The sequence below is a fragment of the Emticicia sp. GW821-FHT11C11 genome, from assembly GCF_058808615.1.
In genome coordinates this window covers 1-230,686 of the sequence record NZ_JBXARV010000003.1, presented here as the reverse complement: position 1 = coordinate 230,686, position 230,686 = coordinate 1, and the positions used below count along the sequence as shown (strand labels likewise).

General features: G+C 42.1%; 195 protein-coding genes, 3 tRNA genes and 1 rRNA gene (1 of these 199 cut by a window edge). 84 read left to right on the top strand and 115 right to left on the bottom strand.

All coding sequences use genetic code 11. The annotated features are described in order from the left end of the window. The 9 genes from AC1RRY_RS16160 to ctlX form a co-directional block, all read left to right on the top strand. Positions 1 to 1,253, top strand: partial view of a M23 family metallopeptidase gene (locus tag AC1RRY_RS16160; RefSeq protein ID WP_492822732.1) — the 3' portion only. Its footprint begins 811 nt before the window's first position; the window shows 1,253 of its 2,064 coding nt (coding positions 812-2,064); the start codon falls outside the window, past its left edge; it ends in the stop codon at positions 1,251 to 1,253. Beyond that, positions 1,192 to 1,641: a thioredoxin-dependent thiol peroxidase gene (gene bcp, locus AC1RRY_RS16155; protein WP_492822734.1), complete on the top strand. Its 450-nt coding sequence runs from the start codon at positions 1,192 to 1,194 to the stop codon at positions 1,639 to 1,641. The genes AC1RRY_RS16160 and bcp overlap by 62 nt, the downstream gene beginning before the upstream one ends. A gap of 405 nt (positions 1,642 to 2,046) precedes the next feature. Beyond that, positions 2,047 to 2,919, top strand: a complete 873-nt coding sequence (locus AC1RRY_RS16150) for a transketolase (RefSeq protein WP_492822736.1) — start codon at positions 2,047 to 2,049, stop codon at positions 2,917 to 2,919. Positions 2,920 to 2,972: 53 nt separating this feature from the next. Beyond that, positions 2,973 to 3,929 carry a transketolase family protein gene (locus AC1RRY_RS16145; RefSeq protein ID WP_492822738.1) on the top strand — a complete coding sequence of 319 codons (957 nt, stop codon included), beginning with the start codon at positions 2,973 to 2,975 and terminating at the stop codon, positions 3,927 to 3,929. A gap of 135 nt (positions 3,930 to 4,064) precedes the next feature. Further along, positions 4,065 to 4,619: an RNA polymerase sigma factor gene (locus AC1RRY_RS16140; protein ID WP_492823138.1), complete on the top strand. Its 555-nt coding sequence runs from the start codon at positions 4,065 to 4,067 to the stop codon at positions 4,617 to 4,619. Positions 4,620 to 4,717: 98 nt separating this feature from the next. Beyond that, entirely contained in the window at positions 4,718 to 5,452 is a 735-nt protein-coding gene (locus AC1RRY_RS16135) for a hypothetical protein (RefSeq protein WP_492822740.1), read from the top strand. Between the two features lie 43 nt (positions 5,453 to 5,495). Beyond that, positions 5,496 to 5,924, top strand: a complete 429-nt coding sequence (locus AC1RRY_RS16130) for a hypothetical protein (protein WP_492822742.1) — start codon at positions 5,496 to 5,498, stop codon at positions 5,922 to 5,924. A 117-nt stretch (positions 5,925 to 6,041) separates the two neighbouring features. Next, positions 6,042 to 7,283: a pyridoxal phosphate-dependent aminotransferase gene (locus AC1RRY_RS16125; RefSeq protein ID WP_492822744.1), complete on the top strand. Its 1,242-nt coding sequence runs from the start codon at positions 6,042 to 6,044 to the stop codon at positions 7,281 to 7,283. A gap of 173 nt (positions 7,284 to 7,456) precedes the next feature. After that, complete coding sequence (gene ctlX, locus AC1RRY_RS16120) at positions 7,457 to 8,389, top strand: citrulline utilization hydrolase CtlX (protein ID WP_492822746.1); 933 nt, start codon at positions 7,457 to 7,459, stop codon at positions 8,387 to 8,389. A 20-nt stretch (positions 8,390 to 8,409) separates the two neighbouring features. Here the strand turns inward: ctlX and AC1RRY_RS16115 are convergent, their stop codons facing one another. The 8 genes from AC1RRY_RS16115 to AC1RRY_RS16080 all read right to left on the bottom strand — a co-directional run bounded on the left by AC1RRY_RS16115 (position 8,410) and on the right by AC1RRY_RS16080 (position 13,990). Further along, positions 8,410 to 8,727 carry a hypothetical protein gene (locus AC1RRY_RS16115; protein ID WP_492822748.1) on the bottom strand — a complete coding sequence of 106 codons (318 nt, stop codon included), beginning with the start codon at positions 8,725 to 8,727 and terminating at the stop codon, positions 8,410 to 8,412. A gap of 64 nt (positions 8,728 to 8,791) precedes the next feature. Further along, positions 8,792 to 9,178: a hypothetical protein gene (locus AC1RRY_RS16110; RefSeq protein WP_492822750.1), complete on the bottom strand. Its 387-nt coding sequence runs from the start codon at positions 9,176 to 9,178 to the stop codon at positions 8,792 to 8,794. 12 nt (positions 9,179 to 9,190) lie between these two features. Further along, positions 9,191 to 9,739 carry a hypothetical protein gene (locus tag AC1RRY_RS16105; protein WP_492822752.1) on the bottom strand — a complete coding sequence of 183 codons (549 nt, stop codon included), beginning with the start codon at positions 9,737 to 9,739 and terminating at the stop codon, positions 9,191 to 9,193. 194 nt (positions 9,740 to 9,933) lie between these two features. Further along, positions 9,934 to 10,602, bottom strand: a complete 669-nt coding sequence (deoC, locus tag AC1RRY_RS16100; protein ID WP_492822754.1) for a deoxyribose-phosphate aldolase — start codon at positions 10,600 to 10,602, stop codon at positions 9,934 to 9,936. A 105-nt stretch (positions 10,603 to 10,707) separates the two neighbouring features. Then, a complete protein-coding gene (locus AC1RRY_RS16095; protein ID WP_492822756.1) occupies positions 10,708 to 11,610 on the bottom strand; it encodes a histone deacetylase family protein in 903 nt (300 codons plus the stop codon). A 5-nt stretch (positions 11,611 to 11,615) separates the two neighbouring features. Further along, entirely contained in the window at positions 11,616 to 12,026 is a 411-nt protein-coding gene (locus tag AC1RRY_RS16090; RefSeq protein WP_492822758.1) for a DoxX family protein, read from the bottom strand. Between the two features lie 6 nt (positions 12,027 to 12,032). Then, on the bottom strand, positions 12,033 to 12,269 hold the full coding sequence (locus AC1RRY_RS16085) for a DUF4834 domain-containing protein (protein WP_492822760.1): 237 nt from the start codon (positions 12,267 to 12,269) through the stop codon (positions 12,033 to 12,035). Positions 12,270 to 12,592: 323 nt separating this feature from the next. Then, on the bottom strand, positions 12,593 to 13,990 hold the full coding sequence (locus tag AC1RRY_RS16080) for a PQQ-dependent sugar dehydrogenase family protein (protein ID WP_492822762.1): 1,398 nt from the start codon (positions 13,988 to 13,990) through the stop codon (positions 12,593 to 12,595). 235 nt (positions 13,991 to 14,225) lie between these two features. Here AC1RRY_RS16080 and AC1RRY_RS16075 point away from each other — a divergent pair, with 235 nt between their 5' ends. The 3 genes from AC1RRY_RS16075 to AC1RRY_RS16065 all read left to right on the top strand — a co-directional run bounded on the left by AC1RRY_RS16075 (position 14,226) and on the right by AC1RRY_RS16065 (position 16,611). Beyond that, a complete protein-coding gene (locus tag AC1RRY_RS16075; RefSeq protein WP_492822764.1) occupies positions 14,226 to 15,653 on the top strand; it encodes an ATP-binding protein in 1,428 nt (475 codons plus the stop codon). Position 15,654: 1 nt separating this feature from the next. Continuing rightward, a complete protein-coding gene (locus AC1RRY_RS16070) occupies positions 15,655 to 16,311 on the top strand; it encodes a response regulator transcription factor (RefSeq protein ID WP_492822766.1) in 657 nt (218 codons plus the stop codon). A gap of 226 nt (positions 16,312 to 16,537) precedes the next feature. Next, positions 16,538 to 16,611 (top strand) — tRNA-Asn (locus AC1RRY_RS16065). A gap of 216 nt (positions 16,612 to 16,827) precedes the next feature. Here the strand turns inward: AC1RRY_RS16065 and AC1RRY_RS16060 are convergent. Beyond that, positions 16,828 to 17,826, bottom strand: a complete 999-nt coding sequence (locus AC1RRY_RS16060) for a hypothetical protein (RefSeq protein WP_492822768.1) — start codon at positions 17,824 to 17,826, stop codon at positions 16,828 to 16,830. Positions 17,827 to 18,312: 486 nt separating this feature from the next. Here AC1RRY_RS16060 and AC1RRY_RS16055 point away from each other — a divergent pair, with 486 nt between their 5' ends. After that, positions 18,313 to 18,450 carry a hypothetical protein gene (locus AC1RRY_RS16055; protein ID WP_492822770.1) on the top strand — a complete coding sequence of 46 codons (138 nt, stop codon included), beginning with the start codon at positions 18,313 to 18,315 and terminating at the stop codon, positions 18,448 to 18,450. A 29-nt stretch (positions 18,451 to 18,479) separates the two neighbouring features. Here the strand turns inward: AC1RRY_RS16055 and AC1RRY_RS16050 are convergent, their stop codons facing one another. Next, entirely contained in the window at positions 18,480 to 18,986 is a 507-nt protein-coding gene (locus AC1RRY_RS16050) for a hypothetical protein (protein ID WP_492822772.1), read from the bottom strand. Between the two features lie 219 nt (positions 18,987 to 19,205). Here AC1RRY_RS16050 and AC1RRY_RS16045 point away from each other — a divergent pair, with 219 nt between their 5' ends. Together AC1RRY_RS16045 and AC1RRY_RS16040 are read left to right on the top strand one after the other, a co-directional pair. Continuing rightward, positions 19,206 to 20,159 carry a uroporphyrinogen decarboxylase family protein gene (locus AC1RRY_RS16045; RefSeq protein ID WP_492822774.1) on the top strand — a complete coding sequence of 318 codons (954 nt, stop codon included), beginning with the start codon at positions 19,206 to 19,208 and terminating at the stop codon, positions 20,157 to 20,159. Position 20,160: 1 nt separating this feature from the next. Further along, positions 20,161 to 22,710, top strand: coding sequence for an amino acid adenylation domain-containing protein (locus tag AC1RRY_RS16040; RefSeq protein ID WP_492822776.1), 2,550 nt, complete (start codon positions 20,161 to 20,163; stop codon positions 22,708 to 22,710). Between the two features lie 21 nt (positions 22,711 to 22,731). Here AC1RRY_RS16040 and AC1RRY_RS16035 read toward each other — a convergent pair whose 3' ends face one another. From AC1RRY_RS16035 to AC1RRY_RS16015, 5 genes are read right to left on the bottom strand one after another with little or no spacing between them, the layout of a single operon-like run. Next, the gene (locus tag AC1RRY_RS16035; RefSeq protein ID WP_492822778.1) at positions 22,732 to 23,253 is read right to left on the bottom strand and encodes a DinB family protein; all 522 of its coding nucleotides are present in this window, start codon (positions 23,251 to 23,253) and stop codon (positions 22,732 to 22,734) included. 45 nt (positions 23,254 to 23,298) lie between these two features. After that, complete coding sequence (locus AC1RRY_RS16030) at positions 23,299 to 23,994, bottom strand: LytR/AlgR family response regulator transcription factor (RefSeq protein ID WP_492822780.1); 696 nt, start codon at positions 23,992 to 23,994, stop codon at positions 23,299 to 23,301. Continuing rightward, positions 23,984 to 25,045: a sensor histidine kinase gene (locus AC1RRY_RS16025; RefSeq protein ID WP_492822782.1), complete on the bottom strand. Its 1,062-nt coding sequence runs from the start codon at positions 25,043 to 25,045 to the stop codon at positions 23,984 to 23,986. The genes AC1RRY_RS16030 and AC1RRY_RS16025 overlap by 11 nt, the downstream gene beginning before the upstream one ends. 4 nt (positions 25,046 to 25,049) lie before the next feature. Next, positions 25,050 to 25,832, bottom strand: a complete 783-nt coding sequence (locus AC1RRY_RS16020) for an ABC transporter permease (protein ID WP_492822784.1) — start codon at positions 25,830 to 25,832, stop codon at positions 25,050 to 25,052. A gap of 2 nt (positions 25,833 to 25,834) precedes the next feature. Beyond that, on the bottom strand, positions 25,835 to 26,740 hold the full coding sequence (locus AC1RRY_RS16015) for an ABC transporter ATP-binding protein (RefSeq protein WP_492822787.1): 906 nt from the start codon (positions 26,738 to 26,740) through the stop codon (positions 25,835 to 25,837). Positions 26,741 to 26,979: 239 nt separating this feature from the next. On the opposite strand from AC1RRY_RS16015, the gene AC1RRY_RS16010 reads away from it, so the two are divergent. Both AC1RRY_RS16010 and AC1RRY_RS16005 read left to right on the top strand, forming a co-directional pair. Next, on the top strand, positions 26,980 to 27,675 hold the full coding sequence (locus AC1RRY_RS16010; protein ID WP_492822789.1) for a porin family protein: 696 nt from the start codon (positions 26,980 to 26,982) through the stop codon (positions 27,673 to 27,675). A 97-nt stretch (positions 27,676 to 27,772) separates the two neighbouring features. Then, complete coding sequence (locus AC1RRY_RS16005; RefSeq protein WP_492822791.1) at positions 27,773 to 28,285, top strand: hypothetical protein; 513 nt, start codon at positions 27,773 to 27,775, stop codon at positions 28,283 to 28,285. Positions 28,286 to 28,416: 131 nt separating this feature from the next. Here AC1RRY_RS16005 and AC1RRY_RS16000 read toward each other — a convergent pair whose 3' ends face one another. After that, a complete protein-coding gene (locus AC1RRY_RS16000) occupies positions 28,417 to 30,558 on the bottom strand; it encodes an outer membrane protein assembly factor BamB family protein (protein ID WP_492822793.1) in 2,142 nt (713 codons plus the stop codon). Between the two features lie 419 nt (positions 30,559 to 30,977). Between AC1RRY_RS16000 and AC1RRY_RS15995 the strand changes: the two genes are divergently transcribed. From AC1RRY_RS15995 to AC1RRY_RS15985, 3 genes are all read left to right on the top strand, one after another. Beyond that, the gene (locus AC1RRY_RS15995; protein ID WP_492822795.1) at positions 30,978 to 31,835 is read left to right on the top strand and encodes an ROK family protein; all 858 of its coding nucleotides are present in this window, start codon (positions 30,978 to 30,980) and stop codon (positions 31,833 to 31,835) included. A gap of 111 nt (positions 31,836 to 31,946) precedes the next feature. After that, positions 31,947 to 33,200: an MFS transporter gene (locus AC1RRY_RS15990; RefSeq protein WP_492822797.1), complete on the top strand. Its 1,254-nt coding sequence runs from the start codon at positions 31,947 to 31,949 to the stop codon at positions 33,198 to 33,200. 178 nt (positions 33,201 to 33,378) lie between these two features. Continuing rightward, entirely contained in the window at positions 33,379 to 34,542 is a 1,164-nt protein-coding gene (locus AC1RRY_RS15985; protein WP_492822799.1) for a XylR family transcriptional regulator, read from the top strand. 14 nt (positions 34,543 to 34,556) lie between these two features. Here the strand turns inward: AC1RRY_RS15985 and AC1RRY_RS15980 are convergent, their stop codons facing one another. Genes AC1RRY_RS15980 through AC1RRY_RS15970 form a run of 3 tightly spaced genes read right to left on the bottom strand, consistent with a single transcriptional unit; the run spans position 34,557 to position 40,492 of the window. After that, positions 34,557 to 35,462, bottom strand: coding sequence for a dihydrodipicolinate synthase family protein (locus AC1RRY_RS15980; RefSeq protein WP_492822801.1), 906 nt, complete (start codon positions 35,460 to 35,462; stop codon positions 34,557 to 34,559). 4 nt (positions 35,463 to 35,466) lie between these two features. Next, positions 35,467 to 37,815: a hypothetical protein gene (locus AC1RRY_RS15975; protein WP_492822803.1), complete on the bottom strand. Its 2,349-nt coding sequence runs from the start codon at positions 37,813 to 37,815 to the stop codon at positions 35,467 to 35,469. Between the two features lie 4 nt (positions 37,816 to 37,819). Then, a complete protein-coding gene (locus AC1RRY_RS15970; protein WP_492822805.1) occupies positions 37,820 to 40,492 on the bottom strand; it encodes a glycoside hydrolase family 2 protein in 2,673 nt (890 codons plus the stop codon). Positions 40,493 to 40,646: 154 nt separating this feature from the next. Here AC1RRY_RS15970 and AC1RRY_RS15965 point away from each other — a divergent pair, with 154 nt between their 5' ends. Together AC1RRY_RS15965 and AC1RRY_RS15960 are read left to right on the top strand one after the other, a co-directional pair. Then, positions 40,647 to 41,954, top strand: coding sequence for a hypothetical protein (locus AC1RRY_RS15965; RefSeq protein ID WP_492822807.1), 1,308 nt, complete (start codon positions 40,647 to 40,649; stop codon positions 41,952 to 41,954). A gap of 2 nt (positions 41,955 to 41,956) precedes the next feature. After that, positions 41,957 to 43,120 carry a CPBP family glutamic-type intramembrane protease gene (locus AC1RRY_RS15960; protein ID WP_492822809.1) on the top strand — a complete coding sequence of 388 codons (1,164 nt, stop codon included), beginning with the start codon at positions 41,957 to 41,959 and terminating at the stop codon, positions 43,118 to 43,120. A gap of 5 nt (positions 43,121 to 43,125) precedes the next feature. Here the strand turns inward: AC1RRY_RS15960 and AC1RRY_RS15955 are convergent, their stop codons facing one another. The 8 genes from AC1RRY_RS15955 to AC1RRY_RS15920 form a co-directional block, all read right to left on the bottom strand. Then, a complete protein-coding gene (locus tag AC1RRY_RS15955) occupies positions 43,126 to 43,992 on the bottom strand; it encodes a glycerophosphodiester phosphodiesterase (protein WP_492822811.1) in 867 nt (288 codons plus the stop codon). Beyond that, positions 43,989 to 44,201, bottom strand: coding sequence for a hypothetical protein (locus AC1RRY_RS15950; RefSeq protein ID WP_492822813.1), 213 nt, complete (start codon positions 44,199 to 44,201; stop codon positions 43,989 to 43,991). The genes AC1RRY_RS15955 and AC1RRY_RS15950 overlap by 4 nt, the downstream gene beginning before the upstream one ends. Before the next feature lie 140 nt (positions 44,202 to 44,341). Next, complete coding sequence (locus tag AC1RRY_RS15945; RefSeq protein WP_492822815.1) at positions 44,342 to 45,697, bottom strand: PhoPQ-activated pathogenicity-related family protein; 1,356 nt, start codon at positions 45,695 to 45,697, stop codon at positions 44,342 to 44,344. Positions 45,698 to 45,741: 44 nt separating this feature from the next. Beyond that, on the bottom strand, positions 45,742 to 47,031 hold the full coding sequence (locus AC1RRY_RS15940) for a hypothetical protein (RefSeq protein WP_492822817.1): 1,290 nt from the start codon (positions 47,029 to 47,031) through the stop codon (positions 45,742 to 45,744). 221 nt (positions 47,032 to 47,252) lie between these two features. Next, the gene (locus AC1RRY_RS15935) at positions 47,253 to 48,605 is read right to left on the bottom strand and encodes a purple acid phosphatase family protein (RefSeq protein ID WP_492822819.1); all 1,353 of its coding nucleotides are present in this window, start codon (positions 48,603 to 48,605) and stop codon (positions 47,253 to 47,255) included. 91 nt (positions 48,606 to 48,696) lie between these two features. Beyond that, the gene (locus AC1RRY_RS15930) at positions 48,697 to 50,334 is read right to left on the bottom strand and encodes a SusD/RagB family nutrient-binding outer membrane lipoprotein (protein WP_492822821.1); all 1,638 of its coding nucleotides are present in this window, start codon (positions 50,332 to 50,334) and stop codon (positions 48,697 to 48,699) included. A 23-nt stretch (positions 50,335 to 50,357) separates the two neighbouring features. After that, on the bottom strand, positions 50,358 to 53,747 hold the full coding sequence (locus tag AC1RRY_RS15925) for a SusC/RagA family TonB-linked outer membrane protein (RefSeq protein ID WP_492822823.1): 3,390 nt from the start codon (positions 53,745 to 53,747) through the stop codon (positions 50,358 to 50,360). 132 nt (positions 53,748 to 53,879) lie between these two features. Next, positions 53,880 to 54,419: an RNA polymerase sigma factor gene (locus AC1RRY_RS15920; RefSeq protein WP_492822825.1), complete on the bottom strand. Its 540-nt coding sequence runs from the start codon at positions 54,417 to 54,419 to the stop codon at positions 53,880 to 53,882. Between the two features lie 461 nt (positions 54,420 to 54,880). On the opposite strand from AC1RRY_RS15920, the gene AC1RRY_RS15915 reads away from it, so the two are divergent. Next, complete coding sequence (locus AC1RRY_RS15915) at positions 54,881 to 56,032, top strand: DmpA family aminopeptidase (protein ID WP_492822827.1); 1,152 nt, start codon at positions 54,881 to 54,883, stop codon at positions 56,030 to 56,032. Positions 56,033 to 56,219: 187 nt separating this feature from the next. Here the strand turns inward: AC1RRY_RS15915 and AC1RRY_RS15910 are convergent, their stop codons facing one another. Next, positions 56,220 to 57,077: an alpha/beta hydrolase fold domain-containing protein gene (locus AC1RRY_RS15910; protein WP_492822829.1), complete on the bottom strand. Its 858-nt coding sequence runs from the start codon at positions 57,075 to 57,077 to the stop codon at positions 56,220 to 56,222. A gap of 163 nt (positions 57,078 to 57,240) precedes the next feature. Here AC1RRY_RS15910 and AC1RRY_RS15905 point away from each other — a divergent pair, with 163 nt between their 5' ends. The 6 genes from AC1RRY_RS15905 to AC1RRY_RS15880 all read left to right on the top strand — a co-directional run bounded on the left by AC1RRY_RS15905 (position 57,241) and on the right by AC1RRY_RS15880 (position 68,001). After that, the gene (locus AC1RRY_RS15905; RefSeq protein WP_492822831.1) at positions 57,241 to 59,649 is read left to right on the top strand and encodes a GH92 family glycosyl hydrolase; all 2,409 of its coding nucleotides are present in this window, start codon (positions 57,241 to 57,243) and stop codon (positions 59,647 to 59,649) included. 78 nt (positions 59,650 to 59,727) lie between these two features. Beyond that, a complete protein-coding gene (locus AC1RRY_RS15900; RefSeq protein WP_492822833.1) occupies positions 59,728 to 62,028 on the top strand; it encodes a ligand-binding sensor domain-containing protein in 2,301 nt (766 codons plus the stop codon). 16 nt (positions 62,029 to 62,044) lie between these two features. Next, positions 62,045 to 63,106: a polysaccharide deacetylase family protein gene (locus AC1RRY_RS15895; protein WP_492822835.1), complete on the top strand. Its 1,062-nt coding sequence runs from the start codon at positions 62,045 to 62,047 to the stop codon at positions 63,104 to 63,106. 65 nt (positions 63,107 to 63,171) lie between these two features. After that, positions 63,172 to 64,350, top strand: a complete 1,179-nt coding sequence (locus AC1RRY_RS15890; protein ID WP_492822837.1) for a sialidase family protein — start codon at positions 63,172 to 63,174, stop codon at positions 64,348 to 64,350. Positions 64,351 to 64,394: 44 nt separating this feature from the next. Then, a complete protein-coding gene (locus AC1RRY_RS15885; protein WP_492822839.1) occupies positions 64,395 to 66,623 on the top strand; it encodes a hypothetical protein in 2,229 nt (742 codons plus the stop codon). A 28-nt stretch (positions 66,624 to 66,651) separates the two neighbouring features. Further along, positions 66,652 to 68,001, top strand: coding sequence for a DUF3748 domain-containing protein (locus tag AC1RRY_RS15880; protein ID WP_492822841.1), 1,350 nt, complete (start codon positions 66,652 to 66,654; stop codon positions 67,999 to 68,001). Here the strand turns inward: AC1RRY_RS15880 and AC1RRY_RS15875 are convergent. From AC1RRY_RS15875 to AC1RRY_RS15860, 4 genes are all read right to left on the bottom strand, one after another. Further along, complete coding sequence (locus AC1RRY_RS15875) at positions 67,985 to 70,447, bottom strand: AsmA family protein (RefSeq protein ID WP_492822843.1); 2,463 nt, start codon at positions 70,445 to 70,447, stop codon at positions 67,985 to 67,987. The genes AC1RRY_RS15880 and AC1RRY_RS15875 overlap by 17 nt on opposite strands. A 225-nt stretch (positions 70,448 to 70,672) precedes the next feature. Further along, on the bottom strand, positions 70,673 to 71,683 hold the full coding sequence (locus AC1RRY_RS15870) for an LLM class flavin-dependent oxidoreductase (protein WP_492822845.1): 1,011 nt from the start codon (positions 71,681 to 71,683) through the stop codon (positions 70,673 to 70,675). A 153-nt stretch (positions 71,684 to 71,836) separates the two neighbouring features. Further along, on the bottom strand, positions 71,837 to 72,802 hold the full coding sequence (locus AC1RRY_RS15865) for a dihydrodipicolinate synthase family protein (RefSeq protein ID WP_492822847.1): 966 nt from the start codon (positions 72,800 to 72,802) through the stop codon (positions 71,837 to 71,839). A gap of 32 nt (positions 72,803 to 72,834) precedes the next feature. Further along, the gene (locus tag AC1RRY_RS15860) at positions 72,835 to 74,388 is read right to left on the bottom strand and encodes a sodium:solute symporter family protein (protein WP_492822849.1); all 1,554 of its coding nucleotides are present in this window, start codon (positions 74,386 to 74,388) and stop codon (positions 72,835 to 72,837) included. Positions 74,389 to 74,593: 205 nt separating this feature from the next. On the opposite strand from AC1RRY_RS15860, the gene AC1RRY_RS15855 reads away from it, so the two are divergent. Further along, positions 74,594 to 75,475 (top strand): AraC family transcriptional regulator, encoded by an 882-nt coding sequence (locus AC1RRY_RS15855; protein ID WP_492822851.1) that lies wholly within the window; start codon positions 74,594 to 74,596, stop codon positions 75,473 to 75,475. Positions 75,476 to 75,575: 100 nt separating this feature from the next. Here AC1RRY_RS15855 and AC1RRY_RS15850 read toward each other — a convergent pair whose 3' ends face one another. Both AC1RRY_RS15850 and argS read right to left on the bottom strand, forming a co-directional pair. Then, entirely contained in the window at positions 75,576 to 76,184 is a 609-nt protein-coding gene (locus AC1RRY_RS15850) for a glutathione peroxidase (RefSeq protein WP_492822853.1), read from the bottom strand. A gap of 34 nt (positions 76,185 to 76,218) precedes the next feature. Then, positions 76,219 to 77,994, bottom strand: coding sequence for an arginine--tRNA ligase (gene argS, locus AC1RRY_RS15845; RefSeq protein WP_492856627.1), 1,776 nt, complete (start codon positions 77,992 to 77,994; stop codon positions 76,219 to 76,221). A gap of 289 nt (positions 77,995 to 78,283) precedes the next feature. Here argS and AC1RRY_RS15840 point away from each other — a divergent pair, with 289 nt between their 5' ends. Together AC1RRY_RS15840 and AC1RRY_RS15835 are read left to right on the top strand one after the other, a co-directional pair. Continuing rightward, complete coding sequence (locus AC1RRY_RS15840; protein WP_492822857.1) at positions 78,284 to 78,979, top strand: RDD family protein; 696 nt, start codon at positions 78,284 to 78,286, stop codon at positions 78,977 to 78,979. A 46-nt stretch (positions 78,980 to 79,025) separates the two neighbouring features. Beyond that, positions 79,026 to 79,445, top strand: a complete 420-nt coding sequence (locus AC1RRY_RS15835; protein ID WP_492822859.1) for a DUF4348 domain-containing protein — start codon at positions 79,026 to 79,028, stop codon at positions 79,443 to 79,445. A 29-nt stretch (positions 79,446 to 79,474) separates the two neighbouring features. Here the strand turns inward: AC1RRY_RS15835 and AC1RRY_RS15830 are convergent, their stop codons facing one another. Both AC1RRY_RS15830 and AC1RRY_RS15825 read right to left on the bottom strand, forming a co-directional pair. Then, the gene (locus tag AC1RRY_RS15830; RefSeq protein ID WP_492822861.1) at positions 79,475 to 80,071 is read right to left on the bottom strand and encodes a hypothetical protein; all 597 of its coding nucleotides are present in this window, start codon (positions 80,069 to 80,071) and stop codon (positions 79,475 to 79,477) included. Further along, a complete protein-coding gene (locus tag AC1RRY_RS15825) occupies positions 80,058 to 80,567 on the bottom strand; it encodes an RNA polymerase sigma factor (protein ID WP_492822863.1) in 510 nt (169 codons plus the stop codon). The genes AC1RRY_RS15830 and AC1RRY_RS15825 overlap by 14 nt, the downstream gene beginning before the upstream one ends. Positions 80,568 to 80,857: 290 nt before the next feature. Between AC1RRY_RS15825 and AC1RRY_RS15820 the strand changes: the two genes are divergently transcribed. Further along, entirely contained in the window at positions 80,858 to 83,566 is a 2,709-nt protein-coding gene (locus AC1RRY_RS15820; RefSeq protein ID WP_492822865.1) for a PAS domain S-box protein, read from the top strand. Positions 83,567 to 83,742: 176 nt separating this feature from the next. On the opposite strand, the gene AC1RRY_RS15815 is transcribed toward AC1RRY_RS15820, so the two are convergent. Next, positions 83,743 to 84,117, bottom strand: a complete 375-nt coding sequence (locus AC1RRY_RS15815) for a hypothetical protein (RefSeq protein WP_492822867.1) — start codon at positions 84,115 to 84,117, stop codon at positions 83,743 to 83,745. 237 nt (positions 84,118 to 84,354) lie between these two features. Next, positions 84,355 to 87,780, bottom strand: coding sequence for a ThuA domain-containing protein (locus AC1RRY_RS15810; protein ID WP_492822869.1), 3,426 nt, complete (start codon positions 87,778 to 87,780; stop codon positions 84,355 to 84,357). Between the two features lie 362 nt (positions 87,781 to 88,142). Here AC1RRY_RS15810 and AC1RRY_RS15805 point away from each other — a divergent pair, with 362 nt between their 5' ends. Further along, the gene (locus AC1RRY_RS15805) at positions 88,143 to 88,883 is read left to right on the top strand and encodes an NUDIX hydrolase (protein WP_492822871.1); all 741 of its coding nucleotides are present in this window, start codon (positions 88,143 to 88,145) and stop codon (positions 88,881 to 88,883) included. Between the two features lie 26 nt (positions 88,884 to 88,909). On the opposite strand, the gene AC1RRY_RS15800 is transcribed toward AC1RRY_RS15805, so the two are convergent. The 12 genes from AC1RRY_RS15800 to AC1RRY_RS15745 all read right to left on the bottom strand — a co-directional run bounded on the left by AC1RRY_RS15800 (position 88,910) and on the right by AC1RRY_RS15745 (position 100,824). Then, positions 88,910 to 89,587: a sulfite exporter TauE/SafE family protein gene (locus tag AC1RRY_RS15800; protein WP_492822873.1), complete on the bottom strand. Its 678-nt coding sequence runs from the start codon at positions 89,585 to 89,587 to the stop codon at positions 88,910 to 88,912. Positions 89,588 to 89,606: 19 nt separating this feature from the next. Continuing rightward, entirely contained in the window at positions 89,607 to 90,044 is a 438-nt protein-coding gene (locus tag AC1RRY_RS15795) for a FixH family protein (RefSeq protein ID WP_492822875.1), read from the bottom strand. A gap of 237 nt (positions 90,045 to 90,281) precedes the next feature. Then, positions 90,282 to 91,697 (bottom strand): cytochrome c oxidase accessory protein CcoG, encoded by a 1,416-nt coding sequence (ccoG, locus tag AC1RRY_RS15790; protein WP_492822877.1) that lies wholly within the window; start codon positions 91,695 to 91,697, stop codon positions 90,282 to 90,284. Positions 91,698 to 91,764: 67 nt separating this feature from the next. Beyond that, positions 91,765 to 92,574 carry a cbb3-type cytochrome c oxidase N-terminal domain-containing protein gene (locus AC1RRY_RS15785; RefSeq protein ID WP_492822879.1) on the bottom strand — a complete coding sequence of 270 codons (810 nt, stop codon included), beginning with the start codon at positions 92,572 to 92,574 and terminating at the stop codon, positions 91,765 to 91,767. A gap of 55 nt (positions 92,575 to 92,629) precedes the next feature. Then, positions 92,630 to 92,785 carry a CcoQ/FixQ family Cbb3-type cytochrome c oxidase assembly chaperone gene (locus AC1RRY_RS15780; RefSeq protein WP_492822881.1) on the bottom strand — a complete coding sequence of 52 codons (156 nt, stop codon included), beginning with the start codon at positions 92,783 to 92,785 and terminating at the stop codon, positions 92,630 to 92,632. A 12-nt stretch (positions 92,786 to 92,797) separates the two neighbouring features. Continuing rightward, positions 92,798 to 94,933, bottom strand: a complete 2,136-nt coding sequence (ccoN, locus tag AC1RRY_RS15775) for a cytochrome-c oxidase, cbb3-type subunit I (RefSeq protein ID WP_492822883.1) — start codon at positions 94,931 to 94,933, stop codon at positions 92,798 to 92,800. 124 nt (positions 94,934 to 95,057) lie between these two features. After that, complete coding sequence (locus tag AC1RRY_RS15770; protein WP_492822885.1) at positions 95,058 to 95,450, bottom strand: hypothetical protein; 393 nt, start codon at positions 95,448 to 95,450, stop codon at positions 95,058 to 95,060. Positions 95,451 to 95,510: 60 nt separating this feature from the next. Then, complete coding sequence (locus AC1RRY_RS15765) at positions 95,511 to 96,374, bottom strand: universal stress protein (protein ID WP_492822887.1); 864 nt, start codon at positions 96,372 to 96,374, stop codon at positions 95,511 to 95,513. 200 nt (positions 96,375 to 96,574) lie between these two features. Continuing rightward, positions 96,575 to 97,423, bottom strand: coding sequence for a hypothetical protein (locus AC1RRY_RS15760; protein ID WP_492822889.1), 849 nt, complete (start codon positions 97,421 to 97,423; stop codon positions 96,575 to 96,577). Between the two features lie 59 nt (positions 97,424 to 97,482). Then, positions 97,483 to 97,650, bottom strand: coding sequence for a cbb3-type cytochrome oxidase assembly protein CcoS (gene ccoS, locus AC1RRY_RS15755; protein WP_492822891.1), 168 nt, complete (start codon positions 97,648 to 97,650; stop codon positions 97,483 to 97,485). 2 nt (positions 97,651 to 97,652) lie between these two features. Beyond that, entirely contained in the window at positions 97,653 to 100,058 is a 2,406-nt protein-coding gene (locus AC1RRY_RS15750; RefSeq protein ID WP_492822893.1) for a heavy metal translocating P-type ATPase, read from the bottom strand. Positions 100,059 to 100,077: 19 nt separating this feature from the next. Further along, positions 100,078 to 100,824: an acyl-CoA desaturase gene (locus tag AC1RRY_RS15745; protein WP_492822895.1), complete on the bottom strand. Its 747-nt coding sequence runs from the start codon at positions 100,822 to 100,824 to the stop codon at positions 100,078 to 100,080. Positions 100,825 to 101,036: 212 nt separating this feature from the next. Between AC1RRY_RS15745 and AC1RRY_RS15740 the strand changes: the two genes are divergently transcribed. Continuing rightward, positions 101,037 to 102,161, top strand: coding sequence for a tetratricopeptide repeat protein (locus AC1RRY_RS15740; protein WP_492822897.1), 1,125 nt, complete (start codon positions 101,037 to 101,039; stop codon positions 102,159 to 102,161). 131 nt (positions 102,162 to 102,292) lie between these two features. Here the strand turns inward: AC1RRY_RS15740 and AC1RRY_RS15735 are convergent, their stop codons facing one another. Together AC1RRY_RS15735 and AC1RRY_RS15730 are read right to left on the bottom strand one after the other, a co-directional pair. Next, complete coding sequence (locus AC1RRY_RS15735; protein WP_492822899.1) at positions 102,293 to 102,640, bottom strand: hypothetical protein; 348 nt, start codon at positions 102,638 to 102,640, stop codon at positions 102,293 to 102,295. A 25-nt stretch (positions 102,641 to 102,665) separates the two neighbouring features. Further along, positions 102,666 to 103,484 carry a universal stress protein gene (locus AC1RRY_RS15730; protein ID WP_492822901.1) on the bottom strand — a complete coding sequence of 273 codons (819 nt, stop codon included), beginning with the start codon at positions 103,482 to 103,484 and terminating at the stop codon, positions 102,666 to 102,668. Positions 103,485 to 103,656: 172 nt separating this feature from the next. Between AC1RRY_RS15730 and AC1RRY_RS15725 the strand changes: the two genes are divergently transcribed. From AC1RRY_RS15725 to hemN, 3 genes are all read left to right on the top strand, one after another. Continuing rightward, positions 103,657 to 104,892 (top strand): PAS domain-containing sensor histidine kinase, encoded by a 1,236-nt coding sequence (locus tag AC1RRY_RS15725; RefSeq protein ID WP_492822903.1) that lies wholly within the window; start codon positions 103,657 to 103,659, stop codon positions 104,890 to 104,892. Between the two features lie 15 nt (positions 104,893 to 104,907). After that, the gene (locus AC1RRY_RS15720; RefSeq protein ID WP_492822905.1) at positions 104,908 to 105,948 is read left to right on the top strand and encodes a response regulator; all 1,041 of its coding nucleotides are present in this window, start codon (positions 104,908 to 104,910) and stop codon (positions 105,946 to 105,948) included. A 66-nt stretch (positions 105,949 to 106,014) separates the two neighbouring features. Beyond that, positions 106,015 to 107,364: an oxygen-independent coproporphyrinogen III oxidase gene (hemN, locus tag AC1RRY_RS15715; RefSeq protein ID WP_492822907.1), complete on the top strand. Its 1,350-nt coding sequence runs from the start codon at positions 106,015 to 106,017 to the stop codon at positions 107,362 to 107,364. A gap of 93 nt (positions 107,365 to 107,457) precedes the next feature. Here hemN and AC1RRY_RS15710 read toward each other — a convergent pair whose 3' ends face one another. From AC1RRY_RS15710 to AC1RRY_RS15680, 7 genes are all read right to left on the bottom strand, one after another. Next, a complete protein-coding gene (locus AC1RRY_RS15710; protein ID WP_492822909.1) occupies positions 107,458 to 109,680 on the bottom strand; it encodes a T9SS type A sorting domain-containing protein in 2,223 nt (740 codons plus the stop codon). Between the two features lie 208 nt (positions 109,681 to 109,888). Then, positions 109,889 to 110,254, bottom strand: coding sequence for a Rid family detoxifying hydrolase (locus tag AC1RRY_RS15705; protein ID WP_492822911.1), 366 nt, complete (start codon positions 110,252 to 110,254; stop codon positions 109,889 to 109,891). 10 nt (positions 110,255 to 110,264) lie between these two features. Continuing rightward, positions 110,265 to 111,101 (bottom strand): CvfB family protein, encoded by an 837-nt coding sequence (locus AC1RRY_RS15700; RefSeq protein ID WP_492822913.1) that lies wholly within the window; start codon positions 111,099 to 111,101, stop codon positions 110,265 to 110,267. 20 nt (positions 111,102 to 111,121) lie between these two features. Continuing rightward, entirely contained in the window at positions 111,122 to 111,406 is a 285-nt protein-coding gene (locus tag AC1RRY_RS15695) for a hypothetical protein (protein ID WP_492822915.1), read from the bottom strand. A gap of 43 nt (positions 111,407 to 111,449) precedes the next feature. Beyond that, positions 111,450 to 112,082 (bottom strand): 16S rRNA (guanine(527)-N(7))-methyltransferase RsmG, encoded by a 633-nt coding sequence (gene rsmG / locus AC1RRY_RS15690; RefSeq protein WP_492822917.1) that lies wholly within the window; start codon positions 112,080 to 112,082, stop codon positions 111,450 to 111,452. Positions 112,083 to 112,107: 25 nt separating this feature from the next. Continuing rightward, complete coding sequence (locus AC1RRY_RS15685) at positions 112,108 to 113,322, bottom strand: glycosyltransferase (RefSeq protein WP_492822919.1); 1,215 nt, start codon at positions 113,320 to 113,322, stop codon at positions 112,108 to 112,110. Between the two features lie 132 nt (positions 113,323 to 113,454). After that, complete coding sequence (locus AC1RRY_RS15680) at positions 113,455 to 115,410, bottom strand: putative porin (RefSeq protein ID WP_492822921.1); 1,956 nt, start codon at positions 115,408 to 115,410, stop codon at positions 113,455 to 113,457. Between the two features lie 163 nt (positions 115,411 to 115,573). Between AC1RRY_RS15680 and AC1RRY_RS15675 the strand changes: the two genes are divergently transcribed. From AC1RRY_RS15675 to AC1RRY_RS15665, 3 genes are read left to right on the top strand one after another with little or no spacing between them, the layout of a single operon-like run. After that, on the top strand, positions 115,574 to 116,677 hold the full coding sequence (locus AC1RRY_RS15675; protein WP_492822923.1) for a vWA domain-containing protein: 1,104 nt from the start codon (positions 115,574 to 115,576) through the stop codon (positions 116,675 to 116,677). A gap of 60 nt (positions 116,678 to 116,737) precedes the next feature. Next, on the top strand, positions 116,738 to 117,397 hold the full coding sequence (nth, locus tag AC1RRY_RS15670) for an endonuclease III (protein ID WP_492822925.1): 660 nt from the start codon (positions 116,738 to 116,740) through the stop codon (positions 117,395 to 117,397). 25 nt (positions 117,398 to 117,422) lie between these two features. Then, complete coding sequence (locus AC1RRY_RS15665) at positions 117,423 to 117,926, top strand: MOSC domain-containing protein (RefSeq protein WP_492822927.1); 504 nt, start codon at positions 117,423 to 117,425, stop codon at positions 117,924 to 117,926. Here the strand turns inward: AC1RRY_RS15665 and AC1RRY_RS15660 are convergent. Further along, positions 117,907 to 118,245, bottom strand: coding sequence for a translation initiation factor (locus AC1RRY_RS15660; RefSeq protein ID WP_492822929.1), 339 nt, complete (start codon positions 118,243 to 118,245; stop codon positions 117,907 to 117,909). The two genes, AC1RRY_RS15665 and AC1RRY_RS15660, sit on opposite strands and share 20 nt — an antisense overlap. Next, on the bottom strand, positions 118,242 to 119,111 hold the full coding sequence (locus AC1RRY_RS15655; protein ID WP_492822931.1) for a diacylglycerol/lipid kinase family protein: 870 nt from the start codon (positions 119,109 to 119,111) through the stop codon (positions 118,242 to 118,244). The genes AC1RRY_RS15660 and AC1RRY_RS15655 overlap by 4 nt, the downstream gene beginning before the upstream one ends. Before the next feature lie 109 nt (positions 119,112 to 119,220). Between AC1RRY_RS15655 and AC1RRY_RS15650 the strand changes: the two genes are divergently transcribed. After that, positions 119,221 to 119,652 (top strand): YybH family protein, encoded by a 432-nt coding sequence (locus AC1RRY_RS15650; RefSeq protein ID WP_492822933.1) that lies wholly within the window; start codon positions 119,221 to 119,223, stop codon positions 119,650 to 119,652. Here AC1RRY_RS15650 and AC1RRY_RS15645 read toward each other — a convergent pair whose 3' ends face one another. Together AC1RRY_RS15645 and AC1RRY_RS15640 are read right to left on the bottom strand one after the other, a co-directional pair. Next, positions 119,653 to 120,003, bottom strand: coding sequence for a LytR/AlgR family response regulator transcription factor (locus AC1RRY_RS15645; protein WP_492822935.1), 351 nt, complete (start codon positions 120,001 to 120,003; stop codon positions 119,653 to 119,655). 100 nt (positions 120,004 to 120,103) lie between these two features. Next, positions 120,104 to 122,665 (bottom strand): transglycosylase domain-containing protein, encoded by a 2,562-nt coding sequence (locus AC1RRY_RS15640; RefSeq protein WP_492822937.1) that lies wholly within the window; start codon positions 122,663 to 122,665, stop codon positions 120,104 to 120,106. Positions 122,666 to 122,864: 199 nt separating this feature from the next. Here AC1RRY_RS15640 and AC1RRY_RS15635 point away from each other — a divergent pair, with 199 nt between their 5' ends. The 3 genes from AC1RRY_RS15635 (at position 122,865) to AC1RRY_RS15625 (ending at position 125,744) form a co-directional block, all read left to right on the top strand. Beyond that, positions 122,865 to 123,293: a hypothetical protein gene (locus tag AC1RRY_RS15635; RefSeq protein ID WP_492822939.1), complete on the top strand. Its 429-nt coding sequence runs from the start codon at positions 122,865 to 122,867 to the stop codon at positions 123,291 to 123,293. 157 nt (positions 123,294 to 123,450) lie between these two features. Then, positions 123,451 to 124,365 (top strand): ABC transporter ATP-binding protein, encoded by a 915-nt coding sequence (locus AC1RRY_RS15630; RefSeq protein ID WP_492822941.1) that lies wholly within the window; start codon positions 123,451 to 123,453, stop codon positions 124,363 to 124,365. Positions 124,366 to 124,409: 44 nt separating this feature from the next. Continuing rightward, the gene (locus AC1RRY_RS15625) at positions 124,410 to 125,744 is read left to right on the top strand and encodes an ABC transporter permease (protein ID WP_492822943.1); all 1,335 of its coding nucleotides are present in this window, start codon (positions 124,410 to 124,412) and stop codon (positions 125,742 to 125,744) included. A gap of 133 nt (positions 125,745 to 125,877) precedes the next feature. Here the strand turns inward: AC1RRY_RS15625 and AC1RRY_RS15620 are convergent, their stop codons facing one another. Beyond that, positions 125,878 to 126,504: a peptidoglycan DD-metalloendopeptidase family protein gene (locus tag AC1RRY_RS15620; protein ID WP_492822945.1), complete on the bottom strand. Its 627-nt coding sequence runs from the start codon at positions 126,502 to 126,504 to the stop codon at positions 125,878 to 125,880. Positions 126,505 to 126,628: 124 nt separating this feature from the next. On the opposite strand from AC1RRY_RS15620, the gene AC1RRY_RS15615 reads away from it, so the two are divergent. Further along, complete coding sequence (locus AC1RRY_RS15615; protein ID WP_492822947.1) at positions 126,629 to 128,413, top strand: ABC transporter ATP-binding protein; 1,785 nt, start codon at positions 126,629 to 126,631, stop codon at positions 128,411 to 128,413. Between the two features lie 4 nt (positions 128,414 to 128,417). Here the strand turns inward: AC1RRY_RS15615 and AC1RRY_RS15610 are convergent, their stop codons facing one another. From AC1RRY_RS15610 to AC1RRY_RS15565, 10 genes are all read right to left on the bottom strand, one after another. Beyond that, complete coding sequence (locus AC1RRY_RS15610; RefSeq protein ID WP_492822949.1) at positions 128,418 to 130,244, bottom strand: TonB family protein; 1,827 nt, start codon at positions 130,242 to 130,244, stop codon at positions 128,418 to 128,420. Next, on the bottom strand, positions 130,244 to 130,648 hold the full coding sequence (locus tag AC1RRY_RS15605; RefSeq protein WP_492822951.1) for an energy transducer TonB: 405 nt from the start codon (positions 130,646 to 130,648) through the stop codon (positions 130,244 to 130,246). The genes AC1RRY_RS15610 and AC1RRY_RS15605 overlap by 1 nt, the downstream gene beginning before the upstream one ends. A gap of 28 nt (positions 130,649 to 130,676) precedes the next feature. Beyond that, positions 130,677 to 132,284 carry a M56 family metallopeptidase gene (locus tag AC1RRY_RS15600; RefSeq protein WP_492822953.1) on the bottom strand — a complete coding sequence of 536 codons (1,608 nt, stop codon included), beginning with the start codon at positions 132,282 to 132,284 and terminating at the stop codon, positions 130,677 to 130,679. An 87-nt stretch (positions 132,285 to 132,371) separates the two neighbouring features. Continuing rightward, on the bottom strand, positions 132,372 to 132,743 hold the full coding sequence (locus AC1RRY_RS15595; protein ID WP_492822955.1) for a BlaI/MecI/CopY family transcriptional regulator: 372 nt from the start codon (positions 132,741 to 132,743) through the stop codon (positions 132,372 to 132,374). A gap of 187 nt (positions 132,744 to 132,930) precedes the next feature. Then, the gene (locus tag AC1RRY_RS15590) at positions 132,931 to 135,291 is read right to left on the bottom strand and encodes a carbohydrate binding family 9 domain-containing protein (protein ID WP_492822957.1); all 2,361 of its coding nucleotides are present in this window, start codon (positions 135,289 to 135,291) and stop codon (positions 132,931 to 132,933) included. Between the two features lie 53 nt (positions 135,292 to 135,344). Further along, complete coding sequence (locus AC1RRY_RS15585; protein ID WP_492822959.1) at positions 135,345 to 135,803, bottom strand: YybH family protein; 459 nt, start codon at positions 135,801 to 135,803, stop codon at positions 135,345 to 135,347. Positions 135,804 to 135,832: 29 nt separating this feature from the next. Beyond that, positions 135,833 to 136,291 carry a Cif family virulence factor gene (locus AC1RRY_RS15580; protein WP_492822961.1) on the bottom strand — a complete coding sequence of 153 codons (459 nt, stop codon included), beginning with the start codon at positions 136,289 to 136,291 and terminating at the stop codon, positions 135,833 to 135,835. Positions 136,292 to 136,379: 88 nt separating this feature from the next. Continuing rightward, on the bottom strand, positions 136,380 to 137,198 hold the full coding sequence (locus AC1RRY_RS15575) for a helix-turn-helix domain-containing protein (RefSeq protein ID WP_492822963.1): 819 nt from the start codon (positions 137,196 to 137,198) through the stop codon (positions 136,380 to 136,382). Between the two features lie 212 nt (positions 137,199 to 137,410). Then, a complete protein-coding gene (locus tag AC1RRY_RS15570; RefSeq protein WP_492822965.1) occupies positions 137,411 to 137,923 on the bottom strand; it encodes a photosynthetic reaction center cytochrome c subunit family protein in 513 nt (170 codons plus the stop codon). 81 nt (positions 137,924 to 138,004) lie between these two features. Next, a complete protein-coding gene (locus tag AC1RRY_RS15565; protein ID WP_492822967.1) occupies positions 138,005 to 138,871 on the bottom strand; it encodes a dienelactone hydrolase family protein in 867 nt (288 codons plus the stop codon). A 583-nt stretch (positions 138,872 to 139,454) separates the two neighbouring features. On the opposite strand from AC1RRY_RS15565, the gene AC1RRY_RS15560 reads away from it, so the two are divergent. The 9 genes from AC1RRY_RS15560 to AC1RRY_RS15520 all read left to right on the top strand — a co-directional run bounded on the left by AC1RRY_RS15560 (position 139,455) and on the right by AC1RRY_RS15520 (position 149,142). Then, entirely contained in the window at positions 139,455 to 140,933 is a 1,479-nt protein-coding gene (locus AC1RRY_RS15560) for a peptide MFS transporter (RefSeq protein WP_492822969.1), read from the top strand. A gap of 98 nt (positions 140,934 to 141,031) precedes the next feature. Beyond that, complete coding sequence (locus tag AC1RRY_RS15555; protein WP_492822971.1) at positions 141,032 to 141,811, top strand: PASTA domain-containing protein; 780 nt, start codon at positions 141,032 to 141,034, stop codon at positions 141,809 to 141,811. Between the two features lie 205 nt (positions 141,812 to 142,016). Further along, on the top strand, positions 142,017 to 142,331 hold the full coding sequence (locus tag AC1RRY_RS15550) for a rhodanese-like domain-containing protein (RefSeq protein ID WP_492822973.1): 315 nt from the start codon (positions 142,017 to 142,019) through the stop codon (positions 142,329 to 142,331). A gap of 1 nt (position 142,332) precedes the next feature. After that, positions 142,333 to 142,803 carry an NADH-quinone oxidoreductase subunit A gene (locus AC1RRY_RS15545; RefSeq protein ID WP_492822975.1) on the top strand — a complete coding sequence of 157 codons (471 nt, stop codon included), beginning with the start codon at positions 142,333 to 142,335 and terminating at the stop codon, positions 142,801 to 142,803. Beyond that, on the top strand, positions 142,800 to 143,309 hold the full coding sequence (locus AC1RRY_RS15540) for an NADH-quinone oxidoreductase subunit B (protein WP_492822977.1): 510 nt from the start codon (positions 142,800 to 142,802) through the stop codon (positions 143,307 to 143,309). The genes AC1RRY_RS15545 and AC1RRY_RS15540 overlap by 4 nt, the downstream gene beginning before the upstream one ends. Before the next feature lie 144 nt (positions 143,310 to 143,453). Beyond that, positions 143,454 to 144,605 carry a hypothetical protein gene (locus AC1RRY_RS15535; protein WP_492822979.1) on the top strand — a complete coding sequence of 384 codons (1,152 nt, stop codon included), beginning with the start codon at positions 143,454 to 143,456 and terminating at the stop codon, positions 144,603 to 144,605. A 69-nt stretch (positions 144,606 to 144,674) separates the two neighbouring features. Next, positions 144,675 to 145,763, top strand: a complete 1,089-nt coding sequence (locus AC1RRY_RS15530) for a Gfo/Idh/MocA family protein (RefSeq protein ID WP_492822981.1) — start codon at positions 144,675 to 144,677, stop codon at positions 145,761 to 145,763. Between the two features lie 200 nt (positions 145,764 to 145,963). Beyond that, positions 145,964 to 148,177, top strand: coding sequence for a TonB-dependent receptor (locus tag AC1RRY_RS15525; protein ID WP_492822983.1), 2,214 nt, complete (start codon positions 145,964 to 145,966; stop codon positions 148,175 to 148,177). A gap of 92 nt (positions 148,178 to 148,269) precedes the next feature. Then, the gene (locus AC1RRY_RS15520) at positions 148,270 to 149,142 is read left to right on the top strand and encodes a glycoside hydrolase family 16 protein (RefSeq protein WP_492822985.1); all 873 of its coding nucleotides are present in this window, start codon (positions 148,270 to 148,272) and stop codon (positions 149,140 to 149,142) included. A 16-nt stretch (positions 149,143 to 149,158) separates the two neighbouring features. Here the strand turns inward: AC1RRY_RS15520 and rodA are convergent, their stop codons facing one another. Continuing rightward, positions 149,159 to 150,433 (bottom strand): rod shape-determining protein RodA, encoded by a 1,275-nt coding sequence (gene rodA / locus AC1RRY_RS15515; protein WP_492822987.1) that lies wholly within the window; start codon positions 150,431 to 150,433, stop codon positions 149,159 to 149,161. Between the two features lie 40 nt (positions 150,434 to 150,473). Further along, positions 150,474 to 152,402 carry a penicillin-binding transpeptidase domain-containing protein gene (locus AC1RRY_RS15510; RefSeq protein WP_492822989.1) on the bottom strand — a complete coding sequence of 643 codons (1,929 nt, stop codon included), beginning with the start codon at positions 152,400 to 152,402 and terminating at the stop codon, positions 150,474 to 150,476. 219 nt (positions 152,403 to 152,621) lie between these two features. Here AC1RRY_RS15510 and tsaE point away from each other — a divergent pair, with 219 nt between their 5' ends. From tsaE to AC1RRY_RS15495, 3 genes are all read left to right on the top strand, one after another. Then, positions 152,622 to 153,026 (top strand): tRNA (adenosine(37)-N6)-threonylcarbamoyltransferase complex ATPase subunit type 1 TsaE, encoded by a 405-nt coding sequence (tsaE, locus tag AC1RRY_RS15505; RefSeq protein ID WP_492822991.1) that lies wholly within the window; start codon positions 152,622 to 152,624, stop codon positions 153,024 to 153,026. 32 nt (positions 153,027 to 153,058) lie between these two features. Continuing rightward, complete coding sequence (locus tag AC1RRY_RS15500; RefSeq protein ID WP_492822993.1) at positions 153,059 to 154,276, top strand: alanine dehydrogenase; 1,218 nt, start codon at positions 153,059 to 153,061, stop codon at positions 154,274 to 154,276. A 63-nt stretch (positions 154,277 to 154,339) separates the two neighbouring features. Beyond that, a complete protein-coding gene (locus AC1RRY_RS15495) occupies positions 154,340 to 154,744 on the top strand; it encodes a hypothetical protein (protein WP_492823140.1) in 405 nt (134 codons plus the stop codon). Positions 154,745 to 154,771: 27 nt separating this feature from the next. Here AC1RRY_RS15495 and panC read toward each other — a convergent pair whose 3' ends face one another. The 6 genes from panC to xerD all read right to left on the bottom strand — a co-directional run bounded on the left by panC (position 154,772) and on the right by xerD (position 162,530). Further along, a complete protein-coding gene (panC, locus tag AC1RRY_RS15490; RefSeq protein ID WP_492822995.1) occupies positions 154,772 to 155,614 on the bottom strand; it encodes a pantoate--beta-alanine ligase in 843 nt (280 codons plus the stop codon). Positions 155,615 to 155,684: 70 nt separating this feature from the next. Then, positions 155,685 to 156,083, bottom strand: a complete 399-nt coding sequence (locus tag AC1RRY_RS15485) for a response regulator (RefSeq protein WP_492822997.1) — start codon at positions 156,081 to 156,083, stop codon at positions 155,685 to 155,687. Further along, positions 156,058 to 159,603, bottom strand: a complete 3,546-nt coding sequence (locus tag AC1RRY_RS15480) for a PAS domain S-box protein (protein ID WP_492822999.1) — start codon at positions 159,601 to 159,603, stop codon at positions 156,058 to 156,060. Before AC1RRY_RS15480 ends, AC1RRY_RS15485 begins: the two co-directional genes overlap by 26 nt. Positions 159,604 to 159,907: 304 nt before the next feature. Continuing rightward, positions 159,908 to 160,654 (bottom strand): PI-PLC domain-containing protein, encoded by a 747-nt coding sequence (locus AC1RRY_RS15475; RefSeq protein ID WP_492823001.1) that lies wholly within the window; start codon positions 160,652 to 160,654, stop codon positions 159,908 to 159,910. Beyond that, the gene (locus tag AC1RRY_RS15470; protein ID WP_492823003.1) at positions 160,623 to 161,588 is read right to left on the bottom strand and encodes a 1-phosphofructokinase family hexose kinase; all 966 of its coding nucleotides are present in this window, start codon (positions 161,586 to 161,588) and stop codon (positions 160,623 to 160,625) included. Before AC1RRY_RS15470 ends, AC1RRY_RS15475 begins: the two co-directional genes overlap by 32 nt. Positions 161,589 to 161,609: 21 nt before the next feature. Next, positions 161,610 to 162,530: a site-specific tyrosine recombinase XerD gene (gene xerD, locus AC1RRY_RS15465; protein WP_492823005.1), complete on the bottom strand. Its 921-nt coding sequence runs from the start codon at positions 162,528 to 162,530 to the stop codon at positions 161,610 to 161,612. Positions 162,531 to 162,613: 83 nt separating this feature from the next. Between xerD and aroQ the strand changes: the two genes are divergently transcribed. The 4 genes from aroQ (at position 162,614) to AC1RRY_RS15445 (ending at position 169,111) form a co-directional block, all read left to right on the top strand. Beyond that, positions 162,614 to 163,039, top strand: a complete 426-nt coding sequence (gene aroQ / locus AC1RRY_RS15460) for a type II 3-dehydroquinate dehydratase (RefSeq protein WP_492823007.1) — start codon at positions 162,614 to 162,616, stop codon at positions 163,037 to 163,039. 363 nt (positions 163,040 to 163,402) lie between these two features. Beyond that, the gene (locus tag AC1RRY_RS15455) at positions 163,403 to 164,518 is read left to right on the top strand and encodes an efflux RND transporter periplasmic adaptor subunit (protein WP_492823009.1); all 1,116 of its coding nucleotides are present in this window, start codon (positions 163,403 to 163,405) and stop codon (positions 164,516 to 164,518) included. 32 nt (positions 164,519 to 164,550) lie between these two features. Then, positions 164,551 to 167,655: an efflux RND transporter permease subunit gene (locus AC1RRY_RS15450; RefSeq protein WP_492823011.1), complete on the top strand. Its 3,105-nt coding sequence runs from the start codon at positions 164,551 to 164,553 to the stop codon at positions 167,653 to 167,655. Positions 167,656 to 167,818: 163 nt separating this feature from the next. Continuing rightward, positions 167,819 to 169,111 carry a TolC family protein gene (locus tag AC1RRY_RS15445; RefSeq protein ID WP_492823013.1) on the top strand — a complete coding sequence of 431 codons (1,293 nt, stop codon included), beginning with the start codon at positions 167,819 to 167,821 and terminating at the stop codon, positions 169,109 to 169,111. A 139-nt stretch (positions 169,112 to 169,250) separates the two neighbouring features. Here AC1RRY_RS15445 and AC1RRY_RS15440 read toward each other — a convergent pair whose 3' ends face one another. Further along, a complete protein-coding gene (locus AC1RRY_RS15440; RefSeq protein WP_492823015.1) occupies positions 169,251 to 170,567 on the bottom strand; it encodes a Gfo/Idh/MocA family oxidoreductase in 1,317 nt (438 codons plus the stop codon). A gap of 174 nt (positions 170,568 to 170,741) precedes the next feature. Here AC1RRY_RS15440 and AC1RRY_RS15435 point away from each other — a divergent pair, with 174 nt between their 5' ends. The 3 genes from AC1RRY_RS15435 to AC1RRY_RS15425 all read left to right on the top strand — a co-directional run bounded on the left by AC1RRY_RS15435 (position 170,742) and on the right by AC1RRY_RS15425 (position 173,025). After that, positions 170,742 to 171,887: a redoxin domain-containing protein gene (locus AC1RRY_RS15435; protein WP_492823017.1), complete on the top strand. Its 1,146-nt coding sequence runs from the start codon at positions 170,742 to 170,744 to the stop codon at positions 171,885 to 171,887. Between the two features lie 2 nt (positions 171,888 to 171,889). Then, entirely contained in the window at positions 171,890 to 172,384 is a 495-nt protein-coding gene (locus tag AC1RRY_RS15430) for a helix-turn-helix transcriptional regulator (protein ID WP_492823019.1), read from the top strand. Between the two features lie 113 nt (positions 172,385 to 172,497). Further along, positions 172,498 to 173,025 carry a DUF4199 domain-containing protein gene (locus AC1RRY_RS15425; RefSeq protein ID WP_492823021.1) on the top strand — a complete coding sequence of 176 codons (528 nt, stop codon included), beginning with the start codon at positions 172,498 to 172,500 and terminating at the stop codon, positions 173,023 to 173,025. 205 nt (positions 173,026 to 173,230) lie between these two features. Here AC1RRY_RS15425 and AC1RRY_RS15420 read toward each other — a convergent pair whose 3' ends face one another. The 6 genes from AC1RRY_RS15420 to AC1RRY_RS15395 all read right to left on the bottom strand — a co-directional run bounded on the left by AC1RRY_RS15420 (position 173,231) and on the right by AC1RRY_RS15395 (position 179,195). Beyond that, positions 173,231 to 174,208, bottom strand: a complete 978-nt coding sequence (locus tag AC1RRY_RS15420) for a formylglycine-generating enzyme family protein (RefSeq protein WP_492823023.1) — start codon at positions 174,206 to 174,208, stop codon at positions 173,231 to 173,233. A 72-nt stretch (positions 174,209 to 174,280) separates the two neighbouring features. After that, positions 174,281 to 176,740 carry a bifunctional UDP-N-acetylmuramoyl-tripeptide:D-alanyl-D-alanine ligase/alanine racemase gene (locus AC1RRY_RS15415; RefSeq protein ID WP_492823025.1) on the bottom strand — a complete coding sequence of 820 codons (2,460 nt, stop codon included), beginning with the start codon at positions 176,738 to 176,740 and terminating at the stop codon, positions 174,281 to 174,283. A gap of 43 nt (positions 176,741 to 176,783) precedes the next feature. Next, a complete protein-coding gene (locus tag AC1RRY_RS15410; protein WP_492823026.1) occupies positions 176,784 to 177,221 on the bottom strand; it encodes a hypothetical protein in 438 nt (145 codons plus the stop codon). A gap of 88 nt (positions 177,222 to 177,309) precedes the next feature. Beyond that, positions 177,310 to 177,765 (bottom strand): pantetheine-phosphate adenylyltransferase, encoded by a 456-nt coding sequence (gene coaD / locus AC1RRY_RS15405; protein ID WP_492823028.1) that lies wholly within the window; start codon positions 177,763 to 177,765, stop codon positions 177,310 to 177,312. A gap of 33 nt (positions 177,766 to 177,798) precedes the next feature. Next, positions 177,799 to 178,677 (bottom strand): DUF3822 family protein, encoded by an 879-nt coding sequence (locus AC1RRY_RS15400; RefSeq protein ID WP_492823030.1) that lies wholly within the window; start codon positions 178,675 to 178,677, stop codon positions 177,799 to 177,801. Between the two features lie 77 nt (positions 178,678 to 178,754). Further along, complete coding sequence (locus tag AC1RRY_RS15395) at positions 178,755 to 179,195, bottom strand: NUDIX domain-containing protein (RefSeq protein ID WP_492823032.1); 441 nt, start codon at positions 179,193 to 179,195, stop codon at positions 178,755 to 178,757. Positions 179,196 to 179,343: 148 nt separating this feature from the next. Between AC1RRY_RS15395 and AC1RRY_RS15390 the strand changes: the two genes are divergently transcribed. Together AC1RRY_RS15390 and corA are read left to right on the top strand one after the other, a co-directional pair. Then, complete coding sequence (locus AC1RRY_RS15390; RefSeq protein WP_492823034.1) at positions 179,344 to 180,768, top strand: ATP-dependent DNA helicase; 1,425 nt, start codon at positions 179,344 to 179,346, stop codon at positions 180,766 to 180,768. Between the two features lie 10 nt (positions 180,769 to 180,778). Then, a complete protein-coding gene (gene corA, locus AC1RRY_RS15385) occupies positions 180,779 to 181,861 on the top strand; it encodes a magnesium/cobalt transporter CorA (protein ID WP_492823036.1) in 1,083 nt (360 codons plus the stop codon). Between the two features lie 40 nt (positions 181,862 to 181,901). Here the strand turns inward: corA and AC1RRY_RS15380 are convergent, their stop codons facing one another. Next, complete coding sequence (locus AC1RRY_RS15380; protein ID WP_492823038.1) at positions 181,902 to 182,912, bottom strand: glycosyltransferase; 1,011 nt, start codon at positions 182,910 to 182,912, stop codon at positions 181,902 to 181,904. Between the two features lie 127 nt (positions 182,913 to 183,039). Beyond that, positions 183,040 to 183,672 (bottom strand): polysaccharide deacetylase family protein, encoded by a 633-nt coding sequence (locus tag AC1RRY_RS15375; protein WP_492823040.1) that lies wholly within the window; start codon positions 183,670 to 183,672, stop codon positions 183,040 to 183,042. A 132-nt stretch (positions 183,673 to 183,804) separates the two neighbouring features. Between AC1RRY_RS15375 and AC1RRY_RS15370 the strand changes: the two genes are divergently transcribed. From AC1RRY_RS15370 to AC1RRY_RS15355, 4 genes are all read left to right on the top strand, one after another. Beyond that, positions 183,805 to 185,718, top strand: coding sequence for a M1 family metallopeptidase (locus tag AC1RRY_RS15370; protein WP_492823042.1), 1,914 nt, complete (start codon positions 183,805 to 183,807; stop codon positions 185,716 to 185,718). A gap of 259 nt (positions 185,719 to 185,977) precedes the next feature. Then, positions 185,978 to 186,847, top strand: a complete 870-nt coding sequence (locus AC1RRY_RS15365) for a pirin family protein (RefSeq protein ID WP_492823044.1) — start codon at positions 185,978 to 185,980, stop codon at positions 186,845 to 186,847. A 2-nt stretch (positions 186,848 to 186,849) separates the two neighbouring features. Further along, on the top strand, positions 186,850 to 187,803 hold the full coding sequence (locus AC1RRY_RS15360; RefSeq protein WP_492823046.1) for a nitrilase family protein: 954 nt from the start codon (positions 186,850 to 186,852) through the stop codon (positions 187,801 to 187,803). A 1-nt stretch (position 187,804) separates the two neighbouring features. After that, positions 187,805 to 188,734, top strand: a complete 930-nt coding sequence (locus tag AC1RRY_RS15355; protein ID WP_492823048.1) for an arginase family protein — start codon at positions 187,805 to 187,807, stop codon at positions 188,732 to 188,734. Positions 188,735 to 188,736: 2 nt separating this feature from the next. On the opposite strand, the gene ligA is transcribed toward AC1RRY_RS15355, so the two are convergent. From ligA to dusB, 5 genes are all read right to left on the bottom strand, one after another. After that, positions 188,737 to 190,815, bottom strand: a complete 2,079-nt coding sequence (ligA, locus tag AC1RRY_RS15350; protein ID WP_492823050.1) for an NAD-dependent DNA ligase LigA — start codon at positions 190,813 to 190,815, stop codon at positions 188,737 to 188,739. Positions 190,816 to 191,112: 297 nt separating this feature from the next. Continuing rightward, complete coding sequence (frr, locus tag AC1RRY_RS15345; RefSeq protein ID WP_492823052.1) at positions 191,113 to 191,673, bottom strand: ribosome recycling factor; 561 nt, start codon at positions 191,671 to 191,673, stop codon at positions 191,113 to 191,115. A gap of 212 nt (positions 191,674 to 191,885) precedes the next feature. Then, the gene (gene pyrH / locus AC1RRY_RS15340; RefSeq protein ID WP_492823054.1) at positions 191,886 to 192,602 is read right to left on the bottom strand and encodes a UMP kinase; all 717 of its coding nucleotides are present in this window, start codon (positions 192,600 to 192,602) and stop codon (positions 191,886 to 191,888) included. A gap of 87 nt (positions 192,603 to 192,689) precedes the next feature. Then, positions 192,690 to 193,190: an acyl-CoA carboxylase biotin carboxyl carrier protein subunit gene (locus tag AC1RRY_RS15335; RefSeq protein WP_492823056.1), complete on the bottom strand. Its 501-nt coding sequence runs from the start codon at positions 193,188 to 193,190 to the stop codon at positions 192,690 to 192,692. A 188-nt stretch (positions 193,191 to 193,378) separates the two neighbouring features. Further along, the gene (dusB, locus tag AC1RRY_RS15330; RefSeq protein WP_492823058.1) at positions 193,379 to 194,407 is read right to left on the bottom strand and encodes a tRNA dihydrouridine synthase DusB; all 1,029 of its coding nucleotides are present in this window, start codon (positions 194,405 to 194,407) and stop codon (positions 193,379 to 193,381) included. Between the two features lie 101 nt (positions 194,408 to 194,508). Here dusB and AC1RRY_RS15325 point away from each other — a divergent pair, with 101 nt between their 5' ends. The 5 genes from AC1RRY_RS15325 to tsaB all read left to right on the top strand — a co-directional run bounded on the left by AC1RRY_RS15325 (position 194,509) and on the right by tsaB (position 199,196). Beyond that, a complete protein-coding gene (locus tag AC1RRY_RS15325; RefSeq protein ID WP_492823060.1) occupies positions 194,509 to 195,483 on the top strand; it encodes a CPBP family intramembrane glutamic endopeptidase in 975 nt (324 codons plus the stop codon). 264 nt (positions 195,484 to 195,747) lie between these two features. Next, positions 195,748 to 196,656: a hypothetical protein gene (locus tag AC1RRY_RS15320; RefSeq protein WP_492823062.1), complete on the top strand. Its 909-nt coding sequence runs from the start codon at positions 195,748 to 195,750 to the stop codon at positions 196,654 to 196,656. 88 nt (positions 196,657 to 196,744) lie between these two features. Beyond that, the gene (locus AC1RRY_RS15315; protein ID WP_492823064.1) at positions 196,745 to 196,888 is read left to right on the top strand and encodes a hypothetical protein; all 144 of its coding nucleotides are present in this window, start codon (positions 196,745 to 196,747) and stop codon (positions 196,886 to 196,888) included. A 278-nt stretch (positions 196,889 to 197,166) separates the two neighbouring features. Beyond that, the gene (locus AC1RRY_RS15310; RefSeq protein ID WP_492823066.1) at positions 197,167 to 198,414 is read left to right on the top strand and encodes an ABC transporter permease; all 1,248 of its coding nucleotides are present in this window, start codon (positions 197,167 to 197,169) and stop codon (positions 198,412 to 198,414) included. 71 nt (positions 198,415 to 198,485) lie between these two features. Then, the gene (gene tsaB, locus AC1RRY_RS15305; protein WP_492823068.1) at positions 198,486 to 199,196 is read left to right on the top strand and encodes a tRNA (adenosine(37)-N6)-threonylcarbamoyltransferase complex dimerization subunit type 1 TsaB; all 711 of its coding nucleotides are present in this window, start codon (positions 198,486 to 198,488) and stop codon (positions 199,194 to 199,196) included. A gap of 61 nt (positions 199,197 to 199,257) precedes the next feature. Here the strand turns inward: tsaB and AC1RRY_RS15300 are convergent, their stop codons facing one another. Continuing rightward, positions 199,258 to 200,910 (bottom strand): S41 family peptidase, encoded by a 1,653-nt coding sequence (locus tag AC1RRY_RS15300; protein WP_492823070.1) that lies wholly within the window; start codon positions 200,908 to 200,910, stop codon positions 199,258 to 199,260. Positions 200,911 to 201,019: 109 nt separating this feature from the next. After that, positions 201,020 to 201,532 carry a phosphoglycerate mutase family protein gene (locus tag AC1RRY_RS15295; RefSeq protein WP_492823072.1) on the bottom strand — a complete coding sequence of 171 codons (513 nt, stop codon included), beginning with the start codon at positions 201,530 to 201,532 and terminating at the stop codon, positions 201,020 to 201,022. A gap of 224 nt (positions 201,533 to 201,756) precedes the next feature. On the opposite strand from AC1RRY_RS15295, the gene gyrB reads away from it, so the two are divergent. Continuing rightward, positions 201,757 to 203,730, top strand: coding sequence for a DNA topoisomerase (ATP-hydrolyzing) subunit B (gene gyrB / locus AC1RRY_RS15290; protein WP_492823074.1), 1,974 nt, complete (start codon positions 201,757 to 201,759; stop codon positions 203,728 to 203,730). A gap of 70 nt (positions 203,731 to 203,800) precedes the next feature. Here the strand turns inward: gyrB and galK are convergent, their stop codons facing one another. From galK to AC1RRY_RS15230, 12 genes are all read right to left on the bottom strand, one after another. Next, a complete protein-coding gene (gene galK / locus AC1RRY_RS15285; protein ID WP_492823076.1) occupies positions 203,801 to 204,955 on the bottom strand; it encodes a galactokinase in 1,155 nt (384 codons plus the stop codon). Then, positions 204,956 to 207,265 (bottom strand): polyphosphate kinase 1, encoded by a 2,310-nt coding sequence (gene ppk1 / locus AC1RRY_RS15280; RefSeq protein ID WP_492823078.1) that lies wholly within the window; start codon positions 207,263 to 207,265, stop codon positions 204,956 to 204,958. A gap of 102 nt (positions 207,266 to 207,367) precedes the next feature. Continuing rightward, positions 207,368 to 207,769 carry a LytR/AlgR family response regulator transcription factor gene (locus tag AC1RRY_RS15275; RefSeq protein WP_492823080.1) on the bottom strand — a complete coding sequence of 134 codons (402 nt, stop codon included), beginning with the start codon at positions 207,767 to 207,769 and terminating at the stop codon, positions 207,368 to 207,370. 790 nt (positions 207,770 to 208,559) lie between these two features. Further along, on the bottom strand, positions 208,560 to 208,994 hold the full coding sequence (locus AC1RRY_RS15270; protein ID WP_492823082.1) for a hypothetical protein: 435 nt from the start codon (positions 208,992 to 208,994) through the stop codon (positions 208,560 to 208,562). 384 nt (positions 208,995 to 209,378) lie between these two features. Beyond that, a complete protein-coding gene (locus tag AC1RRY_RS15265) occupies positions 209,379 to 210,014 on the bottom strand; it encodes a response regulator transcription factor (RefSeq protein ID WP_492823084.1) in 636 nt (211 codons plus the stop codon). A gap of 121 nt (positions 210,015 to 210,135) precedes the next feature. After that, positions 210,136 to 211,212 carry an ATP-binding protein gene (locus AC1RRY_RS15260; protein ID WP_492856632.1) on the bottom strand — a complete coding sequence of 359 codons (1,077 nt, stop codon included), beginning with the start codon at positions 211,210 to 211,212 and terminating at the stop codon, positions 210,136 to 210,138. 141 nt (positions 211,213 to 211,353) lie between these two features. Beyond that, entirely contained in the window at positions 211,354 to 212,925 is a 1,572-nt protein-coding gene (odhB, locus tag AC1RRY_RS15255; RefSeq protein ID WP_492823088.1) for a 2-oxoglutarate dehydrogenase complex dihydrolipoyllysine-residue succinyltransferase, read from the bottom strand. Positions 212,926 to 212,982: 57 nt separating this feature from the next. After that, positions 212,983 to 215,778: a 2-oxoglutarate dehydrogenase E1 component gene (locus AC1RRY_RS15250; protein ID WP_492823090.1), complete on the bottom strand. Its 2,796-nt coding sequence runs from the start codon at positions 215,776 to 215,778 to the stop codon at positions 212,983 to 212,985. Positions 215,779 to 216,105: 327 nt separating this feature from the next. Continuing rightward, positions 216,106 to 217,002 carry a type IX secretion system membrane protein PorP/SprF gene (locus AC1RRY_RS15245; RefSeq protein ID WP_492823092.1) on the bottom strand — a complete coding sequence of 299 codons (897 nt, stop codon included), beginning with the start codon at positions 217,000 to 217,002 and terminating at the stop codon, positions 216,106 to 216,108. A gap of 50 nt (positions 217,003 to 217,052) precedes the next feature. Then, a complete protein-coding gene (gene rbsK / locus AC1RRY_RS15240; protein ID WP_492823094.1) occupies positions 217,053 to 217,973 on the bottom strand; it encodes a ribokinase in 921 nt (306 codons plus the stop codon). Between the two features lie 20 nt (positions 217,974 to 217,993). Continuing rightward, positions 217,994 to 218,989, bottom strand: coding sequence for a GRP family sugar transporter (locus AC1RRY_RS15235; protein WP_492823096.1), 996 nt, complete (start codon positions 218,987 to 218,989; stop codon positions 217,994 to 217,996). 31 nt (positions 218,990 to 219,020) lie between these two features. After that, a complete protein-coding gene (locus AC1RRY_RS15230) occupies positions 219,021 to 220,004 on the bottom strand; it encodes a nucleoside hydrolase (protein ID WP_492823098.1) in 984 nt (327 codons plus the stop codon). A gap of 185 nt (positions 220,005 to 220,189) precedes the next feature. On the opposite strand from AC1RRY_RS15230, the gene AC1RRY_RS15225 reads away from it, so the two are divergent. Next, a complete protein-coding gene (locus AC1RRY_RS15225) occupies positions 220,190 to 221,566 on the top strand; it encodes a glycoside hydrolase family 30 protein (protein WP_492823100.1) in 1,377 nt (458 codons plus the stop codon). Between the two features lie 49 nt (positions 221,567 to 221,615). Here the strand turns inward: AC1RRY_RS15225 and miaA are convergent, their stop codons facing one another. Then, on the bottom strand, positions 221,616 to 222,542 hold the full coding sequence (gene miaA / locus AC1RRY_RS15220) for a tRNA (adenosine(37)-N6)-dimethylallyltransferase MiaA (protein WP_492823102.1): 927 nt from the start codon (positions 222,540 to 222,542) through the stop codon (positions 221,616 to 221,618). Next, a complete protein-coding gene (locus AC1RRY_RS15215; RefSeq protein ID WP_492823104.1) occupies positions 222,535 to 223,422 on the bottom strand; it encodes a PDDEXK family nuclease in 888 nt (295 codons plus the stop codon). The genes miaA and AC1RRY_RS15215 overlap by 8 nt, the downstream gene beginning before the upstream one ends. Positions 223,423 to 223,527: 105 nt before the next feature. On the opposite strand from AC1RRY_RS15215, the gene AC1RRY_RS15210 reads away from it, so the two are divergent. From AC1RRY_RS15210 to AC1RRY_RS15200, 3 genes are all read left to right on the top strand, one after another. Then, entirely contained in the window at positions 223,528 to 224,223 is a 696-nt protein-coding gene (locus AC1RRY_RS15210) for a hypothetical protein (protein ID WP_492823106.1), read from the top strand. Positions 224,224 to 224,308: 85 nt separating this feature from the next. Then, a complete protein-coding gene (locus tag AC1RRY_RS15205) occupies positions 224,309 to 225,082 on the top strand; it encodes a formylglycine-generating enzyme family protein (protein WP_492823108.1) in 774 nt (257 codons plus the stop codon). A 162-nt stretch (positions 225,083 to 225,244) separates the two neighbouring features. Further along, the gene (locus AC1RRY_RS15200; RefSeq protein ID WP_492823110.1) at positions 225,245 to 225,652 is read left to right on the top strand and encodes a MaoC family dehydratase; all 408 of its coding nucleotides are present in this window, start codon (positions 225,245 to 225,247) and stop codon (positions 225,650 to 225,652) included. Between the two features lie 62 nt (positions 225,653 to 225,714). On the opposite strand, the gene AC1RRY_RS15195 is transcribed toward AC1RRY_RS15200, so the two are convergent. Then, positions 225,715 to 225,891: a histone H1 gene (locus AC1RRY_RS15195; RefSeq protein WP_492823112.1), complete on the bottom strand. Its 177-nt coding sequence runs from the start codon at positions 225,889 to 225,891 to the stop codon at positions 225,715 to 225,717. Positions 225,892 to 226,128: 237 nt separating this feature from the next. After that, positions 226,129 to 227,391 carry an aminotransferase class I/II-fold pyridoxal phosphate-dependent enzyme gene (locus AC1RRY_RS15190; protein WP_492823114.1) on the bottom strand — a complete coding sequence of 421 codons (1,263 nt, stop codon included), beginning with the start codon at positions 227,389 to 227,391 and terminating at the stop codon, positions 226,129 to 226,131. A 264-nt stretch (positions 227,392 to 227,655) separates the two neighbouring features. On the opposite strand from AC1RRY_RS15190, the gene AC1RRY_RS15185 reads away from it, so the two are divergent. The 3 genes from AC1RRY_RS15185 (at position 227,656) to AC1RRY_RS15175 (ending at position 229,590) form a co-directional block, all read left to right on the top strand. Continuing rightward, positions 227,656 to 229,164 carry an acetyl-CoA carboxylase biotin carboxylase subunit gene (locus tag AC1RRY_RS15185; RefSeq protein ID WP_492823116.1) on the top strand — a complete coding sequence of 503 codons (1,509 nt, stop codon included), beginning with the start codon at positions 227,656 to 227,658 and terminating at the stop codon, positions 229,162 to 229,164. Positions 229,165 to 229,340: 176 nt separating this feature from the next. Beyond that, positions 229,341 to 229,428 (top strand) — tRNA-Ser (locus AC1RRY_RS15180). An 88-nt stretch (positions 229,429 to 229,516) separates the two neighbouring features. Beyond that, positions 229,517 to 229,590, top strand: a tRNA-Pro gene (locus tag AC1RRY_RS15175). Positions 229,591 to 230,450: 860 nt separating this feature from the next. Here AC1RRY_RS15175 and rrf read toward each other — a convergent pair. Next, positions 230,451 to 230,562: ribosomal RNA gene (rrf, locus tag AC1RRY_RS15170) — 5S ribosomal RNA — on the bottom strand. Positions 230,563 to 230,686 lie beyond the last annotated feature (124 nt).

Here is a 230,686-nt window from a genome sequence, read left to right as displayed (position 1 = left end):
TCCGGATGGGAATCACTGAACTGGAAGTAGAAGTAGACGGCAAAAGCACCTACAAGCTTAATCTTGAAAAAATGCCCTTCGATGTCTCCAAAGACATCAACGTGCATATTGATTATGATCTTTCTCAGTCAAACGGCACTCGTATTCAGAAGTGCTACGTGGCAGACGGCAACCGCGTTTCGGTCTATGAAACCGACAGAAACAAGGGTAAAATTGTGATTACGGATAATCAATTACATAGTGTTTTTGTAAAAGTAAAAGACAGCTACGGCAACACCTCTGTCCTTACTTTTTCAATTCAGGGAGAACCATCTGTCATGCAGGAAAGTCCGGTGGATATTTCGCTGGCCGAAGAAAGTAATTTTTCAGGTAATCTCTCTACCTCCATTACCGAAAATACACTTACAATCAGAGCTAAAAATACGTCGGCAGCCTTTGCCATATTACAAAACAAGGGCGTGCCCATAAAGTTGCCTTTATCTTACATCGCCAATAAAGAAGCCGTATATCTTTATGATTTAAACAGAGGCGTTGCCGATTTTGTACAGGTAGATAACAGCTCAGCTATTCTGGGCATAAAAAAAGAAATTCTCCCTCAGTTCGGCCAATTCTATTCTGAACCTAACCTGCGGCTCGATTTCACAAATGCCCTTTATGACACCCTGTACCTGACAACGTCTGTAAGCGGCACTAAACTGACCATTAATACCGAAAAGATACCACTGAAAGACCTCTTGACTGTATTATGGACGCCATCGGGCATTTCGATGTCACCCAAAACAGGTGTTTATGATATCAACAATGGCCGCCAGTATCTGGGTGGTACCTGGATCGGCAGTGCCATTCAGTTCAAGACCCGTCGTCTGGGCAACTTCCAACTGATTACCGACAATGACGCACCAGGTATCCGACCGACACAAATAGATTCAACCTACCTGAGCTTTATTATTTCTGATAATTTCTCGGGTATCAAAGCGTTTAACTGTTATGTGAACGGAGAGTGGGTTTTGATGGACTATGAATATAAAAACGGTAAAATCTGGTCAATAAAACTCGATGAATCGCAGATATTCAGTGGAGATTTAAAACTGGAAGTAGTCGATAACGTGGGCAATACAGGCACGTATCAGGTAAACATTGATGAGTACATCAAACAACACAAGCAACAATTAAAAAAATCAAGAAAAAAACATGCCCCTGCACGTAGGAAGCCCGGTTCCGGAGCTAAAAGCAAAAAATCAAAACGGAGATGACATAAGTCTGAGTGATTATAAAGGCAAAAAAGTTGTTTTATACTTTTATCCGAAAGACAACACCCCTACCTGCACCGCAGAAGCATGTAATCTGAGAGATAATTATCATGCACTACTGGCTAAAGGATATGTGGTTTTAGGTATAAGTGGCGACAAACAGAAGTCTCACCAGAACTTTATAAAAAAATATGATCTCCCCTTCGACCTGCTCACCGACCCCGACAACGAAATAGCCAAACAATTCGGAATCTGGGGCGAAAAGCAATTGTATGGCCGCAAGTATATGGGGGTTTTCCGTACTACTTTCATTATTAATGAGAACGGAATCATTGAAGAAATCATTTCCAAGGTTGAATCCAAAAACCATGCACAGCAAATACTGAAATGAATTTGCTGTTGCTTTTTTATATTACAACTAGTCTAAAACCTTCATAAGCCAAGCTCTTTTGTCCTTTTATTATTGTACCACCCCGTCAATGGCTGATTAAACAAAGGCATTTTTTATAACCTATGCCGACTTAAGTCGGCATTTATTGACTATATCCGATGTTATTATAGCAAGCGAATTCATTCGCTGATACGCAACAGAATCCTCTTTCTTATAAACAGCTTTCAGAATTATTATCCCAAAACCGTAATTTATGCCTTAATAGTATAAGTTTAAAGACATTTAAGTTTTTAAAAACCAAGATGTATTATGTACTTTTGCAAAAATTAATACAAAACCACATTTTTATCATTATCTGGCTAACTTTGTATTAATTGTTTTTTTGACACTTAATAATACTTTTAAATGCAGAACCAAGAATTACGAGAAATTGCGGTACAAGTACGCCGGGATATTGTTAGAATGGTGCATGCCTGCCAATCCGGACACCCCGGTGGTTCTTTGGGTTGTACCGATTTGTTTGTTGCACTCTATTTTCAGCAAATGAAAATCAATAACAGAAAGGGTAAGGGCGGTTATCTTTCGTTTAATATGAATGGTACCGGAGAAGACCTCTTCTTCCTTTCAAACGGACATATCTCACCTGTTTTTTATTCTACCTTAGCCCGCAGAGGATACTTTGGCGTAAGCGAACTGGCAACTTTCCGTAAGATTGATTCAAGACTACAAGGGCACCCAACCACGCATGAACACCTGCCGGGTATACGCATTGCCTCGGGTTCATTAGGACAAGGTCTTTCGGTATCTATCGGTGCCGCATTAGCCAAACGCCTGAACGGCGACAAAAATCTGGTGTATTGCCTGATGGGTGATGGCGAACAACAGGAAGGACAGGTATGGGAAGCAGCACAGGCCGCACCTCACCACAAATTAGATAATCTGATAGCAGTGATAGACCTGAATGGTCAGCAAATTGACGGCCCGACTGAAAAAGTAATGAGCAACCGTGACCTGAAAGCCAAATACAAGGCTTTCGGCTGGAACGTGATAGACATCAAAGACGGCAACGATATGGATCAGGTGGTAGCCGGGCTTCGTAAAGCCAAACGCCTGACAGGCAAAGGCCAACCGATTATGATATTGCTTAAAACCGAAATGGGTGCCGGAGTTGACTACATGATGGGCAGCCACAAATGGCACGGTGTAGCACCAAACGACGAACAATTAGACACCGCACTGAAACAACTGGTAACCACCGGAACTATTGGGGATTATTGATGGACGGTCCTCAGTGCTAATCAAATTCTTTCAAACTCAGATTAACATCGTTTATGACAAAATACACATTCACCGAGAAAAAAGATACACGTTCGGGCTTTGGTGCGGGCATGACCGAATTAGGCCGAACCAACCCTGATGTAGTAACTCTTTGTGCCGACCTTGTAGGCTCTCTGAAAATAGATACATTCATTAAAGAAAACCCTGAGCGCTTCATTCAGTGCGGTATTGCCGAAGCGAACATGATAGGCGTAGCAGCCGGGCTTACCATTGGTGGTAAAATTCCGTTTGCTACTACTTTTGCCAACTTCGGTTCAAGCAGGGTTTATGACCAGGTTCGCCAGTCAATTGCCTATTCAGATAAAAACGTAAAGATTGCCGTTTCGCATGCGGGTCTTACTTTGGGAGAAGATGGTGCTACACACCAGATTCTGGAAGATCTGGCCATGATGCGTGCCTTGCCTAATATGACGGTTATCAACCCATGTGATTTCAACCAGACCAAAGCCGCTACTATAGCAGCAGCTAACTGGAAAGGCCCGGTTTATCTGCGTTTCGGTCGTCCGGTTGTGCCGGTTTTCACAGCACCCGATCAGGTGTTTGAAATCGGTAAGGCATGGATGGTGAGCGAGGGTAAAGACGTAACCATTATTGCTACAGGCCATCTGGTATGGGAAGCAATACAGGCAGCCGAGCAACTGGAAGCACAGGGCATCAGCGCTGAAATCGTGAACATACACACCATTAAACCATTAGACGAAAAAGCCATTTTAAAGAGCGTTCGCAAAACCAGATGTGTGGTAACCTGCGAAGAGCATCAAGCAAATGGTGGTCTGGGTGATGCCGTGGCACAGACTTTGGCCAGGAATTTTCTTGCACCTCAGGAGTATGTAGCCGTAAACGATTCATTCGGTGAGTCGGGCACGCCGGCACAGCTGATGGAAAAATATGGCCTTTCGGCAAAAAATATTGTCGAAAAAACATTAAAAGTGATTCAAAGAAAACAATAAACCCAAGTGGTTGTTTGTAAGAAACAGGGTGAGACCTAACCCCACTCCCGAACTCCCTACCTATTTGTTGGGGAGGGCTGGGGTGGGGTCAGTCATTCAAAATCACAAACAAACCCCTTTCCGTAAAAAATGCAGATTTCCGATCAAGAGTTAGTCGGCTTAATACAAGATCCGGAGAAGCGTCAGAATGCGTTTAATCTGCTGATAAAGAAATATCAGCAAAAAATCTATTGGCATATCCGCAAAATGGTAATCGACCATGACGATGCCGACGACGTGGTACAGGAAACTTTCATAAAAGTATGGCAGGGCTTGCAGAATTTCAGAGGCGATGCCCAACTCTACACCTGGATTTACAGAATCGCTACCAACGAATCATTGAACTTTTTACAGAAGAAGCGTCGTCAGAACCATGTTCCATTGGAAAACGACGACAGCACCGACCTGCTCAATACACTCGAAAGCTCCGTTTCTCAGGAATATATATCAGGTGACGAAATACAGCTGAAATTACAGAAAGCATTACTGCAACTGCCTGATAAACAGCGATTAGTGTTCAATATGAAATATTATGATGATATGAAATATGACGACATTGCCGAAATAACAGGTACTTCTGTAGGGGCGCTGAAGGCATCGTATCATCTGGCTGTAAAAAAAATTGAAGATTTTTTAAATAAAGAATCCTGATTATTTAAACCTTTTAAAAATTGACTTGTCAAAACCACAATTAAACAATTTAAGGAGGTTATAGAGAACCAGTTCACTATCAGTCTCATGAGTATATCATGAAAAAGAGTATCCAAATAACAGACATCCCCAAAGTAAACATCTTTCAGGTACCCGAAAATTACTTCGATACGCTGGCGATGTCTATTGAGCAAAGGCTGGCCCTATTTGACGAACCAAACTTCAGTTTTGGTAAACAGCAAAACTTTGCAGTGCCTGACACTTATTTTGATACGCTTTCCTCAAGAATCATGAGCCGTATTGCCAATCTTGAAAAACAGGAAATCAGATTGGAGAATCTACCGAAAATGAATCCTTTCAAAGTTCCGGAAGGATACTTCAAAAACGCAGAAACTGCCATAGCAGCTCATGTAAAACTGCAAAGCATTGAGAAAAAGAATATTTTTGAAATACCGGCTGATTATTTTGATGAGCTCCCGGCACGCATACTGAGCCGAACCACAAAAGAAGCCAGAACCATACAAGTGAACTGGTGGCAAAAAGGCCGTGTGGTCTGGACAGCCGCAGCAAGCCTTGTGCTGATGATCGGTCTGGGTTTTGCCGTACCTCAGTTTTCTGAGTCAGCAACAGAAGCCGCGTTCAACGATTTAAGCAGAGAAGACATTAATACCTATCTGGCCACGCAAGATTTAAGCTATTTAGAGTATGAAGTAGCCTCGGCTACCGAAACAGCCTTACCAAAGGGAATTGAAACCAGAATTATAGACGATCTGGAAATTAACAAAACTGATATTCTGGAACATCTGGAAAGTCAGGACATTGAGGATATATAATTGTTTTAACCGGCACGAAAATCCTTATGAAAAAATCAACTTTATGAAACAAATCATTTTTATCATTTTAGCATTGCCAATGCTGTCGTTTTCTCAGAACCGACATGGTGCAGTAGGCGATCGATTTGAAAAGATTCAGACCGCCAAAATCGGCCTTATTACCGAAAAACTAAATCTGACCACTGAGCAGGCGCCACAGTTCTGGTCGGTATACAACGAGTATCAGAGCAGGAAATTCGAATTGCGCAGAAGTATCAAAAGGACATTCGACGAAGCCAATTCTCTGACCGCCACCGACGATAAAATCACAGGTTCGCACAAACAGGTGCTTGCCTACAAAAAGAAAGAAATAGAGCTGGAAGAAGAGTATATGACCAGACTTCTGAAAACCATTACACCAAAACAATATGCCGAATTGAAACGCACCGAGCAGAATTTCAACAAAAAACTATTGGAAAAACTGCAGGAATAGGCACAGAAAAGATACAAAAAGGTCGGGGGGAATATTCTCTCCGACCTTTTTTATTGCTTTTATATTCCATACGCGCAAAATTTCTATAATTTTGTATAGTATTTATCGCCTGAGATTATGTCGCAACAAATCAATAAAAGTAACCGTCTTAATAACCTGAGTTATGCCATTCGTGGTCCTGTGTTCGACAAAGCACAGCAACTCGAAGCCATGGGGCAAAAAATTATCAACCTTAATATCGGTAATCCTGCACCTTTCGGCTTCGATGTACCCGACGAAATCATTTCCGACATGATCATGAATATCCGCAATGCACAGGGGTATTCGCATCATCTGGGTATTTTTCCGGCACGCAAGGCCATTATGCATTATACCCAGCAGATTGGGATTCATGGTGTTACCATCGATGACATTTTTATTGGCAACGGGGTAAGCGAATTAATTGTGATGAGCATGCAGGCCCTGCTCAATGAGGGCGACGAAATATTGATTCCCTCACCTGACTACCCGCTCTGGACTACTTCAGTAGCGCTTTCAGGTGGTAAACCCGTTCATTACATCTGCGACGAGGAGTCTGACTGGAATCCGGATCTGGAAGATATCAGACGGAAAATCACCCTTAAAACCAAAGGTATCGTTATCATCAATCCGAACAACCCAACCGGAGCAGTATATAGCCGCGAGGTGTTGGAAGGCATTGTACAGATGGCGGCAGAGCACAATCTGATTGTTTTCTCTGACGAGATCTACGATAAAATATTGTATGACGGGCACAAGCATATTCCTGTAGCTACCCTGAGTGATGACGTATTTATCATGACCTACGGTGGGCTGTCTAAAAATTACCGCGCGGCAGGTTTCCGTGGTGGTTGGGTAATACTGAGTGGTGCCGTTCAAAAAGCCAGATCGTTTGTTGAGGGCTTTAACCTGCTGGCCAGTATGCGTCTGTGTGCTAATGTACCTACTCAATACGCTATACAAACCGCGTTGGGTGGTTATCAGAGTATCAACGACCTGGTTGCTCCCGAAGGCCGTCTGTGCAAGCAGCGCGACCTGATTCATTACCGCATTACGGATATACCGGGTATTACCTGCGTGAAGCCCAAAGGGGCATTGTATCTGTTTCCGAAAATAGATTTAAAGAAGTTCTCGTTAAAAGACGACGAACAGTTTGTTTTCGACCTGCTGTCGGAACAAAAAGTGTTGGTGGTATCGGGCACAGGGTTTAATTATGGTAAAAGCGACCATTTCCGCATTGTATTCCTGCCTTCAATGGAAGAACTCGAAACGGCCTCAAACCGCATCCGGCTATTTCTGGACGGGCACCGAATAAAACTGGAAGAAATGGAACTGGCGTGAGAATTTATTTAGTGATTGAGTGAATTAGTGATTGAGTGAATAATGTAGTTTGTCAGCCACAATGTACACAATAGTCACTATGTTTCACGATTCACTAATTCGTAATTCAAACATTCATTCACTAAATCACTCATTCGCTCAATAGTTACACAAAATCACTCAATATACTAACTATGCAGGCTCAAGCAACTTCAAATATTCTGATGATTCGTCCGGTCAACTTTGCTTTCAATCTGCAAACAGCCGAAAGCAATGCTTTTCAGGATACCGGAGCGCAGGCATTAGATATTGATATTACTCAGGAAAACGCCCTGAGGGAATTCGATGTGATGGTAAGCCGGTTGCGTACCATAGGTGTAAACGTGATGGTGTATGAAGATACCCCCAAGCCTTATACTCCCGACAGCATTTTCCCTAATAACTGGGTTTCGTTTCATCACAGCGGCAAGGTGTGTCTATACCCCATGCAGGCCGAAAACCGTCGTTTAGAGCGTCGGTCTGATATCATTGATGAGCTAAGCAAGCAATATCATGTTGAAACAGTCATTGATTTGACCGGCTTTGAGCAGGACAATAAATTTCTGGAAGGTACCGGCAGTCTGGTGCTCGACCGGATGCATCGCATTGCTTATGCCTGCATTTCTCCACGCACCAACGAAGAGGTGCTGAAAGCCTGGGAGAAACAAATGAACGGCTATAAGATTGTGAAGTTCCGTGCGGTAGATGCCAACGGCAAAGAGATTTATCATACCAACGTGATGATGTGCATTGGTGATAGCTTTGCGGTAGTCTGCCTGCAATCTATCAAAGACCTTGACGAGCGACTGATGGTGAAAGAAAGTCTGGAAAGCACCGGCAAAAATGTAATTGAGATAAGCCTTGAGCAAATGAATTCTTTTGCCGGCAATATGCTATTTGTTACTAATCAGAAAGGGCATCTTTTTCTGGTGATGTCAACCCGCGCCTGTGATTCATTGACACAGGTACAGAAAAACCAACTGAGTGAATACGCAGATCTATTGCATTTTGATTTAGACATCATAGAAACCTGCGGAGGTGGCTCTGCCCGCTGCATGATGGCAGAAGTGCATCTGCCGGAGAAGTAATAATAAGACTTGATTAATATCTACTTGCTTTTTCTGAATTGATATTTCAGATACAATCCTTGTGCCAGAGCCACGACACTGATAATACTTACCATTATCCATCTAATAGGCTTTAATTGCTCAAAAAATATGACATATAGTGCGGTAAAAATAATGATTACTATGGCATAGATAATCAATCTGTTAGCCTTATCCCTCTTATATTCCTTAAAAGCCTGGGTAACAATCAAGACTGCATCGGCGTCTGTATGCTCTTCCTTTAATTCGGCTTTTACTTCATTATAAGTAGCGCCACTTTTAAATTTCTTAATCTGGGCTTTAACTTCCTTATCAAACATTTATTTATTATTTAAAGAAGTATGGTTTAAAAACCATACTTCATATCTACATCATATAAAGAGATTACCCACATGTTTCACCAATACAAAAATTGGCCACACACTCATTTAATTGATTTAACATTTGCTCTTGTAGTCCCCATTGCTGACTCAAAACAATGTTTGCACAATTTTGAAAATCAAAAACCCAAGTACCAAACTGCTGCATTAAGTCCATTACACTCATTGTTGTCCAACCATTTAAATATTCCTGAGCTATCCTTCCCAAAGAATACCACCCAAATGGATTAGTACTATCCATACAATCACTAACGCCAGCAGTTGCCAAAACATCTATTGCATGTGCGTTCTGTTCATAATAATAAAAACATTGGCAGCATTGAGGAAATGAATATGAAGGTGTTAAATTACCAAAGGATAAAAAAAACAATAATAATGCTATCTTTTTCATGTCATTAGAAGTTTAGTTTTTATTTTTATTCTTAGCAGCTTTATAATCTTTATCATATTTTGTTAAAAACTCAGAATTTATCTTAACTTCTGAACTTTCTAAAATGATAGCGGCTTGCTCCATGCCTGATAATTTACAAAATTCTGGATATTTATCGCATAATTTCGCTTTAGCTATAATCATATCGAACCGATTTTTAATTCTACTTTTGGCATCTTGCATACCAGCGTCATTAAATTTATTAACCAATTCGTCATACGATTTAGGCTTATCACCCGCATTCAGCTTACTAATATCAATTTGATTGTCTTTATAAGAAAATCTTTCAATTCTGAACTGATCCATAGACTTTAAATAATTCTTGAACAATGAATCATTCTTAATTTGTTTACTTACTTGCTGAACATTGCTACTCATTCTAATTTTAGCAAGATTTTTCGCAACATTAGATAAGGATGGAAAGGATTTAGAAGTTTCAGGAACTTTCTCAAATTCAGTCTTTCTCTCACAAGAAAGATTGATTAATACTACTAGTGCGAAGATTAGTTTTTGATTTTTCATTTTTAAGATTTTAAAGTTAGTTACAGCTTGCATGATGTAGACAACCAAACATACTTTATTAAAACCAACATAAAAACGAAAACTCCTTTTTTTTATTTACCGGCACTATGGAATTTAACTTCTATTTCCATTAAACCATTTTTGATTTAATAATTTTACTTATTAATTAAAAGAAGTTAATTTCAGATGACATTTTATCCCGCTGTTCCGTCCAATCCCTTCAGAATAGCAACTCCTGATGAAGTACCCAACCTTGCGGCTCCTGCTTCAATAAAGGCCAGAGCCTGTTCATAAGACTGTATCCCGCCCGATGCCTTGATCTTCACGTTTTCCGGTAGTACCTGTCTCATCATTTTCACCTGTTCCAAATCTGCTCCTTTAGGGGCAAAGCCGGTGGATGTTTTCACAAAATCGGCTCCGGCTTCTTCACATATCTCGCAGGCAATACTCAAATCAAAATTATCCAGATACGCCGTTTCTATAATCACCTTCAGCAAAGCACTCCTGCTATGTGTCAATTCTGCTAATGCTTTTATCTCTTCTTTCACGGTCAGATACGCCATTGATTTAAAGGCATTCATGTTCATCACCATATCCAATTCATCTGCCCCGTCGGCCAGTGCGCATTCTGCTTCTGCCAATTTAGTAGCCCTGATGTTATAACCTAATGGAAAACCTATTACCGTGCACACCTTGGCTTCACTGTAAACGAGTATATCTTTCACAAACCGCACATAATGCGGGGGCACACAGGCCGCATAAAAATGGTGCAGGTAAACTTCTTCACACAGTTTTCTGAAATCCATTTCAGTAGACGTAGATTTCAGCAAAGTATGGTCAATATATGTGGCAAGGTTTTGCATAGTCGTAGGCCGGACTGGTAGTCCGGCGTTTAAAAAACAAGAATACATAATTGAGCAAATGTACAGCAAAAACCGTAGTCTCATTTACTCATACAATTAGTAGCACTAAAAAAACATCTTCTCTGCCAGCCTGAAAGTATTGCAATGCGCCTCAACGATGTCAGCAATGCGCGGAGAATACCCGCCACCCATCGAAACCACCATCGGTATCCGGTGCTTGCGTGCCTGTTCAAAAACAAAAGCATCTCTTCCGGCACACCCTTCCATTGATACCCGCAGCTTACCCAGTTTATCTGAAGCCAGAATATCTACACCGGAAATGTAAAAAATAAACTGTGGCTTTACTTCATCAATCAGTCGCGGCAGTGTATCAAACAGTATGCTCAGGTATTCGGTATCTTCACAATAAGTAGGTAGTTCGATGTCAAGGTCAGACCGCTCCTTTTTCATCGGATAATTCTCTTTGCCATGCATGGAGAAAGTAAACACCCTTGGTTCGTTTTCAAAAATCACCGCCGTTCCATTCCCCTGATGCACATCCAGATCAACCACAAGAATCTGGTCGGCCAGTTTATTGGCAAGCAGATAATGAGCCGCTACTGCCACATCGTTTAACAAACAAAAACCCTCTCCCTTATCTGCATACGCATGGTGTGTACCGCCTGCAATATTCATTGAAATGCCCGACTGAAATGCAAAAGCACAACAATCAATTGTACCTTGCGTAATAACCAGTTCCCGTTTCACCAGCATTTCAGATATGGGGAAACCGATACGGCGTTCCATGCGTGCATCAATTCTCAGACTCAGAAGATCATCAAAATACTTTTTTTCATGTACACCCAACACCCAATGATGCTCTACCGGTGCCGGCGCAAAGAAGTTTTCTGCTGTACAGGTTCCTTCATACAGCAATTGCTCGTGTATTAATTCATACTTGATCATCGGAAACCGATGACCTTCAGGAAGCGGATGAGTATAGATTGGATCGTAGGCTATTTTAAGCATAGCTACTATTTAAACAGGCGGGCATCTAAGGAATACTTGCCGGGCCCAATCAACAGAACAACCAGAAATGCTATTAAAAACAACAGCGCATGCTCTTTGTCTCCTATTGGGTCAGGGCCATGTATAACAAAAGCGATGATGGTCATACAGAAAACCAGCACAAGGGCAGCAGCCCGGCTTAGCAGACCTAAAGCCAACAGAATGGAACAGAAAAACTCTGCGAAGATGGTTAACGCCTGCGAAACAACCGGCGTTACATGCAGGGGGTCAGGGAAATCATGATTACCATCTAAAAAACTCTGCAATTTGCCATAACCATGCGACAGCAGAAATGCGGCAAAACCAACTCTCAATATCAAAATAGCTACACTAACCTGCGTCGTTAAAGTTGGAGGTATTAAAAATTTCCGAAACATATACCATTACTTTATTTCTTCAAAATCAACATATTGCCCACTTTCGTCTCCACTTTTTTTAGCCGAAGGCTGATTCTGCTTCACTTTAATATCGCCTTCCTTCCCACGTTGCTTTTCTACAATATCATTGTAACGTTTCTGTTCTTTGGCGATTTGCTTGCCTACCAACAATTCGAATAGAAAGTTTCTGAATACAGGTACAAAAACTATCAATAAAATAAATATCAGAATGTATTTGAACATGACCTTGTTTTCCTATCTGGAATTTTAATAATCCGAATAAATAATACACAAATGTAATTTGTTTTTACAGATGTGGTATAATCAGACTCAAAAATTAATTCCGATTTAAGACACCTTCGAAACGCTTCTTCACATCAGCAGTTTCGGTTACTTATCTTACTGCCGCCATGCATCACCACATTTGCTACCATATAACGTAGAATACTCAATATTTGTTACCTCGCTATATCATTGTCTGGTGTCAAGGTCTGCTTTATCGCTCGCACTCCCCTTTCGGTTCCTGATAGCAAGTGTAATTGTATACTTATCGAATTTGGATAAGGTTAGTGCCGGAAAGCCACTTTCCATAATTTTCCGGTCAGGTCAGTTATAAAAATTTCATTACCTGCTTTTTCAGCATCGGTCAACTTAAAAAAACCGGTCACCAGTCGGGTGGTTTTTACTTTGTAATTATCGTCTGCTGTATCATGCGTCAATTGCAATCGACATAAATCGCCGCCTCTGTCCTGTGCAGGGCCATATCCTCCCCTTGGCTCTTCGGGAGAATAGGCAAGCATAAAACCCGACCCGGCATAAGGCCGGCTTAAAGAGCTGTCGGCATCGAAAACCAGCCCTACAGGCGACCGATGCCCCGTGAAAGTAGTTACTTCTTTTCCCTGATACATATTCCCTGTTGAAGGGTCTCTCACCCAATTGGCATCGGGCCCCAGGTTCTTAACCGGCTCAGTAAATTTTACGTTTGTAGGTCGGGAAGGATAATCAGGATCACTATAGAAGATATTTCTGGCCAACGCGTCAGCCGGTAACAGTTTGTCCCGTTCAGGCACATAAGGTGTAAACTGCATGGGTGTATCATTCCCCCCTATTCGCCACGGAAACCCGTAATGGTGATTTGCCCGTAACCAGTTCAATTCTTCCGGGTCATCCCTGTCGCCCGAATTCTCCAGACCGAATAGTTTTCCATCGGCAGTAAATGCCATATCAAACTCATTTCGTATGCCATGGGCAAACACATATCCGCTTTCGTTTAAAGCCTGCTCATTGTTGGGTAAGTAAATATTGACGGCGTCAACCGGAATACGGAAAATCCTGGCGGTAAGCGGCACTTCTCTTAAGCCAACATAGTCTCCTGAATTTTTGACTTCTCCGTGGTCAGTACGTGAACCACTACTTATATAAAGAGAATCTTTAGCAGGCGATAAACAAACACCTGCAAACGCGTGGTCATATAAAGTACCCGATGACGGATACGCTTCTGTGGTAAGCATCGTAGTCCATTGACGCGTACCATCCGGCAGAATCTTGCATTTCTCAACCACACCATATCCGTTTGATTTCCCGGCATCATTATTATTCCCAACCAGAATAAGCGTATTGTCGTAAAAAACCATGCCTTGCAAATAATTGATTTTATGCTCATCTGTCCCTATAAAAAGGGTTTCATCGCCGGCAATTCCATTAAGTATCGGTATCCTGAACACGTGCCCCTCAATGTTGCAGGTATACAATATCCGGTTCACATTATCGTAGACAACACGAACAGGCAAATGATTGAGACTCTTAAACAGGCTCACGCTGATATCTTTTGAAACCGTTTTTACAGCCATCGGCATTTTTGTCTTGCTTCCTTTTTGTTGTCTGTAAACATGGGTGGGCTTTTCCTGCGCCTGAACATAATTACCCATAAACAATAGGGCTACTAGCAGTATCTGTCTGGTCATTTTTATTAAATTCAAATGCTACAACATCCTTTACTTTTTATATAACCCTCTCTGCTTACAGTCTGTTTGCGTATTAATTTTTTCTTAATCTGTCGTTTTTCCCGGCTGGTTTTCCCGTGTGATAAATGATATTCTGCCAGAATTGATAAAAACTGACAAGAATCTGCCCTTTAACATTGGAAAAGGCTTTTTTTTGCATTAATTTTCAATGAATCTCACAGATAACAGATATCAAATGCCCACACTCGAGCAGCAGGTTACACAACGTCTGACAAAATTTTATATACTTGCCCTGACAGCCGTAGCCATGCTTTCGATAACAGGGCAAATGCTGATTCAGTATTCGCTGAAAGACACTCTCGATGACGCCCACGTTGTAAACATAGCCGGTCGACAGCGAATGCTTAGCCAGCGTTTGTCGAAAATGGCTATTTTGCTTACCAATACTGACCGCTTTTCGGAAGAAGCCCATTTCTACGAAAAAGACTTTGTAGAAACACTGGCTCTTTGGAGCCGATGCCACGAAGGATTAATGAAAGGCCACATTCAGATTGAACGGGAAGTGACAGTAAAAAACTCAGCCGTAATCCTGCAAATGCTTCAGGAGTTAAACCCGGTTTTTCAGCAGATCAAAAACAGGATGGAGCTTATCATAAACCATAAGCACATTGATAAAAAAAAGACACTTGATGAAATACTGATTAACGAGCGGCTATATCTGAATAAGATGGATAAAATCGTATTTCAGTATGACCAGGAGTCTGAGCAACGGGTAAAGCGCGTGCGTAGAATCGAATTGTTTTTGTTCATAATTACACTGGTCATTTTAGTACTGGAGGGCGCGCTGATTTTCAATCCACTGACAGCCTATATAAAAAGGGTGATAAAAAAGCTGACGAACTCTGAGCAAGCCCTGCAGCAAAAAAATCAGGAATTGAGTATATCGAATCAGAAGCTCATGGAAGCTCAGGAAGACATTGTGAAGATAACAGCAGAAAAATATGAATTAATTCGAAAAGAAGACAACGTCCGGTCGGGTGCGCTGCTGGAAGGTCAGGAAGAAGAACGGCGTAGGTTATCAAGAGAATTGCATGACGGAATCGGCCAGATGTTGACAGGCCTGAAGCTAAACAGTGAAAAACTAAAGGCTATTCCAACTACTGATGAAAAGCAAAAACGAACACTCGACGAACATAACAAACTGATTATCGAAACCATTGAAGCAACCCGTGAGGTGTCGTTCAATCTGATGCCTCCTGTTCTGACAGATTTTGGTCTGGAGGCTGCTATCAGATTACTGGCCGAAAACACAGCCGGGAGCTCGGGCATAAAAATCAACCTTGAGAGTAATCTTAATCAGACCCGGCTCAACAGTAACCTTGAGGTGAACCTGTATCGGGTTGCGCAGGAAGCATTGAATAATATAATAAAACATGCCAAAGCCACCGAGGCCGGAATAGCATTGCACAAAAGCAAAACAGCCATTGAATTGAGTATAAGTGATAACGGGATAGGATTTAATACAAAGAACACTAAACAGGCAACTGTCATCAACAATGGGCTATCTAATATGCAAACGCGTGTGCGCTTATTAGGTGGCCAGCTGAAAATACAAACCAGATCAACCAAAGGAACCCAGATAATTGTTAAAATCCCGAACTAAAATGCTAAACAAAATTAAACTGATGATTGTAGATGACCACGCAGTAGTACGCAGGGGCATCATAAATCTACTGGAAGACGAAGCAAACATTGAGATTGTCGGTGAAGCCTCGGACGGCACCGAAGCGCTCGAGGGTATAAGAGAGCTAAAGCCCGACATCGTATTGCTCGACCTATCAATGCCTAAAATGACAGGATTTGAAGTAGCCCGAATCATCTCTCAGAAGTTCCCTTCGGTAAAGCCTGTCGTTTTCTCCATGCACAATAATCAGGAGTACATGGTAACAGCCGTTGAAAGCGGTGCAGTGGGATATTTACTGAAAGACACCGGTAAGGACGAAATACTGAAAGCACTGGATACCGTAGCCAACGGACAAAAATACTTCCCTCCTTCGGTTTCTGTCATGATTATTGACGGACTACTGAACCAAAGGAAATATAAAGCTTCTGAATCCGGAAAAGAAGCGTCAGCTATTGCCGATGTGTTATCAAAACAGGAGAAAGTAATTCTAAGCTATATTGTTGAAGGGTTAAGCAGTCAGGAAATCTCCGAAAAACTCAACCTGAGTGTCCGGACAATCTCTAACCACCGGGCAAATATTCTGCGTAAAACACAGGTAAGAAACACCGCCGAACTGGTGAGACTGGCAGTAGAGTGATTCAATTAAAAGAATGTTATGAGACAAGGACTCGATTTTTTAAAGTTCAGAAAAAAACACTGAAATTTATCAACAGGCTAAATTACTGACCATAAGACACTTTAATGTTGCTGGCAAGCTTCCCGGCGACAAAAAATAAAATATTTTTCAGATTTTATTTGACACATATACCTGAAAAGCCTAATTTTGCACCACGATTTCAGAAATAGGAATCGCGGCGTAATGATCCCGAATAGCTCAGTCGGTTAGAGCATCTGACTGTTAATCAGAGGGTCGCTGGTTCGAGCCCAGCTTCGGGAGCAAAATAAAAAAGCTACACCAAAAGTGTAGCTTTTTTATTTTTTGCCCTTTTCTCCTCAAAAAATCCTATTCATAGGTTACTTTGCAAGAATATTCTTAGCTATCTATTTTTATCAGACAAGAATCTGCCACCGCAAGAATATCAATCACATCAACTATAATCAAAGCGTACACCGACCGAAAGGACTTAGTGGCTAATAAACCCATTAGCTGTAATTAATCACAGGCATAAGCCCACTCCTTGATTATAGGATCAGGTTGATAATTGACCTTCAACTCATCTCTTATCATATTGCCAGATGCATCATAAGTAAAAGTATTGGAGTACTGGAAAATATCCGGTCTGTAAAAGGTCTTTTTTATGATCCGATTATTCAGTACTTCATACTCGGTTTGATCTATTAATTCATTTTTACCAATATAATTTTTAATTGTATAGTTTTCACCGTTGTACTCAGTGATTCTCTTGCTGACCAACTCTCCCTTAACATTAGTCGAAAACAGACCTGTTTCCTGACCTTTGTCGTTATACTCGTAATTAATATACCCCACTATTACGTTGTCAATTTTATTAGTAGTTTTTACAGGCAAATTTTTTGCATTATACTCCACAATTCCTTCTACTGTTATATTATTGGGGGCCGGCAAATTCTGAATTGCTCTGGTGACTTTACCACCGGCATTGTATTCAAATTTAGCAATAAGCCCATTTGGACCCTCTTCCAGAATTTTAAGTCCTTGCTCATTATATTGAACTCTGGTATATAATCCTCCTGCATTATGCACATAATACTCCCTTTTACTTAATTTACCATTACTATGATATTCATATAACAGGTTATCTTCTGTGGAATTACCTGAGGTAGGATCCAGCCATCTTCTTATCTCTTTAATCAACTGGTCTTTATCATTATACAAGTACTCCTCCTCAGCCTCCTTGTTCATATTCGACAATCTTGTCACAGTTTTCTTAGTCCGAAGTCCTTTCGCATTGTATTCATAATTCTCTAACATTTCCAGACTCTTGAATTCAATCAGTCTTTTGGCAGAATTATAATTGTACACATCATTGGTCGTAACCACACCAAAATAATTGGTTTCCTTGTACGATAGTACCCTGCATTCAGTTTCATCCACTGGTACAACCTCTTCTGATTTTGGTTTGCAGGCAAACACAAAGTTTAGTAGCAATAAGACACTTACGATTTTTTTCATCTAAGAAGCACTTTTTATAGTCAGACAACAATATTAATTTTGCTTGTGTTGGATTAATTTCGGCAACAATGATAACAGAACTTTTCCGATCAGGAGTTACCCCAATAAATAAAAAAACGCAAATCGCATTGCTTTATTGTATCCAATCATATTTCAGATTTGTATTAAACCTTACCATATAAGCTCTTATAATATTGATATGGCATGGCAGATTTTCATCAAAATCCTTATCATTCATTATGTAGAAACCGGGAAATAGTGGCTGATGGCACTTGAATACCGAAGCAATTCGTAACTTTTTTAAAGGGCTTAATGGATAAATGCTTCAAAGCATTTGCGTAAATAATTTAAAGGCTGTAAATTTATATAATCTAGTAAAGACAATTGTATTATTTTGTAAATAAGAAAGTTTGACTTTCTCATATTAATAGCCATTATCTGGTGCGCATTAAAAAAATATACTTGTAATTTCTAAAAATTCCCACAATGAATACTAAATCAAAAACTCAACATTCTGAATCAGAAAAAAAATCAAAAAAAGAATGGGTAAAACCACAATTGAAAAAACTTTCAATTGCATTTGATAATGGAGCCTTAAATGACGGAGGAGGTAGCGAATCATGATTGCCCCCTAAGCAGTAATGGATCCATAATCACTGTACTTCTTCCATCAATTGCTTCTCCAAAAATCCGGTCGATTTCACATCTCTTAAACAACGTGTGCCTCTGGCATACCAGGCCGTTATGTCTGACAACATAATTGTGATCAAGGTTTTATTATCTTCTTTCTTTACTTTGAAAATAATATCTGTCACAATTCCTGACGGAGGCTGACAGTCATTTCTAAAACCTCTTATCGTCTCGCATCCTAAAACCACATTGGCACTGGCCATCTCCGGAGTCCCATCTGGTCTTTCAAAGGTAAAGGTTCTGATTTCGTAAGGCTCTGAAATAATCACTCCACTTTTCTTGTCTATCAGCTTTAGACTTATGTCCTTTTTTACACAATATTTAATAATATTGTTCCATACGGCATCATACGATTCGTCAGAAGATACTGTATATTCACTCGAATAATTACCTTTTAAAGGACGGGACAATTGGGTTCTACAACCGGAAAGAAAACATACAACTAATAGTGGGATTAATACTTTTTTCATTACAGCAAATGATTCAGGTTAAAAATAATCAAATTAATGCGCTAAAATCTTAAATTACACTGAACTAACTAAAGAGTGCCAGAAAAATATTTTTCTAACCTTATCTGCTTCACTTTCAATCTCTGCTCCTGCTTTATCTTTTTTAGTTTTACATAATGTATATTCTTTATAAATTTGTGTTACACCGATTGCCTTATTATCTATTGTAACACTGCTGATATGTCCATATTTAATCAAGAACAACAATCCACCTACACCCGAGCCTCATTCTGGAAACACCACCCCGTTGCAGATCAGAAAGCAGAAACTTTAGCGCAAAGTACACTTGAATTTCAGCAAAAGTTCAAGTGTGATTTCATCAAAATGATGCCCACAGGCAGTTGGCAGGTGGCATGTTGTGGTGTGGAAGATACATGGAACGGAGATTCGCTTGGCCGAAGAATCATTACTAAAACAATCATTCACTCTCCGCAGGACTGGCTTTCACTTCCTGATTTTGCTGAAACCCAGCCCCCATTAATGAAAGAAATTATCGATGCCTGCAAAATAGTGAAAGAAAGGTTGACAGACGACACGCCTGTGTTATCTACAGTTTTCTGTCCGGTGTCGCAGGCCATACAAATGTCCGGACTTGAGGTATTTCTTCAACATACTGAAACGAATCCGGATGAAGTACTTTCAGGACTGGAAAGAATCACAAAAAACACTTTATATATTATCAATGAGCTGGTTAAAGCCGGGTCAGACGGTATTTATTTCGTAACACAACATATGCGGCACGGCGCAATCTCTCCTGAAGTCTATGAAAACTTTGGTCAGACTTTTGATGAAAAATGCCTTTGTGCCTGCCGGGACCTTGCTTACAACATTTTTCATATTCATGGTGAAAACATCTATCTTTCAATAGGCGATCTGCCATCCAATTGGTTTATACACTATGAATACTGTGAGGAAACCAAAATACCGGCCGACTGGCAGAACAGGTTACGATCAAGACTATTGTGTGGCTTACCACCCTCTGAAATGGCGAGCTGCAGGTCTGCCGATGAAATAAATCATTTGATCAATGAAAAAAGCAAAGGAGAAATATTAACAGCAGGCTGTGTATTACCGCTTGATTTCCCTGATGAAAGTATACACCAATGGATGAGTATTTCAAAAAAGACATTATAAAATGACCTTAGATTTTAGAGGCCCGGTTGACGTTCAGTTTAGAAAATTTGATGAACAATGGCTCGATATTCCCGTCTTCAGGGTATTTACAGAAGTGGCGTTCAGGAATCCTGATAAAATTGCGCTTAAATGTGGTTCGAAGCAATTAAGTTACCGGGATACCTACTACTGGGTTTGCAGTGTTGCGCACGCTATTCAATCTCAGAATACAGGCCATGAACCTGTGGGTATAGCCTTGCCTAATGATGTTTGCTTTCCGGTAGCTATGTTGGCGGCATTAGCTGCAGGGTGCCCTTATGTGCCGCTGGATTTTGATTTACCCGAGGCTCGTAATCAATTGATTATTGAACAGTCAGGTCTGAAATGCATCATTACCATGTCAGAATTAACAGCCGTATATGAAGCGTTCAATCCCATAAGTATCGACAAAATCCAGGTAACTTCTAAAGAGTCATTTGAAACTAATGCCTCACCTGATGCTATTGCTTACATCATTTACACCTCTGGCTCAACGGGCATCCCCAAGGGAGTTTTCCAGAATCAACGCAACCTACTGCATGATGTCATGCAATACACCAACTCGATTCATCTGAATGAAACCGACCGATTGACACTACTGTATTCGCCAAGTGTCGGTGGCAGTATCAGAGACATTTACGGCGCATTATTAAATGGTGCTACATTGGTTATAAAAAACCTCAAAAAGAACGGCTTATATGATTTGAGTACATTTATAAGAGAAGAAGCCATTACCGTTTACCATTCGATTCCGAATATTTTCAGAACATTTCTGAAACTGAACCCTGCAAAATCTGACTTTTCGACAGTCCGTCTTATTTATCTGGCAGGCGACCGCATCTATAATTCAGATGTTGATTTGTATAAAAATTTCTTCCCCGCCCATTGTCTGCTTTATGTGGGCATAGGCGCTACAGAAATAGCTACTATTTACAGGCAATGGTTTATTAATCATACTACCGCTATTACTCAGGAACTGATTCCGCTGGGATATGCTGTCGATGATAGAATCATGCAACTGGTAGATGATAATAACCTTCCGGTACCAGAAGGTGAACCCGGTGAAATAACCGTAAGCAGCCGGTTTATTTCTCTCGGATACTGGCAAAATCCTGAACAGACCCATTTGTCTTTTCATTCAGACGCAACCAATCCTGAAATAAGAACTTACAAAACCGGTGATTTAGCTCGAATAAACCAGACTGGGTTGTTAGAATTTATCGGCAGGAAAGACAATCAGGTAAAAATCAACGGCTACAGAGTAGAGTTAAGCGAAATAGAAGGTGCTCTAATGAAGCACTCTGACATAGAACGCTGTGGTGTAGTTGTGCATACGCAAAATCAACACAATGCATTGTATGCGTTCTTCATCAGTAAGATATCGTTGTCAGAAACTACCGTCAAAAACTGGTTAGGTACGCAGTTACCGCATTATATGGTACCACAAAGGTGTATTCAGGTAGATGAGATACCATTACTTCATAATTTTAAAAATGATAGCAAGGCATTAAGGGCATTAGCCGAACGGTATTCTGAAACAGAGGGGGGCGGTTCATCAGAAGAAAAAGGTGAATCACTCTATGCCACCCTGCGGAAAACCTGGAGTAAGTTTTTAGACGAGAAATCATTCGACAATAATATTTCCTGGAAAAACGCCGGGGGAGATTCTGTGAACGCTGTCAATTTTCTTGTACAACTAGATTCCGATCTTGGCACTTCACTTCCCACTGATTGGATTCATGGTGACATGTCGCCAATGGGAGTCTACCAAATTTTAAAAGGGCTCAACATTAAGCAAAAAAATAAAGCCAGGCCCATCATATATTTTTTTCCGGCCGTATCGGGTATAGGCGCCGATTCCAGCATATTGGTCAGGAATCTATCTGAGCATTTTGCTATACGCATTGTCAATTATCCCGATTTTTCTTCATTTGCTACCAAAGACCGAAACTGGAAATATGCCTTTGAGCAAATGTTTCAGCAGATTACAGATTATGATACACCTAATGTAGGCTTTATTGGTATCTGTACCGGCGCTATGATGCTCAACCAACTGATTACTCTAAAACCCCTCAAGAGCTATAGTTTTGTCAGTGTTATTGATGGTTTTGTAAAATATAGAGTTCCACCTGTTCATGTTAATTTTTTCAACCGAACCATTGAGTTTTTAAGAAAGGATGATTTGTTTAAAAATACAGTCCGGTTCTTTTATGTCCGGTCTGAAGCGTTTAAAAAACTTATCATTTATCTGGAAGAAAAAAAGCTTTATTCTATCAGGCTTGAAACTCTTTTCTTATCGTTCTATGAACAGCTCCACCCCAATTACTTTGATGGTGAGCTATGGTATTTCGGTTGCGAAAATTCCAGCCTTAACAAAGACGGTGCACATTGGAGTTCCTTTAATAAAAAAATCAATGCAGTTCATTTGAAGGGTAAGCACTCAGAAATGCTCAAAGAACCGAACAGAGATACAGTACTGAATAAGCTGCTTGATTTAATAACGCAACAAGAGAGTCAGTCGTTTAAATCTTAAAATATTGTCATGTACATTGATTTAACTGGTCAGTGGGGCATAACGCTCATTGATGATATTCAAATGCCAGCGTTGATGCCCTACCATAATAAAACCAATGGCCAGCACCGAATACAAACCCCTGAACGATAACCCTGAGCGGAGCAGCATCTCGTCAGTGAATGAACGATAAAGCGCCATAGATGACTCTCTGACTTGTTTCAGTTCATCAATTAAATCTTCTAACGTGCGCTGATTGGCACCGGTGTTACGGGCGTATTCTTCTTCGTCGAATGGCAGCATTCGGGCAGTTTCTCCCCGGGCAAAGCATAAGGCACGATAGGCAAAAATCCTTTCAGTATCTATCACATGTTGCAATATATCTTTTATGGTCCACTTGCCGGGTGCATACACCTGGTCTCCTATCTTTTTCCATAAATCTATGGGCAACTGATTGATATCCTCGTAACTGATTTGCAGGGCTTCATTCAATTCAACATCATCAGCCAGACGAATGTACCGGTCGAAATACTCGGGCATGGGGTTAATATCAGCCTGTTTCATATTTTATATCTGTTTGTCGTAAATTTACTAAATTCTACATTTACCTTATCGCACCTGCTGATTAATAATCTCGTAGAAACCATGCCGGTAGCTGTCGGAAATCGGAATGAGTGTATTTTGTATCCGGATACGGTCTTTTTCAACAGAATCTATTTTATCAATCGCCACCATGTAAGACTTATGTACCCGACAGACAATGGCTGGCGGAATCTCCTGTTCGAAATCCGTAAAAGTCTGCAAGGTCATAATCTTCTTGGTATGTGTATGAATCCGCCTGTAATCGCCTTTGCCCTCAATAAACAGCATTTCGTCGAACAGGATCTTTTCCAGTCTGTATTCAGTTTTTACAAATATAAATTTCCTCGATTGCGGTGGTTCGAGTCTGGTAAAATACTCCTGAACACGCGCCACAGCCTGCACAAAACGTTCGAAAGTAAATGGTTTCAATAAGTAATCAGACACTTTCAGATCAAAACCCTTAATGGCGTATTCATGATAGGCAGTAGTGAGAATCACCTGGCTTTTGATATTGGCTGTTTCAAGTAAGCGGATTCCTGAAAAATCACCCAGATTAATATCCAGAAACAACAGGTCAACGGATTGGGTTTTCAGAAACACCAGAGCGTCGTAGGCATTATCGAACGTGTCCAGCAAATGCAGAAATGGCAATTTCTGAACATAATTCTGTAAGCGCTCCATAGCCAGAGGCTCGTCTTCTACAATGATACAGCTAATCTTCATAAATACTGATAACTAGTTTTACATGGTAAATATCAGGCGTTTTACTGATTTCCAGGGTATGTTTGTCAGGATACAGCAACTCCAGCCTTTTCTTGATTAATCCGTTTCCCAGCCCACCATATTCTTGTTTCAGCTCCGACTCAGAATATCTGTTTTCACAATCAAAAACCAGCTCTTGCTCATTTACCTCAATTTTTATTCTGATTACATTTTCGTTCTTCTTGTTATCGGCATGCTTGAAAGCATTTTCAATAAATGGCAGTAGAATCATCGGCGAAATATACACCTGATCCATATTACCTGCAATGCTGAATTCAACAAAGTTGGGATTCGCAGTTCTGATTTTCTGCAGGTCAATATACTGGCTTATGTTGGTCAGTTCTCTGCTAATCGGTATCCTCTCGGTTTTGGTTTCATAGAGCATAAACCGCATGATACCCGACAATTTGTTCAGGTACAAAGAGGCTTGCCCGGCATTTTTTGTAATCAGCACATCAATATTATTGAGGGTATTGAACAAAAAATGAGGGCTTATCTGTGATTTTATCAGCGCCAGCTCCATTTCAAAGTTTTTGCGCGTCAGTTCTTCCTTCCACTTCAACTCGGCATACCACCTGATGAACCCCCTCGTCAGCAGTCCCATTCCACCATTCAGGATAGCAATAATAGCCATTACAATCAGGATGGTAATCATGGCAAAGGTGTTTTCACCAAACACTCCCGGCCCGATTTTGTAGGCATGCATAATAGACATAATCACACCACTTAACAAACTGATACCTATCGACATCAGAATACCGGATACGAACAAGAGCAGGATATTCCGACGGATAAGAAATTTATCAAAAAGCAGGCTGTAGAAGGTGTAAAAACCCAATACAGCCGGCACCACTATAAACGATGTAAAAAAAATAGAGAAGCGCAAATCAGAGTAAAAAGGGATAGTTTTCATCTTTGTGCCTATTTGCAAGCACATAATGATGATGAGCAGTAAAAGCAGATACAGTATCCAGTAGCCCACATGCAATAACACTATCACCATTTTTTTCATGGTTTCAGCCCTTTTCTTTTTTGTTAATATAGAGCAAATAACTCAATAAAGTAGCCCCAATGAAGTAGCCCAAAGCCCAATAATGGAAATTGATATCAGGAGGAGCCGGGCTGCCTTGTTTTCCGCCTGAGAACAGATAGTATTGTGTATAAGTATAAGGAATGGTGTAGCCATATTTCCATTGAAGCCCGATTAATGCGGCAAGCAGTAGCCCTATACCCACACTAAGCGGCACCAGAAAGTTTTTAAATTGCAGGCTTACCAGATACTGAATGGCCACAATGGGCAGACAATCCAGAAAATAAAAAGCCGAATTTTCAAGCATTGACAGCACCGGAACTTCGTGTTTATAAAAATCGGTGCTGCCATGCACCAGCGCCGGAATAAGCGCCGAAAGGCCGATACCAATATTAAAAAGCACAAAAAACTGCAGGAGCATCACGATGATAACCGCAAACTTGCTCAGAAAAACAGTTGTAAAACTCTGAGGCGTGGTGTGCAATTGTTTCCAGGTGTTATTTTTGAATTCGAGCTGAGTGATCATGCTGGTAGACAGTATTACACCCATTGGAAGTAGAAAAATGGCCATAAACTGCCAGCTGCGTTTGATCAGCACTGTCCAGAACATCGGGCTGGCGGCTTCTCCCAGAAAATCTTTCGGATAGAACAGTCCGCGACAGGTAAAAATGAGTGGAATAAAAAATGCGCCTACAAAAACCAGCCAGAAAGCCAGCGTACCTTTCTTTTTGAGCCATTCGCTCTGAAAACTATGTATAAATGTGGTCATGGTCAGTTACTGGTTAGGTTCATAAAAATACTTTCAAGGTCATTCTCGATGGTCTGTATACCATACACTTCAATGCTGCCTGCCACCAACGTCCGATTGATTTGTGCAATAACCGGTTTAGACAATTGCTCTACCACTATACGCTCTTTTACAATCTGCGCACCAATGTTCAGGTTTTCTATCAGTTTCAGCGCTCCCACGTTATTGTCGGTATCAAAGTAAATGGTTGATACCTGATGCTGGCGTTTCATTAAATCGGCCAGAGAGCTTTCAAAAAGCATTTTCCCTTTATGAATAATGCCCACATCGGTAACCAGCTTTTCAATTTCTGCCAGCAAATGACTTGAAATAATGATGGTAATGCCGTGATTCTGATTCAGGTTCCGCAGCAGCTCCCTTATTTCAACAATGCCACTGGGGTCCAGTCCATTGGTGGGTTCATCCAGAATCAGTAACGACGGACTGTGCAACAACGCTATGGCAATACCCAGGCGTTGCTTCATGCCCAGCGAAAACTGCCCGGCTTTTTTGCGCCCGGTGTGCGCCAGCCCCACCAGTTGCAGTACTTCTGTAATACGGTTTTCAGGCGACTGGTAAATTTTCTGCCATACTTTCAGATTTTCAACGGCTGAAAGATGCCCGTATAATGACGGGCTTTCAATCAAAGAACCTACTTTGCTCAGAATTTCTTCCCGGTTAGGTTCGAAAGGTTTTCCGAAGATTTCAATTTCGCCCTGCTGTTTTTTCAGCAACCCCAGTATAAGCCGAAGCGTAGTTGTTTTTCCGGCGCCGTTCGGCCCTAGAAAACCATAAATACTACCTTCTTTTACATGCAGGTTGATATCGCTGAGCACATATTCTCCGTTAGTAAACTGATGTGATACGTTAGATACTTGAATAGTGGTCATAATAGCTTTAATTGTTTATTTCAAAGATACTTACGCCCTCTCCTGTCAGAAAGCAGAATAGGTCAACAGGTAAGATTCGTCTGTTAAATGGCACAATTATCGGGTAAAATTCGCTCCATCGGCTCCGGTTTAAATTGCTGTGTTAAATTTTTGCACGCATACAACCATTTGGCAGTACGGGGCATCCTTACTACAACCGGCAGATTAAATATCCGCACAAACCCTTTTTAAAATCATTAATGAAAAAGCACAAGACCCTTCTCCTGCTCATCCTGACTATTTCGTTAGGTATAAGTCACTCATTTGTTGCTCAGGCACAAAAAAAATTCAATTACGGTATCAAAGCCGGACTCAACCTTTCGAAATCTACTTTCACGCCTTATTCTTATGAAGAAAAAAATCGCAAAGCAGGGTTTCAGGTAGGTGTTACAGGCGAATATAACCTTATTGCCGGACTTTTTGCTCAGTCTGAGTTCATGTTTACCACTAAAGGTGTTGTCTATAAAGGTGCTGAAGTATGGATTGGCTCTTCAAACCCTCCGGTTACTCACTGGAAAAATATCATTGACCAGCTATATCTGCAAGTGCCCATTAAGCTTGCTTATAAAATCAATACAGGCGCTAACACCCGTTTGTTTGTTAATGGCGGATATTACGTTGCCTATGGTGTTGGTGGAAACGACAAACTCAAAAACCATCATGTAGGTGTCGACAGACCGGATGAGACCATCAACCGCAAAACTTTTGAAGACACAATGCTTAAAAGATTTGATGATGGTATCAGCACCGGCATTGGTGCAGAATACAAAGTATGGGCTGTAGGTTTAAATTATGAGTGGGGTTTCAAAGATATCCGCTATCAATACCTGGGCGGCGATCAGACTTATGCTTACAAAAACCGTAATTTCTCATTCACAATTGGTTATCGTTTATAGCTGAATGTTAAACTTTCTTAAAATCAGATTTATATTCCAACCATTTTGCAATTTGAAGCATCATTTCTATAAATGCTCTTAATCTGTTGTCATTCACATGAAAAAAATACTGTTAGGCTTTGGTGTCATCTCTCTTCTTTATCTGAGTTCCTGTAAAACTTCTGACGAAGAAGTGCCTGCCATGAATAACATTAAAGCTGAGTCTATTCTGGACTTTGACTGTCTTCGTAATTCGGCAGATGTACCTTTAAAAATTGCCGATGTGAAAAAGGAAATTTATGGCGAATGGCAATTGAAAGGCGCAATAACTCAGGCTCCTCTGCAGGAAGAATTACCTGATATAAAAATTGTGATATCAGAAAAAAACACGGGTAAACAATTGGCTGAAATATATGAAAATGGCAAATTGGCTAAAACCATGACCTATGATCTGGAACAAGGAGAGCACGAAAAGCTGCTTTGGGTGACGATTAAGCCTGACTACCCAACCTTTGCTGATGGCTCCTATAATTATATCAAAGGAACTATCAGAATTTGCCCCGGCGAACTGATGATTGATAACGGAATGGCTCTTGATGCCCCTGCTTATCTTTACAGAAAGATCAAATAAATGAATTGATATTGTACTAATCTATTATGAAAAGAGGGAGATTTCTGTAACAGAACCTCCCTTCTACTGTTTATTTTTAGTCCTGACACGTGATAAGCTCTACGCAGTACTTTTTAATAGTATTCACTGCCTCAAGGCAACGCAAACGCCACATACCTGTCTCCCGATTTGCTTCTGAGTTTACCACCTCCGCAGGCAATTACCACATACTGTTTACCATTTATGGCATACACACTGGGTGATGCATATCCGGCCGCAGGCAGCTTGGTTTGCCACAGTATCTTACCCGTCTTGCGGTCAAATGCTCTGAATTGTTCATCTTTCGATGCCGCTATAAACAACAGTCCTCCGGCTGTCACGGCAGCACCACCATAGTTGTCTGTTCCGGTAGGCGGTATGCCTCTGGCGGTCAGTTCGGGGTATTCGCCCAAAGGCACCTGCCATTGCCGTTTACCTGTGTTCATGTCAATGGCTGTCAGTGTTCCCCAGGGCGGGGTGCTGACCGGATATCCTGCGGTATCATACCATCGGTTATAACCGGTGTGCGTATAAGCTACTGTAGAAAGCGCAGGTTTACCGCCACCCTGTGAGCTGGAGTTTTTACCGGCCAGAAAATCTATAATAGCCTTTCTGTCTGCCTCTTTTATCTGCGTAAAGGCGGGCATCATTCCTCTGCCTTTAGCCATAATCTGCATAATACCCTCATTTGTGTACTTAGCAGTCGCACCCAGCAAGCCGGGAATAGTGCCGTCATGATTCCCTTCGCGGTCTGCACCGTGGCAAGATGCGCAATAGGTCTGATACAATTGCTTGCCTGATATACCCGATTTTTCGGCCGTGTAGTTTGGTGCGTCTACTATCGAACTAAACACCGGATTCTCTTTAGCAGGCACATATAAGATACTGTTTTCATCAACAGAGGCGCCACCCCATTGCGCTCCGCCATCGCTCCCGGGGAAGAACAGTGTTCGCTCTCTACCCAAAGGTATAAACGGGCTTCCTGTCTTAGATTTTTTCAGTATCTCAATGATTTCTTCTTTGTTCGACGCAAAACTGTTTACATCATTCACTGTAAAGCTTTGTCTTGTGAAAGGCTCCGGCAACAACGGAATAGGTTGCGTTTTGGCAGCCACCTCGCCGGGAATATCCGAAGCAGGAAACGGTCGCTCTTCAATCGGGAAAACCGGCTTGCCTGTTACTCTGTCAAACACAAACGTGAATCCTTGTTTACTTACTACCGACACCGCATCAATCTTCTTGCCGTTTTGCGTAATAGTAAACAGATTGGGCGGAGCCGGGATGTCCCTGTCCCATATATCATGGTGCACGGTCTGGAAATGCCACAGGCGCTTGCCTGTAGTGGCATTCAATGCTATCAGGCAATTGGCAAACAGATTATCACCTTTGCGGTTGCCTCCATAAAAATCAAAGGCTGCCGATCCTGTAGGTATGTACACAATACCTCTTTTATTATCAATCGCCATACCCATCCAACTGTTGGCGCCACCTACATTTTTATAATTTTCTTTCTCCCATGTCTGGTACCCGTATTCACCCGGACGAGGGATGGTACGAAATGTCCAGATAATGCGACCCGTCTTTACATCATACGCCCTGATATCTCCCAATAAAGCCGAGGCACTTTCAGAAACCCTTGTGCCAACAATCAGTATATTTTTAAAAACCGATGGCGGAGTATTCGCCACAACGTAATCGTCAGCGCCCGGACGAGTAATGCCCTCTTTCAGATTGATTTTACCATTTTTGCCAAAAGTTTCAATGGGCTTTCCGTCAGCAGCATTGAGTGCATACATAAACGCCCCATAAGCAAAGAAAATACGTGCTTCGTGCCCATCTGTCCAATAGCTTACACCGCGGCTGGTCATGTTGAAAGTATCATCGTTCAATCGGGTCTTCCAGAGTTCTTTACCTATGGCGGCATCCAATGCAAAAGCCTGTGAGCCTGCCGATACCCCATATAAAATTCCTTTAATAATGATGGGGTTACACTGCATCTGCGTAGTATTCTTTACTGTATCTACTCCACCTGAAGCATATTCCCATGCTACTTTCAGATGAGCTACATTCTCAGTATTGATTTGCGTGAGCGATGAAAAATGGTTTTTGTCCGGCCCGCCATTATACTCAGTCCAATCGGTATCGGGTGGTGAATCAACTGTGGCATTGAGCATCAGAACACCAATGCATACACAAACAATAAGTGATTGAAATGAAAAACGTAGCTTCGGGAAGTCGTGAGGATTTTTCTTCATAGTTCTTTTGGGTAATGTCAATCCATCCGGCATGTTTTATCCTGAAACTAAAAGGGTAAGCACAAGCCGGAATTCATTTTTGTTGAATAGCGTGTCCAAAAATAATAAATTTTGATTCAAGTACCATTTATGTTATGCGATTGTCTTCAATATTTTCAATATCTGTGGCATCAGGCAGTTCTGTTCCAAACCTCTGTATTTCTGCATTTTACGTACACTGGCAACCATTTTACTTTAAAATCAGATAACAAAAATTTAAAATTCCCTTGTCCCGCAATGGTATCTTTTCCCCTATAACCAGTATTGTAAATGTGAGTAGATTCTACAGCGTACGCCATATAAAAACTATAAGCCATTGGTGCAGCATTCATATAAACCACGGAAAATTTAACCAATGGAAAACAAAAAACTAAATACTTATGAACATAGGGGTTGACTTGGGAGGAACTAAAATTAAAGCAGGGGTCGAAATGAACGGCTCTGTAATTAAGCAAGATACAATTTTGCTGCAACATAAAGATTCTCTTTCTTCTACACTACAACAATTGATTGACTTAATTAAACCCTTGATGGCTTATTCTGTAAACAGTATAGGTATAGGGGTGCCGTCGGTAGTAGACACCGAAAAAGGCATTGTGTATGATGTAGCCAATATTCCGTCGTGGAAAAGAGTAGAGCTAAAAGATATTTTACAGGAAGAATTCGGCGTTCCGGTTTTTGTCAATAATGATGTTAATTGTTTTACATTGGGCGAAAGCCGCTTTGGGCTGGCCAAAGGCTTTAATTCAATGGTAGGTATAACCACCGGTACCGGGCTGGGCTCAGGTATTATTATCAATAAAGAATTATATGTTGGCAACAATTGCGGTGCCGGAGAAATAGGGCTGCTACCCTACCTCGACAAAAACTTTGAGCATTACACCAGCAATAATTTCTTTGAGGCCATTCATGGTATATCAGCTTTAGAGGCCAATCAGGCAGCCATAGCCGGTAATAGCAATGCCATTGCGCTTTGGGCACAATTCGGAACCCATATCGGGGCAGCCATCAAAGCCATTATGTACGTTTATGACCCCGAAGCAATTGTTCTGGGAGGCTCATTGTCTAAGGCCTATCCATTTTTTGAGAAAGGTATGTTCGATGCCCTACAGGACTTCTCATTCCCGGAATCGCTGAAACGTCTGAAAATATTCCAGTCGACAGATGAAAACATAGCATTGCTGGGCGCCGCGGCTCTGATTCCGAGCAAGCTCACCGACTATGCACTGAAAGACTAACCCAAAGGTTACTTTTACTATTCTGCTGACAAGCGAGTGAACATTCGATTTTTGTTTTTAAGGGCAAATGGTTACCTTTAAAAACCTCAACCTACAAACACCGGGTTTCTTATGAAAAGTAATACTTTTATTGTTGTTCTTATTCTGTTTATATTCTTTGTTATTTCTTTTCTGAGTAATATTCTCGGGCCTATTATACCCGATATTTCCAATAGTTTCAACCTGAGCCTCGGCTGGGCAGGTTTTCTGCCTTTTGCTTTTTTTGTATCGTATGCCGTTGCCTCTATCCCCTCGGGTATTCTGGTTGAAAAATACCGTGAAAAACGCGTGCTGCTTCTGGCATTTTTTCTGGCTTTTATTGGCGCCTTATTATTTGCTTTCATGCCTACGTTTTCGATAGCGCTGGTTTCGCTGTTTATTATCGGTCTCGGAATGGCCATGCTACAGGTAGTGATTAACCCTCTGTTGCGGGTGTCGGGCGGAGAAGAAAACTTTGCTTTCAATTCTGTAATGGGCCAGTTGTTTTTTGGTGGGGCCTCATTCCTGAGCCCTATGCTCTACAGCTATTTTGTAGCAAATGTGCATACCAATCCTGAGCCTAACTTCATTATCTCTACGCTAAACCAACTGGTACCGGCCGATTTAAAATGGGTATCGGTTTACTGGACATTCGCCATTATTGCCCTGCTGATGGTAATCATCGTGTGGTTTGTCAAATTTCCGGAAGTGGTATTGAAAGACGATGAAAGAATAGATACCGGCAGAGCTTTTAAAGAATTGCTGGCCAATAAATATGTATGGTTATTTTTTCTGGGTATCTTCTCTTATGTAGGTACCGAACAGGGAATCGCCAACTGGACGTCTAAATTTCTGCAGATTTATCATAATGTAGACCCTGCCACCTTAGGCGCATCGGTCATTTCCTATTTCTGGGGTCTGCTCACCATCGGCTGCTTTTTAGGGCTGGTTCTACTGAAATTTTTTGATAGCCGCCGGGTGCTTATTTCGTTTACATTAGGAGCTATTATTTCACTGTTGTCCGGCTTATTCGGGCCGCTTGAAGTGGCGTTGTATGCCTTTCCTGCTGCGGGATTCTTCGCCTCGGTCATGTGGTCTATCGTAGTTTCATTGGCGCTCAACTCGGTTCCTTACCACCATGGAACACTGTCTGGTATTCTCTGCACAGGTATTGCCGGAGGTGCGGTTGTACCACTGATTATCGGCGGTTTGGGAGAGCTATTCGAACTCCGTTTGGCGATGTTGTTTTTGTTACTTACCTTAGGTTATATATTGAGCATAGGCCTGTGGGCAAAGCCATTGGTAAACAACGCCACCGTAAAAAGCTGGAAAGACTTGTTGAAATGATTTTGCGGAGGGCATGGGGCTAAGGGCAGAGGGTTAACGAATCGCGAATGACGAATGGCGAATTGGCGAATATTCTATTACCTCTCATAGAGACGCAATGCATTGCGTCTTTTTGGCTTGTCGACCTGTTTATTTTAATTACCGGAACTGAAAAATATGTTTAGGGGGAAATAACGATATGTATAAAATCATTCTTTTAATTGACTTTGCAGAAGAATACAGCAAGGCTCTTTTGAAAGGCATTGCTAAATATTCGAAAGATCACGGCCCCTGGATTTTCTGCCGCATGCCCCTCTTTCAACGCGAAACCATCGGGATGGAAGGGATATTGGAGTGGGCCCAGGAATGGGGAGCTGACGGTATCATCGGGCAGCTCTACAACGACCCTGCCGTTGAGAAATTCGTAGAGGCGGGTATACCAGTCATTGCTCAGGATTTTAAAGAACGTTTCCGCGATATTCCGAACATTACGGGGGCTCATAAGGAAGCCGGAGAAATGGGCGCTGAGTATTTCCTGAAAAAAGGTTTCAAAAACTTTGCCTTCTATGGCTTTAAAGACATTGTATGGTCGCGCGAACGTGCCGAAGGTTTTGAAGAACGTATCAGCAAAGCAGGCTATAAAGTACATTATTTTGAGCACGTGATGGCGCGCTCGACCGAAATCTGGTATTATAAGCCCAGTTCGCTGAGCCAATGGCTTAAATCTCTACCCAAGCCCATCGCTCTGATGGCCTGCGACGATAACCAGGGCCAGCATATTACCGAAGCCTGCCGTCACTCACAAATCCGTATTCCGGAAGAAGTAGCCGTGCTGGGTGTAGATAACGATGAAATGATATGCGAGTTTTCTGACCCGCCACTTTCGAGCATCGGTCAGGATGCTGAAAAAGGAGGCTATGATGCGGCACGCCTGCTCGAACACATGATTAAGAACGGCAGCTCAAATTTCTACGACATCGTAGTAAAACCCACGCAGGTGGTCACACGGCAATCGACAGATATTTACGCCACCAACGATGATTTCATCGCTGCTTCCCTGAAATTCATTCACCAGAATATTGACAAAAATCTGCAGGTAGACGACGTAGTGAAGCAGGTACCGCTTTCAAGGCGTGCCCTTGAAAAACGTTTTCAGTACATTACCGGCTACCCTATCTACAAGTATATTTTTAATCTGCGCATTGAGAAACTCACGCAGAAACTGCGTGAAACGGATATGACTGTATTCGAAATTGCACTGGACATGGGACTAACCGACAGCAAGAACATTGCCCGGCAGTTCAGACAGGTGAAAGGGTGCACTCCGATTGAGTATAGGAACAGGTATCTGGCGGGGAAATGATCCTTCAATGAAAATCATAAAAGAATATTCCCTTCCAACGAAATCGCTCTTTTAATCAAATCATCTGCCATCTGCTCATGAATGGCATCAAATGGCAATAAATCGGCTCTGGTATTCGGCGTTTCATAAATGCCCTGCCGGTACAATAATCGTTTGAAGAAATGAATGGATATATCCAGATGCTGATTGGAAAATGCTAATACAGGAAGTAGCTGATGAAACAATTGTTCTGCCTGCGCTAACTCTCCTGCCTTGAAATATTCGTAAATGCGACAATAAGTATGGTGCATACCTGTAGGCATAAAGGCATGCACTCCTCGTTTCAGGCCCTCAATCATCTGCGTAACAGCCCATCCGCCACTCAGATTTAATCTACCGTCTGTCAGTGCCAATAGGCGGCTGTATTTAACCCCGGCCGGTACTGTTTCTACTTTCAGGCAACGGAAAGCGGCTACCTCCTGAAACAACTCCAGAATCAAATCATCAGGTAGGCCATATCCTCCGGCACTCCAGTCCTGTAGCATAATGGTTTCTACGCCAAGATTCGCCGATTCATAAAACTGGCTTTTGAATTGCTCCTCATTCTCAAAAGGTATATTAAACAGAATATGCCGGCACTCTAAGTTCAGGTATTCCTTCACAATACGCTTTCGTTTCCCGGGGTCGGCTTCTCCGGCTCCGGCAAAAACCGGCACGCTGCCAGCCACTTCATCCGTTACGGCCTCCACCAGCTGCAACCGTTCTGTCAGACTAAGCGTTGCCTCTTCCGATGCCAGCGCAGGTACTAAAAAACCTGCCACACCAGCCTGTAAAGCATACCGTATGTTTTTCCTGAGCGAAAGCAAATCAACATCTCCCTGCTTGTCAAATGGCGTATTCAGTACGGTAACAATACCCGAAAGCGGAAACAGCTCTTTCATGGTCTTATTGTTTCAACAACCAGACATCTGAAATCTTCGAATGCCTGCGCCAGTTCAGATGCGATTCTTCCGGCACATCAAAAGTAACTTTTATTTGGCCATCCTGACTCAGGTTCAGAGGCACAATCCATTCCTTAAACGTTTCTGTTTCACGGTTATACACCACGGGTTCAAGTCTTTTGCCGTCCACCCGTAAAAGCGCTTCTCCCGAGCCGGCTATTCTGATGATATAGCGCGCATCCGGCGACAGATTGTCATACGTCAGTTCCGGCGCTTTCTGAAAAGTCTGCGATGAAAGACGTGTGCGACTGAAACCGTTATCCCACCAAGCAATATCGGTGGCATCGTCAATGATAGTTTTCACCCGTGGTCCTTTGCTGATACTCGACACATCGTCATAGAAACTTCCGGCACCCGGGTTCTCCCAACCACTGATAATTTTCAGCCTTGCCAGTACTTTGGCGCTGCTGTCGGCTACCTGTGGTTTCAGTTTTTTAAATTCATCTTCCAGCCACCAAAGGTTGTTAAGCGGGTAGTCTACAAAGTCTAGCAGACAGCCGCGCTCGTAGCCTTTCGCTTTGTGTTTAGGCACACTGGTTTGTAAGCCAATAGAGGCATACAGGGTCTCGCACAATTGCTCAATCTTCTTTCTTAATTCACTATTTACCGGTGCTTTCTCAGCTTTATCCAGCACATCCCAGGCAGTAGTCATGGCTCTGGTTGCTCCGGTTTTTGGTGCATCGGCCAATAGTATATTGGCCTGTTTTTCTAATCCCTGCTCATATATCAATCTGCGGCGCGTGTATGTGTCATAATAAGACCGCAACAACAGTATCTGCCAGCGCCAGTTTTCGTTCAGTTGAGGCGTGGCGGTGGTCTCCATGCTTTTCCAGAATGCAAAGGTGGCTTCTACTCCCCCATTCTGAGCCAGTGGCCCTTTCCAGTTGTTTTCAAGAGCCGCAATGCCGTCGGCCATGTTATCAGCCAGATTGTTTCCGAAGAAAAAACTGCTGTAATCGACCAGTATTTCTCTTACATCGGTTTGTGTATCCCATGCACGCATGCTCCATATCATTTTGTTGATGTCGTCATGGCAACCGTCTGAATACGACACAAAACCATCAGTAAAAGGTGCATAAGTAGCATGAATAGCCGCAAACTCGTTGGGACGAGGATTGCATGCCTCACGACCCAAAGTAAGGGCATAGGCCTGATCCCACTCCCTTACCGGAAACTCGCATCTTACGTTGTGGGTCAAATCAGGATATTCTCTGTGCTGGTAATTTTTCGGTAAACGATAGCGGGTCTCTGCCATAGACGGGCTGCCCGGGCCAGATACTACTCCCTGCAACCAGGTGGGTTTGTAGTCTTTCAGATACTGATAAAAATAATCTACCTGCTCCACACTGAATCCCTGCAATGAAAGCCAGATTTTAGCTTTGGGATGATATTTCACCAGCCGCTCGTGCAATTCCTTCAAAAAAGGCAATACTTCTTTCGGATGATTATCTCCCGGGTCTCCACCGGGCACAAAAATATGGTCGAGTCGCACACATTCTTTGTAGAATGCCTCGTGTATATTCAGCTCATTGGTGCGTTTTTTTGTATCGTGCAAATCAAAGGTTACGGGTGTCCAGACCCAGTAATCCTGATCATAGGCTTTGCATATCTCACTGATTTTCACCCGCATTTCAGCCGCAGAAATCTTAAAGTGCGGGCTCGGGTTTTCATCTTCATGAAATGGGATTCCTTCCACTGCATTCGAGCCGAAAATAGCCAGTTCTCTGATATACTGCTCAAATTGTGCTACCGTCCATGCATCGTATGAATTAGCCGTATGTCTATACCCTAACTGATGCCCTCTAATCGGGTAAGCAGGCGAAGTAGCTAGATTGATTTTTTGCTCTAATTGAATGACCTTGGGCGAAAACACACCCTTACGCAACACCCAGCCTGCCCCGAATAACACGCCACGGGCATCGGCCCCTATTACCCACAGTATACCTCCCTTATCGGTCAATTCAGATACTATTCTGAATCCTTCGGCCTTAAATTCTGGCCCGCTTTTATCAGTGCCCACCGGAATAGCTCTGCCTGACAAATCTTTATCGCCCGATAATACCAAAGCAATAGTAAATTCATTGTTTTTGGGTTGCCCCGAAACAGGCTTTAAAGCAATAGAAGTACGCTTCTGTATTTCTTCCGTCAGCATTCTTACGGTGGTTTCTCTTACCGGTGACGGTATGGAGCCAGATGCAACAATACCTGCATTTTTAATAGTAATGGTCTGTGCAGTGGCAGCGAAACAAATGAGCCACAAAAAGGCAATCAGGCGAATAGATGGACGAGTCATAGTTTTATAGAGTGATGGGTTTAGATAAGTTATAGCCCTGTAATTTTATGCCGGGGCTACCGCTTTTCAGGTCTTTTTTGTTGTATTTCACTGTAATGGTTTTGCTTTCTTTCGGTGGAATAGACACATAGTTATCTGACCAGAAAACCGGAGTAACAGCAGTGCCTTTGGAGCCGTCGGTCAACTCAGCTTCTACAAAGAAGGCCAGCTTATCTGATGTGTTCGTCAGTTTCAGTGTGAGTTCATATTCTCCTTTTTCCAGTTCCTTCAAACTTTTTTCAGCTTTTAGTTCTACTTTGGGTAAGGTATTCAAAGCGCTGAAATCGGCATACTGTTTCTGAGGGGTGTAGAACCAGAAATACTTCGACCAGTCGAGCTGGTCTTTCTGCGACGCCAGCCAGTAGAAATTATCGGCTATTACCTCACCCTTCTTGTCTTTCAGTTTCAAATCCAGAAAATACACCTCATTTTTACCAGATAGCTCCGGCAGGTTTAACCACTGCAAAGTAGAATTCTCTTCCATAATTACCAGCTCAATTTTAGAAAAAATCAACTTTGAATCTTTATTAAACAGTCTTAGTTCGGCAGTAGCACTTTTCAAAGCCGCACGCGAATCGTTACTCAAATGAACCGCATGATTATGATAATCATAAATGATGTTCACCGGTTGCGAAGCTTTCTTTGTGCCATAATAGGCCCCGGTAGGCATCAGGTAGTAATCATACAACTGCCAGTAAAACTCGGGCCAGGGCGAATTGAGCATCCACTGCACTACGCCTGTGGCTACCGGCCGGTTAATAACAAATGCCTCAAACATCGGCCTGATGGCTTCATAATTCATCATTTGTGCTTTCAGCGCCAGTTCGTCCAGATTGGCAGGAGCGCCATATCGCTTGTTCATGGCGTTCAGGTACACACCCAAGGTACTGAAATCTTTACGCCCTGAGTGGTAGTTCCACACCTTATTGTCAGGTGGCCATAAATCAGCTTCTGACATCATCTTTTTAATGCTGCTTACCGGGGGCACTTGTGGCCCGGGACCCGTCTCACTGTTGAAACCGAATGCCCCTCCCAGTTTTTTGTCTTCAAACCAGTAAACCGGTGGCACATACTCATAAGGGCCGTTCATTTTCATACCCGATTTACCTGTTAACGTACTGGTAAAATCACCCGATGAAATCAGGAACGGACGTGTAGGGTCAAATTGTTGCAGTGTTTCGTGGTAGCGTTTTTCAAGCGAAGGTTTCGGCATGGCATCACTGCCACCAGCCCAGGTAAAAATGCTCGGGTGATTACGCAACCATTTCACCTGGTCTCGCAGGTAGTTCGATAACAGCGTTTCTTCTTCCGGTGTCAGTTTTACGGCATACAGGTCTACCCCCTCATTAATCGGCAGGTTTTCATCCCCCGGTTTTATTTTAAGTTCCATACCGAGGTAGTCAGGCCATTCCCACTGGCAGCTCCAGCCTACCATCAGCAAAATACCGTTTTCATCACATAAATCGTAGATGTGATGATTATTCCCCCAGACTCCCTCAAATCTTAAGGAGTTGAGATTCATTTCTTTCACATAACGAATCTGCGCTTCGTCCTTTTCCGGCATGTATCTTAAGAACAAATCGTCTACCCATCCGGCACTTTTAATCAATACCTCACGGCCGTTTACTTTATAACCTCTTACATTCTTATCGTTCAGATACGTCTCAATCTTTCTGATACCGAATCGGGTCGATTGCTTGTCTGATAATTTCCCCTGCTCTTTCACTTCCAGATTCAGCGTATATAAATCAGGATTCCCCAGCCCATTCGGCCACCAGAGTTTAGGGTTCTTTATTAACAGTTCTTTTGTATCTGCCGGACTGAATTTTACTTCCTTGCGCTCTTGCGGTGCCAGGCTCACACTTTTTCTGAATGTGAGGTTCTCAATGGTTCCGGTTACTTCAACGGTTCTAGACTCATTACTATGGTTGGTCAGTTCGGTGCTTACCGTCAGGGAAGCCTTCGATAAATCCCTGGGGTCAAGGTCAGGTGCTACAAAAGTGGCGTTCATTGATACCTTACCAGAGCGTCTCAGCCTGATATCGCGGTAAATACCCATATAGTGGTCAGGCGGAGTAGGTGCCCAATCGACAAAACCCATGTAGAAATCTCTTACTTTGGGCGGGAATACTTCAACCAGTAATGTATTTTCACCGTCTTTGGCGGCTTTGGTAATATCTATTTCAAATTGACGGAAAGCCCCGAACAAGGTATCCTGCGAGGCTATCTGTACTCCATTCAGCCAGAAGTTAGCCCGGTAGTTCACCCCATCCACATGCAGCGCCAGTTGCTCTTCTGCGGCGTCCAAGTCATCGATATTAAATGTATTTCTGAACCACCATGGGTTTTCGAAAGGTGCTCGGGGGATGCTCTCCAGATTCTTACCCATAAACGGGTCTTTGTACACACCGGCTTCTACCAATGCTCCCAATACTGTAGTTGGCACTGAAGTTTTCACCCACTTATCTGGGTTTATCAACTGCTCTGAAATACTTTTAGCATCTGTTGCGGTCTCTTTAGTTGAGGCAATAGACCAGTTTTCATTCAGGGTTCTTTCTTCCACTTTTACCTTAGGGCCACAACCTGCCAACCATACACTACCGAATAAGCCCAGAAGTAAACACCATCTTTTATTCATATCTGTTTGTGCTTGATTTATTATTCTTTTTATACTTGTAAAAATAGGTTTTGTACTACTGCCACGCAAAATATATGGTGCTTAATAGTCTTTTTAGAGCGCACTACCGTATAGTTAAAAAACTCTTTCCGGCCTTCAACCTTAACCTAAACAAATGAAAGACAGACAATTATATTTTAGCATGCTGGTAGTTGCCCTATCGCTCGGAACGGCCTGGGCTATCCGCGGACAATTCGGGCATGAACACGGTGCAGCATGGGCGGGTGGCATCGGTTGCCTGAGCCTGTTACTGGTTGCCAAACGGGGCGACTGGTACAGCAAGATTTTCAGCGCTACACTTGCCGGAGCAATCGGCTGGGGCATAGGTGGAATTATGAGCTATGGCATAGTAGTAGGCTATGGACGTGCATCTGATTTTGTGAATGCTTATTACGGACTGACGATGCTTTTTGTAATTGGTGGTCTTTACGGATACATAGGCGGAGGGCTCTTCGGGCTGGCCTTATCTAATACAGCCAAAAATCCTGTCAAATGGGTAAATCTGATTGTTGAAATGGTTGTGGGGGCTATCCTGTTCTATTTTTTCATGATTTATGAGTTTGAGTGGTTAATGACCCCTCCCCGCTCAGAATTGTGGGCTGCTTGCTTCGGTATGGCTGTTGCCCTCACCTGGTTTATGATACGCCATCAGCAGACTTCTGCCATCAGGGTAGCCGTGTTCTCTGGTCTGGGCGGAGGCTTTGGTTTTGCCTTTGGTAATTTTCTACAGGTGTTGGGGGGCGTATCGGGCATCAAATTCAATTTCTGGAATGTGATGGAATACTCGCTGGGCTTTTTTGGCGGGCTTGGTATGACTTACGGTACCCTCACCTCAAACTGGGAGGTATCAGAACCACAACAAAAGAAAACAAATCAGTTTTTCCCGCTACTGATGCTGGCACTAATTATTCCGTTTACGGTATGGCAACAGAATTTCGAAACCAAACGTATCTACGAAACCCTTACCCGCATTGGAATTCTGGATGGTACTCCTCCGTTTGCTATTACCGAGTGGAGTGGTCTGATACTGGTTCTGCTTCTGGCCGCCTTTAGTTTTTATAAATACTACAGCAATCGTCCTGAATCTGTCAGCTATAATTATAAAGAAGTACATACTTTTTTTGTAGTATATTTAGGTTTATATATAGTATTTAGCTATATCATCACAGGCGCTTTTATCAGTACTTATCGCATTGAGCAGTACTTATACGCCATCAATCTGGTGGTTATATTATTGCTGATTGGCAAAACACAACCTGCATTTGGTAATAGTAGTATTGATGTCAGGAAATGGACTGTGAACATGGTAGTAGTTGCAGGTATCATTGCCCTGCTGGCATTTGTTGCCAAAAACTCTCACGACGAACTGAAAGGTGCACACAAAAGATTCGGTGAAGAAATAGTGGAAGAAACCGCCCGTTAACCATGAAAAAATACGCGCAGCTAATTCGTTCAGGGGTCATCCCGACAGGCATACTTTTCGCCTTGTTTCTGTACTTCAATTCAGACCAGCCCCTGAACGAATTACTGATAGCGGGCATCTATTTTCTGATATTGTACCTCCTGCTGTTCACTTTAGGCAAGCCGGAGGTTTCCGCACAAATCAGGGCTGATATCAACGACGATAACGAAAAGGCGCTCTTGTTTCCGGTTCTACTCATAGCTTTGCTATACTTTTATATCGTGTTTCATGGGTCTTCTCCTTTTGAGGGTTCGGCTGCCTTGTTTCCTTTTTTTGCCTTGTTTCCGGTACTGGGTTTTCTGGCTTTCAAAAAAACTGCCATTGTGTGGTCTGACTTCGTCTTTCTGCTTTTGTTGCTGATACCGGCGGTTTCTATTTCGTTCAAAAACAGCACCAACATGCCCATACACGGTAATGGGTTCAGTTCGGTTTATAAGCTTATTATCATGCTGATAGCAGTCTATGCCTTCGGGGTGGTCAGAAGTATTAAAGACATCGGCTTTTACCCAACCTTTCAACTCCGGTCATTGGGTATAGCGCTGGCCTGCTGGCTTGGGTTTATAAGTGTTGTGCTGGCAATAGGCTACGTCGGCAATTTTGTCAGTTTTTCGGGACTGGGAGATATATCCGAAGCAAGCGTTTCCAAAGGTGTAAGAAACTTCATCCGGATTTTTATAGGTACGGCTTTGTTCGAAGAATTGTTTTTCAGAGGTCTGATACAAAACATGCTGGCGCAGAAAATAGCACAGCTGAAAGGCTGGCAAAAATCATGGCAATGGGGTTTTGCTGTTTTTGCAATACTTGCCCTTGTAACAGGATATTTCATGAATAAAAGCCTCTTCTGGCTTCCTCTGTTAATCACTGCCCTGCTGTTTGCAGCGGCCTATCTTATTGAAAGAACAAATACTACACCACAGGGCACTTACACCTCACTGGCTATTACGAGTATCTTTTTTGGTCTGGTGCATTTTCATGCAGGTTCCATTATTTTTGTGGGTTTAGCCAGTATAGCAGGCTGGTTTTATGGTTACACCTATCTGAAAACCCGCAATGTTTTCTACGCGACACTGGCGCACACGCTGGTTAATTCTTCTGAATTTCTATTTGCGCTGGATAGTTTGAAATAAGGCCATCAATTGCTTTCCAGTAAGGTTTTATAGACTTTTCTTACGTAATCAGTCTGGATAAGGTCTACTCCCATGGTAGTGGCCTTTTTGTAATTGGCAGGCGTATCGAGCAGGCCCAGTACATCAGAGAAAACCTTTACACCATGCTTGTGTATGTCTGCCACCAGCGGCTCGTTCAGCACTGTCCAGCGCACATCAAAGGCATAGGGTTGTAGTTGTTCTACTTTACGCGCAATGTCTTCCGGCTTATCCAGCGAAGGCATCAGTCTGGCTTTAGGATACACTTTTTTGAGTGAAAGCAGGAAATTATCATTACCATAAAAAACGGCATCTTTTAAGAGCTTATGTGCCTTTAACTCCTTTACCAATGGCTCAGGCGCTACATCTTTGCAATCAACATACAGATTCGTCTGGTGTTTATGCTTCTTATTCCATTGTTGCAACAATTGAAGGGTTTCCTGAAGCGTAGGAATGCGCTCATCCTTAAACGCCCCCTGATAACCCTTCCCGGCAGACAATTTCCTGAGTTCTTCCAGTGTATAGTTTTTCATTGGCCCTGTACCGTCTGTGGTGCGGTTCAGCGTTCCATCGTGTAAAATCATCAGTTGTCCGTCTTTGGTGGTTCTCACATCTATTTCAATGTAATCAACCCCCATGGCCAGCACCGCCTTGAACGTTGCCAGTGTATTTTCAGGAGCAAGGGTAGAATTTCCCCGATGCGCCGATAAGTGCAATTGATACTTTTCTTTTAATATTTTTGAGGAATCAGCTCCCGACTGAGGGACTGCACTGATTGTATTATCTGTAACAAAAGAGGTGGTAACAATAGAAGTACTAAGAGAGATAAAAAGCAGGGGTATGAACGATTTCATAACGGATTTTTTGGGTCTTGTTCCGGGCTTGTTCCTTTGGCCGGATGGGTTTCTTCTAAAAGCTGATTAAAAAAACGCTCAAGAATGACTGAATATTCAGGAGACATTTCGTTCTCTCCAATACCGGCCAATAGTTCTTCCAGCTCTTCGCGGGAAAGCTTATTGCCGAGTAATCTATCCATTAAATATTCTGGACGAGAACGCTCCATGCTTATGACAGGTTGATGATAATGATAGTCACGCTAACATTGTTGTACGCCTTTACTTGTAATTGTTATGGATAGGGTGGTTATCAGAACATATCGGTACGCCCGGCACTTTTAACCACCCTATCCAGCTATCACTCTATTTACAATACTTTATTTCCATCTACCAGAAATACTCTTGTACTTACAGTATAAGTACCGCCGTTCGGGTCTTTGTATTTTAAATCTGCATAATAGGCTGCATATCCTTTCTTAGGATATGGCAGTGTTACTTTTACTGCCGATTCTTTGGCCAGTTTGATATTATCGCTCAGCCACAGGTTATTACGAAAATCAAGGTCTGACGACGTAGTGCCCCAAAGGGTGGCACCCACTAAATCGGTCTGTAGGGCATTGATAGTAACTTCTACCCCATCTTTACCGTTTACGGTAGTCCAGGTATTAGCCGGATACTCCTTGTTCATCAGCGTCAACCCAAAGAAAGCCGTCAGCGATTCAAAAGCCTGTTTTCCACCACCCAGGTCATGACCGGCATTGGGCGTATAATGAATCATATTTTTACCCGGAATCTGGTCGTAGTAATGCTTAATGGCATCGACTGTCCAGTACTCGTCGTTTGTACCAATGAATATAATTTTCGGAATCGTCAGTTTCTTACGATACGAATACGGGTCGATCATAGTTGTTAAAGCCTTGCCCTCTTTCGAATCGGTGCTTTGCGGTATACCCAACTTGGTGTAGTCTTCAATCTGAATGCTGTATTCACCATAAGATTTAAACTGGTAGTCGAGCGTGGCAGGCATGTTCAGCATATCAATTACCATCGGTCCGATACCCACTACACGTTTATCATCAATAGCACTCGATAACCAGGTGGTCCACCCGCGTTTCGATGCCCCCGAAATCACAAATCTGTTTACTGCAAAGTTATTGTTTTTCTTCGCAAATTCCTGCACGGCATCCATCGCCTTAACCGCCGATTTCACCATCGGGAACAAAAGCGGCCAGCTGTAATCATTATCACTCTTAAAATTATGCAAGGTATAAGAGATAAGCGCGTCTTCCGTCAGGTCACCATATAAAGGTTGATTAGGTACTTGCTTAATCAATGCAACAATAGCTTTGGTTTTTTCGGCCGTAGCTGCCAGCGAAGGCCACAACTTATCGTCTTTCGACCAGTTCGGTTGTTCGGCTTTATTTGAACCGCCTGTGATAAACAACAGGGCTCCGTCATATTGTTTAACTTTAGGCACAAAGATAGTCAGTTGGTGTCTCCACGTAATTTTTCTCCAGGTTTGTGAGGTCAGCACCAGGTTATACATCGTCACATTGTCTTTAGTCAATGAGTCTTTTACTTCCCATTTAAAGGTTTTATCGCCATTGTTAATATAGCTTTTCAGTGCGGTTTCAGGCGTAATTGATGTTTGAGCAAAAACACTGACTGTTGTAACAACAGTAATCGCAAAAAGGGTAATGAGCTTTATGAAGGTGCTTTTCATAGATGAGATTTTTAGTTCTTTAATAAATTTTTAGATAATCAACATTATTGTGGTTTCGGACTGTCTTTCACAAGCTTCAATGCTTGTTCAATATATATTTCGCCGGTCATTTCACCCAGACTTGTTCTGCTCACGTACTCGTATCTTTTAAAGCTGTTAAAATCTACTTTGGTAAGCATGTAGCCGAAGGCATCGTTGGTAAGCCCGAACAAAAACGGCAGTTTGGTATTCATATTACGTTTTACATAATAACCAATATTCGGCAATGCTTCGCCGGGAATAGTCAGAATCTGCGCCGGGCCGATGTTAAGCAGGTTCAGTTGCGTACTCACTATATTCGCTTTGCTCAGGTCATGTTTCAAAGGAGAGTTTTTCAGAATAAAACGCATAATCTCTGAATCAACCGGAAACTCAATTTTACGGGCTACACAATATACATCAGGGTTCGGAAGAACAGCGGCTTTGTCTACAATGCGCAGTGCTTCATCAGCCAGTAGTTCTCCTATTCTGATACATTCTTCCCAGGTATTGGCTTCTTTTTGTCCGTTGCCTTCTTTGCCATACTCCAGACGTGTATCGGCTGTTACCATGCCGCCTTGTGCGCCATTCATAAACAAGGCTATGCCGCCTGCTTTGGCTTCAATGCGGTCATACAGAGGGCCGCACAAATCCGGACTAAGGATACCTCTGCCTGAACCGATTACCTCTGGATGCACCGCATAGTTCACCAGAGTAGCAATGGCCTTACCCTGACGGCTTCCTGTAGTTGCAATGGCCTGAATAACTCCACAGCGTGGATCGTATAAGGCCGGAGCATAATAGTTATAAGCTATTTTACCTTTGGCTTCTTCTACGGCAATTTTCAGAGAGGCAGGTTCCAGTTTACTGATGGCCTCGTTCACGGCATCTGCAATTTGCTGCACGCACCAGTCAAGATATTTCAAATCAGCTGATGCTTTTCCGCTGGCATCAGGGAAAGCATAGGCATCAGGGCCGCTATGCGTGTGCGTAGCGCCTATCAGGATGTTTTCTGCAGGTATACCCTTTATCAATGCTCTCGATCTGTTGCCCAGAATGGAAGTCCAGCCCAGATTATCAACATTCACAATAGCAATGCGTGTGGTTCCTTTCTCAAAAACCATTGCTCGGGCATATAATTCTCCTTTTTTCTGAGTGCTGGGTTTAGGTGTACCTATACCGCCCGATACGGGCAGCAGAGGATTAGGTGTAATAACCCGCAGCGCCGCTCCAACTTTCAGAGTCTGAGCATAGCTTGCGGTTACACTAAAAAAGCAAAAGGTTAATAGGGTTAAACAGATGGTGTATTTCTTCATGTCAATCATAGGTATTTAAGTACGTATTCCGTGCTTTTAATAGTAAGTATCAGGTTGGTTTACAAAATTTCACAGCCTGATAACTTATCTTTTGTTATACTATCCGGCAGTAGGAATGGACTATTGACAACAAAACATTTTTTGAGCAAGGCATGAGGAGAAACAGGGCTTTCCATGAAACAAAAAAAGGGACAAGCGTTTGGCTTATCCCTTCCTTACTATTAATTCTTCTCAGGTGTTTTCGGAATCTTATTCACCAACAGGTTGGATTTGCCGGGCTGTTTTTTCAGCTCAAAAGCGTCATACAGTTCTCCGGTAGCCGTAAAGGCTTTATACAAAAGGGAATTGCCCTCAACAGTCAGTAATTGAAACAACTGTGTATTGCTGGCCTTACGGTTCATCCAGGGGTCGTTTGATATGTCATACATTTTCGGCCCCGATACAGACACCACATATACGGTTCCTGATGCCTGGTTCTTATTACCTTGCCCATTAACTGAATTACTCACCATACCACGTCCATAGGCGTGGTCATGGCCTTGTAGCACGATATCTACCTTATGCTTGTCGATGATTGGTTTGAACCGCTTGCGCAATTCAATATTATCACGGTTTGGTTTGGTTGAATAAAACGGATAATGCAGCGTAATGGCTGTCCATTTACGCGGGTTATGGGTCAGTACCGAGTCAAGCCATTTGGCCTGTGCCGTAGCGAAATGCTCTGACTCATCTATTTCTTCGGCGTTCAAAGAGATAACTTTCAGGTCTGCATAATTCACCTCAAAGCAGGTCTCTTCCAATCCTTTCGGGCCGTTGGTCGGTAATGTAAATTGCGGTCTCCACTGTGGTGACAGTTTACCTTTACCGTATTCATGGTTACCTGGTGTCATCACACTTGGTACCGTGGCATGAATATAAGAGCCTGCATAAAACCACTCGCCCCATTCCACATCATGGTCATGGCGGTTAATGAGGTCTCCGGCATGTAGCATAAACGATACCTCCGGCATAGTTTTATAGGCCTCTCTGATTACTCTTGACCATAGCGATTTTACATCGTTCTGTGCATCGCCGAAATAAAGAAATGAAATAGGTCTGTTAGGCTTATTGCCCGGCATACGAAACTGGAACCATTCGCTCCAATGTTTGTCGTTCCCTACACGATACACATACAGTCCGCCGGGTTGTAGATTATCTATCACACCCGAGTGATAATAAGCCTTCACTTCGGGTTCATTTGTATACTTAGTTTTGAGGTACTCAGAAGTGGCAGCAATGGTACGCACGTTTTTCAAAAACTGCGTTCCGTCTGTGGCAGGGGCAATCTGAATTTCTCCTTTGGTAATGGTGGTATCTGTACGCCAGTTAACTGCTATTGAGGTTTCAGGCGTTGCTGTCAGATTTAGTATGATGCGGTCTGGTGTTGCTGATGGAAACAGGACTTTCACGTCCATATTCAATGACCTGGCGTGTTCGTGCGGATGGCTGTGCGATTGAGAAAAAGCTGTATAAAAACTACTACTGCAAATAAAAAAACCAAGAGCTGTTAGTATATTTTTTCTGATAAAATTCATACCTAAGATGTTTGGGTTCGTCAATTAAAATGAGAGGCGGTCATTAAAACCGCCCCTAATTTACTTCTTTTCAAAACAATCTATTTTATTCTTACCAAGGTTTTCCTGTTCCTTGAATCACCCATGGTTTCGACCACGCGCTGTTTTTACCATCAGCTTGTGAGAAATTAGTTACTTCCAATTTATCCAATGCGGCCGAAGTATTCGTTTTATTGATATTCAGTTCGTCCTGCATGTAATAGAATCTAACTGGCAATGCCTGACGTTTGGCAGCAGGGCCGGCTTTCAGCGCAGGTAAACCTGTTCTTCTGAAATCGAACCATGCTTCGGTTGCAGCTGTCCAGCTGGCAATCCATTTTTGCTCCAATACTTGTTTCAAAGTACCTTCATAAGCTACACCTGCATTAGCAAGATAAGTATTGGCTGTACCACTTACACCCCAGGTAGCCAAAGATGCTCTCACACCTGCTTCGTAACGTGCTTTTGCATCACCTGCCGACCAGCCTTTCAAAGTAGCTTCTGCCAGAATAAAGTTTACCTCAGCTGCAGAAATCAAACGGGCTTTCAACAATGGTCCCGAAGGAGCTTTGTAGATATCGTTCAGGAACGAAACGTGCGGGTTGAATGATGTCTGGCCCGGAGTTGGATTCAGGTTGTAAGCCGATGGCAATGCCGAGAAACTGGTTGGAAGACCAACATACTCAGGGTCTGTATCCACAACCGTTGCTCCTACTTTATCAGGCGACAAATATCTTTTACCACCTTCAATTTTATCTGTTCCGGCAGGAAGAGTAGCATCCACTACTAACGGAATCTCTACTTTGTTTGCCCAGATCGCCAAACGAGGATCTTTCAAAGACTGTAAAGACTCAACCAATGTACCACCCATTTTAATACGACGGTAGTTACTGCCACTGGCATCAACTGTTGTATTGGCTGGCCATGAAGTAGCTTCACTGGTACCAACAAAAGCCATAGTAGCATCGTCAGTATTGGCAGTGATGATAGGATACTGCGCTGCATTACCTATGATTTTCTCAATACCGGCTTTGGCAACATCAGGTTTTTTGCCAGAGATACGCATGTAATAACGTAGTGCCAACGAGTTAGCCATTTTTCTCCATTTGGCAGGGTCGCCGTTGTAATAAACGTCAACGTTATCTACAATACTCGAATACTCAGCTTTAGATTTAGACAACAAAGTGTTAGCTTTCTCCAAATCAGCCAGTATTCCGGTATAAATAGCCTCCTGGCTGTCGAATGACGGCAGGATATCTTCTGTTTTACCTAACTCACCTTTCAAGGCACTGCTATAAGGAGCATCGCCCCACAAATCGGTAATCAAACCAAACATGAATGATTTCATTACAAGCGCTACACCCTGGTGGAACTCGAAATTAAGTGCCACGGCTCTGTCATACACCAACTGGTTGTTACGCAAAACGTCATAATAACCACTCCAGCTCTGGTTAGTCCAATCATAATCATTATGACCAGACGACCACGCATCTTTTTGTGTATGTTGTACCACACCTGCTATATCCTGGTAGCCCAGGTTCACATATATTTTTGCCGCTTCTGTTAACACTGTCGGCAACACCAGGTTCGGATTCACCAGATCAGGCTGTACCCCGTTCGGGTTATTGTTCACTTCTGTCAGGTCTTCACAAGAGAAGAAACTCGTAAACAGAAAGACTAATGCTATAATTTTTTTATAACTGGTTTTCATTGATTTCAGAGTTTAAGATTTTTTTAGAAAGTCAAACCTAGCTTAAAGCCTACCGGAATAACCCATGGTGTTACGTTATATCTTTCTATACCTTGTTTGAATTGAGTACCTGCCTGTGCACCAGCCTGAGGTTGGAACGCCATTTCAGGATCGATACCGATCTTAGCGGCTGTCCACAACATGATGTTACGGCTGTATACCGAGAAGTTGGCACTTTGCATACCCAGTCTTTTTACAAAGTTGCTTGGCAGTTCATAGCCTAGTGATACTTCTCTCAATTTAATGAACGAGGCATCGAACAAAGCCGCTCTTGTGAAATCCCAAGGATAGTTATCACCATAAGGAATAATCTTAGTACCAGGGCCACCAAGGTTTTCGGTGTAACCTGTAATCTGACCAGCCTCGTTGTATTGTGCAATCACACCAGGGTTGAACACACCATACATGTAAGTGTTACCGCCGTATTCGAACGGATACCCACCGTATTCAGCCGTAGGACCACCCACAATGTTGAATTTGTTTCCTGCTACTCTTACCAGGTCGTTGTTAACCAGATAGTTGCGAAGTGCTTCACCAGTCAGACCGTTAGGATTGATCAGGTTATCAAGGAAACGTTGTGATTTAAGGTCAGACTCACCGTAACGATAGGTTTGAGAAACGAAATCACCACCTTGTCTCCAGTCGAATGTCATATTCAGGCTGAAATTTTTGTAGCTCAACGAAGTTTGTAAACCTAAGATGAAATCAGGGTTGAAGTTACCGATTTTGTTACGTGTATTGCTGGCACTAACCGACTGCCATGAACCGTTATCGTCAAGGATTGGATAACCGAAATACGGTGACGACTGATCTTTTACAGTTACAAGTTCAGAGTCATAGATATCACCGATAGTTTCGCCTACGTATGTCCATGCACCACCTTTGGCGTCTGTCCACAATGTATAGAAATCAAGACCCGGGCTCAACTCTTTAATTGTTGTTCTGTTTCTGTAGAAGTTAGCTGTTAAATCCAATCTCCAGCCGTTTTTCTCTAGTGGAGTACCACCAACTGTGATCTCAGTACCTTTACTTACAAGCAACCCGGCGTTAATGTTCTTCGAAGTATATCCTGTTGAAGGAGGTAGTTTCGTAGGGATAATCTGGTTTCTGTTTTCAACCATGTAGTAAGTACCTGATACTCTCAATTTGTTTTTGAACATGGTCAGGTCAACACCAAGGTCGTATGAAGTAGATATCTCAGGTTTCAAATCAGGCAATAAGATAGTACCTGATTTCGACAAACGAGTAAGTCCGTTCCATGCTTCGTTGCTTCCCAATGTATTCAACAAGCTGTAAGGGTTAGTATCGTTACCTACCTGAGCTACACCGGCTCTCAATTTCAACATGTTAAGATTTGGTGATGAGGTAGCAAACAACTCATTAGCCAAAAAGCTCAACGAAGCCGCAGGATAGAAATACGAACGGTTTTCTACAGGAAGTGTACTAGACCAGTCGTTTCTGCCGGTAAGATCTAAGAATACAAGATCTTTGTAACCAACTGTGGCAGTTCCGTAAAGGCTGTATACCAATTTTTCAGACATGCTGCTTCTGTACTCAAGGTTAGCAGGAGCAATATTTTGCAAGGTAAATAAACCCGGGATAATCAAACCGGTACCATTTCTACTTTTGTTTTCAACGTCAGAATAACGTGTGTTACGAATGTTACCACCGGCAGATACTGTTAACGTAATATCTTTCAGGTTTTTGTTATAAGTAGCAAGGAAATCACTGTTGCTTTCAAAGCGGTTGAACGCTGTTACACCATAAGCACCACGAGGTTCTGCTGTATAACTGCTTCCAATTTTGGTTTCGCGTTTTTCACCGTATGTATCTACAGCGTATCTCGCCATTAAGCTCAACTCAGGAGTGATTTGATAATCAGCTTTCAAGTTTCCGAACAAACGGTTTCTTTCGAAAGCATTTTTCACTTCATGCGCTAAGAACCAAGGGTTGTTGTAGTTTCCTTTCGACTGAGTTTTTTGTTGCAAACCTTCCTGACCTGGTACCCAGTAGTCTTTCAGTTCGTTGATGTCGATATGTGGAGATACTGCATACGCCCATTGTAGTGGGTTAGCGCCTCTTTCACCTGCCGGACGGTTATTAGAGTTATTGCGGCTTAAGTCGATATTAGTGCTAACTCTTAGTTTATTGCTTAGTTTCAATGAAGTAGCAATAGCTAAAGAGTTTTTGAACAGGTCAGAACCCGGAATAATACCACGGTTAGCCATGTTTGAGTAAGCCACACGGTAGTTTACGAAATCGTTGCTGTTAGCAATTGAGATACCGTTAGTAGTAGTGATACCAGTCTGTACGAAATCTCTCACGTTGTTTGGATGCGAGATCAACTCAGTCGGAATCTGTTTACCGCTGGCGTCTCTCGGGCTGTTCCATTGAATGGCTTTGTAGCCTTTATCCAATTCCGGACCTACACCACCCGCTGATCCTTCGTCAATCATCAATACTCCACCAGGGTATGGATTGTTGTCAGGCGTAAAAGGAAGAATACCTGTTGCATATTTAGAGTGCATATCCAGGAATCTGTATGGTTGATCGAAAACTGTGTTAGTTGTCAGGTTAACTGTCATTTTCTTAGCTTTCGAACCATTTTTAGTAGTGATGATCACTACCCCGTTACCCGCTCTTGAACCGTAAAGTGCAGCAGCACTTGGCCCTTTCAGGATTGACACGCTCTCAACGTTATCAGGGTTTAAGTCAGAAATGGCGTTACCGTAGTCAACACGGTTATCACCACCAATCTGGCCTACGTTGTTCAATGTGTTAATGATAGGTACACCGTCAATCACAAACAACGGCTGGTTGTCGTTACTTAATGATTTGGCACCTCTGATAACCATACTTACCGACGAACCAGTACCACCGGTAGCGTTGATAGCCACACCGGCCACTTTGCCCGACATGGCGTTCAGTATGTTTTCGTTAGAGATACGGCTCAAATCTTTGCCGTCTACTTTACCAACCGAATAACCTAATGATTTTTCTTCGCGTTTGATACCCAAGGCAGTTACAACAACCTCTTTCAGACTTTCTGAACTTACATTCAGTTCTACATCTACTGTGCTTCTGTTTCCTACCTGAACCTCGGTAGCTTCATAACCAACAAAAGATAGAACCAACACTGAATTGCTGCCGCTTACTTCAATTGAGTAATTACCGTTGGCATTAGAGCTTGTTCCTTTCTGTGTACCTTTTAATACAATGTTTACACCGGGCATGGCCGAACCGTCCTCTTTGGAGGTTACTTTACCTGTCACCGTCCGGGTCTGCGCCCAAGCCGTAGGAGCACATACTCCAAGCAGGAATCCATAAAAAACCAAACCCCTAAGCATGCTTCGGAGAGTAAAGTTTAACTTCATAATATGTGTTTTTAAAGTGAAGATAGAATTGTAACTCAAGTTTATTTGTTTTAAATTTTACTGAATTACTCTACAAGTGGTTAAATGTACTACTGTGTTTGAATTATTAAATTATAAAATTGGAGAAGACTGTCAGAGAGCTAAAGTCATGTCTACGCTGCCACGCAGAAACTGCTTTGCCTTTACAAGCTGGTTTTTAACCGTATTTTTGGAGATACGCATCATTTCGGCAATTTCCTGATATGATTTGCCGTCTTCAACATTCAGTTTGAGAATCATTTTCCGTTTAGCAGGCAGGCTGTTCATGGCGTTGCGAAGCAAAACAATTTTTGCCTCTTCCGCTTCCGAATCCCTGCTATGGTCATCTTCCATCATTTGCAGATACTGATGCTGAAGCGACTGGTTCCGTTCAAGTTTTTTCAGATAATCAAAAGCCAGATTTCTGAGGCAGGTAAAAATATAAGAGTTAAAATTTAACTCCGGATTAATCTGCTCTCTTCTATTCCATATCTTAATAAAAACTTCATGCAACATATTTTCAGCCTCTTCTTCGTCTTTCACAATGGCCATTGAAAATCGGATACCGGGTTCTTTGTAGTGATTATATAATTTTGTAAAGGCCTTGCTGTCTCCCTCGGCCACTTTCATAATTATGCGATCAAGTGCTTCCATAATGTTAGCTAAAAGTTAAGGATAGGTGGTATTGGTTAAATAAAAAAGGTCTTATATCAGGTCGTCAATAAGTACAAAATATTCTCACAATAGTGCCAATTTAAAGAAATCATATTTTTGCCATTGCCGCTTAGTGCCGGATTTTTATAATGAGCAAAAAAACACGTTGATTAATTCTAAAGAGATTCCTTAATTGGCAGTTGAAACTCCGTAAAGTTTTCTAAAATTATATGGCTGAGTAATTATGAAATAAATGTACAAGGATTTTCGTACACTATATTCGCATATTTCGTAAAATAATCCTCAAAAAGCGCAAGCCTATTATTTATTAACTTTAAGCTAAAATTGGAGCAGAAATTAATAACAGTTTAGTAAAATTGTACCTATTCCATATCCTCAATTTGCGTTTTTTCCTGAACAAAACATTTCTCTTATCTTTAGGCAATATTCCGATACACCGCATGAAAAAACTTCTCCTTTTTGTCTTCTTCCTACCGCTCGTTCTCTCGGCTCAGAAACCCCGTGCGCGTGCACTGGGTATTCCTTTCGATGGCAACACAGGGCCGCATAATGCCATTACCGATGTGTCGGGTGTGGAAGTGGGCTATGAAACGCTCATCAAGGGCACAGGAGAACTCCGTACAGGCAAAGGCCCCGTGCGAACCGGGGTAACGGTCATTTTACCGAAGGGCAAAACTGATGCCAGCTACCCTGCTGCCTGGTTTTCATTAAATGGCGACGGCGAATTAACCGGCCTGCCTTCAATAGATGACTTCGGCATGGGCTATGGCCCTATTGGCATTACCAACACCAACAGCGTAGGCATTGTGAAAGATGCCATTGGCGAGTGGTGCTTCAAAAAATTCTCGAAAGGGGATTTCGTCGACTATTCCTTCGGCTTACCTGTGGTGGGCGAAACCTGGGATGGCGCCCTGAACGACATCAACGGGTTTCATGTAAAAAAAGAGCATGTGTGGGATGCCCTCAACCATGCCCGAACCGGAAAAGTAGCTGAAGGCAATGTTGGCGGAGGCACAGGCATGGCACTGTATAGTTTCAAAGGAGGTAGCGGTACGGCTTCAAGAGTTTTTATGATCGATTCAACCCAATATACACTGGGTGTATTCGTACAGGCCAATTTCGGCCGGAGAAACGAACTTACAATAGCCGGGGTTCCGGTAGGTAAAGAAATACAGGACCTCGCTCCTATCATCAACCGCGATAAACGAAAAGACGGTTCCATCATTGCCATTATCGCTACCGATGCACCGCTATTGTCCGGCCAGTTGAAATTGCTGGCTAAGAGAATCACCCATGGTATTGCCCGCACAGGCACTTATTCTCACCATGGCTCAGGCGAAATTTTCCTGGCATTTTCAACGGCTTCGCCTATATATAATAAGGAAAATACAGAAGAGCAGTGGAAGGTGATTCCGAAGTGGCATTTAGACCCTGTATTTAAGGCAACCGTAGAGGCTACGGAAGAAGCAATCATCAATGCACTGGTAGCCGCAGAAGACATGGAAGGAATCAACGGTAATAAATTTTTCGGTATCCCACACGACAGGCTCAAAGCCATTATGAAGAAGTATAACCGGTTGGTGGAGAAGTAATGGTAATATAAAGATGAAACCCGCGATGGAACAACATTCACCGACTTAAGTCGGTGGCTATTTAAATAAAGGTATTTTGTATGTATAAAGCCGACTTAAGTCGGCTTATAACAATAAAGTTTATTTCCTTTGTTTAATTAGGCGGTGAATTTATTCACCATTTCTCCGGGAAAATTACTAAGCAAAATCATTTCGCCGGAAAAACCTCCTGCAACCAAATAGTCAATTTAGCATAAATATCAAACAGGCTCTTCCGCATTTCATGAGTTTCACTCGGGTACAGCTCCAATTGCGAACGTAATCCTAATTCCTGATACTTCTTATGCAATGCTTTTGCCTGATGCACAGGAACCAGCTCATCGCTCTCTCCATGAAAAATAATAGTCGGTACGCCCGTATCTTTATTTAAATGTCGAATCGGGCTGGCCTCTACAGCAATAGGGGCATCCGGATCAGCATTTCCCAGAAACTGTGTTACGATACTCCCACCAGACTCACCTTTTCTGAATACCCTGTCGGTCAGGTCGGTGGGGCCAACAATGTCAATAATGGTTTTTATCTGCCTACCTTTGTCATACGTGTATGTGTATAATAAGGATAGATGCGCTCCGGCACTTACGCCCAGCAAAGCAAATTCGTTTCCATGATAGCCATAGGTTGAAGCTTTGGCGGTAAGAAACGCAAAGGCATTCTTTAGATCCTCTATTTGCGCAGGAAAACGGTTTTTGTTTTCTTTCAGCAAACGATAATTAAGTGACACAACCCCATAGCCTTTAGAAGTAAGCATGCTGACCAGTATTTTCGGGAAATCGTTCTTGCTCCCCCATTTCCAGGAGCCGCCGTGCACATATACTATCAATTTGGTAGCAGGTGTATGGTTAACGGGCAAATAAAGGTCAAGCAGGTTGCTGTTTCCTTCCGCAGGCCCGTAAGATAAATTCAAATACTGTTTATAAGTGGAATCCTGCTGCAAAAAGCTTTTACTCCAGGTTTGTACTGAGGCCATACACATTAAAACAAGAACAGATAAGAATGGATGCTTCATATTTATTTTCTTCGATTCTGCTATATAATACTATATAAGGTATTCTTTGTACCAACAGAAAAACGTTTAAATTATTGTTTTTTTTCTCGCTTCGATAGTCTTGAACCACGGTATCGAAGTACTTAATCTGTATATCTTAACCAATCCGAGCCTTGCTGAATGTATGAACAAGCGTCTATACACCCATTCAACCCTAAACCTTAAAACCCGATTCCTGTTACTTTTTATTGGACTGACCGCAATCATGGTCAATCAGTCCTGTTCTTCCGACAGTAAAAACAATCCTGTTGATTTGGTTGACCCATTCATCGGAACCGATTACTTCGGGCATACCTTCCCCGGAGCAGTAGTACCCTACGGAATGATACAGCTAAGCCCCGACCACGATACACAGGGCTGGACATACAGCAGCGGATACAGCTATTCTGACAGCTCTATTGCCGGGTTCAGTCACACGCATTTCAGTGGCGTGGGTATGACCACCGGCGGTGATATCCTGCTGATGCCCACCGTTAACGACAAAATTCAGACCAGCCCGGGTACCAAAGAAAATCCTGATGCGGGCTATCGTTCAAGATACAACAAGGCTGATGAAAAAGCCGTACCGGGCTATTACAGTGTTTTGCTGAAAGATGATAACATCAAAGCCGAGCTGACCACCACCAAACGTGTAGGCATGCACCGCTACACTTTCCCGAAAGCGAGGCGTTCCAATATATTGCTCGACTTAGGCCATGAAATTGGCAAAGACGATAAAAGCGGTTTGTCATTACTAAAAATAGTAGGCGATAGCACCATTGAAGGATACAAGGATGCCAACGGAACAATGGTATATTTTGTAGCTCAATTCAGCCGGCCGTTTGATTACTACGGCACCTGGGATTCTGACTACAACACACCTGAATCGGCTGAGGGTTTCTGGCCTTATAAAGATGAAGAAAAAGGCCTGAACGTAGGGGCTTTTGTAAGCTACGCCACCAAAGAAGCCGAACAGATACTGGTAAAAGTAGGCATCTCTTTTGTAAGCATTGATGGCGCACGTAATAACCTGCAAAGCGAACTTCCCCATTGGGACTTCGATAAGGTAAAAGAGAATGCCTATCAGGCTTGGAACGACGAACTGAAAAAAGTTTCGGTAACCACCAAAGACGCCGGCAAAAAACAGATTTTCTATACAGCGGTTTACCGCAGCATACTGGCTCAGTACACCGGACAAGATGCTAACGGACAATATGTAGGCATGGATAAAAAGGTACATACGGCCAAAGACTATGACTTCTATCCGAATTTTTCATGCTGGGATACTTATCGCAGCCAGCACCCTTTGCTAACCCTTGTAGCGCCTGACCATGTAAATGACCTGGTGAAATCAATTGCCGCCAAAACATCAGAATACGGTTGGCTACCTGCACAGCATTTCAGAAATACTTTCGGACAGGGAATGGTTGGTGACCACCTGGTACCTGTAATTGTAGACGCCTATATAAAAGGATATAGAGATTGGGATATTGAGGCATTATACAACGCCATGCGCAAAAAAGCGCTGGAAGCCCCTCCTGCCCCACTACCTGCCTCCAACGGTCGTTCCGGTCTGACAGATTATATAAATTTAGGTTATGCACCATGCGACGTAGTTACTGAATCGGTACCCAACACGCTCGAACTGGCCTATAACGACTGGTGTATTGCCCAACTGGCCGATGCACTCGGTAAAAAGGAAGATGCCGCACTGTTTTACAAACGTGCTCAGAACTACCGGAATGTATATGACACCGGTACACAATTTATGCGCCCGCGAATGAAAAACGGATCATGGCTACCGGAAAAAGGCACTAATGAACAGGAAATTGCAAAAGCAGGAGAACACTTCTACTACAAATATTTCGACCCTCTACTGGTGGGTCGTCGGCCTAACCGCCATTATACCGAATCAAATGCCTGGCAATATCTATGGTCGGTGCAACATGATGTAAAAGGTTTGGTAGACCTGCTGGGTGGTGACGAAGCCTTTAACAAACGTCTGGATACTTTCTTTGATATGGAGGCCTCTATCAGTGAGCCTAAATATGTAGGTGTGGTAGGTACCATCGGGCAATATGTGCACGGCAACCAGCCCTCGCACCATGTAGCCTATCTTTATAATTATGCGGCAGCTCCGTGGAAAACCCAGGCACGCACCCGTGAAATCATGCAGAAATTCTATCGCACTGGTCCCGGCGGACTAAGCGGTAACGAAGACATGGGTTCTTTGTCGTCATGGTTTGTGCTGAGTAGTATGGGTATTTATCCGGTTACACCCGGCAGTAGTCAATATGCCATTGGCAGTCCATTGTTTGATGCCGTTGAAATCAGTGCAAAAGATAACAAAATCTTTAAAATCGTTGCTAACAACAATAGCGCCGATAACAAATATATTCAGTCGGCTACGTTGAATGGGAAACCGTTTAATCGTTGTTTCATCGACCAGTCGGAAATAATGGCCGGTGGTGAATTGTTTTTTGAAATGGGCTCAACCCCTAACAAAGCATGGGGAGTAGGAAAAGATGCAGTGCCGTATTCGTTTAGCAAATGATGAATAGTCAATGGCGAATTAGTGAATAACAAGTATCAGTATATTCTATAAAACATTATTTATAAAGTAGACAGGCATATGATAACCAAAGGATTGTTCAGCACACAGAAAAAACTATGGTTTTTTATCCTTGCAGGATTAACTCTGACATTTTTTATGTATGCCTGCAAGTCTACTGAAAAACAGGAAGCAACGTCTACTTATAAAGACACGCCCTTCTGGCAGGAATACCACGAGGCATACCCTGTAAGCGCCAAAGCCGAAGAAAACGAAGTAAGAAGCATCATCGTCGATAAAGCAGACAATGTATGGATAGCTACTGCCGCAGGCATTTTCAAGAAAAAGGCCGGAGAAGCAAGCTGGACATCCATGCTGAGTGGCGAAGACAAAGGCCCGGCTTATTCAGTCGAAGTTGACGAGGGGGGCACTGTCTGGATGGGCACCTGGAGTGGCATCTATCGCTATCAGAATAACCAGCTTGAAAAACTAGCTGGTATTACCGCCCCCATCTCTGCTATTTGTGCTGCTAAAGAAGGTGTTTATGCCCTAGGGCCACATGGCCTCTGGTTATTTGACGGACAAACTTTTAAGAAACCTCAGTCAAACAAGGAAGGTTATCAATTACCCCGTTCTATCAGAGACGTAATCTCTGACAATAAGGGTGGTCTCTGGATTGCCAGCGATGTGGGTCTTTATCATACTTCTGCTCAGGAAACAAAAGTATTCCGCAACAAAGACGAGGTCATCAGCGGGTATATTAAAGGCATTGCTATTGATAGCAATCAGCATCTCTGGGCAGGTGGCTTAGGTGGGGTTAGTATTATTCAAGCAGATAAAAAAGTAAGAGAAATTAATACAAAACAAGGATTGCCGACAGTGTTTGTAACTTGTGTAGAAACAGCACCCAACGGAACCTTGTGGGTTGGAACCGAACAGGGGTTGGTTCGCTATCAGGCACATTCAGCCACACCCGACAGCAGCTACTCTATGCTTTTCAGTCGCCGGTGGTTGCTCGATGACCATGTGAATGATATTGCCTTTGATGCCAACGGCAATGCATGGATAGCTACTCCGAAAGGAGTAAGCGCCATCAAGCGCCGGCAAATGACCCTGGCACAGAAAAACGATTATTTTATGGATGTGCTCATGAAACGCCACATCCGCGCGCCATGGATTGCCGGACAAGCTCACTTACGCATACCGGGAGACACTACTTCATGGCAACCGGAAGATGATGATAATGATGGAGAATACACCGGCAATTATCTGGCTCTGGAAGCATTCAGATATGCCGTCACCAAAAATCCGGAGGCAAAAGAAAATGCCCGTAAGGCATTCGGATTCCTGAAGTTGCTGCAGGAAGTAACAGACACCGAAGGCTTCTTTGCACGCACCATAGTGCCTTCCGACTGGGGTTTTGTGCATGATGGCAACCGTACCTTTACTCCTCATCAATTGGCTGACGAACTGGTAAAAGAACCGCGTTTCAAGCCTGTGGAGGTTCGTTGGCGAAAATCAAAAGATGGCAAATGGCTCTGGAAAGGCGACACCAGCAGTGACGAAATGTGCGGACACATGTTCGGCTATTTCTTTTACTATGAATTAGTAGCTGATGAGGCTGAAAAAGTTATCATCCGTCAACACGTATCACGTATTGTCGACTATCTCATCAAGCATAATTTCAATTTTTTCGACCTCGACGGCAAGCCTACCCGCTGGTCGGTGTGGTCACCGGATCAACTGAACCGGGACCCTGAATGGGCACCCGACAAAAACCAGAATTCTATGGAGATGCTGGCCTTTCTGAAATTTGCACATTATATAACCAAAGACGAAAAGTATCAGAAGCATTACCTGAGGCTCATTAACGAAGAGCATTATCTCGACAACATGGCGCAGGTACCCAATCAGAATAGAGCCTGGTTTATTTATTTCGATACCATTTTACAGGCTTACCTCTACCCTATTTTTCTGAAATGTGAAACCGACCCGGAGCGACTGGCTTTCTATGAGAAACATATCGACCAATGGTTCGAAAACCGCAAGGCCGACCATAATCCGCTCATTAATTTCATTTATTGCTATTCACGTGGCAAAAAGGCAGAGGTAGCTAACTCAGTCGACTTTCTGAAAGATACCCCGCTCGACCTCGTCGACTGGCACATTGACCATACCAAACGGGAAGATATACAACTGGTGCGTAGCATAGTTCTGGATGAACTGCAGGTGAGCAAACTACCTCCTGCCAGTATCAGAAAAACCGTGCGTTGGGACAAAAATCCGTTTGATGCCCGTGGTGGCGACCCACATGTAGAAAGAGAACCCGTTTTCTGGCTTTTACCATACTGGATGGGCCGATATACAAATATGATTCAATAAATAAATTCTTTTACCGATGATAAAGCTAAAACTACCATTATTAGCAGGCCTCCTTTTTACTTCTGTGGCTTTCGCGCAGGCGCAGGAAACCTATGCCGAAAAACTGGGTTTTCCGAAAGGAAAGAAAGTAGTAATTTTCCATGTGGACGACTGCGGCATGTCCTATTCATCCAATCAGGGAGCCATTAAATCGATTGAACAGGGTGTAGCCACCTCGTGTAGCATCATGATGCCCTGCCCCTGGGCACCAAGTTTCATTAAGAATTATATCCAGAAGAAAAATCCGAATCTGGATGCCGGATTGCACCTGACACTCACCTCAGAATGGAAAGATTATCGCTGGGCCCCGGTCGCAGGTTTTGAGCACGCCCCGGGACTGGTAGACGAAGAAGCCTGCATGTGGCACACAGTTGAACAGGTAGTTAAAAATGCTTCAGCCGATGAAGTAGAGAAAGAAATCAGAGCGCAACTAGCCCGCGCACAAAAAATCGGTCTGAAACCAACGCATTTAGATTCGCACATGGGTACATTATTCGCTCATCAGCCGTTTCTGGAGAGATACATTAAAGTCGGTGTTGAAACCGGTATTCCGGTGATGTTCCCCGGTGGGAATAATAAATTGCTCATTGAATGTCTCAATGCACCTGTTATCAAAAGTCTGAAGGCCAAAGGCCAATGGAAAGAAGGCATGCAATTGCCTGTACCTGCCGTTGCCAAACAAGCCAAAGGAGTAGGAGAAATGATCTGGAAATCGGGTCTACCCGTTCTGGACGACCTCCATACTATCAGTGGCGACTGGAAACCGGAAGGCACTAACATAAGTGCTGAGGCCTGGGGTAAATATAAAGCACAGAAATTCATCGAAACACTCAAAAACATGCAGCCTGGCGTAGCCATGCTGATTGTGCACAGCAGCGATATTACCGATGCTTTCCAGCATATCAGTGGTTCGGGCGGTTCTCGTTATGCCGACATGCATTCGATGATGAGCCTTGAACTGAAAGCCTATATTGAATCAGAAGGTATTATTTTAACAACGTTCCGCGAATTAGCGGAGAGACGCAAAAAGGTAAAATAAAAAACCAGATTCGTAGAGCCGCATTGCAATGCGGTTCACACCAAAAATATTGATAACACCACCAAATGAAAAAAACACTAACGCTACTTTTACTAACTTTAATCAGCAGTTGGCAAGTATTGGCACAGAATCCGGCCATACTGCATTCGGCTATTATTTTCCCTTTGCAGGAACAACACGTGCATGGCAGCAGCATTGTCAGTCTGCCTAATGGCGATTTCCTGACCGTATGGTTTCAGGGAAGCGGCGAACGCACAGCAGACGACGTAAAAATTATGGGCGCCAGACTTCGCAAAGGCGAGAAAACCTGGAGTGAACCTTTTCTGATGGCAGACACGCCCAATATCCCCGATTGCAACCCTGTCGTATTTCTGAATCAGGAAAACAAACTTTTTCTGGTCTGGATAGCCGTACAGGCCAATAAGTGGGAACAATCTATTTTAAGATTCAGAACTTCAACCGATTATACCAGACCGGGTGCGCCTGTATGGAACTGGCAGGATAATATTCTGCTGAAACCCGGCGACGACTTCGCCAAAGAAGTAGCCACCCGTTTCAAACAAATGCCAGACACTCATGCCGGATGGGCAGGTTATGCTCCAAAGTATGACGACATGGTTATTAACGCAGCCACAGACGCCACCAAACGCAGCATCGGCTGGATGACCCGTATCAAACCGCTATTGATGAACAACGGTCGTATTGTATTACCACTTTATTCAGATGGTTATAATATGTCGATGATGGCTATTTCTGACGATAACGGCGCCAGTTGGCACCCTAGCCTGCCACTGGTAGGGCGCGGGCCTATACAACCGGCAATAGTACAAAAGAAAAATGGCAACCTGATAGCCTACATGCGTGACAGCGGCGATAGCCCCACCCGTGTACACATCAGCGAGTCTGCAGACAAAGGCGAAAGCTGGTCAGCCTCAATTAAGACGGACATACCGAACACCGCCAGTGTAGAACTGCTGGTGCTGAACGACGGCCGTTGGGCATTTCTGGGCAATGATATTTATGACGGCCGGTACAAGCTTAGTCTGTATCTATCAGACGATGAAGGCAAAACCTGGAAATGGAAAATCAGAATGGAAGACCATGATCCGAACAAAGGTGGCTTTTCGTATCCGTCACTGATTCAAACCAAAGACGGACTGCTGCACATGACATACTCGTATCATCCGGAAAACAAACAGAAATCGATCAAATATGCAGTCGTTGACCCACAGAAAATCAAGTAAATTCCCGTTACACACAAAATACTAATCAATTACCTTACATTCTTATGAGATTATCTCCTTACATTATCATTTGTTTAGCATTGGCAGGCTTTGCCTCTTTTGCGCAAAAGGCCCCTGTTAAAACACAACCCATGTATCAGGACAAGCCTTTTTTACAGGACTACGCCATTAAGTATTATGTAAAATCGGCCAATACAAAACTGATTGATGTGGCTGCCGACAGAAACGGTGCCATCAAAATATTTTCGTCAGAAGGTCTGTTGCTAACACACGACGGCCATTTTTTGTATCCGGGTTCATTGGAGGCTGATAAGACCTACCGTACCATTGGTCATAAAAACCTTAAAGGCTTAGGCAGTTACCAGAACCAATTTGTGTTACTGGATGATAAAACCGTGCTAAGCAATGCCTGGGCAGGTAAATTGTTCAACAAGCACGAACTGACCGACGCTAAGCTTTTTGCAGGTGGTAAAGACTTTGCTTTTCTGGTGTCAGACGGTAAATCTTTACAATTGGTAAAAGATTCAAAAAGCATCTGGAAAGGCAACCTTGAAGGAGATGAGGTAGTAGCGCTACGCTATCAGGACAACACCGATACTTTCTGGATCCTGGGTAAAAAATCTTTATCCACCCTTTCAGGTTCAAAATTAACCAAAGTGTTCACCGGCTCAGGGTTCACGGCCTTCGATACTGATGGTAAGAAAATAATCATCGGTACTACCGATGGAATCATCACGCTTGATGCCACCTCGAAAAAACAGATAGGCGCTAAAAATCAGAAATTGCCGGTTACAGAAATCACAGCAGTAAAAGTGATCGGTGACAGATTCTGGTTTGGTTCAAGCAACGGAGCTTTTGCTTCTCGTGTGGATGGCAAGTTCGATTACTACAACGGTGAGCGTTGGCTTCCGGGTAATGTGGTAACTAATATCGCCGAAGGCCCTGAAAGCTCGGCTTTAATATTAACAACCGCAGGTTTAGGCCAAATCTGTTATAAGAAAATGACCTTGCACGACAAAGCCGTTTTCTACGATAAACAAGTGCGCAGCCGCCACATCCGCAATGGTTTCAATGCTTCCATCAGCCGTATGGAAAAAGGAAACCTGAGCACCGGATACCTGTCTGACTCTGACAACGACGGTCTGTGGACAACGATGTATCTGGGTGGTGAAATTTTCAGATATTCAGTTACCAAAGACCCCGAAGCCCTGCAAAACTGTGTGGAATCGCTTGATGCTTTGGAGCGCCTGTATACCGTTAATGGTATTCCGGGCTTCCCTTCACGTTCGTTTGAAAGAAGCGGCTATATCAATCAGTTATCTGACCCTGAGCGCTGGCAACATTCAGCCGACCCAGAGTGGGACTGGAAAGCTACCACCAGTAGTGATGAGGTAATCGGTCATATTTTTGCCTTTGGCGCTATGGCAGAGATCATACAGGAGCCTGTCATTAAAAAACGTGCCATTACGCTTATCGACACGCTTATGAGTCATATCGTTAAGAATGATATGTATATGATTGATTATAACGGTAAACCTACTCAATGGGGCCGTTGGAATCCTGAATATGTAAATGCGTTCCCGATCAATGTGGGTGACAGAAAGCTGAATTCATCAAATATTGTGGCTATGCTTCAAACGGCCTACCATTTCACTAAAAAAGAAAAATACAAACAGAAGGCATTTGAACTGATGAAAAAACATGGCTACTACGAAAACCTGATGCGCCCGATGAGTGTTATTGGCAAAGCCGCAGAAGATGCAGATGCACACAGCAAGCACATGTCTGACGGTTGGAACCACTCTGACGACGAAATGTATTTCGTGGGCTACTGGGGTTTGTACCGCTATGCCTTTAACGATACCCTGAAAGCCGCTTACAAAAAAGCTATTATTGACCACTGGGAGGCCGAACGCCCTGAAAAAGAAGGAGCCTGGAATATATTTACAGCATTGACAGGCACCAAAGAATTTGACCTGAACGAAGCAGCCTGGTATTTAAGAGAATATCCATTGGATTTAGTAGATTGGGTTATCACAAACAGCCATCGTAAAGATATTGAGAAAATAGCGCCGAACTTCCGTAACCAAACCATTAAAGAGGTTTTACCGCCTGACGAGGGACCTATTCAACGCCATAACGGTAATACATTTAATCTCGACCGTAGAGGTGGCAACGGCACATCAGAACACAGCGCGGGTGACATCTGGTTGTTGCCTTACTGGATGGGCCGATACCTTGGGGTAATCAGCCCACCGACAACTATCAAGTAAATCGGACAAAACGTTAACAACAAACCCAATGAAATATTTACTTTTAACCTTTATTGTATCACTATCAGCTTGCACAACTATGGAGTATCTGGACGAGAAGCAAATTACCAATGACCCGGCGTATCATCACGATTTAGACAACAATGATAATTTCTCGCCCGATAACCAATGGTTGGTCTATGATACACGAACCGATGAAGGTGGCATTGCGGCTTCTGCAAGCATTGAAAAAGTAAATATTTCAACGGGTGAAAAACAGATTGTCTACCAACTACCTAATAATCAGGCATGGGGCCCCGGAGCAGGAGCTGTCAGCTACTCTCCTGTTGAAAACGCCGTGGTTTTTATTCATGGCCTGATGAGCGTTACAGAAGCCAATCCGTATCAGCAATGGCGCCGTACTGGTGTTATTATTGATGAAACCCAGCCCGGCAAACACATCTTTATGGACGCCCGCGATACCTCAGCGCCATACACCAAAGGAGCGCTACGCGGGGGTACCCACCGCCATGAATGGAGCGGCGACGGCCAATGGATTGGTTACACTTACAACGATGCCATCATGAAGGCATTGGAAGATTCAACAGGTAAGAAACACAATCTGCGTACCATTGGTGTTTCCAAAAGAATTGGTGCGGTTTCTGTAGAAAAAGATACGAAGGGCGAAAATGTAGCCGGTGAGTGGTTCAGTGCATTGGTCGTAAAAGTAACACCGGAGCCCAAAGCAGGTTCCGACGAAATAAGCCATGCGGCCGGTGACAGCTGGGTAGGTACGCACGGTTATCAGAAACCTGATGGCACTAAACAAATAGCCCGGGCTTTTATAGGTTCAGTGACCGATAAAAACGGAAAGAAAGTAGATGAGGTATTCATTGTGGATATTCCTGATAACATCACCGAAGAAGGAGAATCAGGCTCATTGGCCGGAACCGACACTGCCATGCCTATGCCGCCTAAAGGTACCGTTCAAAGAAGACTTACTTTTACAGCCAACACCTCCCAAGCCGGTTGTGTGGGTATTGTCCGTAGTTCACCTGATGGCCAATCGCTTGCCTTTTTGGCCAAAGATGCCAAAGGTATTCTTCAACTATTCACCATTGATCCATACGGCAAAAACCTGACACAACTTACACAACATGATACCCCAGTTGAAGGTTATGTACGCTGGCACCCTTCGGGCAACAGCCTTTACTATGTTTGTAATGGCAGTATTGTACAATGCAGCACCGGCAATGAAGCGTTTGAAAAACGATGCAAATTGCTAAGCAAACCTACGGTTCCGTCACCAACCAATCTGGTTATTTCGCACGACGGCAAATACATCGCTTTTAATCGCTTAATCGGAGCAAGCAAACAAATATTTATCGGAAAGCTCTGAAAGGGCTCCTTCTGGCTCTCTTTTTGAAAACCATCTTGATATTTACTTTGCCGTTTTCATCAATAGCCTTTAAGTAGATATTAGAGCCAGCGTCAGGGTCATATTCCTGAAACTGATAGGTAGAATCGCGCTTACGAAGATTACTGAAAGGAATCTGAATATTAAGATCGGTTTTGTTTCCGAGACTATAAATACCATCCAGAAAGAAGGTAAGCACATTACTTTCAATCTGCATTTTCTTCACTTCAACTTCCTGTCCGTTGATGGCAAACTCGTGCACAATTGGTGCAAATTGAACGTGTTCCAGTTGGCGCTTTCTGAATATCAACCTTTTTATTTTCAGGAAAGGATCAAAGTCTATAATCTCAGCTTCTCTCAAATCAACAGAAAGCGTTCCTTTTACCGAGTTTTCAACCAGCGATGCATCTTTTTTCAGCAGCGCATTAAACTTGAAAGCACTTGTCAGTTTACCTTGCAGGTTTCTATCGGTAATGGTATATTGTCCGAAATTATTAAAGGAAGAAAAAACCGACTTTACGTCCGTATTAGTCACCTTCGCATTTACATTCAATTGTATCGGTTTGTTGTTGGCACGCAGTTGATTGATGTCACCCGTAATAATGAAAGTACCTCCGAAGGCATTCATCGAAAAACTATGCAGTTTTATTTTGTCTGCGCTTAGTGTCATTTTGCCTTTCAGGTTCCGCGCTGTCAGGCGATTATATCTGAAACGGTCGGCCTCCAGGCTTGCATCCACTTCAATATTATCAATGGCTTTATCCAACAATTCCGACAAGGTAAATTTCGGGTCTCTGGCTCTTTTAGGTCTCGAGCTATCCAGGTTCAGCAATACTTTCAACCAGTTAAGCTGCCAGTCGGGTACTTTAATACTTACACGAGCTTTTAGCGGTGCATTTTCCATATACAAGTACGGAACCAACCCTACAATATCTCCATTGATATACAGGTGGTTCTGCCCGTCAAACAGATGAATATTCGGTATCCTTACCTCTTCACCCGTAAATGCCACATCGCCCCTGATCTGCTCAATGGTTACTTTCTGCGGCAGGTAGGTAACTGCCATATCCTGCAACGATACGCTGCCATACAGCAATCCGTTTATCTTCCTGGTGGTTTTGTTGAACAACGTTCTGATATCACCCTTATAGGTTATTTTCATCTGGGCTTTTCCTTTCTTAACCAGATATCGGTCGGGGTCAAGCAATCCGTTTAATGAGGCCGGGTCTGCATCCAGCGTACATTCAAGTTCTGCAAGGGCTTTGTCGAGGTTATGTACCACCAGTTTACCCTCTATCGGAATAGTCTCAAACAAGCCTTTAATGTTATTGCCTGTAATTCTTGTATTTTCATCACCTGTCGGCAGGCTGTCATCGGCATGATTGGAAAATGTTCCCTGTGTACTCAGGTCTCTTAGCATGCCCACCTTGAGCTGATATTGGAAGGAACGCGCATCAAAATTGATATCTATCTTCGATTTCTTCTCTCCCAGTTTACCTCTCAGATGTACATCTGCTGTTACAACAGGATCAATTTTAATCTTTGTTAATATATTGTATAAATGGGTATTAAGTAATTTCTTCGCATCACTCAATCTGATTTTGTTGGTGGTAAAGTCGAGCTGAATGGTCCGTGCACTTTCGCTAAAATCAAACAGACCCGAAATCCTGATTTTATCTTTAGTAGCGGTTTCAATTTCAGAGGGCTTCACTACCAGTTTCTTCTCTTTCTGATGGTATGCTACCGACAGCTTCAATCCTACATCCTGATTAGTCAGAAAGCCTCCCTTGTCCTGATTAAAAACCAGCCCTTTAAAATAAGCATCACCTCTTGCGTCCACGTTCCATGCATCCTTCTCAAATTCTACTTTGTTTACAAAATCATGAAAATCAACTGCGAACGACTTCTCTTGCAGTGAGTCAATATATTGAACCTTAAAATCTTTAAACGAGATTTCTTCGAGATGCTCTAACCCCTGAGTATCCTGAGTGGAGTTTGATTTTGTTTTTTCTTTGGAGGGCGAAGAGAAAACAGACAGATTGGTAGAACCGTCTTTACGTCTGAACACGTTCAGTTCACCGTTAGTAAGTTTCAGGCTGCGAATCTGCGCTTTGCCTCGCAACAACGCTGTGGTTTCGAGTGTAATACTGATGATGCCGCCATCAATGAGGTGAGTATGGTGCTGGTTGAAATCCTTGTCTCTGAGTTTTACGCCCATCAGCGAGAACGTAAACCCTAACCCATTATTGAAGGGAGTAAACTTAAATTCTCGTATTTCAAGTGTGCCGTTAATCCTTTCGTTGGCTACCGCTTTTAATCTTTCAAAGACTTTATCCTGATTATAATAAACCAAACAGCCCACCCCGCCTAAGAGAAAAACAAGAATACCGGAAATGATTAAAACTACTCGGAAAATTTTAGAAGTCATAATAGGCAATTTTAACACATGTGAATATAATTTTCACAAGCAGAAGCAAAAAGTTATGAAGCCCAATTTACTCAGGAAACTTCAGTTTTAAGGTATAAGTCTCTATTTTTAATAAAATACTAATTCATTACACCTCCTGAACCATCCGCAACAATAAACACTTTTGCCATACTTTACTATAAGACAATCGTGCCAGCACTCTCCCCTACTTTATTGAGGCATTCGTTACCCCCTTGGTTTCAATTCAAAGGCTTCGGCAAGCAATTCAAACGAACGGCGGCGGTTCGGCGCATTATTGGCCATTGTTGATACTATGACTTCATCCACATCAAAATCGTTGGCAAGGGCCGTAAGTTTTTCTTTTACCTCGTCTTTAGTGCCAGATATCACCCGGCCTCTGTTTCTGTGAATACGCTCCTGCTCAGCCAGTGAAAACTGGTATTTTCTGATATACTCTTCATCTCCAAAGTTATCAAACCTGCCCTGTTCAAACTGTACCAGCACATAATCTATAAACTTGCGCATATCTCTGGCTTGTTCCTCGGTTTCGCCACACAAAACAGAAATCGACATCAGGGCGTGAGGTTTAGAAAACTGAGATGAAGGCTCGAAATTTTTCCGGTAGGTTTCTACTATATCCGGTTGAGCAAAGCCATTGATGAAACGGGCCACTGCCAGACCCAAACCAAACTGGGCAGCAATCTTGCTGCTGCCACCACTGGAACTCAATATCCATTGATTGGGAATAGTAGACGCCTGCGGTACTGCCAGCAGCGGGCCATACTTTGTAGCAGCCGTGTCTGTAAAAAACCTTTGCAGGTATTCGAGTTGTTGTAAGTAGCTTTCTTCACTGAAATCATTCGCCGGGTTCAGCAAAGCGGCGGTGATTCTGTCGCCACCAGGAGCTCTGCCTATGCCCAGATCTATACGACCCGGGAAAAGCGTCTCCAGCATCCGGAAGTTCTCCGCTACTTTCAAAGCACTGTGGTTAGGCAGCATAATACCCCCCGACCCTATTCTGATGTGTCTGGTTTCATCGGCCAGTTTTACCATCAGCACTTCGGGCGTTGAACCCGCTATAAATGAAGAGTTGTGATGTTCTGATACCCAGAAACGATTATAACCCAGCTTTTCAGCCAGTTTTACTGTGAAGATAGTTTCTTCTATTGCATCAATGGCAGTTCTACCATGTGTTACTATCGACTGATCAAGTATTCCTAATTTTAATGCAGGCATGTACTGTTTATCTTTTTTCTACTAACACAATTGCGTTTTATTTCGTTACCGCACCGTGGTATAATCTTCACTATACAAAAAGATAGCAACAAAAAAATCTCCGGCAGGTATCCGCCGGAGATTCTGATTATCAAACAATTACTACAAAAAAAACTACACAAGAGACATGCTCGACTGATACACAGGCTTTATCCCCAGTTCTTCGTGCAGGTTATCAATTGTAACCAGCAAATCATCCATTCCTGCTTTCAGTTCATCTGTTAAAGCGTCAACATCGCGTCGGGTATAGGTCGAAATCGGGAAGCCTCGTTTCTGCAAACTATATTTGGCGATAGTCGGATACGCCGAATGCACAATATCCATCGAATCATTAAAAAACTGCTGCACTTTCTCTACCTCAGCCTTGCGTGATTCGTCATTGAAATGCTTACAAATCCATACAATCAATTCGGGGAAAATATTCCCCTGTATACACGATAACCCGGCAGCACCTGCTTTCAGCGATGAAGTAGCATTAACCATATATGCATCATACAAACCAAAGTTATAGCCCTCAGCCACATCTATTCTACGTTTTACTTCAACCTCATCCAGACAGGTATCTTTATGATAAATCAATCGCTTCGACGGCAATAGTTTAGCCAGTATTTCAGCACTAATCAGGCGCTTGTATGGCACCGGGCATTCATAAAAACCCAGCGGTATGCCTGGCGTCAGGCGCATCAGTTCTTTCATCCGTTCTATAAATACCTCGTCCGACTCATCGGCAGTGGCAATCAGGCTGGTAATCACAATGACAGCCTGCACGCCGGTATCATAAATTTTCTTCACGAATTCTGCCTGCTCGGCAATGGTACCGCCTAAAGTACCTGTGGCTACTACCGGAATAATCCCCTCGGCCTGTTTTACAACCTGGCGGGTAACAGCCAGGCGTTCTTCGTCGGTCAGTTCATACATTTCACTCGACAGACAGTTGGCAAACAATCCGGCAGAACCGGCTTTTATGTAATAATCGGTCAGAATTCTGAGTCCTTCATAATCAACTGCGCCCGTATCTGAAAATGGGGTTAACATGACAGGTATAAAACCCTGCGGTAGTGTATTGGTGGAAAAAGACATTATCTTAATTTTTAATCAATATGAGAAGAATTTCATTTTGTTTTCAATTTGCTAATCAGCACGCCCGTCAGGAAGATACTCAGTGTACCTACCACCATAATCATATTCTGATGGAAAGGACTGCGCAAGGCGGCAAACTCGTCAGGTATCTGGCTGGAGAAGGTCATCCAGCAGATAACCAGTATCCCTATTACGGTAGCTATTACAGCCTCGGTGTTTTTGGCTTTTCTGGCAATCATGCCTAAGAGGAACAAGCCCAGCATACCCCCGGCAAAAATTCCGGAGAGCATCCACCAGATATCAAGTACACTTTTTACGCCAATCATGGCCACACCGGTAAACATACCCAGCAACCCGAAAACTGTAGTGGCAATGTAGAGCAGCCTTAATGCTTGTTTGTTAGAAAGGTCTGATTTAATGTATCGCTGGTAGATATCGACCGAGAAAACTGTAGCAGAGGCATTCATACCAGAGCTGATGGTGCTCATAGCTGCCGACATAATAGCTGCAACGATTAGTCCGACCAGACCTGCCGGTATCTTGTTGACCATGAAATGCGGCATTACTTTGTCGCCAATATCAGCCGCCGACAAGGTAGACGCCAATTGGCGGATGGCATCGGCACTGGCACCGGGCAGGCGCTCGGTAGCCACCTGCATGCGCACTTGGTTCAGCAGGTCAGGACTGGCCTGATAATAGGCATACAAACAGGCGCCAATTACGAAAAAGATTAAAGAAACAGGCAGATACAAGTACACGCACAACCAGATAGATCGGGTAGCTTCACGTACAGAAGAAGTGGTATGATACCTCTGTACATAGTTTTGGTCCATGCCGAAGTTATTGAGATTCATGAAGAATCCGTACAACAACACGACCCAGAATGTGGATTGAGTAAAATCGGGAGCAAAGCTACCCAGGCTGAACTTGCCATCTGCCTGTCCTATTTCAATAATGCGACTGACGCCTCCGGGCATGCCCTTGATCACCAGTGCCAATATAATGAGTGCACCCAGGGTTTTTATTACCCCTTGTACTACTTCCGTCCAGATAACGGCTTCCATACCACCCATTACAGTATATATGATAATACATATACCCACAACAATCATTACGCTTTCCATCGGGTAGCCTGTCAGTGCCTGCAGGCTCAGGGCTATACCGAAAAAAATGGAACCCATGCGGGCTAGTTGCGTAAGCAGAAAACAAACAACAGCGTAGGTTCTGGCCCACGATCCGAAGCGGTGCTCCAGATGAGTGTAGGCCGAGACCTCGCCTGTGTTTCGGTAAAAAGGTACAAAGAAACGGGCGGCTACCCATGCCGCTACCGGCATAGATAAACTGAATACGAACGAATTCCAATTGCTGCCGAATGCCTTACCGGGTACTCCCAGAAAAGTATTGCTACTCAAAAAAGTAGCATAAATAGAAAGTCCGATCGCCCAGCCGGGTATCTTACCCGATGCCTTGGTAAACTGATCGGCATTCTTGTTTTTTCTGGAAAAATAAATACCTATTACTATCATTCCGGCCAGATAGCCAAAAATGATGAGCATGTCAACAACAGGGAGTTTTGTAAGATTCATGTGTCAGGTTGAAATATCCAATAGGCCAAATTACTTACTTGACAGTATTATGATAAAAACATACATTGATTTTTACATCTATATCTGTTTTTTATAATCTGGCAAATATTTTATTTAACTTTACAAAGATAAAGTACAAAATAATAAGATTTCTATAGACTATTTCCCAATCATTGTACAATATTATCATAAAGCTTTTCTGGTTATGAAACCTCATTTTCATAAAGTTCCTACCAACACAGAACACTCGTTCAGTATCAGACACGACACCAAACCCAATTTTGGTACTATCTGGCACTATCATCCCGAGCTGGAGCTTCATTACGTAATAAAAGGTGAAGGGGTTCGCTTCATTGGCGATAACGTGAGCAATTTCTCGTCAGGAGAGGTATTACTTCTGGGTGAAAATCTGCCGCACACCTGGCGTTGTAACAAGGAGTATTTTCAGGGAAGTGCAGATTTACAGGTCGAGGCCATTGTGATGCAGTTTATGCCCGATTGCCTGGGGGGCGACTTCCTGAACCTAAGCGAGACATACGGTATCCGGAAATTGTATGAAAAAGCTAAACAGGGGCTTATTATTAAGGGTGAAACCGCCCATAAACTAAAAGCACTATTGCAATCAGCGTTGACAGCCGGGCCTTTGCAACGGCTGGTCGTTCTGCTATCTATATTGGAACTACTCACCGAATCAGACGAAATGGAAATGATAACCGCTGCCAACGCCTTCTATCAATCAAACGAGATTGAAACAGTAAGGCTCAACAGCGTTTGCAGCTATACATTGGCCAATTATGCCAAAGACATCAGACTGGAAGATATCGCTGCCATTGCCAATCTCAGTACTACTTCATTCTGCCGGTATTTCAAGCTCATGACCCACAAAACCTATAATGATTTCCTGACTGAAGTAAGGGTGAGCCACGCCTGCCGCGCTTTGATAGAAAACCGGCACAGTATTGAGATTATCTGCTTCGACAGCGGCTTCAACAACCTGTCTAATTTCTACCGCCACTTCAAAAATGTAAAAGGCACCACGCCATTAGAATATAAAAAACAATATCTGAAGAGTGAAGCCATAGGATGATACCTCAGCTTCGGAAGTCTATGCGCACCTGAAATCGCACTAAACAAATAAAGCCGCACTGCGGTGCGGCTTCACAATACTATCAACTATAGCTATAGAATCAAATTCCTACAGCTTTTTTAAACTCTTCGTTGTCAGGAGTAACCTTTGAAGCAAAGAAATTGGTTAGCTCACCTTTTTCGTTGATTACATATTTACAGAAGTTCCAGCTTGGAGCGGCATCGTTCCAGCCGTTCTGATCTTTGTGGCTCAACCATTGGTATAATGGATGTTGGTCGTCGCCTACCACGCTTATTTTCTCTAACATCTGGAAAGTAACACCATAGTTTTTCTCACAGAAAGCGGCGATTTCGTCACTTGAACCCGGCTCCTGTGACTTGAAGTTATTAGCAGGGATACCTATCACCACAATTTTGTCGCCATATTTTTTATGAAACGCCTGCCAGTCGGCATATTGTGGAGTATAGCCGCATTTAGAAGCTACATTCAGCACTACTACTTTTTTGCCTTTGTACCGGCTGAAATCTACGGTCTGTTTGCCGTCAAGCGATTTCAGAGAGTAATCATAAAACGAACCTTTCGGTAATGCCGGTTCAGGGCGGCTCAAGCTCAGCTCTTTATTAGAAAAAATGTGCTTGATGGTACGGAAACCCATGGCTCCAACAATGGTGACAAGGGCTAATGTTGCTAAAATGATGGTCTTTTTCATTTTAATATATTGGTTTGATTGAAAGTTTCAGGTATTACATTCTGTTTGGTACTTCTATGCCTAATAACGCAGTTACTTTACGAATCGTTTCTGAAACTGCTTTTATTAATGCCAGTCTGAACTGCTGCTTGTCGGCATCGGTTTCGTTCATGATAGAAATGCCCGCATAGAAGTGGTTAAAGGTCTTCGCCAGCTCATAAGCGTATCCTGCAATTACCGACGGCGAATACTCGTTACCCGCTTTTCTAAGCACATCCGGGTATTCGTTCAGCACAAAAATCAGGTCCGATTCTGCCTTTTCTATGCCCGCATTTTTCACCTGATTGTTTACCACAATTCCCTGTGAAGCGGCCTTGCGTAGAATAGAGCAGATACGCGCATGGGTATACTGAATAAACGGCCCTGTGTTACCCTGAAAATCAATCGATTCTGCAGGGTTAAACAACATTTTTTTCTTTGGCTCTACTTTCAGCAGGAAGTACTTCAAGGCGCCAAGGGCAATCATACTGAAAAGCGCATCGGCCTCTTCTTTGCTGAAATCATCAATTTTGCCACGCTCACGCGTAGTTACCTCAGCGGTTTCAATCATTTCGGCCACTAAATCGTCGGCATCAACCACTGTACCCTCACGCGATTTCATTTTGCCTGAGGGTAAATCAACCATTCCGTAGCTTAGGTGATAACAACCATCTGCATAACTCCGGCCGAGTTTTTTCATAATGGCAAACAGCACCTGAAAATGGTAGTCCTGTTCATTGCCCACTACCCATATCGACTTATCGTTGCTATAGTCCTGAAATTTCAGATCTGTAGTACCTAAATCTTGTGTAATATATACAGAAGTACCATCAGCACGAAGCACCAGTTTTTCGTCGAGACCTTCCTCTTTTAAATCAATCCATACGCTGCCATTTTCTTTTTTGAAGAAAACCCCTCTCGCCAGTCCATCTTCTACTATATCTTTACCTAACAGATAAGTATTTGACTCATAATAAGTTTTATCGAACGACACCCCGATTTTGTTGTAGGTTTCGTTGAAGCCTGCAAAAACCCAGTCGTTCATTTTGCGCCACAGGGCTATAGTTTCTTCGTCGCCCTGTTCCCATTTAATGAGCATTTCCTGCACGGCTTTTATGGCCGGTGCGTTTTTCTTGGCTTCTTCTTCGCTCATGCCCTGTTGCATCAGGGTTTCTATTTCACTTTTATAATGCTTATCAAAAATAACATAATATTTACCGGCCAGGTGGTCACCTTTCAATCCAGACGATCCCGGAGTTTCTCCATTGCCAAATTGCTGATACGCCCACATCGACTTACATATATGCACGCCGCGGTCGTTCACCAGGCAGGTCTTCACCACATTGTAGCCGTTGGCCTCCAGAATTTTTGAGACAGAATACCCCAGAAAATTGTTTCTCAAATGACCCAGGTGCAAAGGTTTGTTGGTGTTGGGAGAAGAATATTCCACCATTACCGACTGATCATTTTTGGGTAGTAAGCCGAAGTTTTCATCAGCCAGTATGCCGTTCAGTATATCAAACCAAACCTGATCGGCTAACACCAGGTTCAGGAATCCCTGTACTACATTATAGCTTTTAATATAGGTTGTGTTGGTTTTGAGGTATTCTCCTATTGCATTGGCAATATCAGCAGGGCTTTTGCGCAGTTGTTTTACCAGCGGAAAAACCACATAGGTATAGCTTCCTTCAAAGTCACTTTTAGTGGGTTGCAGAGCCACGTCTTCTTCTACCTGAAATAATGCAGATAATGCCTGCCCGATAGCAGATTTTAATGATGATTCAATATTCATAGATCGTACTTGAGTGATTCAATCATACGGCATTGCCGTGCGATTCGGAATCGCAAAAGTATGATTTTTTTGATAGAAATTCAGGTAAAATTGCAGGAAATGGTTTTCATTTGAAGAAATTAGGTTTTAACAATACGGGTACTGACCGGGCAATGCCCGGTCGTTAGGAAGAAAGACTCCTTTCTGTTTCCAATTAAATTATTAACTTCCGGCTATTCTATTAATAACCGAATTCAATTATATTTGGCTATAAAGCCTTTTGGCTAGTGAACAAGGTATCCATCAGTTTATGAAACAAAAGAGAATCTACGCTTTTCTGATTGACCTGCTGATTATCTCAGTGCCTGTTATGCTGGTGATGTTGGCGGGAGTATTCTTGCTTAAATCAGGTTTTCTACCTGTTTTTTACTCGGCGTCAGGTCTGGGGATATTGCTGCTGCTGATAAAGGACATAGGCGGGCGTAGCCCCGGCAAATATTTTATGGGTCTGCAGATTGCTGTCAACTCGAATAGAATAGTACTTGTATTGCGGAACCTATCGCTGATTTTATTGCCGATAGAGGTACTTGTTTTTCTGGTTAATGACGAACGCATAGGCGATTGGCTGTTTAAAACCAAAGTGATGGTTGACGAGCAGAGTACTTTTCAACAGGGTGTTGGGCTTATAGCCGGTGTGTTTATTGCATTATTGATTGTGTATTTGTCAGCACGGAATCTGGCGGGGTTTTATATAAAGCAGAAGCAGGAATATATAATCACAGAGGCATTTGTATATGGCAGTAAGGCTATTCAGGCTCAGACCGGAGAGGTAATAAAACTAAGCGAAGTGCCACGATATACAATCAGTAAGAATCATGGGCAAACCAAAGTGAGGATTGAAACCAAAGTATATGGCAAGAAAGAAAATACAGACCTGATTATCCACCTGATAAAAAAAGACGGCGGACAATGGGAGGTAGTAAGTTTTGAGTATGATAAGAAGTAGTTTATTTAAATGAATATTGATACACTAACAATCAGGAATTGACCGTATGAAATTGCTTGCCTTTTTGATGGCCGTGAATCTGTATCTGCTGCAAGGATATTACCCGCAACAAGCAGATACCACAAAAAAGTTAGAAGACAAAGAAGAAAATTTCGACAAGTTTTTTAAGAATTTCTGTCAGAGCACTAAATTTCAGATGGAGCGCATTAAGTTTCCGCTCAGAATTGTGGTGGTAGACGAGGAAACCCGTACTGAAAAACTGATTCAACAGAACGAATGGCGACACACGAATCTGCTGAAACTGAAAAGAGAACACTCAAAAAACACGCTCGAAACAATAGATAAAGGTGATGAGGCAAGAGATGTAATCTTTACCAGACAAGACACAGGCGAGGTAGTACACCATCTGTTTTCAAGAATTGATAACCAATGGTTTCTGGTTAGTATTATTGACGAGTCTGAGTAGGGTCACCAATAAGGCGACCCCTGTTTGTCTCACCCTTCCAGTTCCCTCAATAACTCTTCTGCCTGTTGCAGGGTTTTGCTGTAATAATTCAACACCATTCTTGAGAAACCGTACATAAAAATATAACCCAAAGCAATTGCTGCCGCCCAGAAATACTTGTTGTCGTTCAGGCTGCGGCCACCCGTAAATTTGGGCATCAGTAATAGCACAAACCCCATCAATACATACGCCGCAATTACGCTCAACTGCTGGAATCGGATAAACTGAAGTTTTTGACGGGCAAAGGTTCTCAGTGTTTCGGCATAAGGGCGGCTCACATCGCCAACCGAATTGATTCTCCTCAGCAATACAAGGCTAACGATCGGCAGCACAATCAGCATCAGAGCAGTGATAATTCCTATACCCTGAAAAAACGGAGTAGTCAGTTTGTTAAAATTTACGGCCATATAAATTACGGCCCCGAAGGCAAACACTGTTCCTAATGCCTCATGATAGATTACTTTTTTTAAGCGCGATTTGAATCTGGTCTGTATCATTTTTTCTATATTTTGTTGGTTTAAAGAATATTCCTTCCCGGATAGATTGCTGGCTTCCTGCCATATATTTTTTAAATCATCGAGTTCCATTTTCTTGTGCGTTTAAGTGTTGTTCCCTTAGTTTCTCTTTTATCCGCTGCATTTTTGTTCCTACATTGCTTTCACCAATACCCACTATCTCGGCAATTTCCTGATAGCTCTTGTTGTCGAGATACAGCATCACAATAGCTTTGTCGAGCAGGTTAAGTGTTTCAATCTGTTTTCTGAATATCTCCCATTTTTGCTCACTAAGGCTGTTATCTTCGTCTGCATAGTTCAGCATTTGCTCTTCTATCGGCACGGTCGAAACCCTCCTTTTAGATACTTTAAGCTGATAGATTCCTACATTTAGCGCTACGCGGTACATCCAGGTGCTGAGGGCTGACTGCCGATTGAAGCTGTCGAAAGATTTCCAGAGCTGATAAATGATTTCCTGAACCATGTCAGCCTTGTCGTCAGCATTATCCGTATAGACAGAGGCAATTTTGAAAATCAGGCCTTCATTCTCTTTTATTGCTTTGATGAATATCAGTTTCTTATCGGTCAATGCTTTCTTGTTTTATTCGGTTACCCTATTAGTGTACAGATTTAAGAAAAAATCACACAGATTGCAGAAATATTTCATTTTTAAATATAAATCATAAAAAACAGCGCAATGCCAGAATTATTTCATCATTATTTTACGGCATAAATACTTCAAAAAATCACTATTTATATTGACTTTTACCGAATAATTGAAGCCATTGGAAAAACAATCTGAATTCATTATATTTGTTGTTGGGTTATATCCGGGTACACAACCTTCGATTTTATAGATAATTAACCTGAAATTTAGCTATGGGCAATAGGTCATCTCAAGCCACATCTGACAACTCGCATCTATCGGTTCAACTAGATTTTCAACAGACAATTAATAACTTTTTCATGCAGGCCTCTGGTATATTTTGTGTCCTGAAGGGCACTGATTATGTATTCGAACTGGCGAATCCATCTTTTTTGCATTTTTTCGGGCAGAGAGAAGTTGTCGGCAAAAAACTAACCGATATCATGCCTCATTTACAGGAGCAGGGTTTCGTCGATATTCTTGATAAAGTATACGCATCAAAGATAACTTATACCGATGCCGAAATGCGCTTTGAGTTCGACCAACCCGATGGCCCCGAAAAAGAGGTATACGCCAATTTTACATTTCAACCCCTCCTGAATATCAGCGATGAAACAATAGGTATTATTCTATCAGGATATGATGTAACAGAACAAATGAAAGCCCGGAAAAAAGTAGAAGAATTGGAAGAGCGCATGCGCCTTGCTGTGGATGTAAGCAACATTGGTATTTATGATTACAATTTACTGACCAATGAAATTGTGGCGTCAGACATCATGAACAAGATGTTTGGTACGCAACTGGCGCTGGCACCTGACCAGTACGGAGAAATGATTGATGCGGCCGACATAGCCAAATTAAGAACCATTTTTGAAAGAGCTATGATGTCGGGCGAGATGAGTTCTCAGTTCAGAATTAAGCTGGATACCGGCGAACAGAAATGGGTACAAACTACGGCAAAAGTTTTTTACGATAGCAACGGTGTGCCGACGAGGGTGTTGGGTACTTTGAAAGATATTACCGAAAGCAAGATTGCCGAAGAGAAAATGGCTACACTGGCAGCCATAGTTGAGTCGTCAGATGATCTGATTCTTAGTAAGGGGCTCGACGGCATTGTAACCAGTTGGAATGACGCAGGCGAGCGGATTATGGGTTATCGTGCTGAAGAAATGATCGGGCAGCATGTATCGAAACTGATACCTAACGACAGGCTGCAGGAAGAAGACGAGATTATCAGCCGCCTGAAAAGAGGCGAAAGGATAGAACACTTTGAAACCGAACGGATAAGAAAAGATGGTCAGATCATAGATATTTCGCTCACGATTTCTCCGGTTAAAAATAGAAACGGCGATATCATAGGCGCTTCGAAAATTGCCAGAGATATATCGAATCAGAAGGGCAGCGAGAGAATTATCGCCGAGAATGAAGAAAGACTGAAAGTCCTGATTGATGCCAGTGAACTGGGTACGTGGGAGTTGAATCTGATAACAGGAGAAATATGGTATTCGGAAAAATATATTGAGATTTTTGGATACAAAGGACGCACTGCACTAACCCATGAAGACCTGGTGAACCATTTGCATCCTGAAGACCTGAAGATAAGGAATGAAGCATTTGCGGAATCGCAGCGAACAGGTATGTTGCAATATATGGCCAGAGTAATATGGAAAGACAAGAGTATACATTGGATTGATGCCCGCGGGAAGGTTTTGTATGACGAACTGGAGCAACCCTACAAAATGCTGGGCACGGTACGAGACATAACAGCGGAAATGAATTACCGCAGAGAACTTGAATCAAGAGAGCAGAAGTTCAGACTATTGGCAGACTCAATGCCACAGCATATCTGGACCAGCGATGCAGAGGGGAATATGAACTATTTCAACCAGGCCATGTACGATTTCTCGGGTATGAACATAGAGCAGTTGGGGCAGGAAGGCTGGCAGAAGTTGCTATGTCCGGAAGAAAAAGAGGCCAACCGGCAAGCATGGCTGGAGGCCGTTGCGGAGGGTGAATTGTTTAAGGCAGAACATAGGTTTAAACGATACGATGGCCAGTACCGCTGGCAGTTGAGCCGTGCCTTGCCACAGAAAGATGAGGAAGGAAACATTATTATGTGGGTAGGAACCAGCACCGACGTGCACGACTGGAAAGTGTTCACCAACGAACTGGAAGATCAGGTAAAGCAAAGAACCCGTCAGTTGCAGGAGTCGAACGAAGAATTGAGTAAACTGAACAACGAATTGGCTCAATTTGCCTATGTTGCCAGTCATGACCTTCAGGAACCCCTGCGCAAGATTCAGACTTTCTCGACACGGATACAGGAAATAGAAAAAGAAAATCTGTCTGAAAAAGGAAAGGATTATTTCAACCGCCTGCAGAACGCTTCCAGACGAATGCAACAGCTTATATTGGATTTGCTGGCGTATTCGCGCGCTAACACAGCAGAAAGACACTACGAATTAATGAGCCTGAATACGATAGTGGAAGGAGTAACGGAGCAATTGAAAGAGACAATACTGCAAAAAAATGCTGTGATAAAATCTGATAACCTGCCCAAGCTGAAAATCGTTTCGTATCAGTTTGAGCAGTTATTTACTAATCTGTTTACCAATGCGCTTAAGTTTTCGAAAACTGAAGAAGCACCTGTAATTAACATTACCTGCCACATTGTGGCCGGAGAAGAAACAGATGTTGCCGGAATCGATAAAAGTCAGCAATACTACCATATCAGTTTTAAAGATAACGGCATTGGCTTTGAGCCTGAATACAACGAGTCAATTTTTCAGGTATTTAAGCGCCTGCATGGTAAAGACGAGTATCCGGGTACCGGCATCGGCCTTGCCATTGTGAAGAAAATTGTCGAAAACCACTATGGATTTATTACGGCCTCTGGTGAGTTGGAAGAAGGTGCCAGCTTCGATATGTATTTTCCAATATAAAAGGACTGAACTTTGATTTAACTGATTAGTTTCATTGACTACGGAATTAATTGACTTTTATCATAGATTCTGAGCACATAATTATAAAGAATTTGTCTCATCCATATAAACCGGTTAATTCAAGAAATCAGCTCAATCATAAAATCAGTTAAATCAAAGTTACAGACGACAACCATTTATTTCAACCTAGTGCCTTCTACTTCAATCATATCCATCAGTTTGCCTACAAAGTGGTCGTCGTCTTTTTTAGCAATAACCATTGTAAGGTCATAACCACCCGCTGAAAACGCGGCGTGTAATTCTTCGCCCTTAATTTCAACCGATGTCATGTTGGCTACTTCCTTTGTTTCCGGGTTGGTAACTTTACCGATAATTTTGCCGTCTACTACCTCAAAGCTCATAGGTAATTTTACATCGCCCTGCGGAGTACCTTTTACGAGTACTTCCCAGTTGCCTGCATAGAAGTTGGTAGTTGCCGGAGCCTGTGCGTTAACCAGCGATACAGCGGCCATTAATAATACTAAAGTGAGAACAGATTTCAGGTTTTTCATTGATATATGATAATTTTAGTGAATGAGGGGGAATGATTTAGCTAATTAGTGATTTAGTGAATGAGTGATTTTAGAATTCCAAATTAGTGAATTGTGAATGAGTAATTAGTATTTTCGATTGCAAATTGTCGAATTATCTTTAATCTTTATTTAACATTAATAGCTAAATCCAGATAGGCGCAATTGCAAAATTAATAATCACTCATTCACTCAATCACAAATCACTCAATAAATTACTTACTCGTTAAGTTTAAATTCCAGACCGGTTACAATCATCAGCGTGCCGTTTTCAGCTTTTGGATTTACGAAAACCACGTAAACATCATGCATACCTTCCACCTTGCCGATTGGTACTTTCAGAATATTCGGATTCATGCTCATCGTTTCTGATGGTTCAAGTATATCTGACTCTCCTACAAGTTTTCCTTTAGGGCTGTCGAGGCGAAGTTCTATTTTACCACCAAGGGCATTTACCTGTGGTTTAGGTGCCATTGCTTGTACCTGCAATTCGGTGATACCGCTCAGGTCGACCTGATTCAGAACCATGTATGCACCCGATTTGGCAGGCATAGCCAGATTACGACCACTGAACGACATCTTGTTGATGTCTTCATATTTATCAAAATCATGCGCCCCCAATGAAGCGTTTCTCAAAGTAAAGGTCTGTTCCGATTTCAGAGACGGCAGGCCGTTAGAACCCTGATCTTCGTAGGCAGCTCTCACAATGTATACCCCTTTGCCTTTATCATTTGCCGGTAATTTGGCAGTATATTTACCTTGCAATGGCAGCGATTTTGCTTTTGGTTTTTCGTTGGCCAGATTCAGAATGTATTTCACCATTTCACCTGCGTCTGCAGTTGAGATTTGCGGATGACCTGCCATAGCTGTTTCACCCCATACCCCACTACCGCCACTGATTATTTTCTTAGCCAGGCGGTCAACGGCTTCTTTATCACCTTTATATTTAGCGGCTACTTCACGATAAGCCGGACCAATCGATTTCTTCTCTGCACTATGGCAGGCTTTGCAATCACTGGCTTCAATTAATCTTTTACCTACTACAAAAGCAGCGCCTGCATCAGCAGAACGGTGGCCTTGCGCAATGGCTACTTTATCGAAACCTTCGGCCAGATAATCAATGTTGACAGCCACGTTTTCAGGATCAATGCCTTTACCAATGGTGCCGTCTTCCTTATCTTTTACCTTGATGTCGTACTCGAACGATTTGTTGGCTACATAAAACGATTTGTTGCCTTTTGGCATATCGAAACTCAATACCGGAGGCTCGTTACCTGCAACGATTTCGAGCGATTGAGAGTTGGTACCACCTTTATCATCATTAACCGTAAGGGTAGCTTTATAGATACCCGGCTTGGTAAGCGTCAGGCTTGCCTCTGGGGTGCTGATTATCTTGCTGAAACCATTTTTCGAGCTAACCACCCAGGTGTATTTCAATGCATCGCCGTCAGCATCGGCTGATCCTTTTGAACTAAGTTTCAGATTGAAAGGCACAGCCCCACCCTGCTGATTGGCCGATACGGCAATTTGTGGTTTGCGGTTACCGCCATTGTATTCAATGCGAATCAGGCGAGCGTCATCATTACCGGTAAACCAGCCAGAGCCGTATTCAAGCATGTATAAATCACCATTTTCGGCAAATTCCATGTCCATCGGGTTACTGAATTTATAGCTTGGCATGAAACGCTCCATCGATGTATAGTTGCCTTCCTTATCCATCGTCACAGCCATTATCCAGCCGCGCATCCATTCATAAATAAGCAATTTGCTATCGTAATATTTCGGGAATGCGTGTGGCGCAGTTTTGAAATTATCTGAATAAAACACCGGCCCTGCCATTGCGTTTCTACCACCACTGCCCACTAACGGGAACTCGGGAGACGCCGCATACGGATACCAGATAAACGCTTTTTGTGCAGGGGGCAACACCTTTAAACCAGTGTTGCTTGGTGAATTGTTGGTAGGTGCGTTTACATCCCATTTCTCCAACGATTTATTGTTTACAAAATCATACTTATTATAAGCCTTGTTATCACCCACAAAGTGCGGCCAGCCGAAGTTTCCGGCTTTACGTGCCTGGCCTACCTCGTCGTGTCCTGCCGGACCGCGGTCGTCGGCGGGTTTGCTGGCATCGGGGCCAACTTCTCCCCAATAAACGAATCCTGTTTTGTTATCAACCGAGATTCTGAATGGGTTACGATGACCCATGGTATAGATTTCCGGACGGGTGCCTGCGGTTCCTTTGGCAAATAAATTACCTTCGGGCACAGTATAGCCACCATCGGCGGTCGGTTTGATTCTGATTATTTTACCACGCAAATCGTTCGTATTGGCTGATGATTTCTGCGCATCCCACGATTCACGACCTAGTCTTTCATCACTCGGACTGTACCCGCTTGAACCATGCGGATTGGTGTTGTCTCCGGTTGACAGGTACAGGTTACCGGCTTTGTCCCATGCTATAGAACCGGCCGTATGGCAGCATTCCTCTCTTTGGGTCGGAATCTCCAACAATACTTTCTTCGATGAAAGCACCAGTTCGTCACCTTTCAGCTCATAACGGGTCAGAATATTTTTTGATGCTTCAGGTATTGAATAATACAGGTATATCCAGTTGTTCTGCGCAAAATTCGGATCTTTGCCTAAACCAAGCAGCCCATCTTCACCCATTGACTCCTTCCCTTCTTTGTTTTTATACTTAGTACTCACAGGTATGGTAGCAATGGTTTTCAATTGTTTGGTTTTGGTGTTATAGAGTTTTACATCTCCTTTACGCTCTATAAACAGAATGCGGCCGTCGTTCAGCACGCTTAGCTCCATGGGTTCGTTCAGTTTTTCTTCCAGCACTACTTTGGTGAACCGGTTTTCTTCCGGCCTTGCGTTGGCGTAATTCAATGGCTTAGGGTTTGGCCCACCCATAGCATAGTTGATACCTGCATAGAGGTGGTTCAGAAACAATGGCTCAACGAAGGTTTCGTCGGTATGCCCCATTGCTGTATAGAAAGACCGGCCGCCATCAAACTCCTGATACCAGCTCATCGGATGGTAGTCAGGATTTTTGCCTCCCTGATAAGTTTTCTCGTCAATTGTCAGTAATACATTGATTTTGGGCGATATATTCTTGAAGCTATAGAATTCATCGCTTCTTTCAAACTCATCAGGCATGCCTTGTGTAGCCCAATGGTTTTTCTGAACTACGGTATATTTACCTTTCTGTACGTTGCTCGGCACCATCGGGTGGTCTAAGAAATAGGCCCCTGCCAGCTTGCCATACCATGGCCAGTCGTATTCGGTGTCGGTTGCGGCGTGGATACCTACATATCCACCACCTGCCTGAATGAAGCGCTCGAAAGTAGCCTGTTGCTGGTCGTTCAGGATGTCGCCGGTGGTGTTCAGAAACAACACGGCATTGTATTTCTTCATATCGGTTTCATTGAAAGCCGCGGCGTCTTCTGTAAAGGTCACATTGAAACCTTTCTCGGCAGCCATTTTGGCCAGCGCCTTTTTTCCGGCATCAATAGAGGCATGTCTGAATGCCGCCGTTTTGCTGAAAACCAATAAATGCGTTTTTTTGACCTGTGCCTGCACCAGGCTGCAAGATAACAGCAGGGCGAGAATCAGAGTAATAGTCTGGTTACGTTTCATCAAAGTAAAAATGATTGTTTTTAGAAATTAAAGCAATAGCAAAAATCTGTTTTGTTATACTTATGTATACCTGTGAGTCACTCGTACATATTATGCGGCAGAGAGGTGATGCCTCGTGTATCAGCCTAAAATCTCCTGTCACAAATAACTGTCGGTATAGAAAGCGACTAAGGGTAAAGTCTCTTTCAGACACAAATGTGTGTACAGAAAAAATAGAAAGCAAGATTTATTGTCTTAATTTTAGACAATATTAGTTTTTTGACTATTATTGCATTGAATTCAGAATAAATAGTACGTGTTTTAGAAAAATTAGCCAAAATACTGAAATGTGATTTATTTTACAGAAACACCGCGCAGCATCCATGGAATTATTTAAGAAGGAAGATTATATAGAACAGATCTCTATTGACTGTGTCATTTTCGGGTTTCATGACAGGCAGTTGAGAGTACTATTGCCTAAGTTGAAATTTCTGAATATATGGACTTTGCCCGGAGGATTTATTCTGCAAAACGAGAGTATTGACCATGCCGCACTGAGGATTCTGGCTGAACGTACGGCAATCCGGAATATTTATCTGGAGCAGTTCAGCGTGTTTGGTAGTCTGGAGCGGTCGTCACCCGGATTGATGAAAGATGTAATGAAGTTTCACAAGGACAATCTGGATGAGGCGGGCTTGAATAAGGAAGATTTGCAATGGCTGCAGCGTAGATTTATATCAATTGGTTATTATGCACTGGTAGATATCCATCAGGTAGTGCCCTTGTGCTCAGAACTGGACGAAACCTGCGAATGGTATGATATTAAAGACCTACCACCTATGGCTTTTGACCATGCCGATATTGTACTGAAAGCACTGGAAACACTACGCCTGGTGTTGAATCATAAACTGATCGGGTTTAATCTGCTACCGGAAACGTTTACCATGAAGGAAGTACAGGATTTGTATGAAACGGTGCTGGACAGGCCCTTCCGCAGGAACAACTTTCAGAAAATGATTCTTGATCTGGATATTCTGGAACGACTGGAAAAGAAGTTCACCGGAGCAGCCAATAAGGCGCCGTTTTTGTATCGGTTTAAGAGTAAAGAAGAAGCAGTTTCTTAGAGGGCCTTTCAAACACCTAAATTCTCTCACTTCCCTTTACAAATTGTAATCCCGTGTGCATCATGCGCTGTAAAATGATGCGCAGGTAGACTAATACCCTTGAAGATAAGCCAAACAGCCAATACAATATAAGAGAAGGTATAAACCACTTTAGGTTGAAAGCTGATGTATTTGCGGATACCGTTGCCCAGAAAAGCAAAGCTCAGCATCATGGGTAAAGTACCCAGACCAAACAAAGCCATGAAGAGTACACTCTCCCAGGCCCCACTCATCAGAAAAGCGCCACTCAAGGCAGCATACACTAATCCGCAAGGCAACAGGCCATTCAGCACCCCGAAAATAAACTGAGAAAACAACGAGTGTTTTTTGTAGAAGCCGGATAGAGACGATTTAATAAAGTTGTTAAACCTGCTCACATAAGGCAGTACATCCAACGACTTCGTCCATCGCGCAGGTAAAATAAAAGCCAGTAGTATTAAAGCGCCTACTACAATGAACAGCACTTTCTGAGAAGTCAACAAGGCAATTTGCTCACCAGCCAGACCAATCAATAGTCCAAGCAGACTATAAGTAAGAATCCTGCCGAGATTATATACCACCCGACCTAAGATATACCGGCCGCGTTTAGATTTATCGCCCGGCAAAAGCATAGAGATAGGCCCACACATACCCATGCAGTGCAGACTTCCTGCTAACCCTATCATAAATGCCGAATACAACATCCTACAAAATAATTTTCTCTTCTTTCAAATAAGCTTTACCTCCTTTCTCCCATTCCAGCTTCACCACCCAAAGTCCTTTTGCCAGCCGACTCACCGGAATATCCTGTATTGCGCTTTCACGCATGTTCAAATCCAGACTGTAGTCTTTTTTTGCGTCAGACGGGCGATAAAACTGCACTTTACCTACTGCACCCTTTTGCTCTTCCGGAAAACTGATGCTTACTACTTGTTTTTCACCCGAATACGTTATGGCAACAGGTGTACGCAACAGCCCGGTATTGCGTTGTTTTTCGATCTCGTCCTGATACGCAATTTCTTTTTTGTAGTAGTCATTGCTCACCAGCGAAATATCTTTCTGTTTCACACACAGCACTACGAGGCTAATCATAAAGATTACAAACAACCCGTAGAATATCCCGATTTTATGTCCGAAGTTCATGATTATAATTATTTAGTGAATGAATGTTTAGTGATTGAGTGATTAATTAATTATGAATGCTGTCTTGAACTGTGATTGAACTGATTTTAGGATTACGCTGATTTAAGACACAATGATTTGCACGCCGCTAATAAAAAAATATCAAACTAGTATTTCATACAAATCATTATAATCAGTTAAATCAAAGTTCAAGACCCCAATTCGACAATCTGCAATTGAAAATTGACAATCCCTCATTTATTCTCTATATCCCAAAAAAGTAGTCTTAATAGTTTCCAGCTTTTTGTCACCCTGCCAAACCTCAATGGCAAGGCTGGTTTTTATTCTGGTGATGTCCGATTTTTTCATATCAAGGAAGAACACTACATCTGTTTTCCCCTCTTTCTTCACTATAATTTTCTTTTTACCGTCAATCAACCTGATTTCCCCCAGATTATCTTCCACTTTCAGTGTTACTTCCATATCCTGATTACTTTTATTCACAATCTGGGCGTTGTACAGGTTACTGATTTTGTTATTGGCCTGCTCCTGATACATCTGCCCCGGCACGCGCATTACTGTGGTTTCAATAGCCGTCCGGCTCATCAACAAAAACGCCTCAATGCCAATCAGCAATAACAAAACAGCCGAATAAGCATAAGTTCTGAATGAGAGTTTAAATGGCACCCGTTTTTCAACGCTTTCTACCGAGCCATATCTGATCAGCCCTGTCGGCTTGTTGATTTTAATCATTACATCGTCACAGGCATCAATGCAGGCAGTACAGTTAACACACTCCAGTTGCAAGCCATTGCGGATGTCGATACCCGTAGGGCACACCTGCACACAAAGTTTACAATCAATACAATCGCCTTTAATTGATATGGGCGATACAGCTTCTTGTTTGTTCAGTTTGCCGCGTGGTTCACCCCGCACCCAGTCGTAAATAATATTGATGGTATTTCTACCCATCAGGACGCCTTGCAAACGACCATACGGACAGATAGCTATACAAACCTGCTCGCGGAGTTTGGCAAAAACGTAGTAAAACATAGCCGTAAACACAACCAGACCAATAAAGCCTGTCATGTGTTCGGCTGGTGACTGTGTCACAATCTCTTTAGTAGCCTCTATGCCTATCAGATAGGCCATTGTGGTATGAGCTATCAGAATAGAAATAAGAAGGAATATGAGTCCTTTTGCGCCCTTTTTAAAGATTTTCTCTCCTGTCCACGGAGCTTTATTCAGTGCCTGTTGCTGTTTTCTGTCGCCCTCAATCCAGTATTCAACTTTGCGGAAAACCATTTCCATGAATACCGTTTGCGGACAAGCCCAACCACACCAGAAACGGCCATAAACCACCGTAAACAGAATAATAAAAACAAAGAACGTTACAAGACCAACACTGAAAAAGACAGAATCCTGTGGCAAAAACAATTGACCGAATAACACAAATTTCCGCTCCAGCACATTAATCATCAATAGTGGTTGTCCGTTGATTTTAACGAATGGCCCTACAAAAAACAGAGTCAGAAAAATGATAGTTGCTATGATACGATAATTATGATAGCTACCACCCGGTTTTTTCGGATACACCCATATCCTCTTCCCCTCACTATCTACCGTGGCTATGCTGTCCCGATAGGCTTCATCGATAAAATCTAAATTGCTCACTGTCTTCTCCTATTTATTTCTTCCTATTTCTACCTGACAAACTCATGTTAGCAGTTGGCGAGATAGTTTATAACGTAGCTACCGGTTTGGCACCGGTTGAATCGGCACCTGCAGCAGCTTTTTCTCCTTGTGGCGCCTTGGCATTAGGTGGGTTAGTCCCCTGAATCGACAAGATATAATTACTTACCTCTTGTATTTCGTTCGGTTTCATGGTAGCCTGCCAGGCAATCATCCCCTTTTCGGGCACACCATATTTCACGGTTTTGAACACATCATTGATTGTTCCTCCATGCAGCCAGTATTCATCTGTCAGGTTAGGCCCTACTCCGCCTTCACCTGCCTGCCCATGGCAGGCAGCACATTTTGAAACAAAAATCTCCTTTCCAATGCTGATAGTCTTATCGTCTGTTAACAGCTTTACAGTTTTTTCATCAATGGCATTAACCATTTTTGATTGATACAATTCCACTTCTTTCTTGGCTTCATCCATCGATATCTGGTATTCTTCATCCTGCAAAGGTGTTACGTTCCAGATATGGTAGATGCCCACATATACCACTGCAAAAACGATGGTAGCGTAGAACATCTTCACCCACCACGGTGGCAGGTGGTTGTCCAGCTCCTGAATGCCGTCATAACTATGGTGCAGCAATATGGTTTCTTCTTTCTCAATAGAAACCGATGTTCCGGCCTCTTTTTGCCACCATTTCTGAAAGCTGAATGGCACAATTGTTCTACCCTCTTTTTCAGCTATGATCTTGTTGATGACACGATACATATTCAATACCACAACCAATAAAATGATGGCTGTGAGAATCAATACGATAAGCACCAATAGCTGAATGAGTTCATCGCCTGATTTTATAAATGTTCCCATAAATGAGTAATATTTTAAATTTCTTAAAACCTGATTATTTTGCCCTGCGGCGATGTTAATCTAATGGCAGTTTCTCAATATAGCTCTGCTTCTTTTTGTCGAACCGTATCACGTGCCATCCCAAACCGATAAAGAAGAGAAAGAATATCAGCAGTGAGAAAATCGGATAGATGCTCACACCTTCAATTTGTTCGAAATAATGTTTAAACATGGTCGTAAATAGTTATTGTTTAATATCGGTACCCAATCTTTGCAGGTAAGCAATCAACGCTATGATTTCCTTATCGCTACTTGTTTTTATTTTGGCGTCAGCCAGGCTTTTGGCAATCTGGTCTGCCTGTTTTTCCGCTTCGGCTATTGCTATGTTTTCATAACCTTCCGGATACGGCACACCCAGTGTACGCATGGCTTTAATCTTGGCCGGCAGCATTTCTTTGTCGTAGTCGTTTTCAAGTAACCACGGATACGGAGGCATAATTGAGCCGGGCGACATGGTGGTTGGATCCATCATGTGGTTATAGTGCCAGCTATCCGGATACTTCTTACCTACACGGTGCAAGTCTGGTCCGGTGCGTTTCGAACCCCACAGGAATGGGTGATCATACACAAATTCACCTGCTTTTGAGTATTCACCATAACGCTCGGTTTCAGAACGGAACGGACGAACCATCTGCGAGTGACAACCCACGCAACCTTCTTTGATGTAGATGTCTCTACCTTCCAGTTCAAGTGGTGTATAAGGTTTCACAGCTGCAATGGTAGGTACATTAGACTCTATCAAAGCCGTAGGCACAAATTCTATTACCCCACCAATTACTACCGCTACAATAGCTAAGCCTGTAAAAATCACCGGTTTGCGTTCCAGCACTGAGTGCCAGTGGCCACCTACTACTTTCACATTTTTTTCAAGCGCAGGGGCTTCGGCATATTCTGCATCAACAAAAGTGCCTTGTTGTGCTGTTTTAATCAGGTTATAAATCATTACCAGCGTACCAACCAGAAACATAGTACCACCTACGGCTCTCATCATATACAGAGGCACAATCTGTGTTACCGTTTCAAGGAAGTTCGGATACGCCAGGAAGCCGTCTTGTGTAAACTCTTTCCACATCAGACTTTGGGTGAATCCTGCCCAGTACATCGGCAAGGCATACAGAATAATACCCAATGTACCTATCCAGAAGTGCGCGTTGGTTAAGCTTTTAGAGTAAAGCTGGGTTTTGTACATACGTGGAACCAGATAGTACAGAATACCGAATATCATGAAACCGTTCCAGCCTAGTGCGCCCACATGCACGTGGGCGATTGTCCAGTCTGTAAAGTGCGAAATGGCGTTTACGTTTTTCAAAGAAAGCATCGGGCCTTCAAAAGTGGCCATACCGTAAGCGGTAACGGCTACTACGAAAAATTTTAGAACCGGATCCTCACGAACTTTGTCCCACGCACCGCGTAATGTCAGAAGACCGTTCAGCATACCACCCCACGACGGTGCAATCAGCATGATTGAGAACACCGTTCCCAGGCTTTGCGCCCAATCAGGCAATGAGCTGTACAACAAGTGGTGAGGCCCCGCCCAGATATAGATAAATATCAAAGACCAGAAGTGAATAATCGACAACTTATAGGAGTATACGGGGCGATTAGCCGCTTTAGGCAGGAAGTAGTACATCAGACCCAGATACGGGGTTGTCAGGAAGAAAGCCACCGCATTGTGTCCGTACCACCATTGTACCAGGGCATCCTGCACACCGGCGTATAGTGAATAGCTTTTGGTTAAAGAAACAGGTATTGAAAGCGAGTTCACAATGTGCAGCAAAGCCACTGTAACCACCGTAGCAATATAAAACCAAACGGCAACATACATGTGGCGCTCACGCCGACGAAGGATAGTACCAAACATATTAATGGCAAATATTACCCATACAATAGTAATAGCAAGGTCAATCGGCCATTCTAACTCGGCATATTCCTTGCTGGTTGTCATACCCAGCGGCAGCGTAATGGCCGCTGCAAGAATGATTAACTGCCAACCCCAGAAGTGAATCCAGGACAGGGTTTTGTTGAACATAGCCGTTTTCAACAGCCTTGGCATGGAGTAGTAGATACCTGCAAACATGGCATTACCTACAAAGGCAAAAATAATGGCATTGGTGTGTAAAGGCCGTAGACGCCCAAAGGTTACATGGGGGCTTTCAAAATTGGCTCCGGGCCAAAAAAGCTGAATGGCCAGAGTTAAACCGGCCAGCATGCCCACTAAACCAAAGATGACTGTTACGATCAGAAAAGCTTTGACGATTTTATTATCATACTCAAATCGTTCTAATGTCCCAACTGACTCGGGCTGCGTAGTATACTGCATAGTAAAATGAAGTTTAAAACTTTGATGGCGTAAAATTACTGTCGGGTGCATGCTGAAAACATGACTACCGTTTTATGAAAATATGAGATTGGTCATATATTCCGTTTCAGCTCAAAACCGTGGTTTAGTCAATCCCAATCGTATCTGAATTGGCAATAAATGTTCTGAATTTGCTTTTCGTGATTCTGTAGTCCTGCTCAAAATAATCCATCTCATCTCTGAAATACTTGTTATCAAGTTTTTGCTCTTTATCCAGCACATTGTCTTGCAGCACACCTTCAGCCAGGGCTTTTTCCAGGCTGCCAAGTTCTCCCTGCAGTTGTTTGGTTAATCTTTGAAAATGATGAAACTGATTAATAAACCAATCCTTCTCGGTTTTCTTACCGGTATCACCGAGCGTATCAATTTCTTCGACAATACCCAGAAAGAAATCGGTTTCCTTCTGCATCATTTCTAACTCATTGCGCCAGATACGATTCTGAAAATGTGTATGGCTCAACTCCGGATATTTGTTCATTGTATTAGCGTTTTATATTTTTTGAAAGACATTACTCTGGTCATTTCCTGCAATTATTTATCAGAAAGTAACAACCTCGTGCGTGGGTATCTCTATTTCGGCGTCATCGAAAATGCTTAGCAGCGGAACACTCGGGTTAAATGCAAATCTTCTTGTAACCGAGCGATTGAACAGCACATCAAAAAAAGAGTGGTGGCGGGTAAGCATTACCAACAGATCGGCATTGTGTAAGCTGAGGTATTCCAGTATCCCTTCTTCCGGATTATCGCCCCGCAGCTGATAATCAACTACCGTTACACCTTTGAAATAATCGTGGTATTCAAACTTCATCAGCCCATCAAGTTCAGTCGGCAACTGGTCATCCCGCAGCACGGTCAGCAAAGTGAGGGTAGCATTGTTTTGCAACAATATTTCTTTTAGCCCGTCAAATTCGCTGAACGAATGCACCGGCTTGTAATCTACTGCCAGCACCACGTTTCTGATTGGTTCTGTCTTGGCTTTTACCGGTACAATTATCGAATTGGTCGGTACATTTCTTACCACGTCGGTAGCAGTACTGCCAAATAAGATATCGTTTCCTTTGCCGGTGGCCCCTACTATTACAAAATCATAATGATATTTCTGATTGAGAATCTGTATGGCGCTGCCGGGTGATGTGGGCATTAGATCTGTTTTAAACGTATGAATCCCCTTCGCATCGAGTTGTTTTACTTCTTCCAGGTGCTCCACAATTTCTTTTTTCGCACGGTTAAACAACTCTTCTATCAGCGAGTAGGCAATCTCCGGTGAACCTCCCGTAGGGAAGGTATCATAGGCATGCATTAAGGTGAACTCGCAGGGAGTATCGCCCATTAAGCGGATGGCATATTGAATGGCTTTTTCTGAAGCCTTCGAAAAATCAGTTGGAAGAAGTATCTTTTTCATGCGGAGTAAGATTTATTTTGATACAGCAAAACTAGCCTGCCCCGCCGAGCTATTTTATGAGTATTTATACTTGCAGATATGATATATATCAGAAAAAAAGACAGGCAACACCTGTCTTTTTCCATCATTCATTTGAACCTAAATATTTCTACCTTAGCATAGAAAACAAATTTATAAATCACATTCCCAGCCCAATCAGTTTATTCATTTTTCAATAATTGCTGACTGACAATTGGCTGATCAAATCGCTCACATGCCCTGTTATACAATCTGTTGGCAAAGCATGGCACCAGCACACGTTCTATCTCATCAATTGGGAATCTCAACAGTATACCTTTTGAATTATTCAGCATATCATTATTCAGGTACACCAGCAGCATTTTCTTATCCAGACCGATCTGGCGCGTGTAAGCTTTCCAGTCATCTACCAATGTCAGTCTTTGTTTTTTTACCTTGTTCTCAATCAGGGCAAAAAATGCTTTCTGCGATTTTTCGTCCTGCTGAATAACATCGCTTTCCTGCAAAAACCGTTTTCCTCTCAAATCATAAATCTCCCAATCCTGGTTTTCCAGACAATACGAGTTTTCGGTTTTACAGTTACCCTCGTACAGATAAAATCCAAGTAAATCGTTTTGCAGATAGCTTATTCTGGTTGTTTTATAGTAATAATGATACAACTGAAAATCATAACATTCTTTGTCGCCTTCGCAATTACCGAAGTACGTCATGCCCGAAAGCCAGTCGTTCAGAAAATCCTGTGTCTTCATATCCAGCATCCCGTTCAGTACGGCATGTGAGGTCTTCCAGGTGCAGTCTATCTCTTCGTCACGCTGAACATACTTTACGTTTTTTACAGTAATAAGCGCTTTATTGTTGATGTATTTTTCTTGCGCAGGTATTTTGGAGAAATCGACCTGAGCCTGACAGTTCCGGGCTACAAAGAAAAGAATCACCAATAATGCCACACCGGCTATAGCGCTCGATTCCAGCACGAACACAATCGATTTCCGGATATACGCAATTAAGTTTCTATGTAATTTTACTTTCATAACAGGTTTAATTGATAAGCAAAACTAGATAGTTGCTAACAATTAAAATCTATCGTGACTCATGCAGACTTATGATTTTCGGCAGGTTTTTCTTCATCGAACAAAATCCTGACTGACGGCGTGTAGGTATCATCAAACTGACCGTCGTTAGTGGCCCAGATAAACGATATCAGGAAACCACCGGCCACTAAAAGTGCAGCTACAACCAAAAAAATAATGACAGCCATAATTATAACAGTTTTCTGATTCTGGCAAAGAGGTAGGTCATGCCCACCGCAAATAATACAACCGACAACGAGCTCAAAGGCATGAATATAGCCGCCATAACCGGAGATAGTTCTCCTGATACCGCCCAGCCAATGCCTATGAAATTATACACCAGCGATAACACAAAGCTGGCTTTTACAATAGTAAGCGCAATTTTACTGAACCTCAGAAAATCAGTAAGCCTGTCAAATCTGGAGGCATCCAATATGGCATCACAAGCCGGTGAAAACGCCTGCACGTCTTCACTCAGCGCAATGCCTACATTGCTTTGCCGCAAAGCTCCGGCATCATTCAATCCATCGCCAATCATCAGCACGTGCCGGCCTGACTCCTGCTCTATTCTGATATAATCAAGTTTATCCTGCGGTTTCCGGTTAAACAACAATCTGTTTTTATCGAAATACGGGCTTAGGTTTTCTTTCTCCTCATCGTTATCGCCCGACAACAAAGCCAATCTGAATCCTGACTTCAATCGGGTTAACACTTCCCGCCAGTTATTTCTATAATTGGCTTTTATGGTAAAATACCCGCGATATTCCCGGTCTATTTCTATATTTACCTGTCCGGTTCGCCTATTTTGATTAGGAAGCCCTATAAACTCAGCATTGCCAAGCCTGATAAAATTACCATCTACCACGCCCTCAATGCCCATACCTTTTATTTCATTGAAATAACTGATGCTGCCTGTTCCTGCACCCAGGTGCCGGCTGATCATCTTGCTCAACGGGTGCACCGATTGGGCCGCCAGCTGGCTAACCCAGCCTTTCTCTTCTTCAGTTAAGCTACCATCTTCAAAATGCAACTGGCCGTTTTTGTTTTCTGTCAAAGTTCCGGTTTTATCAAATACTACCTCGTTTATCTCTGTGAGTAATTGTATCACCATCTGGTTTTTTACAAAGAATTTATTCCGGCCAAAAATACCCATCGTAGTATTCATCGTAAACGGCATTGAGAGGGTCAATGCACAGGGGCAAGCCACCATCAATACGGCCGTTACGCTTTTCCATACCAAATCAGGCTGCACGTTGTACCAATAGATACCTGTTATGAGCGCAATCAGCAAAGTGGTATAAGTAAAATACTTGCTGAACGCATTGGCCAGATCGGTTGCCGGTGTCTTTTTCTCCTTTTTAAATGCCTCGTTGTTCCATAGTTCGGTCAGGTAGCTTTGTGATACCTTCTTTTGCACAGTCAGATTTACCTTCTCACCAATCAAGCGGCCACCGGCATATATCAATTCTCCTTTTTCTTTTTTAATTGGCTCCGACTCCCCCGTAACAAAGCTATAGTCAATATATGCCCTGTCGGAAAGCAAAAGCGTATCAGCCGGAATCAGTTCCTGATGGTGTATCTCCATCACGTCACCCTTTTGTAGTTCGGTTACATTTTTATAACCGCCGCTTACTTTTACTGCCAGCGGGAAATATGATTTATAGTTACGCTCGAACGACAGATAATTATACGTTACTTGTTGCACCCATTTGCCCATCAGCAAAAAGAAAACCAAACCCGCCAGACTATCCCAATAACCTGCCGAATGGTTCACGAAGGTTTCGAAACTACTGCGGGCAAACAAGGCCGTTATACCCAAAGCAATCGGTATGTCTACACTCAGCACATGGGTTCTGTTACGAATGTTTTCTTTGATGGAAACATAGGCGCCTTTCAGATAATCGGAAGCGCCGAAGAAGAACACAGGCAATGACAGCAGGAAGTTCAGATACAGGAAAAACTTCTGATAGGTAGCATCTACCAGGTTGTTGAGATCAAGCCGGAAATACTCCGGAAAACTCAACAACATGATATTACCCATACAGAAACCCACTACACCTATCTGCGTAATCAGGCGGCGTTGCACGCGGTTTTGTCTGGGCTGGTGCTCTACGCTTTGCAGGTTGATCAGAGGTTCGTAGCCCAATGTTGCCAGCAACTCCACAATGGTTTTCAGGCTTACATGGGTGGGATCGTAGCTCAGCGACAATTCTTTTTTCAGAAAATTGAGCCGGGCTGTAAATACCCCTGCCTGAATCTTGTTAAAGTTTTCGAGCAGCCATACGCATGAACTGCAATGAATAGCCGGTATAAAAAGGGTAACCTTATGAATAGTTGCACTCTGAAAATCAAGCAATTGTGCCTGAATGGTCTCTTCGGCCAGATAATCAAACCTGCCTTTAAAATTGGCCGCTTTCAGGCTGACTCCTGCATGCTGGTTCAGGTCGTAATAAGAACAAAGGTTGTTATCTTGCAGAATCTCATAGACAGTCTTACAGCCATGACAACAAAAGTGTTTGTCTTCCAGCACAATCGGGCTGTCGGCACAATCTTCACCGCAATGGTAGCACGTTGTTTTCGTTTCACTCAGGGTCATAGCTGTATAATTTATAAAACTACATATAGTTCAGATCGTTATTCCGTTTCAGCTTCACAATTTTCAGTTTGTTCAGCAGTAATATAATTGGGTAGGTAGGGTCAAACTCATGCCATTTCACACCGAAGTTGGCTCTTCCACCCAATTTATGGTGATTGTTGTGATACGACTCTCCCATCATCAGGAAATCGACCGGTAACAGATTTTTCGCGGTGTCGTTCACTTTAAAATTAGTATAACCGTATTTATGCGCAAACCAGTTGATGATAACACCGTGCACCGGCCCCATCAGGTAATGAATCGGCAACAGCAGGTATACCCAGGGATTGGTAGCAAAGTAGATATAAAACAAGGTATACAATACTCCCCAGCCGATTCTCGACACCCATAGGTCTCCCAGACGCTCAATGAACATCCAGTTAGGCACGTTTTTCTTAAACTTCGGCTCTATATCAGCTTTATCGTTCAGAATATCGTTGTAATAGTTTTTGGTCTTCCACATCATGTGGAACAAGTTGTCTGAATAGCTTGGTGAATGTGGGTCTTGTTCTGTATCAGCATAGGCATGGTGCAAACGGTGCATGATACCATAAGCTTTTGGACTCAGAAACGACGAGCCCTGTGTTACATAAGTAAATATGTAAAAGAATTTCTCCCATCCTTTTGACATCGTAAACATCTGGTGTGCTGCATAGCGGTGCAGGAAGAAAGTTTGTGAAAATAGTGACAAATACCAGTGGGCCAGAAAAAAGATTAAAATTGCCATTCAATAAAGTGTGTTGTTTAAAACCCAAAATTAGGCTCCAGGCAACAGCACAATTATGACCAAACGCCAGTAAAAAACTGATACATATCATATTTTGCCGAAGAGACTTTAAAATCTCTAATCTGAAATTTTGTCAAACGGTATTAAATACTATTTTTGCTTCATTAAATGTTCTAAAAAACTTATTACTCCATTTCTAAACTGTTCAATAGATGAAGAACTTAATCTACCTCTTTGCACTGCTTATATGTACTAATATCCTGGCACAAACCACAAATGAAAACGCCATTGCTACTGCCAAAGCATTGATAAACGATTATCGGTTTAGTGAGGCCATTCAACAGCTATCCAATTGTGGCACCAAACAATGCCTGTTGGAACTCGGCTATTGTTTTTCAAAAACAGGAGATTACAGGAAAAGTGATTATTACTATTTTAAGGTATTAGCGACCGATTCTACCAATCGTACTGCCCTACTTCAAATAGCTAATAATTCTGAAAGTGCAGGCAATTACAAGAAAGCAAAGACTTATTATCATAAACTATTGGCTACAGACTCAACCAATGCCGCTTACTTCAAATTACTGGGGATGGTGTATACCAAGTTGGGTAACGACTCTTTAGCTATGGTTTTATTACGTAAATCCCTTGGACTAAATATTTCTGACCTTGAAGGCATTCATGAGCTGGGGAAAGTTTATCTCCGCAGAAATATGACATTTAACTGCAAAAATCTGATGGAAAAAGCGCTTAAAATCGACTCCACTTATCTGCCATTCCATCGGCTAAAAGTCAATGCACTTTACAAAGAAAACCGGCATGAAGATGTCATCACAGCTATGCGCACATTAATGGCTTTAGGCGATTCAAGTCTGGCTTTTCAAAGAATGCTCGGTTTTTCCTATTACCGGGTCGACAGCACCAGCCAATGTATCAAAGTTCTGGAAGATTATGCTAAGAAAGGCGAACCCGACGAACCAGTATTCTACTTTCTTGGTTTGGCTTATCTGAAAGAAAACAACTTTGCTAAAGCAAAAGTCAATTTCGAAAAAGCCGTGGCTATGGGAGTATCCGAAAACATCGCCGATTATTACTATACACTTGGTTATATTAATGAAAGTGAGAAAAACTATGAAGAGGCCATTGATGCCTATAGTAATGCATATATATTTGATAAGCGCCCTTATTTACTTTTCATGGTAGCCCGCAACTACGACTGGAAAAACGACAAGTCGAATGCCATTAAATATTATGATCAATATCTGCAATCGCCAGATACCGTCAAGCAGTTTCTGAATCAGTCAAGGAAAAGAGTACAATATCTGAAATCGAGATAGAATAGCATTAATCAGAATTTTCTACCAATTGGTTTACCAAATCGCCGGGAGAAATCTGCATGGAAGTTTGCCAGCAAAGGCTTCACTAAATACAAAGTTTATAGTTCTATTGTGTAAGTGTTATCTGGCACTCACACAATAGAACTGTAGATATTACGGCCAATGTCATTTTGCCGTTCCAGTGTCCAGTTGTTAGTAAAAGAGGTGTTTATCCATGAGTTCCCCACTTTTCTGAAAACGCTTACCTGCAAACCCAGCTTATCCCAGAAGTACTGCTCGATTTGTTCAATGGTCATAGTTGGTGCAATAATAAACACCGATGGATTTTTCATACTTGAAATATCACCAAGTGTATGAAAAGTGTCCGTGCTTACCTCATTGCCCCTGTAGTACACTTCAATCTTAAGAAAAGGATAAACCTCATTGAATGCCCTGGCTAACTGATAGGCAGACATCTCTTTATCAACAACAATCTTCATATATGATTATATTTTCGCATTAATTTCATTGTATTGCCAAAACAGGCACTTCTGCGTCAAACACCAGTCTACGGGTATTTCCGGCAAAAAATATCTTCTCAAAAAATCCGTGCTGCTGCGGAAACGTTATCAGCAACTGGGCTTTTCTCTTTTTTACAAAATTATTTATCTCATCTACCTGGTTGCTACCCATAATGGACTGAAACGTATGCGGTACATTCTTTAATAACTCTCTCAGGCTCAATTCTGCCTTTTTAATCTGCCCGCTATTGGCCTCTGTTTCGGTTCTAGCCACAAATACCACATCAGTAACCGCATTAATATCTCTTAGAAAATAGATGCTTCTGCCCAATGCGGCTGCATCTACCGGTTTTCGTAAATCAATGCTCATCACCGCACTTTCAATATTTTTCAGTCGGTATTTAGGCGGTAAAATCAGCATCGGTATCTTCAAGGTACCCAGCATCTCTGTGGCCAGGCTACCAAAATAACCAGCCCCGAGCGGAGAATCCCCCACACTACTCATCACTATCAGATCAACTCCGAATTCACTGATTACTGTTTTCACGGTATCCATTGCAAAACCCCGCCTGTTGCACGGAACTACCTCCAGAGGCTGATCAATTTTCGCTAAAACTCTCTTTTTAAGATCAGCCAGTTTCTTCGAACTTATTCTCTTCACTTCATCAATCGGGAGCCCGTAATTATCATCATACGAGTTCATAAACCGGTATGCATGAAACAGTATCAGACGGGCTTCTTGCTTTAATGCTATCTGGCTGGCCAGGTGGGCGGCTCTATTAGCTGCCTTTGAAAAATCTGTTGCTAAAAGTATGGTTTTCATTTTTGTGGAATCCGAATAGTTTTTCGATGCAACAAAATTCAGCATTTCCCAGACCAATGAATATGAGTTTCATCATAAGCCAATATGATTCAATCAAAAAAAATCAACGTAGTGGTTTCAGAAAACTGATTTTTGTCATATTTTTAGCTGCTAAAACTTCTCTTCTTTGCCAATGAAAAAGAATACAGGTATTCTGTCAACTGTAGCGGAAATGGATATATTACACCAGTCGGAGGCTATCTTTCTGTTTGCCACTGAAGGAATTTTAATAGCAGATAAGGATGGCCATATTGTGCGTGTGAATCCTAGTGGAGCGGAAATGTTTGGATACGAACCGGAAGAATTGGAGAATTTAACGATAGAAGACCTGATTCCGAACCGTTTCCGGCATACCCACACCGAGCACAGAAAAAATTTTAATGAGCATCCGCACGCACGCTCTATGGGCAATGGTATGGATTTATACGCACGCCGCAAAGATAACAGCGAGTTTCCGGTAGAAATCAGCCTGAGCCCTTATCATAACAGCAAAGGAGCTTATGTAATAGCCTTTGTAATTGACATCAGCATCCGTAAAAAGGCTGAAAACAAGCTGGTGACCTATAAAAACGAACTGGAAGTAGAGGTTGAAGAACGTACACTGGTGCTGAAAGAAGCGATTCAGAAGCTTGAAAGAACAAAAGATGAACTCGACAAGGCTCTGAAACGCGAACAGGAACTGAACCTGATGAAATCCAGATTCATTACCATTGCTTCTCATGAATTCCGTACCCCCCTGGCTACTGTTTTATCGTCACTTTCTCTGGTAGAAAAATATGCCGATCTCGACGAGAACGAAAAACGCGATAAACATATCAATCGCATTAAATCATCTGTCAGAACACTTACCGAAATTCTGAATGATTTCCTATCTTTGAACAAACTCGAGGAGGGTAAGGTAATTGTTTCACCTGAAAAATTCGCAATCGATGACTTTATGGATGAACTCTGCCAGCAAATGCAGGGTATCACCAAAAAAGGCCAGAAAGTCGCATTCAGATGTGAGGCAAATCAGCATTCATGCGAGGTTTGTCTGGATCCCAAGATTCTCAAAAACATTTTTATTAACCTTATTTCCAACGCCATTAAGTTTTCTCCCGAAAATACCACGATTCATGTGGCTGGCCAGTTGAATGACGATAAAGTAATCATCCGTGTAAAAGATGAAGGCATAGGCATACCCGAAGCCGAGAAAAAACACCTTTTTGAACGGTTCTACCGCATGAGCAATGCAGGCGAAATTCAGGGTACCGGCTTAGGGCTGAGTATCGTGAACCAGTATGTTCATTTATTGAAAGGCAAAATCGATTATATAAGCGAAGAAAATAAAGGTACAGAGTTTATTATCACACTACCCCGATATCTATAAGCACATAACAATGCCATGAAAAAAATCCTTTTAATTGAAGACAACTCAGAAATAAGAGAAAATACATCAGAAATTCTGGAACTGGATGGCTACGAGGTCCTCACTGCCGAAAACGGCAAAGTTGGCGTTGACCTGGCTATGAAAGAACAACCGGACCTCATTATTTGTGACATCATGATGCCCGTGCTTGATGGCTACGGTGTGCTGCATTTACTTTCAAAACAGGAGAAAACCTCGTCTATCCCTTTTATATTCTTAACCGCCAAAGCCGAACGCTCCGACCTCCGGAAAGGTATGGACATGGGCGCCGATGATTACATCACCAAACCGTTTGACGACGTAGAACTGCTCAGTGCCATAGAAAGCAGGCTCAGGAAAAAAGAAGTTTCTAAAAAGCAATATTCACAGGATATAACAGGGCTCGACCAATTAATTGCCGATGCTAACGGAGAGCAGGAACTGAAAAAACTGACCGAAAACCGTGAGATAAGGTATTTCAAGAAAAAAGCTGAAATCTATAGAGAAGGTGATTTCCCGCTTTACCTCTATTATGTAATAAAGGGCAAGATAAAGGCATTCAAAACGAACGACGACGGCAAAGAATTCATAGTAAACCTTTATCATCCCGGCGATTTTGTGGGCTATGTAGACCTGATACAGGAAACCAATTTTACTGATACCACCGAAACACTCGAAGACTCGGAAATATGCCTCATTCCTAAAAAAGAATTTAATACTTTGTTGCTTCAAAACCCACAGGTAGCACAGAAGTTCATTCAGTTGCTTTCAAAAAACATCAAAGACAACGAAGAAAATCTCCTCAAACTCGCCTATAATTCGGTCAGGAAGAGAGTTTCTGAAGCACTCATGAAATTCTACCCTGATAACCAGACCTCGATGAAAATCAGTCGGGAAGACCTGGCCAGTGCGGCAGGTACCTCGCTTGAAACCGCTATCCGCACATTGTCCGACTTCAAGGACGAAAAACTGGTAGAAATAGAGTCGGGAAAAATCACTATTCTTGATTCTGAAAAATTAAAAAGACTCAGAAATTAGCAAATATGACCGGTATCATATTTCTTTTTTTGTAACTCCACTACTTTTGGAACAAAAAAAGATGAAATGATAAAGTCAGCGCTTATTGAAAAATACAATACTTCCGCACCCCGGTATACCAGTTATCCTACTGTTCCCTACTGGGACAACAACAATTTTACCGAAGCACAATGGAAAGAAAGTTTCATTAAAAGTTACAAAAGCCAGAAGAAACTAAGTCTTTATATTCATCTTCCTTTCTGCGAAAGTTTATGTACTTTCTGTGCCTGCCATAAACGTATTACTTTGAATCACCAATTCGAGGTACCCTACATTGAGGCCGTACTGCGAGAGTGGAACATGTATCGTAATCTTTTAAGAGAAGCTCCGGTTATTGAAGAGATACACCTGGGCGGTGGCACACCTACTTTTTTCTCGGCCGACAATCTCAAAGATTTGATCGAAGGAATCCTCTCCGGTTCGAAAGTAAGTCCAACCGCAGAATTCAGCTTTGAAGGACACCCCAATAACACCAGCGAAATTCATTTGAAAACCCTGTACGATCTAGGCTTCAGAAGAGTGAGTTTCGGTGTCCAGGATTACGACCATACCGTTCAGGTAGCTATCAACAGATTGCAACCGTTCGAGAACGTTAAGAAAGTAACCGAACTTGCCCGTAAGATTGGATACACCTCCATTAGTCATGATCTGGTTTTTGGTCTTCCTTTTCAAAACGCAGAGCAATTCGAAAAAACCATCAAAAAGACCCTTGAACTGGCCCCTGACCGGCTTTCTCTTTACTCTTATGCGCATGTGCCATGGCTGAAAGGAAACGGGCAGCGGGGGTTTGATGAAAACAATCTACCCAACGCCGCAACCAAGCGCCAACTATATGAATTAGGGCGGACAATCTTCGAACAAAGCGGTTATCATGAAATTGGTATGGATCATTTTGCATTGCCTACCGATTCGCTTTATAAAGCAGGTGAAAATGGCTCGCTTAACCGTAATTTCATGGGTTATACCACTACCCAATCCAAAAGCATGCTCGGCCTGGGAGTCTCGGCAATCAGCGATTCCTGGACAGCCCTGTCGCAGAATACCAAAAGTCTTGACGAATACATACATCTAACCAAAAACAGCATTTTTCCCCTGCTAAGAGGGCACATTCAAACCAATGAAGATATGCTTTGGAGAAACTACATTCAGAATCTGATGTGTCGGTTTGAAACAGACTTCTCGTTCGACGACCTCGATGCACAACAACTGCAGCAATTACTGGCATTAAAAAACGACGGAATAGTAGCGTTGGATGATAATAAAGTAAAAATTACAGCAGAAGGTAAAACTTTCATCAGAAACGTATGCACAGTTTTTGATAAGTACATCAGTAATGCGGGCAATGCAATAAGCAATACTTTCTCAAAAGCGATTTAACTATTCATTTTATCGATCAACATATCATAATAAAAAAATAAGCGGCTCTAAGAGCCGCTTATTTTTTTATTATGTCCTTCCATATTATTTCAATCAATACTTGTACACACGTTTCGAAATCTGCTGGTCAGCAGTGCGAATACTGATTGTGTAAGTACCTTCGGCGAAGTTACTTAAATCCAAACGATACTCTTTTTGGTTGGCATCAATCTTGGTTTTAATTACTTCTCTGTTCATTTTGTCTATCACTGTTACAATGGCTACTTTGCTCTGCATGCTTTCCGGCAACACTACTCTAACACCATCGGTTGTTGGGTTAGGGTATACCTGCCAAATATCGTTAGTATTGCTAATAACCAAAGCATTTGTACTGGCAGGTGTGGTTACAGTAACAACGTTAGAATAAGCTGAGCTCCCTTTAGGGTTAACTGCTTTCACACGATACCAGTATTTAGTACTTGCTGCTGCTGTAATATCGTTATAAGTGGTCACATTACGAAGCGTTGAAGCAAGACTAGTATAATTAGTGCCATTTGTTGAGCGTTCAATTACAAATGTTTCTTCTTTATTCGAATCATCACTCCATTTCAAAGCAACAGTTGTAGCATTTGTAGCCGAAGCTTTCAAAGCATATGGCTTATTAGGAGCAACCGTATAAAAAGTAGTAATTGATTTCAAACTTGCATATGCTGATTCTCCATGTTTGTTCACAGACTTAATACGGTAATAATAAGTAACGCCCTCTTCAAATGGATTACTTGTGGCCGACGTTAAGTTTTTCAACAAGGTAGCTGTCAGCAGATTTTGAGTAAAATTAGCATCCGTAGCTCTTTCAAGTACGAAATAATCTTCATCATTTGAATTATCAGTCCAATTAACTGTAATAACGTCATTACCTAAGCTATCTCTTACAGCAGCAGTGTTCAGATTTGATGGTGCGGTTGGAGGGCCTAAAGTTAATAAAGTTACTACTTCACTGCCTCCGTTACCAAAATCATTGTAAGCTAACACTCTATACCAATAGTTACCCTTAGGAGATACACTAATATCACTATATGAAGATGCATCACGTGATAAAGTAGCAATTGTTTCGAAACCATCAATTGCATTTGTAGATGAACGGGTGACTCTAATTGACGTAGGGACATTATATTCTCCGAATGGCGTGTTTGACCACTTCAAATCAATCTGAGTAGGGCTTATATTGGTGGCCTGCAAATTAGTAGGTGCTGGTGGGCCAAATCTTTTCTTAGTTGAAACATAAAGTTCATTAGAAGCCGAACTTAAACCACCATCATTTCCAGCAAATACTCTATAAAGATAAGTAATGCCCTCTTCCACGCCTTTATCTGTAAACCAGTTTACATGCATAGGCCAGTCCTCAACAATTGGTCTCCAAGGCCCTCCGTGAACTGAGCGCTCAATTCTAATAAATGTTGCATTGAATGCGTGGTTAGTCCATTCCAAATATATAGAATCTAAACCCTGCTTTGGAGAAATCAGCAATGATGGACCCGCAGGAGGATAAGGTAAAGTACGGAATGGTTGAGAAAAAGCACCAGTAGTAGAATATCCTGTCTTGTTCCAGGAAGCTACCTGATATATATATGTTATATACGGCTGTAAACCATTATCCGTATAAGTAATATCATACTCCTTACGTGTACTATCAGGGGTATTCATAAAGATTACATCATCCCAGGTAGCACCACCATCAGCGCTACGTTTAATTATGAATTTTTGTTCATCTATAGAAACATCTCTGAAAGATATTGTTGCCGACGTTTGAGTCACTCCATCAAGAACCTTTAAATTAGTTGGAGTATACGGTAAATTCGCCATGGTTCTTACCTTATATAAACTAGACCAGCACGAATATCTTGTAGAGTCTTCGTTTGAGACTCCACTTAATAAAGAATCAGTCGAACAAGTTGCAAAATTTGTAACTACGAATGCACTAGTGTCTTTTACTGCTCTTACAGCAAACCAGTAATTCGTACTTGGGCTAAGACCATTAAAATGGAAAGCACCATATGCAGTAAAAGACTCGGTTGTGTAGTAACTGAAATTTACCCCATCAACCGAATAAGCGATTTGATACTTAAGCGAAGGTGTATTATTAGTTTTCCAACCAACATCCAATTGAGTTCCAGTATTAGCCACAAATTCACGTGACCAATTCGTCGGTGTATTAAATGGTGCAACTTTAACAGGACCAGGGAGTGGAGCCATACTTGATATTACTCTGTCCTTTGCTTCAACATTCAAAAAAGCAATCATCAACAATAACAGAGATAGAAAATAATTTTTTCTCATAGCTAAACTATTTTAGTTTTAGTTACAAATGGGAGGAATTTCTTTTTTCGTAAATATAGATATTTTATTTACTTCAGACTAATAATTGTAAATGAAAATTATTTTACGGCAAGGTTTTATTTACACGTAACCTAATACTTTTCATTACAAATGCCTGATTTTCAACTTTATGCGTCCTAAATGCAAATAAGGGGTTTTTACATTAAATTTACTTAATTGCAATCACTGATATTTCAACATTTACATCTTTAGGTAAACGTGCCACCTGAACTGTTTCTCTGGCCGGAGGTGCCGACGTAAAGTAACTTCCATATACCTCATTAATAATCGCAAAATCATCCATATTTTTTAGAAAAATACTTGACTTTACAATATTTTCATAGTTCATATCTGCTTCGGCTAATATGTGTCCTATGTTCTCCATAATTTTTGATGCTTCTGCTCGCACATCGCCTGCCGATGCCAATTCAAGCGCTATCTGTCCAGAAACATATAAGGTGTTTCCTGCTAATACTGCCTGACTGTAAGGGCCAATAGCCGCTGGCGCTTTTTCACTAAAAATAATCTGTTTCATATATTCTGTTTTAATCGCAAATTAAATAAATACCATCTTCTTCAATCCTTATCAACCTTTGCTTATACAACCCCCCTATTGCTTTTTTAAATGTTTTCTTGCTCATTTCCAACTGATACATCACATAGTTCGCATCACTTCGATCGGTCAGATCCAGAAATCCGTTACTAGCTTTCAGTTTCTCAAGAATACGTTCAGCGTTGGGTTCTATATTGGCATATCCCTGTTTCTGAAGGCTTACATCAATACGGTTATCCTCTCTGATATTCTTCACATATCCTTTAACGGAACTTCCCAATTTGATACGTTGGAAAATCTCGTTCTCATAGATAAGCCCCTTGTATTTCTGATTTATGACAACGTTTAGTCCCAGATTAGTTTCTTCAAACACCAATAAATCTACTTCTTCTCCTATTGCCAGACTGATATTCTCTTTCTCAAAAAACTTATTTACTTTGCATGAGCCTACCAATCTTTCAGTATCCTCATCCAGATAAACGTAAACTGCACACCAGTCACCAGTCGTCAGTTTCTTATTCTGTTCTTTGAATGGCACAAATAAGTCTTTCTCCAGGCCCCATTCTAAGAAAGCACCAATGCCCGTAACCGCCATTACCTGCAGATACGCAAATTCATTCAGTTTTACCTTGGGTTCGAGCGTGGTGGCAATAATACGATCTTCGGAGTCTTTATAGATAAACACTTCGATTTCATCACCGACAATTACATCATCGGGTATATATTTCTTAGGCAACAAAACATCATTGCCATCGGTATCCCCCAGGTACATTCCAACGCTGGTACCCCTGAGTATCTTTAAAGTATTTTTGACTCCTAAATTGAGCATGTATATATAAGCAGTATAGCCTAATTAAAAGCGCGTTCGACGATCAGTTCTTTTACTGTGCGTGCATCGGCCTTTGTGAAATTTCTTATTAGAATCTCCTGCTCTCTCGCCCGGGCTTTGATTCGGATGGTTGCAAAAAATACCCCGGCGTCTATTTCCACGCCGGCTATATCATTATAGAAAACAAAGTTTTCGGAACTGCTAAACACTTTTCTCTCTCTGAAAGTTACCCCCTTTTCGCTGAAAATAACTTCGTCAGGAAGTAAAGGGTTTTTAAGACTGCTGGCCGAAAATTTTTCGTTCATTTGATTGAATCATTTAAATGTTTACCTAAAAAATAGCACTAAACTAAAATGGAACGTAAACTACTTTTTTGGTTTCGAAAAACTCCTCCTCAAAATAATCCGACAGGTTGTATAGTTTATATTTCTTGCCGAATTCCTCTAATTCTTCCTCCAGATCGCCTCCTTTCAGATACAAAATACCGTTTCTTAACTCATTAAACTGATTTCTGGCAACTTTGTTCTGTACCCAATCATAAAATGGTTTAAGCCTTGTTACTGCACGGCTGATGATAAAGTCGAAATCAGTAGCCACATTTTCGGCTCTTTCGTGCTGGGCTGTCAGATTATTCAATCCTAAAGCCTGCGCCACCTCTGTGACCACCTTTATCTTTTTTCCGATCGAATCTACCAGATGAAAATGGCACTCTGGAAATAGAATGGCCATCGGAATACCGGGAAATCCACCCCCTGTGCCTACATCAAGGATTTCTGTACCGTGTTTAAACTGAATCACTTTGGCAATTCCCAGCGAATGCAGCACATGTTTTTCGTACAGGTTTTCGATATCCTGCCTCGAAATCACGTTTATCTGGTTATTCCAATAGCTGTAAAGATCCTGTAACTGCTCAAACTGCTCGCGCTGTCTGGCAGTAATTTTCGGAAAATATTTTGTAAGTAAATCTATACCTGCAGACATGTTAAAAGACTAATTAGTATATTTTTTATCTCCATTTAATTTTTTTAGGATTCGAAAAAATAGTTACGACTCCGAAGATAAAATAATAACCCGCATATAATAAGTCATAATACGGTATTTTAAACGAACTGATTGTATAATTCAGTTTTTTGTTAACTATTGTGAGAACAATCCATCTGACTACCAACCAAAATAAAAACACTCCTGTCACCAAACGCATCCAGTCAGTAAAAGGATAAAAATCATGATAATTATATCTTTCGAGCCATTCTGCCGGAATCCTCGACCAACCCGGTGCTTCAAACCAATCGGGTTTAATAAATATCATTGGTAGAAGCATAAACCAGCACATTAGGTGACTCATGGCCAACATTCCTAATAAAACTTTGTCTCTGAATTTATATCTTTTTCCAACTGATAAATGCCGGCGTTTCTGTTGTACCCATTCTCCCCATGTTTTCTTCGGTTCTGATATCATGTGGGCTTCCTGATTCACGCAAACAGCCGCATTTTTCTTGTTTGAAACTTCATTTACGAATAAATCGTCGTCTCCGCTTAATAAACCATGATGACTGGCAAACCCATTAGTCGACCAGAACAAATCTTTTCTGTACATCAGATTTCTACCTACTCCCATATATGGAATGCGAGCTAAGGCAAACGATAAATACTGTAAAGCAGTTTGAAAGGTTTCATATCTGACCAATGAATTGAGGCGTGAGCTCTCATAAGAATATGGAGAAAACCCAAGTACAATTTTTTTATCACTACTCATTTGGGCTACCATCATGTCAATCCAGCGGTTACTGGTTGGGCGACAATCAGCATCGGTCAATAAGATAACTTCTTTTGAAGCCTTTTTTATACCCATTGTCACCGCAAATTTCTTAGCAGTAAAATGAGAAGGTAACGACTCAATTCTTACAAAATTAACCTTTGAATAAACTCCTTCATTAAACAACAGGTAATCATAAGTACCATCATGTGAACGGTCGTCAGCAACAATAACCTCAAAATCAGGGTATTCTTGTGCCTCAAGCAAAGGCAAAAGCTCTTTCAGATTCTCAAGCTCATTCCAGGCTGCAATCACAATCGAAACACCTGGTTTTCCTGCTTCATCTATTTCCGGATCATTGTCATGATGAGACGCCAAACGTGTAAACACTCCCAAAATGAAAACGAGTTGGACAACAACAGCCGAGAAAAAAAGAACCGGTAGTAAATAGTGCCAAAACACCATGAATCAAGAGTTTAGGTTTATATAAGTATGCAAAGATATAAATTCTTTGCCTGAACAATTTCATAGCAAGGAATAATTAAATCAAATAAAATTTCACTCAGAAGCTTTTATAGCGCAGATTGACAGCAGTAATTAGTCAAATAATGGCCAGTTGGCACCCAAAAAGAAAGTTCGTTTCATGCCCGGATACATCGACCCTACAAAGTACCCATTGGCAGGGAAACCCTGATTTACATGGGCAAATTTTAAGAAAAGCCTTACTTTGCTTATTTTCATATTAGCAAAAACATCTACAACCGGATACCCCCATACTTTTCTGCCGTTTTCGGTACTCTGCAAATAGAACTGTCTGTTAAGCGGCATGTAATTGTCTGCAAGGTAGGCCGAGCGATAATAAATTTCGGCTCCAAGATTAATATTCAGTCTCTTGGCATAAGTAAACTCGTAGCTGATGGTAGTATTGTTAGCTATGGTAGGCATACGTACTATCTCTTTCTTGTCGGTACCGGCCAAATAAATCTGATTAGCGAGAAACAATCGTTTCAGGCGATACTCGAATCCAAGTCCTGCCCTGAAAACATATAACGGAGCCGACAACTGCTGAGCCTGCGCCTGCTGGTCGTAATAAATATAGTTATCAACCAGAGACAAATAGCCTGCCGGAGAAATCGTAAATCTTTTAAAAACCAGAGAAGTAGAGGCGAAAAAATTAGACGAATTCTGATTCGACAACTTCGATGAGCCGTTTCTTAATTGGGTATCGCTTGCCCGATACCAGTTGCCTGCATTGTTCACCAGATACTCGTCTAAAATAGTGGCCGGGGTAGACAAAATCGTAAGCCCCAGCCTCAGTCTTGGCCCGATGTACTCCGATTTTATCCTCATATTCAGGCTATTTTGCACATTACCTATTTCCAGCTCTGCATAGGCACGTTTCAGGCTATCAGGAAAAAAGTAATTTGCCCAAGCCCCTGTTATTACTTCATGATTGTATTTATACCTGAAAGGTCTGTATCCGGCCAGAGAATCGTTGAAATCAGAACGGAGATTGTATAAACGATGGCGCAAATGAAGCCGGTACGAAAACCCGCGGTAAATGCCCTTAATACCAAACTTGTTTTCTATCAGTCTGTATCTTAACGACAGCGAAAGCGTATCGTTAATTTTACTCAATGCCTCTGCATCAGACGGCAATGCCTGCCCGTAGTAAGTATGTTTATTTGCAGAATCGGCCTTAATGCTGTAATCAGCATAATAGTCAATACGCCTTTGGTAATCAATTGTATGATACACCTGAAAGCCATTGGTAAGTTGATATTGCTGATAAATGTGGAACTCATTCCGCCAGTCTCGCGACGAACCATTGGTTATTCGCGGAAGGAAACTTTTATAATTATTCAGATCACCTACCTCTACGTATTGCACGCTGTCAACCAATGGCTTTATGCCGCCCTGTTCTACCGGAGCATGGTTAAAATGGTTATAAGTACCCAGAATTGTATATTTGCCATCTTTTGACTCATAATTGGCACTCAGCAATGCCGCCCAACTGTCTATCAGTCTTTCCTCGCGCGATACCGGCGCACCAAACTGCTTCGATGTTGTCAGGCGTTTTACTTCAAAAGTGGTGTTCAGCCGAGGTCTTATATTTTGTGAATGCGTAAAATCAAGATAGAGCATCCCTCCACCCGACTGCGAATAGTGCATATTCGTATAGGGCGACTTCGTGTTGTAGTACTTTGCTTTCCGGGCATCGAACGCATAAAAACCATAAGTATTAAATCCCAGTTGCTTGCCAATCTCTTCTATCGGTTGAAAATACAGTGGTTTCAGAGCTGTGCCTGTTAAGCCCAGATCCTGATAAAGCCAGCCACTTCTCAGATTTCTGTCGAATGAGAGATGAAACCCGTCGATGGTCGAATCAGGATTATAAAAAACTTTACGGTTATTCAGGATATCATCTTCCAGTATAAAGCGTGTGGTTTTCAGACCGTAAACCTGCTTGGTGGAATCGTCAAGGAGTTGAGCGTGGCAAAGACTGTAAAAAAAAGTCAATATAAGTGAGGAAAATATCTTCTTTGTGCTCATGTGCCGCCAATTACTATAAAAACGCTGCAATTTACTGCAAATCTTCGGATTTCAGACAAGCAAACTCTTAATAGTTCTTAAAAATGATGAATGTTCACGCCGCCAAACTTTAAGCACACAAAAAGCGTTAATATTTCAGAGAACTTTAAATCATCTGCTTACCATGACAGGTTTCCGTTTTTCTGAATTTAAGCCCGAAATGAAGGGCAATAGTAAATTTGAGCAACTACTCAATATTTTTCAGCAAATACTACTTATTACAGCCGGCGATGTGGGCCAGGCTTTGAGTTACATGAGTGATCTTGACCGCCAATATCAACTGACTGATGACACTTATGGCATGGCCGATTTCATTGAAGATTTAAAACAGAAAGGATATATAACCGAAGAAAATCAGGAAGGGCAGCAATACCGCATGACCGCCAAAAGCGAACAGGGGATCAGGAAACAGTCTTTGGAAGAGATTTTCGGTAAGCTGAAAAGAACCAAATCAAGCGGTAGCCATCATACTCCGTACACAGGTACGGGCGACGAACTGAGCAGTGATGTGAGGGCCTTTCAGTTTGGTGATTCACTGGAACAGATTTCAATGACGGAATCGTTAAAAAATGCCCAGATAAACAGTGGCATTGATGATTTCATGTTGCTGGAAAGCGACCTGGAAGTTGTTGACCGTGAATCAAAAATACAGACATCAACCGTATTAATGATCGATATTTCTCACTCTATGATTCTTTATGGTGAAGACCGTATAACCCCTGCCAAAAAAGTAGCATTGGCACTGGCGGAGTTGATTCGTACTAAATACCCGAAAGACACATTAGACATACTGGTATTCGGCAATGATGCCTGGCAGATACAACTGAAGGATATTCCGTATCTGGAAGTTGGCCCATATCACACAAATACCGTTGCCGGTCTCGAACTGGCAATGGATTTATTGCGCCGAAGAAAAACCAAAAACAAGCAGGTATTTATGATAACCGACGGAAAGCCCACTTGCTTGAAAGAGGGCATTAAATACTACAAAAACAGTTTTGGCCTCGACAGGAAGATCGTGAACAAAACCCTGACAATTGCTGCACAGGCACGCAGGCTCGACATCCCGATTACCACTTTTATGATTGCCTCAGACCCCTATCTGAAACAGTTTGTACAGCAGTTTACCGAGGTAAACAACGGCAGGGCATATTATAGTAATCTGAATGGGCTGGGTGGTTTTGTGTTGGAGGATTTCCAACGAAACCGTCGTAAAAAACTAAAATAGCCAAACCCTTTACACGGTTTTTATTATTTTAGAGTCCTGTTTTAAAAATTCATCCGATCAATGAACACAAAAGAGCGATTCAAAGCCCTGGTTACTTACTTTACCGAACATTATCCCCAAGCCGAAACCGAACTTGCTTTCACTAACCCGTATGAATTACTGGTGGCTGTTATTCTTTCAGCGCAATGCACCGATAAACGAATAAATCTGATAACACCAAAACTGTTTGAACGGTATCCCACACCTGAAAGCCTGGCCGATTCTACTGCCGACGAGGTATTCGAATACATCAGGAGTGTAAGCTATCCCAATAATAAAAGTAAACATCTGGTGGGCATGGCACGCATGCTTGTTAATGAATTTAACTCAGAAGTACCCAACACCATTGAAGCCCTGCAGAAAATGCCCGGTGTAGGCAGAAAGACTGCCAATGTAATTGTATCGGTTATATATAACCAGCCTGCCATGGCGGTCGATACACATGTATTTCGTGTCTCTCACCGTTTAGGTCTGGTGCCGAAAACTGCCAAAAATGCTTTTCTGGTAGAAAAAGAACTGGTGAAACACCTGCCCGAAGATAAAATTGCGGTGGCACATCATTGGCTTATCTTACATGGCCGGTATATCTGTGTGGCACGCACCCCCAAATGCGGAGAATGTGATTTGAAAAGTTTTTGCCTGGCCTATCAAACCGGAGATTTTAAAACACCGTCGCTCTAGTGTAAAATGCATTGAACAAAAGCCCATGGAAATTAAACAACTCATGCAAACCTTTACCCACAATGGCAGAGTAGAGTGGCTCAGTTATCGACCCGGCCCTACTTCAAGAGGGCCTTTGCTTACAACCGATAGCATAGAGCTGACAGAAAAAAAAGGCATAGTGGGTGACCGCTACCGGGGCACAGCCCGCACAAGGCAGGTAACCCTTATTCAGGCCGAACATATTGAAGCTGTGGCCAAAATCCTGCATAAAACCCATATTGACCCGGCTTTACTCAGACGCAACATTGTAGTTTCAGGTATCAATCTGCTGGCATTCAACGATTCTTTTTTTCAGGTCGGCGAAGCAATCCTTAAAATGACCGGCTACTGCCATCCCTGCAGTCGGATGGAAGAAAACCTGGGTACTGGAGGTTACAATGCCATGCGAGGCCACGGAGGCATTACCTGCACGGTAATAAGAGGTGGACGAGTCAACACGGGTGATGAAGTAATCGCGCTGCCGGATTTCAACCGCCTGCCTTCTTAGCTTTATAGCCTTCTTTCAACAAAAAGGCCAGGATTTTATCCCGATGATCTCCCTGAATCAATATTTCACCTTCTTTGGCAGTACCTCCGCTACCACAAAGATTCTGCAGTTTTTTTCTCAAAACCTGTAGGTCGTCGTCTTTGGCAATTACACCATCTACTCTGCTCACTACCTTATTCCCTCCTTTTCTGTCGAGCCATATTTTCAGGTTCTGTTGTTGGGGGGCAAGGGTTTCGGTTTCTTCTTCGCCGCCGAAATTATATTCAAAACCCGGGTCGGTTGAATACACAATTCCATCACGGTGCTTCTTGTTTTTCATATCATTACATGCAGGCTTTTTTCCTGAATAGTTATCATCAATTCGTCTGTATCCAATCGCATCGGTTCTCCGTCGTAGTGAATCAGCAATTTATCTTTGCCTTTCAATTTAAAACCTGTACTTCTGTACATTTCGGCATAAGCCGACTCATGAATGGTTTTATTGAATAGTCTGTTCACCAGCCCCGGTACTCCCCATAGCGGTATGGGGTTTATGAGAGTACAATCTATGAAGCCGTCGTCTATCTGTGCATCAGGCGCTATGTAGGCATTGTTGCCAAATTGCCTTGCATTGCCAAAGGTAAGACTGAACACCTCGCAATCATTGCCACTAAAATTACATGGCACCGGCTTATATTTCCAGAATTCCTGAAACCCAGCTCTTACATAATTCATTAAGCCACGCCCCTTTAGTTCTGAAAAAACATGCGCGCATTGGGCATCAAAGCCAAGCCCGGCTGTACAAAAGAAAGGCGTATCGTTCGCAAAGCAGGTATCTATCTGCCTGGTTTGCGCATTATTAATCAATTGTATTGCCTTGCGGAATACCATAGGGATTCCCAGTTCCCGGGCAAGACCATTCCCCGAACCCATCGGTATTATCCCCAACGCTGTCTTGCTTCCAATCAGGGCTTTTGCCGTTTCATTTACGGTACCATCTCCACCCATGGCTACTATATACGGAGTCTTTTTTTCAACGGCTTCGGCTGCTATATCGGTGGCATGCCCTGCGGCGCGGGTCTGAATAATTCTGTGCTTGTATTTTTGTTTGTCCAGCAGGCTTTCTATCAGATTCACTGCTTTCTGATGATTCTTCACCCGGCCGGAATGCGGATTAATTACAAACCAGATTTCTTGCTTGCTCACAAATATTGGAATAAATTTATACTTTAGTACAAATATAGCAACAAGGGCAGGAAATTGCCGACAAAGCAGATAAAACTCAGTAAACTTTCATTAAACTAAACCAAAAGATATGAGAATATTCATCACAGCCATACTTTGTATTTCACTATCTCTGCCTGCATTGGCGCAAAGCTCAAAAGACCGCCAGGAAGTATTAAAAGTATTGAACCGCCAGAACGAAAACTGGAACAAAGGCAACATCAAGGCATTTATGGAAGATTACTGGAAGTCGGACTCGCTGATGTTTATCGGGAAAAACGGTGTAATTTATGGCTGGAAGGCAACGCTCGAACGTTATAATAAATCTTACCCGGACCTGGCGACCATGGGCAAATTAAAGTTCGATATACTGAAAACGGACTTTCATTCTCCTACCACCTGTTGGGTATTAGGTAAATATCACCTGACCAGACCCGAGAAAGGAGATGCCGGTGGTTATTTCACATTGGTACTGAAGAAAATAGGCGGACAATGGCTTATTGTCTCCGACCACACAAGCTGATCAGCCGGCTTTCATATATTTGGAAACAGTATCAAGAAAAAATTCTTTCCTGCGGCGTGAAAGGCTCACGTGGTGTTCGTCCTGCACTTTCACCAGAAGCCCTTCGTGTATCTGATACCCGGTTACGTATTTCAGATTAACCATGTAAGATTTATGAGTGCGGAAAAAATTATAGTTGATAAACCTTTTTTCTAATTCCTTCAGTGTTTTTGAAACTATCAATCTTTCACCATCCTGTAAAAATACTTCAGTATAATTTACATCTGCTTTTAGGAAAAGAACCTCAGCGGGATTCACTTTCTTTTTTCCGGCGAGCTTAATAGTAACGCCGCGGTGTGGATTTGTTTCCATTGGAATTAATCGTTTAAGTTTTCAACAGTATTGACCCATAAATGCTTGTATTAGTTGTAATGGAAAAATATATTTTATGAAATATCCAAGATACTACCGCTTAATTATTTTTAGTGGTGTCTTTTGGAGGGAAGGTAATATTATCCTGCTGAATAGTATTGGTAGAGTCCAGTTCAATATCTAGCGAATCTGACTCCATAATGCCACCTATATCTCCGCCGCAATTCAGATAACTCTTCTTGATCGGAACTCTGGGTTTAGGGAATGGCCCGGGCACATAACCCAGTTTTTTATCGGTATAGACGCTTTGCATAAATTTGCCGAAAATAGGAAGTGCTGAGCGAGAACCCTCACCCATACGTGTACGGAAATGTATACTGCGGTCGTCACCTCCTACCCACACACCGCAAACAAGATCTTTTGTAAAACCCATATACCAGGCATCAGAGTAATTAGAGGTAGTTCCGGTTTTTCCGCCGGCCTGCCCCCCGTTGCCAAACAATGCGCTCGAATATTCCCAAAGTCCCTGTGAGGTACCGCCGGATTCTTCAACACCACCTCTCAGCATATATTGCATCAAAAAACCTGATTCGGCACTAATTGCCTCCCGTTTCTTTATTTCGACTTCAAAAATGACTTTCCCTTTCTGATCTTCTATTTTTGCAACTAATGTAGGCTCTATATATTCGCCTCCGTTGGCAAAAACACCGTAGGCAGCTACCAGTTCATAAAGCGATACATCTGACGAACCCAAGCCTATAGACGCCACAGGATCAAGCGGAGTGGTGATTCCCAGCTTCCGGGCATAATTCACTACGGTTGACGGCTTCACTTCATCGGTTATTTTTGCTGCTATTGAGTTGATGGAACGAGCCATTGCCCGCCGTAACGACATACTGGCATAAGTAAAAACCCCGTCTGCATTTCTGGGTGCCCATACTTTCGGCTCTCCTTTTTCTATCCACTCTTTTTTAAACGGTTCATCAATTCTTCTGTCGCATGGGGCAAGATTCAAAGGGCCATCAATGGCTGCACAATAGACAACCGGCTTGAATGTAGATCCCGGCTGGCGGCGTCCTTGTCTTACATGGTCATACTTAAAATAATTATAGTCTATCCCCCCTATCCAGGCTTTAATATAGCCATTGTATGGATCCATGGCCATCATACCGGTCTGCAAAAATCTTTTGTAGTGAACAATGGAATCGATAGGGCTCAGGAACAGTTCCTGCTCTGATGCACCGTCTTTACCCCATACAAAAACCTTCGTCATTTTTTTCTTCTCATACATGTAGTAATGTATGGAGTCAGGGTTATTCTTGAATTTCTGCGCCAACCGCTTATACATAGGTGTTCGCTTGGCTACTGTATCTATGTATCCGATTATCTCCTGACCGTTTTCGTATATCCAGGGATTCTTACCACTCCACTCCTGATCAAAAATTTTCTGCAAGCGCCGCATATGGCTCGACACCGCTTTTTCGGCGTAGTCCTGCATGCGCGAGTCGATGGTCGTATATATTTTTAAACCGTCTTTATAGAGGTCAAGGTCTACTTCATTGTTTTTCGCCCAGTTTTCTATGTATCTCGCCAGGGCTGTTTTAAAATAATTACCCCGGCTATCGGCATCCACCTCTGTGTCTATTTCCAGTTTTATCTCAGTTTTACTCAGCTCATCTGCTTTCTCTTGTGTTAATGCACCATTGGCAGCCATCAGTTGCAAAACCGTATTCCGGCGTTTCAGGGCATTTTTAGGATTCCTGATAGGGTTATACAACGTTGTACCTTTTTGCAGCCCCACCAATACGGCCGCTTCTTCGGCACTCAGCTTATCGGGTTCTTTACTGAAATAAGTACGTGAGGCCGTTCTGATACCATACGCATTGTTACCATAGTCTACGGTATTCAGATACATGGTCAGAATCTCTCCTTTGGTAAATCGCCTTTCAAGACGAATCGCAGTAAACCACTCTTTGGTTTTATACACTATCGTGCGCACAACAGGTACATAATACAGCAGGCCTCGCATTTCACTGCGCCTGGTACTATACAGGTTTTTGGCCAGCTGTTGCGAAACCGTGCTTCCGCCACCACGCTCGCCACCGGTAACAATACCCAAGGCTACGCCTCCCATTGATCGTAAATCTATACCTGAGTGTTCAAAGAATCGTTTGTCTTCAGTAGCTATCAAGGCTTTAAATAACCAGGGCGACATCTGGGTGCTATCAACAGTCTGCCGGTTTTCAGTATAAAACTTCCCCAGCTCGACACCATCGCTTGAATAAATAGTAGAAGATTGCGCAATTTTAGGGTTAGTCAGCTGCTCAATGCTGGGCATGCCCCCACAAAGCCACAGAAAATTAGTTTCAATACAAAACCAGTAGAAAAATCCGATAAGAAAAACACGTGAAGTAATTCTGTAAATGTTTCTTATGATAGAGAAATAGCGCCCTTCTACATCAAATCTGGAACGGAACTCCCTTTTTATACTATCAATTATCTTATAGAAAGATGCTAGTACCCAATCAACTCTCTTTTCGCCGAAAACCTTACCCAACAACCAATATATCCGGTCCAGAAACCACTCCCATGATTCGCTGATTTTTGTTATAGCGTTTGTCAAAAGTTGCCTGCCAGAATCTATTCTATTATTTTCTTTCATATTTAACGATTAAGCCGAAAACCCAACAAATAACTAAATTATGATGCAAATAATCAAACAAACTGAAAAGGTTTTTTAGTGGTGTAGCCTTTTAGTAAAAAAGCAGCGTGAATTACTGTCTGATTGCCGGAAGAATATAACAAACAGCCTCCGTGAATTGTTAAATTACTGTTTACTATCACAAAAACTCTGGTTTGCTATGGACTTTATACCTGCCGATAAGCCCCTGGAAAAAGAAATGCACTCTCTTTTTACCAAATCCATTTCGTTTCAGCTTCCTGCTGCCTGGAAAGAATTTCTGGTTAAGGTTATTCCATGGATTCTGATTCTGCTGATACCCGTATACATTCTCACTATTGGTTTCACGGCATTTGCCAGCTTGTTTAGAGCTTTTACTGCACACCTGCTGGGGTCTCTCGGCATGCTTTTCACCTGTATCGGGCTCATATGCAGTTTATTTTCATTGAGAGGAATGTTCAACCGTAAACGTGAAGGTTGGGTATATACCTACTATGCATTCTTACTTTTTCTGGTGGCAGATATTCTCTATCTGCAATTCTTCGAGGCTGTGGTTACTTTTCTTTTTTTCGGCTATTTACTTTTTCAGATAAGAGGATACTATAAATAATATACGGTCTCCTGCCGATGATAGCTCCCGTCAGGTCGTCTGGAACGGATTCTCAATTTTTGCGCCTTTCATGAAAGAATAAGTCCTTTTATACAGATTTCTTTATTACTTTTGAAAAGACCATTAATTTTGAGCCACTAAACCAAATAAGACCAACGTGAATAACATTCTAGAAGTACACAATGTTGTGAAGCGCTATGCCCAACATACGGCTCTCAACGATGTAAGCATTAATGTTCCGAAAGGGGTAATTTTTGGCTTACTTGGGCCGAATGGTGCAGGTAAAACCTCCCTGATTCGCATTATTAACCAAATCACTGCTCCTGACGAAGGCTATGTGCTGCTTGATGGCCAGAAACTTCGCCCCGATCACATCAAAGAAATCGGTTATCTGCCTGAAGAACGTGGTCTCTACAAGAAAATGAAAGTAGGTGAGCAACTGTTGTATCTGGCACAGCTAAAAGGGCTGACAGAAAAACAGGCAATGGATAAACTGAAAGAGTGGTTCATTAAGTTTGATATCAAAACCTGGTGGACAAAAAATGTAGAAGACCTCTCAAAAGGTATGCAGCAGAAGATTCAGTTTGTAGCTACTGTTTTACATGAACCGCAGTTGATTATCCTTGACGAGCCTTTCTCCGGCTTCGACCCTATCAACGCCAATCTCATTAAAGACGAGATTCTGGAACTGAAGAAAAAAGGCACTACTATTATTTTCTCAACCCACCGCATGGAATCGGTTGAAGAACTATGCGACAATGTGGCGCTTATCAATAAATCGCATAAGGTGCTTGACGGCCCCAAGAAACAAATCAAAGAGCAGTTTAAAACACATACCTATAATGTGGAATACCTCGGCGACTTAGGTACAGCGTTTGAAGATTTTGAAGTAATCGACACAAAGAACATTGAAGACAATTACAAGAAGTCTACCATCAGACTGAAACCTGAAATACATGCCAACCAATTGGTAAAACAACTGATAGACAAAGTTGAACTGCGCACCTTTGGTGAGAACATTCCAAGTATGAATGACATATTCATTGCTGCAGTGAATGAAGTTCCGCAATAAATTATCCGGCTGATTTTGTTTTAATTTCAAAAAGCACAGACAACATGAAAAATATTTTCCTTGTTTTAAAAAGAGAATACCTCACAAGAGTCCGCAAGAAGTCGTTTATCGTAATGACTATCCTGGGGCCGCTTCTGATTGGTGCCTTCTATGGTGTTATCGGCTGGACGGCCATGTCATCTATCAACCTTAAGAAAATCGAGGTGATTGACCAAAGTAATCTGTTTAAGGGTAAATTTAAAAGTACAGAAGAATTCGCCTACAGTTTTTCAAACAAACAGCTGGACAACGCCAAGAAAGATTTTTCCAAAAGTGGCTATGATGCGCTGGTGTATATTCCGCAGGACATCATGCATGACCCGAAAGGTGTGAAGATTTTCTCTCAGAAAAGCCTTTCTATTGAATTGCAAAGGGGTATTGAAAAGAATATTGAACGTGAAATAGAAACCATTAAGCTGACAGAGGCGGGTATCACGCAAAAAGTACTGGAAGATGCCAAGATGAACGTAAGCAGTGAAACCATCAGTCTGAGCGAAGAGGGAGAAAAAAGCAATAGTTCGGTAGCTGCTACTGTAATAGGTTATGTGTGTGCGTTTCTTATTTATATTACTGTGTTTATTTTCGGAGTACAGGTAATGAGAAGTGTAATGGAAGAAAAAACCAGCCGGATTGTAGAGGTAATCATTTCTTCGATCAAGCCGTTTGAACTCATGATGGGTAAAATTCTGGGTGTGGCCCTGGTAGGGCTTACACAGTTTGGTCTTTGGATTGTGCTCACTTTTGCCATTACTACTGCGGCTACTTCTTTGTTCGGTGAAAAATTTGCGGGTTCTCCCCAACAACGCCTTGAACAGGTAAAAAATATGCCACAGGCAGAAGAAGTTGAAAAACAGATTGCCAAAGAAACAGCCGGTGGTAGTGCGTATGTAAAAGTGATGAAAGCGGTTCAAACACTGCCATGGGTTACCATTCTGGTGTGTTTTATTTTCTATTTTCTGGGTGGTTATCTGATGTACAGTGCGTTGTTTGGTGCTATAGGCTCTGCCGTTGACAGCGAAACCGACGTCCAGCAGTTTATGCTCCCGATTACCCTGCCAATCATTTTCTCAATTGCTATTGCACAATTCGTGATTCGCGAACCGGATGGTGCTTTAGCTTTCTGGACATCGATGATTCCGTTTACTTCGCCGATCATTATGATGGTTAGAATTCCGTTTGGAGTGCCTACATGGCAAATCATCTTATCGATGGTAATCCTGACCGGTGGTTTCATAGGTACAACCTGGTTGGCGGCACGCATCTACCGTGTAGGTATCCTGATGTTCGGTAAAAAACCAACCTTTAAAGAAATTGGTAAGTGGATTTTTTATAAGGGGTAAGCTATTCAATTAGAAACAAGGTTGATAAACCTCTTTGATTATAATAAGATAACCCCACCCTAACCCTCCCCAACAGTGGGGAGGGGACTCTATTACCCCTCTCCCTATTGTTGGGGAGAGGGGTTTCCTTCTTCTACAACCCCAGCAAAAAATCAGGATTCAGACATATCGCCGCAAACTTCTCTCTGTCGGCCTCTGCACACACCCCGGGGAAATCCCCCTTCAAACCCAACATATCTGTCATTACCTGAAAGTGTAAATGTGGCGGCCAGTCACCATTGACCGGATAATCTCCTATCTCTGCTATTTTTTCACCTGCTTTTATGGGCTTCCCTTCATAAAGACCCTCTAAAGAGCCTAAAGACAAATGCCCATAAAGGGTATACAGTGGTTTACTGTCATAGATATGCTCCAGAATAATTGTCGGCCCGTAATCTCCAAAACCGATGTTGTTCTTAAAACTATGTACGGTTCCGTCTAAAGGTGCATACACAGCTGTACCTGCTTCCGCCCATAGGTCTACTCCCAGATGAATGTTTCTGGGTACCTCATTCATATTCGTAAAATGACTGCTACGTCTGTAAATCACCCTGTTTTCAAGATACCCTCCAATGCCCATCTTTGCACCGGCTGCATCAATTCTGCTGAATACGTAAGACGAAAACCTGGCGGTATCTACCAGGTCAAGTGTGTCTAAATCCGGATTAGCCACCGTAAAATCAAGTCTGATAAACAAATCTATATCTACTACTTTAGGCATTTTCTTTCAATTAAATATGGTTCTGCAATGATAGCAGTAAACGCCATTTTATGCAATAATAATTGTGCCTGCATCAATAACTTGTAAAATTTACCGTTCTTTACATCAGTTTCAGCAATACCCTATGAGTAATCCTTATATATCGCTCCTGAGTACCGCCTGGAGATATGCACGTCAGGAAAAGAAAAAATATGTATTTATCTACAGCCTGTTTGTAATGGCTAATATAGTGCTGGCGCTTAATCCGCTCTTGTACGGTTGGTTTATAGACAGTATCCAGAAAGACAGTTCGCAGATATGGAGTAATGTGCTGATGTATGCCGGATTGTTTCTGTTTCTGAAACTGCTTGAATGGAGTTTCCATGGCCCTGCCCGGATCATGGAACGGGACCTGGCTTTTAACCTGAGCCGAAATTTTCTGGACGAACTCTACCATCAAACCCTCCATTTACCCATCCGCTGGCATCAGGATAACCACAGCGGTTCAACCATTAACCGGATCCGCAAGGCTTATGACGCCCTGAAACACTTCTTTCAGGATGGATTCATGTTTCTGCATGCCATTTTCAAATTTATATTCTCGTTTGCAGCCATGCTCTATTTCTCGCCTTTGTTTGGGGGCATTGGTGTTCTGATGGGCATTGTCACTATCTGGGTTATTTTCAGATTCGACAAACCGTTTATCAAAGCACTTGACGAAACGAACGAAAAAGAGCACGTGGTTTCGTCTACCTTGTTTGACAGCCTCTCGAACATCATCACAGTTATTACGCTGCGGCTAGAGAAAAGGATGGAGTCGAGTCTTATGAAAAAAGTGTTAGAGGTATTGCCACCATTTCGGCGCAATGTGCGTATCAACGAATGGAAATGGTTTGTAGCCGATACGCTGGTTACACTCATTTACTGTGTTATTGCAGTAGGGTATGTTTATCAGCATTACACGCCGGGCCAGCCTTTTTATATAGGTGGTCTGGTTACACTACTCGGCTTTGTGATTCAGTTTACAAGTGTTTTTCATGATGTGGCCTGGCAATATACCAACATTGTGCAGTATAATACAGATGTACAAACTGCCCGAAGCATAGGCGCAGCGTATCAACAGCACCACCGCCCGGACGAAGAAACAACCTTGCCGCAAGACTGGAAAAAGATTTCTATTTCAGGGCTTAATTTCTCACACAATGCTATTTATGAAGAGACCAAAACGGCTCACAGCCTGCATAACCTGAGTATTATGATTGAGCGGGGCAAAAAGATTGCCTTTATCGGTGAAAGTGGAAGTGGGAAAAGTACTTTACTGGCGCTTTTGAGAGGTTTATATGATGCCGAACCGAATGTGAAGGTTTCTATTGATGGTGAGGCCTATGACTCTCTGGACATCATTTCTGATACCATTACGCTTTTTCCGCAGGAGCCTGAGATTTTTGAGAATACTATCGAATACAACATCACGCTGGGTCTGCCTTTTGAAGCAGACGAAATCATGAAAGTTAGTGAAACGGCACATTTCAAAGAAGTGATTCACCAGTTGCCCCGCGGGTTGGAATCCAGCATTCAGGAAAAAGGTGTGAATCTTTCCGGCGGACAAAAACAAAGACTGGCTCTGGCCAGGGGAGTACTGGCAGCTCGTCTGAGCGAAATCGTGCTACTAGACGAGCCAACCAGTAGTGTTGACCCCAAAACTGAAGTGCAGATTTATAACAAACTGTTTAAGGAATTCAAAGACAAGGCTGTTCTGTCTACTTTACACCGCCTGCACCTACTTACCCGGTTCGACTACGTGTATATTTTGCAAAACGGCCGTGTGGTAGACGAAGGCACATTCAAGCATCTGAAAGAGAACAGTACTGTTTTTCAGGAATTATGGAAACACCAGGAGCATCTGCATCCTAAAGAAGAAATGCTCTGAGTTATTATTTTTTTATTTCTGCCAAAGCTTTTGTGTGAATAACAATCGCTCCGTCTTTAGCTCTATCGCCATAGCTGTTAACAGCCAGCTGGTCTTTTAATACACTTATCGACTCTATATTCTTCGGTTCCAATCGGCCAAGCACCTCTTTCTTTACTTCTTTTCCGTCAAGAACATATAAAATGTCATCTCCATCACCTAAACCTTTCAACCTCAATTTTAGAGAAGAATCTTTGGCCGGAATATAAAACCCGGTTTTTTCCTGCGGTTGTGGTTCTATTACGAAGTTGACAGGTACAGTAAACATTACATTGACAGGTTCTCCTTTGTATTTTCCGGGTTTCCAGCGGGGCATCTGCGAAATCACCCTTACGGTTTCTTCATCACAGCCATAACCAATACCTTTCAGAACTTTCATGTCACTGATACTGCCGTCTTTTCTAACCACAAATTTCACAAATACTTTTCCGAAAATATTATTCCGTTGTGCTTCCACAGGGTATTTCAGATTTTCAGCAATAAAACTGAACATTTCCTTCAATCCACCCGGATACTCCGGATTCTCATCTACCGATTCAAAAACCAATTCGTCATTTGTCCATACTGTTCTTCTGACGGCTTGCACTTTCACTTCTTCCAAAGCTATGCGGCTTGATTCTTTCATCTTCAATGTCACATTGATTACGTTCTTATCTCCCACTTTCACAATAACCGATTCAAAACCCGGGAAACTGAAACGCAGTCTGTCTTCTTCTGTTGCATTCATTTTAAATTCACCATTCTTATTGGTAGTAGTCCCTCTGCTGATGTCAACTACTTCAATGTCAACGCCCGGTAAAGCGATTCCGTCCTCTGCCGAAGTTACCCTACCTGTTATGGTTTTATCCTCCGTATCTACCACTGTCACTGCTTGCTCAGCATTATATGCTTCTGATTCCTTATAGCTTACGCTACTGTTTTTAAGACCAGAAAGATTAACTTCCACCAGCTCAAGAACTTCATTTTTTGCAATAGTGGCTGACGACAACACCAGCATCAGTATAAATAAGGGCACAGACAAGCCATACTTTAAAAGCATAATTTTGTTTGACTTCGGTTTACTAAGCATCTGAATACGGCGTTTTAAGGTTGAATGCGTAAAGAAACGGTTGGTCAGCTGGTCTGGCAGCAGGCCGAATTCCTGCGAAAAAAGCAACATGGCGTAGTCAACCTTTGATGATTCGTTCTGTGAGGCAATCTCGTCGGCAATAAACTCATGTATGTGTTTGATATCCTTCTTATACTGGTACACTATCGGGTTAAACCAGTTCAGAATAGCAATTACTTCAAAAATCATCACATCTGCCGAGTGCAATTGTTGCATGTGCACATGCTCATGTGCCAGAATGGTATCTCGCTTTTTCAGGGTTTCATCAACAAAACTGTAACCGAAAAACGAAAAGGCCGTAAATTTTTCAAAGTCCTTATTTCTCAATACAACTACCAGTTGCAGCAGGGTAATCAGCAGACGTATGGTGAAAATACTGATACCCACCATGTATAATCCCTTCAATATGTCTGCCCAGGTAAAGGTAATGCCCCGTGCCGGGTGAATCAGCGCCATGGAAGGATCATAGAGAGTATAAAACACCGAATTGATTTCTTTGGTAATAAACCATGACTGAACATATTCGGAGTACCATAAGGGAATACCGAACGACAACAGTGCCGACATGACCAGGTATACCCGGTTCAGGTTATGAAACGTTTCGCCAAAAAGTACAAGGCGATAAAAACCGTAAAATAGAATTAAGTACAGATTAACCTGAACCAGATAAAATAAAAAATCCATTATTTTGATGTTTTTCCTCCTAAAGCAAACTTAACCGGCAATACCATAGTGGCACGTACAATCTGGTTGTCTTTACGACCGGGAATCCACTTAGGCATAGCTTTCACAACCCTTGTCACTTCCTCGTCGCAACCATAGCCTAAACTTTCCATAATGGCCGTTTCGCTGATACTACCGTCTTCCTCTACAGTTAATTTAATAAGTACTTTACCCTGAATATTCTTGTCGCGAGCTACTTTCGGATATTTAAGGTTTGTACCAACAAACTCAAACAGGGCTTTCATACCACCCGGAAACTCGGGCGTTTCATCAACCTGTTCAAGCGGCGCTTTCTTTTCTTTCTGTGCATACAGGCTCGTGGAAGAAAATACACCAAGCATTAAAATAAAAAATAGCTTTTTCATAATTGTTTTAAGTTTAATTGAACATTTGTTAGTAATTGTCAGTAATTATAAGTGCGCCATCTCTGGCTTTTTCACCATACTTTGCCAATGCTGTTTCCGGCGATAATACCTCAACTTTTGAGTCATCTACTCTGAGCGACGTGGCGCCTCCTTTTATATCTGTCATTTCCTTGCCGTTATATACCACAAGCATTTGTTTTTCGAACATCCAGAAATCCACTCCGTTCACAGCCTGTAAATTATACTTATCAACCAGATTCTGATTTTTGCCTGTAAGCCTCACATAGGTAGAAGTATTATTCTTTTGTTCGTACTTATCCAGCAGGTTGGCGTAATCTTCATAATACAATTTCTTTTCATAATTTTTCACCTCGTTATCAATGACAATCACTCCTCTGAAAGTCAGTTCTTCATTGCTGAGGCTGGCGATAATTCCATACGGCTTGCCAAGAGTAATTTTCATAAAAACTGTCGACTCCACTACCTGTTTTCTTTTTACGGCAGGTATCCAATCCGGCATTGACATCAGTACGTCAGCTACACGGCCATTATAGTCTGCCCTGATTCCTTTATCCAGCTTTACATTTGATATTTTCCCCACTTTATCTACCGTAAATGTGGCATATACATCTCCTTTCAGTTGTTTTCCCTCCGGATAGTCAAACTTTGATGCAAAGTAAGTTTGAAACGCACTGATGCCACCTTTAAACTCGGCCGGTATCAATTCAATGTCTTTTACCCGTCTTACATCCTGCGCCACTACAAAATAAGCCAGGCATACGATCACCGGTACTATGAATACATATTTACCTATCATCCAGAGAGGGCTCCGCTTTTGCATCATCATCTGAATCCGCTCTTTCAGCATTGAATCCTTGAAAAAATTATTACTCAGGCTGCTGGCATTCATTCTGAAATTGTATTCGAACAGAAACTCTGCGTATGGTACTTTTTCATCACCCTCCACAATACTGTCGGCAAGAAATTCATGCAGCTTTCTCAGCGATTTTTTATAATGAACCAGCAGCGGATTAAACCAGCAAAAGATGTGTACGAGTTCAATCAGGAATATATCCCAGCTATGCCCCTGGCTGATATGCACCTCTTCATGGTCAGTAATGATACTGCGGTTATAAAAAATATCTTCCTTGTTCAGAATCAGAAAATTGAAAAATGAATAGGATGAAAACGCCTTGTTGGTTCGTAACAACCAGTAATCGCGACCGCTGCGGGTTTCCGGTTTTCCGATTGGTTCGCTTTCCCGTAATAGTACATACACCCTTACCAGTGCAGTAATGAATCTGATGGCAAAAAACGTTACACCGACCATATAAATGGCCGACAGTACGTCTACCCAATGAAAGGTTAAAGCAGGTGTTTCAGACAAAACAGGTTTAAAAACAACGCTTTTAATAGACTCAATCGGCAATTCATTTAAAGTCTGCGGAAGCGGCTGTTTAAATGTATAATTATGCCTTACTTTCAGAAACGGCATTAAAAAAGATACCACCACCGAAAGCAACAGATAAAAACGGTTCGCATGGAAAAAGGTATTTCTACGAAGAAAAACCCAATAAAAAGCATAGAAAATAGCCAATGCAAGATTGACTTTCAGAAGGTAGATTAGTACACTCATATAACTGATACGTTAAAAGTTATTCATGAACAATACCTGTTTAAACTTACCTGCACTTTTAAAATACACCTGTTATCCGGGTGCTTACTATTGCTTTTTCATTCTTTCAATTAATCTCAGAATCTCATCTGCCTCTTTCACATCTATTTTCTTTTCTCTCACAAAAAACGAGAACATCTCTTCTACTGAATTTTCAAAATAACCTTCCATTAGTTTTCCGGTGGCAAAAGACTTGTATTCTTCTTTACTCACCAGTGAGTAATACTCATGTGTTTTGCCATAGGCTTTATGCCCTATAAAACCTTTCTGCTCCAGAATACGGACAATCGTAGAAACCGTATTATAGGCGGGGCGGGGCTCAGGAAATTCTTCCAGAATATCTTTTACAAAGGCGGGTTCGCGATTCCATAATATTTGCATTACTTCCTCTTCCGCACGGGTCAATTCTCTGAGTTCCATTATTTCTTTGATTAAAATGAATTTGTTATCGGTCTTAAATCCAAACAAATATATAACTAAAATTTTAGTTTCAAAACTATTCGTGTAGTTTTTTTACACCTATTCGAAAAAATTGAACCAGCCACCTAGTCAGTGTTTATCGCTCCCATCAACTAGTCAGTTAAACCTATGCTTAATCTGCAATAGCTTAAAACTGTTTCAGATATGAAATCTTTGAAATAAAAGCCTGGTCTATCTGTTTTGTCCATTCATTAACCGTATTGGTATTAAATACAAGATACAGATATGAAAGCGGCTTAACTTCCCACGAAAAGCGGATGTTCCACCCCACAGCGCTGTTGATACTCGTTTTTTGAAAAAGGCTGCTCAATTGAACGCGCGGGTTAATGGCCAGGCGGCTCTCAATACTATAAAGGTTTATACTTCCGGAGTCGTTCGCTTCGCCTAAATGATTCGTTTTTCCAAACTCTGTATTGGCTGAAAAATAAATATAAGGTATCGGCGCTATCGTGATACCAGTAGCTATGGCGTTATAGCGCCCGTTATAATACTCGCCCACATTGCCACTTGCACTGAACGAGACCTTTTTCGAAGGGTCGGTACTATATGTAAGTCTATGCCGGTTATAATAATAAACTCCTTTAGCAATATTGCTGCTTAGCAGGGTTGTGTTGCTTTCAAGATTCTGTTTAAAGAATATCCAGTTCCATGAAAAACCGCCGCCATTCTGAAATTGAAAGCTAATCGGTGAAACATTGATATACCTGTCTGTCAGCAACAAGTTTGTGGCATTATGATAAGTGCTCCATGAAAAACCCGGCACATAAGCCCGGATATATTCTGGAAGCAAGGCCCCTCGAAACTGCCGGGAAAGCCCGGCCTCTGACACAATTGTGTTTTCTCTTGCCACGAATCCCACTGCTGGAGCGTAGTTCTTATTAATCAGCGACTCGTTCCACCATATCGACCACTGATTTGTCCGATAACTCATCTGCATGGCTCCCGCAACACCACTTTTACCGCTTTCAGTATAAGTGCCCGACAGCATGTAGTTCAAAGCTAAACTTTGCTTTACTCTCACTAAGCCATCAATTGTATAAGTCAGGTTATCTACAGTACCCTCAGCATCCTGATTTTTGTATGATACCAAAGCTCCAATCCGGTTATATCTGCCTATATTCTGAGAATACCTGCCCACAAAAAAATTGGCTGCACTTGTATGGGCGTTTCCTTCCTGTCTGATGAAAAGTCCACCATAATTACGATTCTCGGAACGGTACACCAACCTGCCGCCTGCTACTATATTTAACGGACTACCATTAGCATCAAGACCAATAGCGCGACTGAAAAAAGGCTGAATTCTTGCAGAAAAATCTGAAAAGTCATTTGCCTGGGGTTCTACTCCTACGGCAAAAACACCTGAGTTTTCCAGAAAGAACTGTCTCCTCTCCGGAAAAAACATTGAAAAACGATTCGTATTGATTACTTTCCGATCGGCATCGGCCTGAGCAAAATCAGTGTTAAACGTCAGATCCAGCAATGTATTTGTATTAATTGCCCACTTTATTTCACCACCCGGTTTTATGGTGCTTTCAGTACGCTTATTTGTTAGGCCCCCTTCATTTTTGGCATACGAATACAGTACATAAGGCTGTACTCTCAGATTTAAAGACGGCTTCGGTGCAGGCAGGTTTACCAGCTTGGCCGCATAGGGCATGCGCAGACCACCGTATGCCCGGGGGAATTCAGGAAAATAGGAAGTTTCATTAATTGACCTCGCCAGCCGTGCAAAGCTGATACCCCATGTTTGCAAAGAATCAGTTCCTTCTTTATAGCGCAGGGTTTTCCAGGGTATGGCAAATTCAGCTGTCCATGCCGAATCGCTGCGTTGGGTCCGTCCTATCCAGAGGCCGTCCCAATCCGGTTCATAATAATTATCATCAAACGAAAGTAAATCTCTCTGTGCGCCATAAGGATTGAGCATAAACATGGCACAATTCCTCTCGTCGTTGTATCCGTCAATAGCCAAAGCAAAAAAATCGTTCTGACTGGCGCGATAATCCCGGCGCATATTAATTACCCGAAAATTATCTCTTCCTGTATTATCATAGCATACGGCCGAAACATATAAGTATTTCTTATTATATAACAGGCGCGTTACTGTTCTTCTTAAAGCCGCTTTGCCCTGGTGTGGGTCTGCCTGTATAAAGTTATCAATAATATGCGCTTTGCTCCATTCTGCTTCGTTGATAAATCCATCTATTTCCAGGCTCGTGCTGATAGCCGTAGCTTCAATCTCAACCTTGTTTTTTACCGGGGAGAATATCTCTTGTGCTGCGGTATCAGATAAAAATCCAAGCAAAGCAGTAGCTACTACAATGCTTTTTGAATATGGCATAGTATTCATACAATTATAAATAATGATAAAATGAATCTGTATTTTGAACAGTAATGCTTTTGTTTCGAGGTCGTTTTCACCGACCACTGCAAACTGCCCGATATTGAGAGTAATTGATGCGGTTAATGTAAGTTCTGAACAGATTTTCAATTAAAAATCGGTTCAGACGGCATGAAAGACAGAAGCTCTGAATAAGTTGTTTTCTAGTTTTTACGATTACTGCTGAACGAATCCCGGTACATTTTCCAGCCTTTTGCTGTTTTCTTCCACAATACCAGAAATTTACCGTCGTCAAAAAGTTTCCCGTTTGCATCAAAAGATTGCCACAGGCCCTCTTCTGTTACGTAATTTCCTCCGTTATTATAAATGGCCGTAGTTATGAATTTGCCGTTTCTTAATCCAATGTTATCGTACGCTTCCCTGAAAAATTTTTCTACGTTTTCCTTACCACATGCCTTGGGCGCAAATGGTGCCATGATACAGGCATCGTCGGCGTAACGCGCTGTAAAAACCGAAGCATCGTTTTTTACAAAAGCATCAAAGTAAACAGCATTGCTGGCAGATATCTGCTGCTTTGCTTCTTCCAGCAAATCGTTTTTTTTGTTTTGTGCAGCCGATGCTACGGATATTCCTAAAAGAATGATGGTGCTTAATTTTTTCATGATTTTTAGTATTACGTTTTTACAATTGATTATTTTCCTGATGCACGACTACTATTGAAAATCTCGCGATGCCTTTTCCAGACCCCACCTTCGTTTTTCCATAATATCATATATTTTCCGTCGTCAAATGTGCTACCATGGTCGTCCAGCCAATGATAAAAGCCAACCTCCGTCAGCCAGTCTTTTTCATTACTAAAGACATCAATGCTGATGAATCTCTCTGTCTTAAGTCTGGTGTTTTTTTTGAGATAAACGGCATAGTCCGCAACAGCTTCAGGGCCGCATAAGATGCGCGCATTCGGAAGCATAATCCAGCAATCACCGGTATAAAAGCCGGCGAGTTGCTGTAAGTTTTGTTGTTCAATAGTTTTGCTGAATTCGCTGTTTCTGGCTCCGATGTTTTTTTCAGGATTCAGTTCAGCTGTTCTCTGAGAGAGGGTGCCTTTTGATACAAACAGTATCAAAAAACAAAAAATAAAAGGTTTCATCTTGAATTTGTGCTTAGTTTTAAATTGACTATGCAAATTTCTGACGATAACTTTTCTGAAAATTGTATAAAAAGGAACTGATTAGAAATTATTTGATAGGAGACGCCAAAATAGCTGTATTGTTAATCAGGCTGAAATCGGAAGGAAGTGTGTGCGTAAACTTCTTAAATTCTTTAATAAAGTGCGACTGGTCGAAATAACCACATTGATAGGCAATATCCGTGAGTGATTCAAAACCCTTATTAAGCAATTGCAGGCTTTGCTGAAAGCGGATGATCTGATGGTATTGTTTGGGAGAAACACCAGTGTTCTCGACGAACAGTTTGTTTAGGTATCTTGACGAAATACCATACCGGAAGGCCATTTCTTCAAGGTTCAGATAGCCTTCTTTATGATTGATCTGCATCAACGCTGATTTTATAAGGCGGGTTTTGCTGATATGTTTTTCACTCTTTAATAACCGGCTAAGAAAGAATTTATCAAAAACGGAGATTTTTTCTTCTACAGTTGAAGCCTCAAATAGCCTTTCGTGCAGCATGGCTATGTCGTTACCTAATACTTCGTGCAGGCTCGATATCTGATTATTAAAATGAAACACGTCGTCGTTCAAAAACAAAGAGGCCGATTCCGGATAAAACCGTACGCCAAACATCTTATTGTTGCGGCCACTGGCTTTAAATGAAATCGGTTCAAGTACTTGTCCCCATAGTTCGGACGAAGGATTAACCCGGTATACACCGTCTTTCCCGGTTTGCCATATTCCATCACCAATGTTAAACATCATTTCAACACAGCCTGTGGCAAAGGCAGTGTCAGAGTATTCCTGCTCTCCATTTACTTCTAACTGATAATAAGAAAGTATAAATGGTTTCAGGGCATCAGCTGGTACGTATTCCCGATAAATCATATCGTATGATATTTTTACAAATATAGGTCATAGTTTTCAGTTTGAATTGTACAAATCGGAACACTTTTTAACGTGACAATTCTTTTTTATATCCTGTTTATATCCTGCAGTAATTATGGAAAACATAAGTACTGTAGCAAAAAAAACTCCCCATCCGAAATCGGAAAGGGAGATATGATGGGTGAGACAGGTTGCCTCGGTGTTTATTCAGATTAATTTCCGGGACGCGGGCGCGCACCGTTACCCTGTACTCTTGGCCCGTCATGAGGGGGTTCTTTCATTTCGTTATGGCATGAAATGCAGCCCATCACCACAGGTTGACGGAAAGTTTTAAGACTTGCCAGTATTTCCCTGTTCAGGCGGTTTGTCATGTCAACCATTTCGCGGGTCTGGTTAAAATGGCGTGGTTTTTCAGAGGCAAAATCGTTCATGTCATGGCAAAACTTACAGGTTACACCCAATGCATGCCCCCAGCTATTCATGATACTTAGTACCTGCTCTGCCGACTTACCTTTCAGTGTTTTAATGTTCCTGAATACAGAATCAGCAGCTACATTTTCTTTACCTCTGATCGAATCTTTAAAAGCCTTGAGATACTTCTCGCGGTCGGCCATCAGGGTATCTTTCCAGGCAATGGCTTGTGTGTCTTTCTTTGAAGTAGTACTGATTGTAACAAAAGATGAAATTCCGATAATGATGAATAGAACAGGAATAAATAACTTCATAGTGTGATTATATTTTAGCGTCGTAAAGATGTAAAAAGGCGGAAAGATAATTGAAAAACCTTTATCAATCCGCCTGTAATATTAAAATTTCTTTTTGAGATAGGCTAATGACATGCCATAGGCTTCTTTGGCCAGGGCTTCATCATATTTAGGATTACTCGGGTTTGCAAAGCCATGCACACCGTCAAATATTTTGTAAGTAAGGGTTTTGCCTGCGGTTTTCATGTTGGCGGCAAACTCTTCTATTACTTCTTTCGATATACGCGTTTCTGTAGCGAACAACCCCAGCACATCGCTGTTCAGCGTTTTCAATCTTTCCACGTCTCTTACCGGCATACCATAGTACATGACAGAACCAACGGTTTGTTTACCACCCAAAAGTGCAGATTGCAAAGACAGACCACCACCAAAACACCAGCCGACATTGGCAATACGGGCATTTTTTCCGGCAAAAGCAATACCCCCTTTCATAATAGATTCCAGACGGGCTTCGCTCGTTCCTGACATCAGTTTACCTGCTTCCTGCGGATTACTGGTCGCTTTACCGTCGTACATATCCAGTGCTAATACGTTTACGTCTTCACCCAAATCTTTATAATAAGTATCAGACTGACGTTTAATGTAATCGTTCAGTCCCCACCATTCCTGATACACCAGCAACCATTTGTTGCTGTTACCTTTTGCCTTCACAAAATAACCGCGGGCGTCTGTGCCATCGGGAGTTTTAAACGTGATATCATTACCCGAAGCCTGATAATTGATAGGCAACGGAGCAGGATGCAATGCCTGAAAAGCCGGGTCAAGCGCAAACTGCTTCATTCCGTCGGCAGGAGCAGTATGGCAAATCGTAATTGCTGAAGCAGGCACGGCTTCTTCTGGTTTATTTACAAAAACCAGCGCCCAGATGCTCAGTAAAAAGGCATGAAAAACAATGACAGATTTAATCATGGTCAGAATAAAGTTTAGAATTAGAATATGTTAACAGTCCGGAAGTCCTTTTGTCAAATCTGCTGTGGCAGATATCCATGCTAATATACAAACATCAGCGATGCAAAGTTTTAATGAGTAGATTAATTATCTGTTATTACATACAACCGGCCAAAAAAAATAGCCCCACTAAAAGTAGGGCCTTTCTTATTTTTTTATTCTAAGCAAAATTAAACCTTAAACATCTGCTTATGCCTTTACTCATCCACACTATCCCGGCAGGCTCATTCACCACCTCTTTGTCTTCTTATGGCATAAGTACACACAAAACTAAATATTTCATTAATGCGAAACAAGTAATTATAGCGAAATTTCGCTATAATTACAAAAACCCATTCAATAGGCGGTTTATTTCTTCGAATAATTCAATTTATCATATGTGCAGGATACTTCATACCGATTAAAGTGAGTGAAATGAAGCCGGAATTGAAGTTTTTTACCTCTGAATACATAAATTTTTCTAACTTGTGCGTTACTTACCATAAATTTGCAGTTTATTAAAGTCCGATTCATCGGTTATCTATTCATCTAAACTCTAAACCTTATGAACGAAAAAACACTATTTGGACATCCCCGGGGACTGTTTGTACTATTTTTTACCGAAATGTGGGAGCGTTTTTCGTATTACGGAATGCGGGCCATCTTACTGCTATTTTTATTAGATAAAACCAGTGGCGGTTTAGGATTGAACGAGGGTGAAGGTGGTGCTACTTATGGTTTATACACTTTTTCGGTTTATTTACTCTCTCTACCCGGCGGGTGGCTTGCAGATAATGTTTTAGGTCAAAGAAAAGCGATATGGTATGGCGGTATCACTATCATGCTCGGGCACATTGTGTTAGCGTTTCCGGCTTCTCAGCCCGTGTTTTTTCTGGGGTTGGCGCTGGTTGCCATTGGCACCGGTCTATTGAAACCCAACATCAGTTCTATTGTCAGTGAGTTATACCCTGAAGGAGGCGCCGTGCGCGATGCCGCCTTTTCTATCTTCTATATGGGTATTAACCTGGGGTCTTTCTTAGGTATTACCATTGTGGGCTATCTGGGTCAGAAAGTCGGTTGGCATTATGGTTTCGGGGCAGCGGCGGTAGCCATGTTTCTGGGGCTGGTCAATTACCGTGTATTTGCCACAAAATACCTAAAAGAAAAGGGCCTTTATCCTAAGGTTGCAAAAAAAGATACCGAAACCGGTGCCTCTGCTAAAACTCAGCCTCTTACCTGGATTCTGTTAGGTGTACTGGTACTGTTTATTATAGCTATGCAGTTATATGGTACTTTCGCCTGGGACAGCAAAAAAGGTGTGGCCACGTCAATGGGTATTATCTGTGTGGCAGTTGTGTTAATCTATTTTGCCAACCTGATGTTTGCATCGGGCTTAAACAAAATAGAAATGAAAAGAGTAGTTATTCTTTTTATTCTTTTCTGGGGAGCGGTATTGTTCTGGGCGGGCTTTGAGCAACAGGGTTCTTCTTTACAGATTTTTGCCGATCGCCATTCCGAATTACCATTCGGGATGCCCTCAAGCTGGTTTCAGAATTACAATGCCTTTTTTATATTACTTTTTGCTCCAATGGTAGGGGGTATCTGGGTCTTTCTTGAAAAACGCAAAGCCAATCCACCTTTGTTGGTAAAATTTGCCATTGCTCTTTTCCTTGTTGCAGTGGGTTATTATGTAATGGTAATAGGCGCTAAAGTTGCCGTTACCGGCATGAAAGCCTCTGCATTTATACTTACCTTTACTTATATATTTCATACAATTGGTGAGCTTTGCTTAAGCCCAGTAGGACTAAGCGCCTACACCAAGCTGGCTCCCAAGCAGTTTTTGAGTCAGTTAATGGGTATCTGGTTTGTGGCAACCGCTCTTGGCAACTTGTTTGCTGGTCTGTTTGCAGGTGGTTTCGATGAAGAGAACATACAACAAATGCCCCAAATGTTTATGAGCATTGTCTGGTTCTGCCTGGTGGTAGGTGCAGTTATGCTGTTATTACAAAAGCCTCTTAAACACTGGACCGGCGGCATAAAATAAAAAGTCTTTGTAATTTTCAATAAATCCGTTTTTTTTGCATTGATTCTATAAAGAGCAACCTGTTTCAGAAGTAGAACGCTGAATACAAACCTATACAAATGGCAAAATTTAGTACGAGTTCGCGCGCGGACATTTTCACACATATCGGTATCATTATTGCAATTTTTCTGATATTTTTCTTCAGCTTCTTCTTTATTTATCTTCCCTGGAGCACCAATCACGGGCAGTCTATTACTGTTCCCGAACTGAAAGGTATGACCCTGGAAGAAATGGAAAAAGCACTTGACGACCGCGACCTTGACTACGAGGTGAGTGATTGCACGTTTGTAGCCGGAGCGAGACCTCTTTCCATACTCACGCAGTTTCCGAAAGCAGGGTCAAGTGTCAAAGAAGGCCGGAAAATATACCTTACCATTGTATCAGAAACGGTACCGATGGTAAAAATACCGGATATCCTCGGTCGTTCATTGTCAAGTGCCAAAAACCAGCTACTCAGCAATGGTCTGGTGGCGGGCAATCCGGAATACATAGCGGCACTGGAAGCTAATTCGGTTTTGAAAATCAAAGTTGACGGGCGGGAAATAAAACCGGGAGACCCTGTACCAAAAGGCTCTAAGGTGGTGCTGGTGCTGGGCGATGGCCTTGGCGACCAGATGATTGAGGTTCCCAACCTGATTGGCATGGCGGCCGATGAAGCTGAAATACTGACCTCGGGTCAGAACCTGACCCTGACGATCCATTACGTGGGGCCTGTAGACGGCGCTGCTGATGGCACCATTGTGAAACAAAGGCCTGGCACTGAGGGAAATAAAATCCGTATCGGAGATGTAATTGATGTAGATGTAGCGGGGCTCGATCCTAACGCAGGCAATAACTGATACGCAATCTGGTATGTACTGAACCTATCAGGATACATAGAAATTTCTTTTATACCACAGGCCTGTAATATTTACCGGCCTGTTTTATTATGCTGATGTATATTTTATAAACTTTTACGTCGACAAAAGAATTTAATTCGTACAATTGTAGTTTTGCTTTAAACTACTATACTTAATTTTGTACAATTCGAAAAAAGACTGACTAATGGACAAGAATTATGACATTACAGCTGAGCAACTGAAAGAATTGCTCGAAGGCAACCAAGCCATCAATCTGATTGATGTACGTGAAGACTACGAATACGAAGACGATAACCTGGGTGCAAAACTGATTCCATTAGGTGAAATATCGGAACGAATAGATGAACTGGAAAGCCTGAAAGGCCAACCTATATATTTACACTGCCGCAGCGGTGCCCGTAGCGGTAAAGCCAAGGCATTCCTGATTGCACAGGGGTTTGAAGATGTACACAATGTTCTGGGAGGTATTCTTGCCTACCGCGAACTGGAAAACCAATAACATGCTTTCTGATTTCGGAATAGTCTTACTGGCATTTATATTTGCAGCATTGGCTCTGATGATGGTGTTTGGTATTTCGTGGTTGCTCCGCCCTAAAAAGCCGACGGTTGAAAAACTAACCACTTACGAGTCGGGCGAAGACCCTGTCGGCAATGCCAATATACGTTTCAATGTCAGATACTATGTAGTAGCATTAATCTTCATTCTGTTTGATGTCGAGCTGGTTTTTCTGTTTCCATGGGCTACTGTGTTCGGCAACAAAGAACTGATTGAACAAACCAATGGCCAATGGGGTTGGTTTACTCTGGTTGAAATGATTATATTCGTTGCCGTGCTGGCCTTGGGGCTTGCCTACGTATGGGCAAAAGGACACCTGGAGTGGGTAAGGCCGGAAATAAAAGAGCCGCACGTTAACAGCAAGATTCCGATGAGTATGTACGAATCAGTGAATAAAAAGTACGAAGAAAAATGAATTTCGACTCACTCGAAAAAGACGTACATATTAAAACCGGCGAAAGTGAGGTAATTCTTACTTCGCTTGATGAAATGGCTAACTGGGCAAGAGCCAATTCAATATGGCCTATGGGTTTTGGCCTGGCCTGCTGCGCTATCGAAATGATGGCCACTTATGCCTCCAGTTATGATTTAGAGCGTTTTGGGGTATTCCCCCGTAACTCTCCCCGTCAGTCTGACCTCATGATTATTTCAGGCACGGTGACATTTAAAATGGCTGACAGAATCAGCCGTTTGTATGAACAAATGCCCGACCCGAAATATGTTATCTCAATGGGTAGCTGCTCCAATTGTGGTGGCCCGTATTGGGAGCACGGTTATCATGTAGTGAAAGGCGTTGATAGGATCATTCCGGTAGATATCTATGTACCCGGCTGTCCGCCTCGTCCCGAGGCACTGATTGGTGGGATACTGAAACTACAGGAGAAGATTAAGTCTCAGACACTGGCAGATTTGAAAAACTAAAAACAAAACACAATAAAGTCAGACGGGATGCGTGATTTTCATGCATCGCGTTTTTTTTGTTTTAGGGCATGCCATTCCCTTAAACCTGAGAAAAATAGTATATTGCAGACCAATTATAAATGCCTACGAACTATCAGACTTTTAATGAAAACTATTATTTATCTATTCACAGCCCTTATCTTTTTTGCACTCATTTCCTGTTCCAGAAGCGGCACCAAAGCACTCGAACAGGGCAATTACTACGAAGCTGTGCTTCAATCTACTGAAAAACTATTAAAAGACTCCGACAACAGTAAGGCATCGGCCGTATTACCAGAAGCCTACCGGAATGCCCAAAATGAGCTTTTACGAGACATTGAACGTACCCGCTTAGCCAATCAGCAATTCCGCTGGGAGACAGTGCTGAACTATTACATCAGGCTTAATGACATGCAAAAAGCCATTGACCGCTGCACCGCCTGCCGCCGATTGGTAACCCCTCAAAGTTATTTCAGTGAAGAGGCCAATGTTCGCGAAAACGCAGCCAATGAGCGCTATGCGCTGGCCATAGATTTATTGAATACCCGCCCGCTAAATCGCGAGGCCGCTAAAGCAGCATATAATCATTTAGAACATATCACCACTTTTGCACCCAATTTCAAAGATGTATTGCAACGGATGGACGATGCCCTGTATACGGCCTCGTATCATGTAGTGCTTGAGCAACCCAGAATTAACTCTCGCTTGTATCAATACAGTAACGAATACTTTCAGGATAGAATTGAGGAGTTTGTACGCACCAACCGCCGGATGAATAAGTTTGTCCGATTCTATTCACCGGAAGAAGCGAAACAGGTCAAACTAAGATTTGATCAGGTAGTAAGACTAGAATTTATAGATTTTGTAGTAGGTGAAACGAATGTAACCAATGACCGGGTGACCGTAACCAGCAAAGACAGTGTAAAAACCGGCGAAGTCATCATCGACGGTAAAAAAGTACCGGTATATGGCAAAGTAAAAGCTCAACTGACCCGTTCGCGCAAGGTGGTTCGTTCCAGAGGGTTGCTGGCATTAGAAATATTCGATTTACAGACTAACAGGGTATTGCTAAAAGAGGAGATTCCGGGAGAATATAACTGGGTAAACGAATGGGGCACTTATAATGGTGATGAAAGAGCATTGAATGCAGCAGATAGAGCATTGGCCGACCGTCGGGAGATGCTTCCACCCCCACCCCAGCAATTGTTTATTGAATTTACCAAACCTATTTATGATCAGGTGACCAACAGGATCAGAAGATTTTATGATAGATATTAAGGCACAGGAGTTCTCAGGCTGCTGTGTCAGCTATTAAATTATAAGTATTCATCTTAACGCTCAAAAACTATGTTTACCCGTCGAGACGCAATCAAATCTTTAGCAGTGGGTGGCGCAGCTACTTTGTTTTCACCGCATAGCTTACTGGCTGGTCTGGCCAAAAAGAAAGACAAGCTGGGTATTGCACTGGTTGGCTTGGGCTATTACAGCACCGACCTGTTGGCGCCTGCGTTGCAGATAACCGACAAATGCTATCTGGCCGGTATCGTAACGGGAACTCCGGCTAAAGCCGAACAATGGAAAAAGAAATACAATATTCCTGATAAAAACATCTATAATTACCAGAACTTCGATTCAATTGCCAATAATCCTGATATAGATGTAGTCTATGTAGTGTTGCCGCCGAGCATGCACCGCGAATACGTAGTGCGTGCTGCCAAAGCAGGCAAACATGTATTTTGCGAAAAGCCTATGGCCACCAGTGTAAGCGATTGCCTGGCTATGATAAAGGCTTGTCAGGACAATAAGGTGAGTCTGGCCATCGGCTACCGTTGCCAGCATGACTCCAACACACAAGAGTACATGCGCATTGGTCGCGAGAAAATCTATGGTAAACCAAGAATGATTACCTGTGGTGCAGGATACGTAGACAATCGCACTACTCACTGGAAACAACAAAAAGCCTTGGGTGGAGGCTGTATGCCGGACATGGGCGTTTATGCCCTGCAAGGAGCACGACTGGCCACCGGTGAAGAACCCATCAGTGTATCGGCTCAGGCCCTTGTGCACCGTCCCGAAATCTATAAAGAAGTGGAAGAAACCATGTTGTTTCAATTGCAGTTCCCGAGTGGGGCTGTAGCGGCTTGTCATACCAGTTTTGGCATCAATATGAACTACCTGCAGGTAAATTATGAGAAAGGCTGGCTGAAGATGGAGCCGTTCTCTTCTTACAGCGGCAATAAAGGCAGTCATTCAGGTGGAGTGATTGATTACCCTCTTAAAAGCCAGCAGGCCAAACAACTGGACGAAGACTGCCTCGCGCTCATGAATGGCACTAAACTGATAGCCCCGGGCGAAGAAGGTCTGAGAGACATCAGAGTAGTAGAAGCCATTTATCAGGCTGCTAAGACAGGCGGCACAATTAAGATTTCTTCCTGATAATTAAATTCATAAAAGCAAAAAGCCACCTATAAACGGCGGCTTTTTGCTTTTATGGGCTTTTATTCTACCTTTGCCTTATTTGCAACATTGTAACATATTTAGTTAAATCTAAAAATATATTTAGAATATATTTTGAAAATCAATTCTATTATCCTAATTTTGAATCGTAAACCTAAAAAATTCTAAATTAGGCTAATATGAGAAGTATATTTATTACTATTATTTATCTGTTGACTTATGGACTTATACCTGTATTTGCCGGAGAAATAAGAGGTACGGTGGTGTCGAAAGATAAGCCTGTCAGCTTTGCCAATGTTCTGATACGCAATACTACTATAGGCACTCAAGCCAATGAAGAAGGGAAATTTGTTATTCTGAATGCTCCTGCAGGTAGACAGACTATTCAGGTATCAAGTGTGGGCTATAAAACCAGAGTATTGACGGTCAATGTACAGGCTGAAAAACCGGTCAGTCTGCTAATTGAAATTGAAGAAGAAAATGCCCAGCTTAATGAGGTGGTAGTAACCGGCACCATGAAAGAAACTACTATCAACGAGTCGCCGGCGCCCATACAAATCCTGAATCCTACTTTTTTCAGAAAAAACCCTACACCCAGCCTCTTCGAGTCGCTTTCGATGGTCAACGGAGTTCGGCCACAACTGAATTGCAACGTTTGTAATACAGGCGATATCCACATCAACGGCATGGAAGGTCCTTACACTATGGTACTGATTGACGGCATGCCCATAGTATCCGCCTTATCAACTGTTTATGGTCTGAGCGGGATTCCTAATTCGATAGTGGAACGTATTGAAGTAATGAAAGGCCCTGCCTCTACCCTCTATGGCTCAGAAGCAGTAGGAGGGCTGATAAACGTAATCACCAAAGCCCCTGCCAAAGCGCCTAAATTGAGCTTCGACTGGAACACCACTAGTTATCTGGAAAACAATTTCGACGCCGGTATAAAAGCCAAAGTCGGGAATGCTACTACCTTGTTTTCCGGCAATTATTTCGTATTCGGCAACAGAGTAGACATCAATCACGACAATTTCACCGATGTTACCCTACAGAACAGAATTTCATTGTTCAATAAGTGGGCGTTCCATCGGCCTAAAAACCGGACTTTCAATCTGGCTGCCCGCTATGTGTACGAAGACCGGTTCGGTGGAGAAATGCAATGGCAGAAAGCCAACCGCGGCGAAAGTGAAGTATACGGCGAATCTATTTTTACCAAACGCTGGGAGTTGCTGGGCAATTATCAGTTACCCTTCGAGAAAGAAAAAGTTACACTCAATTTCTCTATCAATCAGCACGATCAGAATTCGGTCTATGGAGTAACTACCTATCTGGCTATACAAAGAATAGCATTCGGACAATTGCTCTGGGATAAAAAACTGAACAAAAATCATGACGCACTTTTCGGAGCAACGCTCCGTAATACGTTTTATGACGATAATACAGTAATTACCCAAAAACCTGACTTGAGTAATGCGCCGGATAAAATCTGGCTGCCGGGTGTATTTGTGCAAGATGAAATAACCGCAGGCAGCAAAAACAAATTGCTGGTTGGCGCTCGTTACGATTATAACTCCAAACACGGGGGCATTTTCTCTCCCCGATTGAACTGGAAGTTCTCTCCTGATAAAAACAACATATTCCGCATGAGCCTGGGCAATGGCTACAGGGTAGTAAATCTTTTCTCGGAAGACCACGCCGCGCTGACAGGCTCAAGAAAAGTATTGATAAAAAATGCACTCAAACCTGAGCGCTCCTACAATGCCAATCTTGATTATCAGCATTTTTTCACACTGGGGCAAGGCTATGGTAATATACAGTTTAATACATTTTACACTTACTTCGCCAATAAAATCATAGCAGACTATGACCAGGACCCTGAACTGGTGGTGTATGACAACCTGAAAGGCCACGGCATTTCTAAAGGGATTGCCCTTAACGGCGAGTTGATTCTGGCTTCCGGTTTAAAAGCATTTTTTGGTGCCACGCTGATGGATGTATATCGGGTAGAAAACAATCATACAAAAATCAAGCAGATTCAAACACCCCACTTTACCGGCAACTATTCGGTGAGTTATTCTTTCGAAAAAGCGCAGATAAGCATTGATTTAACGGGTAATCTCTATAGCCCGATGCGGTTACCGGTGGTACGCCAATATGGCGATACCCGCCCGGAATACTCTCCGTGGTTCGGGCTGCATAATATACAACTTACTAAACGCCTTAAAAACGGCCTGCAATTATACGGAGGCGTGAAAAACTATACTAACTTTATACCTAAGTATCCGATCTTCATGGCCGATGCTCCTTTCAGCGAGCAATTTGACCCTAGCTATAACTATGCTCCTTTGCAACGCATCAGGGGTTTTGTAGGTGCACGCCTGAATGTTTTCTGAGCTCCGTGTCTCAGAAAACATTATTTTTCTTAGCATACTGCTTTTTAGAAGAAAAGGTGTGAACTTTACCCAAAATTCACCCATCAGTTACTATGAAAAAAACACTCCTGATGATAGGCTTGTTCCTGTCGCATTTTGCTATCTACGCACAACATACTTCAGCATTTAATCCTGATTACATCCAACCCAAAGAAATAAAAGGCATGAAGCTTATCTGGAACGATGAGTTCAATAGTAACGGCAAACCCAACCCGCAATACTGGCGCTACGAAAAAGGCTTTGTGCGTAACCAGGAATTACAATGGTATCAGCCAGACAATGTCACTTGTAAGAATGGCGTCTTACTTTTTGAAGGCAGAAAAGAAGCCATCAAAAATCCCAGTTATGAAGCAGGTAGCACCGACTGGCGCAAGAACAGAGAATATTCTGAATATACATCTTCAAGTATTCAGACCCGCGGTTTCAAACAATGGCAGTTTGGCAGAGTAGAGGTAAGAGCCCGCATTGATACGGCTATGGGGTCGTGGCCGGCCATCTGGACACTGGGTATTAACAAGCCGTGGCCATCCAACGGGGAGGTTGATATAATGGAATTTTACCGGGTAAAAGGCGTGCCCACTATACTGGCCAATGTAGCCTGGGGCACCGACAAACCCTACGTAGCTAAATGGGATGAAAAAAAAATACCTTTAGAAAATTTTATAGCAAAAGATAAAGACTGGGCAAAGAAATTCCATATCTGGCGAATGGACTGGGATAAAGAGTCCATCAGGCTGTATCTGGATAATGAATTGCTGAACAGTACCTTGCTGAACGAAACCATCAACGCCGACGGCAGTAACGGTTTTTTGCAGGAACACTATCTTTTACTGAATCTGGCATTAGGCGGCAATGGTGGCAAGCCGCAAAAAGACCTGATAAAATATGAAGTGGATTATGTAAGAATATACCAAAAGGGCGAATGATTCGCCCTTTTGGGTTTTATACCTTATAGCTCCGGTGAGCATCCAGTTTCAGGAAGATAAACAATAGAATGGTAAACGACCACAAAGATGAACCTCCATAGCTGAGAAACGGCAACGGGATACCGATTACCGGCATCAGACCGATGGTCATACCGATGTTGACTAATAAGTGAAAAAACAGAATAGAGGCCACACAATAGCCGTAAATACGGGCAAACTTGCTGCGCTGTTTTTCGGCCAGATTAATAATCCGGTTGAGCAGAGCCGCAAAAATCAGAATTACAATCATACTACCCACAAAGCCCCACTCCTCGCCTACTGTACAGAAAATAAAGTCGGTTGATTGCTCAGGCACAAAGTCAAATTTGGTTTGTGTTCCCTGCAGATAGCCTTTTCCGACAAGACCGCCGGAACTGATAGCGATTCTTGACTGGGTTACGTTCCAGCCATCACCCAGCGGGTCAGAATCTGGATTCACCAATACCTGAATACGCTTCTGCTGGTGAGGTTTCAATACTTTGGTTACGAAAAAATCGGTACTGAATACAAAAATCGAAGCAATGGCAAATACAGCGGTAAGCCTCAAAATATTCTGGGTGGTTCGTTCGTAGCGTTTCAGGAAAAAATACCAGAACAACCCGCAAAGCACTGCTATGCCAATGATAATGTATACTTTTGAAAAGAACAGCGTCATTACAAAAAGTATAGCCAGGGCAATGCCTAATGCCGGATAAATACCCGGCAGACCTTCCCGATAAAACACCGCTATAAAGGCTGCAAAAGTAAGCGCAGAACCCGTTTCTTTTTGAAGAATGATAATAACAGGGGGTAAAAAAACCATAATACCGGCCACAATCGCATCACGGAATCGTGTAATGTTTACGTTCTGCGAACTCAGATACCTCGATAACGCCAGCGCAGTTATTACTTTGGATATCTCGGCAGGCTGCAACGAAAACGAACCCAGTTTGATCCATGATCTTGACCCTTTGATTTCTGTAGCCAGAAATATAGTGGCTATCAGCACCAGAATAATGATGCCATAGAATATATAGGCAAACGAATCGTAGACCTTATAATCAATAAAAAGAATAATCAGTATCAATAAAAACGAAGCCGCAATGAATATCAATTGCCTGCCCGCATTATGCGAAAGCGAAATGATGTCAATCGGGTTCTCCGGGTTATACACCGCCGCATAAATGTTTAACCAGCCAAAAACCACTAAAGCTATATAAAGCCAGATGGTCGTCCAGTCAATTCCTTCCCTGATATCAATGTCGCGTGCCATATTATTTTTTATGCTTAACTAATTTCTCGTTTGGGTGTTATTAAATCTGTTTTTGCTTGCCCGCGTTACTCTTGGGGCTTGCGGGTGGTAATTCACCCAGCCTTGCCTTTACACTATTTCTGATGGCTTGCGGCTCCTTGGCTGCCATTGCTTCTACGGTCTTAATCGACAAATTCGCGATCCGTTCTTTCAGTTCTACTCTTTCAACCTTTCTTTTCAAGTATTTCTCTATCATCAGGGTAGCAATCGGCGCTGCAACTGATCCGCCAAAGCCTCCGTTCTGTACCATCACGGCAATAGCTATTTTCGGGTTCTCACGTGGGGCAAAGGCAATAAATACTGAGTTATCTTTACCTTTCTTGTTTTGCGAAGTACCCGTTTTACCACAGATAGCAATTCCCGGCACAATTCCGGCACCACCGCTTATAGTTCCACGTTCAACCGCGTCCTGCATACCACCAATAATTGCCTCAAAATGCCGGGGATTTATTTCAGTCTGGTGTACCTCCTTTAGTGCAGCGTTAATCCCTTTTGCATTCTGCCCTACTCCTCGTACCAGATGCGGGGTTATCCAATGGCCTCTGTTAGCAATGGTAGCTGCTAAATTAGCCATTTTCAGCATATTTACCGATACCTCGCCCTCACCGATACTTAAAGAGTAAATATTTGAAAACTTCCACTGGTGCTCCCCATACCGTTTGTTATAATATTTAACACCTGGAAGCAAACCGCTTGATTCAGAGGGCAGGTCGATTCCCAGTTTCTGGCCATACCCAAATTTATATACCATATCCTGCCATTTGGTGAGCATCACGGGCGCTTCTCTGAAAGGGTTCGTCTCTGAGCCCATCGACATGGTTTTCCGGAAAACATGATAAAAATAGGGGTTACAAGAAAAACGCACGGCATTGTGCAAATCGTTAGGTGACCCCGGATGCGGGTGACATTTCACCGGAGCGCCACCCAAAGGAAATGCAGTTGACGATCCTATGGCTCCCAATTCTAAAGCCACTAATGCCTGTACCAACTTAAAGGTAGAACCGGGTCTGAAAAAACCAGTTGCTACCCGGTCGTTTAATGGTTTATCGGGATTCTTGTAAAGCTCCTTAAAGTTTTTGGAAAATTGCTTACCAGAAAGCATATTGGGGTCATAATAAGGATACGAACCCATCGCCAGAATCTCCCCGGTATTAGGCTCTATCGCTACTGCACAACCTGTTTTACCCTGAAAAAGGCTATCAGCCAGTTGCTGTACTTCTACGTCTACTGTGGTGTATAAATTTTTACCTATCACCGACAACGTGTCATACTTTCCGTCGGCATAAGACCCTTTGTACTCACCTTTCACGTTTATCATCGTGAACTTCACTCCTCTTCTGCCTCTCAATTCTGTTTCGTAATATTTCTCTAATCCGGTAATACCTATATAATCACCTCTTCTGTAATATCCAACTTCCTGCGACTCGTACTCTTTCTTGCTGATCTCACCTATATACCCCAAGGCATTGGCCATGGTACGGGCAGGGTAAGTACGGAAAAACGACAACTCAAAAGAAAAACCGGGGAAATTCACCATCGCATCCGATACCCTGGCGTAATCTTCTTTCGACAACTGGCGCAAAAACAACGAAGCACGGTTACGCGAATAAGCCCTTGCCACTGCCATCGTGCTATCAATATACTGCGGGGTAACACCAAACAAAGCACAGAACATGCTGGTGTCAAGGCTCTTTACCTTGATAGGCACCACATACATGTCGTAAACGTCTTCATTCGCAACCAGTAAATTACCGTTACGGTCATATATCTGCCCTCTGATAGGTACCTGCGCTTCTTTTTTAATGGCATTGGTCGACCCAACTGCGTGGTAGGTATCGTCAATTACCTGCAGGAATAGCAGCCTGAGAAGATATATTCCACAGACAATAAAAAAAAAGCTTAGGATGATCCGTTTACGATCCTGTAACATAAATTAGGATAACAAAATAGGGTATTGCTTAAGGCGAAAGTGTAAGAATAATTGCTCTTCTGTTTCACAAAGCAAAGTTCTTGAAAAAACAAGACAAAAGCACAATTATCATAAGAAAAAGATGTTTTTTTAGCGAAAAGTTATTAACTGGGCGGGGATTGAAATATTTCAGGGATTTATACGAATTTTGCACTGAATTAATACCGATAGCAGGAAAACATGGTTTATACGATCACAGATTTAGGAGAAATTGCAAAGGAAATTATTGCCAGAGCAGGCGAACGTACCATATGGCTTTTTGAAGGTGAAATGGGTGCAGGTAAAACAACTCTTATTAAAGCCCTCGGCAAAGAATTAGGAGTGTTGAGCACCGTGCAAAGCCCTACTTTTTCAATTGTAAATGAGTATGCTACTGACATCGGCGAGACCGTCTATCACTTTGATTTCTACAGGCTGAAGAGAGAATCGGAGGCGCTTGATTTCGGTGTGGAAGAATACTTCGATTCTGGAAATATATGCCTGCTCGAATGGGCCGAAAAGATAGAATCTCTTTTGCCCGAAAATTGTTATACCATTCGGATAACGGTTATTGACGAAAAAAGCCGAAATTTGTCATTGAACTAATACAAGCTGAGCAAACAAAACTTATCTAACCTATGACAGGCCAATCTGTTTCTGAACTAGCACGACAATCGGTACTTTACACGCAGGAATCGCCGGAAATGGTAAAAAAGGGAGACAGAAGTCTTTTCATAGGCCTTCCTAAAGAGATTTCTCTTCAGGAAAGCCGTATTGCACTTACCCCCGAAGCCGTAAGCCTGCTTGTCAGAAACGGACATGAAGTGGTTGTGGAAAGTGAAGCCGGAAACGCCGCCAAATTTACTGACAACGAGTATAGCGAAGCCGGAGCAAAGATTGTTTACTCGCCTGAAGAGGTTTTTGAAGCCAACCTGATTCTGAAAATCGAACCGCTGACCGAGAAAGAAATAGCTTATCTGAAATCGGATCAGACGGTCATATCAACGCTGAACATCCCTAACCTGGACCGCAGGTATTTTGAAAAACTCAATGAGAAAAAAATTACGGGCATTGGTTTTGAACTGATTCAGGATAAAGTCGGGGGGCTGCCTATTATCAGAGCCATGAGCGAAATAGCCGGCAATACTGTAATGCTGGTAGCGGCAGAATTGCTAAGCAGTGTACATAATGGCCGTGGGGTTATTCTTGGTGGTATCACCGGTGTTCCTCCTACCAGAGTGCTCATCTTGGGTGCCGGCACAGTGGGCGAATACGCAGCACGGGCAGCACATGCCTTAGGTGCCGAAATTAAGGTTTTTGACCAACACATTTATCGACTGCAAAGAATCAAATATACCATAGGTCAGCAGATTTATACTTCTATTATTGACTCTGAAACACTTGGTGCCGAGCTGGCGAGAGCCGATGTAGTAATTGGCGCCATGCGGGCAGAAGACGGCATAGCACCGTTGATTGTAACCGAAGAGATGGTGGCCAGAATGAAGAAAAACTCTATCATTATTGATGTGTCAATTGACCAGGGAGGATGTTTTGAAACCTCTGAAATGACTACACACAAGCAGCCTACTTTTCAGAAATACGGTGTAACTCATTATTGTGTACCAAACATTGCGTCACGCGTGGCGCATACGGCCAGCATTGCTCTGAGTAACGTGTTTACTCCGTTTTTACTAAAAACAGGAAAAGTTGGCGGCATTGAGGAAATGATTTTTGGCAAACAATGGTTTACTAAAGGAGTATATTGCTACAAAGGGAGCTTAACGAACCTTCCGATAGCACAACGCTTCAATTTGCGTTATAAAGACCTGGGCTTATTACTGGCTGCCCGGTTGTAATCTGTTATAAGAAACAACGGGGTTTGAATGGCTGTTCATAAGCATTCACTCAATTATAAAAACATGATTAATCACTCGAACGAAAATACAATTCTGGATGACGCCAATTCGCCCGAATTAGATAAGAAAATAATGGGCCGGATTTCGGAAGATTTTGTCATTGTAGCCGATCATCTGAAAGAAGCCTCCTATCAGATCCGTAAAAGGGGATTCTCTGAAAACCCTATTTTTGTAGTAACCAAAACACCCGTTGAAGTAGGACAACTACTATTTGGCAGAACCGACTTCAAAACGCAATTCGACTATAAGGCTTCTTTCCTTAATGAATTCGTTCAAAGGAATCTCATTGGTGAAGAATCGATAGAACTCTTTAAAGAAAATTATAAAAATCCTGAAGAATATTGTTGCCTGTTTGTGATTGAAAACGAATTCGCCGGTTTTGTATTTGTACCCTTTCCGGAAGATTAATTGCCGATAGAATAGCCTCTGCTATTCTCAGAATACGATATTATCTATCAGCCTTACACCGTCAAGAAACGCGGCAATGCAAACAGCTGTTTTACCCGTTGCATTGGCATGGACGATTGGTTCCAGCGTATCAAAATCGGCTATTTCGAAATATTCCGGCTCAATGGCTGGTATTGCTCTGAAATATTCAGCAATTACCTCTTGTGTTTCTTTTGCCGATACACCGTTTTGCAGTTTTTCTCTGGCTATCAGCAAAGCTTTGTAGATATTCGGAGCAAGTGTACGTGCTTCTGTTGAAAGTCGCACATTGCGCGACGACATGGCCAGCCCGTCCGCCTCTCGTAAAGTTGCACAGGGAATAATCTGCAGATTAAAACTTAAATCACTTACCATCCTTCTTATCACAGCTACCTGCTGCAGGTCTTTCAGACCAAAATAAGCTTTATCGGGCTTCACTACATGAAAAAGCTTGGAAACTACCACCCCTACTCCATTAAAATGCCCGGGGCGAAACTTCCCTTCCATTACAGTTTCAAGATTACCGAAGTCGAATTTCATTTGCGGCAGAGAAGGATACATTTCTTCGGCTGACGGAGCAAATACCACATCACAATGCGCCGCTTGCAGCATCCCACAGTCTTTCTCAAGTGTTCGCGGATATTTTTTCAGATCTTCCGGATTATTAAACTGGGTTGGATTAACAAAAATACTGCAAACCGTTAAGTCGTTCTCTTTTTTTGAAGCGTCGATCAAAGAAATATGCCCTGCATGTAAAGCGCCCATAGTAGGTACAAATCCAATTGTTTTGCCTGCGTTTTGCTGGGCTTTAAGGTAAGATTGTGTATCGGCGACGGTATAAAAAATCTGCATTTGTTCTGATAGATTATGGATATCTCTGCTGCCGGAACGGAAAGTGATTATCAAATTTAGTGAATAAAGGTTATTTCTTTACTAACTTTTTAAGTAGATCGGCAGTGATAGGTTTTGATATATACCCCAGAATAATCGGGTATTGCTTTGCTTTTTCTTTATCGAAGGGGTTGGTAGAAGAAGATAAAATCACAATCTTGGTCTCCGGAAATTTCGGATACAAATTCTCTACATATTCATCCAGAAACTCCCATCCATTCATTACAGGCATATTTACATCCAGAAAAATAAGTCTCGGATAATCCGCCCATTCTTCAGGGTTGGCAAGCAACTCGTAGTAATAATCTAAAGCCTCCTTTCCGCTTGATGCCGTCACAACCACCTTGGTAAAAGCAGTTTTTTCTGTTACCATTTTTATCAGCATCAATGTAGTGAGGTCATCATCAATGCAAAGTAGTTTGTTTATCATTTGTTACTTTAAATTTTAAAAAGAATTTAGTGCCCACATCAACATTACTTTCAACATCTATGCTACCGCCCAGACTTTCAAGTTGTGTTTTTATTAAATAGAGGCCCATTCCTTTACTATTGGGCCGGTCGTGGAATTTCTGGTACAAACCAAACATTTTTTCCCGATGCCGGTTCAGGTCTATTCCTATTCCGTTATCTTCAAAGATCAGGTTAATAAAATCTCCGGCATTTTCAGTGCGTATATTGATTTTCAACACCTGTGCATATGATCTGTATTTAACTGCATTGGTCATCAGATTCAGCAAAATGCTTTCCAGATACGTCTCATTAAACATCACGAAAGGCGCTCTGCTAAAATCAGTCGTGATTTCGGCCTTCGCCTCAATCACCAGATTCTCAATCTGTGCTATCACCCGATTGACAATTTTAGCAAAAGATGTTTCCTTTTCCTCTACCAAATCTCCGTCTCTGATGATAAGAATTTTTATCAGGTCATTGATAGTATCGTTCAGCAAATGTGTAGATACCCTGAAACCCTGAATTATCTGCCCAAGAACCGGGTCTTCTATCGGTATTTCGTCAATAATATTCAGAAACCCGATAAGATTCGACAAAGGTGCTTTAAAATTATGGGAAGTTATGTACGAAAACTGTTTTAAATCTTCATTACTCTGATTCAACTCACTTATTAACAGTTCTCTTTCCAGCTCTCTTTGCTTGCGTTCGGTTACATCTCTCTGAATTGATATCCAATGGGTAAAATGTCCGCTACTATCGGCTACAGGCGCAATTGACATATTCATCCAGAATTCTTCTCCATTTTTCCGGTAATTTATCAACTCCATTTCGCAATGCTCCCACTGTTTCAGGGCCGTCTTCAGTTTATCCAGATCTTCTCTGCTGGTGTTTTTACCCTGCAACATTCTAGGGGTTTTACCCAGCACCTCTTCACGCGTATAGCCGGTCATATTGGTAAACGCATCGTTTACATAAACTACTCTCGGCCCTGTGTCATCAGCAGATTCTGTATCTGTTATCAATACAGCATCGGTTGCATTGGTAATAACAGATTCCAACAACCTTAGTCTGTTTTCTTCTTCTTTCTGACGGGTGATGTCCTGCATGGCTCCGATGATCCTGATAGGATTATGCGCTTCATCGACAACGATAAAGCCCCTGTCGAGCACATATTTATACGAACCATCGGCACAAAGAAAGCGGTATTCAATTTGTATATTTGACTCCTGCCGTTCAATTACATCATTCAGAAAATCCCGCGTCTTGTTCAGATCTTCAGGATAAATAATCCTTTTCCACCAGTCGTCCACATTCTTCACCTGCAGGTATTCTAAAGGATACCCGAAAACCTTGTGAATCCCATTATTGTAGGTAATTCTGTCTTCAACTATATCCCAGTCCCAGATGGTGTCGCTGGTAGCTTTCATTACAATATCATATCTCTCATTCGAACGGCTTATTTTTTCACTTGTCTCCCGGTTTTCCAGTAAAACTCCAACCAGGTTAGCTGCCCGTTCAATGAAATCTATCTCATGCAATCTGGGTGATTTCGAGGTTTGGTAATAAGTGGCAAAACTCCCGACCACATCGCCATTACTTTTCTTAATGGGTATAGACCAACAGGCTTTCAGATTGAACGCCGCTGCTATATCTTTGTAATCGATCCAAAGATAATCATTCGCAATATCAGTTACAATTACCTGCTCACCTGTGTACATGGCGGTTCCGCAAGACCCTGCTCTCGGGCCGACAAGTATTCCATCAATTGCTTCGGCATATTCCCGGGGAATTGAATCTCCGGCTATCTGAGTCAGGGTTTTATCTTCGTTCAGATGCACTATTGAACATAATGCATGCTGAATCAGATTTTCAATTTCATCAATCAGTTTTTCGAGTATAAAGTCTAGCGAAACTCCGGCTGTTGCATTAAGCGCGTATATTTCTCTTTCTATTTCCAGAATACTCTCATGGTATTTACGAGAAGTAATGTCCTGCATAGAGCCATAGATTCTTATCGGATGTCCATTTTCATAAATAATAAACGCTCTTTCAAATACATATACGTAATCGCCGTCGGCCCTCAGGAAACGATACTCCGAAGCAAATTGTGTGTTGCCATTGGCAATTGCATGAGTTGTTTGATTTAAAACCCGCTCCACATCTTCAGGGTGCAGGTGGTTTTCCCAGAAATTTGCTTCCAGATAATCGTTTACAATCGGATATCCAAAGAGTTTCAGATATCCATCTCCCGAAATAAATGTCAGGCTTGTTCGCATATCACAATCCCAGATGGCATCGTTGGTAGCTTTTGCGACGGCCTCATAGCGGTCGTTGGTTTCCTTAAGCTTTCTTTCATAGTCTATCCGCTTGCCAACATCTCTCGAATTAGACACTACTCCTCTTATGGCATGGTCTTTAAGCAAATTCGTGATGGTGGTTTCTAACCAGACCCATCCTCCGTTCTTATGCTTCACTCTATAGGGTGCAATATTTACGCTGTCCTGAAGGTTCAGTTCATAGGCAGCTTTGAAGACCGTTTCTGCGTCGTCTTCGTGTATAAAATCAAGCGCTTTTTCTGATAAAAGCACTTCGGGACTATACCCAAGAATAGACTCATGATTAGGGCTTACGTATTGAAACCGTACATCTTTATCGATAATTGTCATCAGATCGGCTCCGTCCTGTACTAATGCTTTAAATCGTTGCTCGCTTATTTTTAAAGCGCTTTCTATCTTTAGTTTCTCTGTTATATCTGTAGCTAATACCAATCTTGCCTTTTTGCCGGCAAAATCTATCATGTTGCCCTCTATTTCAACATGGATCAGTTCTCCGTTTTTCTTCAGATGCTTAGCCAGATTCTTAATGCTTTTCCCCTCGCTCTTTAAAGTCTGAACCTTACTGATTATATCCGGAATACTGTCCTTGGGTCGTATGTCAAGAATATTCATGTTCAGGAATTCTTCCTTTGAATACCCGTAATGCATAACCGCAGCCTGATTGACATCAAGAAATTGCAACGAACTGATTTCATAAACCCACATAGGCACGGGGTTCAAATGAAAAAGTTCTTTATACCGCTTTTCTGATTCCAGCAGATATCTATTGATTTTTCGTCTTTCAATACTGTAAATAATACTTTTGGTAAGCAATGAAGTACTCAGCTCATTTTTAAGCAGATAATCGGCCACACCCATCGCCAAGCTTCTGATACCAAGGTACTTATCTCCAGAATCTGTCAATACAATTACAGGTATTTCAAGAGCAACATTCAAGACCTTACTTACCCGTTCTTCTCCATCTTCGTCTGGTTGTTTCAGATCAAACAAAATGATATCAAACTGAATGCTGGTGAATAGCTTCACTTTCATTTCTGCCACCGTTCGGACATAATGAACCTGATGATTCACCAGTTTGTCAGACAGATAATCTTCTATACGGAAATTTCCTTCTGCGTTATCTTGAATAACCAGAATACTAAACTGCTTTGTAAAAACAGACATGCGGAATTAACAGAGATTAAGGCAAGGGCACATTAGATTACCGAAACTGATAGTCGGAGTAACTATCGTCCGGAAATCACCTGTATCTGGGCTGATTTCAGTTGAATACTTTGGGCTTTATTTAATAATCATCAACAGTTTTTATTCAATAGCACAAACTAAACAAAACAGGCAGCAAACGCCTTGCAGATTTATTTTTCACTCAATATAGTTATTAACTCAAAAACCAGATAAATCTACCAGCCTTGTAGTAGAATTATCTGATTAATCCGCAATATTAACTGATTACAAGACAATTAACTCCCTATTTTTGAATATTTTTTTTCAGCAGTTCCAAATCATCCGTACCGATAAAGTCAACTTCAAGTTTTTGCAGTGTTTCGAAACCTAATATGGTATTGGGTGTGCCCCACAGCCGTACTCTTTTACCTTTGTCATGATTAAACTTCACAAACTCTTTGATTTTCTGATAGGTCTCTTCTGGTAAATCCTGTTTACCGTTCCAGTATTTTCCAAAATCAGTAAAACTGGCACTTACCATATCTACCCGCTTATAGGCATTGGCCGAGTATTCAATATTCCTGCGGCCGTCAAAGAAAAAAGTCTTATCATATTGCGTAAACTCATCTGGTTTAGGCATATCGCCACTGATGGTAATATGTACGTGTTTCAAAGCTTTTTTGTCGGCTTTCACCAGCTTTTCGAGTTCGGTCATTATCAGTTTGCCATCTTTTTTCAAATCAAGCAGTAAATAAAGCTTCTTTTTATCGGAGTATGCATATCCCTTATTGGCTTTGATTTTTGCCAGCATAGGTTCCCAATACAAGGCTTTAAAAGTTCTGCCTGCGGTAATGTTCTTCCAGTCGTGGGCTACGTACAGTTCTCCATCTTTAATGTATAAATCGGCTTCTATCGAATCATAACCCAGGTCATAGGCCTCATAAAAAGGTCTGGTGTGTTCGTAATCGTTGTGAGAATGAATCAATTGGGCAAAAGCCTGATTCCCCAGTAATACTAAACTAAAAATGATGAGCCTGATATTTTTCTCCATAAGTATTTAACCATTTTAATAATTTATGTGCATCTCCTTTTGAAAACAACTGAGTACCTTCGTTCATGGTAGCCGCTGAACCACAGGCCACACCCCATCGTAACATTTCTGATAAATTTTTACCTTCAGACAAGGCCCACACCATACCTCCTACCATGCTGTCACCAGCGCCGACAGTGCTCTTCTTCTGCACCGGAGGAGCCGGAATATGCTCGCATTTATCTTTAGTGACCAAAACTGCTCCCTGAGGCCCCAGTGAAACTACCACTATTTCGCATTTACCTTTCGCTATCACTTCTCTGGCAGCGTCGTCTACCTCATTTATTTCCAGCGCTTCGGTTTTTACCAGTTTAGCCAATTCACCTACATTGGGTTTCAATAGAAATACACCCTCGTCAACTGCCCTTTCCAACGGGATACCCGAAGTATCTACTATTAGTTTTGAACCCGTCTTTCTTGATATAGCCGCTACTTTTTCATAGAAATCATCGCCTAAGCCCGGTGCCAGACTCCCACTGGCTACTAAAAATTCCGGTTTCAGGTCTTCTATGGTTTTTAATATTTCGGCCGACTCCGTTGCTGTAATGGCAGGACCAGGCATGCCAAATCGATACTGCGCATTGGTTAGGGTATCAACTGCTATAAAATTCTCTCTTGTCCAACTCTCTGTTCTGATGGCTCTGTAATCAATCCCTTCTTTTTTTATCAGTTCCTGCAACAACTCACCCGGGGCGCCACCCACAGTAAATATCGCCAGGGTTTGTCCACCCAACCGGGCAATGGCTTTAGAAACGTTGATTCCCCCTCCGCCCGCATCAAAATGTGGGGTTTCACATCTTATCTTCTGCTCTGCTACCAGGCCGGCAAATTTTGTACTTTTATCAATGGCCGGACTTGCGGTCAAGGTAACAATCTTATTTTCTTTTTTCTTCATGGCGTTGTTGATTTAATCATTTCATAAACTATTACGTTGAAAATCTTCCCTTGGATGGAAACTTCTGAGGGTTTCCTGCAGAAAGGCTCTGTCCAGATGGGTATAGATTTCGGTGGTTGTAATAGACTCATGCCCCAGCATTTCCTGTACGGCTCTCAGGTCTGCACCACCTTCAATCAGATGAGTAGCAAAAGAATGCCTGAAAGTATGCGGCGAAATATTCTTATGAATCCCTGCACGCGCGGCCAGGTCTTTTATAATCAGGAAAATCATAACTCTGGTTAAAGGCCGGCCTCTGCGATTCAGAAATACAATGTCTCCGGCATCAGGTTTAATGTCAAGGTGATTTCTGATGCTTTCCAGATAAATATTGGTATACTTGATGGCATCTCGGCCGATAGGCACCAGACGCATTTTATTCCCTTTCCCTACTACTCTCACAAACCCGATATCAAAATAACAATTGGTAAGTTTCAAATCTACCAGTTCAGATACCCGCACTCCGCAACTATACAGCACCTCCAGAATCGCCCTGTTGCGGGTTCCTTCGTTGGTCGACATATCAATGCAATCCAGCATCTGCTCAATTTCGTAAAACGACAGGGTATCAGGCAATTTACGGCCGATTTTCGGTGCTTCTATTAATTGTGTGGGGTCGGTTTTGATAAGGTTTTCAATCGCCAGATACTTATAAAACGATTTAATGCCCGACAGGATCCGCGCCTGAGAAGTGGCCGTAAGTCCAAACTGATTGATATAGGCCAGAAAATCTGAGATATCTTTATCAGTAACCGTTTCAGGCCCTGGTTTGTGGTCGGTCATGGCCGCAAACTGGCTAAGCTTTTCAACATCCCTCAAATAGGCTTCAATGGAGTTCTCTGACATAGATCGCTCCAGCCGTAGGTAATTCTTAAAATGTTGAATATAGATTGGCCAATTCAAAACCGCAATTTTTATCAGTAAACACGAATGGTTTTCGTAACTTGCCGTAAAAATACTCAATCATCCATTCAATCGCTTTTTTGATGAAGAAAATAATTATCATAAACGGTCCCAATCTGAATCTGCTTGGCAAAAGAGAGCCGCATATTTATGGAAGCCAGACATTTGAAGATTATCTGGCTGAATTGAAACAGGTTTTTCCGGATATAGAATTACATTATTATCAGTCGAATCATGAGGGGGGCATCATAGACAAAATCCATGAAGCAGGCTACGGGCAGGTGGAATTCGACGGACTCATTATTAATGCAGGTGCTTATACACACACATCTGTTGCCATAGCAGATGCGCTGTCGGCCATTAAAACCCCGGCTATAGAAGTACATATATCAAATATTCATGCACGTGAGGCTTTCAGACATCATTCTTATCTTTCAAGCCGGTGCAAGGGTATGATATGCGGCTTGGGTATGAAAGGCTACGAGATGGCTGTCAGATATTTTCTATAATAAAGAATCTTCTTCACCTGATTTGTAACAAAGGATTGGCTTTTTCGGTTAGAACTTTGTGCAGGTATATTTTTGTTTTAAAATTAAGCTTCTGTTTACCTTTTCTTAATACAGATTTTAACTTGAAATCTGGTCATTTCTGCTCATAATACGTTTTTCAATCAATAGTCGTCAAAAAGGACTAATTTGTCGTTTATTTATAGTTACAATGATATTATTCACTTAATTTCGTAAAAAAAAGTATTACTATTTCGTTTCTATATTGAATAATTGAATTTACACAGAAAAAAACACCCCTTTAATATTCAATATTTAATCCTGTTTAGTTACTAATCTCCTTAAATTAATAAGATAAATTTTAAAATGCGTACTATACTTACCATTGTTGCAGTAATTGTTGTTTTAGTGCTAGGCAAAATATTCTTTTTCAGCAAACCTGAAGATAAAATGGGCGGTGGCCCGGGCGGCGGAGCAGCTGCCGGCAAAGGCGGCTCAGATAAAGGTGGAAACAAAGGCCCTGGTGGTGCAGGCGGAGGCCCGTCCACAGCAGTTAACATATTCGTTACCGGTTTTGCAACACTTGATAACGCCGTTACATCACCCGGCACGGTTTTCCCGAATGAAGAAGTGCAGCTAATGTCAGAAGCGACAGGGAGGATCACAGCATTGAATATAAAAGAAGGTAGCCGCGTTGCTGCCGGGCAAGTAATTGCCAAAATTAAAGATACTGACTTACAGGCCCAATTGAAAAAAATCAATTATCAGATTGAACTGGCTAAACAGACCGACGCCCGCCAGAAGAAATTGCTGGAAATCAACGCTATCAGCCGTGAAGAGTATGAGATTACTTCTAATACCATTAACACCCTGGCGGCCGATAAGGAGTTTCTCGAAACGAGCATCGAAAAAACAGTATTGAAAGCACCCTTCGCCGGTAAAATAGGCTTGAAAAACGTCAGCTTGGGTGCTTATGTAACCCCGGCCACCAACATGGCTACTTTGGTGCAGACTAATCCGGTAAAAATTGATTTTGCCGTTCCTGAAAAATACTCTACCCAATTGAGACTTGGTTCGTCGGTTAAATTTGAAGTAGAAGGACAGAGCCAGATATACACTGCCAGCATTAATGCAATTGACCCGAAAATTGACCCGAATCTGCGTTCATTGAAAGTGAGAGCCATCGCTCAGAATCCGAACGACAGGCTGATTCCGGGTATGTTCGTAAAAGTAACGGTTGACCTCGATATATCGCAGGCCATTATGATTCCGACTGAGGCTATCATTCCGGTATTGAAAGGTAAAAAAGTATATGTAATGCAAGACGGTAAAGTGGCTGAGAAAATGGTAGAAACAGGCCTGCGTACTGATAAAAGTATACAGGTTATCAGTGGCCTCGTACCCGGAGACTCGCTGATTACAAGCGGTATTATGGCATTGAAAAAAGATGCCCCTGTAAAAGCAAAGCAGGTAATTAAATAAGGTTTTAGCATTGAATTGAAATTCACAAAATTATGTCTATATCAACCATTTCCATCAAACGCCCTGTATTAGCCATAGTGATGAATCTCATCATTATCTTATTTGGTGTTATTGGTTATACTTATCTGGGTGTACGGGAATACCCGTCAATTGACCCGCCTGTAGTGTCGGTTCGTACGGCTTACGCCGGTGCCAATGCTGACATTATTGAGTCGCAGATTACAGAACCTCTCGAAAAAGCGCTGAACAGTGTAGAGGGAATTAAATCTATCAGCTCGTCTTCTAACGTTGGTTCAAGCCAGATTACGGTGGAGTTTGAACTCGGAGTAGATATGGAACGTGCCGCAAACGACGTACGCGATAAGGTGTCTGGTGCAGTGCGCCAGTTGCCACAAGATATTGATGCCCCACCAACTGTTTCTAAAGCCGATGCGAACTCAGATGCTATTATGAGTATGTTGCTTCAAAGTGAAGCACGTACCCACTTAGAAGTGAGCGATATGGCTGAAAATGTGGTTGCACAACGTCTGCAAACCATTCAGGGTGTAAGCTCTGTTATGATCTGGGGACAAAAGAAATATGCCATGCGCTTATGGATGGATCCGACCCGTATGGCTGCACAAGGTGTAACAACGCAGGATGTTAAACAGGCACTTGACCGTGAAAACGTAGAATTACCGAGTGGTAAACTAGCCGGTGATAACACCGAATTGACTGTAAAAACGGTAGGTCGTTTCAAAAACGAAGCAGATTTTGAAAACCTGATTGTTAAAACCAACGGTGATAAAATCATCCGCTTCAAAGATATCGGTACTATTCAGTTAGGGCCGGAAAACGAAGAGACTATTCTTCGCTTGAACGGCATTCCGATGATTGGTCTGGCTATTGTGCCACAGCCCGGTTCAAATTACCTAGAGATTTCGAAAGAAATCAAGAAAAGGGTTGAAGAAATTAAAAGAGATTTACCCAAAGATTATAAGATGGACGTATTGCTTGACAATACGGTTTTCATCGAAAACTCAGTAGAAGAAGTAGGTGAAACCCTTCTGATAGCCATTGGTCTGGTTGTGATTATTATCTTCCTTTTCTTCCGTGACTGGATCATTGCCGTAAGACCACTGATTGATATCCCGGTTTCATTGATAGGTACATTCTTTGTAATGTACATGCTGGGGTACTCGGTCAATGTATTAACATTATTGGCCATTGTATTAGCCACAGGTCTTGTAGTTGATGACGGTATCGTTGTAACTGAAAACATCTATAAAAAGATTGAAGAAGGCATGAAGCCGATTGAGGCCGCCATTAAAGGATCAAACGAAATTATGTTTGCCGTTATTTCCACTTCAATCACGCTGGCTTCAGTATTCTTACCGGTTATTTTCATGCAGGGTTTTGTGGGTAAGCTATTCCGTGAGTTTGGTATTGTGCTGGCCTCGGCGGTATTGATATCCGCCTTTGTGTCGCTAACCCTTACCCCTATGCTGAATGCCTATCTGGTAAGAAAAAACAATAAACGCTCATGGTTCTATGAGAAAACCGAGCCTTTCTTCGAAAACATGATTAACGGATACCGTGACCGCCTGACCAGTTTCATGAAAGTACGGTGGGTGGCTATTCCGATTTTGTTTGTTACATTAGGTATAACCTGGTTCTTTGGTAAAGATATTCAGCAGGAGTTGGCTCCGCTCGACGACCGCAACTGGTTCCGTATTTCGTCAACTGCGCCGGAAGGTTCATCTTTCGAATATATGGACAACTATATGCTGAAAATGGGTAAAATGCTGCAGGATTCCATTCCAGAAGCCAAGGGTATTATGACCATCACAGCACCGGGTTTCTCGGGTTCAGGCTCACCTAACACCGGTATGGTGCGGATAGCCCTGAAAGACAAATCTGAAAGAAAGCGTTCTCAACAGGAACTAGTAGACTTTGTAACTAAAAAGCTGAAAGGCATGCCTGATGCACGTTCGTTTGCCATTCAGCAACAAACCATTTCAGTTGATGCCCGTGGTGGTCTGCCGGTTCAATATGTAATTCAGGCGCCTGACTTCGAAAAGCTACGGGAGTACATGCCGAAGTTTATGGATGAGGTTGCTAAAGACCCTACTTTTGTGATATCGGACATGAACCTGAAATTTAACAAACCTGAGCTGGAAGTAAGCATTGACCGCGAGAAAGCCAAGAGTATGGGTATCTCGGTAGCCGATGTGGCCCAGAATATGCAGTTATCTTTTGCGGGTCAGCGTTTTGGGTACTTCATCATGAATGGTCGTCAATATCAGGTAATCGGCCAATTTGACCGTGCTAACCGCGACGAACCGCTTGATTTAAAGAGTACATTTGTCAAAAATAATCTTGGCGAATTGGTTCAGTTGGATAATATCATCAAAACTGAAGAGCAAAGCAGCCCCCCGCAGTTATATCACTTCAATCGTTATATGAGTGCTACGGTATCTGCCGGTCTGGCGCCTGGAAAGACCATTGGAGACGGTATCAAGGCCATGGACGCCATCAGAGATAAATTGAATGATGAGGCAATCAGAACAACACTTTCCGGCTCATCGCGCGACTTCGCCGAAAGTTCTTCTAATACCCTATACACTTTCATACTTGCCCTTGTGTTAGTTTATCTGATTCTGGCCGCACAGTTTGAAAGTTTCGTTGACCCGTTCATTATCATGCTTACCGTACCTTTGGCGGTAGCAGGTGCCATGTTCTCATTGTGGTATTTTAATCAGACACTGAATATCTTCAGCCAGATTGGTATGATCATGCTGATTGGTCTTGTAACCAAAAACGGTATTTTGATTGTTGAATTTGCCAACCAGTTAAGAGAAAAAGGTATGGGCATTAAAGAAGCCGCCATTGAAGCTGCAGCCATGCGTTTCAGACCTATCCTGATGACCAGCTTTGCTACCGTACTAGGTGCTGCCCCAATTGCCTTTGCCTTGGGTGCTGCCGGCCGAAGCCGGATGTCAATGGGTATCGTAATTATGGGCGGCCTTTTATTCTCATTAGTATTGACACTCTATGTGATTCCTGCCATTTATACTTTCTTGTCGCGCTCGAAAAACTACGAACGCATGAAACAGATAGAAAAAATAGCGTATGAATCAGAACATGAAATAGCCTAGGTTTAGCAGGGATACCGGCTTGGTATCCCCGCACTCTATGCCGGTCATAATATACTATTTTGCATTATCTTAAAGTCATACGCTTAAAAAAGAAGCATCATTTAATAGTTTCATCAGGGCATGCTTAACCTAAACCAATGAAACTCAGTAAAAATAGAACAACGTGAAAAACTATATTATTCTTCTATTATTCGTTGCCCAAACTTCAATTGCACAAGAAATACTAACCTTGGAGAACGCTGTCAGTATAGCACTCGAAAAAAATTATGATGTAAAAATTGCGGTACTTCAACAAAAAGTAGCCGAAACACAGGTTTTTAGAGGAAATGCAGGGATGTCGCCACGTGTAGATTTCAATACCAATACCGGAACAGCTTTTAACGAAGTAAAGCAGGTATTGGCCAATGGAGGTGAAACCAACCGTTTCGGTACTAACTTAACGCCTTCTGCCAACGTGACTTTTGCCTGGACACTCTATGACGGCAAACGCATGTATGCTATTTATGACCGATTGAAAAATCAAAGCCAGCTAAGCCAGATTCAGACCAGAATAGCAATGGAAACCACCATGGCAAATGTAATGGCTGCGTATTACGAAATAATGAGACAGAAGCAAACGGTCAGGTTTCTGGAAACTATCATTAAGTACTATGAAGAGAGGTTGAATATAACCGACCAGCGCTGGCAGTTTGGTAAGGGTTCTAAACTGGATTTTCTTCAGTCGAAAACTGATTTGGGAACACAGACCAGTTTACTGGTTCAGGCAAAGACAGACCTCAAAAACGCGAAAGTTGCTCTCAATAATCTGCTTGCCAGAGACCCCAATCAGGATTATGAGGTGCAGGAAGTAGTAGAACTTACGTTTGATCCGTCACAGGAAGAACTCCGTACCAGAGCACGTTCTGCCAATAAAACCCTGCAGGCCTTAAGAAAGTCTACCGATATCACCTTGATTCAGCAAAGAGAAGTAGAATCACTGAAACTACCCAGAGTAACTCTTAACTCTTCATTAGGCTATTCTTTGAGCAAAACTAACGCCGGGTTATTCTTATATAACCAGAACTACGGCTTAAATACTGGCTTAGGTCTGAGTTGGAACATCTTTAACGGACAAATTACCCGTAGACAGATTCAGACAGCTAAAATCAATACAGACATTGCCAAAACGCAGGAAGAAGATTGGATTGTGCAAATGGAAAATGATTTGGTGAGAGCTTATAACCAGTATCAGACTGATAAGGAGATTCTGAAACTGGAAGAAGAATATAATCAGGTGGCTGACGAAAACATGAAAATATCTTTAGAAAAATTCAGGCTGGGTGGCTCTACGATTCTTGAGATAAATGAGGCACAACGTAGTTTGAATACTTCTCTGAACCGTCTGATTAATGCCCGTTATAACATTAAAATTTCAGAACTCCAGTTGCTGCGCCTGAGCGGTGAGCTTGTTAAGTAAACTAAAAACAAAACATAACGTTACAAAAAAACCTGCAAGTCTTACGATTTGCAGGTTTTTTGTTTTATTGAGTATCTGAATCAAAATCAATCAGATGAGTTATTACAAGCAAAGGAAACGGAATATCATTCCGTTCTACTTATACTGCTTTGGTTTTACCCGGCATCGGAATCGGATACCAACCGTCTTTGTCTGGTAACACTTTTGGAAGGGTATCCCAGGTATATTTATCAGGCATCAGGTTAATCTCCGAGTTAAGCGCTTCTTCCCATTTCACACGTTTACCAGAGTAGCTGGCCATACGACCCATAATGGCTGTCAAGGTACTTTTCGCACCGTTTTCAGCATCATTGATCGGCTTATTGTTTACAATGCAATCAAACAGCACGTCATGCTCAACCTGATAAGGGTTTTTGTCTCCTTCACCTTTGTGTCTCCAGATGCTGTTACCTTTCAGGTCAAAAATTCTGCCTTCAGTAGCACGGCCTTTCGTACCGATCAGATGCTCTGATACATCAGAAACAGTACCCGGCTGGTGACGGCAGTAGCTGCCAAGAACCATACCATCAGCATATTTATATTCGATTGCGTGGTGGTCATAGATTTCACCGAATTTCTTGTCAGTTCTAACCTGACGACCGCCGAAGCCGAGTGCTTCTGTCGGATAGCCGCCTTTAAACCAGTTGATAACATCAATGTTATGGATATGCTGCTCATTGATGTGGTCACCGCAAAGCCATACGAAATAATACCAGTTACGCATTTGGTATTCCATTTCGGTTTGTCCGGCCTGGCGCTCATTTACCCATACACCGTCGTTATTCCAGTAGCAACGGGCAGATACGATATCGCCGATTGCACCTTCATTTATAACTTTGTTATAAGTTTCTAAGTATGATTTTTGGTAATGGCGTTGCAAACCAACTACTACTTTCAGATTTTTCTTTTTAGACTCTTCGGCTGCAGCCAATACACGGCGGATACCCGGTGCATCAGTAGCCACTGGTTTCTCCATGAAAACGTGTTTGCCCTGACGAACCGCTTCTTCAAAATGAATCGGACGGAAACCCGGAGGCGTTGTCAGGATAACTACATCTGCTAAAGCTATTGCTTGTTTGTAGCCGTCAAAACCTGTAAACTTGCGTTCTTCCGTTACATCTACACGTCCTTTTACACCTTTACCATTTTCTTTTTCAGTAGTAAGGTTTTTATAGCAAGAATCTATTCTGTCGCGAAAAGCATCGGCCATCGCTACTAATTTCACATTTTGTTTTACAGAAAGCGCCTGCATGGCAGCACCTGTTCCGCGGCCGCCACAACCTATCAAAGCAACTTTGATGGTATCGTCAACAGAAGAAGTGGCCGCTGATTCAAAAGGCAGACTGGTTACAGACAAACCACCTGCAACTACTGCCGAAGCTTTTACAAAATCCCGGCGAGAAAAGTTTGTGTTCATGTGTTTATGAGGTTATACGAGTTGAAATTTTTAAGAGAACAAATTTATCGTATTTCCTGAAATTATTGCTCTTTTTTTTTGAAAATGTCTGACGTCTGATTTCAATTATTTTGAAAAACATTTAATTTATCGGTAATTTTGATTATCTGTTCTACCTCCTCAGCTATAAAAACTATGAAAACCTATATTGTGTTGATACTGGTGCTTTCAGGCGCGATGGCTTTTTCACAGGCAAGGTTTATCGCCAAACCTCAGAACATACCCAGACAGCCTACACCTACACTGGCCATCGGGTCAACAGCACCTGATTTCAGATTACCTGCAACAGACGGGAAGTTCTACTCACTGAAAGACTTTGCTTCGGCCAAAGTATTGGTTATAATTTTTACCTGTACGCATTGCCCCACAGCGCAGGCATATGAAGACCGCACGAAAGCCATCGTAAGCGACTACAAAAGTAAAGGGGTTGCAGTAGTGGCCATATCACCCAACAGCCCTGTTTCTGTATTACTGGAAGAATTGGGATATACTGACCTGAACGACGACTACGAGAATATGATTGTGCGTGCCAGAGACAAGGGCTTTAACTTTCCATACCTATACGACGGAGACACCGAGGGAACTTCGATTAAATATGGCCCCGTGGCTACGCCACACGCCTTTGTATTTGATGCTCAGCGTATACTCAGATATAATGGCCGGCTTGATGGTATAGAAAAACCCGGGAAAGCCAATGCAGAAGATTTGCGTGCTGCCATTGATGCAGTACTGGCTGGAAAAGAGGTAGCTACGCCGCAAACCAAAACTTTTGGCTGCTCAGTGAAATGGTCATGGAACACCGAATACAAAGCTAAGAACGAAAAAAACTGGGAATCACGACCGGTTACGCTGGAAGATATTGATACAGAAGGCGTTAAAAAATTAGTAGCGAATGATTCAGACAAGTTGCGACTCATTAATGTATGGGCTACCTGGTGCGGACCCTGCATTATGGAGTATCCTGATTTTCTGGAACTGCAACGCATGTATGGCGCCCGTGATTTTGAATTCGTATCTCTTTCTGCCGATAAGCCTGATAAAAAAGATAAAGCACTTAAATTTCTGCAAAGCAAACATTCGGGCGTAAAAAACTATATATTTAAGGAAGAAGACATTTATAAACTGATAGAAGCGATGGATCCGAAGTGGAACGGCGCTTTGCCTTATACACTGCTGGTTGAACCCGGAGGCAAGGTAGTTTACTCAATACAGGGAAGTATTGAAAACCTGAAACTGAAAAAACTGATTGTTGAACACCCCAAAATGGGACGATACTTTTGAGAATGTTGAAGATGATTCCTGATTTTCTGATAAGAAATAAACAAACTGTTATTTATGGTATCAGCCTGGCCATTTTGCTTTTTCTGTTGAAATGGCTGGAGCTGCGGTTCATTCTTTTTAGCCATTCTATGGAGATTTATATTGGCTCCATTGCGCTTATTTTCACAGGCTTGGGAATATGGCTGGCCTTAAAACTCATGACACCTAAAGTGGAGATTCAGGTAGTTGAGCAAATTATTGAAAAAACAATACGGCAGGAAAGCGCAGAAGAATTTCAACTGAATGAAACATTGCTACAGGAATTGGGCCTGAGCAAACGGGAACTGGAAGTATTGCAACTGATGGCAACCGGGCTTAGTAATCAGGAGATTGCCGGACAACTATTTGTATCGCTGAATACTATTAAAACGCACACGTCGAATGTATTTGAGAAACTGGAGGTAAAACGACGCACACAGGCTATTGAAAAAGCCAAAAGAATGAGCCTGATACCTTAAACCGGCTCACCCTTTGGTATGAAAAACAGGTGTTCTGATAAAATCACCCGAAAGTATGACCCACAATTAGTTTTTTGATACCAGTTTTACAGCCTAAACAAAAACAAAACACTATGAAAAGAATTGTACTTATTAGCGGACTGATAGCCGGGGTTATCGTGTCTACCTTTATGGTTTGTTCTATTGCCTATTGCTATGCTAAAGGAAGTTTCGAAGGCAATATCTGGGTTGGGTATGCTTCTATGCTTCTGGCATTCTCACTGGTTTTTGTGGGAATTAAAAACTACCGCGACAAACTTAACAATGGTGCTATCAGTTTTGGCAAAGCCTTTAAGGTTGGCCTGCTTATAAGTCTGGTTGCCTCTACGGTTTACGTGCTGGTATGGCTGGTTGATTATTATGTTTTCGTACCCGACTTCATGGAAGTATATACTTCTCAAATGACTGAAAAGGCAAAGAATAGTGGAGAATCGGCTGTCAAAATTCAGGAAGAAATAGCCCAGATGGAACAATGGTCAAAGCTATATGAAACCCCTATCGGCGTTATTCTGTTTACCTATTTTGAAATACTTCCGGTCGGTCTGGTTGTTACACTTATCAGCGCTTTGATATTAAAACGGAAGCCAACAGTAGCTTTGTAGGTAATAGCTATTGAGTGATTGAGCGAATTAGTGATTGAGTAGTCTTTAATAGGCTTTACTCTTTAAATACAAATGGTGAATGAATGCATATTAAATGTCACTCATTCACCATTCTATTTTTAATTGCTATTTACCATCTGAGTAAACGAATTGAAATCGCTCATTCTCAATCACTAATTCACTCAATCACCAATTTCCCCATCTATCAAGGTATATCTTTCGGAGGGCGGGCAAAATAGGCTTCAATTTCTTCTTTCGATGGTTCTTTCACAGGTCTTACTACTCTGAAACCAAGGAAAGGCGCATCTGTCAACCACCAGTCAGATTTCGGAATCTGCGGGTCACGTTGTTTCAAATCCGGCGTTGAAGTACGACGCGCAGCGCTACGTAGTTTATCAGTGTCATCGTCCCAATGACCGCCACGGATTACATGCGGGTAATGCTTGGCCGGCTTTACGTATGGATTATCACCTGCTTCAGGTTTACCATAAAAATCGGCCACGTATAAGTCAGAGGTCCATTCTGCTACGTTACCATACATATCGTGTAATCCCCATGCATTTGGTTTTTTCTGTCCTACTTTTTTATAGGCACCGTCAGAATTATCAAAGAACCAGGCGTAGTCTTTCAGTTGAGAAGCGTCATCACCAAAATAGAAAGTAGTTTTGCTGCCGGCGCGTGCTGCGTATTCCCATTCGGCCTCTGTCGGCAGGCGATAAAAATGCCCGGTTTTGGCATATAACCACTTACAAAAAGCTCTGGCTGCAAACTGAGTAACATTACAAACCGGGAAACCGCTTTCTTTTCCTTGTCCGAACGACATCTCCACATAAGGCTGTGTCGGACGCACCACTACATCTACTCTGCTTTTTACTTCTGCTGTATTTTTAGCATCAGCCACTTCCAGTTCCTTGTTAAAAAATGCTTCGTACATTTCCCAACTGGTTTCAAATTTGGCCATATAGAAAGCATCAATTTTTACTTTGTGTTGTGGGCCTTCTTCAGGTTTGCGGTCTTTTTCTGTTTCAGGGCTGCCCATTGTAAACTCTCCTGCCGGAATCGGCACCATATCAAGCCCATGGCTAAGCCCGGGAATATGCTCTGTGTAAGGTTTGAAATCTTCGCTGCGAAAAGCTGTAAAAGACAATAAAGTTGCGCTGAGGATGATGGATATTTTTTTCACTTAGGTCTGAATGTTTGGTTTCACAAATATACTGACGACTTCTGCTTTTCGCAAAATCGCTTTTTAAAATCCTTACTCTTTATAAAATATACGTTTGACACGTTCACTTACTCCTGTCAGAATCTCGTAGGGTATGGTTCCGATAGAAGCAGCCAGTTCATGAATAGGCAGGTCTTTACCAAAAATAATTACCTCGTCTCCTTCTTCACATCTGGCTTCTGTTACATCAACCATGGTCATGTCCATACAAACATTGCCTATCACGGGGCATCGGGTACCATTTACCAGCACCTCTCCTACTCCCTTGCTGAAACCTCTGTCGAAACCATCAGCATATCCAATGGCAATGGTAGCAATGCGTGAATCTTTATCCAACACTCCTTTCCGGCTATACCCAATGGTTTCACCTTTTTTAAGATGCTTTATCTGAGATATAATGGTTTTCAAGGTACCCACCGTTTGCAGGGCATTCTGCTCTGTTCCGGTTGCTTCTACCCCATAAAGACCGATGCCCAATCTTACCATATCAAATCTGGCTTCAGGGAAACGGATTATACCTGCTGAATTACAGATATGGCGCAAAGGAGGGGTTTCTCTGGCCGGTAAAGACTGTATGATTGTATCAGACATGCGCTTGAACCGCGCGATCTGAGATTTTGAGAAATCGTTATGTTCTGCTTCATCAGCGCCAACCAGGTGGCTGAATATAGAGGCCACTTTGATAGACGGATTCTGCTTCAACTGCGTTATGAGTGCATCAATATCTTGCTCTTCAAAGCCCAGGCGGTGCATACCTGTGTCGAGCTTGATGTGAATCTTGAATGCTGAATCAGGAAACGACTTTATAAAATCCTGAAAAAGTCTGAATATCTGAAAACTGTAAATTTCGGGTTCGAGGTCAAATTCCTGCAACTTACTGAAAGTTTCCGGCTGGGAATTAAGCACCATGATAGGTAATTTGATGCCATTCTGGCGCAAAGCCACTCCCTCGTCAGGATAGGCCACTCCGAGATAATCAACCCGGTGATATTCTAACAAGCTGGCTACTTCTGCACTGCCGCTGCCATATGCATAGGCTTTTACCATTACCATTATTTTGGTATTGTTGCCGGCTTTGCTTCTGTAAAAGTTCAGGTTATGTGTCAGGGCATCCAGATTTATTTCAAATACTGTACCGTGTACCTTTTGTATAAGTCTGTCAACTATTTTCTCAAAGGTAAATTTCCTGGCTCCCTTTACCAGTATCAGGCTATCGTGTAACTGATTGACGGGGTAATCGTTCAGAAAGGCCTCGGTAGACGGATAAAAAACCGCGTCTTCAAAAAACGCTGCATTTCTTGAAATATCAGCACCTATGCCAATCATCTGATCTATTCCTTTGCCTTTTACCAGATCAGCAATGCTTTTATATAGTTCTGCTTCCTTTAAGCCTGACTGCAGCAGGTCACTGATGATCAATACCTTATGTGGTTTTGTATGGTGCTGGCTCATGAAATTGAGCGCCATGCTCAGGCCTGCGTAATCGTTATTATAGGTGTCGTCAATCAGGTAGCAATCATTAATGCCCTGTTTCAGTTCCAGGCGCATGGCTACCGGTTTCAGATTCATGAGGGCTTCAACCGTAATACTCAGATTCTGTCCTTTTGGAGTCAGTAAAAGTTTGGCAAAAACGCAATGTGTAGCGTTCTCGATAGATGCATCGTCGGTAAACGGAATTCTGAATTCATATTCTTCAGCATTCCAGTTGATACGCAATGTAGTATAAGTGTCCGCTTTTGTAGCTGTTACATTAATAGGGTTCTCCTGACTTCTCGACCAACCGATCAGTTCTATCTTCGGATTAACCGCTTTCAGCAACAACTTAATTTCTTCGTCAATCTCTTCGTAGTCTTTGCAATAAATAAGCGTTTTGCTTCTCTTAAATAAGCGGAGCTTTTCAGTGACTTTTTGTTTCCGGCTTCGGAAACCCTCATCATGTGCAGACCCCACATTGGTAAATATACCGATAGTAGGGCTTATGATGGGCTCGAGGTTCTCCATCTCTCCGGACTTCGAAATACCTGCCTCAAATATACCCAAAGTGTGGCTTTCGTTCATTTGCCATACCGACAACCCGACACCTATTTGTGAATTATAACTTCTGGGGCTTTTGATAATGGCGTAGTCACGGGCAAGCAGGCTGCTCAGCCATTCTTTTACAATAGTTTTGCCGTTACTGCCTGTAATACCTATTACGGGGATATCGAATTTCTTTCTATGCCAGGCTGCTAAATTCTGCAGGGCTTTAATACCGTTTTCTACCATCCAGAATTTGCCTTCCGGAAAACGGGCGAATAAATCGGCAGGCGCTGCTTTTTTTTCTACGACAAACTCCCTCACACCCTTTTCGTAGAGCGCTTCGATAAAATTATGGCCGTCGTGTCTTTCGCCTTTAATTGCAAAAAAGATGCTCTGCCGGGGCTGAGAAATAAAGCGGCTGTCGGTCAGTAGAACCGTTGCCCCCGTAAGAATGGGTTCAGAAAAGAAATTCACTTGTAAAATGTAGAAAAAAGCGTAGTACTAAAAAACGGATAAACTATAACGAAGGTACAAGCTCAAGATTAACCGTACTCGTTGACGAGATATACTGGTTTTTTACCGCTTGCAGAATCATTCTGGTGTTCGACAACTGAATTACTTTAAATTCTCCGCCAAATCCGATTATCTGTATATCCAGTATTTTGTTGTCTTCTTTCAGATACCAACTTCCGGCATTCTTAATCTGTTTTGATGCCTTGTCTCTGCCACGGGTAACATTATCTTCGCGAAACTCAATTTCCAGATCAAAAATAGCCTGTGCCTGCGAGTTCAAATCATTATTGCTCAGGGTTTTGCCGCTCGCATCGGTAAATCGGTCTAGTTTCCAGTAATTAGCCGTAAGTATTTTGACAGAAGCGTTCTCAGGGTCTTTACCATTACCTTTACAGGCAACAATAAATGAGACTAATGCCAGTATATAAAATAATTTTCTCATTGCTAATTTATTTTCTTTGTGTATGTTTTAAAACGGCGCTGCAAAATTACTATTTAATGCTTAGAACTAAACGCATAAGGCAGGCATTTTATTCCAGATTGTAAGGTAAAAAATCATCCACCCTGGCGCCAAACTTATGCAATTCTCTCACAATTGTTGAGCTAATGGGCGCCAGTTCAGGCGAAGTAATCAGGAAAACAGTTTCCAGTTCGTCTATCAAATGTCTGTTTACCTGCGATATGGTGTTCTCGTATTCAAAATCGGTTGTGTTTCTTAATCCTCTCAACAAAAAGTTTGCGCCTAAATCTCTGGCCACGTTGGCAGTCAGGTCGTCGTATGAGATAATCCTGATTTTATCCGTATCATTAAAAGCCGCTCTGATTTTCTGAACCATCAGTTCTAGAGAAAAATAGCGTTGCTTTTGCGTGTTGGTTCCTATCCCTATGATTACTTCATCGAACAGTTTCAGTCCTCGGGAGACTATATCGGCATGGCCTTTGGTAAACGGATCGAAAGAGCCGGGGAATAAAGCTATTCTTTTCATGAAGTAACCAGGGTTAAATAGACGAAGAACGATTTAGTTAAAATAATAAGAGCAAAACAAAGTATAATATCGATGCTCGGGCATTTCTTCAAAGTACTGACTAAACTTTACCTTTGTCGGGTTCGCAGCAAACTCTATATTTTTAAGCGCCTTGCTCAGGAGTGCGTAGCCCTCAGAGAAAGACGTGATTTCACCATAAAATATAGCCGGTATTTCGGCCTGCAGACCCAACTCTTTCATAATAAACATGACATAGTAGACCATGTCCTGAGGGGTGCGGTACTGAAAACGATTACAGAAGTGTAATTTGGCATCCTGAAAATAAACCAACGATACATGGTTTTCTTCAAAATAGAGATGCAGCCCCTTGTTGGTTCTGTCTTTTATGATGCCCTCAATCAGATTACCAAGCACCGGTGTAGGTATAATACTCTTGGCCGGATACATTTCTTTCAACCAGCTTATCAATTCTTTTTCAACACTGAAAAGATTCACGATTCCCGAATGTCCATGCTTAAATTCAAATACCTGTTCATATTCAGCCAGGTTTTTTCCTGCAGCAAAATTCAGGTATTTGGCCATTTCATCCGGCTGATAAAACTCATCCGGAATCAACGTAAAATGATTGGTATTAACAGTCAGCCTGATGGTCTTCCAGTAATTGGCTGTCAGAAATTGGTGGCCTTCATAAACCCGTTTCACAGTATTCAATAACTGGCTGTGTTTATACAATGAAAACACGTGGTAGTCTTCCAGCCACATCACCACATGATGAATTGTATTGTAAATGGCAAAACGAAAACGGTCATGACCCACCTCTATCAACAAATGACAGTCAGCTATCTGACTCACATCAAAACGGTCATCTTTTATTTCAAAGCTTGGTAAAATATTAGTTACAATGGCCTCCAAATTCTTTGGCTTATTTTATTGGTTCAAAAAGAAATTGTCGTTTAATCTGACAATTTTAACAAAATTCAAACGATTTCCTAATTATTTATCGCCAAATATAGGTCTTCTGATAAAAAATCCCTGTTTTCAACGGGCACCCATTTTACCTCTCTGATTAACTGCGACTCCCCGTCTGCCTCAGGGTCCTGTCCTTTTTTTAACGTGCCTGCTACCACCTTAACGGCAAAGTATAGTTCAATGCCATGTAATGGTGCGTGTATAAACTCTCTTTCAAAAAGAAATGCTCCAACATTGACGTGAAGCCCTGTTTCTTCCAGAAACTCTCTTTCAAGTGCGGCTGTCAGCGTCTCGTTCTCTTCTAATCCACCACCCGGTGGCAACCATACTTCATGCGCATCAATTATACCCTGATGGCCCACCAGCAGAATCAGTCCGTTTTCAATACAGACACCGCAAACCCGTATGCGGATCCGGTTCCCGTAGAGTTTTATGGCTGTTTCCTGAGTGGTATCGAGCATAGCCTTCGAATGAAAAATTGTGCAAAGATATACGTCAGTTCAGGAAAACATGAATGTTTTTTGTGGTATTTTCGAATAGATTCCCATATACTTTTTTAAGCTCAGCTTATATCTGCTTACTTTGCATAAAAATAAAGTGCTTCCGCAGATGAATCTTCCACCAGATACGAAACCATCAGACAGGCTATTCAAAAAGTTTCCTTTTACGCCAACACCCGGCCAGGCCCGGTTGTTTGAACTGATGGATGAGTTTATTCTGAACGAAGATAAATTCAGAGATGTATTTTTGCTGAAAGGCTATGCCGGTACCGGTAAGACGACCTTCATAAATACGCTGATAAAAGTACTGCGCGAATTTGGTTACAAGTCAGTATTGATAGCGCCAACTGGCCGGGCTGCCAAAGTGATGGCAGGCTATGCTAAAAAAAGTGCCTTTACGATTCATAAGAAAATATACCGGCAGGTTGAAAACACTTACACCGGAGCGCTGGCGTTTGAGCGCATGAAAAACACCAGCGAAGGCACTGTTTATATTGTTGATGAGGCCTCTATGATATCAGACGACAGGGATTTTGGCACTAAAAGTCTCTTGCACGATTTGCTGGATTATGTTTTTGAGCATGAAACAAACAAACTTTTATTGATTGGTGATGAAGCCCAGCTACCCCCTGTAAAAATGGCAATGAGCCCCGCACTACATGCCGACCATCTCAGAAACCATTACCATACAGACTTAACCGAACATTGCCTGACCGAAGTAATGCGACAGGAACAGCAATCGGGCATATTAGCCAATGCCACCTCTTTAAGAAACCTGCTTGGTACCGAAGAACCGGCCATACAACTGGTAACCAGTAAGTTTAAGGATATTTTCCGGATGAAGAGCGACCGGCTGGAAGATGGACTCAGATACGCCTATGATAAATACGGCCGCGAGAATACGACCATCATTACACGATCTAATAAATCGGCTGTTCAGTATAACCGTTATATCAGGAACGCTATCAATTATGCCGAAAACGAGATTGAAAACGGCGACATGCTGATGACCGTCAGAAACAATTATTCTATTCTGGGGGAAGACTCGAAGGCAGGATTTATTGCCAATGGCGACTTTGTTGAAGTAGTGAAACTACGCAGGGAAGAAGAAATGCACGGTTTCAGATTTATAAATGCCACCCTGCGCCTGGTCGATTACCCCGATGAGCCCGAGTTTGATGCCAAACTGATTCTGAATACCTTGTACTCTAATGCACCTACACTGACACCCGAAGAAAACAAAGCTTTGTATGAAAGTGTAATGAAAGATTATTTCTGGGCGAAATCAAAACGGGAGCGGCAGGAGTTACTGAAAGCCGACCCCTATCTGAATGCATTACAGGTAAAGTTCGCTTATGCGCTTACCTGTCATAAGTCGCAGGGTGGGCAGTGGGATGCTGTTTTCATTGATCAGGGCTATCTCCCTCCGGATACCCCGATAGATAACGAATACATCAGATGGCTTTATACAGCCATTACGCGTGGAGTAAAAGAGGTTTTTCTGGTTAATTTTAACAAAGATTTTCTTGCGTAACAGCACAGCCATGGCGAAACATCATAAAAAAACGGGCAATTATTACAATAAAAAGGCTTTCACATCACCAGGCACACTGGTATATGTAGGCAAAGAGGTTGCAGAAAGCACCGAAATTAAACTAGTGGAGTTTAATCAGGAGGCTTATCATGAAAAGACTATAAAGGTTTTAAATGAATGCCGGCCTGCTAATAAAGCGAATCAGGTAACATGGCTGGATGTTGACGGTATTCATGAAGCCCATGTGATAGAAGCCATCGGTAAACATTATCATTTGCATCCGCTATTACTTGAGGATGTTTTAAACACCGGGCAGAAACCCAAACTAGAGCATTTCGGAGAAAATCAGCTTTTTACGATAATGAAAATGTTTCAGTTCAATCAGGAGCTAAACCAGATAGAATCAGAACACGTAGCCATGGTATTAGGCGAAGATTTCGTAATCAGTTTTCAGGAAATCCACAAAACCGATGTATTTGCACCGATTTTCAGCAGGTTAAAGGCTTCTATAGGCAAAACCCGTAAAGGCAAAGCCGATTATCTGTATTATTCCTGCTGCGACCTGGTGGTTGACAATTACTTTATTGTGCTGGAGAAACTAGGTGAAAAGCTGGAAGAACTGGAAGTAAAAATCATTGAGAAGCCTGAAGCAGACGATCAGAATCTGCTATACCGCTTTAAGCGGGAACTAATGACTGTCCGCAAAGCAGTTGTACCATTGAGAGATATGTTCGGCACGCTCGTCAGAGAAGATTCGCCTCTCATTCAGCCTTCTACCAATGTTTACCTGAGAGACATCTACGACCATATCCTTCAGATACTCGATACCATTGAAACCTACAGGGAAATGATTGAGAACATCCAGAATATTTATCTGACCAGCCTGAGCAACAAGATGAATTCGGTGATGAAAACGCTTACTGTTTTTACGGCCATTTTTATGCCTTTATCGTTCATAGCCGGTATTTATGGTATGAATTTCGACAACATGCCTGAGCTGCATCATCCCTATGGTTATTTTTATACCCTTGGTTTTATGGCAGCGGTTACCGTAGCACTATGGATATACTTTAAATGGAAGAAATACGTGTAAGTAATACAGCCACCAAATACATTCGCTGTTCGCTAAGCTATTAATACTTCCGCCCTTTCCAGATCAATTTAGTTGGCAATAAATAGCCAACTAACTGCAAAAACCAGAACACATACATATAAACAGTATAAACCGGTATGTACCTGAACAGTCTTAATTGATCTAAACGGGCAAAAATCTGATAGCCCACTACCAGATTAACAAGCAGATTAAGCCCAAAAACCAGTACGGGTATCTGCCAGTAGAATACTCCCAGAATTAACAATACGGGTAAAGCCAGCCCCTGCAATAAGGCAGGAAAAATAAGAAGAGAGCCCGAAGACAGCCCACCGGTCACCCATCTTTTCCGCTGCTCGAAGTAATCAGGCGGTGGTTTGGTGACAGTCATCACCGAGGCATCGAAGGCCTGCCGGTAATCGTAGCCCTTGTCAATAATTGCTTTATACAAAGCGTAGTCTTCCACAATAGAAAAACCAATGCTCTCATATCCTCCCACAGCCTGATAGGCCTCTTTCAATACCATCATATTGTTGCCCATGCTGGTAGAAGGAACCTTTAAATCGGTCATGGTTTTCATCAGCTTCAAAGCGAACAGCCATTCAATAGCTTGGCATGCTTCAAACCAGTTTCTGTTTCTTACAAGAGTAATACCGGTTACCACCCCTGTTTTTTTATCACCCGGGCTTTCGTGCAGAGCGGTAATCATTTCTTCAATCCAGTGCGCGGGTACTTCTACATCTGCATCAGTAAAAAAAAGATATTCTCCGGTGGCTTGTGGGGCCAGTTGTGCCAGTACATTGGCTTTGCCTTTGAGATGCTCTATCTGTTTTTCAATGGTATATACAGTAAAGGCAGGTCTCTCAGTACTGCTTAATTTTGCCAGAAAAGCATCAATCACTTCTGTTGTTCTGTCAGTAGACCCATCGTTGCCTATCAATATCTGGGCGTTCTCTTTAGGATAACTCAGTTTTGTAAGCGATTCTAATAATTCAGGTATGTTGTTTTCCTCATTACGAGCAGCAATGAGGATACTCACCAGGGGTAAATTCATGCGGTTAATCTTTGATACGCGGAGCTATCTTTTTTAGCAGGTTCTGAAATGCAGTACTCTATGATCAGCTCAGAATCTGATAGCACTATTTTTTTGTTTCAACATAAGTAATCAGAGTGAAAAGCACCTATATACTCTCAAAACGAAATTCTCTTTCTGCAAAATGTTCAAGAAACCGGGGCAACGCAAAGCTCATGTTTTTGTTAGCCTTGATGCTGTCGTGGAATAACACGATTGACCCTTTCCCGGTATATTGAATCGCCTTCGTTAATACCCGGTCAGGAGTAATGTCGGCAGCGTAATCGGCTGTCAGTACATCCCACATAATAATATCGTATTCCGGTAATAAGGCTTTTGCCTGGCTTCGTTTGATTCTCCCATGGGGTGGCCTGAACAGTTTCTTTCCTGCAGGCTGTTGAATCTTACTACTAATTTGCGCATCACATTGTTTTATATTGGTCAGGTATTCTTCATCAGCAGTATCCCAACCGCGCAAATGATGAAAGGTATGATTGCCTATTGCATGCCCTCCGGCTATCACTTTATCGAAAACAGAAGGATGTTTTCTGATGTTGTCGCCTATGCAAAAAAAAGTAGCCTTTGCATTAAATCCGGCCAGTGTTTCTAAAACAAACTCCGTTACTTCAGGTATGGGGCCGTCGTCAAATGTGAGGTAAATACACTTTTCATCTGTTTTTTTTCGCCAGACAAAATCAGGATATAAGCCTCTCATCAGGAAGTTCGTCTTATGAATAACCATGGATATTTTTTCTTCGAAAGTCTTAAAAAATCATTCTAATAACTGACTAATTTATCTAAATTGCAAAAAAGAAAGTATCTATTTCGTCGTTGCAGCCCGATAACCTTTTCTGATTTTTCAATAAACTTTAGTATGAACAAGTTTCTGATTTTCTGCCTTATATTCTCTCTCCAGTTTTATGCCAAAGCGCAGAATAAACCTTTGAGCAACCGCATTGCCAACTATACAATTGAGGTATCTCTAAACGCCGAAAAGAAAACACTGCTGGGACGCGAAACACTGGTTTGGAAGAATACATCGACAGATCAAATAACAGAATTGCAATTTCATCTTTACCTGAATGCTTTCAGAGATAAAAACTCAACATTCATGAAAGAATCAGGAGGCCAGCTACGGGATGACAAACTGGATGCATCTGTTGTTCAAAACATGGGTTCTATTGATATCGTTTCAATGAAAGTACACAATGAAGAGACTTTAACGCAGAGAATAAAATTTATTCAGCCCGACGACCTTAACGATAAAGACCGAACTGTAATCAGTGTGCCACTCAGCAAACCGGTATTGCCCAATGAAAGCATCACACTCGATATTGATTTTAAAGCCAAGCTACCGAAAATATTTGCCCGGACAGGCTTTGTCGACAATTTCTTTCTGGTGGGGCAATGGTTTCCTAAAATCGGTGTCTATGAGCCTGCAGGTATGCGTTATGCCAAAAAGGGACAATGGAACTGCCACCAGTTTCATGCAAATACGGAGTTCTATGCCGACTTCGGCAACTATAAAGTAAGCATGACCGTACCGAAAGATTTCAAAGTGGCCGCTACAGGAGTCTTTCAGCATGAATCATTGAACGCCAATAATACCAGAACCATTACTTATCAGGCTGAGGATGTACACGACTTTGCCTGGACGGCCTCGCCACGTTTCATAATCAGTGAGCGCCAATGGAAACACGTGACAATAAAAGCAGTAATGCAACCCGAGCATACCGGTTCAACTGAGCGCTATTTTAAGGCAGCCACCACCGCTCTGGCCTATTTCGAGAAAAATCTGGGCAAGTATCCGTATACTGTATTAAGCCTGATTGACCCACCTGCAAACGGAAGTGGTTCAGCGGGAATGGAATACCCAACTTTTATTACTTGTGGTACAGCATGGGGTTTACCAAAAGGGCTAAAGTTTCCGGAACTGGTAACGGTGCACGAATTCGGGCATCAGTACTTTCAGGGAATGCTTGCCAGTAATGAATTTGAAGAATCTTTCCTTGACGAAGGTTTCAATCAATACTTTGAAAGCCGGATTATGGATGAAAATTTTACACCGGGCTCAAATGCCAATTTCTTGGGGCTTATCATTAATGACATGGAGAGTTCGCGCAGAAATTATGTGAAGATGAAAAATCCAAAGATTACGGAAGTATTCAGAAACGCATGGGAGTATCCGAGGGGCACATACACTATCATGACCTACACCAAAACGGCCACGTGGATGAAAACACTGGAAAACCTGATTGGTCGTAAAGTAATGGACGAAGTGATGCAAACCTATTTTGTACGCTGGCGTTTTAAACACCCTTCTGTGAAAGACTTCATCGCTATTGTGAACGAAATTGTGCCCAGGCGACTGGGTAAAAAATTCGGCCCTGATATGAACTGGTACTTTGAGCAGGTGCTATACAAAGCCCCTGTGCTTGACTATGCCCTTGCCTCTTTAAGTAATATTGAAAAAGGCAATTCTACCATAGGGACATTTACGGCCGAACGCCTCGGTGATATGATATTACCTACTGAAATTCTTGTCATATTTGCTGATGACACACGGGAGTTATTACCCTGGAACGGGCAAGAAAAAGCTAAGGTTTTCAGATTTAACAAAGCCATTGCTTCAGCCAAAATAGACCCTCAGAATAAGCTCCTGCTTGATTTGAACTTTAACAATAACAGTAAAGCAATTGAGCCGTCGACCGTGGTTATAAAGAAATACACCCTTAAGATTATGTTCTGGGTACAGAACCTGATGCAATGGGCCGCCAGCGTGGCGTAGAATTATTTAGTGATTTAGTGATTTAGTGATTTAGTGATTTAGTGATTTAGTGATTTAGTGATTTAGTGATTTAGTGATTTAGTGATAAATTTCGACACTTGTCATCCATAACCACAGCATGAAAGCAATTAATATTTATAAATCCATCACGTGCAAGTAATGGCTACAATACTCGTAAATTCACTTAACTAAAAACATTCGCTAATTCGCAATTCAAGATTCACAATTTTAATTTAATCACTCAATCACTCAATAAAAAATGTCTAACATCAGCCTGATAATAGAAGAAAGACCCATTCACATAGGCAGTTTTATGGTTGGTCGGCTATTGCCATTCAGAGGGAAGCGAATGGTTGGCCCTTTTATATTTCTCGACCACATGGGGCCAGTATGTATGAGTGACTCTGAAAATGCCGACATAGGCCCGCACCCGCATATCGGGTTGTCGACGCTCACCTATCTGTTTGAGGGTAACATTATGCACCGCGATAGCCTCGGCACAGCCATGGAAATAAAACCGGGAGAAGTAAACTGGATGACAGCCGGCAAAGGCATTGTGCATTCGGAACGAACTCCTGACTACCTGCGCGGTACCGATAAAATGTTACATGGCCTACAAATCTGGATTGCCCTGCCCAAAGAATTAGAAACCATGGAGCCCACTTTTTATCATGCTTCTGAAACAGAAATACCTGTCTGGGAAAGCGAGGGGATTTCTTACAAGCTAATAGCCGGTACAGCCCTCGGTTATGAATCGCCGGTTCCGGTTTACAGCAAACTGTTTCTGCTCGAGCTCAAAAACACAGAAGAAAAGACCGTTATGATAGGTCAGGAATTATATGGTGAAGTAGCTATTTATATATTGGAAGGTGGCATTGAAACCGAAGGCAACAGCTATGAGCCCAAGCGGATACTGATAACCAAACAAGAAGAACTGTGTGAGTTTACTCTGAAAGCCAACAGCACCATTTATATTTTCGGTGGAGAACCCTTTGCTGAAGAACGATTCATTTACTGGAATTTCGTGGCCACGAGTAAGGAAGTCCTTGAAGAAGCCAAAGTCAAGTGGAAAGAGCAGACATTCCCTAAAATTGACGGAGAAACCGAGTTTATACCCCTACCTGCCTGACAATGAATAACCTGAGCGTATCAACCGCACAATTTGAAAACAAAAGCGGCGACAAAACATATAATCTGTCTGTAATTGACACCCTGGCCGGTAAAGCTGCTCAGGCAGGTTCACAGGTCATTGCTTTTCATGAATGTTCCATTACAGGGTATACTTTTGCCCGCGCGCTTACTAAAGAACAAATGCTTGCTGTAGCCGAAGAAATACCAGATGGTGAAAGTATCCGTCAACTGATTGCAATTGCCCGTAAGCACAACATCGTAGTACTGGCAGGGCTTTTTGAAAAAGACAAGGAAGATAATCTTTTCAAGGCCTATGTATGTGTCGATAAAAACGGTCTGGTAGCGAAGTACCGTAAACTACATCCTTTTATTAATCCGCATCTTACACCCGGCAATGAATACTGCGTGTTTGAGATACACGGCTGGAAATGTGGCATTCTGATCTGCTACGACAATAACATTATCGAAAATGTACGTGCCACCAACCTGTTGGGCGCCGATATTATTTTTATGCCGCACGTAACCATGTGTACGCCTTCTACGCGTCCGGGGGCGGGTTTTGTTGACCCTGCGCTATGGAAGAACAGAGAAAACGACCCGACCTCATTGCGACTGGAATTTGACGGCATGAAAGGCCGGGGCTGGCTGATGAAATGGTTGCCAGCCAGAGCATATGACAATGCCATTTACGCCATTTTCTCGAATCCTATCGGAATGGATGACGATCAGTTGAAAAACGGTTGTTCGATGATTATTGACCCGTTCGGCGATGTGATTGCCGAATGCCGGACATTAGGTGACGATTTTGTAATCGCAACCCTTACACCCGAAAAACTGACACAAGCAGGTGGTTACCGATACAAAAAAGCCCGTAGGCCCGATTTATACCGGGATATCATTGGACAGGTACATACTCCCGAGCAGAAAGTAGTTTGGCTAAATACAGATAAATAGTATGTCCACGATTGCGAAACAAATACACAATAAGACTGTAGTCTACGTAACTGCCCCATCGAATCTGGGTTTGAAATGCATGCCTTATGCAGATAAGGATGGCCCCGGTGTTCGAAAAATGCCGGAAGTATTTGAGCAGTTTTTGTTTAAAGAGAGACTGAATATTAGTGAACATCTGCATATTGCACCTCCTGCCTATACAGGTGCTATTGACCCTGTAACGGGCATCAGAAATCTGCCTCAGTTGATTGATTACAGTAAGCAGTATGCTGATGCCATCAAAGAAATTATATCAAACGGCCAATTCCCAATTGTAATCGGTGGTGATTGTAGTATACTGATAGGAAGCATGCTGGCGCTTAAGCAATTGGGCAATTATGGTCTGGCTCATATTGACGGCCATACAGACTACGCCATAGCCAAAGTGAGTTCGTCAACAGGTGGGGCAGCAGGTATGGATCTGGCCATTGTAACAGGTGTTGGCCCCGAACCCATCACCAATCTGGAGAATCTGAAACCTTATGTAAAAGAAGTTAATACAGCACAATTCGCCAACCGTTGCTATGATGAAACTTTCAACGGAAATTTCTATAATACAGATATTTTCAGTGCAGATTTACCTGACTTAAGAGAAAAAGGAGTTGCAGAAACTGCAAATGAATTTATAGAAAGACTTCGCCAAAACAGGGTTGACGGGCTTTGGCTACATATAGATGCCGATGTATTGAACGAAGATAGTATGCCTGCGGTTGATTCTCCGCAGGAGGATGGCTTATCTTACAAAGAACTGAAAACACTTCTGAAAGCCCTGATAAAGTCGGGGTTAGTGAGTGGTTTTCAATTAACTATTTACGACCCCGACCTTGACCCCGATAAAATCTATGGCAAAAAACTGGTGGACGAACTGGTTGATTTGTTTCAACAGATCTGAAATCACACGGCCAGCATATCCATAAACTCAGTTTCTGAAATCATCTTCACATTTAGTTTCTTTGCTTTTTCTATTTTAGATGAACCCGGTTTATCTCCCACAATCAGGTAATCGAGCTTGCCTGATACTCCGCTTACTACTTTACCGCCGTTCGCTTCAATTTTTAATTCCAACGCTTCACGTTCAAAGCTTTCAAAAGTACCGGTATATAGAAATGTTTTTCCTGTTAGTGCCTCTCCTTCTATTTCTTTTACTTCATTGCCTGCCATAAACTGTAGCCCTGCCGCTCTGAGCCGCTCAATGAGCTGTTGGTTGTCTTCATTCTGAAAATACTCTATAACACTCAGGGCAATCTTATCACCGATTTCAGGTGCACTACGCAGTTCGTCATAATCTGCTTTTTTCAGAGCATCAATATTTTTAAAGAAGCCGGCCAGTTTTTCGGCAACAGTAGCCCCTACAAAACGGATACCAATCGCAAACAACACCTGCTTAAACGGCATCTGTTTCGACTTCTCAATACCATCCAGAATATTCTGTACGGTTTTCTCTTTGAAACCGATTTTCTTCACCTTGCCGGTTTCCCTGTCTTCAATTACTTTTTCAAGCCCAAACAGTTGCTCGTAGGTCAGGTCATATAAATCGGCGGCGTCATTCACCAGTCCTTTTTCATACAATAACTCTATTTTACCTTCACCCAGGCTATCGATATTCATGGCCTTGCGATGGATAAAATGCTCTACTCTACCTCTTATCTGTGGCGGGCAGCCTTTCTCGTTCGGACAATAATGATTGGCCTCACCATCTTTTCTGTACAACTCTGCACCACATTCCGGGCAATGGGTCGGATAATCAATTTTTTGCGTAGCAAAAAGATTACGCCTTGACAAATCAACACCGGTTACCTTTGGAATAATCTCCCCACCTTTTTCAACAAAAACCGTATCGCCTATTCTCAAATCCAGTCGCTCAATTTCGTTCGCATTATGCAGAGATGCCCGCTTAACCGTGGTACCTGAGAGGTGAATACCCTTGTTGTTCAACTTCTCATTATCAAGCTCGGCCACTGGTGTAATAGCACCGGTACGACCTACCTGATAGGTCACTCCACGTAAAATAGCCGGTTTCGATTCAGCCTTATACTTATAGGCAATTGCCCAACGCGGGCTTTTGGCAGTATATCCTAATTCTTCCCGCTGTGCGAATGAATTAAGTTTAATCACAATGCCATCAGTAGCCAGAGGCAGCTTAAAACGTTCCTGTTCCCATTCATTAATGTAGGCCATTACTTCGGCCATATCTGTACATTTGCGCCAGGTTTGTGATACCTTGAAACCCAGTTTTTTCAGGGCTATCAGGCTTTCTTCATGTGTACTGAAAATCTCTTTGTCTGACAAAAACTGATAAACGTAAGCATCAAGTCCCCTGCGGGCTACTTCTTTTGAATCCTGCAATTTAAATGTTCCGGAGGCCGCATTTCGTGGGTTGGCATAGCTTTCGTCTCCGGCTTCTTCCGCTTCTCTGTTCATTTTTTCGAAAGATTCAAAAGGAAGGAATCCTTCACCACGCACTTCAAAAACATCGGGCAATATAATGTCTTCTTTATTATTAACTTTTAAAGGCAGGCTTTTCAATGTACGTACATTGGTGGTTATGTCGTCGCCCTTTACTCCGTCGCCTCTGGTGACTCCTCTTACAAAAATCCGGTTTTCGTAGGTCATGGATAACGATATCCCATCAAATTTCTGTTCGCAGATATACTCATAGCTTTCGCCTTGCAGCCCTTTTCTGACACGCTCATCAAAATCAATTAATTCCTGTTCGCTGTAAGTATTGGCTAATGAAAGCATCGGGTACCGATGTGCCACACTGGCAAAGTTTTTGGTAATGCCCCCACCTACTCTGTGTGTAGGAGAGTCCGGTTGCTTTAAGTCCGGATATTCGGTTTCAAGACTTTCGAGTTCTTTCAGCATCAGGTCAAACTCCTGATCAGAAATCTCCGAAACGCTATCTAAATAATAGCGTTCATTATAATAATTCAGCTTTTCTGTCAGTTCAATAATTCTGTCGGCCGGGTTCATTGTACAGGTAGTTCTATGGTAGAAACTTCGTTTATGTTCTTTATTCCAAAATTAGGAGAAATATTCAATGCATTGTCAACTCCAACAGCGAATAAATTCGCCGTCTACACAAACAAAGGTTAAAAATTTCTATGCCGACTTAAGTCGGCTTATACTAAAATCAAAAAGAACCTTTGTTTTGTTAGTCTCGGAATTTATTCAGGGAACTCCAACGATTAAAGTATATCCTTTCCATGAAAGCATCAACAAAAATGCCCGCTCGAAGCAGGCATTTTTTAAAATATTATTCTGTCGAGTTTATACACTCATAATATCTTTTTCTTTATCAGCCATCATCTGCTCGGCCTTCTGAATATAGGAATCGGTCAGCTTTTGCACCCTGTCTTCGGCTTTTTTCACCTCATCTTCCGAGCCGCCGTCTTTCTGAATTTTCTTCAATTCTTCGTTGGCTTCCTGGCGCACCTTACGGATATTCACACGCGCTACCTCTATTTCTCCCTTAACTCTTTTCACTAAATCACGGCGACGTTCTTCTGTTAACGGCGGTATATTCAAACGGATAACCTCCCCGTCGTTAGCGGGTGACAAGCCAAGGTTTGAATTAATAATGGCACGTTCCAGGTCGTTGATTAATTTTCTTTCAAAGGGTTTGATGGCAATTGTACGGGCATCCGGCGTAGTTACCGACGACACCTGATTCAATGGTGTAGGCACCCCATAATATTCAACCTGAATCCCATCGAGCATATTTGCGCTTGCTCTACCTGCTCTGATTTTCGAAAGTTCAATTTGAGTATGTTTCAAGGCACGCTCCATCGAGTCCTTTGACATATCAATAACAAGATCTATTTCTTCCATTGTATAAATATAATTTTCAGTCCTACTAATCAATTGAGTGATTGTGTGAATTAGTGATTGGGTGATTGCCCTTGTTTTGAACTGCGATTTAAATGATTAATTTTTATTTAAAATTGAAGTATATAATCAAAGATTCAAATAGCATCAACACTAAAATAAATAATCATTCTTTCAATGAAATCACTTAATCAGGTAAATCAAAGTTCAAGACATCACTCCGTTACTAAGGTACCTATATCTTCTCCGGTTACCACTTTCATTAAGTTGCCGGCTTGGTTCATGTCAAAAACTACAATCGGCATTTTGTTTTCTTTACACAAAGCAAAGGCCGTTAAGTCCATTATTTTAAGATTCTTACTGATGGCCTCGTCGTAGCTTATTTGCTTATAACGTGTTGCCGTCGGGTCTTTACGAGGGTCGGCAGTATAGACGCCGTCAACGCTGGTTCCTTTTAATAGCAGGTCAACACCCAGTTCGTTAGCTCTCAAAGCACCACCCGAATCGGTAGAGAAATAGGGGTTTCCTGTTCCTGCACCCAAAATCACCACTCTTCCTTTTTCAAGATGACGAATGGCTCTGCGACGGATAAACGGCTCAGCTACCTGCTCCATTTTAATTGCCGACAATAATCTGGTTACCAATCCTGATTTTTCTAAAGCGCTTTGAATAGCCATACCATTAATAACCGTAGCTATCATGCCCATGTAGTCGCCCTGTTCACGTTCAATGCCTGAATTCTGACTTGCTCCCCGAAAAATGTTGCCTCCACCGATAACAATTGCCACCTCGCAGCCCGCATCTACCACAGATCTGATTTCCTGAGCGTATTGTAAAAGGATATCCGAATTGATAATCTGGCTCTTATCTCCACCGTTGAGGGCTTCGCCACTCAATTTTAAAAGTATTCTTTTGTATTTAAGTTGGTTCATAGTTTATGATTTGGCTGTAAAATTAAATATTTGTCTCAATCAATCAAAAAAATACCCTCTTTGTTGAAAGAGGGTATCTGATAGCTATTACTCAAACTCCATAATAATCTGGTTCTTTTCAACGGTTTCGCCCGTCTTTACCTTAATTGTCTTCACCTTACCGTCACCGGCAGCTTTAATGGCATTTTCCATCTTCATAGCCACCAATATCAATAAAATATCTCCTTTTTTCACTTCATCACCTACCTGCACTTTCATCTCGTAAATCAAGCCGGGCATAGGTGCTTTCAGGTTGTTGAGCCTGGCAGATTTACTACTGCTCATGCCCATTTTTTCCAGAAGCAAGTCTGTTCTGTCTTTCAGATTGACCGTATGAATTGTGTCACCCACTTTCAGCCGGAAAACCTTATCAGCATAATTTGCCTCCACTACTTCAACGCTGTATGATTTATTGTTTTTCAGAACATGAAACTCTTTTCCTGAAATCTGCAGCAAATCCCATTCAAAAGGTTCATTATTTAATAACAATTGTCCTTTGTCGTCAGAAATCTCCAGTATTTCAGTTTCGTCTACAATAGCCTTTAGCATAGAGCTGAACTTATTTTTCGTTAATCAGATATAATCCCGCTAATATAATACTCATTCTGAAATAATGTAGAAAAGATTCAGATTCTCCATCTAAAAAACTACTAGTAAGTTAAAAAGTGATAGAAGCGTAACAATACAGGTGGCTTGCGTATGAGAGAAAAAATTCAAACTATTGGCATCCATACGGTTTAGTCTACACCGGCATATTCAACTTTTATAACTTGTTTTTCAAGTACAAAACCTTCAAAAACAACAGGAATTTCATTAAGAATGTCCATGATTTCGTTGATATCCAACGACTGCACCATCCGCATCCGGTATTCTTTAAAATTAGGCAAGCCTTTAAAATAATTACTGTAATGGCGGCGCATCTCCAGAATCCCGAGGCGCTCACCTTTCCACTTAATCGAAAAAGTAAGATGCTTGCGGGCGGCTTCTACCCTTTGCTCAATATCTGGCGCCGGGAGTTTCTCTCCGGTTTTGAAATAATGTTTGATTTCATTGAATATCCACGGATAGCCAATAGCTGCACGCCCAATCATGATACCGTCAACACCAAAGCGATTCCTGTATTCCAGCGCTTTTTCCGCAGAATCTATATCGCCATTTCCAAAAATCGGTATTTTGATCCGCGGATTTTCTTTGATTTTTGCAATCAGTGTCCAATCTGCTTCCCCTTTATACATTTGGGCACGGGTGCGTCCGTGTATTGTCAATGCCTGAATACCCACATCCTGCAAGCGCTCGGCCACTTCTTCCACATTTTTGGTTTCGTCGTTCCAGCCTAAGCGTGTTTTTACCGTTACAGGCAGGTGAGTAGCCTTTACCACTGCGGATGTCATTTCGGTCATTTTCGGAATATCCTGCAGCAAAGCAGCCCCTGCACCACGGCAGGCAACATTTTTAACCGGGCATCCGTAATTAATATCAATCAGGTCCGGCTTTGCCTGAGTGGCAATTTTAGCACACTCGCCCATGGTTTCCACGTCACTGCCAAACAACTGAATGCCTATGGGGCGTTCGTATTCAAAAATATCGAGTTTCTGTACACTCTTGGCAGCATGGCGTATCAAACCTTCTGACGAAATAAACTCTGTGTACATCAGATCCGCTCCGTTTTCTTTACACACCAGTCTGAACGGAGGATCGCTGACATCTTCCATAGGTGCCAGTAAAAGCGGAAACTCTCCTAATGATATATTACCTATTTTAACCAAAATCGAAATTGAATTAGTGAATTCACAAATAAGTGAATATTTTTACTGCAAATTTACCGAATTCCGGGCAAATTCTGCTATACTAAATTTAAACAGTAAATATGGAAAATAATTCCCGAATGTATTTCAAAACCAACGAAAACGCCGCTGCTTCTTCGATTTTGATTATATTAGGCCTATTTCTAGTCAACTTCCTGTTTCTGGGAAGCCTGATTCAGATTGGCATTGTGCTGGTTTCAGGTGCATCGCTTCAGGATTTGCTTCAAAACGGTGGAGATTTCAGTAAAATGCCTAATGCATGGTTGAGCATGATTATGGGCCAGGGTTTGGGATCATTTGTGGGTTTTATAGGCACGGCATGGTTTTACTGGCGTGTGATTGAAAAAAAACAATGGAAAGAACTTAATTTTCAGCCCTTGCCGAAACCAAGGATATTTTTGATGGTGATACTCATAGAAGTGACTTTTATGGGTTTTAACGGATGGCTACAGGAGCTTAACCAGAATTTTGTTTTTCCGGAGTCGATGAAAGACCTGGAAGCTACATTGAAAAGCATGGAAGATAAACTGGCTGAGGCTACTAAGTTCTTTACTACGTTTACTTCATTCTGGCAGTTTATATTAGCTTTTGTTGTGATTGCCGTCATAGCCGGTATTGGTGAAGAACTGGTTTTCAGAGGGCTATTAATGCGTAAGTTGTTTTTGGGCATGAAAAATATTCATGCTGCCATCTGGTTGGCAGGGTTCATTTTTGCAGTTATTCATTTTCAGTTTTACGGCATATTACCCCGTATGATGCTCGGGGTTTTATTCGGGTATCTGTATTACTGGACGGGCAATATCTGGGTTCCAATTGTGGCACACGTTTTCAACAACGGGCTGGCCATTATTATTATGTATTTATATAACCTAAAAATAGTAAAGACCGACCTGCAAAGCATAGACCATATACCCATGCCGATTGTAATTTTCTCGTTAATTGCAACCGTCGGTTTACTATTTCTGTTTAAAAACTACCTCGAAAAACAGTCTGTTGAATCAGAATCACAACAAAATGGAAAACCAAAGCAAATTTAAAGTCTGGTTTAAGCGGCTTGGTTGGGCCGGCTTTTTCTTCTTTCTTATCAAAGGTTTATTATGGCTTATTATTCCCTATCTGATTGCGAAGGGTGTACTCAGCAAATAATAAATTTCAATGACTTTATTTATTCTCCAAAGGAGTAGTCCAATAATAAAAAAATTAAGTAATTATTAAGCTGCGAATCTCTCATTCGCTACTCACAATAATTACCTTTGAGGCGCTCAAAGAGGTTCTCAAATGTATGTCTCTTCAATAATCGGATGAATTTTTACATCGCTTACGGCTTAACCATAGCAACCCACCTCGACTTTCCGGAACTTTATAAGGTCAATCCTGTTGAAAAACCTGATGTAAGTGTGCGTTTGGGAGAAATCCCTGAGCATTTTACAAAAAATACAACTGATCAGCAGTCAGAAATATTTATTACGGCTACTGAATACTTTCTTCGTATCGATTCTATTGGCTCCTATTATGCCTCAAACGGTAACGAAGTAATCATACAACCTGCAGCAGAAATAGACTTAAAAAGCGTTCGGCTTTTTTTTCTGTCTAATGCTATGGCAGCCATTTTATACCAGCGTAAGAGTATCCCCTTACATGCTTCCGCTATTTTCGATGGCAACGGAATCGTACTATTTCTGGGTGACTCGGGAGTCGGTAAATCTACTACGGTAGCCTCTTTGCAGGCGAAAGGTTACAGAGTCTTTTCGGACGACGTATGCGTACCCGTAAAACAGGGGGACAAAATGGTTGCTTTTGCGGCTTACCCGATGATGAAACTCTGGAAAGAAACTTTCTCAAAAATAAACCTGGGTGAGTATCAGGAAACAAACAGAATAAGACCTGAAATAGATAAATACGGCAAATGGTTTAACGACTCGTTTGAAACGGAAGCTAAACAGATTAAAAAAATATTTGTATTAGAGAAAGACTCGATCGATGCATTGCAGGTTAAGCCTTTAAAGGGCATTGAAGCATTTAAACATTTACAAAACTATGCGTATCGGATAAGCTACATCGAAGAAATGGGCTTAAAGAAAGATTACTTTGATATCATCAGTACTTTATCAAATCAGATACCAGTCATATTGATTACCCGGCCGAATCTGGCCGATACCCACACGCAAATATTGGCACTGATTGAAAGCCACCTGGAAGAGACTAAATAATTGTGATGCTTTGCAAAAAAGTACTTTAGAAAAGACAACTGTTACCTCATTAGTAATTATCTTTCATTAACCATAAACACTTACTACGTTGAAAACTGCACAAACCATCGTTAAGCAACCCAAAAAAACCTGGATTACCCCTGCTTTCCAACTAATTGATGTAAAAACGAAGTCAACTTCCACGCTTTCAAACGGATTCAAGTTATTAGACCCGGATGGTATTTATTCGTAATGAATAAGTCGACTATCGGTTCTGCTCATTTTCGAAGTATTGCCTTTATCATAAATCCCCGGGGGTTGTAAGCAAATCGCTTATCGCAAGCTTATGCTATGCTTACATTTCAGTTATTGCTCTGTAAACGGGAATTGGCTATTCCAACTATCCTTAATTTTTGCCGTTAGTTGATTAAATGCCACTAATCAGCCTTTTTTATTTTTTTAATACTTAAAAGAAATATACTTTCGTTGGTCAGAATCCACCTGCGAACTTAATCACTCAATCACAGATTTATGATAAAGTTTTTCTTTTTAGTATTTGAAAGTTTCCGTTTTGCTATTCAGGCATTGCGGGCTAATCTGCTTCGAACTGTATTATCATTATTAGGCGTTACGGTGGGTATTTTTTCAATCATCGGCGTATATACCATGGTTGATTCGCTGGAATCTAACATCAAAAACAGCCTTAACTCCATTGGTACCAATGTAATATATGTACAGAAATGGCCCTGGTTATTTACTAATGGCGACTACCCATGGTGGAAATATTTCATGCGGCCCGAGCCGAAATATGATGAATTCAAATACTTGAGAGATAATCTTGAAAATGCTCAGGCAGGAGCAATTATGGACTTTGCGGGCGACGTAACATGTCGCAAAGGCAGCAATAGTATTAATGCCTTGTGCCAGGGTATTACTTATGAATTCAATGAAATCACTGAGGTACCTATTGACAACGGTCGTTATTTTGCTCCACAGGAAATCGAATCAGGAAAAAATGTAGCCGTATTAGGTGCAGAAATAGCTGACGCTCTGTTTCAAGGTACTGACCCGATAGGAAAAACCTTCAAGATGAAAGGGCAAAACCTTACCGTGATTGGCGTTCAGGAAAGAAAAGGTAAACAGATAGCAGACTTTGGAGGAGAACCCGACCAGAAAGTGCTTATACCGTTTTTAGCACATAAAAGAATATTCTCATCCGGACAACTAACCGGAGATATTGTGTTCAAAGGCTATGAAGGAGATGAAGGACTCTTTGAACTGGAAGGTGAAATAACCGGATTACTACGAACCAAACGAGGGCTTAGACCATCGCAGGAAGATAGTTTTGCACTAAACCGCCCCGAGGCTGCCGCCGAAATGCTGGGCCAACTGTTTGGAACTCTCCGTACCAGCGGTTTCTTTATAGGTATTTTCTCTCTGCTTATCGGAGGTTTCGGTATTGCCAATATCATGTTCGTTTCGGTAAAGGAACGCACCAATATTATTGGTATCCAGAAATCGCTGGGCGCAAAAAATTACTTTATTCTGTTTCAGTTTCTGTTTGAATCCATTTTTCTTTGTGTGATAGGTGGCTTGTTCGGCATACTTCTGGTATTCTTCCTGAGTTTCTTGCCATTAGGCTCGCTGGACATCGTACTCAGCTCAGGTAATATCATCTTTGGTCTGGTGATAGCCAGCATTATTGGTATCATTTCGGGTATTATACCTGCCTGGCAGGCTGCGCGCCTTGACCCCGTAATTGCCATCAGAAGTAAATAAATCTCAAAATTTCAATACCTTATTACACGAATGAGTAATTTTGCCCTTTCAAAAAATTACTCATTCGTGTAATGTCTATTATTTTAAGTATTGAAACTTCAACAAAAGGTTGTTCAACTGCTATCCATCAGGACTCTCAGCTATTAGCACTGAGCGAGTTATTCCATGAGAAATCTTCATCCGGAATGCTCACTACCTTAGTTCAGCATGTTGTAAAAGTTTCCTCTCTCAGTTTTGAAGATATCGATGCCATTGCCGTTGCCAAAGGCCCGGGTTCTTATACCGGCCTGAGAATCGGTGTTTCTACTGCCAAAGGATTATGCTTTACGCTTGACAAACCCTTACTTGCCATTAATACCCTTCAGGCTATGGCGTGGCAGGTGTATAGTATTATAAAGTCTGCATGTGATGGTGAAACCCCTCTGCTCTGCCCCATGCTCGATGCCCGCCGGATGGAGGTCTATTGTGCTTTGTATGATGCCGGAAATATAGAGCAGGTATCACCCACTGAGGCTAAAATAATTGATGAAAATTCTTTTGCAGAAATACTTGAAACCAGGAAGATAATCTTTTTTGGAGATGGAGCAGCCAAGTGCCGTACCGTTTTAAGTAAACATAACAATGCCGTTTTTTTAGAAGAAACCATCAATCCTTCTGCCAAAGCCATTGGTGCTCTGTCCTATGAAGCATTTCAGCAGCAGCAATTTGAAAACGTAGCCGACTTTGAGCCCTATTATCTGAAAGAATTCATGACTACCGCGCCTAACAAGGCGGCACAATAAGAAAGCGTGCCACGCCAGCGCTCGAATGAGTACAGGCGTGGCACGCTTAAATTAAAAGTACTTATTTCCCTCCTTTCAGAATAGATTGATATTTTGGCATGTCTTTAAATAATTTCACTGCTTCCTGCACTTCTTTATCTCTTTCAAAAGAAACAAACTTCATGGCTTTCTGATAATAATAACGGCTCAGAATCTCGGCCTCCAGTTGTTCCTTAATATCTGCCTTGTGTTTCAGCAAATCCTGTTGCTTGCTTTGATTGATTTTTTCTCTCAACGATTTCAGACTCTCCTGCACGGCATCCAGGCCATTTTCTTTTTTGGCAGAGGCCTCCAGGTTATCAAGGCTTTTCTCCATCGAAGTTGAATACGTAAAGTTTCTGGTTTTTACCCAATTGGTAAAATCCTGATAGTCAGCATCCTTCAAAGAGAATTTCTCTTTGGGTTTATCGTTGGCATGTTCAAAGTAATACTTGGTGGCATAATCAAATATGATGTTTTTCACCAGCAGATTCACCGTAATCGAAGCCATTTGTGGCACCTCTGTTTTAATATCGGGGTCAACTCCGCCACCATCATAAACCGTCCGGCCATTCTTGGTTTTAAAGGCTGTTTTTAAAGAATCAGGTACACGCCCTACACTGCCATCAGGGTTTCTGTGAGAATAATCCAGTGCCTGAATACAACGGCCACTCGGAATATAATACTTGGCCGTAGTGATTTTCATCTTGGTATTGTAGGTCAGATCACGAGTGGTTTGTACCAGACCTTTACCAAACGAACGCTGACCCAGAATCACGGCGCGATCATAATCCTGCAAAGTACCACTTACAATTTCAGAAGCTGAAGCACTCGAACTGTTTATCAATACAGCAATAGGTATTTCAGTATCCATCGGGCTCTCCATCGAATTAAACTTCTTGTTCCATTCGGCCACTTTACCTCTGGTTTCTACAATGAGCTGGTCTTTGGGCAGAAATATATTGCATATTTCGACCGACATATTCAGCAAACCTCCTGGATTACCCCTTAAATCAAAAATCAGTTTTTTCATTCCCTGTGCTTTCAGATCGCTGAAAGCCGCTTTCACCTCTTTGGCAGCAGTAGCTGTAAAATCATTCAGCTGTATGTATCCTACTTCATCGTTAATCATACCGGCGTGTGGCACATTAAGTGTTTTAACGATATCACGGCCGACAGTCAGTTCCACCGGCGAATTCTGTCCGTAGCGTTTAATCTGCATTTTTACAGTAGTGCCGGTTTGTCCTTTCATCAATCGGCTCATATCAATACCCTGGCGGGCAACTACGTCAACCCCGTCTACTTTCAGTATTTCATCGCCAATTTTCATACCGGCTTTATCAGCAGGCGAGCCTTCGTAAATCATTACTACCAGATGCTTGTTGTTCTGATGCGAAACCGTGGCGCCAATACCGTTATATTTGCCGGTGGCCATGGTCATGTAGTCTTCGATATCGTCTTCAGGGTAGAAATTCGTGTAGGGGTCCAGCTGTTTCAGCATCGATTCTATGCTTAGCCGCATCGCCTTATTCGGATTGATTTCATCTACATAATATGCATTCAGTTCTTTGAACATCGTAGCAAAAATATCCAGATTTTTGGCTATCTCGAAATACCGGTCGTCATACTTAAAGGCCACAAATGGTATGGCCAGCAAAAGGATAATGACCACAGAAAACTTACGTACACGTTTCATTTCTCAGAATTTTTTAATTATTTATGCCTCATGCCAACTTACACAATCCGATACTAAAGCTAACGAAAAAATCAAGCAAAAGGTATCGGTCAAACCCTAAAATATATCGCTATGGAGTAACCTTACCGTAGGTCTTAGCCTGAAAGCTCTGTTTCTTTTTTGGTGCAATTTGTCTTTTTACAATATAGAGATTATCAAAATCGCTTTCTTCCAGATCTTTAGTCAGGGTATCTTTTTCATACAATCCATTGGCAATATGTCGAACCGTATTACTATGCCCAACCACAAGAATATTCTTGCCTTCAATTTTTTTCAAATCTTCAATAAAAGGCTTTTGCTTGCGGGGGTCATATTTCTGAATACTGAGTTGCAGGGCATCAGCCAGCGGCTTGGCGGTCAGCGAAGTTCGCTGGTAACTGGTGGCATACACCTGCGAAATCTTCTTATCTGCCAGCAGTTTCTTCAGTGCTTCGGCTCTTTCCTGTCCCGCCTTACTCAGTACGGGGTCAGACGAATCGTCGGCTTTTTCAGCATGACGTACAATGTAATAAGTTGACCGAACCGAACGCTGGCAAGCCGATAAAAACAACACAATAAACAACAGGTAGAAGTAGTTTCTCATAAAATATATCAACAATTCAAATTGGTTAAAATACACATCGTTTTAATAAAAAATAGTCCCTGTTTATTCGTATTTTACTAATAATCATTAGCTTATAAATTTCGATTTGTAGATAAAAAACAGTAACTTTACAACTAAATTATGTTAATTCTTAATGAATATCAAGTACACCTTGTAAGATATAGATAACTTACTGATAGTCAATTGTTTACTAAAAACTAATTATGACAGAAAATCAAGAAAACACAGAGCCAGAAAACTCAAAAGCAAACTACGGAGCGGAGAACATCCAGGTACTGGAAGGACTAGAGGCAGTAAGGAAACGCCCGGCCATGTATATTGGCGATATTGGTATAAAAGGTCTCCATCATTTGATATGGGAAGTAGTTGATAACTCGATAGATGAGGCGCTCGCCGGCCATTGCGATACGATTCAGGTAACCATAAACGAAGATAACTCAGTAACAGTAAAAGACAACGGCCGGGGGATTCCGACTGGCATGCACTCTAAGGAGAAAAAATCGGCCCTGGAGGTAGTAATGACCGTATTGCACGCCGGTGGCAAATTTGATAAAGACACCTATAAAGTTTCCGGTGGTTTGCACGGTGTGGGGGTATCCTGCGTAAATGCGCTGTCTATTCATCTAAGAGTAGAAGTGCACCGCGAAGGCAAAATTTTCGAACAGGAATATTCAATAGGAAAGCCATTGTATTCGGTTCGTGAAATAGGTGAGGCTTCCGACAGAGGTACTACTGTAACCTTTAAACCTGACGACAGTATTTTTACCACTACCGAATACAAGTATGAGACCGTAGCCAACCGTCTGCGGGAGTTGTCGTTCCTTAATAAAGGAATAACTATTATCCTGACAGACTTAAGAGATCAAGACGAGGATGGCAATTATACTACTGATACGTTCCATTCAGAAGGTGGGCTGGCCGAGTTTGTAGCTTACATAGATTCAAGTCGTGAGCGTTTGATACCCGAACCCATGTATATGGAAGGCAACAAAGACGGTATCCCGGTTGATATAGCCATGTTGTATAACACAAGCTATAGCGAAAACGTATCTTCTTTTGTTAACAATATCAATACGCACGAGGGTGGTACGCACGTATCAGGCTTCCGTATGGCGCTTACACGTACCTTGAAAAGTTATGCTGAGAAATCAGGTATTCTGGCCAAAGAAAAAATCGAAATCAGTGGTGATGACTTCCGCGAGGGCCTTACTGCCATTATTTCGGTAAAAGTACAGGAACCTCAGTTTGAAGGCCAAACCAAAACCAAACTGGGTAACAGTGAGGTAACTTCGGCGGTGAGTTCGTGTGTGTCTGAAATGCTCGAAAACTATCTGGAAGAACACCCAAAAGAAGCCCGTTTAATTGTAGATAAAGTAGTATTAGCTGCTAAGGCTCGTATTGCTGCGCGCAAAGCCCGTGAAATGGTACAGCGTAAAAATGTGTTGATAGGAACCGGGCTACCCGGCAAGCTTGCCGACTGCTCTGAATCTGACCCGTCGCTTTGCGAGGTATATCTGGTTGAGGGCGACAGTGCCGGTGGTAGTGCCAAACAAGGCCGTAACCGTGCATTTCAGGCTATTCTGCCTTTAAGAGGTAAAATTCTGAACGTGGAAAAAGCACAGGAATACCGTATTTACGAAAACGAGGAGATTAAAAATATCTTCACAGCATTGGGTGTACAGATGGGTAAAGACGGCGACGAAAGAGCTTTGAATACCGATAAGCTGCGTTACCACAAAATCATTATCATGACTGATGCCGATATTGATGGTAGCCACATCCGTACTTTGATTCTTACTTTCTTCTATCGCTACATGCGCGAACTGATAGAAAGCGGTTATATCTATATTGCACAGCCGCCTTTGTATCTGGTAAAGAAAGGTAAAGAAGAAGTATATTGCTGGACAGAAGAACAACGCGAAATTGCTGTAAAACGCCTGGCAGGTGCAGGTCGTGAAGATAGTGTAGGTATACAACGTTATAAAGGTTTGGGAGAGATGAACCCTGAACAGCTTTGGGAAACTACCATGCGCCCGGACAAACGCACGCTGAAACAGGTTTCTATTGAGTCGGCCGCTGAGGCAGACCACCTGTTTTCGATGCTGATGGGTGATGAAGTTGCCCCTCGCCGCGATTTCATTGAGCGCAACGCCAAATATGCAAGAGTTGATATTTAATGATTACTATTGCCATAACGAGAAAAGGCCGGGTATCCGGCCTTTTCTCGTTTAATATCTTTTCCAGACGTTAAATTTCCTCCACGCCATTTGTAATTGCCATCTGGTATGAAACCAGTTTCTGTCCGAATTGTGCTTCGTAGGCTTTCCCAATTTCATCCAGAAACGAATCCACCGCTTCTTTTTTTACAAGGTTAATGGTGCAACCACCAAAACCGCCCCCCATCATTCTGGCTCCGGCTACGGCTTCATTGTTTACGGTTTGCTCCACCAGAAAATCCAATTCAGCACAACTCACTTCATACAATTCGCTGAGCCCATGATGCGTTTCATACATTTTTTGCCCGAAAGCCACAAAATCATTATTCAGCAAATCTTTACAGGCCTGCTCCACTCTGTGAATCTCTTCTATTACATACCTGCAACGATTATATACTATCTCAGACAATTTATCGGCCTGACTTCTCAACATAGGTATGTTGGCATCTCTTAAGCTGTTTACCTGAGGGTATGCATGCTGCAGAATACTGATTCCTTCTTCGCACTCGGCTCTGCGCTTATTATACTCAGTATCTCCCAGATTATGTTTCACACCTGAATTACACAATACAATGGCATATTCTGTGGTTTCAAACGGGAAATACTCGTAGCTCAAATCGCGGCAATCCAGCTTAATAACAGCCTTATCTTTCCCATGAATAGAAGCAAACATATCCATAATGCCACATTTCACTCCGGCAAAATTATGCTCGGCCTGCTGGGCGGTTAAGGCTAAATCTATGCCCGAAAGGCCAAAACCATAGAGTTGATTCAGGGCAAATCCAATACCGCTCTCCACAGCTGCTGAAGATGACAACCCCGCTCCTAAAGGTACATCACCCCCGAAAACCGCGTTGAATCCGCAAGAAAGATGATGCTCTTCCCTGGCCATTTCTGCAACCATACCTATCAGAAAATTAGCCCATCCTTTTTCAGATTTACTAAAGGTATCTAACGAAAACTCATAAGAGTCATCCAAATCATAAGCAAATAGCCTCACCTGCCTGTCGTCTCTTTTGGAAACAGCAAAGTAAATGGCTTTATCTATAGCAGCGGGTAACACAAAGCCATCGTTATAGTCGGTGTGTTCACCTATTAGATTAATGCGCCCCGGGGCGCGGACAATGATATCAGGAGATTGGTTATATAATTCTGAAAATTTCTGTTTGATGCGGTCTGAATACATTTATAAATCAGTTTCTGTCTCTATTGGTGTTTCTTCTGTGGTATTTTCTTCCGGTTTTACAGTCTGTGGGAACAATTGTATATCTTCCATTTCATTTCCCTCAATTTCAAAAAACATCTTGTGGATATTAATCGGTTGATCTTCCGGAGTTAAAGTGCATTTCACTTTGGTGTAAGAACCATCCTCCTGCAACTCATACGAATTCACGTTGTCGCGCAGGTTATAGTATAAAATATGAATGGCATGTTTTTTTACCTCGTCATCTACCAGTTCAAACATCGATTCTATTCGCTTATCGAAACTCCGAACCATGATATCGGCACTACTTCCATACAGCTTTGGCTCGTCGTTGTTATGGAAGTAGAATATACGGGCGTGCTCCAGATACAACCCGACAACCGAACGAACCGTGATATTCTCGCTCAGATTCTGGCGGCCGGGGCGCAAACAACAAATACCTCTTATAATCAGCCTGATTTTTACACCAGCTTGTGACGCCTTGTATAATTCATCAATAATGTAGCGGTCTTCTAACGAATTCAGCTTAATACAAATACCGCTTGGCAAACCTTTCTCAGCATTGGCCGCTTCGTTTCTGATAAGCTCTATCAGCCGGGGTCTCATATCTCTGGGCGACGTAATCAGATACTGATAGTCGGCCGGTTGCGAATGGCCCGTAATAACATTGAAAAACTCTGAAATATCTTTGGTATAGAACGGATTCGTAGTCAACAGACCAATATCGGTATAAAGTCTGGCTGTATCTTCATTATAGTTACCACTGGCCAGGTGAGCATACTGTACTACGCGATTACCTTCTTTCCGTACGATCAGCATCAACTTGGTATGTGTTTTATACCAGCCGATACCATAAATTACGAAACAACCGGCTCTTTGCAGGCGCTCTGCTTCCCGTATATTGTTTTCTTCGTCAAAGCGGGCTTTTATTTCAAATAGCGCCGATACGTGTTTACCATTTTCCGCTGCTTTCAACAAGGCTTGTGTTACACGTGATTTTTTCGCCAGGCGGTAAATAGTCAGTTTAATAGCCAGTACGTCCGGATCTTCCGCAGCTTTTTCAAGCAATTGCAGAACCGGCTCAAAATTATTATATGGGTGATGCAGCAATAAATCTTTCTCGCGCACCACTTCAAAAATGTCATTGTTTTTTTCCTTCAGCCTTTTAGGCGCCACCGGGGGATGGATAGGTTCCAGTTCTTCCTGAAAATCAGGATGACGGATAATCTGCCATAGAGAGGTATAATCGATCAGACACTCATCAATAAATATATTGTACTTGTCAATCTCCCAGCGTTTCTGTAAGATATTGACCAGCCACTCGTTGGCATTGGCCTCAATTTCCATATAAACCACTCTGCCTAAACGCCGACTCTTGATTTTCTGTTTGATTTCATCCACGAAATCAGACTCCATATCATCCGACTCCTCCAATGTAAAATCACCATTCCGTACAATTCTGAAAAGGCTTACCGATTGAATCTCTACGTTTCTGTACAGCTTCTTCATCTCGTGCCGTACAATCTCTTCTATGGGCAGAAACAGCAATTCATCGCCTCTTTCAATGGTATAGAATCTGGGCAGATTGCCCGGTATCTGAACAAACGATATCTTTTTGGTTTCACTGTCTTCAGAAAACAAGGTAGAGCGACTCGAATCGGTCACCACTCCGAAAATCAGCGTTTTAGCTATTAACACCGGGAATACATGGGTGTGGTCATAAAGCATCGGCGTAAGCATTGGGTAGATCGTATAGTCAAAATAATCTACCGTATCAGCCAATTCACCTTGAGTAAGGTCGCTGATTTTTACCACCTGAAACTTATGATCCTTAAACAAAGGTTTAAGCTCTTCATCAAATACCCGGTCCTGTTCCTGGCAGAACTGTCTCACAGTCGATAACAGTGCTTTACGAAACGGAATTTCTCTCAGGCCTGAGTAGTCAATGCGCTCTTTATGATAATCGAGATAATTATATAAACTGCCCAGCCTGATGGTAAAGAACTCATCAAGATTGGAAGAAGTAATGGCAAGGAATTTCAGCCGCTCAAACAGATTCAGGTTCCTGTCACGGCTCTGGTCAAGTACACGCTCATTGAATTTCAGCCAGCTCAAATCTCGACTGATGTAATTGGACTGCTCAATGCTATCTACATAGCGATTTATTTTCGATTCAGTAATAGTACTGCTTTTTTCTTCGCTTTTCGACGGCCCCACTAAACCATTTAAAAATGAAAAAAGGCTACCTTTTGAGCCTCGTTCATTTGATATATCTTTATTCTTTTCTTCCATAGCTTCGGTAACATAATGTGTCTTGCGAAGTACGTCAATTATAGCAAAAATTTCAAGTATTTAACAATAATTTAACAGATTTGTCCAATTTTTCATCATTTTTTATACTGCGCCTGAGTAGCAATCAGTATTGACTTTGTTCCAGAGCATTTCCTTTACTTCACTCGCTTTACGCCGCGAAACCGGCAGGCGGGTACCGTCAGACAGACGAACTTCCTTAAAGGTTTTTTTCCAATACAACCCCTCCAGATATTTCAGATTAAGAATGTATGATTTGTTGATTCTTACAAATTCAGTATACTCTTTTAGAGCTGCATCAAAAAACTTCAAGTGAAATGCCGAAACAAATTTATTATATCTGGTATGAAAAATGGTGTAATTGATATTAGCCTCGAGATAAATTATATCATGTGGCTTTATAGCTATACGCATACCGTTTACCATTATATGTAGATTTTGGGCTACATGATTAGTTTTAGGCAAAGAAGGCTTATAATGTTTCATAAAATAGTGATTTTATGAAACAAAGTTCAATAGCATACTACAAACAAAAAATCCCCAATTGTGGGGATGATCATAATAAATGGCTATAAAACTTAAGCACGATAAATCGTTGATTTACTCTATGGATAGAGGTTTATTGACAATAGAAATTGCTTTGATATAAAAGAACAGGAAGAAGCTTTTAAGAAAGTTCTGTGTGATTAACACTATATATAAAATCTCATTACTTCTGAGAGGTATTGCAAGCCCGTATATGTAATCGGAGATAATAATACTTGTATAAATTAAGAATATACTCAAAACCAACCAGCTTTCAGGTAAGCTGAATAATCTTTTATTTATATGCCTTTTAGACAATACAAAAATGCTAAACCCTGAAAGAAATGTGAGATACAGATTATTGATTAAAGCGCCATAACTATTATAGTTTTCGTAGCCCTGACCCCAGAATGCGTTAAAAAATGAGAACGCTGAGAATGATACACAAGCAACATATACAAAATAATTAATCCAGCGCTGCTTAATTATACCCTTTAAGAAATAACTTAATAGTATAAACTCAAGTGTTATATAAACATAATCAAGAAATAGATTATTCTCGAGCGTTATAGCTGTGACAGCGTAAATAATCTCAAAGATGGTCACAGAAATAGCATAGGACAAAAAATATGCCCTATGTTGCTTCCAATACCCATGTCTTTTCAGCAGCATCCAACATATAATCAGCCAGACTATATCCTGCGACCACCCTGAGAATCTATACAATGTCAACGTAAAATCCATATTTCAATTAAGGAGTTTTTGGAAAAGGAGGAGGTGTCTTTTGATTACCGCCGATGTCCTTTTTGTATACAATTGGGAAAGGGAAATCAGGAATATACAAACCTCCACGTTCACCATTCATTGAAATGAATTCAGCAGTTTCCTCTCCATTAGTATCTTTGAAAACTTTAAATGGCAAAACTTCGACAGTGTATTCCTCCTCAAACTTATGGCGCTGAGTACGTTGTTCCAATGAACGCCCTCTATCTATTTTACCTATCATGAAGCTGACCCGATCAAAATCCCTATAATTATTCTTTAAAAAATTAATCAAACCTTGTAGTTGATCTAATTCCAGCCAGATACCTTCCTGTCTGGTCTTTCTTTCTTTTTTAGGATCGGGTTCTTGTGTATCCAGATAAGAATGGTTTTTAACCCTTTTTAATGCTTCTGAATCTTTCATTTTAATTATATGTTTTATGGTTGCTATTACTCACTTATTTCTGTTATAGTTCATATAATATCTCCGGAACTCCTTACGAAATTCCTTAAACTTCATTAATTCACCTTCAGTATTTCTGTTATTATTCTTCAATTTTCGAAATCCATCTCCGTGTCAGGAATCGTAAATGGAGTGCATCCACATTGTGTCCCATCTCAACCTTTACAACATAGCTAAATAAATTAGCTTTGATCGTGATTCGGATCACCAACTACACCCGAAACCATCGTGAGGCTAGCAGCCCAACAAGAATTAATATCGCTTTGAGGTATAGGTGTAACCTGCTCCTGAACACTAATTAAGGCAAAACAAAAAATGATAAGATATTTCATAGCGGCAGTTTAGTTAAACCAATCGCATCTCCAAAGCCTTTACAACAGCCTCCGGAGCTGAATTGACGTGTAGTTTTTCGTAAATATTTTTAATATGACTATGCACTGTGCTAAAACTGATATTACAGGCGTCGGCTATCATTTTATAACTCATACCCTTTACCATGCACTGCAATACTTCTTTTTCACGTGGAGTAAGCGATACATAGGTCTGCTCTTTCACCACAAACTGACTCTGGAACATGGATAGCACTCTGGCAGCAATACTTGGACTTAAATGCGACCCACCATTGTATACGTCAATAATCGCCTGCACATAAATTTCCGGTTTGGGAGTTTTTATAATATAACCGTCCGCCCCTGCGCAAATCGCTGCAAATACTTTATCGTCATTCTCAAAAACGGTCTGAATCAACACTTTCACTTCGCTATTTGCTTTTTTTATAGACCTCATTGCTTCAATCCCTGAAATATGCGGCATCTGAATATCCATCAGTACAACATCAGGTTGATACTTTCTTACCAGTTTTACTGCATCAGTGGCATCTGCATAAGCCCCCGACAGCCACAGCCCATCAGTGTCGGCCAGGTATAGCGAAAGACTTTCTCTGAGGTTCTTATTGTCTTCAAAAAGTAATATTCGTATCATGGCTCATCAAATTAAACCCCACCTCCGTTAAAAACTGCCTCAATGACTGTCTTTATTCTTCGGTAAAATTACAAGGTATTTTGTACGTATAAAATCCCCAATAATGGGGAGGAGTTGAAAACTAAATGGAAATTTCAATCAATACACAAGTACCCTTTTGAATGCCCGAGTTTACAGAGACTTTTAAATCATTATCCTGACTACGGAGTTTAAAGTTTTTCAACCCGTTCCCTTCAAAGGTCTGGTTAAAATCAAATCCCTTACCATTATCGCTGATACTTATTTTTATCAACCCCTGCTGCAGATATACTTTGCACGAAGCTTGTGTGGCTTCAGAATGCTTGGAAATATTATTAATAGCCTCTTTGTAAATCAGGTATATATTTCGCCTTTGTTCCATCGAAAAAACATCTTTCCCGATATCAGTCAATAGTTCAAAATCAAATGAGATTCGCCTTGCCGATAATATCTCCACTCCAAATGAACGCATCCTTTCAAATAGCTTCTCGGTGGAGTCGTTCTCAGGATTAATTGCCCAAACGGTATCTCTCATCAATAAAACCGTTTCTTCCGAGTTATTTGTAATTTTATCTAATATGGGTAGCAGATCAGGTTTTTCTATGATGATTTTCTTGCGAAGTAACTCCACAAAGATGGCTATTGAATTCAGATTTGACCCGACCTCATCGTGCAAATCAGAAGCTATCTGATTACGAACATGCTGAAGTTTGAGTTTTTGGCGGAGGTCATATATAAAAAACAGATAAAACCCGACTCCAAAAATCAGCAATACATATATCATGATAGATGGCCAGAACCACCATTTTTGCCAAAAGGCCTGTTTCTTATCAATACGAAGCTCCCGGTTTGCTATTATTCTACCGCGATTATCCTGTGCCTTTATTTGCAGCTGATAGTTTCCGCCCGATAAGTTCTGATAGTGAACTGAAGGATAATTACTCCAGAACCATCTGTCATACAATCCGGGAATCTGATAATAATATCTGATAGAATCGCCTTTAACCGGATTAAACTCAATCACCAGATTGTCGTCAGAAGCTGCGAGAGAAATAGTTGAGTCTTTTCTATATGGATAAGGTCGCCCATTTATCAAAACCTGTCTGATAGAAATCTGGGCATGAGATGATAGGCTCAAAAACAATATCAGCCATACTGAATATGTGTTTCTTTTTAGCACAACAGGGTGATTAGGTATTCTAAATACCTAAAAAAAGGTAATTATTCCAAATTATTAAAGAAGTTTCTTCATTATACCCTAAAACAGAAACGGCCATCATGAAAATTCACGATGGCCGTTTCTGTATATATGTAACAACGATTATACGCCTAACAGAATTCTGCTTGGATCTTCTAATAATTGTTTTACTCTCACTAGGAAACTAACTGAATCTTTACCGTCAATCGTGCGGTGGTCATAACTCAATGCCACATACATGATCGGACGGACAACAACTTCACCATTTACCACCACAGCCCTTTCTACAATATTGTGCATACCCAGAATAGCCGACTGCGGTGCATTGATGATTGGTGTTGATAACATAGAACCGAAAATACCGCCATTTGTGATGGTAAAGGTACCACCGGTCATTTCCTCAATGGTCAGTTTGTTGTCTCTTGCTTTACCGGCCAGACGCACCACTTCAGCTTCTATGCCTGCAAAGCTCAGTTTCTCTGCATTTCTGATTACCGGAACCACCAGACCGCGAGGTGCCGAAACGGCGATAGCAATGTCTGCGTAGTCGTTATAAACAATCTCGTCGCCATCAATGTAGGCATTCACCACAGGGAAGTCTTTCAAAGCAATAGCACAAGCCTTTGTGAAGAACGACATAAAGCCCAGCCCTACCCCATGTATTTCTTTAAATTTATCTTTATACTTCGCTCTCAGATCCATGATAGGCTTCATATCCACCTCATTGAAAGTCGTCAGCATGGCAGTTTCCTGCTTCACTGCTACCAGACGTTTCGCAATGGTTTTGCGCAGGCTTGTCATTTTCTCTCTGCGGGATATTCTACCCTCAACACCCGATGCCAAAGGTGCATTGGCTGACGGCGCTTTAGACGCAGCCGCTGGTGCAGCAGGAGCACTTGGTTGTGGTGCCGATGTAGCTTTCAGTGCATCTTCTTTAGTGATACGGCCGCCAATACCCGTACCCTGTACATTAGCCGGATCAATGCCTTTTTCAGCCAGTACTTTAGCGGCAACAGGTGACGGATGCCCCGCTGCATAGCTATTGCCCGAATCGGCAGGAGCTTGCGCAACAGCAGCCACAGGTTTTTCAGGGGCAGGAGCCGACGCACTTGCAGCGCCAACAGCTATTTTTGCCACTATGCCTCCAATAGGCACTACATCGCCTGCCTGGGCAACGATAGTCAATACCCCGCCTTCTGGTGATGGCAATTCAAAAGTAGCTTTGTCAGACTCCAGTTCGCAAATCACCTCGTCCATCTTCACAGTGTCACCATCTTTTTTGCTCCATGAAGCAATGGTCACTTCTGAAATTGACTCCCCTACTGCCGGTACCACTACATCAATGGTTTTTGAAGACGCCGGAGCGGCTTCAGGTGCAGGAGCGGCTGCTTTTGCTTCTTCCTTAGGCGCTTCTGCCGGAACAGGCGTTGCTGCAGGAGCGCTATCTTTAGCGTTATTATTTGAATCTTCAATCTTGCAAATCAAAGCGCCTATGGGTAAAGTGGTACCCTCGGCCGCTACTATTCTTAAAATACCGTCGGCTTCTGCGGGGAGTTCAAAAGTGGCTTTGTCAGACTCCAGCTCACAGATTACCTCGTCCATTTTTACAAAGTCACCATCTTTTTTTGTCCAAGAAGCGATCGTTACCTCGCTTACTGATTCGCCCACCGAAGGGACTTTCATTTCTATTGCCATAACTTGTTTTTATTGCTAAGTTATTGATATCGATATATTTACTATTCTTACGATTTCTTATTTTTCAAAAGCCTTGTCTACTATTTCAGCCTGTTCTTTGGCGTGAACCTTGGTATAACCTGTAGCAGGTGAAGCACTCGATTTACGGGCAATTACATTACCCACGCCGATCTGAGGGAATTCTCTCAATACGAACGACCAGTACCCCATGTTTTCAGGTTCTTCCTGTACCCATATCACTTCCGGCTTTTTGTATTTCGCCAGATGCGCTTCTATCTGTTTCGCAGGGAATGGGTGTAACTGTTCTACACGTATAACAGCCACATCGGTGCGTTTATCTTTTTGTTGCTTATCGAGCAAATCATAATACACTTTACCGCTGCACAACAATACGCGTTTCACCTTTTTAGGGTCAGCGTAGTCATCACCGATAGTCTCCTGGAAGCGCGTACCTTCAGCAAAGTCTTCAATTTTAGAAATGGCCATCGGGTGTCTCAACATTGACTTAGGCGACATGTGAATACATGGCTTGCGGAATGGCAATGCCAGCTGACGGCGCAGCATGTGGAAGATGTTAGCAGGAGTAGTACACACACACACATACATATTGTATTCAGCAGCCAGTTGCAGAAAGCGTTCAGGGCGGGCATTTGAGTGCTCAGGCCCCTGGCCTTCATACCCATGCGGCAACAATAGCACCAGTGCGTTCATACTGTTCCATTTAGACTCAGAAGCTGCAATGAACTGGTCAATCATAATCTGCGCTCCATTCGAGAAATCACCGAATTGTGCCTCCCAAATAACCAATGCATTAGGGTTAGCCATTGAATAACCATACTCAAAGCCCATTACACCATACTCGGCAAGAAGCGAGTTGTATATTTCAAATTTACCCTGCTTTTCGTCAATGTGTGCCAGATTGGTATACAACTGGTTGGTGTCGGCATCGTGCAGTACTGCATGGCGGTGCGTAAAAGTACCGCGTTGCACATCCTGACCGGTAATACGAACCAATTTACTTTCATCTAAAATGGCTCCATAGGCCATTAACTCTCCTACCGACCAGTTGAAAGGTTTTTCCTGTGCAAAAATGGCGCGTCTTTCTTCCAGTACCTTTTCAATCTGTTTCAAAGGTTTGAAGCCATTCGGCACGTTCGATAGCGCCTTCCCGATTTTTTCAATCGTAGCCACAGGAATACCCGTAGCAGGTGATTGTTCGAAATCTTCAGGAACTGAGCGGCGAAGTTTTTCCCAGTCTTCTTCCAGCTTAGGCTTCTGATAGGGCAGTTGTTTTTGTTTTACTTTGGCAAGCAGGTCTTGCAGTTCACCTTCAAATTCTTTTTTAAGTTCTTCCGAAAACTTGGCATCTGCTTCTCCACGTTCCATCAACTCCTGCAGATAAATTTCTCTTGTATTCGGATGACTATCAATCATTTTGTACATGGTTGGCTGTGTCATACGTGGTTCGTCTGATTCGTTATGACCGTATTTACGGTAACAAATCATGTTCACGAACACATCACGGTTAAATTCCTGACGGAATTCCGTAGCCAGTTTCATGGTATACACAACCGCCTCAGGATCGTCACCATTAACATGGAAGATAGGCGCATCGATAATTTTGGCAATATCAGTACAATAGATAGATGATCGCGCATCCTCAAAGTCGGTAGTAAAACCTACCTGATTATTGATTACAAAATGTAGCGTTCCACCGGTGTAATACCCGGGCAGGTTCGACATCTGCGTTACTTCATATACAATACCCTGACCGGCAATGGCGGCATCGCCATGAATGATAATCGGTAGAATCTTATCGTAGATATCATCACGGTCGTTAGGTTTTATAGCTGCTTTCTCATAGTGTGCATCAGCTCTGGCACGGGCATAGCCTGTTACGACAGGATTAACTGCCTCCAGGTGTGACGGATTTGGCATCAATTTCAGGCTTACTCTTTTGCCTTCCGGAGTTTCTACCTGGCTTGAGTATCCCATGTGATATTTCACGTCGCCGTCGGTATAAGCATCCAACTGAACGTTTTCTTCAAACTCATTGAAAACCTGCTCGTATGGTTTTTGCAGAATATTGGTCAGAATATTCAGACGCCCCCGGTGAGCCATACCAATCACCACTTCTTCAACACCCAGCTCTGCCCCGCGATTAATGACAATATCCAATGCCGGAATGGTAGATTCTCCCCCTTCCAATGAGAAGCGTTTCTTACCTAAGAATTTGGTATGCAGAAAGTTTTCAAAATTTACCGCCTCATTCAGTTTCTCAAAAATGCGCAGCTTTTGTTCGCGCGTTGGCGTAAAGTTCAGGTATTCCTGTTCTATTTTTTTACGCAACCAGTTTTTGGCCTGACGGTCACGGATAAACAAATATTCAAAACCTATTTTACCCAGATAAACTTTTGTAAGGGCATCAACAATTTTGCGTAGGGTAGCAGCTTCACCAAAAAGCTCTATCCCGGCTTCAAAAACCGTATCTAAGTCAGCTTCTGAAAGATTAAAGTCTTTCAGCTCAAGCATCGGCTTGCGGTCTTTTCTTGGCCCGATCGGGTTTATTTTCGAAAGCAGGTGTCCACGGGAGCGATACCCTCTGATCAGGTGAACCACTTCCATTTCCTTACGCGTATGTTCAGCACTTGCAGTTGTGATATCGGCAGGTTTGGCAGTTACTCCATTAGCGCCGTTCGAATGTCCATTTCCACTATAAGCCTGATGAAATTCAAAACCTTTAAAGAAATTCTGCCAGCTTTCGTCAACTGAAGACGGGTCTTGCTTGTATTGTTGGTAAATAGCGTCCAATGCGGCTACGTCAGCATTGGCGATGTACGAGAATTGATCCATTGAAAATTTTAAAAATTATTGAATTCTCGTTTCGGAAAACGAGAATATATAGTCGCAAAAACTTTATAAAGTCTACTCTGAAACGTGGAAAATCTTAAACTCCGCGAGTCTTCAGACAATCCTCTTTTCAAAACGATGCAAAGTTACAGTAAGGTATCCAATAAAATAACAATTTTTTTACTAAAATCATTGTCAATCGGATGAAAGGAAACATAATAATTGTATTTGAGCCTAAAACCATTTTTTGTTGGTCGCTTTCATCATTTGATAGCTGTCAACAGGGCATCTGGCACAAACAAAAATCCCTCTTTGAGGAGGGATTCGGTTTTAGTAATATTTCATACGGCTGACACGACGGCTATCCTGATTTAAAAACTCATAACGCAAATACAATTGAAAAATACCTCTCTGCTGGAAAATCTCCTGCGATCCTGAACGCGTATAAGCCAGCGGCTTGAAATCATAAGAACCACCCATACGGAAATTTTCGCCCAGTTGAAATTCTACCATCGGCAATACCTTATTTACTTTTCTATCCAGATGTGTTTCAGACCTATACAATATGCCTAACCCAATATTTTGCTTCAACCAGACTTTAGCCGTCAGGTATACATTTGCTTTCTCTCCTTTATTCGTCTCTACTGTGCCGCTTACATTCAGCATTACATTCTCCCGCTCCCCTAACGATGCGCCTATCATTGTATAAACAGGTTTCTTGCTGTTATAAACACCATCGCCAATTAACCACACCGGTTTAGAGATACCAATAAAAAACTGGTCTGTTGATATCAAACCTCCTAATCCTAAATAGGGATAGAATTGCTTTGCTCCCTGCGCACCAATTAGCAGGGGTTGATAAATAAAGCCTGCATCAGCACCGACTGCTATAGAAAAGGCATCGCCCATCGACTGACGATAAGCATACGAAAGTTTGGCGCCGCCATTATCAAAACCTCTGATATTGCTGTTGTAAGCCTGCAAACCCAAACCACCTTGTCCGTCCTGAAAAGAACCGTCCATCGAAAAAAGCTGATAGATTTGTTGCGGGCGAAGCGTGCCGTTAAACTGATTCCCGAACATACCATTCAGGCTGAAGGTTTCACGCGCACCGGTCAGTGCCGGGTTTAAGGCCAGAAAATTAAACTGAAACTGATCTTCCAATGCTGTTTGGGCATTAACCACCGTAGCAATAGCTAAGAGGAATAAAAACAGGTATTTTCTCATGAATCGCCTCGTATCAATTATTTGTCAAAACAACAAAAATAAAATCATTTTTAGAAATAGAAGTTGGAAGAACATGATATTTCATGCTGATAAGGCGCTGAAGCCTGCGCCCCCATTCGGGTAACAGAAATCGATGCAGCTTTACAGGCCAGTTCAACGGCCGACCTCCAGTCTTTTTTATAGGCGAGCGCCACAGCCAGGGTGCCATTAAAAATATCTCCGGCTGCCGTAGTATCTATCACCTCAACCAGCTGGGTATCCATAAAAAAAGATTGATACTCGTTCCTGAAATAAGCTCCCCGCGCCCCGAGGGTTATAATCACATTCCTCACGCCCTTGTCCAGTAAAGCCTGTGCCGCTTCAACAGCCGAATCATCGTCTTTTACCTCAATACCTGTCAGTATGCCGGCTTCCGTTTCATTGGGCGTTATCAGATACAAAAGCGGATATATCTCCTGCGGCAATTCCTGTGCGGGGGCAGGGTTAAGAATCACCTTGCTTCCTGCATTTACGCCTGTACGGGCGGCAGCCATGACACTCGCTATCGGAATCTCCAATTGCATCAGTACTACCTCTGCTTCAGTTATTTCTGCGGCTGCGTTTCTGATATCTGCTTCCGAAAGCGTATCGTTCGAACCGGACGCAACTACAATATTATTTTCGCCGGCTTCATTCACAATAATCAGTGCCGTACCCGAGGCTTTTTCAGAATCTGTACTGATATAGGCGGTATTTATTTTTTCATTCCGAAAGCCCTCAATGGCTTGTTTACCGAAAATATCATCTCCCACTTTAGCAATAAATACTACCTCACCTCCCATTCTTGCCGCTGCAACCGCCTGATTGGCTCCTTTCCCACCGGCAAACATAAAAAATGTTCCACCCAGAATCGTTTCTCCGGGCTTGGGGAACCGGCTCGTTTTCACAACCATATCGGTGTTCGAACTGCCTATAACTACTATTTTAGACATACTATAAAAATTTGTGGATGTTATCTTGCTGCTATAATTAAACCCAAACCAATTATATAGAGCAACAGCATGGCATTCAATATGGTTGACGTACCTTTGGGTGCATTTCTGAATTCCTTCCAGATAAAAATACCCCAGATTGCTGCCACAACTGTAGCTCCCTGACCGAGCCCGTATGAAATGGCTGTTCCGGCTTTATCAGAAGCGATAATACTGAAGGCCATCCCGATACACCAGATACCCCCGCCCAGAATACCCGTCAGGTGATTCTTCAGATTTCCTTTGAAATAATCACTGTAACTAACAGGTGCGCCGACAAACGGACGGAACATCAGGAATGTATTAAACAAAAAATTGCTCAAAAAGATGCCGATTGAAAAAAAGAACACAGCCGTATATGGACTTAATTTACCGGCCTCCGGTACCAGAAAATTGGTAAACATGGCCTGCGCCACATACTTGTAGAAATACCCCATCAATACCCCTGCCACTACCGACAGTATCAGCCCTTTGGTTGATACGCCCTTGCCCTGAGCTACCGCACGACGGTAAGCGTAAGCATTCAACAAGATAGCCACTGATACCAACCCTACTCCCAGAAAGATAAATGACGAATTACCAACCGGATTATCGAGATAATTGACAACCACACCAATTACCAATGCCAGCCCTATCCCAACCGGAAAAGCCACCGCCATGCCTGCAATGGCAATAGCAGCACCTAAAAGAATATTGGCTGCATTGAACACCACCCCACCCAAAATAGCCGAACCGATATTGGCAGTGTCGGCCTGTTGTACGTCTGCCACAAAACTTCTGCCTTCGTTTCCGGTACTACCGAGTGTAAAAGCGAAGAAAGTAGCCAATAGCACAATACCGATTACGTAGTCCCAATAAAAAAGCTCAAACCTCCATGAGGCCGCTGCCAGCTTTTGCGTATTGGCCCATGAGCCCCAGCACAACATGGTAATGATACAGAATAGTACTGCAAGCGGGTATGTTTCTATGATGAACATTTTTCCGGATGATTAGATGTGAAACTTTCGTTTATTTCTTCTTAGGCTGATGCATCATATAATCTTCAATGATGGTTGCCACTTCACTGGCTGGCATTTTTTCGGTCAGGTACATAATTTTATCGCCCGGTGCCAACACATTCGTGCCATCATCTTTAATTTCCAGATTTAACTTTCTGTATGAGAAATAAGGCGCTATACCCTTTACAGCTACCAGCACTGCGGTCTGGTCCCAACTATTTCGCCCGATTATATTTTTGTCTTTGGTAAGCGCTACCTGATACGCGTCTTTTACAGGGCTATTCTGAATACTTTCGTTATTAATCAATCTGATACCCGTTCTTACTTTCTCACCAATCTCAAAACCACTCAATAGCATCGGCGTATTCCATTCTGTAAATACCTTTTGCGAAGCTTTGGCATCAATATGTACATTAAACTCACGGAAACGTTGATCCTTATTAAGTCCGGCAGCCATTGAAACCAGTAATTTCACTTTCTTCTTAACCAGGTCTTTCCCAGATAGTTTCGAAAATTCATCAGGTTGAGAATCCAGCAAATCGGCCAGGTTGGTGAAGAAACCAACGGTAATAATGGTTACCGACTGATCAGGCTGCTTGGCCAGAATCTTTCGATATAGTTTTACTGCTTCTGTGGCTTCTGCATTTGACTTGAGTTTATGAGGGTATTTGTCAACAATAAACTCTGCCCATTTCTGTGAGCAGTTCATATTGGGTTTTTCTCTTTTTGTAATTCCTGTAGGAATATCCGGCCGACCGAAGTACGTGTTCAGAATGCTGATGGTAGGCACTGTTGTTTCAAAAGCATTGCAGGAGATAGTGGCCAGAATCTTCGCTTCACCGGCATCGGCTAGTGCATGCAGTAAAGCCATAGCTCCTACGTCATCATAATCGGGGGCTATGTCAGTATCAAAAATAACCGAAACGGGTTTGGTTTTCTGTGCAGAAACGCAAAGGCATAGCATGCAAAGTATTGTGACTAGAAACTTTGGCATTGGTATAAAAGGTTTTAGGCTGAATTTATTCACCAAAAATAAAAAATAAAAGCAAATATTAAAACAGATATTTCTGGTAATAAATACTCAATCAGTTATATAGAAAATTGAACCAATTCAAGCAAAAGATGGCTTTATCTCATATTTCTCTCTAACTTGCCTGTTGAAAATCTCAATTACAATCTATGAAAAACCATCTTCTTCTATTACTCTTATTGACTTCTTTATTCACCAAAGCCCAACAGGTGGACGTGTGGCTCACCAATGCCGATAAATCTGCTCTGTTTCAGAAGCAAAACCAGACCCTGAGTTTTGGCAGTGAAAAAACCGATGGCCCAACCATTTTTGTAGATGACACAAAGCGATTCCAGCACATGGATGGCTTCGGGTTCACGCTCACAGGCGGTAGTGCCACGCTTATCAATCAGTTGAATGAAACTGAAAAGTTGGCCTTATTGAAAGAGCTTTTCGCCACAAACGGCAATAATATAGGTATTAGTTATTTGCGTATAAGTATTGGAGCCTCAGACCTGAGTGAACATGTGTTTACTTATAACGACCTTCCGAATGGAGAAACCGATGTTAATATTCAGAAATTCAGTCTGGCAGAAGAGCAGAAAGACCTGATTCCGGTATTGAAGCAGATTCTGAAAATAAACCCGGCAATTAAAATATTAGGTTCCCCTTGGACACCTCCTGTATGGATGAAGACAAACGGTAACTCAAAAGGCGGTAGCTTAAAGCCGGAATATTATCAGGCCTATGCGCGGTATCTTGTGAAATACATACAGGAAATGAAAAAAGAGGGCATCAGTATTGACGCCATTACCTTACAGAACGAACCCCTACACCCGGGAAACAATCCCAGCCTGTTGATGTTACCGAGTGAGCAGGCAGCATTCATCAAAAAAAATCTGGGTCCATTGTTTAAGTCGACAGGTATTAAAACAAAGATTATTCTTTATGATCACAATGCCGACCGCCCCGATTATCCGATTAGCATTCTGAATGACCCCGAAGCCCGCAAGTACATTGACGGCTCGGCATTCCACCTGTATGGCGGTACGATTGAAGCCCTTACTGATGTGCACGAAGCACACCCTGATAAGCACTTATACTTTACCGAGCAATGGATTGGTGCTCCGGGCAATTTTGCCGGAGACCTGAAATGGCATATGAAAAACCTCATTATCGGAGCACCGAGAAACTGGTGCAGGAATGTACTGGAATGGAATCTGGCTGCCGACCCTAAACAAAACCCGCATACAGAGGGTGGTTGTACGGAATGTCTGGGAGCTATAACCATCGGAAAATCTGTTGTCAGAAATCCGGCGTATTATATAGTAGCCCATGCTTCGAAGTTTGTTCGCCCGGGTTCGTTGCGCATCGCATCCAATATTACTATGTCGCTCGCCAATGTAGCCTTTAAAACCAATGCCGGTAAAACCGTGCTGATTGTATTGAACGAATCTGACAAAGCTCAGTCTTTCACTATTTCATATAAAGGTAAAACTCTCAATCAGGCACTAAACGGAGGCTCAGTGGCCACTTATATTTGGTGATGAGGTTTTTCAATCCCCTGCCCAACTGTGGGGAGGGGATTGAAAAACCTTAACCAATTTCCCGTATCATCTGCTCAGTAAGATTCTCAACAGTATCCATTCCATCAAGCCAGTGAATGGGCAGATCTTTTTTCTCCATACTTCTGAAAAACGTCATTTGTCGCTTGGCAAACTGATGAATGGCCACTTCCAGTTTTTTTGCCATGTCGTCATAACTCATTTGTTTCTGCAGATACTCAGTAATGAACTTGTACTCAAGGCCATAAAAAATCAGTTTTTCCGGACTGATGCCGGCATCCAGCAAAGCTTGTACCTCAGTTATCATTCCATCGGCGAGTCTTCTAAACAATCGCCGTGTGATTCTCTCTCTGCGGACTTCTGTCGGAATCGATATTCCAAAAATAACAGCATCATAAGGTGTTCGGACGGATTCGCTTTCTGTATTATGCAAGCTATTGAATCTGGCTACCTCAATGGCTCTGATTAACCTCTTCTTGGTAGAAACATCTGCGTCAGGATAGAAAACCGCGTATTCCTGTTTAAACAAGTTCAATATATACTCATGGTCTTTGGCCTCCAGTTCTTTTCTCAATTCGTTGTCAACTGGTACTTGCGTGTGCTGATAGTTTTTCAGGACAGCCTCAATATACATACCCGTGCCTCCACAAAGTATCGGTATTTTTCTCCTGCTCGTAATATCCTCATAAGCAGTCAGAAAATCTCTCTGGAAGCGAGCCACATGATAATCTTCCCCTGCCTCTACCACATCAATTAAGTGATAGGAAATGCTCTTCCCCGATTGATGCGTATATTCTTCAAGGTCTTTACCGGTTCCTATGTTCATTCCGCGATATATCTGCCGGCTATCGGCACTGATAATTTCTCCGTCTATTCTCAGAGCCAGTTCTACAGCCAATCTGGTTTTACCCGACGCCGTTGGCCCCAAAAGCACTATCAGTCGCGGTTTATCACTCATCAATTATGTCTTTTAGTTTTAGTAAGTATTTCCAGCTACCGGCGTTCCATACTTTTTTATCATACCTGCTTTCGCTTATATTGCTCCGAATTCTGTTCAGGTTTTCATCCAGACTAAATAATTGCGGTGGTATTAAACCCTGTCGCTCAAAACCCAATTTGTCATAACTGGCACCGTCTGACCAATCGGTATCTGCATAGGTCATGATATCGTCAGGGGCTTGCTCTTTTATGAACGCCTGCAATAGTTTGTCAAACCCGCCCACTACGGTAAATCCTTTCAGGTTAGCAAAACGGATGAGCTCAAAACTGCGGTAAGAGACACCTTCTCTTACAAAAGTCCGGGCTGTGCTGAATGAAGCTACCGCCATCAGTAGTTCGTCAGTGGTATCATTTGTTTCAGATATATGCTGCGTAAATATATTTTTTTCTCTGTCTATTACCCGGTAATATCTCGCCGGTAAATATAGCCCGTATTTGAATTTAGCCCCGGTGGAAATCTGTAGGTGGTTTTCTGTCAGAAACTCGTCCAACACCGGTTTATCGATGCGCCTACTCCTACACAAACGTGCCGGAATAGTAGCCGATTGACCCAGAACTGACAGCAGTCTGGACTGCACAATAGATTGATGCGTATGCCAGAGGTCTTCCCACAAATGCACAATTTTAATACCCATTTCTGCAAAAGAAATTGTCAGGTCTCTGAAGAATGTTCCTTCCTGCACTTGTGGTTCTAAAGTGATACAGTGAATAACCGTTTGCTTCTCTGGCAGGTAGATACAAACAAATGGCGATGGCGGAAAGGCCTCAGGATTATATAGATATGGTGTGGAGCTATTTTGCTGAATGAATGCTGCTATTTCGATTGATAATGATTTCAAATTTTTAATAAATTTTTAAAAGATTTCTCTCAATTTTTCTAATGGATATACGTTTCATTAACAAAACACCTAAAAAAACTGCAAGAACCTACTAATTCGTTTTTTATGAAGGCTTTACGTTTTTTTGTCTGGATGCAGGGAATTTTACTTTTCTCACTTTCAACCTTTGGTCAATCAACACGTGCCTATCTGCTGCAGGAGGCCGATGAATATTTTAAAGCAGGCCGTTATTGGGATGCTTTTTTCCGTTATCGCGAGTGTGCTAAATTACCGGAATTTCAATCGGAAAGCAAAATTTCTGACCAGATTACCAATTCATCACATGCGCTGCATCTGACCAAAAAGTTTCAGGATTACGCTGCGCTACGCCAATACGAGCCTGCCAAGAGCAATCTGATCGAGCTCATCGGTATTAATCCGAATGACCCGAACCGTGGCCAGTTGCCTCAGATTACCCTGGCACAAGGGGCTGAATTACAACGTTTAGCCTGGCGACAAACGACACCACAAGCTACGGCAGATATGCTCAAAAGAGCTATTTTGTTTTATCACCAGGCCGTGAGAGAGGGGCTGATGGCCGAAGCCATTGCCACTACCATCAGACAATGCGAAGCTTCTATTAAAGATACAGGCGTTACAGACAATTCACCTGTATTGGTAGCAGAACCTTTACAGAAAACTGTTACAGTTCCTGTACAAAACCAGGTTCCGGCAGCCAGCCCGAAAAAAGCAAGTGCCATTCCGCCGATGGTTATTATTCTTCCGAACGGGCAGAGTACTTCTGTTTCAAAACAGAACTAAGGATTTGAATCGAATAAATTCAGAAAGATAACACTCTATGATAGTCTTATTTGCCCCTACTGAATATTTCTAACAAATATCATGTATGACTAATTTTGAACTGTTTTTCTCTGGAATTAATTATCGATTTCCGATGATTTATGTTGAAGGAACAAAGGCTGTACCTTATTTATTTGGTGTAGATGATGTAAAACTTGAAGTGCATATCAAAGATTTTTTCATTTCACAGTTTCAAGTAACGCAAGCACTATGGGAACACATTATGCAAATAAACCCGTCTTTTTTTAAGGGGCATAATCTACCTGCTGAAAATGTTTCCTATAATACTATCACGGAAAGGAATGGTTTTCTTGATAAACTGAATCAACATAATGAGGTACAGAAAACAAAAAGATTTAATGCTGAATTCCGCCTACCCTCAGAAACAGAATGGGAATATGCAGCAAGGGGTGGAATAAAATGGAAAGACGGATTTCAATTCAGCGGAAGTAATTTGCTTGATGAAGTGGGTTGGTACGAACTTAACAGCGGTAAATATGATGATCCTTCAATTATAGCCCAATTAAGAAATCATGAAAAGGGCACGAAAACACATGAGGTAGGATTAAAAGCGCCAAATCAACTAGGCATTTTTGATATGTGCGGTAATGTGTGGGAATGGTGTCAGGATTATTTTCAAAGAGATATAAATAAAATACCCAAAGATGGTACACCCTGCTTAATTGCAAGTGACGACAGGGTATTAAGAGGAGGATGTCATCACAATGGGGCCATCCATTGTACGGTTTCTAAAAGATATGAAATTATGCCTGATTTTGCGGATGAATGCATAGGTTTTAGAATAGTCATTTCTGCATAAAGGCAAAAGAAATGGGCATGCAAAATCTCCGGTGCATGCCCATTTTTATTTGGCATATATGCACGAAACCGGCAATAATAAAAGATACATATGCAGGCTATTTACAATACTGATGTAATGAATGCATATATTTGCATTTTAATTGTTTAAAAATCTTTTCTTATGGCCTTAGAAATAGGAGATACCTATAAACATGAATTTCGTTTTTCACAGGAAGACGTACAGAAATTTGCTGAAGTAACCGGCGATAAAAACCCATTGCATCTGGATCCGGATTATGCAGCCCAAACCCGCTTCAAACGCCCTATTATTCACGGGCATTTAAGCAGTAGTGTGTTTACAAAAGTATTAGGCATGGAGTTTCCCGGAGAAGGTTCCATCTATATGAAGCAGGAGACGGAGTATCTGTTTCCGATGTTTGTCGATACTGATTACGAAGTTATTTTTACGGTGATGACTGTCGACAAAGAAAAGCACATTGCCGAAATAGCCGGAGAAGTTTTCATTAAAGGCACGTCACGCCGAACCATCAGAGGGTTGGCTATGCTGATGCACCCTGAAAAAATATAAAGAGATAAGCTCGCAACCGGGCTTATCTCTTTACATTGACTCTTTACTCACATAAGTGGTTTTCATTGGCCGTTTTTAATGGCTTGCACTTCGGCTCTTGTTGCTTTTGCCCATGCTGCCAATTGAGCCATTCCGGCTCTTACTCTTGTGCCAGCAGCTTTATTGCCCTTGTCATAAAATTTGTCAAAATCTCCTGCTAAGGAAGCAACCAGGTCGTTAAGTTCTTTGTACTTATTCATGGTAATTGTAACGGATTTGGTTAATAAATTGAATTATTTACTCAAATGATGAACTAAAGTATTCGCAAGTTATAAATATTGCCAAAAACTACAAATTTTTCTATAGAAAATACTATCAAAAAAAGCATATTTATCCGCTTAAAAACAAAAAGTCAGGTTCAGACCTGACTTTTTGGGTTACTATACGTTAAAATCTTTTAAAAGAGGCTATTAGCACATGCTTTTAAGTATCATTATTTAAGCTACTGTAAGTGGGACATATTCACCGGCCTGCAATTTTGCCTGTACTTTTTCAAAGCAGTCCATAGTATATTCAACATCTTCGAGTGTATGGGCTGCAGTCGGAATAATCCGTAGCATAATAACGCCCTTAGGCACCACCGGATATATAATAACCGAGCAGAAAATGCCCATGTTTTCTCTCAGATCACGAATCAGATTCGTCACGGTTGGCAAGTCATAATTACCATGCAAAAACACAGGTGTAACCGGCGAAGTAGTATCACCGATATCAAAACCACGTTTACGGAAACCGTCTTGCAAAGCATTTACGATTGTCCATAAATTCTCTCTTAACTCCGGATGTTTTTTTATCAGCTCCAGACGTTTGATACCACCTAATACATAAGGCATAGGTAGCGCCTTGGCATAAGTCTGCGACCGCATGTTATATTTCAGGAACATCACCACATCAGGATCGGCAGCAATAAAGGCACCGATGGCAGCCATCGACTTCGCAAATGTACAGAAATGTAAATCTACTTCATCTTGCACACCAAAATGCTCAGGTACACCCGCTCCTGTTGCGCCCATTGTTCCAAAGCCGTGTGCATCATCTACCAACAAGCGGAAACTATATTTTTTCTTCAGTTCAACAATTTTATCCAGGCTGCCCACTTTACCAGACATCCCGAAAACTCCTTCAGTAATCACCAATACTCCTCCCCCTCTTTCATCGGCCAGCTTCGTTGCCCTCACCAGGTTTTTCTCAAGGCTGTCCATATCATTATGCACATACTTATAGTACTCGCCACCTTTAGCTTTGTGCAGACGGATACCGTCTATCAAACAGGCATGGCTTTCGGCATCATATACAATTACATCTCTACGATCAACAATACACTCAATGACCGACATCACACCCTGATATCCGTAATTCAATAAAAACGAATCTTTTTTACCTACAAAAGCAGCCAGTTCTTTCTCAAATGCTTCATGTAATTCGGTGTTTCCTGTCATCATTCTGGCTCCCATCGGATACGCCAGCCCATACTGTGCCGTTGCTTCTGTGTCTGCTTCACGCACTTCCGGATGATTCGCTAAGCCCAAATAGTTATTCAAAGACCAGTTCAAAACACGTTTGCCATTAAACTCCATATAAGGCCCCAGTTCGCCTGTCAGTCTTGGAAAAGAATAGTAGTGGTGAGAATTAAGCAGTTTTGCCTGTGTACCGATGGGTCCTAAATCGCTAATTGTTTTGTCAAAAATATCTTTTGCCATTATGGTAAATATGAATGAAGGAACGTAATTGTTCGTTGTCTGATTGAATTAACAATAAAATGGTGAAGAAGTCTTCATTTTTTAACAAAAGTACCACTTTTTAGAATTGATAACAAACCCATATGAAAGGCACCGATTTTTTTTACGGAAATATCCAAGATTTTTGCTTTAAATTTCAAAATTACACAAGATTTTAATGTTACTTAGTAACTTAAAACCTGGCAGCCGATATGGTTTGCTCTAAAGAAAGCCCGCGATTTTAATATGCCGACCATCAGAAAAATTCTTGTAGCCAACAGGGGCGAAATTGCTTTGCGAGTTATGCGCACGGCACGTGAAATGGGAATCAGCACAGTTGCCGTTTTTTCGGAGGCCGACAGAAATTCACCTCATGTAAAATATGCCGACGAAGCCGTGTGTATCGGCCCTCCTCCTTCAAAAGAATCGTATTTATTGGGTGATAAAATCATTGCCATCGCACAAAGCCTTGGTGTAGATGCCATTCATCCCGGCTATGGATTCCTTTCTGAAAATGCCGGTTTCTCAAGAACCGTAAAAGAAGCCGGCTTGATATTTATTGGTCCATCGGCCGAGTCTATCGAAATAATGGGAGATAAACTCTCTTCAAAACATGCGGTAGCGAGTTATAATATCCCGATGGTGCCGGGTACACCTGATGCCATTACAGACCGCGAGGCAGCGAAAATTAAAGCAGCAGAAATCGGTTATCCGATTCTGATAAAAGCCAGTGCAGGTGGGGGTGGCAAAGGTATGAGAGTGGTTGAACGCGAAGAAGATTTCGACGAACAAATGGACAGAGCCGTCGGTGAGGCGATTTCCGCCTTTGGCAATGGCTCATGCTTTATTGAAAAATATATTACCAAACCCAAACATATTGAAATACAGGTAATGGGCGACCAGCACGGAAACGTGGTTTATCTCTTTGAACGTGAATGCTCTATTCAGCGCCGTCATCAGAAAGTTATCGAAGAAGCGCCATCTGCGGTTCTCACTCCTGAAATCAGAGAAGCCATGGGTATTTGTGCAGTCAATGTTGCGAAAGCCTGCAATTATTACGGTGCCGGTACCGTAGAGTTTATTGTGGACGAAAATCTGGATTTTTACTTTCTGGAAATGAACACACGCTTGCAAGTGGAGCATCCGGTTACTGAATTGATTACTGGTATTGATCTGGTAAAAGAAATGATATATGTGGCAGAAGGCAAACCGTTGAGTTTCCGCCAGGAAGATTTGCAGATAAAGGGACATTCTATTGAAGTACGGGTTTGCGCTGAAGACCCTGCCAATAATTTCCTGCCAAATGTGGGCACTTTACAGACCTACGTACGCCCGCAAGGCAATGGTGTACGGGTTGATGACGGCATAGAGGAGGGTATGGAGATTCCGATTTATTATGACCCCATGATCGCCAAGCTTATCACCTACGGACACGACCGCACAGAAGCCATCGAAAAGATGATTCGTGCCATTGATGAGTTTAAAATTACAGGTGTGGCCACTACCCTGCCCTTCTGTAAATTTGCTTTACAGCATGAAGCATTTGTGAGTGGTCGTTTCGATACACGGTTTGTTGGTCTATATTTCTCACCTGAAGTACTACAACAACCAGTCGACAAAACCGAACTGGAAATTGTGGCAGCACTAGCCGTTAAATTGATGAGAAACAAAACCAAGGTTAAGGCTCCGGATAACAATGGGCAAGGGCTGCAAAGCACTAGCCAATGGCGTAAGAACCGGGCAAAATTCAGATAAAGCGTTACAAAACTTCATTCATATCGGAAGATATTCGAATCAATTTTAACACAATTCAAAGAATACGGCTGGTACTACAGAAGCCTAATGGTTTTTAAGAAAAAAAACGATAAAAATTAGCTTCTGGTTTTGTTAAAACAAAATGAGCCTGTATATTTGCAATCCCAAACGGGAAAGGAGAGGTGCCTGAGTGGCCGAAAGGAGCAGTTTGCTAAACTGTCGTACGCCTAAAGTGTACCGCGGGTTCGAATCCCGCCCTCTCCGCGAGAATAAGTAGAAATTTTTAAATTTAATCTTTGCTTTAAAAATAAAAATCTTTACCTTTGCACTCTCAAATTTAGAGTACCACCCTCGGGGTGTAGCGTAGCCCGGTATCGCGTCTGCTTTGGGAGCAGAAGGTCGTCAGTTCGAATCTGGCCACCCCGACAAAAAAATCCTCTTAGACTAGTTCTGAGAGGATTTTTTGTTTTATATGAATTACGAATCAAACCAAGGAATTGTGGAGCGATGAAACAATTCAGAGGCTATCAAGTTTCGCTACATATCAAACATAGCTGATGGCATAGCCAAACTCGATAAAATGGTACAACAGAACTGGATTTAACGCTGATGGAACGTGGTTGATTAAAGAGTTTACCACTTTTGAATCAGAATACCGAATGAAAGAATCAATCGCCTCTAATACAAATACTTCACAATCAATTGCAGAGTACTAAGGAGTCAATGGAAAATGTATACAGAAATGTCACAAGAGTTATCTGAGTGACTTCATGCCAAAGACTAACTTATCTTGTACAGAATACAGATAAATACGTCTCCGTTGATGAGTTCAAGCAACGCTAGACAATTGCGAGTAATAAAGCAGCAAAGGATGAAAAAGGAAGTATTGTAGCCCTTGTGATAGGAATTGCCATCGATACTTATCTTCATAAGAAAGTCAAAGCAATTACTTTGTTTATGGCTTCTAATATTAAGCTAATAATACTAACTACGCGTCATGGACAGACTTTAATGCTTCAGCTGAATTTTTCAATGCGAATATTAAGCATTCAGAAGCTCTTTCAGAGGTGTTAAGTAAATTTCATTCTTCTTCTACAGATTTACGAAAATCTATAATTATTTCACCACCCCACAACTTTTTGACTTGATCCCAAGTCAGTCCTTTTTCTGCAAAGTAACCCCTTTTTTTAACTACTCCCCAACTTTTTGGTTTGATCCTTTACGGGTCGGGTTGAGTAAAGGGCAAAAAAAAAGACCGCTACTTTCGTAACGGTCTTTAAATAAAAAACTGGCGTCTACTTACTCTCCCAAGTATGAACTCAGTACCATCAGCGGTGCGGGGCTTAACTGCTCTGTTCGGGATGGGAAGAGGTGTTCACCCGCCCAATCAACACCATGAAGATCTTCGTGATTAATCACTTAATATCTTTAAGGCCATCAGGCTATCGTTATATGACTTTAATGGAGAGAGAAAAAAACAGATAAAAAAATTAGGAGCCCTCGATTCATTAGTACTACTCGG

Bases quoted from the DNA above. Each gene is read 5' to 3' on its own strand.
- bcp (WP_492822734.1), top strand. From the start codon at position 1,192: ATGCCCCTGCACGTAGGAAGCCCGGTTCCGGAGCTAAAAGCAAAAAAT.
- AC1RRY_RS16150 (WP_492822736.1), top strand. From the start codon at position 2,047: ATGCAGAACCAAGAATTACGAGAAATTGCGGTACAAGTACGCCGGGAT.
- AC1RRY_RS16145 (WP_492822738.1), top strand. From the start codon at position 2,973: ATGACAAAATACACATTCACCGAGAAAAAAGATACACGTTCGGGCTTT.
- AC1RRY_RS16135 (WP_492822740.1), top strand. From the start codon at position 4,718: ATGAAAAAGAGTATCCAAATAACAGACATCCCCAAAGTAAACATCTTT.
- AC1RRY_RS16130 (WP_492822742.1), top strand. From the start codon at position 5,496: ATGAAACAAATCATTTTTATCATTTTAGCATTGCCAATGCTGTCGTTT.
- AC1RRY_RS16125 (WP_492822744.1), top strand. From the start codon at position 6,042: ATGTCGCAACAAATCAATAAAAGTAACCGTCTTAATAACCTGAGTTAT.
- ctlX (WP_492822746.1), top strand. From the start codon at position 7,457: ATGCAGGCTCAAGCAACTTCAAATATTCTGATGATTCGTCCGGTCAAC.
- AC1RRY_RS16115 (WP_492822748.1), bottom strand. From the start codon at position 8,727: ATGTTTGATAAGGAAGTTAAAGCCCAGATTAAGAAATTTAAAAGTGGC.
- AC1RRY_RS16110 (WP_492822750.1), bottom strand. From the start codon at position 9,178: ATGAAAAAGATAGCATTATTATTGTTTTTTTTATCCTTTGGTAATTTA.
- AC1RRY_RS16105 (WP_492822752.1), bottom strand. From the start codon at position 9,739: ATGAAAAATCAAAAACTAATCTTCGCACTAGTAGTATTAATCAATCTT.
- deoC (WP_492822754.1), bottom strand. From the start codon at position 10,602: ATGCAAAACCTTGCCACATATATTGACCATACTTTGCTGAAATCTACG.
- AC1RRY_RS16095 (WP_492822756.1), bottom strand. From the start codon at position 11,610: ATGCTTAAAATAGCCTACGATCCAATCTATACTCATCCGCTTCCTGAA.
- AC1RRY_RS16090 (WP_492822758.1), bottom strand. From the start codon at position 12,026: ATGTTTCGGAAATTTTTAATACCTCCAACTTTAACGACGCAGGTTAGT.
- AC1RRY_RS16085 (WP_492822760.1), bottom strand. From the start codon at position 12,269: ATGTTCAAATACATTCTGATATTTATTTTATTGATAGTTTTTGTACCT.
- AC1RRY_RS16080 (WP_492822762.1), bottom strand. From the start codon at position 13,990: ATGACCAGACAGATACTGCTAGTAGCCCTATTGTTTATGGGTAATTAT.
- AC1RRY_RS16075 (WP_492822764.1), top strand. From the start codon at position 14,226: ATGCCCACACTCGAGCAGCAGGTTACACAACGTCTGACAAAATTTTAT.
- AC1RRY_RS16070 (WP_492822766.1), top strand. From the start codon at position 15,655: ATGCTAAACAAAATTAAACTGATGATTGTAGATGACCACGCAGTAGTA.
- AC1RRY_RS16060 (WP_492822768.1), bottom strand. From the start codon at position 17,826: ATGAAAAAAATCGTAAGTGTCTTATTGCTACTAAACTTTGTGTTTGCC.
- AC1RRY_RS16055 (WP_492822770.1), top strand. From the start codon at position 18,313: ATGAATACTAAATCAAAAACTCAACATTCTGAATCAGAAAAAAAATCA.
- AC1RRY_RS16050 (WP_492822772.1), bottom strand. From the start codon at position 18,986: ATGAAAAAAGTATTAATCCCACTATTAGTTGTATGTTTTCTTTCCGGT.
- AC1RRY_RS16045 (WP_492822774.1), top strand. From the start codon at position 19,206: ATGTCCATATTTAATCAAGAACAACAATCCACCTACACCCGAGCCTCA.
- AC1RRY_RS16040 (WP_492822776.1), top strand. From the start codon at position 20,161: ATGACCTTAGATTTTAGAGGCCCGGTTGACGTTCAGTTTAGAAAATTT.
- AC1RRY_RS16035 (WP_492822778.1), bottom strand. From the start codon at position 23,253: ATGAAACAGGCTGATATTAACCCCATGCCCGAGTATTTCGACCGGTAC.
- AC1RRY_RS16030 (WP_492822780.1), bottom strand. From the start codon at position 23,994: ATGAAGATTAGCTGTATCATTGTAGAAGACGAGCCTCTGGCTATGGAG.
- AC1RRY_RS16025 (WP_492822782.1), bottom strand. From the start codon at position 25,045: ATGAAAAAAATGGTGATAGTGTTATTGCATGTGGGCTACTGGATACTG.
- AC1RRY_RS16020 (WP_492822784.1), bottom strand. From the start codon at position 25,832: ATGACCACATTTATACATAGTTTTCAGAGCGAATGGCTCAAAAAGAAA.
- AC1RRY_RS16015 (WP_492822787.1), bottom strand. From the start codon at position 26,740: ATGACCACTATTCAAGTATCTAACGTATCACATCAGTTTACTAACGGA.
- AC1RRY_RS16010 (WP_492822789.1), top strand. From the start codon at position 26,980: ATGAAAAAGCACAAGACCCTTCTCCTGCTCATCCTGACTATTTCGTTA.
- AC1RRY_RS16005 (WP_492822791.1), top strand. From the start codon at position 27,773: ATGAAAAAAATACTGTTAGGCTTTGGTGTCATCTCTCTTCTTTATCTG.
- AC1RRY_RS16000 (WP_492822793.1), bottom strand. From the start codon at position 30,558: ATGAAGAAAAATCCTCACGACTTCCCGAAGCTACGTTTTTCATTTCAA.
- AC1RRY_RS15995 (WP_492822795.1), top strand. From the start codon at position 30,978: ATGAACATAGGGGTTGACTTGGGAGGAACTAAAATTAAAGCAGGGGTC.
- AC1RRY_RS15990 (WP_492822797.1), top strand. From the start codon at position 31,947: ATGAAAAGTAATACTTTTATTGTTGTTCTTATTCTGTTTATATTCTTT.
- AC1RRY_RS15985 (WP_492822799.1), top strand. From the start codon at position 33,379: ATGTATAAAATCATTCTTTTAATTGACTTTGCAGAAGAATACAGCAAG.
- AC1RRY_RS15980 (WP_492822801.1), bottom strand. From the start codon at position 35,462: ATGAAAGAGCTGTTTCCGCTTTCGGGTATTGTTACCGTACTGAATACG.
- AC1RRY_RS15975 (WP_492822803.1), bottom strand. From the start codon at position 37,815: ATGACTCGTCCATCTATTCGCCTGATTGCCTTTTTGTGGCTCATTTGT.
- AC1RRY_RS15970 (WP_492822805.1), bottom strand. From the start codon at position 40,492: ATGAATAAAAGATGGTGTTTACTTCTGGGCTTATTCGGTAGTGTATGG.
- AC1RRY_RS15965 (WP_492822807.1), top strand. From the start codon at position 40,647: ATGAAAGACAGACAATTATATTTTAGCATGCTGGTAGTTGCCCTATCG.
- AC1RRY_RS15960 (WP_492822809.1), top strand. From the start codon at position 41,957: ATGAAAAAATACGCGCAGCTAATTCGTTCAGGGGTCATCCCGACAGGC.
- AC1RRY_RS15955 (WP_492822811.1), bottom strand. From the start codon at position 43,992: ATGAAATCGTTCATACCCCTGCTTTTTATCTCTCTTAGTACTTCTATT.
- AC1RRY_RS15950 (WP_492822813.1), bottom strand. From the start codon at position 44,201: ATGGAGCGTTCTCGTCCAGAATATTTAATGGATAGATTACTCGGCAAT.
- AC1RRY_RS15945 (WP_492822815.1), bottom strand. From the start codon at position 45,697: ATGAAAAGCACCTTCATAAAGCTCATTACCCTTTTTGCGATTACTGTT.
- AC1RRY_RS15940 (WP_492822817.1), bottom strand. From the start codon at position 47,031: ATGAAGAAATACACCATCTGTTTAACCCTATTAACCTTTTGCTTTTTT.
- AC1RRY_RS15935 (WP_492822819.1), bottom strand. From the start codon at position 48,605: ATGAATTTTATCAGAAAAAATATACTAACAGCTCTTGGTTTTTTTATT.
- AC1RRY_RS15930 (WP_492822821.1), bottom strand. From the start codon at position 50,334: ATGAAAACCAGTTATAAAAAAATTATAGCATTAGTCTTTCTGTTTACG.
- AC1RRY_RS15925 (WP_492822823.1), bottom strand. From the start codon at position 53,747: ATGAAGTTAAACTTTACTCTCCGAAGCATGCTTAGGGGTTTGGTTTTT.
- AC1RRY_RS15920 (WP_492822825.1), bottom strand. From the start codon at position 54,419: ATGGAAGCACTTGATCGCATAATTATGAAAGTGGCCGAGGGAGACAGC.
- AC1RRY_RS15915 (WP_492822827.1), top strand. From the start codon at position 54,881: ATGAAAAAACTTCTCCTTTTTGTCTTCTTCCTACCGCTCGTTCTCTCG.
- AC1RRY_RS15910 (WP_492822829.1), bottom strand. From the start codon at position 57,077: ATGAAGCATCCATTCTTATCTGTTCTTGTTTTAATGTGTATGGCCTCA.
- AC1RRY_RS15905 (WP_492822831.1), top strand. From the start codon at position 57,241: ATGAACAAGCGTCTATACACCCATTCAACCCTAAACCTTAAAACCCGA.
- AC1RRY_RS15900 (WP_492822833.1), top strand. From the start codon at position 59,728: ATGATAACCAAAGGATTGTTCAGCACACAGAAAAAACTATGGTTTTTT.
- AC1RRY_RS15895 (WP_492822835.1), top strand. From the start codon at position 62,045: ATGATAAAGCTAAAACTACCATTATTAGCAGGCCTCCTTTTTACTTCT.
- AC1RRY_RS15890 (WP_492822837.1), top strand. From the start codon at position 63,172: ATGAAAAAAACACTAACGCTACTTTTACTAACTTTAATCAGCAGTTGG.
- AC1RRY_RS15885 (WP_492822839.1), top strand. From the start codon at position 64,395: ATGAGATTATCTCCTTACATTATCATTTGTTTAGCATTGGCAGGCTTT.
- AC1RRY_RS15880 (WP_492822841.1), top strand. From the start codon at position 66,652: ATGAAATATTTACTTTTAACCTTTATTGTATCACTATCAGCTTGCACA.
- AC1RRY_RS15875 (WP_492822843.1), bottom strand. From the start codon at position 70,447: ATGACTTCTAAAATTTTCCGAGTAGTTTTAATCATTTCCGGTATTCTT.
- AC1RRY_RS15870 (WP_492822845.1), bottom strand. From the start codon at position 71,683: ATGCCTGCATTAAAATTAGGAATACTTGATCAGTCGATAGTAACACAT.
- AC1RRY_RS15865 (WP_492822847.1), bottom strand. From the start codon at position 72,802: ATGTCTTTTTCCACCAATACACTACCGCAGGGTTTTATACCTGTCATG.
- AC1RRY_RS15860 (WP_492822849.1), bottom strand. From the start codon at position 74,388: ATGAATCTTACAAAACTCCCTGTTGTTGACATGCTCATCATTTTTGGC.
- AC1RRY_RS15855 (WP_492822851.1), top strand. From the start codon at position 74,594: ATGAAACCTCATTTTCATAAAGTTCCTACCAACACAGAACACTCGTTC.
- AC1RRY_RS15850 (WP_492822853.1), bottom strand. From the start codon at position 76,184: ATGAAAAAGACCATCATTTTAGCAACATTAGCCCTTGTCACCATTGTT.
- argS (WP_492856627.1), bottom strand. From the start codon at position 77,994: ATGAATATTGAATCATCATTAAAATCTGCTATCGGGCAGGCATTATCT.
- AC1RRY_RS15840 (WP_492822857.1), top strand. From the start codon at position 78,284: ATGAAACAAAAGAGAATCTACGCTTTTCTGATTGACCTGCTGATTATC.
- AC1RRY_RS15835 (WP_492822859.1), top strand. From the start codon at position 79,026: ATGAAATTGCTTGCCTTTTTGATGGCCGTGAATCTGTATCTGCTGCAA.
- AC1RRY_RS15830 (WP_492822861.1), bottom strand. From the start codon at position 80,071: ATGGAACTCGATGATTTAAAAAATATATGGCAGGAAGCCAGCAATCTA.
- AC1RRY_RS15820 (WP_492822865.1), top strand. From the start codon at position 80,858: ATGGGCAATAGGTCATCTCAAGCCACATCTGACAACTCGCATCTATCG.
- AC1RRY_RS15815 (WP_492822867.1), bottom strand. From the start codon at position 84,117: ATGAAAAACCTGAAATCTGTTCTCACTTTAGTATTATTAATGGCCGCT.
- AC1RRY_RS15810 (WP_492822869.1), bottom strand. From the start codon at position 87,780: ATGAAACGTAACCAGACTATTACTCTGATTCTCGCCCTGCTGTTATCT.
- AC1RRY_RS15805 (WP_492822871.1), top strand. From the start codon at position 88,143: ATGGAATTATTTAAGAAGGAAGATTATATAGAACAGATCTCTATTGAC.
- AC1RRY_RS15800 (WP_492822873.1), bottom strand. From the start codon at position 89,587: ATGATAGGGTTAGCAGGAAGTCTGCACTGCATGGGTATGTGTGGGCCT.
- AC1RRY_RS15795 (WP_492822875.1), bottom strand. From the start codon at position 90,044: ATGAACTTCGGACATAAAATCGGGATATTCTACGGGTTGTTTGTAATC.
- AC1RRY_RS15785 (WP_492822879.1), bottom strand. From the start codon at position 92,574: ATGGGAACATTTATAAAATCAGGCGATGAACTCATTCAGCTATTGGTG.
- AC1RRY_RS15780 (WP_492822881.1), bottom strand. From the start codon at position 92,785: ATGTTTAAACATTATTTCGAACAAATTGAAGGTGTGAGCATCTATCCG.
- ccoN (WP_492822883.1), bottom strand. From the start codon at position 94,933: ATGCAGTATACTACGCAGCCCGAGTCAGTTGGGACATTAGAACGATTT.
- AC1RRY_RS15770 (WP_492822885.1), bottom strand. From the start codon at position 95,450: ATGAACAAATATCCGGAGTTGAGCCATACACATTTTCAGAATCGTATC.
- AC1RRY_RS15765 (WP_492822887.1), bottom strand. From the start codon at position 96,374: ATGAAAAAGATACTTCTTCCAACTGATTTTTCGAAGGCTTCAGAAAAA.
- AC1RRY_RS15760 (WP_492822889.1), bottom strand. From the start codon at position 97,423: ATGAAAGTAAAATTACATAGAAACTTAATTGCGTATATCCGGAAATCG.
- ccoS (WP_492822891.1), bottom strand. From the start codon at position 97,650: ATGGCTGTCATTATTTTTTTGGTTGTAGCTGCACTTTTAGTGGCCGGT.
- AC1RRY_RS15750 (WP_492822893.1), bottom strand. From the start codon at position 100,058: ATGACCCTGAGTGAAACGAAAACAACGTGCTACCATTGCGGTGAAGAT.
- AC1RRY_RS15745 (WP_492822895.1), bottom strand. From the start codon at position 100,824: ATGGCAATTTTAATCTTTTTTCTGGCCCACTGGTATTTGTCACTATTT.
- AC1RRY_RS15740 (WP_492822897.1), top strand. From the start codon at position 101,037: ATGAAGAACTTAATCTACCTCTTTGCACTGCTTATATGTACTAATATC.
- AC1RRY_RS15735 (WP_492822899.1), bottom strand. From the start codon at position 102,640: ATGAAGATTGTTGTTGATAAAGAGATGTCTGCCTATCAGTTAGCCAGG.
- AC1RRY_RS15730 (WP_492822901.1), bottom strand. From the start codon at position 103,484: ATGAAAACCATACTTTTAGCAACAGATTTTTCAAAGGCAGCTAATAGA.
- AC1RRY_RS15725 (WP_492822903.1), top strand. From the start codon at position 103,657: ATGAAAAAGAATACAGGTATTCTGTCAACTGTAGCGGAAATGGATATA.
- AC1RRY_RS15720 (WP_492822905.1), top strand. From the start codon at position 104,908: ATGAAAAAAATCCTTTTAATTGAAGACAACTCAGAAATAAGAGAAAAT.
- hemN (WP_492822907.1), top strand. From the start codon at position 106,015: ATGATAAAGTCAGCGCTTATTGAAAAATACAATACTTCCGCACCCCGG.
- AC1RRY_RS15710 (WP_492822909.1), bottom strand. From the start codon at position 109,680: ATGAGAAAAAATTATTTTCTATCTCTGTTATTGTTGATGATTGCTTTT.
- AC1RRY_RS15705 (WP_492822911.1), bottom strand. From the start codon at position 110,254: ATGAAACAGATTATTTTTAGTGAAAAAGCGCCAGCGGCTATTGGCCCT.
- AC1RRY_RS15700 (WP_492822913.1), bottom strand. From the start codon at position 111,101: ATGCTCAATTTAGGAGTCAAAAATACTTTAAAGATACTCAGGGGTACC.
- AC1RRY_RS15695 (WP_492822915.1), bottom strand. From the start codon at position 111,406: ATGAACGAAAAATTTTCGGCCAGCAGTCTTAAAAACCCTTTACTTCCT.
- rsmG (WP_492822917.1), bottom strand. From the start codon at position 112,082: ATGTCTGCAGGTATAGATTTACTTACAAAATATTTTCCGAAAATTACT.
- AC1RRY_RS15685 (WP_492822919.1), bottom strand. From the start codon at position 113,322: ATGGTGTTTTGGCACTATTTACTACCGGTTCTTTTTTTCTCGGCTGTT.
- AC1RRY_RS15680 (WP_492822921.1), bottom strand. From the start codon at position 115,410: ATGAGCACAAAGAAGATATTTTCCTCACTTATATTGACTTTTTTTTAC.
- AC1RRY_RS15675 (WP_492822923.1), top strand. From the start codon at position 115,574: ATGACAGGTTTCCGTTTTTCTGAATTTAAGCCCGAAATGAAGGGCAAT.
- nth (WP_492822925.1), top strand. From the start codon at position 116,738: ATGAACACAAAAGAGCGATTCAAAGCCCTGGTTACTTACTTTACCGAA.
- AC1RRY_RS15665 (WP_492822927.1), top strand. From the start codon at position 117,423: ATGGAAATTAAACAACTCATGCAAACCTTTACCCACAATGGCAGAGTA.
- AC1RRY_RS15660 (WP_492822929.1), bottom strand. From the start codon at position 118,245: ATGAAAAACAAGAAGCACCGTGATGGAATTGTGTATTCAACCGACCCG.
- AC1RRY_RS15650 (WP_492822933.1), top strand. From the start codon at position 119,221: ATGAGAATATTCATCACAGCCATACTTTGTATTTCACTATCTCTGCCT.
- AC1RRY_RS15645 (WP_492822935.1), bottom strand. From the start codon at position 120,003: ATGGAAACAAATCCACACCGCGGCGTTACTATTAAGCTCGCCGGAAAA.
- AC1RRY_RS15640 (WP_492822937.1), bottom strand. From the start codon at position 122,665: ATGAAAGAAAATAATAGAATAGATTCTGGCAGGCAACTTTTGACAAAC.
- AC1RRY_RS15635 (WP_492822939.1), top strand. From the start codon at position 122,865: ATGGACTTTATACCTGCCGATAAGCCCCTGGAAAAAGAAATGCACTCT.
- AC1RRY_RS15625 (WP_492822943.1), top strand. From the start codon at position 124,410: ATGAAAAATATTTTCCTTGTTTTAAAAAGAGAATACCTCACAAGAGTC.
- AC1RRY_RS15620 (WP_492822945.1), bottom strand. From the start codon at position 126,504: ATGCCTAAAGTAGTAGATATAGATTTGTTTATCAGACTTGATTTTACG.
- AC1RRY_RS15615 (WP_492822947.1), top strand. From the start codon at position 126,629: ATGAGTAATCCTTATATATCGCTCCTGAGTACCGCCTGGAGATATGCA.
- AC1RRY_RS15610 (WP_492822949.1), bottom strand. From the start codon at position 130,244: ATGGATTTTTTATTTTATCTGGTTCAGGTTAATCTGTACTTAATTCTA.
- AC1RRY_RS15605 (WP_492822951.1), bottom strand. From the start codon at position 130,648: ATGAAAAAGCTATTTTTTATTTTAATGCTTGGTGTATTTTCTTCCACG.
- AC1RRY_RS15600 (WP_492822953.1), bottom strand. From the start codon at position 132,284: ATGAGTGTACTAATCTACCTTCTGAAAGTCAATCTTGCATTGGCTATT.
- AC1RRY_RS15595 (WP_492822955.1), bottom strand. From the start codon at position 132,743: ATGGAACTCAGAGAATTGACCCGTGCGGAAGAGGAAGTAATGCAAATA.
- AC1RRY_RS15585 (WP_492822959.1), bottom strand. From the start codon at position 135,803: ATGAAAAAATTAAGCACCATCATTCTTTTAGGAATATCCGTAGCATCG.
- AC1RRY_RS15580 (WP_492822961.1), bottom strand. From the start codon at position 136,291: ATGAAACCTTTTATTTTTTGTTTTTTGATACTGTTTGTATCAAAAGGC.
- AC1RRY_RS15575 (WP_492822963.1), bottom strand. From the start codon at position 137,198: ATGATTTATCGGGAATACGTACCAGCTGATGCCCTGAAACCATTTATA.
- AC1RRY_RS15570 (WP_492822965.1), bottom strand. From the start codon at position 137,923: ATGAAGTTATTTATTCCTGTTCTATTCATCATTATCGGAATTTCATCT.
- AC1RRY_RS15565 (WP_492822967.1), bottom strand. From the start codon at position 138,871: ATGATTAAATCTGTCATTGTTTTTCATGCCTTTTTACTGAGCATCTGG.
- AC1RRY_RS15560 (WP_492822969.1), top strand. From the start codon at position 139,455: ATGAACGAAAAAACACTATTTGGACATCCCCGGGGACTGTTTGTACTA.
- AC1RRY_RS15555 (WP_492822971.1), top strand. From the start codon at position 141,032: ATGGCAAAATTTAGTACGAGTTCGCGCGCGGACATTTTCACACATATC.
- AC1RRY_RS15550 (WP_492822973.1), top strand. From the start codon at position 142,017: ATGGACAAGAATTATGACATTACAGCTGAGCAACTGAAAGAATTGCTC.
- AC1RRY_RS15545 (WP_492822975.1), top strand. From the start codon at position 142,333: ATGCTTTCTGATTTCGGAATAGTCTTACTGGCATTTATATTTGCAGCA.
- AC1RRY_RS15540 (WP_492822977.1), top strand. From the start codon at position 142,800: ATGAATTTCGACTCACTCGAAAAAGACGTACATATTAAAACCGGCGAA.
- AC1RRY_RS15535 (WP_492822979.1), top strand. From the start codon at position 143,454: ATGAAAACTATTATTTATCTATTCACAGCCCTTATCTTTTTTGCACTC.
- AC1RRY_RS15530 (WP_492822981.1), top strand. From the start codon at position 144,675: ATGTTTACCCGTCGAGACGCAATCAAATCTTTAGCAGTGGGTGGCGCA.
- AC1RRY_RS15525 (WP_492822983.1), top strand. From the start codon at position 145,964: ATGAGAAGTATATTTATTACTATTATTTATCTGTTGACTTATGGACTT.
- AC1RRY_RS15520 (WP_492822985.1), top strand. From the start codon at position 148,270: ATGAAAAAAACACTCCTGATGATAGGCTTGTTCCTGTCGCATTTTGCT.
- rodA (WP_492822987.1), bottom strand. From the start codon at position 150,433: ATGGCACGCGACATTGATATCAGGGAAGGAATTGACTGGACGACCATC.
- AC1RRY_RS15510 (WP_492822989.1), bottom strand. From the start codon at position 152,402: ATGTTACAGGATCGTAAACGGATCATCCTAAGCTTTTTTTTTATTGTC.
- tsaE (WP_492822991.1), top strand. From the start codon at position 152,622: ATGGTTTATACGATCACAGATTTAGGAGAAATTGCAAAGGAAATTATT.
- AC1RRY_RS15500 (WP_492822993.1), top strand. From the start codon at position 153,059: ATGACAGGCCAATCTGTTTCTGAACTAGCACGACAATCGGTACTTTAC.
- AC1RRY_RS15495 (WP_492823140.1), top strand. From the start codon at position 154,340: ATGATTAATCACTCGAACGAAAATACAATTCTGGATGACGCCAATTCG.
- panC (WP_492822995.1), bottom strand. From the start codon at position 155,614: ATGCAGATTTTTTATACCGTCGCCGATACACAATCTTACCTTAAAGCC.
- AC1RRY_RS15485 (WP_492822997.1), bottom strand. From the start codon at position 156,083: ATGATAAACAAACTACTTTGCATTGATGATGACCTCACTACATTGATG.
- AC1RRY_RS15480 (WP_492822999.1), bottom strand. From the start codon at position 159,603: ATGTCTGTTTTTACAAAGCAGTTTAGTATTCTGGTTATTCAAGATAAC.
- AC1RRY_RS15475 (WP_492823001.1), bottom strand. From the start codon at position 160,654: ATGGAGAAAAATATCAGGCTCATCATTTTTAGTTTAGTATTACTGGGG.
- AC1RRY_RS15470 (WP_492823003.1), bottom strand. From the start codon at position 161,588: ATGAAGAAAAAAGAAAATAAGATTGTTACCTTGACCGCAAGTCCGGCC.
- aroQ (WP_492823007.1), top strand. From the start codon at position 162,614: ATGAAGAAAATAATTATCATAAACGGTCCCAATCTGAATCTGCTTGGC.
- AC1RRY_RS15455 (WP_492823009.1), top strand. From the start codon at position 163,403: ATGCGTACTATACTTACCATTGTTGCAGTAATTGTTGTTTTAGTGCTA.
- AC1RRY_RS15450 (WP_492823011.1), top strand. From the start codon at position 164,551: ATGTCTATATCAACCATTTCCATCAAACGCCCTGTATTAGCCATAGTG.
- AC1RRY_RS15440 (WP_492823015.1), bottom strand. From the start codon at position 170,567: ATGAACACAAACTTTTCTCGCCGGGATTTTGTAAAAGCTTCGGCAGTA.
- AC1RRY_RS15435 (WP_492823017.1), top strand. From the start codon at position 170,742: ATGAAAACCTATATTGTGTTGATACTGGTGCTTTCAGGCGCGATGGCT.
- AC1RRY_RS15430 (WP_492823019.1), top strand. From the start codon at position 171,890: ATGTTGAAGATGATTCCTGATTTTCTGATAAGAAATAAACAAACTGTT.
- AC1RRY_RS15425 (WP_492823021.1), top strand. From the start codon at position 172,498: ATGAAAAGAATTGTACTTATTAGCGGACTGATAGCCGGGGTTATCGTG.
- AC1RRY_RS15410 (WP_492823026.1), bottom strand. From the start codon at position 177,221: ATGAGAAAATTATTTTATATACTGGCATTAGTCTCATTTATTGTTGCC.
- coaD (WP_492823028.1), bottom strand. From the start codon at position 177,765: ATGAAAAGAATAGCTTTATTCCCCGGCTCTTTCGATCCGTTTACCAAA.
- AC1RRY_RS15395 (WP_492823032.1), bottom strand. From the start codon at position 179,195: ATGCTCGATACCACTCAGGAAACAGCCATAAAACTCTACGGGAACCGG.
- AC1RRY_RS15390 (WP_492823034.1), top strand. From the start codon at position 179,344: ATGAATCTTCCACCAGATACGAAACCATCAGACAGGCTATTCAAAAAG.
- corA (WP_492823036.1), top strand. From the start codon at position 180,779: ATGGCGAAACATCATAAAAAAACGGGCAATTATTACAATAAAAAGGCT.
- AC1RRY_RS15380 (WP_492823038.1), bottom strand. From the start codon at position 182,912: ATGAATTTACCCCTGGTGAGTATCCTCATTGCTGCTCGTAATGAGGAA.
- AC1RRY_RS15375 (WP_492823040.1), bottom strand. From the start codon at position 183,672: ATGGTTATTCATAAGACGAACTTCCTGATGAGAGGCTTATATCCTGAT.
- AC1RRY_RS15370 (WP_492823042.1), top strand. From the start codon at position 183,805: ATGAACAAGTTTCTGATTTTCTGCCTTATATTCTCTCTCCAGTTTTAT.
- AC1RRY_RS15365 (WP_492823044.1), top strand. From the start codon at position 185,978: ATGTCTAACATCAGCCTGATAATAGAAGAAAGACCCATTCACATAGGC.
- AC1RRY_RS15360 (WP_492823046.1), top strand. From the start codon at position 186,850: ATGAATAACCTGAGCGTATCAACCGCACAATTTGAAAACAAAAGCGGC.
- AC1RRY_RS15355 (WP_492823048.1), top strand. From the start codon at position 187,805: ATGTCCACGATTGCGAAACAAATACACAATAAGACTGTAGTCTACGTA.
- ligA (WP_492823050.1), bottom strand. From the start codon at position 190,815: ATGAACCCGGCCGACAGAATTATTGAACTGACAGAAAAGCTGAATTAT.
- frr (WP_492823052.1), bottom strand. From the start codon at position 191,673: ATGGAAGAAATAGATCTTGTTATTGATATGTCAAAGGACTCGATGGAG.
- pyrH (WP_492823054.1), bottom strand. From the start codon at position 192,602: ATGAACCAACTTAAATACAAAAGAATACTTTTAAAATTGAGTGGCGAA.
- AC1RRY_RS15335 (WP_492823056.1), bottom strand. From the start codon at position 193,190: ATGCTAAAGGCTATTGTAGACGAAACTGAAATACTGGAGATTTCTGAC.
- AC1RRY_RS15325 (WP_492823060.1), top strand. From the start codon at position 194,509: ATGGAAAATAATTCCCGAATGTATTTCAAAACCAACGAAAACGCCGCT.
- AC1RRY_RS15320 (WP_492823062.1), top strand. From the start codon at position 195,748: ATGAATTTTTACATCGCTTACGGCTTAACCATAGCAACCCACCTCGAC.
- AC1RRY_RS15310 (WP_492823066.1), top strand. From the start codon at position 197,167: ATGATAAAGTTTTTCTTTTTAGTATTTGAAAGTTTCCGTTTTGCTATT.
- tsaB (WP_492823068.1), top strand. From the start codon at position 198,486: ATGTCTATTATTTTAAGTATTGAAACTTCAACAAAAGGTTGTTCAACT.
- AC1RRY_RS15300 (WP_492823070.1), bottom strand. From the start codon at position 200,910: ATGAAACGTGTACGTAAGTTTTCTGTGGTCATTATCCTTTTGCTGGCC.
- AC1RRY_RS15295 (WP_492823072.1), bottom strand. From the start codon at position 201,532: ATGAGAAACTACTTCTACCTGTTGTTTATTGTGTTGTTTTTATCGGCT.
- gyrB (WP_492823074.1), top strand. From the start codon at position 201,757: ATGACAGAAAATCAAGAAAACACAGAGCCAGAAAACTCAAAAGCAAAC.
- galK (WP_492823076.1), bottom strand. From the start codon at position 204,955: ATGTATTCAGACCGCATCAAACAGAAATTTTCAGAATTATATAACCAA.
- ppk1 (WP_492823078.1), bottom strand. From the start codon at position 207,265: ATGGAAGAAAAGAATAAAGATATATCAAATGAACGAGGCTCAAAAGGT.
- AC1RRY_RS15275 (WP_492823080.1), bottom strand. From the start codon at position 207,769: ATGAAACATTATAAGCCTTCTTTGCCTAAAACTAATCATGTAGCCCAA.
- AC1RRY_RS15270 (WP_492823082.1), bottom strand. From the start codon at position 208,994: ATGAAAGATTCAGAAGCATTAAAAAGGGTTAAAAACCATTCTTATCTG.
- AC1RRY_RS15265 (WP_492823084.1), bottom strand. From the start codon at position 210,014: ATGATACGAATATTACTTTTTGAAGACAATAAGAACCTCAGAGAAAGT.
- odhB (WP_492823088.1), bottom strand. From the start codon at position 212,925: ATGGCAATAGAAATGAAAGTCCCTTCGGTGGGCGAATCAGTAAGCGAG.
- AC1RRY_RS15250 (WP_492823090.1), bottom strand. From the start codon at position 215,778: ATGGATCAATTCTCGTACATCGCCAATGCTGACGTAGCCGCATTGGAC.
- AC1RRY_RS15245 (WP_492823092.1), bottom strand. From the start codon at position 217,002: ATGAGAAAATACCTGTTTTTATTCCTCTTAGCTATTGCTACGGTGGTT.
- rbsK (WP_492823094.1), bottom strand. From the start codon at position 217,973: ATGTCTAAAATAGTAGTTATAGGCAGTTCGAACACCGATATGGTTGTG.
- AC1RRY_RS15235 (WP_492823096.1), bottom strand. From the start codon at position 218,989: ATGTTCATCATAGAAACATACCCGCTTGCAGTACTATTCTGTATCATT.
- AC1RRY_RS15230 (WP_492823098.1), bottom strand. From the start codon at position 220,004: ATGCCAAAGTTTCTAGTCACAATACTTTGCATGCTATGCCTTTGCGTT.
- AC1RRY_RS15225 (WP_492823100.1), top strand. From the start codon at position 220,190: ATGAAAAACCATCTTCTTCTATTACTCTTATTGACTTCTTTATTCACC.
- miaA (WP_492823102.1), bottom strand. From the start codon at position 222,542: ATGAGTGATAAACCGCGACTGATAGTGCTTTTGGGGCCAACGGCGTCG.
- AC1RRY_RS15210 (WP_492823106.1), top strand. From the start codon at position 223,528: ATGAAGGCTTTACGTTTTTTTGTCTGGATGCAGGGAATTTTACTTTTC.
- AC1RRY_RS15205 (WP_492823108.1), top strand. From the start codon at position 224,309: ATGACTAATTTTGAACTGTTTTTCTCTGGAATTAATTATCGATTTCCG.
- AC1RRY_RS15200 (WP_492823110.1), top strand. From the start codon at position 225,245: ATGGCCTTAGAAATAGGAGATACCTATAAACATGAATTTCGTTTTTCA.
- AC1RRY_RS15195 (WP_492823112.1), bottom strand. From the start codon at position 225,891: ATGAATAAGTACAAAGAACTTAACGACCTGGTTGCTTCCTTAGCAGGA.
- AC1RRY_RS15190 (WP_492823114.1), bottom strand. From the start codon at position 227,391: ATGGCAAAAGATATTTTTGACAAAACAATTAGCGATTTAGGACCCATC.
- AC1RRY_RS15185 (WP_492823116.1), top strand. From the start codon at position 227,656: ATGCCGACCATCAGAAAAATTCTTGTAGCCAACAGGGGCGAAATTGCT.